Consider the following 230686-nt stretch of genomic DNA (forward strand, 5'->3'; position numbering starts at 1 on the left):
ATAACAGACGGCAGCAACAATGTGTCAACATCGACAGCTATTGTTACAGTTGAAGACACAATAGCGCCTAATATCCAAACTCAAAGTGTAACACTTTACCTCGATAGTTTAGGACAGGCGAGTACAACAGCTATGAGTATAGATGCTGGCAGCAGTGATAATTGTGCTATTGACACCATGTTCTTAAGTGAAAACAACTTTGATTGTTCACACATCGGCACAAACACGGTACAGTTGATTGCTACTGATGTTAATGGTAATACAGATTCATCAAGTGCTGTTGTAACAGTTGAAGATACTATTGCTCCCGAGGTAATAACTCAGGGCGTAACCCTTTATCTGGATAGTACAGGAACGGCAGTACTAACGCCATCGGTATTTGATAATGGTTCTAATGATAATTGTTCAATAGACAGTATGAGCTTGAGTCAGGATACATTCACATGCTCTGATTTAGGCTTGCATGTTGTTGATTTACATGTAACAGATCAGAGTGGTAACGGTGCAACATCAAATGCTCTTGTTTCTGTTACAGACACCATAGCTCCCCTGTTGAGATCTTTCTCCAACATAACAGTTTATCTTGACAGCTCTGGCACTGCTTCAATTGATGCGGGCATGCTCGATAGTAACTCAGTAGATAACTGTAGTTTAGATACTATTTATCTATCTCGCACAACGTTGGGATGTAACGATCTTGGAAGTACAACAGTGGAGTTGATCGGAAAAGACGGATCCATGAATGAATCGCGAATATTGGTAAACTTAACGGTAGAAGACACACTAGCTCCAACGATCGAATGCCCATCAAGTTTTGATGCATGTGCCGGTATAGTGAACTTTCCTGATGCTGTAAGCAACGATAACTGTACCAGTACAGTAACTAATACAGGGAATGTTTTTTCAGGAGACAGTTTAACAGAAGGTGAATATGTAACATCATTTGAGGCTGTGGATGGATCAGGTAATGTGGCTAGCTGTACAACAAGTTTTAGTGTCAATGCTATTCCAGAAGTGGATCTTGGAGCAGACACAGCAGTTGGTCCAGGTCATGTTGTGAGTTTTTCAGTAAATGATACAGTCAGCGAATACCTTTGGAGTACAGGAGATACAACCAGATCTCTTGATCTAAAAGTATTGACAGACACAACCGTTTGGATTAGTGTAACAGACAGCAATAGCTGTACAGGATCAGATACAGCAACTGTAACCACCCTCACAAGTATAAAGAGATCTAAAAAAACTGTTAATGTGAGTGTTTATCCAAACCCAACCAGAGGTGAAGTAAAAGTTGAATTGCTTGGGGTAGAAAACTTGAACTACCATTTAATTGACATGGCAGGTAGAATACTTCAAAGCGGTAATATGCAAAATGGCTTGAATCGAATAGACTTGAGTCGATATGCAACATCAGTTTATTATCTTCAGCTTCAAAATGAACAAGGAGAAGGTATAAAGGTTATGCGATTGGTTAAGCAGTAATTTCCAGGGTTTAGTTAAGTTTAACTATGTTTGTTAGGTAGAGCAGGCTTGATTTTTTTCAAGCCTGCTTTTTTTTAACTCAGGAGCAAAATCCAGTTAATCCAAGATCTTGCTAAGTAAAAATCATTCATTTGTTATAATTTAGCTAACTAAAGAAATTATAAACAATTTGAAATTTAAATTAAGCAAAATAAAGCCTCAGGATATGGGGTTTTACGAAAAATTATTCAATTATTTCGAAAAGCCTGGCAAGGAGGTGTTTTGTTTTTTAGCGTTTGATTTAGAAGAATATGTGTTTTCTAACAAAATTAAAAGCCATCTAAACCTAGATAATGAACAAATCACAGCTATACTAAATCAAAGTATTGACCCGGTTTATGAGGGTTACGTAGAGAGTGTGGGTAAATTCGGTATTGGAGAAAGAAGGAGGTTTCCACGTGTAGATTTAAATTTGAATCAAGAAACTAAACCATTTGTTACAACAAAATTAATTGACTTTACTGCTATTGGCCTAGATTTTGTGTTATTCCTGCTATTCCCTTCAGATTTGATTTTACCTGAAAAAATCAATGAGAATATTATTGAGTTGATATACGAACCCTCTTACTCTGTGGGCTTATTGAACAAAGAGACTATCACTCTTTCAAATTCAACGAAATTAAAACTTGAAGATGTTAAAGTAAAGGCCGAGGCGGGGTATAAAGGAAAAAAAATACTGTTTTTTCAAAACCCAAATTCAACTTATTTCAACGAGTTTATTAAAGATTTTAGTGAAGTCCTCAAAAGTAGAGACGAGCAAATTCACTACAGAGAGTTGCTGACAGAGTCGATTTTCTCCGGTTTTTGGGATTGGAACATCACGACAAATTATGAGTATCTAAGCCCACAATTTAAAGCCATGTTTGGATACAATGTCGATGAAATGGAAAACACTCCAGAATCATGGCAAAAAATTGCTTACAAAGAAGACTTACCTTCATTATTTAATGAATTTAACAAGCATATTGAATCTAAAGGTGTAAAACCTTTTTCTTCGATTACCAGATTTTATCATAAAGAAGGATATACCAAATACGTTTTATGTAGTGGGAGGGTGGTTGACTGGGATGAAGATTGGAATCCCAAAAGAGCTATTGGAACTCATGTAGATTTAACAGAACAATTTGAAACTAGAAAAAAGCTAGATCAAAAAACAGAGGAAGCGGATAATATTTTCAGTTTTTCAAACTCATTATTCTTTTTAATTGATAAGGAAGGAGAAATAGTTTGGAACTCACCTAATATCAAGGAAAAACTCAAAACTTCTGAAGATGACTTAACTGGTCAATCTGTTTTAACACTACTAAATCGAAAACCAGGCACGATAAACTCCTTTTTAGAAGATAAAATTGAAATCAAAACTTCACAAAATGAAAGGTGGTATGAAGTCTTTGCAACTGAAATTAGGCAGCATCTAGAAAATGAGAATGTTGATAGTGCAAAATATTTTTTTCAACTCCAAGATATTACTGAAAGAAAAAAAGCTGAAGATATTTATAAGAAAAATTTAGAAAAGGAAGAGAAAATTATAGAGCAGCAAAAAGTTTTTCTTTCTGCGAGTTCTCATATTTTGAGAACCCCACTTTCTGTAATTAACACCAATATTGAAATTATAAATGAGAAGGTCAAGGCTTTAGAACTATCTAAAAAGTTCACAAACATAGAGGTAATTCAAAATCAAGTTAAAAAGATCAATGGGCTGATCTCTGATATGACAGAGTATACCAATGTTAAAGAAAGAGAAAAATCAAAAGTTAATGCAGAAGAGTTAATCGACTTAATAGTTGAGGAAGCTAGAGATCATAAAATAGATTTCTCCGTAGAAAAAAAGACTTCTTTGAAAAACTACTATACTAAATCAAATAAGGTTAACCTGACAAATTTATTAAACTCATATTTTACTTTAATAAATGCAGGCGGAGAACAAAGTTATTCATATGAAATATACAAGTCTGGAAATGAGATTTATGTTGTTTACACTGGCGGGATAATTGAAGGGTTTCACAATATTGTAAAGAACCACTTTAATGGAGATAGTACTTTTGATATAGATCATATGTCCAGTAAAATAATAGAGTTACAGTTTAAATTTGAATTTTTTATAGAATTAGTCAATATTGAGCTATTAAAATTCAAATTTAAAGAGGCTGACGATAATTCAATCTCTTACACAATAGCATTTAATCTATATGAAAACTAGAAATATTTTAGTCATAGAAGACGAACTGGATCTTTTAAACTCTATTAAAGATATATTAGAACTCAAAGGATATCATGTGTTTGACTTTTCTAAACCACAAAGTGCTCTAAATTATATCAACGAAAACAAAAATCAAATTGATCTCATTTTAAGTGATATAATGATGCCTGAAATGAGTGGTTTTGAATTATTGAGAGAAATAAGGTCTAACTCTCAGCTTGACCTAATTCCATTTGTTTTCTTAACTGCTAAAATTAAAGAGGATGATGTGAGACATGGATTTGCCCTGGGGGCTGATGATTACATTAAGAAACCCTTTGAAATATCTGTTTTATCGAATTCAATTTCTGCTCAGCTAAAGAAAAGAGACTCTTTTCTAGCGCTACTTGAAGAGAATAGTAAAAAAGTAAAAGTTGCCACAAACACATTTGATCAATTGTCTTTTTTTAACAGTCATGTCTTGCGCGCACCACTTGCTAATATTTTAACCATTTTAGAAGAAAAAAAACCTTTAAATGAAGAAGAAACATACTACATAAAGGAACAAGCAAAGAGAATTGATAGAGCAGTCATGTTATTGACCTCAAAAATGAGTAGGTTCAAGGGCGAAATTGATTACCAAATTAAAAAGTTGCCTGACTTTAACTTACTTGAGGAGGTAGTATTTGTAGATGATGACAACTTCCAGGTGCAACACATTAAAATGTTGTTTGAAAGGTTTTTCCCTCACATAAAACTCAATTGTTTTTCAAACCCTTTAGAAGTAATCAATATCAAACATGAACCCCAGCTGCTGATTACAGATATCAATATGCCTGAAATGTCTGGTTTTGAGCTAATAGAAACGCTGTCCTCAAAAGAGTTTTTTCCTCCTACAGTAATACTTACCAGTAGCATTGATTTAGAAGATTTGGAAAAAGCTATGTCATTTGACAATGTCTTTCAATTTCTAAGAAAGCCTTTTACTCCTTCAGACTTTAAAAAGGCATTCATCAACAACAAAGGAGAACCAGGCAGTATAAATTAAAAATCAAATTTATTTTTTGAATATAACAGAGCAGGTAGTACCCTTGTTGAGTTTTGACTTTATCATAATTTCAGCATCTTGCATGTTAGCTGCTTTTTTACAGATCAATAGCCCTAATCCGGTACCTTCATAATCTTTCGTGTTAGACCCTCTAAAAAAGGGTGTAAAAAGAGAAGCTTTATCTTTTTTGGGTATTCCTATTCCATTATCTGTAACACTTAATTTGATGAATTTCTCTTCTTTTTTGCAGTTGATTTTAACTTCATCTGTGGAGTATTTTAACGAGTTGTCAATGAAGTTTGTAAGGATTGTGGTTGTTAAATCAATATCCATTCTAACTTTTACCTCAATACATAAGTCGAACTTGAGGCGCTTAAACTGATCCTCGTTGTTGAGAAAATAACTCTTTAGTGATTGCTCTAATTTTTTTAATGGAATTTTTTTCAAATGTGAAGCTCTGAAGTTATCGCTGTCCAACTTACTATTCTCTAAAAGGTTGGCAATTATGTCGAGAAGTTTATTCAGCTGTTTTTTTATTCGTAAAAAGTATTTGCTTTTGTCAATGTTTTTGAAAGATGAATTGAGTAATTCAAGGTTCGTTAAGATAGTTGAAATAGGGGTTTTAAGCTGATGGCTTCCCATATCAATTATAGACTTCTCTAAATTAATTAACTCTTGTGATTTACGAAGCACCTCCACTTTTTCTTTTTCGAGTTCTCTTCGCTTCGAGATGTCCCTGGATGTTGAAACTATTTCGATTAGCCTCCCATCTTCATATATTCCTTTAGCATTAGTTTCAAGAATTATTTTATCACCATTTTTTCTAAACATTTCAATCTCACCTTCATAATGTGTGATCTCTTTATTTATCAATTTGACTAGCAAAGAATCCAATACTTCTCTTTGGGTCGAAGTGGTCAGTTCAAATGGGTTTTTACCAATCAGCTCTTCTGGTTCATAACCTAGTACATTTTTGGCTGATGCTCCAATAAATTTTATGTTAGCATTTGGTTTATGTAAACATATTATATCTGAATTATATTTAGAAATAGAGTTCAGTAATTTTGATTGATATTCCTTTTCTCTATTAAGCTTATACTCTTTTGTGATATCAATAAGTATGATCTCAAAGCTTTTTTCTGTTTTAGTTTCAAACTTATCTGCATATACTTGTAGCCATTTGTTTTCAACTTTTGATCTGGCTTTGAATTTAATTCTTTCGTGTTGAGAGTTATTTTCAAAGAATTTGCAAATCTTATTTTTATCAAAGTCTGTTATTAAATCTTTTAACTTGTCTCCTTCAAGTTCACAATTATTTAAAATTTTATAAGCACCTCTATTGGCATAGTTGATTGTACAATTTTCATCTAATTGAAGAAGCCCAACTGATGTTGTCTCGATTAATCTTTGATATTTTTTACGTAGTTTTTCTTCTCTTTCTTTAGAGTTTCTCAACTCAGTTACATTTTCAGAAACTGCAAAAATCATCCTTTCACCCCGGAAATTGAAAGGCGCTTTAGTTGTACGGTATATGCGATTTTCTCCCTTGTAGGTGGTGAAATCCTCATACTTGGTTAACGACTTGTTTTTGCTCAGAACCTCTCTTTCAAAGCTATCAAATTGATCCAGTTCACTTTTAACTTTATGAACTTCACTGTTACTAAAGTTTTCTATTTCTTCCTTATCTTTTCCAAACAGATCAGCAACAGCTTGATTTACTTTTATAAAGTCACCATTTGAATTCTTGACAAAAATCAAAGATGGACTTAGATCAAAAATGTTGTTTAAAAATTGAGCAGTTTCCCTCTGCAATTTATAATTTCTGTGTTCCTCATCAACGTTTCTCATTAAACCAACTACATATACAGGCTTATTATTCTCAAATTTTGCCTTACCCTGGTGTTCAGTATAAATGATGGTTCCATCTTTTTTGACCATCCTGTATATTGTTTTCTCGAAGTAGTCACTTTGTTTTTTCAAATGCTCATTGACGGGCTTTAAGGCTTTCTCTAAATCTTCAGGAACAACGTGAGATTTATATGTTTCGAAAGTAGCTTCAAGTTCTGAAGAATCTTCATAACCCAGTAGTTGACACCAACTCTTAGAATAATAAACTGTGTCGGTACACAAATCCCACTTCCATATTCCAATGTTTTGTTTTTCAGTTAGCAGATCAAATAATTCTTTTTCGTAAAGCATATTAAATCAGTTCTTTTGGCTAAACTTCTTAGGTGAAACTCTGTATTTGTCCTTAAAGCACTTTGAAAAATAAGATAGTGAGTTATATCCTACCATTGAGCTTATTTCTGAGATAGTGTTTGAATTCTGCTTAATCAAATGTGCAGCTCTTTCTAGTTTAAAGTTGTTAATAAACTCAGAGTAGTTTTGACCTGTCACGCGTTTAATTTTTTTCTGAACAGCTGAAGGGCTTAAGCTCAGTAGATCAGCCATTTTATCTAGACCAAAATCAGGATCATTACTGTGTTTTTGTACCTGATTTTTAACTTCTTCAAGGAATGAGATATCCTTATCTTTATGGTATTCGTGATCAGGGGTTTGTATTATCTTTTTTATTTGACCTCTTTTTCTTTCTATGATGTTATTAATAAGGTCAATGAATACTTCGTTATCAAAGGGCTTGTTCAAAAAATAGTCACTCCCTTTTTTAAGGGAGCTGCTGTAATCTTTATCTAATTTTCTAGCAGTAATGATAATAATTGATATATGATCGTATTGCTTTTTTGACCTTATTCGATCAAGTAGTGTTAAACCATCCATCTCAGGCATCATGATGTCTGAGATGATGATGTCTGGCTGATTGTGCTTAATTTCTTCAAGCACCTTGTTTGCCGAATCGAATAATGATACGTCAATATTCCTTAAGAGGAGTAATTCTTTTAAAGATTCTCCAAAACCTTTGTCGTCTTCGACTAAAATCACTTTTGACATTATTGTACCAGAATTAATTGAATATTGCTCAAATTTTGAAATTTGGGCTTAGCCTTTCGGTATTTGCTTTAAATTTGATTTATTTTACTTCAAAATGAAAGCAGTTTTAAATTATACGGAATTTATAAAACTAATACTGAAATAACTTTAGGAAAGGGATATTGTTCGAGCCAATGGGAGCTTTTCGTTAATATGAATTAAGAATAAATAAAAAAGAGCAAGTGAAAACTTGCTCTTTTTTGTTGTACCCAGGGCGGGAATCGAACCCGCACGGTATTGCTACCACTGGATTTTGAATCCAGCGCGTCTACCAATTCCGCCACCCGGGCAGATGTATTTCAACACTTCTTTTAATGAAGTGGAGCGCGAATTTATCAAAAAAATAAAACTGCAAGTCCTTTTTTACAGATTGATTTACCTTTGCATTATCAAAACCACTCAATTTCATACGGTTAAAGTTTTGGATAAATAGTATTTATTTGGTTAATTTGCAGCCCTTTTTGGCAAAGGAGGTCTAAGGCATGGATAACAAAAGAGTTAAAATTTTCACAGGGTCTGCAAGTCCCGAGCTGGCAAAGAAAATTGCCGCTTCATTCGGTTCTGAACTGGGTAACCTCACTATTCAAAAGTTTAGTGACGGTGAATTTACAGCCAGTTTTGAGGAAACTGTTCGAGGTCAGGATGTATTTCTCATCCAACCTACTTTCCCTCCTGTTGACAATCTTTTTGAGCTCTTACTCATGATCGATGCAGCCAAGAGAGCATCAGCGAGACAAATTGTTGCCGTGATGCCTTATTTTGGTTTTGCCCGTCAGGATAGAAAAGACAAACCTCGTGTGGCAATTGGTTCCAAAATGGTGGCTAACATGCTCACAGCTGCAGGTGTAACGCGGATCATGACGATGGATCTCCACGCTGATCAAATCCAGGGCTTCTTTGAAGTTCCGGTTGATCACTTATTTGCCTCAACGGTATTTCTGCCTTACATCAAAGAAAATTACGATCTCAGTAACCTCGTGATCGCAGCACCTGATACAGGTGGTACGAAAAGAGCAAATGCTTACGCCAAGTATTTTGATCTCGAAATGGCGATTTGTTACAAGCAAAGACGCGTTGCCAATGAGATTCAAAATATGATGGTGATTGGTGATGTAAAAGGGAAAGATGTTCTCCTTATAGATGATATCATTGATACAGCTGGCACGCTTTGTAAAGCTGCTGATTTGATGGTTGAAGAAGGAGCAAAATCTGTAAGTGCAATGTGTTCTCACCCTGTACTTTCAGGACCAGCTTACGACCGATTAGAAGATTCACAAATCAGTGAATTGGTTGTGACAGACACAATACCGCTTAAAAAGCAAATAGATAAAATAAAGACGCTTACTGTTTCTGAATTATTCGCTGATGTAATTGAGAACATTGAAGCGCACAAATCGATAAGTTCAAACTTTATTATTTAAAAGAAGATAAATAATCAACAGCCATGAAAACGGTTACAATAAAAGGATCAGTCCGCGAAAAAATTGGTACTAAACATGCCAAAGATCACAGAAGAAAAGGGTTTGTTCCCGCGGTTATCTACGGAGCTGATGAAAACACGCACATCATAATTGATGAGAGAGAATTCAACAAAATTGTTTACACTCCAGATGTTTACAATGTGAAAATTGATGTTGAAGGCAAAGAGTACAGCACAATTTTCCAGGATGCTCAATTCCACCCCGTAACAGATGATGTTTTGCATGCTGATTTCCTCATGGTTCAGGATGGAAAACCTGTAAAACTCAAGATGCCGGTTAAGCTTACAGGAAGTGCAATTGGTGTTCGCAATGGTGGTAAACTTGCTCAACCAATGCGTAGAGTGGCAGTTAAAGGTATGATCGATGCACTTCCTGACGGAATTGAAATCGACATCACTAAACTCCGTATCGGTCAGTCAATCAAAGTTGGTACTTTGAAAATTGACGGTGTTGAATTCCTCGATCCTGAATCTAGTGTGATGGTTGCTGTAAGAGCTGCTCGTGGTGCTGTTGATGAGGATCTCGATGGTGAAGAAGACGAAGAAGGAGATGATGAAGAATCTTCTGAAGAAGGAGAGGAAAAGAAAGAAGAAGCTTCTTCTGAAGAGTAAATTTTAGATTATGAAGTATCTCATTGCGGGCCTCGGTAATATTGGTTCGGAATACGAGAATACGCGACATAATATAGGTTTTAAGATACTCGATGAGTTAGCAGACTCATCGGGTATTTTTTTTGAACAGGACCGCTACGCGTATAAAGCCGAATACAAGTTCAAAGGACGCACTTTTGTTCTCATCAAGCCCACTACATACATGAATTTGAGTGGCAAGGCGGTCAACTACTGGCTCCAAAAGGAAAAGATTCCCACTGAGCGCGCTCTCGTCATTACTGATGATATTAACCTGCCATTTGGTAAGGTCAGGATCAGAGCCAAGGGAAGTGACGGAGGACATAATGGGTTAAAAGACATCCAAAAAATTCTCAATACCAGCAAGTATCCCAGACTCAGGTTTGGCGTGGGTGATGAATTCTCAAAAGGCAGCCAGGTGAATTATGTACTCGGGAAATGGTCTGCTGAGGAGGAAAAGGATCTGACTGAGAGAATCGATCTCTGCATTTCTGCGATTAAATCTTTTGGCACAATCGGACTGGCCAGAACGATGAACGAATTTAACAATAAGTAATTACGGCACGGACCACATGATCACCCGGTCGTTGTCAATGTATTTTTGCCAGTCATCTGTGACGAGAATAGCGACAATATCGCTAAGTGGTAAAAACCCGAGTCCGCCACCGAGTGTGAGCGTGTAGATCAACGGAACTTTTGTGGCTGTTCCCAAATAAAGCCGATGTACTCCAAATGGTCCGAGGGCAACTGCCAAAACCACAGCATAAAACTTCTTGTGTTTTGTCTCCGGGTTCTGAATTTTTGACTGTAAAAACGTTCCTATCTTAGCTTTCAGCCCTTTTACTTCCTGACTATCATTTAAGGTCACATTTACAGAGTTGTCAAAAGAATAACTCATTGTTGATCCGGCACATAAATAGCCGGTTAACAAAAGCGAAATGACAAGCGTAAGTGTGAATCGAATCATGCAGCGAAGTTATAATCTATTTCTCAATCTAAACCAACATTCAGTAATTTCAAAACATTGTGAAAATTGGCTTGTTTCACCAATAGAAAGGAATAGGTATGAAACGTGATAATGAGTTAATGAGGATTAGGGGAATTGAAAGTGATGACAGTCAAAAGGACCTGGAAAGTTTTATCGAAATGAGGCTCAGGCCAACCATCGTATTTCAAAAACCGATACTGATTTCTTTAATCAGGCACTACGTGAAAGAGCGAAAAACAAATTTCAACGCATTCAATCAAAAAGTTCAAAAGAACATTGTCAAAGAATTTTTTCAGGGTGAAAAGGAGCTCAGGAAAATGCTCATTCAATCCGTGATCGGGCTTTTTACAATCAATGAACTCGAAACGTATTATAAATACTCAACGCGTCTCGACACCGAGATCAATGATTATATTAAGACCGAAATCGTGAATAACATTGAACAGCTGTATTGATTACAACGATTCAATATTTTCGAGGTAGTACTCTGCTTGTTTGAGGTATTCTGTTTTTCGGTCAGATCCCATTTTGTCCCAGGTCCTGTACATCATTCCAACCCTGTGGTTGTCTCTGAGTTTATCTCGATGACGTTCATAGAATTGCCAGTACAAACTGTTAAACGGACACGCCTTTTCTCCCGTCTTTTTTGATTGGCTATAATGACACAATTTACAATAATCACTCATCTTATTGATGTAACTAGCCGATGAAACATAAGGCTTTGTGCCAATGACACCACCATCAGCAAACTGGCTCATTCCGCGCGTGTTTGTGATCTCTACCCATTGAATTGCATCGATGTAAATTCCGAGATACCAGTCATCCAGTTCGTCAGGATTGACACCAGCTAAAAGAGCAAAGTTACCCGTAATCATGAGTCGCTGAATGTGATGAGCGTAAGCGTGATCAAGGCTCTGATTGATAGCATGACTCATGCATTTCATTTTGGTTTCACCTGTCCAGTACCACGATGGCAAAGAGTTATCATGGTCAAAGAAATTGAGCGATTCGTAGTCAGGCATCTTTGTCCAATAGATACCGCGCATGAATTCTCGCCAACCCAAAATTTGGCGTACAAAACCTTCGAGTTGAGCAATGCTGATTTCGTCTTTTCTGTTTTCCCACTCTTCAATTGAGCGGTCAACAACTTCTTGCGGACTCAGCATTTTAGTGTTAAGTGAAAATGAGAGTCGGGAGTGGAAGAGACTCCAATCGCGATCAGTCAAAGCATCCTGATATTTCCCGAAAAGCGGCAAACAATCAGTCATAAAATGATCGAGCAATTCAAGTGACTGATTGCGGTTTATTGGCCAAACTAATTTTTCAGCATCAATATTTCCAAAGTAATCGATTTCTTTTTCATCGATCATTTTCACTATCTCATCGACATTGTTGTCAAAAGACTTTGGAGCTGGGATTTGTTGATCTTTTGGAAGTTTTTTGCGGTTTTCCTTGTCGTAATTCCACTTTCCGGTTATCGGTTCACTTCCGTTCATCAACACATCGTGTTTTTTGCGCATGTGACGATAAAAGCTCTCCAGCAGGTATTGTTTTTTGCCTTTGAAAAAGTCCTCTAGCTCTGTGCGGGATGTGTAGAAATGCTCGGTATCGAAAACTTCGGTCTCTATGTTGAGGTTCTGACAGAAATCTTTGAGCTGTTCATCCAGTCGGTATTCATCAGGAAGTTGATATTCAAACCTTTTTATTTTTTCCTTTTTGATGATTTTCTCGATCAGCTTGTTGAAATCATGTAAGTTTTCAGGATCACTGAGTTCGTAATATTTAACGGAGTGTCCTTCAGATGTAAGCCAATTTGAAAACGCTCTCATGGCAGCAAAAAAGGAAGTAATCTTTTGAATGTGATGGCGAACGTAGTTGGTTTCCTGTTTTACTTCTGCCATCAGGTAGATGACGTCATCATCAACCTTTTGAAACCAGGAATGGTTGTAATTGAGCTGATCGCCAAGAATTAGCCGGAGTGTTTTCATAAAAACAAAACACGCTTTTAAATTTGTTGTTCACAATGGTAATGGTTGGAATAGATTTAGGTTCACAGCTCGCGGGTACAACCGCAATAGCTTTCTTGAATGGTGATGAAGTCATCATTAGGCAATCCAATAAAGGAAAATCTGCTGATGATTTCGTTCAGAACCAATTAAAGGAATTGCCCGTGGGTTCGCTCATTGGTATAGACGCACCGCTCAGCTTACCAGAGGTTTACAGCAAAGAAGCCCTGGATTTGACGGAAGAGCCTGATTTTCACTATCGGGAATGCGACAAGGAGGTAAAAGCGATGTCGCCCATGTTCTTGGGCGGACTCACAGCAAGGGCGATGAAGTTATCGCATCATCTACAGCAAGAGGGACTCAAAATATTTGAGGTTTACCCGAAGATGGTTTTTCAAAACTCCATTCAGAACCGAGGAGGCTACAAGAAAAAGTGGAATCGTGAGTTGGCGCTAAATTGGGTGAAAGAATTAGAAGATAAATTCGGTTTTCACTTACAATCAGATTTGGAAAACTGGCACCAGTTTGATGCTATTTTGGCTCTGACCGCTACGCTCAAAATTTACAGGGGAGATGCACAAAAAGTTGGAGACGAAAATGAAGGGGTCATTTATTTTTAGGAACGTACCATTTTTCTTTAAAAGCCTCAAACAACCACACATTCATCATGATGAGTAGCATTCCGTAAAATAAATCTTCAAACGGAATTGTGCCCATTCTAAGGCCAATAAATTCTCGGGCATTGTACCATACAACCTCTTCTTCAATTCCGGTTCCGGTTAAAACTCCGTTAATTGCGAAAAACCCGATTAATGCTACCAGGTAAGCTCTGTAGAAATTCCCCAGCCATTCTACCTTTGCGAAGTAGTGCATATAGGCGATAAAAGCAGCTAAAAAGATAAAAGTCCAAAAAGTGTAATTGAGATCGTGATAGTAGATACCAACAACAATACTCACCGAAATAAGAATTAAACTGATATTTTCACTTTTATCATTGAACCAACTGTTCTTGGGCCAAAAGTAGTTGAGCACTTCATAGATAAATACACAGGCATAAGGAATTGTAATGAAAAAAAGCCATTCCCCTAAAGGCAAATGCATCAATTCAATTCCGGTCAAATAGCGATCATTGAAACCCCAAACGCCTTTTTGGGTAAAGATGGAATCCCAGGTTATAAAGAAAACACCCACAGCCAAAATAGCAGGGAAAAGCGCTTTCCATTTGCCCGCAAAATCGATTCTTGGTTCAAAACTCCTTATCAGGGGAATTGAAATGGTAGCGAGGTTCAATAGCAAATACAGGTAAGGAGTGTCGAGCATAATCAAGCTACTTTAGCGCGTTTCTTTTTGTGCCGTTGATAGGCGTCTTTAAAAAATTCCCACGGCACAACGAGCATTCCAAACGACTCACCGTCTTTTTTTCCCTTGTGTTTATGGTGGGCGTTATGTCCTTTGCGCAAAGCGTTAAAGTACGGATTTTTTATTCCTCTAAACCATTTAAAACGCTGGTGAATCAATACATCGTGCACTAAAAAGTAGCACACTCCGTATACGAAAATTCCAATTCCAACAAAGAGCTTCCAGTCGTAACCGTGCATCATGCCAAACATAGTAAAGAGCCAGCTTGGAACGGCAAAGATTAGAAAGAACACATCATTTTTCTCGAAAAAACCGGGCTCTTTTTGGTGATGATCTTTGTGGAAATACCACATGAAGCCATGCATCACATATTTGTGCGTGAACCATGCCATGAACTCCATGAAAAAGAAAGTTGCAATGACAATCAATATGGCTAAAACGGCATTCATTACTGTAAAGATAAATTTAAAATTAAGAAGAAAACCAGCATAATACTATACAAAGACAATCCTAATTTGTTTGAACGCGAAACGTCAAGTTTTTGATACACAAAGTGCATCAAAAAGCCGATGAACCACCAGGCCAGGTAGTTTTCGGTCGGAACCGTAGCTGAACTGAATTCCCAAAAATCGAGCAGTGGAGCAACCGGCTCAATTGCGGCATCCAGCATAACCATCAAAGTAGCTCCAACAATAGAGCGAACGAGTTTTGTAGCAAAGAGCATTTGAGCAATTGAAGCTGTTGAAACAACAAGTATCAACCAATTGACCCCGATCAATGGAGGCGTTCCCAAAATCTCAGGACCAAGAGCTGAGAGGTATTCATATTCTCCAAAGATGACACCGGTATTGATTCCGGCCACTTCAACGAGGAATCCTGCAACGTATATCCCGATTGCAGCCAACCACCATTTTGTGTTTTTTTCATGATGAACAATAAGCAGGATCAATGACAGAATAAGATTCACTGGAGTCAAAGTGATAAAAAGATCTCGATAAGGTGTTTGAAAGCCTATCAAGCCAATAAGGTGGAAAATGATCAATATAGCAATGCTGTGTTTGTAGCTGTACTTTTTCATTACTCAATGAGTTCATCAACAATTTTAGCTGATAACAGGCAGAGTGGAATTCCGCCACCAGGGTGAACACTTCCTCCACAAAAGTAGAGGTTTTCGATGCGGTTACTGAAATTTGGATGGCGGATGAATGCTGCGAGCGGATTGTTTGATGCTGCTCCGTAAAGCGCTCCGCGATAAGAGGATGTTTGCGATTGAATGAGTCTAGGGTCTAAAACCGATTCATTCTCGATCAATGGTTTTATGTCAATGCCAAGGGAGGTGTGAATTTTATCGTAAATCATTTTACGCGCTTTGTCGATCAACTGATCCCAGTCCTGGTCGTAATCGGCAGGTGCATTGATCATCACAAACCAGTTTTCGCAACCTTTAGGTGCGTCAGTAGGATTGTATTTTGACGAAATGTTGATGTACACCGTGGGATCTGACTGTAGTGATTTTTTATTGAAAATCGAGTCGAACTCACCTTTGTAATCATTTGAAAAAAGGATATTGTGAAGATTGAGTTCTTTGAATTCACCCTTTACACCCCAATAAAAAATCAGAGCGGAACTTGAGCGTTCTTGTTTGAGCGTTCGTTCAGGCGCTTTTTGAGTGGGCATTAGTTTGCGGTAAGTTGGTACGACATCCATGTTTGAAACGACCAAATCTGCAAATTCCTCTTTTCCTGTATCGAGCCTTACACCAGTTGCTTTATGATCATCGACAATGATTTCATCGATGTATGATTCAAATTGAAATTCAACGCCAATATCCTTTGCGAGTTTGAAAATAGATTGTGTGATTTCATGCATTCCGCCTTTTGGAAAAAAGGTGCCTATTCCGTGTTCCAAATGCGGAATCATAGTCATAACTCCGGGGGCTTTGTAAGGGTTACTTCCATTGTAAGTCGCGTAGCGATCAAAAAGCTGAACCAGCTTTTTGCTGGAAAACTTTTGAGCATTAACCCTGTGCATGGATTTACCGAGGTTGAATTGCCATATTCTCAATAGAGCTTTTCCTACATGACTTTTTAAATAGTTCTTGATTTTGTGTAATGATTGCTCGAGGAAAACAGGTGAGTTGTATTCGTACAGCTTGTGAGAATACTTCAGATAATCGAGGACTTCAACTTCAGGAACTGAAAATACTTTTGCCGCTTCTTTTGCAAATTCTTTTGGGTTTGTAGAAGCATTGAAAATAGTGAGGTCATCCCAAAAGTAGTGGCAGGCGGTATCCAATTTAATGTAGTCAAAGTAGTCTTTAGGGTTTTTGCCACTTAACTCAAATAGCTCATCAACTAAATAAGGCAAAGTGAATAATGAAGGTCCTGCATCGAAACGATAACCTCCCTGTTGGAAGGCTGTAAGCTTACCTCCGGGGTAGTTATTGGCTTCGTGGACTTTTACTTCATAACCTTTAACTCTTAACCTGATAGCAGTGGCGAGTCCGGCTATACCTGCACCTATTACAATCGATTTCAAGAAACAGCTTTTCTGATTTGGGTTTTTGCAAGATTTAAATAATCTGGACGATCAGATGCGTATTTGTGGATGAATTTTGAAATAACTTCACCATCATGTATCACGAAAACTCCCGGCATTTGCCAGCCATCACCCTGCTCTTTACCTACGAGGTGACCCTTAAATATTCCTGCTACAATTGCTCTCCACCATACTTTAAAGCCAAATAGCTGACTCCAGCTACCCTTTTTCAAATGGAAGTAATCGTAAAGGTGTAATCCGGGGTCGCTTATTCGCTGTAGGTCATCCATGTGGTAAATTTTGAGGATTTGATCAGCATATTCATCATTCATTTGATGAACCAGTACAATCTCTGTATCCTCATTTTCTATTTCTTCTCTAATGTTGAGTAATTCTGTGAGCGTTTCACGACAAAAAGTACAGCCAAAATGTCTTAGAAAGACCAGTAGCACTTTTCTGCCTTCAGATAGCTCGAGCAATGAAACGCCCTTATTTGTCATCATATTTTCCATTCTGCACCTCTCTTCTCAATACCTTTTCTTTCAAACTGTAAGAATCCTTACTTATGAATAAGCAAGTGTCAACTTTTTTTGTTCAAAATTTTTGAAAGTTTGTTTCAGAGACAAGTTTTATTCATGAAGTTGCTTTTAAACAAGCTCTATAGAGATTTGTTTTTTTAAATATGTTGAGAAACAAAAATAAGCTTCGATTTCTTTTTATAGGCTGGTTTTTAACAATGCTTGTTCTATTGATTATCTTTTTTCCTGAAGATAGACCTATCAGGTTAGATAAGGTGAATTTTCATGTAGCTGAACCTGAAGAACTTTTTTTTAAAAACGTGCGCAGCTATTATTACGATTTCGAAAAGAGAGAGGATGCAAATTTTCATCTCTACAGAATAAAAACCCGCAATAAGGATACAACCAAACCGGGCATTACTTTTTTCATTGCAAACAATTGGCTCAATGACGAAGCATATATCATGGTTGAACCCAATAGTGCGGTAGATACTACAAAATCGCTTGAGTTGCGGTACGCGGTTTCCGGATCTGACTGGGATACTATTTCACTAAACACGCCAAATAGCTACAACAACTATCTGTTTGCGGGGAAGATTTACCTGGCAATGACTGAGGATGCTCGTTTTGAAATTCTCAACGGTGGAGAAACACGAGAGATTTTTGGTCCAGAAAACCGGCCGAGTGTGAAGAAAACACTAAAAGATTATTTCAAGCTGGTAGGCAAAATGCCCTAGCGCCAATATTCACTTTGGTAAATCATTTTTGGGTAATCAGGGGCCATTTCTTTTTGGTCAGATCCGGAATAATTGTGCCAGGTGAGAATGTTTTCGGCATCCAGGTGGCTGATCTCAGGAACCCAAAGCTTGATGTAATCTGCGTTTTTGTCGTATTTCTGAGCTTGCAGAGCTATGTTGAAACGTCTTTCTTTCCTCGGGTCAGATCCAACTCCTGAAACGTAATTCCAGTTTCCCCAATTTGAATAAACATCGTAATCGATGAGTTGAGACTCAAACCAGTCTGCTCCGTATCGCCAGTCGATTTTGAGGTCTTTCGTTAAAAACGATGCAACGTTTTGTCTCCCTCTGTTGCTCATGAATCCGGTGTAGAGCAATTCGCGCATATTGGCATCGATAAACGGAATGCCTGTTTGTCCAAGTTTCCATTTTTCAAACAACTCATTTGGCTTTTCCCATTCTTTGCGGACATTCCACAACCCTGTTATTTTGAAGATAGATGTTTTGTGCTTGACCATTAAAAAACGGAAGAAATCACGCCACATCAATTCAAAGATAAGCCAATAGGTGCTGGAGTTACTCTTTACTTCCTGCTCAAACTTTTTGACTTCATGGTAGATCTTACGCGGAGAAATACAACCGGCAGCCAGATAAGGAGAAAATTTAGAGCTGTAATCTGCACCGATTAAGCCATTCCTTTTTTGCTTGTAATGAAGGAGTTCACGTGTTTCCCAAAAATAATGGTGTAGCCTTTCAAGCGCTGCGTTTTCACCACCATTAAAAGCAAGAGCCGTTCGGTCATCAGTTTTAGGCTCTTCTAAGCCTAGCTCTTCAAACTGTGGAACATTACCCGGATTGGTAAAAAGAGGGGTTTTTATTTCAGAAGGAGCTTGATGAGGTTCTCTTACTTCAATTTTTTTATCCACTTTTTTCCTAAAAGGAGTGAAAACATCAGGCATTTCATTTGAGTTGAACGGGAGATCATGAGGATGAAAAAGTGATGCCTGATGATAAAAATGAGTTTCGATGTCTAGATCTGAAAGTTGGTTCTGAAGGGTTTTTTCTTCCTGAGCTACTTCTGCTGAGGTATAGATTGCTGAGACTTCAAATTCATGGATGAGGTTTTTGATGATGTCGATCGGGTTTCCGGATCTGACCATGAGCTCACCACCTTTAGACCTGAGGTTTTGACGCAGATTTTCAACGCTTTCTATGATAAATCGCGTTCTGAATGAACCCGTTCTCACGTGCCCAAATTTTGATTGATCCCAGTATTTATCATCAAAAATGAAAACAGGCAAAACCTGGTCGCTATTGTTAATCGCTGAAACTAATACTTCGTTGTCGTGTAACCTGAGGTCGTTCCTAAACCAAACTAGTGATGTTTTCATATTGTGAAAAGTACAAAAGGAAGCAAAATGTTTAAAAAGTCAGGGTTTGTAATTGTTTAGTCAAAAGCAATTGCCTGAGAAACAAACCCTGTATTTTGCTTTGTGGTTAATAAGCAAAATATTATTTTGGTTGCGTGTGTTTATGAGAAGTTCAATTTTAATATTATTTGCTTTGATTGCAACAGGTGCGTGTTACGGTCAGAGCCAAAACAGCCATAGCATCGCCAGAGTGTGGAACGATGCATTAATCGAATCTATTCGAAACGATTTTGCGCGTCCAACAGTGCATGCTCGAAACCTTTATCATTTGTCTGTGGCTTCATACGATGCCTGGGCGGCCTATGATCCAGCAAAAGAAACTGTATTTTTAGATAAATCATTTTTTGGCTATCAGGTTGATTTTAGTGGTGTTGTGATCCCGCAAGACACTCATTCAGCCAGGGTTGAGGCCATTTCTTTTGCATGTTACAGGTTGCTGATGCACAGGTTTCAAAACTCTCCCGGCTACACTGGAGTTGTTAACAGGTCAGATAGCATCATGCAATCATTGAACTTTGATGTTTCTAATACCTCGACTGATTACGTGAATGGTGGTCCTGCAGAGTTTGGGAATTATCTTGCCCAGGAAATCATTAACTATGGACATCAGGACGGTTCTAACGAGCAGAATGGTTACGCCAATAATTATTACCAGCAGGCCAATCCGCCCATTGCCGTTGAGCAACCCGGGAACCCCAACATTAATGACCCTAACAGATGGCAGGCAATTTCATTAACTGTGGCAATCGACCAGGCGGGTAATCCGGTTCAATCTACTCCACCGCATCTCTCTCCCGAATGGGGAGATGTTGATCCATTTGCATTACCTGATACTTTGATTACGGTCAAAACCCGCAATAACAACGACTACAATGTTTACATGGATCCTGGAGGTCCGTCTTTAATTGACACTACTGATACGGCAGGACTTAGCTCATTGTACAAATGGAATTTTTGCATGGTTTCAGTTTGGCAATCACACAATGATCCAAATGACACAACTATGTGGGATATTTCTCCTGCATCGAGAGGGAATATTTCAGGATATCCTTTGAACAACGATAGTTTACCTAATTTCTATAATTTTTTTGACGGGGGAGTTAACGATCCCAATCAGGGTTACTCTGTAAATCCCAAGACTGGACAGCCGTACACACCTCAAATTGTTCCCAGGGGGGATTATGTAAGAGTTTTAGCTGAGTTTTGGGCCGATGGTATCGATTCAGAAACGCCACCGGGTCACTGGTTTGAGATTATGAAACACACGATGGACGACACCCTTTTTCAGCGAAAGTGGATGGGGCAGGGTCCTGTTCTTTCAGATTTAGAATTTGATGTAAAAGCCTTTTTAGCACTTGGTGGAGCCGTGCACGATGCAGCTGTTGTTTCGTGGTCAATTAAAGGATGGTATGATTTCATCAGGCCAGTTTCAGCTATTCGCTACATGGCTGAGAAAGGTCAATGTACAGATACCACTTTATCAAACTTTCACCCTGCCGGAATTCCTTTAATTCCCGGTTACATTGAAGTTGTTCAGCCAGGAGATTCACTCGCTGGTCAGAACCAACAACATGTAGGTAAAATCAAGCTGTATACATGGAGAGGGCCAGATCATATTGGAGATCCTAATGTTGATATTGCGGGAGTGGGCTGGATATTAGCAGAAAACTGGTGGCCCTACCAGCGTCCAACATTTGTTACCCCACCTTTTGCTGGTTATGTCTCTGGACACTCTACGTTTTCGAGTGCTGCTGCTGAGGTTCTGACACAAATGACTGGAGATCCTTTTTTCCCGGGAGGAATGGGAACTTTTGATGCTCCTCAAAACGACTTTTTACATTTTGAGGAAGGTCCGAGTGTAGATATTCAGCTAGAATGGGCCACTTACAAGGATGCGGCTGATGAATGTAGTTTGTCAAGGATTTGGGGAGGTATTCATCCACCGGTTGACGATATTGATGGTCGCAAAATGGGAATGGATATTGGCGATTTGGCTATTACAAAAGCAGATGAGTATGTTTCGAGGAAAAGGCCTGCTGCTGTGGCTATCACTTCTTCAGATCTTTATGTTTCAAGGAGTGACATTGGTACGTCACTGGCGTGTCAGGTAACATTTGATGAGAAAATGGATACCACAAAGCTTCCTACAATTAACTATTTAACAGATAACCCACTAACGGTTGCTCTCGACTCAGTAAATTATTCATGGATTGATACAAATATTGTCGAGCTCAATTACCACGTGAATAATAGCATGACAGAACTCGATAGTATTACGGTTGAGGTTTCCGGTGCTGAGGATCATGATGGAGTTAAACAAACTCCGCGTTTATTTAGGAGTCCGTTCAGGGTTGATACTAAAAAGCCAGAAGTGGTTTCAGTATCGGTGGCTGATTCAATATTAAACAGCAAATCAGGACCGAATAAAACTATTGAAATAGTTTTTTCTGAACCGATGAATACTTCGTCTATGGTGCAAACTGGTTTTGTTTTTCCATCAAACATTCAGCAGGATTTAAGTTACTCATCAGGACCGAGCTATTGGGCTGATTCCCTTCATTTCATTGCTCATTTCAATACGCAGGATTTGAATAACGAGTATTACCAAACCATGTTTGTTGTTAGTTCCGGATCTGACCAATTTGGAAATCCCTTAAAAATTGATACAACCAATAATGTGGTTATTGTTGACACCAGGGAGCCGGTATTAGTTGAAAACACGATTAATGACACAGCACTTATAAAATCAGATATCGGTCAGAATGCTCTTACCATCAACCTCGTTTTTGATGAAGTGATGGATACTTCAATAAAACCGGCACTAAGTTTTTCTGATTCGGCAGCACAAAACGCACTGACTCAATTATACCCGCTATGTGAATGGCTCAATGACTCTACTTACAAAGTTTCTTTTAGTTTAAATAATACGAGTTATGAATCCCACAACCTATCAGTTGTTATTGATTCAGTAGTTGATTTTGCAGCTAACTCTCCTCAACAACAATATGTTCCCCAACCTATTCATGTCGATACAAAGCAACCAACCATAGTTTTTACTGGGGTCACAGCTGATACAATCTTTGATACTCATAAAGGGTTGGCCAATTATGAAATGGAATTTGGTTTTGATGAATCGATGGATACAACCCAATTACCGGCAATTTCTACTTCTGTTAGTTCTGTAGATGCAGGTTCTATGGTTTATAATCCTTTTGAAAGTCAATGGCTCAACGATTCTATTTTGATTGCCCGGTTTAATATTCAAGATCATGACATTGAAGTAGAGCATGTAGATGTCACGGTCAATTACGCTAAAGATTTGTTGGGTAATAGTCAGAGCCAGGGGGCTTTTTATGATCAGTTCTACTTTGACACACGCAATCCGCATGTTTTGTCAGCTATGACAAACACTTCTATTGTCAATAATGGAACAGATAAGTTGTCTGCCATTATTGTATTTGATGAGGATATGAGTTCATCTGTGATACCTGAGCTTTCATTTAGTGATACATCAGTCAACAGTGCGTTCAGTATAGATTATAATGCTTCAATGTGGTTAAATAACACAACTTACAAGCTTGAGTACTCTATAAATCAGCAAACATTGTGGAGAAATAACTTAGAAATATACCTTGAAAAGGGATCAGATCTCGCAGGAAACACGGTCGTGATAGATACTGTTATGTCAGAGTTTGAAGTTGATTTAGCAGCAACAGGAATAAATATGAATAATCCTAGCGGTGATATAAGAGTTTATCCAAATCCCGTTAAAAATGGACAAGAAGTTATTGTTGAGTTACATTCTAATATCAGCAGAACAGGGGTAGCACTTAAAAATGTAGCAGGTAAAACGATTTTAAATCAGACTTTGGTTTTTGAAAATAGTCGTTCTGGCCTCAAGATGAGCAATATAGACTCGGGAATTTACTTTTTGACTTTATATCTTGAAAACGGCCCTGTTACCTTAAAACTAGTAATTGTTGATTAAGTTTAAAATTTACATATTAATAGTAGTCTTTTTAGCCACATCACTATTGACTTTTTCCCAGTCCTTTAATGATGTTGCAGGAGTACAGAATATTCATACCGGACTTGTTTCAGGTGATCGATGGGGTAGTGGTGTTAGTTTTTACGATGTGAATAATGATGGTTGGGATGACTTGACCTTCGCTATGGAAAATGACAGCTTGCTACTTTACACTAATAAAAATGGAAGTTATGTAAAAAGAGATCTTTCTATTTATTGTAATGGGCCTGTTAAGATGGTGTTGTGGGTTGATTACGATAATGATGGCGATAATGATTTATTCATGACCACTTTTGCTGGTCAATACGAACTTTATGAAAATGATGGTAATTTAAACCTAACTAATGTAACTGTTCAAGCAGGAATTCATAGTCTCAGTTCTGGCTCTTATGGAGCCTCATTTGGGGATTTCAACCGGGATGGTTACTTGGATTTTTATGTATGCAAGTATGAACATAATGCAAACGCTAGTTCTAACCCAACAAATGAGTTATACAAGAATAATGGTGATGGTACTTTCACAAATATTACTCAAAGTGCAGGAGTAGCCGATGGAATTAAAACTACTTTTCAAAGTGTATGGATAGACTACAATAATGATGATTGGCCTGACTTGTTTGTGATGAATGACAGGCTACCCTTTAACAACAGGCTATTCATCAATAATCAGGATGAAACTTTTACTGACATAGCAGATAGTGTTGGAGTTGAGCAACCCCAACAATATCCTATGACATCAACATTTGGTGACTTTGATAACGATGAAGATCAGGATTTATATTTAACTAATACCGGGAACGGTTTTTTTTCAGAGTTCTATGTAAAGGATGCTTCTGGATATCAGGAAATGGGTAGTCAATTTGGTGTTACAATTAATGAGTATTCCTGGGGAGCTACATGGGTAGATTTTGATAATGATATGTGGCGAGATCTTTATGTTGCTACAGCTCATACAGATGATCCTAATTCTGTGCCTCAGCTAAGCAGTTACTTTTTTATTAATAATGGTGGTCAGAGCTTTAGTAATGGGAATTCAGTTTTTAATAATTCAACAATAGCTGCTTCTCATGCTGTTGCCAGAGGTGATATCAATAATGATGGTTTTTATGATGTAGTAGCACATAATAGTATCAATAGTGACCCTTTCCTTTGGCAAAACACTGGGAATCAAAATAACTGGATCAAAATAACTCCAGAAGGAACAGCTTCCAATAAACAGGCTGTAGGCACTCTGGTTAAGGTTTATGCCGACACCAACGTTTTTACAGAATATACTTTTTGCGGTGAACAATATGTAAGTCAGAATTCACAGCATTTAATTTTTGGACTTGGACAGTTAACAACGGTTGATTCAGTCAAGCTTCGCTACCTCAGCGGACACACTGATACATATTACAACCCTTCAATAAATACACATCATTACTTTAAAGAGGGAGAGACATTGTCAGAAAATGTTCAGATTATTGGCGATACAACAACATGTTTGGGTAATGATTACACTAAACTCGTTTTAGATGGTCAGGAATACCAATCTATTGTTTGGAGTAATGGGTTTCATTCTGATACTTTGTTAGTTACTAATACAGGTAGTTATTACGCTGAAATAACAACTTCTCATGGCGTTACTTTTACAACAGATACAATATCGGTTAATTATTATTCTCCTCCCTTTTTAACTGAAGCGGTTACTGATGTAAGTTGTTACGGGGACTCCACAGGAGAAGCAGTAGTAGAGCCTTATGATTCTAGCTTTTCAACTCCCTATGAGATAATTTGGTCAACCGGAGATACTGGTAACTCTGTAGCAAACGTTGATGAGGGTGAATACGAGTACTATTATTCTGATATTTACGGGTGTTCAGATACAGGCTCAATTATAATAGACGAGCCGGAAGAGTTGTTTGTTCAGTCTTTAATCCAGGATGAGGTTGATGGAAATGATGGCTATGTAAATTTAATGGTTTACGGAGGAACACCGCCTTACAGCTATTTATGGAATGGTAATAGTCAGAGCCCACCATATGACAGCTTAAGTGCGGGACAGTTTTATTTAGAGGTGATTGATGCAAACTTCTGTTCAATGCTTGATACCATCACAATTGATTCGGTTGAATCCGGTCCTTCAACAGGATTAGCTGATGAAATAATAAATAGTGACGCATTGATCTATCCCAATCCTGTAACTAACGATTTTGTTAATGTCAATATTCCTAAGTACTGGGAAGTGAGCCGCGTTGAGGTATTGGACCCAACCGGCAGGCTTATTGTTGAAAAGCAAGCTGGCTCTGACCGAAAAATGAGTATCGATATTTCACAAGTTGGGAACGGGTTGTATTTCATCCGTTTTTATGATGGCCGTGATATACTAACTACTAAGAAATTAATCAGGCATTGAGCCTAACTCTTTTCCGCAATTTCTTCGTGACATTATTAAAACGCCAAATCAAAAGAATTGCGCTTACGGTCAACCCGCTCGCGAGTCCATACCAAATTCCATCAACACCAAACGGACCAACAATACCGGCTAAATAACCAACCGGCAACCCAAAAACCCAATAGGCGATAAGCGTTATAAACGTGGGGATTTTAACATCTTCTAAGCCGCGTAAGGCGCCTAGTCCAATGACCTGAATTCCATCGCTAAGTTGAAAGAAAACTGCTACAATCAATAAACTGCTGGCAATTTGAATAACCGATTCATCAGTGACGTAAAGTTTGGGAAGAAGGTCTTTCCCTGCAAACAAGAGAACTCCAGCAATGAGCATGATCCAAATCACCATTTTAATACCGGTAAATCCGGCTGTGCGGAGGCTCTGAATATCTCGCCTTCCCAGTTGATTTCCAACTCTCACAGTTGTAGCGGCAGCCAATCCGGTAGCTACCATATAACTGATTGATGCAAGATTAATAGCAATGTTATGAGCGGCTTGAGCTTGAGGAGATATCCACCCGGCCATCACTGCTGCTCCTGCAAAAGCACCAACCTCAAAAACCATTTGCATGCCGCTTGGTACACCAATTTTCAATATCCGATTGAAGGTTTCCCACTGAATTCGCTTCCACTTGATCGCTTTCCAGTATTTTCTGAACGGATTATTTGCTATTACAAGCCATGCAATACCAGCCATCATTAAAACCCTTGCGATGAGGGTTGCGTAACCGGCTCCGTCAAGTCCCATAGCCGGGAGACCAAATTTTCCGTAAATCAGCAGGTAATTGAGAAAAATGTTGAGTGCATTGGTAACCAACGTGATAATCATTGCGGGCTTTGTACTCGAAAGTCCTTCAGCAAACTGCTTAAAAGCAAAAAACAGCATGGTAGGCAATAGAGACATGTTGATGATAAACATGTAACTGATAGCTGATTTTTCGACTCGTATATCCTGATCAAACCAGTGAAGGTTGAAGTTGAATATTAAAACAATACCGGTCAGAACCAATCCTAGCGCAGCATTTATGTAAACCGCGTGTTTGAGTAGAGAGCTTATCCGTTGAGCGTTTTTCTCGCCATCAGCATTTGCCACGAGCGGACTCACAGCATAGCTAATACCGATCCCAAAAACGAAGACGATCAAAAAGATACTGTTGGCAAGAGTTGAAGCGGCTAAAGGAATAGTGCCAACCCGGCCAACCATTATGCTATCTGCCGTTGCAACCATGATTTGGCCAAACTGGCTAAGCATAACTGGGTAAGCCAGTCGCCACGTTTTGATTCTATGCCAGGTGTTCCTTTTCATTTTCCGCGGCAAAAGTACAGAGGTGTGTTTTACCGCGGTGGCTCTGACCGTAATATTTTACTTTAGAGATTGAGTTTGCGCAATTCTTCTTCCAGACTTTGGTTGTGGTCGAGGTTGAGCTTCTTCCTGAGGTTAGAACGCAGATTGTTAACATATGAAGCTTTGCGGTTCAACGTAACAGCTATTTCTTTTGATGACATTCCTGATGTTATGAGGCGAGCAATCCTAATCTCTCTATCTGTAAGTTCAAGCTTATCTTTTGAAAGTAAAGACTCCTCTTGTGTAGTAACATCACTATTTACTTTTTCCTTTAAGTTGAGAAGTTTTTTAAGCCTTTCAAGGTTTTCCTGAAATGTGAGGTACTTTATTTTCGTTGATTTAGGAAGCTCAGGGAGCATTTCTTTGGTGTTTTGATTGAGTTCATCAAAGAATGGAAGCAACTCCTTGAAAACGTTATTCTTGATTGAAACGAGCTCTTCTTTTGTTTTAGCTTCTTTGCTCTTGGCTTCAGCGAGTCGTTTTTGTTTTACAAGACTGGCTTCTCTTGCTTCATTGAGTTTGAACTTGTAAGAAGTTTGTTTTCTGTAGAGGATGAAGACTGTTGAGATAAGGCCAACAATTAAGGCTAAACTGATTATTGCAATAATTAAAAGCTGGTTTTCTCTTTCTGATTTTTTGACCTTTTTATCGAGAGATGAAATTTGAAACTCTTTCTTTTTAATGTCATTGTAAATGGAATAGTCTCGTTTTACTAGTGAATCATTAGAGCTAATGAAGTCTGAAACTTTATTGTGATATTGAGCGAATAGCTTCTCTTCAGGTTTAACCCAGTGGTCATTTTTGATCATGTAATGAATTATAGACTCAAACTTTGAGAAGCTTGAATTATTGGCATAATCAAAAAGCTTTTTAAGACTTTGATCACTGAGCTTTAGAGTGTCTATATTGCTGTATAGCTCTATGACAAAATCGAGAAATAATGCAGTGTCTTTCATCATACTGTTTTCATTTGACAGTATGAGGTTTAAAGCTTTATCACGTTGATTATTATCGTAATAATATTTAGCAACCTCAGTAATCATTGCGTTCTGATACGGGTTTGGCTCATTCATGTACTTTTCAAGATAATTGTAGGAAATGGTCCTGATAGAGTCAGGTATTTTTGATGAATGGCAGCGCAATGAATTTAGGCATATTAAAGTATTTATATCAGAGAACTTTACTCGCTCATTTTTTTGCGGAAACTGTTCGAGAATATAAGATGCAGCTTCATCGTACTCTTCTATTGTAATGAGTATTGCAGACATGTTATTTTTCACATAACGGGTATCAAAGTCTGTGTAATGTTTGCTTACCTCAAGTGCTTCCTGGAAATAATAAAGAGCTGTACGGTAGGCACCTAAGCCATGATATGAGCTACCAATATTTACATTATTGGTGATAATTGAAACGGTGTCTTTTCTTTTAGATGAGATGTCTATAGCTTCCCTGAAATAGTAGATTGCAGAATCGTACCGTTGCAAGTAGTAATTACCAGACCCTATTGCCTGGAGTAATATGTAGTGTTGCTTATCTGTTTTGCATTCTTTGGTGTTGATGAGTTTTCTAGCTCTGTTAATTCCTTTATTGATTTTACCTTTATCAATGGTGTCCTGAACCTGGAAAATTTCAACATGTAACCAATCTTCACAATCACCAACCTTTGATCGCAGGATTTTAGTGGTTTTTTCCAGTGAAACGTTGGGGTAGTTTTTGGCTTTGAAGAACACCTTCAACGTTGGAGTAAGAAACTTTTCATCAGCGCTATTCAGAGCCTGGTTGAATTGCTCAATTTGTGATTGAGTCAATGAATCGGTTTTTTGGATAGACTTTAAAAGCGAGTCAAGGCTTGTTTCAGCTATCATTGATGAAAGTGTGATGAACTGAAAGATGAAAAGTATGAATGTGAGCTTTTTAAACAAAATGTCGATTATTAGTTGAAGAGTTGGGTTATTATATCACAAAGATAATCACTTCTCACATTTTCTCACATTACAGTATTAATCTTTGATGAGAGAGGGATTAAAAAAATGATATCATTAGATTTGGAGCGTCTAAGGTTTATTGTTTTGGTTAAAGCAATGGTTAATTAGCTTTACTAGCAACGTACTTTAAATCTAACAGCTTGAATGTTTGAGTGCAAAGGGGGTACGTTGTCATAAAAAGGAGGCAGTTTTACTGCTTCCTTTTTTTATTTTAAGAAAGGTTTCATCAAATCTGCCAGCTCACGATTATCTGATAATCGGGGTATTTTATTTTGCCCACCGAGTTTCCCCCTTTTTTTCATCATTTCATTAAAACCACCTTTTTCAACTCTTGAAATAACCAGAGGTCTCAATATATTTCCCTGGATTAAGTCTTTGTAGTATGGATTCCGATCCTGAAGTGCCTTGTCGAGCTTTAGTCTAAAAGCATCTAGATTATGTGGTTCATCATCAAACTCGAAAAACCACTCGTGGTAAGGCAAACCATCTTCAGGATTGATTTGTGGAGCTAAATGGAATTCTTTCACCTGAGCATCAAAATGTGCAATCACTTCTTCTAAACTGCTTTCAACCTCTTCAGCAATAACATGCTCACCAAAAGCAGAAATGAAGTGTTTGATTCTACCCGTGACAACAATCCTGTATGGGTCGAGAGATACAAATTTTACTGTATCGCCAATGTTGTAACCCCAAAGACCGGCATTTGTACTGAGAATAATAGCGTAGTTTTTATTCAGCTCCACTTCACCTAAATGATAGCGGGGTGGGTTTTCTTCGAAAAATTGATCGGCCGGAATAAACTCGAAAAACATTCCGGCATTGATGTTGAGTCGTAATCCCGGCTCTGACTGTGAGTCCTGATAAGCGATGAACCCTTCACTGGCCGGATAGGTTTCTACAGAGTCGATGTCCTCGCCAATGAGCTTATCAAAAACAGGTTTGTATGGTGCGTAATTGAGTCCGCCATAAACGAATAGTGAAAAGTTTGGAAAAACCTCTTTTACATTATTTGCGCCTGTTTTTTCTAAAAGTTGCTCAAAATACATTTGAACCCAGCTAGGAATTCCGCTAATGAGGCGCATATCCTCAACTCGGGTTTCTTTGATTACTTTGTCAACTTTCGTTTCCCAGTCATCAATACAATTGGTTTTCCAGGTTGGCATTCTGTTTTTTTGCAGGTAATTGGGCACCCAGTGAGCTGTTATTCCACTCAACCTCCCAAGTGGGATGTCACCAATCTTCTCGAGCTCAGGGCTGCCCTGAAGAAAAATCATTTTTCCATCTAAGAATGAACTGTTACCAGTTTCGGCAATGTAGCTGAGCAGCGCATTTTTAGCAGCATTTACATGGTAAGGAACCGAGTCTTTTGTCAAAGGAATATACTTCGCACCTGAAGTAGTTCCTGACGTTTTGCAAAAATATGCCGGTTTTCCAGGCCACAACACATCGTTTTCTCCTTTGATAATGCGGTCAATGTATGGCTTGTGCCCTTCGTAGTCGTGGATGGGAACTCTGTTCTTAAAATCGGTGTGTGTTTCAATATTGGCAAAGTCATGGTCAGATCCAAAAGCCGTTTTTCGGGCTTTAGTCACCAAACTACGCATTATTTTATGCTGTAAATCAACACCTCGTTTAGCATCGCGTTTAAGTGCGTTGCTAATTAAATGAGCGTATGGCTTGCTTAGAGTTCCTTTGATGCCCATCGTTAAAATTGAATAAGAGAACTGATGTTACTCGTGAATAACTTGACCGATATTGCGAGAATAATCACTCCAAAAATCTTCCTGATAATATCAATTCCTGAAGGCCCCAGGAAACGTTGCATCTTAGCTGATGACTTGAGAACCGTGTAAACAAACGCAATGTTGATTATTATTGCGACAATAATATTTTCAGTTTCATACTCGGCTCTGAGCGAGAGAATAGTTGTCAAAGTTCCTGCCCCTGCAATTAATGGAAATGCAAGAGGAAATACAGCAGCCGTTTTGGGAGCATCATGTTTAAAAAGCTCAATGCCTAAAACCATCTCAAGCGCCATGAAAAACAGGACAAATGAGCCGGCAACAGCAAAAGAGTTGACATCTATACCGATGAACTTTAAAAGTGTTTCACCTACAAAAACAAAAACGATCATGATAATCGCAGCCACGATACTCGCTTTTTCACTTTGAATATGGCCCAGCCTTTCTCTTAGATCAAGAACTATTGGAATATTTCCAATAGGATCGACAACGGCAAATAAAACTAATGTTACAGTGATAATCTCCTTTAAACTCAATTCCATTTAGAGTGACCTTACAAGTTTTTGAATGATTTTAGGAAAATGTTCATGCTCGAGTTTTTGCACTCTCATCGCGAGAGATTCTGGAGTATCGGTTTGTTTAACCGGGACACTTTCCTGAAAGAGAATTTTCCCTTCATCGTATTCCTCATTAACAAGGTGAATCGTAATTCCCGATTCTTTTTCGCCAGCCTCAATAACAGCCTCATGAACTTTTTTGCCATACATGCCTTTTCCGCCAAATTTTGGCAAGAGAGCAGGATGGATATTGACAATTCTATCCTCAAACTCTTCCAGTAAAAAAGTAGGAACTTTACGCATAAAGCCAGCGAGAACGATTAGGTCTATTCCGCGGAGCATATTGAGCATGAACTCCTCGTCATTCAGTTGATCATTGGTGAAAACTGCGGTAGGTACACCGCGTTCAACAGCTTCATCGAGAACTCCTGCAGTTTCTTTGTTGCTGGCAACCAGCGAAACAAAAACTTCAGGGTTTCCTATAAAATGATCCATTATTTTAGCAGCATTGGTGCCTGTTCCTGAGGCTAAGATGGCAATGTTCTTCATAATTATAAGTTTTGTTTTCGGTCAGATCCAAAAACAAGCTTTTCGTAATTTATTAATATACAGCTAATTGATTAACTTTCGGCAAAATTAGTATTAATCAATTGGTTTGTTCTCAAATTCAACATTAAACTTAGAACATGGCAAAAGATTTCATACCCTATAATATACAGACGTTTTCAGAAGAGAAAATGTTGGAAAGATCACACGACTTTGCAGAATGGCTATCGACAAGGCGAACAGTTAGGCACTTTGCTAAAAAGCCGGTTCCGATCGAAGTAATCGAGAATATTATTTCGGCTGCCAATACTGCTCCATCAGGTGCAAACCTCCAGCCCTGGACATTTTGTGTTGTTTCGGATCCGACCATTAAAAAGGAAATAAGAGAGGCTGCAGAAAAAGAAGAGTACGAAAATTATAAAGATCGAATGAGTGATGAGTGGCTCGAGGATATTGATCATCTTGGTACAGATCACAACAAACCTTTTCTCGAAGAAGCTTCTCACCTTATAGTTTTAATGAAGCAATCGCACGGCTACAATAAAGACGGAAGCCGAAAGCGACATTATTACGTAAACGAAAGTGTGGGAATTGCCTGTGGAATGCTTTTGAGCGCTATCCATAATGCCGGTTTAGTAGCCGTTACTCATACTCCAAGTCCCATGGGTTTCTTGAAGAAAATACTCAACAGACCACGTAATGAACAGCCATTTTTACTCATTCCAGTGGGATTTCCAGCGGATAATGTGGAGGTGCCAAACATCACCAGAAAGAGCTTAAGAGAGGTAATGAGCTGTTATTGAGATAGTAACAAAAATTTGTACCAATTAAAGGTTTTACTTTTCTTTGCAGCGTTTCTAAACTCTAAAATCAAGGAAAATGTCTGACATCAAAAGTAAAGTTACTTCTATCATTGTTGACAAATTAGGCGTTGACGAAAGTGAAGTTACTCCTGAATCTTCATTCACTAATGATCTGGGAGCTGATTCATTAGACACTGTTGAACTCATCATGGAATTTGAGAAGGAATTTAATATCGCTATTCCAGATGATCAAGCTGAAAACATCTCAACTGTAGGAGAAGCTGTAAAGTACATCGAAGAGAACGCGGATAAGTAAACATCATCTTGCCAATTTTTAATACTACTGTGGCATGCAATTGAAACGAGTTGTAGTTACGGGTTTAGGTGCGCTTACACCCATTGGAAATTCTACTCAGGAGTACTGGGAAGGACTTATTAATGGAAAAAGTGGAAGTGCTCCAATCTCTAAGTTTGACGCTTCTAACTTTAAAACACAGTTTGCCTGTGAAGTTAAAGGCTTTGATCCTAAAGATCATTTTGACCGCAGAGATGCGCGAAGAATGGACTTGTTCTCCCAGTATGCTATGGTGGTAGCTGATGAGGCAGTGAAAAATGCTAATCTGCTCGATAATGATGATATTGATATCGGCCGTGTAGGAGTCATTTGGGGCTCCGGAATCGGTGGTATTCAAACATTTCAGGATGAAGTGCAGGGTTTTTACAGAAATGATGGAAACCCTCGCTTCAATCCGTTCTTTATTCCAAAAATGATCGCTGATATTGCAGCTGGTAATATCTCGATCAAGTATGGCTTTCGCGGACCAAATTACTCTACAGTATCTGCATGCGCATCTGCTACCAATGCATTGATCGATGCTTTTAATCTCATTCGATTGGGGAAAGCTGATGTCATTGTTTCCGGTGGATCTGAAGCGGCAGTGAATGAAAGTGGAGTTGGTGGATTCAATGCTCTACAGGCATTGTCTACACGAAATGATTCTCCCGAAACTGCTTCAAGACCCTTCGACAAAGACCGAGATGGTTTTGTGTTAGGTGAAGGTGCTGGAGCTATTATTCTGGAAGAATACGAACACGCAGTAGCAAGAGGTGCCACGATTTATGCAGAAATTGCCGGTGGCGGACTCAGCGCTGATGCTCATCACCTTACGGCCCCACACCCTGAAGGATTAGGTGCTACAAGTGTGATGGAAAATGCTCTCAATGACTTCAGTGATATCAAGAAAGAAGATATCGATTATGTGAATGTTCACGGTACATCTACCCCATTGGGTGACGTAGCTGAAGTCAAGGCAATCAAAAAAGTATTTGGTGATCACGCTTACAAGATGAATATTTCATCAACAAAGTCAATGACAGGTCACCTGCTTGGAGCTGCCGGAGCTATTGAAGCGATTGCTTCTATTATGGCGGTAAAAGAAAACATTGTTCCGCCAACAATCAATCACTTTACCGATGATGAAGAGATTGACGATAAGCTCAATCTTACATTCAACAAAGCAGAAGAAAGAGAAGTAAAAGCGGCTCTGTCAAATACATTTGGTTTTGGTGGCCACAACGCTTCTGTGATCTTCCGCAAATTTGTGAAGTAGCACCTTGGCACTCAGTCGGTTTATCAAGAACTTTTTAGGGATTTCACCGTCAGAGCCTGAATTACAAAAGGTTGGTGAAATATTCGGTTATGTTCCTGAAAATGTTGAGCTTTTCAAATTAGCTTTTAGGCACAAGTCTGTTTTTGAAGAGCGAAATTCCAACAACGAACGACTCGAGTTTTTGGGTGATTCAGTCCTTGATGCTATCGTAGCAGACTATCTCTACAAGCATTATCCCGAAAAAGATGAGGGGTTTTTAACCAAGATGCGCTCCAAAATCGTGAGCCGCAACACGCTCAATAAAATGGCGAGAGACCTTGGAATAAACTCGTTGATTGTAGCCCGCGTTGAGCGTTCCAGGCATGAAACATCTCTGGGTGGAAATGCAATGGAAGCATTGATTGGAGCTGTTTACCTCGATCGTGGTTTTGATGTCGCCAATCAATTGATCCAGGAAAGGTTACTGCTGAAGTTTGTCGAGCTGTCAAAATTTGAAAAACTCGATTTTGACCCCAAAAGCAATTTGATCGAATATTCTCAAAAATCACGTTTCAAGCTTGTCTTTGAAACAATAGAAAACTCCCAAGAGGGCGATACATTTAGAACTTACAAATCAACCGTTAAAATTGACGGGCGAAATGTTAGTGAGGGAACAGGAAGATCTAAGAAAAAGGCAGAACAAGCTGCTGCTAAAATTGCCCTTAATCAAATCGCAAAGGAGAAATAATATTCAGTATTACCTCTTAATCCTATCAGAGTAGTAATTTCGAAGCCTGAAATGGCTAAGAAAAAGTTAGTTCTCGATACGGGTGATCAACAAGATTACTTTTTGGCAGGAATCAGCTGTCACCAAAAAGAGTTTCGGTTTGTTTGGGGACTCGATCAGGTACTGGAAAGCAAATTTGAAAAAGAACCCGACTACCAAATCAAAACCTCTTCAGGGGAGGATGCTTCATTTCCCTTTTATATTTGGGAAGAGCCTGAAGGACACTTTACTTACTTTGTTCTCGGGAATAGAAGTCCGGCCGGTACATTGATTCCTGAATTTAAACACGCTGATTATATCTTTGCAATTACCGGCCTTTACGGTCAGCTAGATACGGATGCTATTTGTGAACAAATAGGTTCGCTAAAAATGGTTCTGACCGTTTTTGAGATTGACCCACAAAAAACAAAGTCGACAAAAAATTTGATATTAGAATGAATAGATTGAGGAATAAAACAAAAATTGTAGCAACTCTTGGACCTGCTTCAGATTCAAAGGAACAGATAAAAGGGTTGATCGAAAATGGGGTCAACGTGTGTCGATTGAATTTTTCGCACGGTGAACACGAGCATGTAGCTAAAATAATTGATAGAATTCGAGAGGTAGATCGTGAATTGGGGTCGTTTACCGCTATTTTGGCTGATTTACAGGGGCCAAAAATCAGGATTGGAGAAGTTGAGAATGGGAAGGTGAATCTCAAAGATGGCGCTGAAGTAACATTTACCGTAAAGGAGCAACTGAGTAATGCCGATAAGATTTACATCAATTACGAGCAGTTTCCAACTGATGTTAGCAGAGGTGAGCGAATTTTGATCGATGATGGAAAACTGATGTTTGAAATTGTTGATACTGATGGAAAACAAGATGTGAAAGCTAAAGTTTTACACGGTGGCGAGCTCTCATCAAAAAAAGGAGTGAACTTACCCAATACGCTTATCTCGCTTCCCTGCCTAACAGAAAAGGATCGCAAAGATCTCGATTTTATCCTCACGTGTGACGTGGATTGGATAGCACTTTCATTCGTGCGCAAAGCGAGTGATATTGATGAGTTGAGAGACTTGATTAAAGATGCGGGGCAAGACATCAGGATAATTGCGAAAATCGAAAAACCTCAGGCAATCGATAATTTAGATGGTATAATCGATACTACTGATGGCGTCATGGTTGCTCGCGGAGATCTTGGTGTGGAAATCCCCATGCAGGAAGTGCCGCTCATTCAAAAAGAAATTGTGCGCAAGTGTCAGCTTCAGGCTAAGCCGGTGATCATCGCAACGCAAATGATGGAAACGATGATCGAGAATATTACGCCAACACGAGCCGAGGTAAACGATGTGGCAAATGCAGTGATGGACGGAGCTGATGCGGTAATGCTCAGCGGAGAAACTTCTGTAGGGAAACATCCTGATGAAGTGATCAAAGCGATGTACAAGATTCTCATTGAAGTTGAATCTTTTGAAGGCATTTACTACAAAGAGTTTGAGCCAGATATCAACCAGGATCGGTTTATCTCAGATAACGTTTGTTTTTCGGCAGTTCGGTTGTCTAAAAGGACAGGCGCATCAGGCATTGTGACCATGACCTTTAGTGGTTATACAGCTTTCAAAATTTCATCTTTCAGACCCAAATCTCACGTGTTTGTGTTTACAGGAAACATCAAGCTACTCAACACACTCAGCTTGCTTTGGGGAACGCGCGCTTTCTTCTACGACAAGTTTGTGAGTACAGATCAAACAATCGATGACATCAAGTTTGAACTCAAGAAAAAAGGCTATCTCGATGAAGATGATCTCGTCATCAACATTGCGAGCATGCCTATTGCGAATAAAGGCATGTCAAACATGCTTCGCCTTAGTTATGCTTAAATAATTTACTGTCAGAGCCGGGCGAAAGTCCGGCTTTTTTATTGCCGCGGAACTGTAATCTCAACTCGCGTGAACTCGTTCGGTTCTGACTGTAAAGTGAGTTTTCCTCCCATGTTCTCTATTATTCCTCTAGCGATGTAGAGGCCGATTCCAGCTCCCGTACTTTTTGGATTTCCGCGGTAGAAAAGATCAAAGATTTTGTCTTTAATTTCTTTGTCAATTCCTTCTCCATTGTCTTCTATGGACATAATTAAAGAGTTGTTGTCTATATCGATGTCAACAGAAACTCTGTTCTCTCCCTCATCCTTTTGATAGATAACGGCATTGGATAAAATTGACCTCAAAACAACATTGAGTTTTTTGGAATCTCCAATGAATAATTGGTCAGATCCGGTTATTGTCAACTCAACATTATTTTCGTGCATGAACCTGAGCTGTTTCCACAAGTTGTCGATCAACTGTTTAGGATTGAACTCCTCTACTTCAATTTCCTTTTCCCAATAAATGGAATAACTGTTCATGTCGTTGAGAAGGTTATCAAACCTGTTGAGGCTGCCATTCATCTCTTTGTACAAGACATCGAGCTGCTGTTTGTCGTCAGTTGATCTCACCAGTTCGAGCAGCCCGCGAAGGTTGACGAGCGGAGTTTTAAAATCATGAGACAAGCTGTAAACAAGCCTGTTCATTTCATCATTCGACTTTCTCAGCTTTTTTGTTCGTTCGTTAACTGTTTCTTCCAGATCGTCATTAATACGTTCTATTTCTTCTTTAGCAGCGTGGAGTTCTTTTGTTTGTTGTTCCAGTTTTTCTTTTTGTTCAGCATTAATGCGCAAGTTTTCTTTTAGTCCCAGCCTTGCTTTGATCTCCAACTTACGTAATCGGTAGCGTGCCTGAACGAGGAGAATCGTGAAAATAGCACCGGTAGAAAGCAATAGACCTCCTTCTCTGGCAAATTCATTCAAATCGAGTGCTGGGTTCTGGAGGACAAAAATGACTGTAGCAATAAACGATGCCCCAACAGCTATAATCGAAAATATTGCCGGCCAAACAAGAAATAGAGCGGCTCCCATGAAAAGCGCCAGGTAGTTTAGGTTGTGCGTCATTAAATTCGATGTTTCTAACAACGAATAGGTAAATGCATTTTGGAAAGAGATGAGAGCAAACGGAATAGCAACTAATGTGTAAACCGAGATATTTCCGCGCTTAAATTGCCACAGCGTTATGAGGGAAAGAACTGAAACCGACAACCTGAATATCATGATGTAGTGCCAGTCATCAGGGAAATTAAGATAATCTGTAAATCCAAAAACTGGGTCAAACAAAATGGCGACCCATACCCCTATAACATGAAAGTTTTTAGCTCCGGCTTTTAGTTCCTCCTCAATTGCCTTTTTGGTAGGGATATGTTGTTGATTGTCGGTTAGACTTTCCATTAATAGTTATTGCTTTTGGAGGTGGGAGTATAAGTATTAAAAATCGGGAACGCTAATTGTTTAACCAATAGTGATATTCCAGCGTATAAAAAGAGAACAAATATGTTACTATAAAAACTATGATGCTCAAAAAAAGAGCAATTCTAGCTTTATCACCTGAAAAAGACAGTATTTGTTTTACTTGTTTTGAATATACTCCTGAAGTTCACTTATTGAAGACTCAAACGAAAAGGCATTATTCAATTTAAAGTAATTGTCAATGTCGTAAGTGTGTTCGTAAGCAAATTTTGCAAATTCAAGTTTGGTGTCTTCAAAACTGAATTGATTCATCAAGCCTTTTACCTGATCTACTGTCAAGCATTTTGAAGTAGCAAACTGCTTTGCTGTATTGAGTTTTGTGTCAGAGAATGACTGATTCTCAATTGTGCTGATAATACTCGAATATTCCTGGTCAGATGCCGGCCAATCACAACCAATAGCTCCAGTGTAACCGGGCATTTGGTAATGAGTTGGTTCTTGTGGTTCTGAATATGTAGGCTCTGGAACATCAGCAGTTGATCCTGTCGATTGCAAGAAAGTTAATAGTGATTCTCTTTTGCTTTTGGAGTCAAAGGTATTTACTACCACCATGTAGTCTTCAGTGTTGAAAGTGCTCCTGTAACCAAGACGGGCTATTCTCATGTTATCAACTGTGCTGTATTCAAGTTTGAGAAGAGCAGCGATTTGCTCAGCTAGAAAACACTGATGATCAAAAGCATTTTCAATAGCATCTTCCCGCTTAAACATGTTTTCCTCTTCCAGGTTGTATTTGAAATCCATAAACTCTTTAGCGTTCATCGAAGGTGAAGAGCACATAGTTCCGTTTGCAACAAACTGACCGTTATAGCTTTGCGCAGAATGTTTTACCTCCGTTTTTTCAACACTTTTATCTATTCGTTGAGCATTATCGATACGTCTAAACCCGGTTTTTACTTCACCTTCTCTGTGTGCTGGCTCCGTTATATCAGGCTCAGTTTGAAAGCTTGTAACTTTTTCTTCACCAACTGGCATCCCCGTTAAAGAGGATTCGCTATGCCAGCGCATAACATACCTCCCGTTATTTTTCATTTTTATGGCATAAACTGATACCATACCGGGTTTCAGGAATACGTTTTTATCAATGACTCCCTTGCTCTTGTCTTTAAACTCAATCTTGACAGAATATCGCGGCTGGTTGAGATTTTTAATCTTTACATTAGATTGAGCCGAGTCGGTTTTTTGAATGCCATTTATCGTGAGATGAAATAACTCTCCTGATTCTGAAAAGACAATGAGGTCGCTTTTTTGACCGTAAGTGGATAACACCAGAAAGAGGCCTAAAATCATCGAAGCTAAATATTTCATAATTGTTGTTTTTGAATAAGGAGATCACAAAAGTACTGCCAAAATATTTAAATATCTAGAAATCAGGCGGGTGTTGTTTTGTTCTTTTTATCGAAAAAGGTTGAGTATTAAAAATGAATTGAGACTCTGGCTTTATTCTTTAAATAGTAAGTTATTTAAACCAAATAAGAGTGGCTCCGTTTCTTCAATAGTCAATCTGAATATTAAATTTGTCCTTCTTAGCAAAAACACGACATGTCTAAAAACAAAGCATACATTCCCATTATCATATCACTTGCTGTAGCAGTAGGATTTCTTTTGGGCATCAATCTCAATTCCGGGTCTTCTTCAATTTCATTTCAAAAGATCAATCCGGGAGAGAGTAAGAACTTCAATATACTCAATGAAGTAATCGGATACATAGAAAGTGAGTACGTGGATACAGTCCAGCGTCAAAAGCTCGTTGACGAAACTGTTCAGTACCTGCTCCAGGAACTCGATCCGCATTCATATTACATCAGTGCCAAAGAGCTCCAGGCAATGAATGAGCCACTCGAAGGAAATTTCGAGGGAATCGGGATACAGTTCAATATTCAAAAAGATACAGTTGTTGTGATCAATCCCTTGCAGGGTGGCCCATCAGAGAAAGTTGGGGTGAAAGCCGGAGATCGTATCATAAAAGTAGAAGAAGAGTTAATTGCCGGGAATGGAATCACCAACAGTAAAGTCCTAAAGCTTTTAAAAGGTGATAAAGGAACTAAAGTGGATATCACAGTAAAGCGAAATGCTCAAAAGCTCGACTTTACAATTACACGCGATAAAATTCCAATTCACAGCGTTGATGTGGCTTACATGATGACCGGTAAAACAGGTTACATCAAAGTAATTCGCTTTGCAAAAACGACTTATCAGGAGTTCATGGATGTAGCAAATGAGCTCAAGTCAAAAGGAATGGAAAACCTGATAATCGATTTGCGCGGTAATGGAGGAGGTTTTCTCGATGCCGCTGTAGACATGAGCGATGAACTTCTCGAAAGTGGAAAAATGATCGTTTACACAAAAGGAAGGGCGAGACCAAAAGAAGTTTACAAATCAGGATCTGACAATTCACTTACAGAGACTTCGCTGGCTGTTTTAATCGATGAAAGCTCGGCCAGTGCCAGTGAAATTTTGGCGGGAGCTGTTCAGGATAATGACCGCGGACTCGTAATCGGGCGTAGGTCATTTGGTAAAGGTCTTGTACAGGAACAAACAATGTGGCCTGATGGTAGCGCTACGCGATTGACTGTTGCTCGCTATTACACGCCAACGGGAAGGTGCATTCAGCGCCCTTACGATGAAGGTGTTGAAGCTTATCGCGAAGAGATCTATGACCGCTACAAGCATGGTGAAATGATGCATCCTGATAGCACGAATTTTCCCGATTCATTGAAATACGAAACACCTGAGGGGAAAACTGTTTACGGAGGTGGCGGAATTTTCCCTGATATTTTTGTTCCCTACGACACGGTTGGTGGTTCAGCTTTTTTAAACAGGCTCGTTTACCGCGGAGTTGTTTATCAGTGGGCATTTGATTATGCTGATACGCACCGTGAGCAACTCAATGGAAACTATGAAACCGCAAGAGAGTTTCAGGAAAAATTCAGTATCGGTCAGAGCCTAATCGATGATTTCGTCAGCTTTGCTAAAAGCGAAGGAGTTGAACCGGCTGATGGTGAGCTCGAAGAGTCAAAAGCAGAAATCAAACACCGATTAAAAGCCTACGTAGCTCGTAATATCTGGAATAATGAAGGTTTCTACCCTATTTGGAACAAGAACGATAACGTGGTAAACAAAGCGCTTGAAAGTTTGGAAAGTGGAAAACCACTATCGGCCTTGAGAGCAAAGTGAGTTTTTGGTTCGTAATTTCAGGATCTGACATAAACCAAATTTCAAAAAAGTTTGGTAGTCAATAAAAACCGCGTTTAAAGGGAAAAATCGTTTATCTGGCATCTAATTTGCCTAACTTTGTCGCCAGGCAAAAGAAAAACGTTTTATCACTCCTTTGTTATGAAGTATCCAGAGAGTTTGAGTTCCAAATTACCCAAAGTTAGCACCACTATTTTTACAGTGATGTCTCAGTTGGCAAAGGAGCACAATGCGATTAACCTCTCTCAGGGATTCCCTGATTTTCCGGTTGCTGAAAGCCTTGTTGACAAGGTATATGAATACATGAAAAAAGGGTTTAATCAGTATGCTCCCATGCAGGGTGAAATGGCTTTGCGTGAGGCGGTAGCTGAAAAAATGGAAAACATGTATTCTCAGCCTTACAATCCCGATACTGAAATTACCATAACTGCCGGAGGAACACAGGCAATTTTCTCAGCGATTACGGCTCTGATCAAGGAAGAGGATGAAGTGATTATTTTCACTCCGGCCTATGATTGCTACGCGCCAACCGTTGAGTTGAGCGGGGGAAAAGCAATTTATTTTCCTTTACGTGCTCCCAACTACGATATCGACTGGAATGAGGTGAAAAAACTGATCACGCGCAGAACGAGGATGATCATTATCAATACGCCTCACAATCCAACAGGTCAGGTTTTGAGTGCGGGAGATATGCAACAACTCGAGCGAATTACGAAAGACAATGAAATTGTCATTTTGAGTGATGAGGTTTACGAGCACATTATTTTTGATGGTTATGAACACCAGAGCGTTGCGCGCTATCCAAAACTCGCAGAGCGATCGTTCATCGTTGGCTCATTTGGGAAAACATTTCACGCTACGGGTTGGAAAGTAGGATATTGTGCTGCTCCTGAAAACTTAATGAAGGAATTCAGAAAAGTTCACCAGTACAACGTATTTGCTGTAAACAGGCCCGTTCAATTAGCACTGGCTGATCATCTAAAAGATCCGTCAAACTATCTTGAAGTGAGCGAGATGTATCAGGAAAAACGAAATGTGTTTGTTTCATCGCTCAAGGGGAGTAGATTCAAAATAAATCGCTCAGCGGGAACATATTTCCAGCTTTTAGATTACAGCGAGATTACGGATGAAAAGGATACTGATTTTTCTGTTCGATTGACAAAGGAACACGGGGTAGCTTCCATTCCCGTATCTGTTTTCTACAACAATCCTGTTCACGATAATATGTTGCGCTTTTGCTTCGCCAAGGAAGAAGAAACATTGAAGCGAGCTGCAGAAATTCTCGTAAAACTGTAAAACCTTGCAGATATCAGAATATAGAAAAAAAGCGAATAGTTTATTAAAACAGTTTCTCGTTTGGCGAGCTAAACACATAAAAGATCGCCAGTTTATCTATATTTTGAGTGTTGTCACGGGGTTGCTTTCAGGATTGGCTGCAGTTGTCATCAAAAACACCGTTCATCTCGTAGAAATTCTATTGACAGAGGGAATCAGCGGAGTTCACTCATTTCTTTATTTCGTTTACCCGCTCGTTGGTATTTTACTCTCAGTTGCATTTGTACTGTTTGTTATTCGCAAGCCGGTTGGGCACGGTATTCCAAATGCCCTTTATGCGATATCCCGTGGAAATGGTAATATACACAAGCGAGATACCTGGACTTCAGTAGTCACATCAGCATTGACTGTTGGGCTCGGAGGTTCTGTAGGTTTGGAGGGTCCAACAGTTGCAACATCAGCAGCATTGGGATCAAATCTCGGACAGAGGTTCAAAATGACCCGCAAGACAAAAGTCTTGCTCATAGCATGTGCTTCATCAGGTGCGCTATCAGCCATTTTCAATGCGCCTGTAGCGGCAATTGTATTTGCCCTGGAAGTAATAATGATTGACCTTACAGCCGTCTCACTGGCTCCAGTATTATTGGCAAGTATTTCAGCAGTTCTCACTTCACGGCTGTTTTTAGGAGAGGAAACACTTTTTCATTTCAATCTGTCAGATCCATTTATTGTAGGCGATACATTATTCTATGTGTTGTTGGGAGTTGTTTGCGGGTTGCTATCGGTATACTTCACGAGAGTCTATTTTTTCGTTGAAAAATACATGCAAAAAATCAGCAATAAACTGTGGAGAGCCATTTTGGGTGGTGCCATAGTTGGCGGACTCATTTTTCTTATGCCGCAACTTTACGGTGAAGGTTACGGACTCATAAACGCATTGATTGAGGGCGATGAGGAAAAGGCTCTGATAGGAACATTTCTCAAAACAATTGGAGAAAATGCCTGGAGCATAATTCTCTTCCTGGCTGTACTCGTTCTGGTAAAGGCTTTTGCAACCTCTGTGACACTTCAAAGTGGAGGTGTGGGAGGAATCTTTGCTCCAACACTTTTCATGGGAACAACTGTTGGATACCTATACGCCAAGTTTTTTCGCGAATCAGGAATCGCAGATCTGTCATCGAGTAATTTTACGCTTGTCGCAATGGGCGGAATGATGGCCGGAATTCTGCACGCACCGCTCACAGGAGTCTTCTTAATTGCAGAAATCACGGGTGGATATGAACTTTTTCTTCCACTCATGATCACAGCGGCTATCGCTTTTATCACGGTGAAATACGGGGTAAAAAACTCTGTCTATACAATGCAGCTCGCAAAACGCGGAGACTTGCTTACTCACCACAAAGATCAGGCAGTTCTCACGCTCATGAACCTGAAAGAGGAAATAGAACAAGACTTTGTGAAAGTTCATCCTTACGACAAGCTCGAAGGCCTTGTAAAAGCCGTTGCTGATTCTTCCCGAAACCTTTTCCCAGTGGTAGATGAAGACAACACTTTCCTGGGTGTAATCACACTCAATGACATTAGGCAAATCATGTTTGACCGCGACCAGTATGACAAAGTGCTCGTTCACGAACTCATGACCTCGGCTCCGGAGTATATTTACTATACCGATTCCATGGAGTCTGTAATGAATAAATTTGATCGTAGCGGAGCCTGGAATTTACCCGTAATCGATGCTGATAATCACTACGTGGGCTTTGTTTCCAAGTCAAAATTATTCTCCGGCTACCGCAGCCGACTAAAAGATTTCTACGATGAAGATGATTGATATATTATCGGTCAGAACCGATAGCGCCTGAGGATGTAGGATCTGACCGGTAAACCTTGATAGCGAGCAGGATTCCATGCCGGCATTTGCGATAAATACGCGATAACGGCTTTGTCAACAGCCGGATGCACAGACCGAATGATATCCACTTCATCGATGATTCCAAATTCATCAACGGCAAACCGAACCAGGACAGAACCTCGAATGTTTTCCTCTAAGGCTACTTCAGGAACGAGCTGATTTACTTCAAAGTAATCCCTCTCGTTTCCCGGGAATTTGGGTTTCACAAAAACAGGTTCATAGGTGAAATCTCTGTCCCGATAATCTGGGTCTAGTTCTACTTCACTGTCGTAAAAATCAAAACCTCTTTCGAGTAGTTCTGTACCTGCAATTTTTGGGATGAAATACGCTCCGGTTATAAATTGATTGAGCGTATCATTTATTGGGTCGTTGATGACAAAATTGAGGCTATCTGTCGTTACCGGAATGAAATTCTGTGGAACATTATTGAAAGGCTCATTGAGCTTTATTTCATTGTTGAAGCTCTGCTCGTAAACTGTTTGCCCCATTTGGTTGAAGTATTTCCAGGTACCTGTTTTTGAACCGTTTTTGTATTCACCTAGAATGCGAGTAGATGTTGAATTTGGCTGATAGGTTTTCACTTTTCCATTTAATAATCCCTTTTCATAATTGAATTCAACATTCTTTTGGCCATATGGGTTTTTTTGAATCCACTTTCCGGTTCGGTATCCATTTGATAATCTTCCTTCTTCAACCTCCTGATCACTTGGTGATAGCGACTTTGAAACAAAGGCTCCTTTAGCATCAAACTGGAAAGTAGCTATCTTATTAAAATACTCTGACTTTACTGTCCAGTTGCCTGCCGGCTTGTCGTTGTTGTACTTTCCTGTTACATAAAGCCGATCTCCTGATCGAGAGGAATAAGAGCCGTTTTTGAGGCCATTTTCGTATTCTGTTTGAGAGTATAACAATCCGGTTGAAAAGTATTTCCTTACGCTTCCGTTTCCGTTTTTATAACTTCCAATATTCCTCGGTTGGCCCTGATCACTCCGCATGATGTTTACGCTAATGAGTTGATCATCTAGATAAGTGAAATGTTCCCAGGCTGCGCCAGTTCTGTGGTAATAGTTGACGCGTCCGTTTAGCTCCTGGTTTTTCAGCTCTTTATAGCTGTGGATTTTTTCGTTTTCGTAATAGTAGGATCTGAACGTTAAAGTGTCCTTGTTTTTGATCTCTTTTTCAGTGTTTACACGAATTCTGCCCGATGCATCGTAAAGAACTGTTTGCATGGGCAATCCTTTGTTTGAAAACACGATGTCGAGTCTGTTTTCCCCGGCTACGTAAGTTGTCCAGTGACTAATAGCCGTGTCGTTTCGGAAGTACCACTCGGCTTTGAGCTCCTGGTTCTGACCGTAATACCGCCATTTTCCGTGCTTTTTGCCATGGATGTACCTTCCTGTAACTCTCGGATTTCCTTTGTTGTTAAACAGCGTCCATTTTCCGTGACGGAGCCCGTTTTCATTGTTGCCTTCTACCCGAAGCCTGTTGTTGAAATAGAGCTTGTAATAGCCGTTTGGGACTTTGGAATCTTCAGATTTGTATTCAGCAACGAGCCTTACTGCATCGTTGAACTCTGTGCTCACTCTTTTTTGAGCCAGGGTTTGCAGAAATAGGGCTGATAAAAATAATGTTACGAGCGTTTTATTGATCATAAAAAAGCCGTGCTTGATTAAAACACGGCTTTAAAGTACAAAATGTTTTGTTATGCCGCCTGATTAAAGCGTTCCGCGGAGTTCCTGCTCGCGCTCAATCGCTTCAAACAGAGCTTTAAAGTTTCCTTTACCAAATGATTGCGCACCTTTACGCTGGATGATTTCGATAAACATCGTTGGTCGGTTTTGCAATGGCTTGGTAAACAGTTGAAGTAAGTATCCTTCATCATCGCGATCCACAAGGATTCCGAGCTTTTTAAGCGGCTCTAAATCCTCATCAATTTTACCAACGCGCTCTTCGAGGTCATCGTAATAAGTTGATGGAACCTGAAGGAATTCAACACCACGATCTTTTAATTTACTTACCGTATCGATGATGTCATCAGTTGCTACAGCAATGTGCTGAACGCCTGAGTCGTGATAGAAATCGAGGTATTCCTCAACCTGAGATTTTTTAACGCCTTCAGCCGGTTCGTTAATCGGGAATTTGATGCGGCCATTTCCGTTCGTCATCACTTTACTCATGAGAGCAGTGTACTTGGTTGAAATGTCTTTATCATCAAATGAGAGCAGCTGAGCAAAGCCCATTACATTTTTGTAGAAATCAACCCATTTGTCCATTTCATTCCAGCCAACATTACCAACCATGTGGTCGATGTATTTTAATCCAACCGGATCTGGCTTGTAATCAGTTTTGTGTTCTACGAATCCGGGTAAGAAAATACCGTTGTAGTTCTTGCGCTCAATAAATACGTGAACTGTTTCACCGTAAGTGTAAATACCCGATCTCATGATGTGACCGTGCTTATCTTCCACTTTTTCTGGCTCCATGTAACTTTTGGCGCCACGCTTTGTCGTTTCTTCCCACGCTTTAGTAGCGTCATCAACCCAAAGAGCAACAGTTTTAACACCGTCACCGTGTTTGTTGATGTGTTCGTTCATCCAACCATCAGGACTCATAGGGCTGGTCAGAACCAGGCGAATTTTGCCTTGTTGAAGAACGTAAGAATTGCTGTCTTTCATTCCGGTTTCAAGTCCGGCATAAGCCATGTCCTGAAATCCGAATGCTGATTTATAAAAATGAGCTGCCTGTTTTGCATTACCCACGATTAATTCAACGTAATCAGTTCCATTAATCGGGAGAAAATCTTCAGCTTTAGGGTAAACCTTGTCGAGCTCTAGTGAAGTTTTGTCTTTTACAGTTGCCATAACTTTATCTGTTTTGAGCAAAGTTCAAAAAATAATTCAAATAGCGGCCTTACTTGTCTTCGTCTTCAAGCCATGAACGGTAATAATCCTGATCGGCAATTTTCATTGCGTCTTCAGTTAGCATGAGTGGCTTGAATGTGTCAACCATAACAGCCATCTCTTCAGTTTCTTTTTTACCAACACTTCTCTCATAAGCGCCCGGATGTGGTCCGTGTGGAATTCCAGCCGGGTGTAAAGAAATGTGTCCTTTATCGATGTCATTTCTACTCATGAAGTCTCCGTCAACATAGTACAGTACCTCGTCAGAATCGATGTTACTGTGGTTGTACGGAGCAGGAATTGCCTCGGGATGGTAATCGTAGAGGCGCGGACAGAAAGAACAAATCACAAATCCTGCTGCTTCAAAAGTTTGATGAACCGGTGGCGGTTGGTGTACACGACCGGTAATCGGTTCAAAATCCTGAATGTTGAAAGCGTACGGATAGTTATAGCCATCCCAGCCAACAACATCAAAAGGATGTCGCGTGTAGATGAGTTCGTGGATCTCATCCTGTTTTTTGATCTTGAAAAGGAACTCGCCTTTTTCATCGTGAACCTCTAATTCTTCAGGTCTTCTGATGTCGCGCTCGCAATACGGAGAATGCTCGAGAAGCTGTCCAAAGTAGTTGCGATAGCGTTTAGGCGTGTAAATAGGGCTGCTGCTTTCCACGATAAACAGGCGATTGTCAGATCCGTCAAAATGCATTTGGTAGATCATTCCTCTCGGGATCACTAAATAATCGCCATAACCGAACTTGATGTTCCCGAGTTGAGTTTTGAGCGTACCCGATCCACGGTGTACGAAGATAACCTCGTCAGAGTCGGTGTTTTTATAAAAATAATCTGTGTTCGATTCTTTTGGTGCAGCTAAAGCAATACTCGCGTCACTGTTCGTCATGACTACCTTGCGGCTGTCGAGAAAATCGTTTTCGGGTTTTACATTGAATCCGTGAAAACGAAAAGATTGCATATTATTTTCAACAGCAATTTTTGGCTTTACACTGTATTGCTTCACGATTTTCTTAACCTGTGTGGGTCTGTGAAGATGATACATCAATGACGACATACCGTCAAAACCGATAGTTCCAAAAAGTTGCTCGTAATGCAATGAACCATCAGGCTTCTTGAATGTGGTGTGTCGCTTATGCGGTATTTTTCCTAATTTGTGATATATCGGCATAATACTGAAATTTCGTTCAAATATACAGTCGTGATCTGACCAAAAAAATGACGATCATCAGCTTTCCTTTTGCTTGAGCGGGCTCTCGATGATTTCGCCATTTTGCACAAATTCATCGAGATGTGGGCGCAAGCGTCCTTTTTTGTAAACGTTTCGCTGTTCGCCAGTTTTGTTTTGGTTCTTCCTTAGCTTACGTTGTTCTTCTACAGGAAGTTTTATAATGTCAGAGCACGTTTTAGAGCAGCAACCGTCATATTTCTCAGCACACTCTTCACACTGGATGAAAAGTAGGTGACAATCATCATTTTTGCAGTTGGTATGCGTGTCGCAAGGCTTGCCACACTGGTGACAATGAGCAATTACTTCATTTGAAATTCGCTCTCCGAGTCTTTCGTCAAACACAAAGTTTTTCCCGATGAATTTATTGTCGAGTCCCTCAGCATCAATTTGTCGCTTGTAGTCGATTATTCCGCCAAGCAATTGGTTGACATCATTGTATCCGTGATGTTTGAGGTAAGCGCTGGCCTTTTCACACCGAATTCCGCCCGTGCAATAGAGAAGTACTTTCTTATCTTTTTTGTCTTCCAGCTCTTTCAGAACCATAGGAAGTTCCTCGCGGAAGGTGTCGCAATCTGGAGTGACGGCACCTTTAAAGTGGCCCACTTCACTCTCGTAGTGGTTGCGCATGTCGATCACTACGGTGTCTTCGTTGTCCATCGCCTCGTTCCATTCTTTAGCAGAAAGATGCTTCCCGATGTTCGTTACATCGTAATCCTCGGGCTTTAAGCCATCAGCTACGATATTCTTGCGGACCTTTATGATGAGTTTGTAAAATGACTTCCCGTCATCTTCAACGGCAACTTTGAACGGAATATCTTTAAACTCTTTGCGGGCGTAGAGTTTTTCTTTGAATTCTTCCCAGTTGTGCTCGGGAACGCTCATTTGGGCGTTGATTCCTTCTTTTGCCAGGTAGATGCGGCCAAAACAATTGAGATCTGACCATTCGAGGAATAATTCATCCCTGAGTTCTTCAGGGTTGTCGATAATGATGTAACGATAGAACGACAGGGTGACGCGTTTGAAGTCTTCCTGCATCAAGCGCTCTTTGAGCACTTTTTTGTCTACCTTATTATACAGTTGCATGCTATACAATTTAAGGTTTTACAATTGAGAAATTTGAACTGCAAAGGTAGCGTTTTTGAACAATGTTGGTTTCCCGTCAGATTAGTAGAGTTGTTATATTTGATGAGGTTAATTGCTTCTACTGATGAAAACATACCTTTTACTCAGCCTTATTCTACTGCCATTTTTTTGTCTCAGTCAGCAGGTTTGTGTATTAAATTCTGCAGATAGTGCCGCGATAAAAAACGTCCATATTTACTGTGAAAATTATGGTGAAATCACCGGACCTGATGGCATGGTTGACCTTGCAAAACTCAAAACATGTGATTCTATCGAGTTTAGCAAAGTAGGGTATGAGTCAGTGAAACTGGAATTAATGAAAATTCCAGATACTGTTTTTCTCGAGAAAGAAGTTGTGGATTTGAACGAGTTTGCTCTCAAAGCTGAAGATGAGAAAGAATGGATTGGTTTCACCCAAAGAAGATGGCTTCCCGGTCAAATTGGGAATATGATTGGCCATACTAACGGGTTGATACAAAAAAATATTCCCAGGGGAAGATTATCCAAAGTCGAAGTATTTGTCAAGAATAGCTGCGATCATCCTGAAAATAAATTGTTTTTAAAAGTGATGAGTTTGGATTCGTCTTTTACACCTAAAGATGATTTACTTTCCAATCAAGTTGAAATTCCTGCTGAAAAAAGAGGATGGGTTACCATCGATATACAAGATGAGTTTATACTAGTCAGGGACAAAATATTTCTAGGTGTCCAAGTTACGAGAAATTCCGGGTTAAAAGAAAATGAAAATAGTTGCTTTAACATGATAGGGATGCAATTTGTAGAGGTAGACTCTAATTACAAAAGGTGTTGGAAGAATGACTCTATTGGTTGGATCATAAGGGCTCATGAAGAAAAACCTATCAAGGATAAGCTATCGATTCCCATGATTCGAGCTGAGGTGCTTCATTGAGATTTTTTTTATCTTAGCGGATACGCAAATGATTCATTTTATGAAAGGTAAACGGGTTGTGCGAGATGTAATGTTGTTGTCAATCTCATTTTTGACAATTCTTGTTTTTATTTCCTGCGAAAAGCTGTGTATTGAAAAGAGAAACAAGGATTGCGCTTGTTTTATGATTTATGACCCTGTTTGTGGTTGCAATGACCAGACTTACAGTAATCCTTGTAAAGCTGAATGTGCCGGGATAACTGAATATTCTGAAGGCGCTTGTGAGTGATTGAGGCAAACCTGAAGTTCAACCTTACCTGATTCAACTATCACTTTTTTGAGAAATACCTATCTTAGCACAAACCCCACGATATGAAACTACATATTTTTCGTCCTGAAAATGACTTGTATTGGCTCCGCAGAATGCACGTAAAAGCCAATGGCAAAACAATTTCAAAGTTACATCCCGAAGGTGTCGATAATGTTGAGATTGAGGAAGAAACTCTAAAGATCAGTTGTAGAATAGATATTTATTCCGGTAAATCGTTGCAGTTGAAAAGCAATGAAGAAGATGTTTATTTGATCGTTTACCACGAGACAAAATCTGTTTTACAATCGATCAATCCATTGTGGTGGTTTCGCTTTACGCATGTAGCAGAAGTTAGTAAGCTTGAGTTTGAAAACGCTGTAGCTAATGGTGGATCTGATTATTGCTTTAAGCCACAGCCTGTTTCCAGAGAACATGAAATAGCTTACAAGCTTTTAGGCGCAAATTATTTGATGTGGTGTTTCGCGCTTATCTATTATTTCAATTACTACGAGATTTCAGGAATTATGGCGTCAGACTGGTTTTTGGCTGCTATTACTTTGAGTTGCGGGCTCAGTGGTTTGAGCATCTTGAGTAGAAAAATCAATTCTCGCGATAAGGTTTTGGATCAGGCACTGTTGTCAATGGTTGGGGGAGTATTTTTCTACTCTCAATATGATGGTCAGAGCCCTGTTCTATTCTTATTTTCGGCAATTTTCTCAGCCCTGGTTTTTATGGGTTATCGTTTTTTGAAAAATAGAAATGTAGAAGTGCTGAATGGGTGAGAGTTTAATGTTTTCTACTAAAAAATCCCTCAGCACGAATTGTGTGAGGGATTCTGAAATTTGTTTGGCTCTGACCGAGACGAACTAACGATTACACAATCTCGTCATAAGCTGCTTTGAGGTTTTCAGCGATTGCTTCAGCCGGGCGACCTTCAATGTGGTGACGCTCGAGCATGTGAGCTAATTTTCCGCCCTTGAAAACAGCAATTGCCGGAGATGATGGCGGATAAGGTAGCATGTACTTGCGCGCCTGATCTGTCGCCTCTTTGTCAACACCTGCAAAAACGGTTACCAGTTTGCCTGGTTTTTTGTCGTTTTCGAGCGACATCTTAACTCCCGGGCGAGCATTTCCTGCTGCACAGCCGCAAACTGAGTTTACAACTACTAATACCGTTTCGTCTTTATCTTTGAGCACCTCATCAACCTGATCTGGAGTTGTGAGTTCATCAAATCCCACGCTTGTGAGATCTTCTTTCATCGGTGCTACTACTTCTGCTGGATACATATTATCTTGTTTTATTAAGTCTTGATTATTTTACAAATGTATTAAGTTAATTTACTTCCAAATTAGCGTTTTGTTGCAAAAAAGGACTTTAAAAGTTCACTGCATTCTTCCTCTAAAACACCACCTTTAACTTTTGTTTTAGGATGGAGGAGTCCGCCAAACTTCGAATAACCGCGTTTTGGATCCGGAGCTCCGTAAACGATCTTGCCGATGTGACTCCAAAACGAAGCTCCTGCGCACATCACACACGGTTCAAGCGTGACGTAGAGCGTACAATCTTTGAGGTATTTTCCGCCCAAGGCTTCAGCTGCTGAGGTGAAAGCCTGCATCTCTGCGTGGGCAGTAACATCGTTCAATCGTTCAGTGAGGTTGTGAGCACGAGCAATAATTCTTTTGTTTCCCACAATGACAGCTCCCACCGGAACTTCATCGAGTTCGAGTGCGCGGTGTGCTTCTTTCAGAGCCTGCTTCATGAAATGCTCATCACTGTGAACGCTCAATGTCATTTTATCCTCTTTTGGTTCTGATAACAAATCTACTCATTTCCTTTTGCCACTTTTAAACGAGGTGCCAATAAAAAGCTCGTTGCCGATACACAAATCGATAAGATTCCAACCCAATTGTAGTTGTGAAACAGCCCATCATCACCAATAACCATAATTGCACCACTCACGAGCGAAGCAAGCGCTGCACTGAGCTGTTGAATACTCGATTTAAAACTCATGAAACTACCGCGTGTCTCAGGACTCACAGCAGCAGTAATCATCGTGTTGGCCGGAATCATACGTCCGTTTACCATCATGAAGAATATCGTTGTTAAAATGAGGGCGATGTAGATCGGTACTTTTGGTAAATTGGTAATGGTCAGAACCAGTACAAATGAACTCAAAAGGAATATTGTAAACACTTTCAATGGTCCTATCCTGTCAGTCAGCCTACCCACGAGTGGAGCCGAAAACACTACTGCGCCACCGCCAAACAGGTAAATCAATGTCACGGTTTCTTCGCTGAATCCCACGTTACGCATCATGTAAGGTGTGAGAAACGGAACGAGTAAGAATTGTCCTAAAATAATTGTCATTCCCATTAAAAGTGCGTAAACCTGATTGCGATCGCTGATGACGTTTTTGATAACCTGCAAAGGTTTTGGTTTGGGCAATGAGCTGATGTGCCCCTTCATCTTTGGAAAGACGAAAGCAGTCACAATAGTAAAGACAGACGCGAGTCCGCCCACCATGAAAAATGGAGCGTGCCAGGAGAATTGGCTGGCTAGATACAGTCCAATTGGAACTCCGATAACTGATGCCAGAGCAAAAGCTGCACTCACAACTCCCATTGCTTTTCCGCGCTCACGGTAGCTGTACAAATCGCTCACGACAGACAAGACCAGTGCTGCAACCAGTCCGCCAAAAATTCCGGTGAGTGACCTTGCCGCCACGAGTAGTAAATACGAGTTCGCTAGTCCCACCAACACGGTTCCGACCGAGAAGCCTGTAAACGTAAAGATCAAAGCAGTTTTACGATCGAATCGATCGATTAGGAATGCGGCAAAAAAGCTCGAAATACCTGCGCTAAACGTGTAAGCCGATACGATTACACTAAATTCACCCGGACCAATATTGAATGAATTCATTAGATAATCACCCAGTGGCATCATGATCATGAAGTCCACAATGTGTGAAAAGTTCATTGCAGCAAGCAGGTAGAGGAGAAGATCGCGCTTTTCGAATTCCCGGTTCCTTATTTTTAAAATTGGATTGGTCATTCTATTGGTCTCCTCTTTTGAAACCTTCTGTTGTAGAGGTTTTTATAATAGAGCTATATGTTGTTATTCGTCCTGTTAAAATCACGGCACAAAATTGCCTTCATTTGTTTGTATATACAATCAAATGAGTGATAAAGTTTTAATAGAATGATAAAGAAAAGTGATTAGCTCTTATTTCACTGTGAATTTCGTTTTCTTCGAATTACCGTTTTGAAGGGTTATGACACTGATGTAAAATCCTGCTTGTTGGATTTTAGGTGTATATATTTTCTTGTTTTGAGTTGAGTTAAACACCTCTTTTCCCTGTACATCATAAATATTGACTTGCTCTATTGTACTCGAAGTGTTGTTTTGCACGACAAGGTTGCTTCTCGAATAAAAAACTTTTAGATTGGATTCAATTTTTTCGTTTAGTCCATTGATTACAGATGAATCCTCGCTAGTTTCAGCATCGATTTCAGAAAATCTGGTATTGAGAATAATGCTAAAACGAGCGTTGTATTTGCCTGAGTCGAGTGTTGTGGTGTAGCTGTTTGTCTTAATGTCAATCAACGAATCGAGTTGTCGATCTTTGAGCAGTATTTTCGTGTTTTCATCGATGAGTTCGATAGAGTCGAGTTGGAAGCTCACTTCGCTCATTTTATCGAGTTCAACTAGTAATGCTATTTCTTTTTCATCATTAACTCCAACCGTTTCCATTCCCTGAATGACCATTGCAGAAGAATCAGCAGGTAGTTGAGACGAGATGTTCAGGTGGTTCTGACCGTAATAGCGAGGAGCATCGTAATTTTTTTCAAATTCATCTGATGCATCACCAGGAAATGCGATCAACAATTGACTTGAGATGCGGTTGTCGTTGAGCGATAACCAAAAGCGCGGCAATGACTGACTACTTCTAAACTGGTCGTTTCCGGTTGTGCGCATCGAGTTTGTGAATGTAATATTTCCGCCAGATCCCGTTCCCTGAACAAAGAATCCCTGCGTTGAAGCGATATTTCCGTTTGTTATGTTGCTTCCATTTACTGCTCCTGTTGAACCTGAGGAATTGACAGTTATATAATCAGATTCAGTGTACCCCGATCCTGAAGTGCCGTCATCTGACCAAACGTAAACTGCACTAGTTGTGAGGTTTGAAGAGTTTGCAGTTAAGAAACTACTCACGTCAATTGCGCTGGGATATGGATTACCGATGAGGTTCCAGTAATCATCAGACCAATTTGAGAGCGGGTCGTTTGGGTTCGTGCCAGTTCCCAGCGAATAAGTAAAATCTCCATTATTTATTGTGTTTCCGCTAAATGATCTTGTTGAAGTGGCGTTTCCGGGGATCAGGTATCCACGAGCTGCATCCATATTTCCATCGGCTCCCGAAATAAGAAACTGACTAGTGAACGTAACTCCGTTACCATTGCACGTTGTGCTGTAGTTCGTTGGGAAATCGTATTTCCAGCTTTGGTCAGATCCATCAAAAGCAAAAATATCGCAAGGATTTGAGCTGCTGAACACTCCGCTGTTATCGTGAAGACTCACTCCGTCTATTGGCGTTGACCAGCCGTTGTAGGCTGATGCTGAGCTTCCACCAGTTCGTTCTACGGTGTATGTGCCAATTCCAGTGTTGTTGTCAGTTGATCCTGTTTGAATGATTGCGGCATCATCTCTTACCATTACATTTCCATTGTTTTCAATGAATGTGTTAACGGTGAGGGCATTGCCAGCTATTTCCAGGGTAGCCTCTTTTTTAACTACAATTTGATCAATTGTAGCATTTGAATTGATTGTTGCTGTGTTTTCTAAAACAGCTGCATTGTCAGATCCGGTGGTGCCATCAGGAGGGTTAGGTGTCCATGAGTTATTCACGTAAATGAGTCCGTTTGGTGTACCCAACAATTTAAAGCTGTCAAAAGCAAAGTCTTCATCTCCAGAATTGACAGCAACTGTAATTCTTAAGTCTAATCGATCTCCAGTGGCAGGAATAGATTTATTGAATTTCTTCGCATAAGAAGTTAATCTTCTGCCATCACCTGTGCCATTGAAGTCAGTATCTTCCAGGAAGTATGTATTAAATGTTGATCCTTCATTTCTAAAGAACAATAAATTGTTCCATCCACCACCATCAATTTGGTATTCTATATTTACGTAATCACTGTTGTCAATAAAGTTTTGACTACTCGAGGCAAAAAGACCTGAGAATGTTAGATCAGAGAATGCAGTAATGTTGATATTTGACCAGGTTAATGTTGAAGGGTTGGCACTTCCTGTCCAGCCTCCATCGTCTACATCCTGAGCCGCGTAAAAGTCTCCTGTAAACCCGTTGTAGGAAATATTGATATTTGATCCATCAGTTCTTTGGAAGTAATCTGCCGTACCATCATTTCCTTCACCTCCTGCAGTAACAGAGTATTGGGTGTTATCGTCAAACGGTTCATCAAAAAAAGAATAGAGCTCAATAGGCGTTTCATTGAGCGATACCCCTGAACTCCAGGAAGTCCCTTTTCTGGCAAATATTTTGAAGTAGAATGTTGTGTTATTCGTCAATCCGGTAATGGTTGTTTCATTTAATGACCCTTTGTAAACAGCGTATTCATTGGTTCCAATATCAGTTCCTGATCCAAATGTTTGGTTTGCTGTAATTGAGCTTCCATCACCAGAAGGGGTTGCCGTAACTGATGATCCGGCTTTGGCAACAACTAAGATTTCATCGTAGCACAGTCCGTTTTCCCAATACAATTCTACTTCCTGGTTTCCCGGAAAGCTAAATTCACCACTGATATCAGTTGGTGTTGTGCAGGGAACCCTTCCAAAATCCTCTAGACCTCCAGCTGAAGTTGGGCTCGTTGAAACAGTCTCGTATCGTGTGCTCGGATCTGACCAGCCAGTTGTGTCACCATTTGAAATTGAAGTGAGAAGTTTGATGTTTTGGTCAGAAGTTGATACACCGTTTCCATCCCAGCTCGATCCCGGGTCAACACCGGGAGTTCCAAAAATATCGGTTGTGTCACCGTTATAAATTACCTGGAGTGCATCATCTCCGTTAAAAGTAAATGGCTTTTCTACGAAGAAAAATTCATTTTGACCAAAGGTATTAGTGAGGTATGTTTCAATATCAGAAGAGCCAATCACCATCACTTCATCTACTCCAAGTGTGCCGCTACTCACCGTTATATCTACTGAAGGCGCTGCTCCGTTAGTTCCTTTTTCAATTATGAGATTATTTGAGGAGAAGTCAAGATCAGATCCCGTGTTATTCCATATCTCTATCCCTTTTGGCGTTGTTCCGCTATCAGTATCTACATACTGACTAATGATTTGGGAACTGGAAATTAATGGGGAAAATAAGAGAGCAATGAGAATAGGGAAATAGTACATTTTGGTCGAGAGCATAGCGCTATTTATTTGGGGTCTTTGCTAATTTACAAAAAATTATGACCAAATAATTATAGCATAGCGTTTTAAGCTTGAAGAATGACTGTTTTCCCTATTTGAATTTGAGAGTAAATTCAAATAAAAAAGGCTCTGAGAAATGGAGGTAAACCACTAATCAGAGCCTAGTTAAAGGGAGGCATATATGTTTTAATGAATGATGAACTTCACCTGGTAATGTTTCTTGTCTTTAAATGTGAAGTCAACGAAGTACATTCCATTTGAGAGGTTTGGTGTGTAGTAAGCAGATTTATTTTTTGAAGAATAAAATACAACTTTACCACTTACGTCATAGACCTTGCATTCATCAATCGTTTTAGAGCTGTTGTTTTGTATGTGAATAGCCTGATTTGCATAGTAGCTCTTGAAGTTGTTTTCTATTTCTTCAATTCCTGTTTGGCCACCATTTCCAGAGTCTGAGCCGTCATCTATCCTCGAATCGAGGACGATGCTAAATCTAGATCTGTACTTGCCGGAGTCGAGAGTTGTTATATAGCTATTTTTTCTGATGTCGGTCAATGAATCGTGTAGTTGATCTTTGAGGTAGATTTTAATATCCTCATCAATGAGTTCGATTGAGTCTAAATCAAAAACAACTTCTTTTGTTGTATCAACTTCAACTAGCAAGTTGATTTCCTTAATAGTATCTGCTCCTATCATTTCCATCCCCTGTATAACCATTGCCGTTGAATCGGAAGGGAGTTGTGACGAGATATTTAAGTGGTTCTGACCGTAATAGCGTGGTGCATCGTACATTTTTTCAAATTCGTCAGTTGCGCCTCCCGGAAAAGCAATCAGCATTTGACTTGAAATGCGGTTGTCGTTGAGCGACAGCCAAAAACGCGGTAATGATTGACTACTTCTAAACTGGTCGTTTCCGGTTGTGCGCATGGAGTTTGTAAATGTGATATTTCCGCCAGACCCAGTTCCCTGAACAAAGAATCCTTGAGTAGAAGCGATGTTTCCGTTTGTGATATTGCTACCGTTTACCGCTCCCGTTGAACCAGATCCATTGATGGTGATATAATCAGATTCAGTATAACCAGAGCCGGAAGTGCCATCATCTGACCAAACGTAAACCGCACTTGTTGTGAGATTTGATGAGTTGGCTGTAAGGAAGTCACTCACGCTAATTGCACTTGGATATGGATTACCAACGAGGTTCCAGTAATCATCTGACCAGTTAGTTGATCCTCCCGGATTCATGCCTGTTCCCAGTGAATGAGTGTGATTTCCATTATTGATTGTGCTTCCGCTAAATACTCGCGTTGCTGTTGAGTTTCCCGGCACTAAATAACCTCGACCAGCATCCATGTTTCCGTCAGCTCCTGATATGAGGTACTGGCTTGAAAAAGTAACGCCATTTCCATTGCAGGTTGTGCTGTAGTTTGTCGCAAAGTCGTATTTCCAACTTTGGTCAGATCCGTCAAATGCGAATATGTCACATGGATTTGAGCTGCTGAACACACCGCTGTTATCGTGAATGCTCACTCCGTCTATAGGTGTTGACCAGCCATCATAAGCTGATGAAGAATTACCCCCTGTACGTTCTACTGTGTAAGATCCGGAACCACAGTTGTTATCTGAAGAAGCTGTTTGAATCAATGCTCCGTCATCTTCAATGGTTACCGTTCCGTTGTTTACGAATATTCCATTAACTGTTAAAGAATTGCCTGAGCTTACGGTTAGAGAAGCTCCTGAGTTTAAAACAAGTGTATCGCAGGTAAAATCTCCGTCAATTGTGAGATCGTTCTTGACGGCAATATCATTTGTGCTCGTTGGGAGAGTCCCTGCAATCCATGTGCTTGTTGAGCTCCAGTTGCCGTTTTGAGTAGTGGAGGATTGGGCAGCACCACCTGGTTGATCCCAGGTTAGGTCATCCATAGCGACTCTGTCACCGTTTCCTTGATTGTCAATGACTAACGTGAAATTTCCTGATACATTAATGTTGTTAATCGTTGATGTTTGAGAGCTTCCACTATAAGGAATAGTACCTACGGTGCTGCCGTTAACCTTTACAGTTAAATTACCTGATCCTCCTGAAAACTGCCTTTCTGTTGTTAGTGTTAGATTATCGATCCCCCCTGAAATTGTTGGACTTGTTAGTTCTCCGTTTTCTACAGTAATAGCTGCTCCGTTAATTGTTCTATCGGTTCTTGCGTCAGTGGCGGTCCATGTTCCAAACCCGTTGTCACCACTCCATGTTTCAGTTTGGTAACCACCATATGGGCCTAAATTAGAGAAGGTCTCGGTGTAAGTGGCTCCCCCACCACCAGAAATTTCTTTAGTTGCAGTTGTTGCATCATCGCTCAACTCTGAAGAGTAATCATCATTGCTGTCAAAAGACCATATTTGATAAAAGTATTGTTGATCACCATCGAGACACTCATCAATATAAGATGTAGCACCGCCTTTGTAAATGATTTCAGCACCGCCTAATGTATTTCCCACAGAGTAGCTCGTTCCATCTGAAGGAGTTCCAAAAGAGTTACTTGTATTTTTCGCAATGATAACATCATTATTATCGCTGTTTTTCGTCCAGTCGAGTGAGGTGGTAGAGATGTTGGTTGAATTGGCTTCAAAGGTTGAGGGAGGAGCAATGCCTGTCCCTCCATTATGTGTTACTTCAATGTTGTCAAAATAAAGCCCCTCATCACTTGACGTGCAATTGATCGCTGTTAACCGTATATTTAATATACTGCTACCACTCAATCCAGTTATTGTGGTGGAGAAAGTTGCAAAATCACTTGAGCTTGTTGAGCATCCAGAAGAGCCAGTTGTTAATGCTGGAAGAGTTCCTGCTCCACAGTCCCCAATGCCATCAAAGTCTGTGTCTAGAGAAGGGAGCTCATTATATGTTCCCCCATTGTTTCTAACGTGCATTAAAGGAGTGTAAGGACCACCATCTATACTGTAGTCAATTTCAAATGCATCAGAATTATCCCAGTCATTATAATGGTGAGCAACCATGTCAATTGAAAAGGTGAACTCAGTACCACCGGTAATATTTATTTGATCGAGATTCATAACCTTATTACCAGATGTCATATCCTCAAACCCCCAGAAATAACCATCTTCATTATTGCAGCTGGGTAGATTTGAATTAGTCCTATTAAAAAAGTCTTCATAACCAGAACCATAATCATCAGATGTAGAATATCCATCATTTGCTGTTTCGAAGTCAATGGATATTGTCGTCTGCCCTAAAGCAATTCCGTTAAGAATACTCAAAACCGCAATTGCGAAAAAACTGAAATACGTTTTCATAACTATATATATTAGTAGTTAATTGTATGTTTTAAAAATATTTCAACTAACGGAATAGAAAACGAGTATAAGGATATTTCAAAAGTATTAGTAAGTAGTTTGTGTTTCCGCTTAGTTCGATTTACGGTTTTGTTACGATAACATTATGAACCCTTTTTTAAGCTTCAGGAGGATTTTAACTATCTCAGATTAAAATTTTGTTGAGAATCGGTTACGCCATAATTTCATTTTAAGAGTTATCTCATGACCTCCGCGTTGATATGGTTGAAGCTGTGAAGTAGGTAGGTCATAGGCATAGTAGAGCTCAGCTGTTTTACCAAGGTAGACACCTGCCCAAAATGCCATCGCGTTGTTCATGCGCCAGGTTGTACCTATTTTCAATCGCTGTTCAAAGTCCACTTCTAAGCTGAGGTCAAGATTTACAGGGGCACCAGCTTTATAGCGGATCATTGCTCCGGGATGCAATACGATATTGCGGGATTCGAGATCGTCAAAGTCTTTGGCGTGGTAAACGATGTAGCTGTAGCCTAACATCAATTGGTGATGGGCTAGCATTTTAGCTTCTTTCGATACATCGGCAGGGGTGAGGTTATTGGGGATTAGCTGAATCATAGAGTAACCGGCATAGAGCCTGTCAGAGTAGAACCATAAACCCAAATCCAAGTCAAAGCTGTTTTTGTTTTCTCCCTGTGCTAAAAAGTACTGGTAAGTGGGGTCGTCCTGAATCTTGAGTGAAACTTTTCTGTCGTCAATTGCGGTACCACTCCATCCAACACGAGGAGAAAAGGAAATGCGATAAGGACCTGTTACGGGAAGATGAAAAGCGTAAGATGCCTGAACTCTTGTTTTTTGAAATGCACCAAACTCATCCTTGGACACCATTATACCAATGCCGTGATGTTGCTTGTATTTGTTGTTAGAATAGTAAAATTGTCTGGCTCTTTTATTTTTGAATGTTTTGTTTTTCTGCTTGTTGATGGGGATGTTCGCTGTTAAGTAGAAGCTTTCGGGAGCGCCCTCTAAATCCAGCCACATTTGTCTGTATCCTGATACTATTTCAGTGTGATCGTCAACTCCGCTCGCAGCCGGGTTGAGCAGATATCGGTTTACCTGGTATTGGGTGAACTGGTAAACTTGCTGGCTCATGGATCTGACCGATAATAATAGCAGAAGAAGGAATAGTATATGTTTCATCATCGCCTGATTAAATTGATGTAACCACTAATTTTTTCAGCGCGTTCATCCTTTGGATCTATTACATAGTAATAAGCTCCTACAGGAAGGGGTGTTCCGTTCCATGTACCATCCCACGGATTGGAATAGCCTGTTGATTTGTAAATGACATCTCCCCAGCGGTTGTAGATTTCAACTAATGCATTGGGGTAATACTCGATTTTATCAATCTCAAATTTATCGTTGATGCCATCACCGTCAGGGGTAAAGGTGTTGTATGGAATGAGGTTTCGGCATTCGCCAACGGTTACTGAATCAAAAGCTTCGCATCCATCCAAATATGCAGTAACTTCATAAGTTCCATTTTTGGTGACTTTTTGCCTGCTTCCCCAGCCCAGAGAAGACCAGAAATACTCTGTTGCATCTCCGCTCGCTACTATCTGAGTTTGCTCACCTTCACAGATGAATTTTTTCCCGTTAATTTCAATACTAAAAACAGGTTTAGGTTTTACAGTAATGCCATAATTTGTGGCATCATTACCGCATTTTGTATTGCTAACAACTGAATAAGTTTGTGAAGTAGTAGGGTTTATTGTTACAACCGCACCAGTATCACCTGTGTTCCACACATAATCGATTCCACCACTAGCGGTGAGTTGAGCTGTGTCGCCTTCGCAAACTCTTTTTGGTCCGCTTATTTGGAGGTTTGGAGGATCAATGATCAGAACCTGAGCATACTGAGTGTCGCCAATACAACCATTAGCACTTGTTTCCACCACGCTGATCGGATAAGTTCCAGGAGTTGAGTTCCATGTGACTGAGATTGAATCAGAACCTGAGCCACGAGTGATCTGACCATCAGGTACAATCCATTCAAATGTACTTCCCGGCCAGCCGTCAACGTGATAGTCACCTGTAGGGTCAGAAACGCAAAGCGTATCAACCACCTGGGCTAATACACTTTGCGATCCAACTATACAGATGAAAAGTATCAGGAGTTTATATTGGCAACTTTTCATTCAGGTTGTTAGCTCCGGTTCCTAGTTGTGGAATATTGGAGATGTTGTCGGTTTAGCATTGATTGTAATTGTCATGGTATCAGTTGCGTCACCGCAAGATCCGTTTCCGGTTGCTGTAAGTGTCAATGTAACTGATCCGTTAGCGATGTCATTTGGACCCGGAGTGTAAATCGGGTTCAAAGTGTTGGCATTATTGAATGATCCATCACCTGAAGTTGTCCATGTTAAACCAGCGTTATTACTTGCTGATGGAGTTGTTCCAGAAGTGCTGAGGTCAACTGTTTCGCCTTCACAAATTGTTTGGTCAGATCCTGCATCAGCAGTAGCTGCCGGGGTAACTTCGATGGTTCCGGTCTCTGTAACTGATCCACAACCGCCCGTCAAAGTGATTGTGTAGTTGAATGTACCCGTAGCTGTTGGAGTACCACTGATTGTGATATTTCCTCCGGAGAAGTTACCTGTTACACCAGTAGGAAGACCAGAGAAAGTAGCTCCGGTAGCCCCTGTAGTGCTGTAAGTAATATTTGTAATCGCTGAGCTTTCACAAACCGTTTGGTTATCTGTTCCGGCAGCTGATGTCAATGAAATTGTGTTGTCAGGAGTAACATCAATAGTTCCTGTTTCAGTAACGGTTCCACAGCCTCCAGTCAAAGTAATTGTGTAGTTGAATGTACCTGTTGCTGTTGGAGTACCACTGATTGTGATATTTCCTCCAGAGAAGTTACCTGTAACACCTGCAGGAAGTCCTGAGAAAGTAGCCCCGGTAGCACCAGTAGTGCTGTAAGTGATATTTGTAATAGCGGTGTTTTCGCAGACTGTTTGGTTATCGGTTCCCGCTGCCGATGTAAGCGAGATTGTATTTGCTGGTTGGATTTCAACATCGAGGAAGACAGAATCTCCCACACAGCTACCTGCTGAGTCTTCGATTACAAAGAGTTCGTAAGTGCCAACGGGAGTTGTAGACCAGTCGAGGCTGATTTCACTTCCCGAGGCGTTCGTTGGAGTAATTGTTCCGGCAAAGCCTGATGTTGTTACACCCCAGGTGTAGTTTGAACCTGTAGTTCCTGTTGTGTCTACACGATAAGGCTCTACTGATCCTGCACAAATTTGATGAGGATTAGCACTGCTCGATTGCGCTTTTGCATTGATTGATACTACTAACGCGAAAAGGAAAAACGTAATTTTTGCAATTGATTTCATGATTTAGTCTGGATTTAGTTGTGAAATATGTTTGTTGTTATTGGACCCGGTTGAATTTTTAGTTGAACAGCAACTGAGAATACCTCACAGCTGCCGTTTGTTATTTTACAGTAGAACTGGTAGTTGTTTTGGCTGTATGGAATATTACTAAGTGATAAAGTATTTGTTGAAGCTCCTGATGTGTTTGCTCCGTTAGAAACAGCGTTCCAGTTTGTTCCGCTTTTTGGATGAACATACCATTGAAATGTATTTCCTGAGTTAGCTGTATTGACTGAGAATGTTGCGGATTCTCCCTCACAAATTATTTCGTCTGTTGGTTGTTGTGTGATTGTAATGGAAGGACCAAAAGAAGTGGTGTGACTACCGATGTCGGTGTAGGTTTCAAGGCTAAAAGCCTGCCATTCTGAAAGCGTGAATGTTGTATTTGGCCCCGTTACTGTTCCTTTTCTTCGATATGTATATCCAGCATTTCCTCCAACTACCCAGCTAGATCCTGAGCAATCTCCCCAAATATCGATGATAGAGCTATTCTTAAGGAGCTTTATACAGTCGTTTGTGTTGACTCCTCCGCAAGTATTGAAATAGGCATCTGCTAATCCACCATTTGAACCTGTGCTGATGACATAAACATCATTATTGGTCAAGGTTCCGCTGAGTGTTATGTTACAGGTTGGTGAACCATTTCCATTGTTATACTGAGCAATTGAATAATTACTGAGGTTTACCGAAGATCCTGTTCCGTTAAAGATTTCAATGTAAGAAAGGCTTCCGCTTGAAGCGTCTGTTACTTCAGTGATAAAGAGTTCTGTAGGCGATCCGCTACCTCCACCGCAACCTGAAGTTTCAGTAAGCGTGAAGCTTGAATACGTCTCCGGACAATTATCTGTTGTAATTTCAATTGTGTTTCCGGCTCCTGCCGGCACGTAAGCTTCAATTTGAGTGTTGGATAGAACGATGAACGAATCTGCAGCTACGGAGCCAAATTCGACAGCGGATGTTCCGGTTCCGACTGTAAACCCACTGCCTTGTATCAGTACTCGAGTTCCAACAGGCCCGTTATTTGGTTGAATCGAACTGATGCTTGGTGGAGTGCACGAGCTTGTCGCGTAAATTTCAATGTGATCAATCGCTATGTCTTCATCTCCTGAGTTGAGGTTGAACTCAACCTGAATATCAAGCGAGCTACCGGTTCCTGAAATGGGAGCTGTGAATTGTGTAAAGGCGTCTGTGATGATTGCACCATCACCTGTACCATCAAAGTCTGTATCGATTTGCGGAGCTGTGTTGTAAGTGCTCCCGTCATTCTCAAGCCACAAAAGATTGTTGTAGCCTGCATTATCAATTTGGTAGTTGAAGTGAACATAGTCAGAGTTATCCCAGTCTTCGTTAGAACCGTCATCATCTTCAGCTAAGAAAACTCTTAATTCGAGGTTTGTATAACCCGAAATGTTGATTCCGGTTATTGTAAGAGTTTGATTTGGTGAAGCTCCTTCTCCATCTATGTCTTGCGCTCCAAAATAGTAGGCTCCCTGAATATTTGTGTAGTTTACTCCACCAGATATCGTTCCTCCATTTGTGCGAATAAAATAATCTTCAGAACTATCTGTGAACTCTGGAATTGAAGTTGAGTATCCTCCTGCCGACTCAAAGTCCTGTAAATATACCTGTGTTTGACCAATTGCTGAAACAATAGCTAGCGAAAAAATGAATGTTACTACTATATTAGTTAAGGAACATTCAACTTTTTTAGGGGCTTTATTTGAGTTTAGATATAGCTTCAAAACAGCAATTTGCATGAACAGCAAACCTACTGTCTGGTTGTTAACAAGAATTTACAAGCTTATTATTTGCTTGTTGAATTAATGTTAAGCTCTACGGTTATCTAGTAAATAACTGAACTGTTTCGATGAAAGACTTATCGTTGTAAGAGACCTTTAGAATATAAACTCCGTCAGCGCAAACCGTACCTCTTTTCTTTCCGTCCCAGCTATCCTGAATATCTGTCCATCGAGCCATCTCTTCTCCCCAACGGTTAAATACAATAGCTTCAAAGAGCTGAGGTGTTTCCCCTTCAATTTTCAGTCGATCATTAATGCCATCACCATTTGGTGTAAAAGCATTTGGAATGAAAACATTTCCAATGTTTTGTAGTTCAATCAATACCGTATCAGAAGCATAACAGCCATTTTTGGTTTTGGCCTCAACAATTACTTCGTGTTCACCTGGGTCAGAAAAAAGGTGTCTAAAATCCGGGTAGGTTTCAACGAGAATATCATCGATGAACCAGCTGTACTCATCATAATTTGACGGCATCGCTTCAAAGTCGTATTCTTTGAGTTTAACAGAATTATATTTTATACGAACTTCTGGAGATTCAACTTTTAAAACAGCTTGTTTACTCGTTGATCCACACTCATTTGTAACTGTTGCAGTGTACTCGCCCGGTTGATAAACGATTATTTGATTTCCGGAAACGCCATTAGACCAGCTTATATCATTGATGTTTGAGCTTGCAGTAATAACAGCTTCTTCACCTTTACAGATCGTGATTGAGCTTTCATCAAGTGAGAGTTGCGGGTCGTCATAATAACTGAATGAAACTTCTTTTCTTTCAGATCCGCAGTAATTTTTTCGCTCTGCCCAGTAAGTTCCGGATGTTGAGGCTGTAATTGAGCCTGAATTTGATCCGGTGTTCCACGTGAGCCTGCCATTTCCTGATGCTGTCAATTGAGCCGGGCTGCTGTTACAACGAACAGTATCTCCTGAAAACTGAATGTCTACCGATGGATCACCTTCAATGTAAACGATTTGTGTGTCACTCGCATTACAAAAAGAAGAGCCTAAGTTATAGACGAGAGTATAAGAACTATCCACATTCAGGTTGCTAATATTAATAGAGTCATCAGCAAGTTGAACGCCATTTAGATAATAATTACCTCCCTGAGGAGAAGCACCACCAATGTAGATTTGGTTCTGACCGAAACACAGTGTATCAGGGACAGACCAGTTGACTTGGGGATTGTTGATCACGGAAATGGTTTGGTAAGTTGTATCAGCACAGTTCCCGTTGCTCACTGCATAACCGATCGAGTGATTTCCGATTCCGGCTGTAGAAGGATTAAAAGTGTTATTTGTTACACCGCTCCCGAAAAAAGTTCCTCCACCAGAGTTGTTAAGGCTAATTGGGGAGGCGTTTGCGCAAAAACTAGTTGAAGGGAGTGAAAACTGAGCATTTGGACTGTTTTGAACTGTTATTGATGCCTGGTCAGATCCTCCGCATGCACCGCTTACAGTGTAGGTCAAGTTATGTGTACCTACTCCGGCTGATTGTGGATCAAATGTATTGGAAGAAACACCATTTCCGCTCCAGGAGCCACCCGCAGGTGAGCCGCCCGGTAGCGCGAAAGGCTGTTGGTTTGAACAAACTGAGTTGAGTGATGGGGCTGTTACTGTTCCTCCCCCTGTGATTGATATTGGGATTGTTCTCTGAATAGAACAACCTGATGGTGTTCCTATTGTTAACACAGCATTGAAGCTTCCCGTTGTGGTGTAAGCGTGACTGGTCGTTGAGCCATTTCCAGAGTTATTATCTCCAAAATCCCAGGAGTATGTATAACCTGGAACATTTGAGTTTGTTGTAAAGTTGACACTCAAAGGTGCGCAACCTTGTGTTGTGTCAGCATTTACGGTCAGAGCCATGCTGGCCAACCAGTTAGCATTAGCCGTATTGTTTGGGCTACCCGGACTATCGTTTGAAGATGCATTTCCTGAGCTCCAGTTAGCTTGTAGATTCCATTGATCATTTGTCGTATTGACAAAGCTGTAATTTGTTCCACTTCCTGACCCGTTGAAGTAAATAGCTGGATTTGGACCACTGATTCCCCCATAACCAACAGCGTGATAAGCAGTAGAAGTATTAGATGGATCGATTACCTGAGCTGCATCAGCCCCATTTCCTAAAGCAATGATGCTCCAGCTGCTGGGCGTTGAATAAGGGCCGGTAAATGAGTTACAACTCGAACTCGATGGAGTACTGTTGTTTCCTTCAAGGTAAGTTCCGGTTGTTATGGGTAAAACATAAACACCATCATTGTTACTGTCAGTAGGGTCATTTGTGAGCGTAATTGAAGTATTGACATCAGATGGGTTGTAGAGTAAAATAATACTGCCTGCCGGAACACATTGCCAATTTTGATGGTTGGCAAATTTAAGGTGTCCGTTAGCTATACCATTACCGCCTCCACATCCATAAAATCCACTGTGGTCATCAATGATCCAGTTTCTTATATCCTGAAAAGAACCGGGGCTGCCTACAACAGCTAACTCGAAAAACTCTTTTGAGCCAGAGGACCCATTGCTAAACTCATTGATTATGAGCTGAGAGTAGCTGTTGAAACACAACAAAATTGAGCCGATGAAAACGATTATTCGCATGTGATAGAGTGACTAAATTTTGGTGCGAAAATCGTTCTTCAATATTTTGCTAATGTCCCTAAATAATTAAGGTTCTGTTATCAGAAAGTAAAAACCCCGCTATCCTTTGATAGCAGGGTTCTGAAAATTGTGTTTTATTTGAAAACTACTCTGTAGTAAAGCTCGCTTTTAAGTATTCCTGATTCATTCTCGCAATATTTTTGAGAGAAATTCCTTTAGGACACTCAACTTCGCAAGCTCCGGTATTGGTGCAGTTACCAAATCCTTCTTCATCCATTTGTTTCACCATGTTCTTAACACGTCTGTTACGCTCAACATCACCTTGTGGCAATAGCGAGAGCTGTGTTACCTTGGCTGATACAAACAACATGGCTGATGAGTTCTTACAGGAAGCTACACATGCTCCACAACCAATGCAGGTAGCGGCATCAAAAGCCCAGTCTGCATTTTCTTTTGGAATAGGAATAGCATTACCATCCTGCGTATTACCGGAAGTGTTTACACTTACATAACCACCTGCCTGCATGATTCTATCAAATGAAGATCTGTCTGTAACGAGATCTTTCACAATTGGGAAAGCTTTAGATCTCCATGGCTCAATATAAATTGTTTCACCATCGTTGAATTCACGCATGTGCAACTGGCAAGTTGTAACACCTCTTCCTGGTCCGTGTGCTTCACCATTGATGTACATTGAGCACATTCCGCAAATACCTTCGCGGCAATCGTGATCAAATGCAACCGGACCATAATTCCCTTTATCGTCAATGGAGCCATCAATGATACCTTCATTGAGAACATCGATCATTTCGAGAAACGACATGTCTTCACTGATGTCGCTCACTTGATAATCAACCATTTCACCCTTTTCTTCAGGGCCGTTTTGTCTCCAAATTTTAAGCGTTAGTTTCATATCGCTCTGTTTTTTATTCACGTTCAGATCCAAAATGAATCCTACTTATAACTTCTTGTTTTAAGTTCAATATTATCGAATATAAGCTCTTCTTTATGGAGCTTAGCTTCAGAAGGTTCGCCAGTGTATTCCCATGCAGCTACGTATCTGTAGTTGTCATCATCACGTTTTGCTTCACCTTCTTCAGTTTGATATTCTTCTCTAAAGTGACCTCCTGCAGATTCTTCTCTGTTCAAAGCATCTACGCACATCAACTCACCGAGTTCTAAGAAATCAGCTACACGACCAGCTTTATCGAGCTCGGGGTTGTACTGATCAGCTTTACCGGGAACTTTAACGTCTTTCCAGAATTCTTCGCGGAGTTCGCGAATTTCTTTAATCGCTTCTTTAAGTCCTTCAGCATTACGAGCCATTCCGCATTTGTTCCACATGATTTTACCTAATCGCTTGTGGAATTGATCAACAGAGTATTTACCATTGTTGTTGATCAGTTTATCGATGCGTTCTTTCACTTCTTTCTCAGCTTCTTCAAACTCTTTAGTGTTTGTGTCGATAGCACCGGTTCTAATATCATCAGCGAGATAATCGCCAATTGTGTAAGGAAGAACGAAGTAACCATCGGCTAGTCCCTGCATCAATGCAGATGCACCCAGTCTGTTTGCTCCGTGATCTGAGAAGTTTGCTTCACCTGCTGCATACAATCCTGGAACTGAAGTCATCAGGTTGTAGTCAACCCAAATACCGCCCATCGTGTAGTGAACAGCCGGGTAGATTTTCATTGGTGTGTAGTAAGGATTATCACCGGTAATCTTTTCATACATCTGGAAAAGGTTACCGTATTTAGCTTCTACAACTTTCTCACCAAGATCTTTGATTTTCGCTTTGCTCGGGTTGTCGATTCCCTGAACGTTAGCTTCTTCATTACCGTAACGCTCAATTGCTGATGAGAAATCGAGGAAAACAGCTTCACCTGTTTTATTCACTCCAAATCCTGCATCACAACGTTCTTTAGCAGCACGTGAAGCAACATCACGAGGTACCAGGTTACCGAATGAAGGATATCTTCTTTCTAAGTAGTAATCGCGATTTTCTTCAGCGATTTCTGTCGGTTTGAGCGTTCCTTTGCGAACTGCTTCTGCGTCTTCTTTCTTTTTCGGAACCCAGATTCGGCCGTCATTACGGAGCGACTCAGACATTAGGGTCAACTTAGACTGATAATCACCTGAAACCGGGATGCATGTCGGGTGGATCTGAGTGTAACATGGATTTGCAAAGTGTGCGCCTTTACGGTGAGCTTTCCATGCAGCAGATCCGTTAGATCCCATCGCATTGGTAGAGAGGAAGAAAACGTTTCCGTAACCACCCGATGCTAGAACAACAGCATGACCACCATGGCGTTCGATTTCTCCGGTCACTAGATTTTTGGCGATAATTCCGCGAGCTTTCCCGTCAACTTTTACAACCTCCATCATTTCGTGGCGGTTATACAACTTCACTTTCCCTTTGGAAATTTGACGTGAAAGTGCAGAGTATGCACCTAATAATAACTGCTGACCTGTTTGTCCTTTTGCATAAAAGGTACGGCTAACCTGAACACCACCAAATGAGCGGTTGTCGAGTAATCCACCGTAATCTCTTGCAAAAGGAACACCTTGTGCAACACACTGGTCAATAATATTTGTAGAAACTTCAGCAAGGCGATAAACATTCGCTTCTCTAGAGCGGTAGTCACCACCTTTTACAGTATCGTAGAAAAGGCGATAAACTGAATCGCCATCATTTTGGTAGTTCTTTGCTGCGTTGATACCACCCTGAGCTGCAATTGAGTGCGCTCTACGAGGTGAATCCTGAAAACAAAATGATTTAACGTTGTATCCCATCTCGGCCAGGGAAGCTGCTGCTGAAGCACCTGCGAGCCCTGTACCCACTACAATAACATCGATATTACGTTTGTTAGCCGGGTTTACCAGCTTGATGTTATTTTTATGATTTTGCCATTTTTTATCTAATGGACCTTCTGGAATTCTTGAATTTAAACTCATAACTCTTTCGTTTTCCAATTACTTCAAATAAATAATCACAGGAATGATGGCAAATAGAAGTGGAATCACAACTGCAAAGGCATATCCTGCTTTTTTAATGATTGGTGTGTATTTGTCATGATTGATTCCTATCGACTGGAAAGCACTTGAGAACCCATGCCACAAGTGGAATGCGATCGCGATCATACTGATTACATAAACAATGACAATCCATGGAACCTGAAATGCTTCCATAACTTCCTCGTGTAAATCCTTCATCGCAAGACCAGCAACTTCACCGTTTTTCATCACTTTGGCAGATTCAGAATTGATAACACCATCAACAACCACTTCTCCTGATTTAGTGATTGGATGCCCTTGTTCTGAAACCATGTAAGGAATTTCGCCAAACTTGTATTCGTACCAAAAGTCCTGCATGTGAAATACGATGAATACAAGGATAATTGTTCCTAAAATCCCCATGTTGCGCGATGACCAAATGCTGTTACGCTGAGGTTTGTTGTAAACATACCCTTGCGGACGAGCTTTTTTGTTAGCTCTCGTCAACAAGATGCCATCAATAACATGGAAAAGAATTGAAAAGTAAGTGACATAGGAGAGAACTTTGACAGCCGGATTCGTAGTCATGAAAACTGCATATTCGTTAAATTGCAACTTTCCTTCATATCCGGGAATTAACAATTGTAAGTTCCCTGAAACGTGTCCCACTAAAAATAAACACAAAAACAACCCTGTGGCTGCCATCCAATACTTCTTGACTAGTGAACGATTTAGAAATCCACTCATTTTAATTTGGTTTTGAATTGTTTCGAATAACAAATGTAAAACACCCGACTAAACACGGATAACGATTACTTTAATTAGATTGATTCTTAATAATATTTAAGGGTCTTTTGATATGAGAACAAGTTATTTTTGTTTTAGTTTGAAAAAAATCAATTTGAATTGAAAATATGAGATACGAACAAATTCCAAACGAACTGTTCATCCACAATAGAAAACGTTTCATGGATAAAATGGAATCAGGGTCTATTGCGGTTTTTAACTCCAATGATATTTTTCCATTGAGTGCTGATAGCACAATGCCGTTTAAACAGCACACTGATATTTTTCACTTGAGTGGAGCAGATCAGGAAGAGTCGATTTTGTTGCTTTTTCCAGATGCACCGGATCCAAAACATCGCGAAGTGTTGTTTGTGATAGAAACGAATCCTGAGATTGCTGTATGGGAAGGGGCTAAGCTCACGAAGGAAAAGGCCACTGAAGTAAGCGGAATTAAAACTGTTTACTGGTTGAAAGACTTTCATAAAATATTCAATCAACTAATGGCTGATGCTGAAAATGTATACCTTAATACGAATGAGCATCTCAGAGCTAATACTGAAGTTGAAACGCGTGAAGATCGTTTCATTAAGTGGTGCAAGGAAAACTTCCCTGCTCATTCTTACAAACGCTCTTCTCCAATCATGCATGAGATAAGAGCTGTCAAGCATCCTGTAGAGTTAGATCTGATGCAAAAAGCCTGTAAGATCACAGAGAAAGGTTTCCGCAGGTTGCTCGACTTCATTAAGCCGGGAGTTTGGGAACATGAAATTGAAGCTGAGCTATGGCACGAGTTTATTCGGAACCGTAGCTATGGATTCGCATATACGCCAATTGTAGCTTCTGGCGGAAATGCCTGCGTGCTTCACTACACTGAAAATGATCAGGAAGTGAATGACGGAGATTTGATCCTGATGGACTTTGGTGCAGAATATGCAAATTATTCAAGTGACATGACGCGTACAATTCCGGCAAATGGAAAGTACACAGCTCGTCAAAAAGAAGTTTACAGTTCGGTTCTGAAAGTGAAAAAGATGGCAAACGATATTCTCAAGCCGGGTATCACTTTAAATGAGTACCACAAAGAAGTGGGCAAAATGATGGAGAGCGAGTTGATCGATCTCAAGCTTCTTGACAAAACTGATATCAAGAATCAGAACCCAGATTGGCCGGCTTACAAGAAATTCTTCATGCACGGAACTTCTCACTATATTGGCTTGGATACTCATGATTACGGTTCCTGGTCTAAACCGATTCCGGAAAACAGTGTGTTCACTATTGAGCCTGGTATTTACATTCCCGATGAGAAGATTGGTATTCGTCTTGAAGACGATTACGTACTCAAATCTGACAAAGAGAATTTCAATTTAATGGGTGATATCCCAATCGAAATTGATGAAATTGAGGATTTAATGAACAGCTAATGCCTTTTGCTGATTTTAAAAAAGGAAAGATCCATTACTCTGATGATGGAAATGGCCGTGCAGTAGTTTTACTGCACGGCTTTTTAGAATCATCAAAAATGTGGGAGAATTATCTACCGCATTTTGTGGGTAAAACGAGACGTGTAGTTTGTATCGACTTGCCCGGTCATGGCGAGAGTGACACATTTGGTTATGTCCACGATATGGAGTTGATGGCTGGAGCTATTAAAGCGGTTCTGAAAGAGCTGAATTTACGGAGGGTAGTCCTTGTGGGACATTCAATGGGGGGCTACGCGGCTATGGCTTTTGCCGAATTTTTCCCCGATAACGTGAAAGGGATTTGTCTTTTTTGTTCAACAGCTCGTAATGATTCTGATCTTAGAAAAATAGCTCGTGAGGAGGCCATCAAATTGGTTAAACAGGATCACAAATCATTCATTCGTAAGAGTATTCCGCTTTTGTTCAGACCCGAAAACCGCAAAATTTTCAAGCCTGAAATTAATGCGTTGAAAAAGGAGGCATTAAAAATGTCGCCTCGTGCAATTGTGGCAGCTTTAAAGGGAATGAAAAACAGAAAAGACCGAGAGATAATTTTAAGGTTTAACCCTTATCCGGTTCATTTTATAATCGGAAAGGAAGACAGCGTTTTGTTATGGTCAGATCTCATTGCGCAAACAAAACACAGTGATAACGTCACTTATTCACTTTTTGAAGAAAGCGGTCACATGGGTTTTTTGGAAGATGAACGAGCTTGCAGAGATGATTTAGTCAAGTTTTTCAACTCTCTACATCAATAACTTTAATTTCAGTCGCCATTTTATCGTTTGTGTAGGCTATTTGAACGGGGTCAAACTCCACTGTATCATTTGTTTTTATTGATTTGTTTGAAGGATCGTCAAGATCGAAACCGTAAATAAAGCCATTTTCATTCTCAATGTACCCAATACCTGACTCACGATCAATTTTCTTACATTTACCTATCATTTTTACTCACATTTTACTGACAATACTACTTAAGGTTATTGCCCTACAAAGAAATGGTTTATTTTGGTGATTCCTTCGTTGCACTCATTATGATTAAAAGAATTATAGCCCTATCGGTTCTTTGTATATTATTTTTTCCTGTTATTGGTCAGGAGGGTTTGAATAGTTTGTATCAAAAACTTGAAAACTCGAAAACAGACACAGGAAAAGTAGAGGCTTTGACCGATATTACGATATACCTCTATCGTCACAATCAATTTCAAAAAACTATCTCCTATGCCGATAGTGCTATTGCGATAGGCAAAAAACTTGATAACAGTAAATATATTGTAATCCCTTTATCCTTTAAGTCTTCAGCTTATTACGACCTGGGACAACGCGAAAAAGCAGTAATGGCAGCTAAAGAGGCCATGGCAGTTGCTGAAAAATGTGAATGTCCAGATGAAAAAGGAAGAAGCCTTATTACGTATGCTGACATCCTGAATAAAGACACACGTTATGATTCATCAATAATTTACTACGAAAAAGCGCTTGAAGCATTAGAGGAAGGTTCTATCGATAAGGCTCATGCTTACAACAATATTTCGATTGCCTATGCTGAGAAAGGGTTTTATTACAAATCACTGGATTATTTATTGAAAGCTCTTGAGTTTTATCGTGAAAAAGAAATGGAGTATGCCCAGGCAACAGCTCTCAATAATCTAGGTGAAAAATACAGGCAAAATGATGATCACACGAATGCTATCAAATACTTGAAAAAGTCGATTAGCATTTCACGAAATGTTGGGGATACTGTTCAAATGGGGCGAGCGATGGGAAACCTTGGTCTGGCTTACAGTGAAATTCATAAAAACGACAGTGCATTTAAATATTTGAATGAAGCCCTTGATGTCAATAAGAGTATCAACAGGCTATACGGGAAAACAGTGGCTCATAGTAACCTGGCTTCTTTTTATTCTGATACTGATCAACCTGATAAAGCTTTCCCGCATTTAGAGAAGGTTCTTGAATACTCTCAAAAGTTAGGCGTGAAAAGAGGGCTTTACTATGGTAATTTAGGTTTAGGCAGAGCCTATTACATGAAAGAACAATATGATTCAGCACTAAAATATATCAATAAAGCTAAACAAGTTATTCAAGGCTCTACCGATGATGGTGTTAAAATGGGGCTGTATGATGGCTATCACGATATCTACAAAAAGCTAGGTCAATTTGATAGTTCTCTTTTTTACTACGAAAAGTATGTAACAATCAAAGACAGCTTAGATGATGCCAGCAGGCAAAGCAGAATTGATGAGCTGTCAATGAAGTTTGAAGCTGAGCAAAAAGAAAAAGAAAATGCTGTTTTAAGAGCTGAGAACTTGAAAGCTCAAAAAGAGTCGAATTATAAAACTTTGATCATATGGGTTTCAGTTGTATTAGTAGCTGGCCTTATTGTTATGGTGGTTTTGCAGTTTCGATACAATAAGTCAAAAAGTGATTTAAACGAAAGGCTTCTTGCCACAAACACTAAAATTGCCCAAAAGAATGAGGAGCTAAAAAAGCTTAATGAGGTCAAAAACCGAATGCTTTCTATTGTAGGACATGATGTGAAAGGTCCGCTCAGTTCAATTTCCTCCTTGTTGAAACTCATCAACTCCGGTGAGCTGACTGCTGATCAGGAAAAAGAGTTTTTGCAGGATTTGGAATCTGAAACTTCAAAAACTTCAATGCTCCTCGAAAACTTACTACATTGGACAAAGTCACAGTTTGACGGGCTCGAAGTTCATCTCGATGAAAGAGAGTTAAAAGGTGCCGTTGATCACATTGTCTCTCTTTACGAAAATCCTATTCGCAAAAAGAATATTGTAATTGAAAACACGATTGATCCAAACGACAAAGCAGTAGTTGATAAGCAACTTCTCGATCTTATTTTGAGAAATCTGCTATCAAATGCTATCAAATATGTGTATGAAGGAGGGAAAATCAGATTTGATTGTGAAAAAGAGGACGGTAAAGTACGCTTGAAGGTTACCGACAACGGTATGGGAATGTCACAGGAGAAAATCGATACGCTTTTTGCTAAAAGCTCATCAACGCTTGGAGCAAACAACGAAAAAGGAACAGGACTCGGTTTGGTTCTGACCAAAGACGCTGTGGAACAATGTGGTGGAAGTCTTAAAGTTGAAAGTGAAAGAGGCAAAGGAAGCACGTTCATTCTCGAACTCCCTTTGCCTGGAAATAATTAATCCTTCCCTTCAAACCATTTTTTTACATCTTCTAATTGAAGAGCTGGAATGTCGAGCTTGTTTTTCTTTCTGAAACCATTCAGTTTTTGATGAACCTGAGTTGATTTCATTTCGAGTAGTTCTTCAACTTTCTTGAAACCTGCTTTTACAATTGTCTCAGCCCATTCTTTTGTGATGTCGAGTTTTTCCTGAAACTCTTCAGGTGTAGCCTGAGTCGGCTTTTTCTCAGGGCGCATTTGCGGGAAGAATAATACTTCCTGAATGCTTTCCTGGTTTGTGAGAAGCATGATCAACCTGTCCATTCCAATTCCCATGCCTGATGTTGGAGGCATTCCGTATTCCAGTGCACGAAGGAAATCCTGATCGATAAACATGGCTTCATCATCACCTTTCTCGCTCAGGCGAAGCTGTTCTTCAAAGCGCTCGCGTTGATCTATTGGATCATTGAGCTCAGAATAAGCGTTTGCAATTTCTTTCCCGTTTACAATAAGTTCAAATCTTTCGGTCAGATCCGGGTTTTCGCGGTGCTTTTTACAAAGTGGCGACATCTCTACCGGGTAATCTGTAATGAAAGTTGGCTGAACGTAATTAGCTTCACATTTTTCGCCAAAGATTTCATCAATGAGCTTTCCTTTTCCAAAACACTCATCAACTTCAATGTCGAGTTTCTTGCACACTTCTCTCAATTCGGCTGCATCCATTCCGCGAACATCAATGCCTGTATGCTCGAAAATAGCTTCCAGAATTGGAACTCTTTTAAAAGGAGCTGTAAAGTCGATTTCTTTATCACCAACTTTTACTTTTGAAGAGCCATTCACTTTGTTCACAACAAACTCCAACATTTTTTCAGTGAAGTCCATCATCCAGATGTAATCTTTGTAAGCCACGTAGATTTCCATCACTGTAAACTCAGGGTTATGTGTGCGGTCCATTCCCTCGTTACGGAAGTCTTTGGCAAATTCATAAACTCCGTCAAATCCACCAACGATAAGGCGTTTTAAGTACAGCTCATTAGCGATTCTCAAATACAATGGAATATCGAGTGCGTTGTGATGAGTAACAAAAGGCCGTGCTGCTGCACCACCCGGAATTGGTTGAAGAATAGGCGTTTCAACCTCCATGTATCCTTTGCCATTGAAGAATTCACGCATTGCAGCAAAAGTTTGCGTGCGCTTCACGAAAGTGTCTTTCACTTCACGGTTCACTACCAGGTCAACATAGCGCTGGCGGTGACGCAATTCCGGATCGACAAAAGCATCGTGCGTGTTTCCTTCAGAATCTGTCTTTACGATTGGCAATGGGCGAAGTGATTTTGACAGTATAGTTAATTCATTAACGTGAACTGTAGTCTCGCCCATTTTCGTTTTAAATACTTTTCCGCGAATACCTATAAAGTCACCAATATCGAGCAGTCGCTTGAAAACTTCATTGTAAAAAGTGGTGTCTTCACCTTCGCAAATATCGTCACGGGTGATGTAGAGCTGAATGCGGCCACTGCTGTCCTGTAGCTCAGCAAAAGAAGCTTTTCCCATGATGCGCTTGCTCATGATTCGGCCTGCTATTACCACATTTTCCAGCTCTTCGCCATCTTCAAACTTCTTCTTGATCTCGCTGGATGTTGTGTTTACATAAAACTGCTCTGCCGGATAAGGATCTATCCCTAACTCGCGCATTCTTTTTAAACCTTCTCTTCTTACCTGTTCCTGCTCAGATAGTTGTTGACTCATTATCTGTTTTTTTATCTGTGAAAATTCAGGCCGCAAAGGTAGTGAAAGCATTGATTTTACGTTCGCCATTTATCGATTAGTGGATTGCTCGTTTTTTGGCTCTGACCGTAGTGGAACTAACTTGAGCTATTTTACTGATCTTTTTAAGAATTGAACTTTTTGGTTGCAGCTTGCTAAAATGGCCTATACTTGCACGCAAAAATTTGCTATGAAAACCCCCGTTATAGCTTCTATTGGTTTGTTAATTAGTTCTTTTAGTCTTGGGCAAACTAATGATACGACTCAGCTAAAAGAGTTTACAATAACCGAAAAACGCTCAGCAAAACAGTTTGATCAATCTGCACGGGTTGTCACGACAATTGATAAAAAGGAGATAGAGCAGGCACCTGTTCAAACGGTTGATGAGTTGCTGGAATTCGCTCTCAATGTGGATGTCAAGCAACGTGGACCGTACAACGTTCAAAATGACATTAGTTTGAGGGGAGCAACTTTTGAGCAAACGCTCATTTTGCTCAACGGAGTTAAACTGTCAGATCCGCAAACCGGTCACCACAATATGAATTTGCCGGTTCGTTTAGAGGATATTTCGCGGATTGAAATTCTGCATGGTGGAGCTAGCCGAATTTACGGAACATCAGCCTTTGCCGGGGCGATCAACATTATCACTGAAAATGCTGAAGAGAACACCGTTTCAGGGTCTGTAACGGGCGGTGAGTACGGCTTTTATCAGGCAGGAGTGACTGCTACGACAGCTTTTGAAAATCACTCGCACAGGATATCGGCTAGTAAATCCGGTTCTGACGGATATATTGACAATACTGATTTTGAGCGAACCAATCTTTTTTGGCAGAGTGAAATCGATTTGAATCGCCTCAGTTTAATGGCGAATGCAGGTTTCATGGATAAAGGGTTTGGAGCTCAAAACTTTTATACATCTGCTTTTCCTCGCCAGTTTGAGAAAACAAGGACTTATTTTTCTTCACTAACAGCAGAGTACGACTTTGATAAAACACACATCCGTTTGAGATCATACTATCGCCAGCATCACGATCGTTTCGAGCTCTACCGTGAAGGAATTGACTATTACCAAAGAACAGGAAACGGAAGGTTTGTGATGGGAAATGACACTGTTCCCTCGTGGTACAACGGGCACAATTATCACCAAACGGCTGCTTATGGATCTGACCTAAATGTGGCGCATACCTGGAAACTCGGGGAAACAAGTGTGGGTGTTGAATACCGAAAAGAAGAGATTTACAGCAATGTGTTGGGGCATGATTTGGCTGAGCCAAAACCTGTTCCGCGTGAACCTTCATACGCGCAATTCACACAATTTGACGAGCGCGAAAATTACAGTGCTTATATCGAACACAATTTTAAATGGAAAGATCTTTTCATGTCGATGGGTACAATGTACAACATCAACTCACAGTTTGATGATGAGTGGTTCCCGGGAGTGGACGTGAGCTATGAAATCAATAAACATTTTCAGCCTTACGCTTCATGGAGCCGGAGTTTGCGTTTTCCATCGTTTACGAACCTCTACTACGAAGGAGGGAATTCTGTTGGAAGCCTCACTCTTGAGCCTGAGAAAAGCGTGAATTACGAACTCGGGACCAAGTTTGTGTCATCGTGGTTTCGCGGTCACGTGGCGGCATTCCGCAGAGAGGGGAAAAACCTGATCGATTGGATTCGCTACAACAACTCTGACACAGCATACGCGGCAAATATTACTGAGGTAAATATCAACGGAGCTGAGCTCAACGGGTTTTTCAATATTCACAAGCTATTGGGAGAAGATTTTCCTGTTTTTTCGGTCAGAGCCGGATACACCTACCTCATGGCAGATACTACCAGTCGTAACTTTGAGTCCAGTTACGTGCTCGATTTTCTCCAGCACAAAGCTGATCTTGCTTTGACATCTAAAGAGTATTCCGGATTTCAGTTGACCGCAAACGCAAGCTATCAGGATCGTGTTGGTGGTTACAGAAACGCTGAAGAAATGAGAGAAACGCCATTTGATCCAGTATTTTTAACGAATTTAAGATTGCGGTATCGCTATAAGCAAATCTCGCTTTACAGTGAGATTTCAAATCTGTTTGATCAGGATTATGTGGATATTGGTAATGTTCAACTTCCCGGGAGATGGGTGAAAATAGGCTTCAGGTTTATTATTCGTTAGTTGGAGGTGGTTTGATTTTAGCCGGTTTGCGTTGTATTTGATGAATTCATACATTTACATTCTAAAATCAAACCTCATGAATATCAAATCACTAATCAGACTTTCATCAATTCTTTTGATTGTAGCCCTTATTGCCAGCTGCAAAGATGATGACGATTCCCCTCAACCAATACAAACAAATCAATTAGTTACCGATACAGTATCATTCGAAAGAATCACATCTGACACTACTCTTGTCAATAGAGGAGAGGGGATTGATTACATTATTTCGAAGAAGGTCAACATTTACAGAAAACTCACAATTGAGCCCGGTGTAAGGATTGCCTTTACTAATGAAGGTGGCCTGAGTATGAAAGTAAACAGGAACACTTTAGATTCGGGAATTATTCATGCTGTAGGAACTCCTTCAGACTCTATTTGGTTTCAGGGGTTAAATGGAGCAAAATGGGAAAGTATCGATATAGGGACCCCTTCTCCTTTGAACAAACTTCACTATTGTGTGGTAAAAGATGCTGCAGGAACCGGAGCTATTACTACTTATGGTGATGGAATGTTTGGTGATTTAGAATTAAAATATTCCTCAATAAGGAACAATGAAGATTATGGGTTGTATAGTTTTTATCTCAGCTCAATTGAAGGCTTTGAAAAAAATACATTTCATTCTAATGGAGGCTATCCAATTCACATAGGTTTTAGCTCTCTACCTCATCTTGATGGGCAGCAGAGCAGCTATTACAACAATGGATCGGGAAATGACCCTAAAGACATGATTTATGTGAGCTCTGATAATCTTTATGATAGACATTTAGTAGGTGGTGATTTTGTGATTAAGAACCCGGGAGTTCCAATCCTTGTAAAGGATCATGTTTATCTAAGGGATGATGCTAAATTGACAGTTGAGGCAGGAAACGAGATGGTTTTTGATAATTATGAAATTCGTACCGATGGAGCAAATTCGAGCGTTTCAATTGAAGGTACGGCAAATAATCCTGTAATATTCAGATCCATTGATGATTACCATCATTGGGGTGGGTTTCTTATCACAACAGATAATTCTAACAATAAAATTGAACACACAAAAATCATTGATGGCGGAGATCTTGCATTGGGAGATCACAACAGCGGAGCCAGTATAAGTTTGGGGTCGTCATCAGGTCGTGCTCAACTCACACTAAACAATGTGGAAATAATCAGCAGTAAAGGATGTGGCATATCTGAATTTGGCCCGACAACACTCGACACGAGTAATGTTACATTCGTCAATAATAACGGATCAGACTATTGTGATTGATAGGAGTTCATTTTTTTAGTTGTTTTTTAGTCTGATAAATAATATATTACTTTGTTGTTAATCCTTCCTCTGAACATTTGATGTTCAAACCTTCAATACCCGAAAGTTAATTAGCGAACCATAATTAACCAAAACATTAAAAATTAAACATTATGAAAAAGGCTAGTATTGCAATAGCGGGAATTTCGCTATTTGTCATGGGAGGAATTTCATCGTGCAAAAAAGATGACGATGATAATTCTAATCAACAACCAGTAGCTCAAACTGTAACGCTTGATTGTTCTACAATCTCTGAACCTAAAACATTAAAGGATTTGGGGTCAGGAGTTGATTATATCGTTCCATGTTACATCGATGTAGAAGCGAGTTTAACTATTCAGCCGGGTGTGACCATTGAGTTTAAACAGGATGCCGGTTTTGAGATAAATGATTACAGCGATGCTGAAGGAGCTATTCAGGCTGAAGGGACAAAGAGTAAGCCAATAAGATTTACAGGATCTATAAAAGAAAAAGGAGCATGGGAAGGAATCATTATGTATTCTGAAGATCTTCGTAATAAGATGAATTACTGCATCATTGAATATGCAGGTGGACAAGACAATAGCGGTCAGGCGATTTGGATGGATAATGAGACTAAACTTGAATTAAAGAATTCTGTTATCCGTAAAAACAAAGGTCATGGCATGTACATTAAATCAACTTCAAATATTGAAGGCTTTGCCAATAATAAGTTCACTGAAAACACAGACTATCCTCTCAATATAGCAGCAAGACAAGTTACACATCTTGATGGCGATAATAGTGAATATGAAGGGAACTTAAATGGTGATGGAGATAGCATGGACGAGATCTATGTTTTCTCAAAATCGATTTATAATAGGGGCCGTGTAATTGGCAGTTCAGTACATGAGTGGCATGATCCAGGAGTGCCTTTTTATGTTAACGAACTCGTTTATGTTGGTGAAACTCAAGAAGGAGCTCTACAAATTCATGAAGGCTGTACTTTGAGGTTTGGCCAGAACTACGGTTTTTGGGTTGATGAGTACAATGCTTCATTTGAGGTTTTAGGAACATCAGACAATAAAGTTGTTATGGAAGGAAGAGAAGGGAAAGGATCGTGGAACGGTGTGTACATCAATACCAACAACGTTAACAACAAGATAGAGAATGCCATAATTAGAGATGGGGGACAGGCGAAAGCTGGTCACTGGCATGATAATCCAGCTAATTTAAGTTTGGGATATTATGGTGATGAAGTTCAACTCACACTAAAAAATGTTGAGATTAACAATAGCGCAGGGTGTGGAATATCAGAAACAGGAGATGTAAGTCTCACAACCAGTAATGTTACTTATAGTGGCAATAGTGGTGCAGATATTTGCAACTAGTGTCATTTACCTTAATAAAAATTAGTATAAATTTAAAAGCCCGGATCTGGAAGGAGTCCGGGCTTTTTGGTTTTATTCAACAATCAACTTGTAAGAATGCTCTTCATTGTTTCTTGAAGTAACTTCAATAATATACATGCCAGAACTCCATGAAGAACAACTGATGTTTTGAGCTCTTGAGGATTCAAAAATCAAAGCTCCATTCATATTGTAAACGTTTATTCGTTTAGTCTCATTCACATTTTTAATAGAAAAATTACTTTTTGCAGGGTTTGGATATGGTGAAAACTCGGTAGATTTTTGAGTTGATTCATCAAATCCAGGAATTGGAACAGTATACGCTGAGCGTCTAACAACCATGAAGCTTCTTCCAGATCTTAATGGTCTGTCGATGTATGTTCCAACGTTATTTCCACCAAAAGAAATAGCATTAGTAATCAAGCTTTCTGAAGTTTTAAAGTCACCTCCAAAGTAATCGATCATTGCTGTAGAGGTATTGTTGTCTTCAAATAAAGTTTGGCTGCCATAGAGCTCAACGTATATAAGCCCATTTAATAAATTGTAGTGGTTGTTATTAAAGTCTGTAAAAGAACTGATATCACCTGTTAAACTCATGTTTCCTTGATAAACTTCCAGGTCACTGAAGATTCCTCCTTCATTATCGTAATTAAAGAATCGTGTTGTGCCAATTAAAAAGGTAGTATCGAGCATCAGGTTAACATTATAGACAGATCCAACAGCATGTTGATGACTACCTTCTTCTGTAAAGGCTACAAATAGATCATCTTCGGTAGGGTGAGCCTCCATTTTAAAGGAAGTGATTTGAGTCAGGGAGCTTGTTTCCTGTGTTTGAACTCTAGTCACAGTATCTGTTAAAGTCAGCGAATTTCGATCATATTTAAGTATATGAGCTTGAGTACCAAACATAGGGCCCTCTTCTTTGGTCGCAACATAAATAGAAGATCCCCTAAAAGTTAATCCTGGAACATCTATTGTTGGGCCAACATTGAATATTGTAGTATCCATCGTGTTGAGGTCATATGAAATCCACGCGCTGTTTCCACCGGCAATATTAGTTGCTCCGTAGATATAAATTCGCTCATTAAAACGGTCGTATTTTGCCAGGTTCCCAGTTGTCATCCAGGTAAAAAGAGTGTCACGGTTACCGGTGTTTAGGTTCATAGCTACGTAGTATTGACCTCCTCCGGGAAATCGAACTCTTCCAAATAGCGTATCACCATCAACGTGCTTTTGCTCAATGTCACTTACGTCATGATTGTAGTCAGCTAAAGTGTTGTTAAGTATGTTATAGAGTAAATTGTTAGCTACAGGAGAACCCAGTTTTTCGAGGTTCTGACCAATAAGAAATGTGTCAGATCCAAAAACTGTGTAGTGTTTTAAAAGCGAGAATTCACCACTCCAAGAAGGGAGCGTTTTAAGCGGGTTTGAAGCGAGATCTGTCAACACTGGAGACTCGGCCGCGTTTCCGTTCCACATTGTAAAATCACCAAGAAATTCAATAGTTGAATCGAGCGAATTAATCGTAGTGATTTCGCCATCAGTCTCAATGTTAAGATCCTGAAAAACACCGTTGGTCAGATCCAGTTTTACGACCTGTGTTGAGTCGTTGTTGAGTTCAAAACGACCAGCTAAATAAGCACTTGAGGAGTCTTTTTTAGTTAGCTCAGTGATTGAGCCGGCAATTGTGAAGGTGTTGAGCACAGAGTCGTGATTGATCATGTGGAGTTTTGTTGAATCTGAGCTTGTTGTTTCGGCATAGAGATAGACTGAATCAATAACGTTTATCGCTTTGTGGAAATTAGCCAGCGGTGCATTTTGAAGCGTATCCATCGGGTAGCCGTTTTGTCTGTAAAAATAGACAGTTGGGACTTGCCCGGTCATGTGAAAAAGGGCCAGTTCATCATCGTTTCCGGCATAAATATCAGGGCTGAAATTTGCGGGATAATTATCACTCCACTGAACGTCTTTTACAAAGTTGTCAAGTTCAAAGCGTTTGATTTCATTTCCTGAGTAGCCTGAGTAAGAAAGTCTGTTATCGTTGAATTCAACTTTAAGTGGTGGAATATCAGGAGCTAAAAAACTCTCTTCATCAATTTCAATTAGCGTTTTGCTTTGGGAGCTCCCATCAGTAACATTTAGTTTATTGATGAGGATTTTCGTTTTAGTTGCAGTTATGTAATAAATGAAATTCCCTTTTTTATATACTTCACTTCTTGTAGTGTGAATCCTAGGGTTGTTTTGATAATCCGCTCCACTTTGGTTCAAATGCCAAATAGTTGCATTTTGTTCTACTGTGTGTGTTTGGGTTCCGGTTAATATCAGATTACCATTCCAGGGTGTGATGGAGTTGATTGTACCGTTAAAGTCTGGAACCGAATCATGAAACCAGTTTTGACTTTGAGAATAAACAGAGCCTCCAAAGCAAATTGCAATAGCGATAATAAGAGTGGTAATAGTTTTCATAAATGAAGTGTTTTCTCTTTGTTGTGCAACGATTAATCCAAATATAGTGTTTTAATTTCCTGTTTGAAAATCAATTTGTTGTAAAGGTTTCGTGATGCGGGGTGAATTCTAATGATGGGAAACTTTTTCAAATTGAAACAGGTTTGTTCGTGCCTGTTTTCTAGTTTAATAAAACATTAGAAATATGCTATCTATGAGTACAGATGCACGATTTTGTCGATATATTTTTCGGTTCTGACCGTAAAAACATTTTCTTTGCTTTAATCAAAAAACAAAAATCAAGATGGAATCCTTAATAGCCGGCTTCAACGATCAATTGAAAGAGGCTTTAGCAATTGGACAAAACGCGAGTTTAACACCTTCACAAAAACCTATTGAAAACGTACTAATCACAGGTCTTGGTGGATCAGGTATTGGCGGAACTATAATTAAAGACTGGCTGAGCGACTCATGCCAGGCTCCAATAATTGTGAATAAAGGCTACGGTGTACCGGGCTTTGTCAACGAAAACACATTAGTCATAGCTTCTTCTTACTCAGGAAATACTGAAGAAACACTTTCGGCAACTGAAAAAGCGATTGCTAAAGGTGCTCAAATCGCTGCTATAACGAGTGGTGGTGAACTGGAGCAAATGGTTGAAAACGTTGATGGAAATATTATAAAAGTTCCCGGTGGAAATCCGCCACGTGCTATGCTGGCTTACTCGCTAGTTCAGCAGCTTTTCCTTTTCAATCACTACGGCTTGGCCAATGTAGATATTGAAAAAGAGATCAATACAACACGTGACATTCTCGAGTTCAACGAAAAAGAAATCAAGCGTGAAGCAAAAGATGTTGCTAAAGGATTAAAGAATACTTCACCTTACATCTACTCACTTGATGGTTACGCAGGAATTGGGACAAGAATGCGCCAACAACTCAACGAAAACAGTAAAATGTTGTGCAATAGCCAGGTGATTCCAGAAATGAACCACAACGAACTAGTAGGCTGGGCAGGCGCGAAAGGTGAAATATCGGTAGTTTTCTTACGCAACGAGGATGAGCTCGATCGCAACAGAACCAGGCTTGATATCAACGAGGAAATTATTCAAAAATACACGTCAAACATTCACCATATTTGGAGTAAAGGCGATACGCGTATTCAGCGTTCACTTTATCACATCCACCTCGAAGATTGGTGCTCTCTTTATTTGTCAGAACTAAACGGTGTTGATCCCGTTGAAATAGAAGTGATCAACCATCTTAAAGGTGAACTTTCAAAGTTGTAATGACAAAAAAAGTCTTATTCAAAAATCTGGAACAAATCGATTTTAAAGATGCCTGGGATTTCCAGGAGGGCCTTTTCAAAAAGGCGATCGATTTGAAAATGTACAACCGTAAACACGAAAGTGATTCTGCAGGTCAATTACCTGAGAATCACTTTTTGTTTTGCGAGCATCCGCATGTTTACACGCTCGGCAAAAGCGGTTCGGCAGATAATTTACTCATCGATGATGAAGGCTTAAAACAAAAACAGGCCACTTATTATAAAATCAACAGAGGCGGAGATATTACATATCACGGTCCGGGACAAATTGTTGGCTATCCTATTCTAGATCTCGACCAGTTTTTTACAGATATTCATCGCTATTTGCGTACCCTGGAAGAAGTGATCATTAAAACCATGGCTGAGTACGGCCTCAAAGGAGAACGCTACCCCGGCTTTACCGGTGTTTGGTTAGATCCCGAATCAGAAAGGGCTCGTAAAATTTGCGCTATGGGTGTGCGAACCTCTCGGTGGGTTACCATGCACGGTTTTGCGTTTAATGTGAATACAGATTTGAATTATTTCAAGAATATTGTGCCGTGCGGAATTGACGATAAGGATGTCACCTCTATGGAACGCGAGCTCGGTGAAAAACTCCCACTAAACGAAGTGCAACAAAAAGTCAAAAAACACTTTTCTCAATTATTTGAGGTTGAGTTTGTAGAATAACCAATACCAATCAAATCCTTTTTTACCTTTACCCAAAACCTGTCATTTCAAGAAAATGAAAAAGCTCATTATTATCGTTTTGGTGTTGGTTGCAGCGCATTTCACGCTAGTGCTAACAAATAACACCTACATCTATACCGTTCTTAAAATGACGGTTTTTAAAGGACAAATGAGTCCGTCAATTGATGAATATCCCGAGTTTGTCAACGATACAGTTCGCAATACTAACGGTCAGATCCAAAAGTGGCCGCTTGCCCGTGATTATAATTCGAACGAATTAGGAGAGGAATATGCCGAGGCTCACAATAGACTGGGCAGTGTTGCTTATCTAATAATCAGGAACGATTCCATTTGCCATGAGCAATACTGGGATGGTTTTGGACCCACTTCACATTCCAATTCATTTAGCATGGCCAAATCAATTGTGGGTGCCCTCACAGGGATAGCAATTGAAGAAGGTTTTATTGAGGGTGTTGATCAAAAAGTGTGTGACTTTTTTCCGAAATATTGTGAAGGAAAAGCTGCGGATCTGACCATTGAACATTTGCTGACAATGAGTGCCGGAATCAACTTTGATGAGAGCTACATCAACCCGTTTTCTTACCCGGGAAGAGCCAATTACGGCCAAGATCTTTGGGAACTCAACAAGAAGTATGAGGTGACACAAAATCCCGGTGAAGTTTTCAGCTATCAAAGTGGTGTTTCGCAACTTTTAGCTTTTGTTGTAGAGGAAGCTGTAGGGAAAAGCCTCAGCGAATACGCTGAAGAAAAACTCTGGACACCAATGGGGGCCAAAAACTTTGCTTTGTGGAGTAAAGATCATGAAGGCGGACACGTAAAAGCCTTTTGCTGTTTTAACTCTAATGCTCGAGATTTTGCCCGGTTTGGGAAGCTATATGAGCACAATGGAGTTTGGGATGGCGATACGCTTATTCCGCCACAATATGTCTCAAAATCAGTAAAACCGGCAGATTGGCTCAACGAAACGAATGGCGAACCTAATTACCGATACGGTTATCAATGGTGGACACATCTCAACTACAAAGAAAGCTTTGACTTTTTCTACATGCGCGGACTAAAAGGTCAATATGTTATCGTCATCCCAGATAAAAACCTGATGGTTGTTAGACTTGGTAGAGAGCGTCAAAAGCGTGGAAAGTTTGAGTTACCAAAAGATGTTGAATACTGGATTGATTTTGCCTTGGAGAACTACAGTTCCTCGGGCTCCAGTAAGTCATAGATTTCAAAATGCTTCCCGGTATAAGCTTTACTGTAGTTGTACTCAGTTGACGAAAGATGCTTGTCTATGATGAGTTTTTGAGCTCCAAGAGATCTTAATGAGTCGATATTTCCATTTTTGTTGATCAACCTGGTTGGCGCTGTCCAGCCGGTTCTGTCAGTGAAGTAAATAAGCTGCGGATTATAGCCGCCATTGATGAGAATGAGTTCATCTTCTTCAATGTGTTCAGCTGCAATATTTTCTATCTCTAACTTGTAGAGTTGATCCTCATCGATAAAGAAATCATGTTGTTGATTGGCAATAGACTCAGCAATAATCAAAACTGCAATTATTACAGCATACTTTATTGGTATTTGGCTCATTCCATAGCCTGCTACAACGGCCATTATAGGAACAAATGGAACGATGTAATAATTATGCGTTGGGAAGATAGCTCCAGTTTTAATGATAAACACAGCAAAGATCACGACAGATGCAACAAAACCAGATAGAACCAATTTTTTTCGCTCCTTAATAAGGAAAAACAAACCGGTAAGGAAAATACCAAACCCAACGAATGAAGAAAGAGCATTGAAATAAAATTGTGAGAGGAGCTCTGGAATATAACCCTTAATCTCGTTTAGACCTTCTGTGAAACTTTTGGGATAGAAAAGTCTGAATCCATAAGTATCGATTAAATGTGGAACCCAGTAGAAGTACCATACACCAATTGCGCAAACAATCAATGCTGTGGCGATTGAAATTGAAACCTTTATTCTGAGCTTTAGAGGCAAAAGGACAGGAACAATCAACAGTGATAAAAGCGTGAGTGCCGGTATTTTACTCAAACACCCAACCGAGGCAAATAAAAAGAAGAGAATTAAGTTGATTAACTTCTCTGTTTTGATATAGCGATAAATGAAGTAAAGGCCAATCATGACAAGCGATACACTAAAAGTATCAGGCATTATCTTTCTCGAAAAAGCGAACCATATAGAACTGAGGAGAATTAAAGTAGAAAAATATGCTGTCTTGTAATTAAAAAGTGACTTGAGAACTTTATAGAAAAAATATATTCCAATTGAACTAACTGTCAGGTTAATCAGCCTGCCATACCAGTGGTCAAAACCAAATAGCTCAAAAAACAAATAAACGATAAAGTTGAAGATCGGGAATTCAGAACCAATGATTCCAGTGAGCGTGCCAGCAACATCAACTTTTGGATAAAGAATAGAAGGATTTCCCTGATAAAAGTTGCGGGCAATCATGTTGGTCAGAGTCTGGCGCCAATTGTGACCAATTTCCAGTGGAGGGTTTGTAATACCAACCAGCCTGATAAGAAAAAATACTAAAATTATCCCTTCGCCCTTTTTGATAAACGAAGAAAGACTGCCAAAAAGGTTTTTCATATTTTTAATCTGTTGCCGGAGACTAGCAAAGGCAAATCTAAGTTAAAATGAAATTGAAAGAACATTTCGTTTCCTATGGATTTCACTTAACAGATTAATCCATTAGTTTTGATCTATATGCTACACCTGATAGTTAATTGAGATGAAAAAAGACATTCACTTTCCAAAAGATGATGAAGTACACATGGCTATTGTCAGTGAAAAAGACGAAGGAGAAAATGTGTGGAACGCTTACGTCATTAATACCCGAAACTCAAAAATCGATACGCTTCTACTTACATCTAAAGGCTACAGCACCAGGCAGGATGAAGATGTCAAAACATCAGTGCTGCGCAGGCAGCTATTGAATATGGAGCCCAACACAGCTCAAAAAGTAGAAGAAATACCTGAAGAACTTCACAAACTCACCAATGAATTTTGGTTGAGCTTTTACGATGGAAACACGCTTTACGATAAAAAATTCACCTTTTCGAGTCACACATTTGAAAGTGATGAGCGAGTAAAAGTACCCGTTCTCGAAAAAGAAGGTATCCTCATCAAATAACCGCTTATGTTAGAAAATGTCGACATTACAAACATCCTGTTTCTCGATATTGAAACAGTTCCACAAGAAAAAACATTCGATTCACTGTCAGATTCGGCAAAAGCACTGTGGACCAAAAAAGCAAACAGACTCAAAACCGATGAAGAAACACCAGATGAGCTTTACGATAGAGCCGGAATTTACGCAGAGTTCGGGAAAATTGTATGCATCTCTGTTGGTTTTATGCGCAACACAACAAACGGGAAACGTTTGAGAATAACTTCATTCTCTGGCGATTCAGAGACAGATTTTCTACAAAACTTTGCCGATTTGTTAAACAGTCACTTCAACGAGCCACAACATTTACTGTGCGCCCACAACGGAAAGGAATTCGATTTCCCTTACATCGCCAGGAGAATGCTCGTCAATGGCGTAAAGCTTCCCAACCTGCTCGATATTGCAGGAAAAAAGCCCTGGGAAGTTCGCCATCTCGATACTATGGAACTCTGGAAGTTTGGCGATTGGAAAAGCTACACTTCACTGGAATTGTTGGCGCATATTTTCAATATCCCAACTCCAAAAGACGATATTGACGGAAGCGAAGTGAGAGGCGTTTATTACGAGGAAAATAACCTCGATAGAATTGTGGAATACTGCCAAAAAGATGTGGTAACAACAGTTCAGTTGTTTCTGAGATTCAAGGGAGAAAACCTTATAGAGGAAGAAAACATCGACTTCGTTTAGCGGTCTCCGCGTTTTGCAGCGTCATAATCAGGTCGATCGATGTACGAGTCGTAATTTGGCGGGTAATTGTCGTGCCAAAAAACAGCCTTGTACGCCTCTTTTGTCATGCCATCCCAGTGAATAATCCCTTTCCTGTATTGATAAGTTTGCCACTGGTTGAGACCAATTCCAATAACAATTAATGCGTAAAAATTTACGGTCAGAACCGTTTTCCTCTGGTTCAGTACCCAATGGATAGCAGCTGCCAGCCCAAGAGCTAAAAACGGATACATGTCAATCATTGCCCGCATTCCAAAAGAGCCGCCATACCACCAGCACCACCAACTGAATATCACATACATGTAAATCGGTAAAATCACGATGGTTGGAACAGCCAATGCTCTGTGCTTTTTGTAGAGCGGTATCAAGCCGATTAACCCTAAAATCATCAATGGCGTGTAAATGAGCCAGCCCTTTCTAAAGCTGAATAGACCTTTTAAGAACTGGGGATCTGACAGGAAAAAACCTTCTTCGTTATAAGAGTAATAGATCCAATCTCCGGTTGCTGCTTTCCAGTAAATGAGTTGAGGTAGTATTCCCAAAAAACCACCCAGAAAAGCAGGGAAAAGCACTTTGGGTTCCAGTAGTGAATCAAAAGACTGCTTAATACCTCCTGATTTGACCATGAAATAGAGAATTGGGAAAAGAACCACGAGACCATTTATGGGTCTGACCAAAACGGCCAGGCCGCAAAGCAAGCCGGTTAAAAAAGTGCGTTTGATGTTAATTGAGTCGCTCCATTTGAGGGTTGAGTAGATGATAAGTGTAATGATGAAAACGCTGTAATTGTGACTCATTGCGCTTTCGTTCATGATGTAATAAAAGAGATTTGTACCGGCATAGAGAATTGCTATGGTAGTGGCCGAGGTTGTATCGCTGAAAAATCTCAAAAGGATTGCGCGCATGACAAACATGCTTAGAATAGCATAAAAAACGGAGGATAATGTTAACGCGAGTTGGTAAGGAGGAGAATACCCATTTGGGTCGTAACCGAATGACCCTGCGGTGGCGTGTGCCACAAAAAAGAAGGGTGAGTAAAGAAGCGCTAATCCGCTCGACATTTTTTGAACCGGTTCTCCATCAGCTGTTTCGAGATACCAGAGATTGTTTTTGACTACATCTGGAGTGTCTTCCTCGTACTTGTACTGAAATGAGAGGTCATCGTAGATGAAGATTGCCGGTAGATAAGAATAGTACGATTGAATATCAGAAACAATGACACCGCCACGCTTCCAGTGCCCGATGTTGAGTACTGTGAATACAAGAAGAATACTCATGATCAGAACCACTGAAAATGAGCGGGGAGCTTTACTGATGTTTGAAAACTTTCTTGTCAAATATGTTGTATTTTAAGATGCAGTAGATTGCTCTAAAGCCGTCTTTCCATCCTATTTTTTTCCCTTCTTCGTAAGTCCTACCGTAATAAGAAATTCCCACTTCGTAAATTCTGATTTTAGGAACTCTCGATATTTTAGCTGTCACTTCAGGTTCAAAGCCAAAACGCTTTTCTGTGAGGTTTAATTGCTTGATCGTTGAAGCTTTAAAAACTTTGTAACACGTTTCCATATCTGTTAGATTGAGATTGGTGAACATGTTTGAGAGGAAAGTGAGAAACTGATTTCCAAGTGAGTGCCAAAAGAACAGAATACGATGAGGTTGGCCTCCCATAAATCTGGACCCGTAAACAACATCAGCAAAACCACTTAGTATGGGTTTTAGTAAAATATTGTATTCTTCAGGATCGTATTCTAAATCAGCGTCCTGAATGACAACATAGTCGCCCTGTGCTTCATCAATAGCTCTGTGAATCGCGGCACCTTTACCCATATTGTAAGGCTGGTTGTAAAGCTTGATGTCAAAGTCTGTATGTTTTTCGATATACGCCTCAACAACATCAGCAGTGTTGTCCTTTGAAGCATCATTCACAATAACGATTTCCTTTTCAACATCACCTTTTAGTTTCACTTCTCTAACCTTGTCGAGAATGATGTGGATCGTTGCGGCCTCGTTATATGCGGGAATTAAAACGCTTAATTTCACAGGGTAATTTTAAAGGTTAAACGGCAAAGAAAATAAAAAAGGTGTATTTCGAAATACACCTTAATCAAATTCAATTTTTTGTGGGGATCTATACTTTCATTTCAGGAATGTCTCCTTCAACAATTAGCTTGCCTTCAGTAGCTTCCTGAATTTCCTCTACTGATACACCTGGAGCTCTTTCTACAAGCTTGAAACCACCTTCAACAATATCGATTACAGCTAAGTTGGTAACAATTCTATTCACGCAACCTACACCGGTAATAGGAAGAGTACAAGCTTTGAGAAGTTTTGAATCGCCTCGTTTATTGGTATGCATCATCGCAACAATGATGTTTTTAGCTGAAGCTACTAAATCCATAGCTCCACCCATACCTTTAACCATTTTTCCGGGGATTTTCCAATTTGAGATATCGCCATTCTCAGCGACTTCCATAGCTCCCAAAACCGTAAGGTTCACGTGCTGACCTCTAATCATCGCAAAACTCGTTGCAGAATCAAAAAATACAGCTCCGGGTTTTGTCGTAATGGTTTGTTTACCGGCATTGATTAAATCAGCATCAACTTCCTCTTCAGTGGGGAAACGCCCCATTCCTAAAACACCATTTTCTGATTGAAATTCCACGTTGATTTCATCAGGTACGTAATTGGCTACCAGGGTAGGAATACCAATTCCCAGGTTGACATACATTCCGTTTTCGAGCTCTTGTGAAATTCGTTTAGCTATACCGTGTTTATCTAAAGACATAAGTTTTTTGCTTTTCTGTTGCGAACTACGAATTTACGCAATTTCGCCTATTGAGCATGAATATTTTCAGTTTCGTTTAAGGTGTAAAGAGAAGCTTTGAGGTCAACGATTTCAAAACTTCTTTTGTCTTTGTTGAGAATGTAAAAACCGCTTTTGGTCGGATCCGTGACCTGCGGAATGTACATGCTTAACCTAACCGTTTTACCATTCTGCATTTCACCAGCGGTGAGGTCGAATGGAAGACCTTCAAAATAGCTGATTTCTCCACTGGGTTTTTGTGCACTTGCAATTACTTGTAAATCTGTTGGGAAAGTGTTTGTTTTCAATGTGATTTCTGCTTCCAATAACACGGCTTTGCCGAGCGTTGTACTGTCAATTCCCTTGAAAATATCAGTGTAAATTTCCTCGCGTTTTACATTTGAATAGGTAGTATCCTGTACAAATGATTTAGCAAGAGGCTCGGTTCGTTTGAGAAAAGATAAACCTGATATTGAATCGTGATCAATAACAGAGTAGTGATCAAGAACAGACGGGTACTCATTTGTATCGGCAAGTTGATAAGTTGCAACTGAGTCTGGATAAAGTCCCATATTTCCCGATTGTAAATCTGTGACATATTTAGTGTTTTGTGGAGCTGAAATAGACCAAACAGTAGCTAAAATTGACTTCCCTCCAATTGAAGGTGGAAAACCGTCATTCTCAATAGAATTGTCAACTATTTTATGAAATGAAGGCTTAATTCTTTCCTGTTTCCAAAAAAGTGAATGAGTTGTATTCATATTCACGATTAATGAAAGAGGAAATAAAAGAGAAGTAGTAAAAATCGAGATGTTTAAAATGTTGTAGCTGAATTTCTGTGCAATAAAAAATAAACTTCCGGTGAATAACGGGAAGAAATAAAGCAAAGCACGATCAGAGGGTAGTTTTACATCGAGTATTAGGTTAGCTAAAAGAATTGAAATCACTGCTCCTCCTAACAAAACCGGTAATGCTACAGTTGGCAGGCTTTTCAGGTTCTGACCGATATTCCCTTTCAACAAATGTGCTACAGCGAAGATGAAAACAGCTGTAAATAAGATGACAAAAATCCACAACACAACTGGATCATTTGTGAATGCAATTAGCTCGCTCAATGATCTCAGGCTGTTATCCACAAAACCTTTTGTGTAGCCGTAGTAGAGCTTTTCAATGTTTTTTAATTGAAGACTGTACCAAATAGCCCATCCGGTTGTAACCCCGAATATCATAAACTGTAAGAAAAGTTGTGAGTGGCGTTCTTTTTTTGAGGCAAACCATTGAAAGGCGATGAGTCCAAATGCAATGATGACAATGAAAATTAGTGTGAGGTTTGAGTAAAGCGCTAGGGTTAAAAAAAGCAGTGAGAGATACGATTGATGGATTTGAAAATGACGTAAAAATTGGAGCAGGTAAAAAATACCGGCTATGAGAAATGCCATCGATAATCCGTATCCTCTACCAAGAGCAAAGAACTCAATGAAATAAGGTGCAGTGGCGAGCGGAATTATGAAAAGCCATCGGTTAAAAACTGATCCACCAAAGCACTTTGCAATTTTCCATGTGTAAATTGCAAGGACAGGAAATGCTAGCAGAGATGGTATTCGTGGAGTAAGTGGGAGTTGATGACCAATAATTGAGGAAAATAAATTCCCCAGTGCTGAAAAAAGCAAGTGGTTATTAGCATCCACGTATCCTTTGAATGGCCACCAGCTTCCATGATGCATGTAAATGAAATAGGTCACCACTTCATCGTGGACCAGTTGAACATTCACAGCCCGAATAATCAGGTAAACGAAAACCGATGCAAATAGAGCAAATGCTAAATAGCGCTCAATCTTTGATATGCTTTGCATTTGCTTGCGTTATTTTTCTCTTACAGTCCTTTGCTCAATACGTTTTTCGTAATTAGTTCCTTCAAAAATGCGTTGTACGAAAATTCCGGGAGTGTGAATTTCATTAGGATCGAGTTCACCCGGTTCAACGAGTTCTTCTACTTCAGCGACAGTGATTTTTCCTGCCATTGCCATAATTGGGTTGAAGTTACGAGCAGTTGCCTTGAAAATCAAGTTTCCTGCTTTGTCACCTTTCCATGCTTTAACAAAGGCGAAATCTGCGGTCAGAGCCGATTCCAGTATATGCGGTTTTCCGTCAAACCAGCGAACTTCTTTGCCTTCAGCTATCTCTGTTCCGTATCCGGTTGGAGTGAAAAAGGCCGGAATTCCGGCACCTCCTGCTCTTGTGCGTTCAGCTAGAGAACCTTGCGGAACGAGATCTACTTCGAGTTCGCCACTCAACATTTGTTTTTCAAATAAGTCATTCTCGCCTACGTAAGAAGAAACCATTTTCTTGATTTGCTTGCTCTGCAACAAAAGTCCGAGGCCAAAATCGTCAACACCCGCATTATTTGAAATACAGGTAAGATCCTTGACTCCCTCTTTTTTGAGTGCGGTAATTGCATTTTCCGGAATTCCGCAGAGTCCAAAACCTCCGAGCATGAGCGTCATTCCGTCCTTGATTCCTTTTACTCCTTCTTCAGCGTCTTTAACAACTTTATTGATCATACACTATTTATTGAATCCTTGATTATCTGAATCACCAAATATATCGACATTTGATTGATTGTACTTATCACAATCCAAAATCATGTCATAATTATCGGGTTTTTTAAAATCTCCTGTGCTTATTCCAAGTGCAGAATCGGCCCAAACCTTATTCATATAATAACCCCAAATTGGAAGAGCAGTATTTGCTCCCTGACCTTTTGAAGTGTACCTGAAGTGAACACTTCTGTCTTCAGCACCAACCCAAACGCCTGTAACTAAATCAGGAGTTGAGCCCATGAACCAACCGTCAGAGTTGTTTTGAGTGGTACCTGTTTTTCCGGCTATCGGTCGATCCCACGGGATATTTGCATAAGGTCGGTCAAAGTGAAGCCTGATTCCTGTACCTCTTCTGCGGCCATCTGGAGCTTCGGCTCCCATTGTTACACCTTTCATCAACTCGAGCATCGTATAAGCGTTTTGTTCGCTCATGGCTTCTCGTGTTTTGGGCATGAACTCTTTGATTACGGCTCCGCTCTTGTTCTCGATTCGCGTAATGTAAAGCGGCTTTTGCCAAATACCTTCATTCACGAATGTGGCGTGGGCTCCCACCATTTCATAAAGTGAAATATCAGCAACCCCTAGTGCAAGTGAAGGAACTGTATCGAGCGGACTCGTAATGCCGAGTCTTCTACAGTATTCAATTACTGCTACAGGGCCGTATTGTTTCATTACCCATGCGGTAATGTTGTTCATGGAATTTGCCAACCCGAATTTGAGGGTTACCATTTCTCCTTTGTAAGTTGTATCAGAGTTGGAAGGTGTCCAATCACTGAGCATATTCCAGGTTCCCTTTTTGAAGGTTACGGGAATATCAGGAACTTTTTTACACGGACTCAAGCCATTTTCAATCGCAAGAGCGTAAACGAAAGGCTTGAATGTGGAGCCAACCTGGCGCCTTCCCTGAACCACATGGTCATAAGCGAAATAGTTGTGATTGATTCCGCCAACCCAGGCTCTCACTTCGCCTGATTGTGGATCGAGGCTCATGAGCCCGGCATGGAGGAAACTTTTGTGGTAACGGATCGAGTCCATAGGAGTCATGATTGTGTCGATTGGGCCATCCCAGCTGAACACTGTCATTTCAACGGGTTGGTTGAAATACCATTCGATAGAGTCTTTTTCAACACCGCGCTGATTCAAATGATAATAGCGATCACTCCAGCGCACACCTTGTTGAAGAATCCTGTTGATTTGGCTCTCGCTTACATTATTGGCAAAAGGAGCTCTTTTCACTCTTTTCAAATCATTCCAAAAATCAGGTTGTAACTCTCCGCTCAAATGCTCTTCAACAGCCCACTCAGCATATTCCTGAAGTCTGCTGTGGAGCGTTGTGTAAATTTTTAATCCATCGCTGTAAATGCTGTATGGATCTCCGTTTGGCTTTGCTATTTTGTAGTTGCCATCTTCATTTTTTTCGTTGAATAGTTCTTTGAGCTTTAACCTCAGAACCTCTCTGAAATACGGAGCCATACCCTCAGAGTGATCGACACGTTTGAATCTCAATCCCAGAGGGAGCTGAGCCAATGAATCGAATTGTTGTTGAGTAATAGCATTATTACGGAGCATTTGACCAAAAACAACATTTCTCCTGAAAACAGTTGTGTCAGGTCTGCGATTTGGATTGAAAAGTGATGGGTTTTTGGCCATTCCCACAAGTGTGGCTGCCTCGGGCAATGAGAGGGAATCTGCTGAGGTGTCGAAATAAACTTCAGCGGCCGACTCAACGCCAACTGCATTATTCACGAAGTCGAATTTGTTGAGGTACATCGTGATGATTTCCTCTTTTGTGTATTGGCGTTCCAGCTGGGTTGCAATAACCCACTCCATTGTTTTTTGCTTGAGACGCTCTATGATAGTTGCTGCCGGCTCATGGTAGAGAAGCTTTGCTAACTGTTGCGAAATAGTTGATGCACCACCTCGTGTCCCGAGGAATGCTACGGCTCTGACCGTACCTCTTACATCAATTCCTGAATGTTCGTAGAAACGTTCATCTTCAGTTGAGATTAGGGCCTCAACCATGTGATCGGGAATGTTTTCAAAGTCGATGCGTGTTCTGTTCTCTCTAAAATATTTCCCGATAAGCTCACCATCAGTGGAGATAATTTCACTGGCGAGGTTTGTCTGCGGGTTTTCGAGTTCTTCAAAAGAGGGAAGTTCCCAAATCATGTCTCGACTCAAGGCGAGGAAATACCCGGCTGTTACGGCAAAACCTGTAAAATAGATCAACCAAAAAGCGAGGATGTATTTCCCGTAACTACTTTTCTTTTTTTCTTTCTTTTTCTCTGTCATAACGCGTGTTGAACTCGTAACCCAATACTGTGAACTGCTTTCAAATTATCGTTTCTCATCCCGTGCCTGATTGAAACTTTGTAATCACCAGCTTTGGGAAAACGGACGTCTTGCTTGAACATCACGAGATTGTCCACAACATCACCAATTCCCGATCCTATCCATTCGCCATTTGAGTAAGCGAGCGGGCATTCAACTGTATCAGTAAACACGGAATCGTTAGGATACTCATAAGTGACAAATAGCCACATATTGTTATAAGCGTAATCTGTTCCGTTCCTAATGTTCACCAACATATCATAATGGTTGATGGAGTCTTTCATAGAAAACTCAAATTCAGCAGGTTCATTGTAGTGCCAAACGGTTTTTTTCATTTCAACACTATCCTGAAAAACAACATTATCGTTACAGCTCGTAATGGACAGAGCCAAAACAACACTGAGCAAGCTTAATACCTTATTTCTTGTTCTCACCATTTGGTTTGTTGTTGCGGCTTTTTCCTTTCGGGTTATTGCCTCGGCCTTTGTTGTAGGGCTTCTTACCGCCCTTTTTGCGATTTTCGGGTGGCTTATTGCCGCCTTTATTTTGTTTTGGGTTTCCCTTTGCTTTTTGTTGAGGCTTGCCTCCTTTTCGGTTTCCTTTTTTTCTCCTGTTTTTGCCTCCGCGTTTTTTGTTTTTATCGAAGCGAGTAAGGCTGTCTTGTCCAACAACATTTGCGTAATCAACCTCTGAGGTCTTTTCCTCAACAACTAATTCAAAGTCGGTTAAATCAGCAGGTTTTTCACCTTTTTTGTTGAGTTGAATAATTTCCTTTACGCGTTCTTTGGTGAGGCAGTAAAACTTTCCCGGATCATCTGGATAATTGTACCACATGATGCCTTTGAAGATGTCGCTTTTTTGGTGTTCAGCGAGTCCTCTTTGTGTTTCGAGTTTTGTCTCTGTTGAAGGAAAATCTTTGAGAGCATCGAGGTAAGCGTCAAGTTCGTAATTGAGGCAGCACTTGAGTTTACCACACTGGCCCGCCAACTTCATCGGGTTGATGGATAATTGCTGGTAACGCGCTGCATTTGTCGATACACTTCTAAAGTCTGTAAGCCATGTTGAGCAACACAGTTCGCGTCCGCATGATCCAATTCCGCCCAAACGGCCGGCTTCCTGCCTGGCTCCAATTTGGCGCATTTCTATACGTAGCTTGAATTGATCAGCTAAAATTTTGATCAACTCGCGAAAATCGACACGATCGTCAGCGGTGTAAAAGAAAGTCGCTTTAGAACGATCAGCCTGGTACTCGACATCACTGATTTTCATTTGAAGCTTGAGCTCTTTGGCGATTGAGCGCGACCTCAACATTGTTGGACGCTCTTCTTTTTGAGCTTCTGTCCATTTGTCTAAATCGGCCTGGCTTGGCTTTCTTATCACGTTTTTGACATCGCGCGAATCAGGCTTAATGCCTTTCTTCTGCATTTGAATGCGAACGAGTTCGCCCGTCAATGAAACTGTACCTATATCGTATCCTGATGCAGCTTCCACCACAACAGGCTCTCCGTAACTGAGCTCTAACTGCTTCGAGTTCCTGATGAACTCTTTGCGTGTGTTTTTGAATTTTACTTCAATTATATCGAATTGGTTCTGACCATTAGGCAACTCCATTCCTGAGAGCCAGTCAAAAACCTCTAATTTTCCGCAACTTCCGGTAACACACGAACCATTGCTTCCACAACCTGCCGGAGTTCCTCCGCCAGATGAACAACTTCCACATCCCATAATGAGTTCGTATTTTATTAATCGTAATCAAAGGTAAGGCATTCGGTTTTTACACCAAATCTAAGCCTTCACTCTTATTAGTTTCATCGACTTTAACGATAGGTCGGTGAAAACTATTTTGGCATTCACATTTCGCTCAATGTGATAAATAGCCTCTTCAAATTCTGATGCAAACGACAGTGCATTTCCTGCATGAATAAAGGGAGAGAACTTTTCAACGAAGTTGGCTTCATCACCACTTGTGCGAACTAATTCTTTGGTGGCGTAGTTCGTCATTAAGCTCTCTCGAAAAATGTGTAATCCGTATGTTAAAAAATGTTTTTGTCTCTCGCGACCCACTCGTGCTATTTGCTCAACGAAGTCCATCACCTCGTAAATGTCTTTCGTGTAAAGCGAGCGCATCCAGTTTTGAAAAGTCGTTTTAAACGACATCTCTTCTTTGTTGCTGTTGAGGATCCTCAATGCTTCCAAATAGTTTCCCTCAGAGAGAAAAGCAGCACTTTGAGCACTTGCTTCATCCATGTTGTGACGCTTTATGAGAGCATCTTTGAGTTCCTCAGAACTTAGCCTGGGAACGCGTGTAATTTGCGTCCGGGATATAATTGTTGGCAAGAGCAACTCTGCATTTTCACTAACGAGGATGAAAAGAGTTTTTTGGGGTGGTTCTTCAATGATTTTGAGCAACTTGTTAGCCGCTTTTTCGTGGAGCTTTTCCGGCATCCACAAAATCATGATTTTATAACTCGCCTCAAAAGCTTTGAGTGCCAAATCCTGCTGAATTTCTTCAGCTTGCCTAACAGCGATGATCCCCTGTTTATTTTCAATCCCCAACTTGTTCAACCACTGGTAAAGGTTGAGGTACGGATTTGTCAATAAAGCCTCACGCCATTCTTTCAGAAAATGACTCGACCTGGGATCTTTTTTAACACTTTTAGTCGTGTTTACAGGAAAGCAAAAATGTAAATCGGGGTGTGTGAGTTTTTCGCATTTTTTGCGCGTTGCTTCAGGGTTTTGACTGTTTTCGGTCAGAACCTGACAGGCATACGCTACAGCCATCGGTAATGCTCCGCTTCCTTCAGGCCCAACAAAAAGTTGAGCATGACTGATTCGGTTTTCACGTACCGATTTTTGAAGGCGTTCCTTCAACTCACTTTGCCCGATTATCGCATCGTATTGCATGGGGTCAAAAGTAACATTTTAGAAGAGCTTAATAACTCAAAGATTTTTGCAATTTTTGCCCCCACAATTTTGTACGCTATGCAAACAATGGACTCTTTCAATTTTTCAGGTAAAAAGGCACTCATACGTGTCGATTTTAACGTTCCACTCAACGATCAGTTCAAAATCACTGATGACACCCGAATTCAGGCTGCATTGCCAACAATCAAAAAGATTTTGAGCGATGGCGGATCGGCAATTTTGATGTCACACCTGGGCAGACCAAAAGACCAGGAAGAGAAATTCTCGCTAAGACATTTAGTAAATCACCTCGAAGAATTGCTGGATACAAATGTTCATTTTGCTAGTGATTGCCTCGGTTCTGAAGCTGAAGAAAAAGCAGCTCAACTGAAATCGGGCGAGGTTTTGTTACTCGAGAATTTGCGTTTTCACGATGGTGAGAAAAAAGGATCTGACCAAATGGCTGAGCAACTTTCAAAACTTGGTGATGTTTATGTCAATGATGCTTTTGGAACAGCTCATCGCGCACACGCTTCTACAGCGATTATCGCAAAGTATTTTGACGACAAGCTCTTTGGTTATCTGATGGACAGGGAGCTCAAAAGCGTGGCGAAAGTCATGAAAGAGCCGAAAAAACCATTTACCGCTGTTATTGGAGGAGCTAAAGTTTCTTCAAAAATCGGGATAATCGAGAATCTCATGAATCGTGTCGATAACCTGATTATCGGTGGTGGAATGGCTTACACTTTTGCTGTGGCTCAGGGCGGAAATGTAGGGAATTCGCTCGTTGAAAAAGACTACATTTATACTGCTAAAAAGATTTTTGATTTAGCTGATGAAAAAGGTGTGAGAATTATCATTCCGGAAGATACGGTTGCTGGAGATGATTTCTCAAATGACGCCAACAAGAAAACGGTTCCTACAAATAATATTCCTGATGGTTTCATGGGGCTCGATATCGGCCCGGAGGCAATTGAAGATTGTAAACTTTGCCTTGAAGAATCGAAAACAATCCTCTGGAATGGCCCAATGGGCGTTTTTGAGTTTGAAAACTTCAGCGAAGGAACGAAGCAGGTTGCTTACGCGATCGTTACGGCCAGTGAGCGAGGTGCTTTTTCGCTCGTGGGCGGTGGAGATTCCGTTGCAGCAGTGAATAAATTCAAATTGAAGGAACACGTGAGCTACGTTTCTACCGGGGGCGGAGCTTTACTCGAGCTTATCGAAGGAAAAGAACTGCCGGGCGTAAAAGCGATCAGAGGCTAGTTTCTTCCTCAACTTTTTCTTTTGCATCATCAATTTTGCCGGTCAGATCCAGATCTCTGTACCAGGAACTTTCGGTGATAATTGGCATTATCGTAGGTCCAACTGTGGCTACGGGTCCGTATAAATACGATTCAGATTTGGTTTCTTTTGGCAACACCCCCAGCAAAGATGAGTTGAGGAAAACGAGAATGAAACTCATAATAATAGTGGCTTTAAGCAGTCCAAAAACAGCTCCTGCAATTCGGTTTATGAGTCCGAGTGCTGCCATTTTCAAAATACCCTGAATCACTCTTGCCAAAAGATGAATCCCCACAACAATCCCGAGGAAAGTAACCGCAAAAGCTGCAAGAGGCAAGTAGCTCTCATCTAAATTTGTTTGATCTTTTAGCAGTCCCTCCACGTAAAATGAGAACTCAATTGCTCCGTAAATTCCAAGTACAAGCGCCAGGATAGAGGCCATTTCAATGATCAATCCGCGTTTGAAACCCTTGAATCCCATGAATGCTAAAATGATGAGAATAATGATGTCGAGAAAATTCATGTTTCAAAAATAGACTTAAAGCGAGGCAGGTTTTATTGTGAGCGTTAGTTTTGTGAACGCAAAAATGTGAATTAGATGAGTGACTTAATGCAAGAATGGCAAGGTGTTGTTGATTTTTTTGAAAAGCGGTTTGGTGGCGGACTCGACATCGATGCTATTATCTTTTTAATTGGCATACAGGAATTGGGAATGGGACATCGCAAACTTTCAAAAGATGAAAAGGTTGATGTGATGCATATCTCAGTTTGCACACTCCTTGAGCCATATGGTTACTACGAGTTCATGGGTAGAGACGAGGACGGTTGGCCTCATTTTGAGCGCAAAAAAAAGCTCCCCCACTTGAAAGCGGGAGAGCAAAATAAATTAATGCGTGAGGCTATTGTTAATTACATTCGTAAAGAACAATTGACTGACGACTCTTTTCGTTGGCGATAATCGAAATATACGCTTCACCACAAATTGAATCATACGTTACCGTAACATTTGTATCGGGGAAAACACCCGTTACCTGAGTGTCTGAAAGTACTTTGTAAGCATTCACTTTCAATACTTTTGGTAATTCAAACTCTCTGGTGTAAATACCATTTTGATTCGTTTTTCCTTCAATTTCAATATCACATGGACGGTTTACAGAACTTTCACAAGTAAGTAATACTGTTGCATCAGCTACAGCCTCACCGTCAGTATTGAGCGTACGGATTTCAGCAATTGTGGGAGCATCATCCTCATCGTCATCATTTTCGCAGGCTACAAATCCAATCAAAAGCGCCATCGCAAAGATTGAAGCTAACCAGTTTTTTGCTATTTTCACTGCCATTCTTTTCATAATTAGAAATCCAAATTTATAAATAATGCGCACATCTAATCTAAAATATTTTTATCTGCTCATTTTTTTAGCTGTTTCGGTCAGATCCATGGCTCAGGAACAGCGATTGGTTCTGATCGAAACTACCATGGGTAACATGAAAGTTGCTTTGTACAATGAAACGCCAAAACACCGCGATAATTTTATTGCGCTCGTTAAAGACGGATTTTACGACAGTACGTTGTTTCATCGTGTTATTGATGATTTTATGATTCAGGGCGGAGATCCTGAAAGTATCAATGCAAAACCGGGTAAGAAATTAGGTGATGGCGGACCCGGTTACAAGATTGAGGCTGAATTTGTGGATTCAATTTTTCACAGGAAAGGTGTGTTGGCTGCTGCCAGGGAAGGAGACAGAATCAATCCGGAACGTAAGAGTTCAGGTTCTCAATTTTACCTCGTTGAAGGAAAAGTTTTCACTAAAGAAGAACTCGACAAAATGGAGCAGATGCGCATGAAAAAAGCCTTTAATAATGCTATTACGAATTATTTGGCAAAACCTGAGAACGATAGCTTGCGGATGAAGTACAAATCTATTCAGCGCTCGCAAAATAGGGAAATGATGAAATCTTTTTACGATACGCTCAAACTACAGGTTGAAGATAAAGTTGCACATTTTCGCTACAGTGAAAAGCAGATTGAAACCTACACAACGGTTGGTGGAACTCCCCACCTCGATGATATGTACACGGTTTACGGGAAAATTGTAGAAGGTATAGAAGTACTGGAAAAAATCGCATCTGTTGAGGTTGATGGAAATAATCGGCCAAAAAAAGACATTTGGATGCGCATGAAAATGCTGAATTAAAAGGGGAATATTAATTTCGCGCAAAGCTTTTGTCCATGATCGAGAAAATTGACGAGTATTTAGAAGAAATAAAATCGTTTGAAACCCAAAGCCCAGAGGAGCTGGAAAAGTTCCGCATCAGGTTTTTGGGGTCAAAAGGTCTTATCAAAGAGTTGTTTGGAGAATTTAAAAATGTGCCAAACGATCAAAAAAAGGCTTTTGGACAAAAGCTGAACGGACTCAAGCAAGCGGCTCAGGAAAAGTTCGATTCGTTGAAAAGCGGTTTAGCTTCAGGTGGATCTGACCGAAAAGCAAAGGAAGATTACACGAGACCGGGGTATCCTTTTGAATTGGGAGCGAGACATCCAATTTCTGTTATTCGGAATGAGATTGTCGATATTTTTTCGAGAATCGGGTTTACAGTAGCTGAAGGGCCTGAGGTAGAGGATGACTGGCACAATTTCACTGCTTTGAACTTTCCTGAAGAACATCCGGCTCGCGATATGCAGGATACTTTTTTCGTTGAAAACGAAGGTGATGAGAAGTTGGCATTGCGGACGCACACATCATCGGTTCAGGTGCGAGTGATGGAAAATCAAAAGCCACCTATCAGAATCATCGCTCCGGGTAGAGTTTTTCGAAATGAAGCTATTTCATCTAGGGCGCACTGTATTTTTCACCAAATTGAAGGTTTGTACATTGATGAGAATGTCTCTTTTGCCGATATGAAGCAAACGCTCCAGTATTTTACGAAAGAGTTTTTTGGTAAAACGAAGATCAGGTTGCGACCTTCTTATTTTCCGTTTACTGAGCCAAGCGCTGAGATGGATGTTTACTGGGGGCTGGAAACGGAAGCTGATTACCGCATGACAAAAGGAACCGGATGGCTCGAAATTATGGGCTGTGGAATGGTTGATCCTAATGTTCTTGAAAACTGCGGAATCGATTCTAAGAAATACTCTGGCTTTGCCTTTGGAATGGGCATCGAGCGAATTGCAGCTCAACGATACGGAATTGGTGATTTACGTTATTTCTTTGAAAATGATGTGCGTTTTCTGAAGCAGTTTAAGGCGGCTTATTAATTCAATAATACCTCAAGTCTCTTTTTTAAATCCGGGCCAAAACGGTTTTTATCGATGATCATTCCGTTCTCATCTATGAGGAAATTAGCCGGAATACTCGAAATATTGTAATCTTTTGCTGTTTTTGATTTATACCCTTTTAAGTCAGAAAGTTGAGCCCAGTCTAAACTGTCTTGTTCGATGGCGCTAATCCAAAGGTTTTTGCGAGTGTTAAGCGACACAGAAACAATGTTTAAGCCTTTGTTTTTATAGTTTTTATAAACTTCCACTAATTCTGGGTTGAATCGCCTACACGGTCCGCACCAACTCGCCCAGAATTCAATCAATGTATACTTTCCTTTTAGTTTATTAAGCGTGTGGATTTTTCCATATTGATCAGGTAATTCAATGAAAGGTGTTTTTTGACCGATTGCAACTCGTTCAAAATTTTTGATGCGTTCATCAAGTGCTTCTAATGACGGATTTCGAGGATATCGCCCCGCTAATTTATCGCGCAGTTTTTTGATGTTTTTCAATTCTTCGTCTCCTTTCCACCTCAATGCAGCATAATAAATGGCAATAGAACTGTCTAACTCGTTGAGCGCAAACTGAATGAGTTTCTTTTTATGACTGTCATAAGCGTTTTGCTCTTTCACGGTCAGAGCCACCGCAAGCGAATCGTTTTCATTTCTGAAAGCCTCTGCTGCCCGCTTGCGAAGAGGTTTTACATGCTGCTCAAAATCGTTTTCTCTATACGATTCATAAGCCTGCATTTTACTTGTCCCATTACTACCATAAACGGTCACTTTTCCTCCTCGCTCATGAATAACGAGAGAATCACCTCGATCGAGAGCGACTTGTAATTTTGTGTTCCCTCCAATTTTGATCAGATAGAGAAATGGAGATAAGTTGAGTTGATTATCGGCTTTTCCTTCAGAGTTGAGTGAAAAAGAAACTTCTATTTCTTTGGTTTGATTGAGAACATCCCAGCGCTGGATTTGAACTTTGGCATTTGGTTGTGACGGAATGTCGGCTTTGAAGTGGATCTGACCGAAAATGAAATGAGAAATAAATAATGTGAGAAAAGTCAATATTGCTTTCATGCTTCAAAATTGACAAAAGCAGCTGAAAGCAAATGTTAACTAGTTGACAAATGTGGTTTAGCTAACCTTCATGAGGTTGAATTCTTCCACAAGCTTTTCGAATAAGTGATCGGTTTCGAGGATGAGATCTTCTTCAGGATCGGGTTTGATCTTTGGTAGTTTTTGGAACAACTCCTCGTGATTTACGAGTTTCCATGTGTTTTCATGGTATTCGAGAGCAGAGAGGTTTTCGATCCAATCACCGCTGTTGAGGTAATTTACTGCTCCTTTTTCGTTTTCGATTACCCGTTTTTGAGGTTGGTGGATGTGTCCGCAAATTACGTATTCGTAGTTGTTGTCAATAGCGATATCAGCAGCGGTTTGCTCAAAATCATCGATGAATTTTATAGCACCTTTTACGCTGTTCTTAATCTTTTTGGACAGTGAAATACGGCCTTTCCCCAGTTTTTTCAAACACCAGTTGACGAAGATGTTGATCATGATTAGCGTGTCATAACCGACAGCTCCAAGCTTTGCAAGCCATTTTGAATATTTCATCGTTACATCGAATACATCTCCGTGAAAAATCCAGGCCTTGCCATCAGGAAGGTTGAGCATGACTTTATTGCAAATTTTGAATGAGCCCAGCTCAAATCCATTGAATTTGCGGAGCATCTCATCGTGGTTTCCCGTGATGTAATCTACCTGAACGCCATCAGCAATCCAACTCATGAGCTGCTTGACCACTTTCATGTGTGTTTTGGGGAAGTAGCTTTTCTTGAATTGCCAAATGTCAATAATGTCTCCGTTTAGAATGACGCGTTTCGGTTTCACGCTTTTCATGTATTGGAGTAGTTCCTGGGCTCTGCAACCGTAAGTGCCCAGGTGGAGATCAGAAAGAACGATTAGGTCAACTTCTCTTGTGTGTTTAGGCATATCATCTTGGTTTGCACAAAGATGATATGTTGCTTTTAGCGCAGTATTAGATCACTCTTAAGTTGGTGTGAATGAATGACGGGGAATATTAACTGTGGTTTATTTGAGTGTGAACTATGAAGTTTCAGTTTTTAAAGCCTCTTCGATCAGATCCTCGGCCTTTCCACTTGGCCTGGGAGCATTAGCGTCAATGATATTGCCTTCAGAATCGATCATGATGAAACGCGGGATACCTCTTATTTTGTATTCTTCCACAAATTTAGATTTCCACGCTTTTTCGTTGTGGATCTGAATACCTTGCAGATTTTCATCTTCAACGTAGCTGCGCCAATCTATCTTGTTATCGTCAATCGAGATACTGAGGAAGTGAATGTCATCTCTGTATTTTCGTTCGAGTTTTTTGAGGGAAGGAATTTCCTCTTTACACGGACCACACCATGTTGCCCATACATCAATATAGACTGGCTTCCCACTCAAATCTGAAAGAGCAATTTCTTTACCTATTGTGTCAACGCCCTTAATGTTTGGAGCTACTTTCCCTTTTGTGAGTCGTTGCCAATCGGTATAGGTTTCATCAAATGCTTTTGCGTAAGCTTTGTCTGTAATGTTTTTGCGAATGACGGTAAGTGTTGAATCGCTTATATCAGGACCTATGAACATAAAAGCCTGGCGCCCTATAGCGTAGCTCATGTAGCTTTTTGTTTCAGGAGCATCGAGCATTTTCTCGATCATGTAAAATTGAACGGGTACTATTTGCTCTGGCTGAACTTTACCTTCAATATTCTGCAGACTGTCATTCACTTTTAGACTCACTGCAGATTGAACAAATTCAAGGTATTCCTTATTGTTAGCCGCTCTGTCATTATTGATATCAATTTTATCAAGCATCTTTTTGGTTGATGGTTTTAGCTCGTCAGCAGTTTCGCGGTATTCGTGAAAACGGATGTAGTCTAAAAGTAGATTTGAGGCATAATAATAAGCTGTAAACTGTTCATCCTCAAGGAAAGTCTTGTCAAAAGAGGGCTTGTTTGTGATGAACTCCACAACATTGGTGTCGAGTGATTTTCTTGCACTGTCTAAAAAGCCTAAAAACAAGCTGTCAGGAGCTCCCAAAAGCGAGTTGGCCTGTTGTTGAATTTTGCTCTGTAAGTTTCTTCGCTCTTTTAAAAATACGTTTGGTTTTTTGGAAGAACCTGAAAACTTGAGCGATTCACGAGGCGATTGAGCGTTGAAGTTGATATTCAGTGTTTTGCCTTCTTGCATGTAAATCGGGACCTCAAAATCGTTGTATTCGAATACGTACATCCCGCTATCGAAAACAGCGTCAGACAGGAAAAGACCTTTTTGATCAAAGTGAACGGTATCGAAAGGCGTTTGGCTCTGACCGAGAATCGCTTCTTTGGGAGTTGGGCGTTTCCAAACAATCGCAAATGAATCGCGCGCATTGAAGATTTGTCCGCCAAGCTGAATCTTGTGATCAATTCCGGTATCAATACAGCTCGTAATGGTCAGAGCCATATATAGCCCAGCCAGAAGGTTCAAAAATGATCTCGTTTTCATAGCAGAACTTTTGCTCAAAGTTAGCAGATTATTCTTCTTTTTTTTCTTCGATTTTGAGGTGCAATTCTTCGAGCTGATCTGTTGAAACTATTGAAGGAGAATCGATCATCAAATCGCGACCAGCATTGTTTTTTGGGAAGGCAATGAACTCGCGAATATTGTCACGACCACCGGCAAGTGCTGCCAGTCGATCAAATCCGAATGCGATTCCACCGTGCGGAGGAGCTCCGTATTTAAAGGCATCGAGCAGGAATCCAAATTGCTTTTGCGCTTCTTCTTTTGTGAAACCGAGCGCATCAAACATTTTTTGCTGGAGCTCATTGTCGTGAATACGAATTGATCCGCCACCAATTTCAACTCCGTTGATTACCATGTCGTAAGCATTTGCGCGGACTTTCTCAGGAGCTGATGTGATCATTTCCATATCTTCTTCGATTGGAGAGGTGAACGGGTGATGCATCGCGTGGTAGCGCTCTGTTTCTTCGTCCCATTCGAGGAGCGGGAAGTCCACAACCCAAAGTGGTACAAACTTTTTAGGGTCGCGAAGTCCAAGTCGATTTCCCATTTCAAGTCTCAACTCGTTCATCGCTTTGCGCGTGTGATTGGTTTCGCCACTCAAGATGAGGAGTAAGTCGCCCGGTTGAGCATCTGCTTTTTCGAGCATTTTTTTGAGATCATCTTCGCTGTAAAATTTATCAACTGCCGATTTTACTGAGCCATCTTCATTGTACTTGACCCAAACCATTCCTTTAGCACCGATTTGTGGACGCTTCACGAAATCAGTGAGTTTGTCGAGGTCTTTACGTGAATAATTCGCACATCCTTTTGCACAAATCCCTACAACCAACTCGGCAGAGTCGAATACTTTAAATCCTTTGTTTTGCGTGAGCTCGTTGAGCTCGATGAACTCCATTCCAAAACGCAAGTCGGGTTTGTCAGATCCGTACAGACGCATGGCATCATCATAGGTCATGCGCTTGAAATCAGGGAGTTTGACGTCAATCGTGTTCTGAAAGAGACTTTTTGTCAAACCTTCAAATGTGTTGAGAACATCCTCGCGATCGACAAACGTCATTTCGCAGTCTATTTGGGTAAACTCCGGCTGTCTGTCTGCACGCAGATCTTCATCTCTAAAACACCTCACGATTTGGAAATACTTATCGTATCCCGAAACCATCAAAAGTTGTTTAAAAGTTTGTGGAGACTGGGGTAGCGCATAGAATTGGCCTTCGTGCATTCTCGATGGAACAACAAAATCTCTTGCTCCTTCAGGCGTAGACTTGATGAGGTAAGGCGTTTCAATTTCTAAAAAGCCCTGATCATCGAGATACTTGCGGGTTTCAATCGCCAACTTGTGGCGGAGCATCATGTTGTTTTTGAGCGGGTTTCTCCTCAGATCCAAATAGCGATACTTCATGCGGAGCTCTTCTCCGCCATCAGTGTCGTCTTCAATCGTGAATGGAGGCACTTCGCTTTTACTCAAAACGTTGAGAGAAGAAACGCTGATTTCCACAGCACCGGTTGGAATGTTGTCGTTTTTACTGCTGCGCTCAATGACTTTTCCTTCGATCTGGATCACAAACTCCCGACCCATTTTGCGTGCTTTTTCGCATAAATCAGCATTTTGTTCCATGCTAAACGCGAGTTGGGTAACCCCGTAGCGATCGCGTAGATCGATGAATGTCATTCCGCCCAGGTTACGAGTGCGCTGTACCCATCCGGCCAGTTTTACTGTTTGGTCAATGTGTTCGCTTCTTAGTTCTCCGCAAGTATGAGATCTGTACATTTTCGTGCTTTTTTCAGAGCCGCGAAGTTATGTTTTTTTGAAGGTATTTATTGAATACGGGAAGATTGTAATTTGCTATTTAACCACTCTTCCTTCAAAGTAATCATGAACATATTCACCTACATCAGGTGGAATGTAGGAAAAGTCGACAAAGACAGAGTCGCCCTCGACATAACCATACGCTTGAAGGCCGTGACAGTTCCTGTCTCCTGCACTCTCCCTTGCATCTGTGAAAAAGAAGTAATTGTAACCATATGAAGTTATGCCAGTTGGACGAAATTCACAATAAGGATGGATTCCAATCCATGATTTATTTGATGTCATGTAAAAGGTGACAGTGTCATTTGGGTTGCTCTCTCTAAATCCTTTGTATTTTTTTTCAGAGTAAGGTCGTTCACTAGCACTGTAAAAAGTTTTAACTACGCTATCAACATGTGATGCATTTGGGAAGCATTCTCCATTTGGCTTTTTGTAAACATAGAGCTTGATAGAGACATTTTGATTGGGAGGAAAACCCTTTCTTCTAACAGTGCGGGTCCTCAGTGTTTCAGCTCCCACAATCCATTTTAAGCTGTCGTAACTTTCCTGAACTGGAGTAAATTCAATAAAGTCATGGCGATACGCTGTATCTACTTCAATTAGAGTATCTACTTTTTCAGGCTTTGCAGTCACTATTTGGTGAACCTCTGAAATAGTGAAATCTGCATTGGCTTTAGAAATAAATAAGCAAGGGTTAAAGTTGACACAACCGGATTTTTTAGGGTCATAACAATCAGGGAAGTCTTTAGTACAGCTTGACCCAACTATAACTAAGAAAACTAAAAGAGAAGTAAGTTTATTCATGTGTTAGTTGGTTTGTGAAATTACTTTTGGGGATTGAACTACTAAAGTAGAAAAAAAGAAATTACACATGCCAGATAACGTTAAATCATATCTTTTCATTTCAATACAATTTGCCTGTATTGGCTATCTGCTATTTTCAGGACCGCTGTTCGCGAACAACAGTTGGTTGTTTTTATTAGAAATCCTGGGAATTGGGTTAGCATTTTGGGCTGTTGTGTCGATGAGCCAATCAAAACTCAATGTTCTTCCGGATGTTAAAAACGGAGCTACCTTAATTCAAAGCGGTCCTTATAAAAAGGTTCGTCACCCGATGTATTCTGCATTGATCGTAATCTTTTTGACTCTGATTGTTGATGAATTCTCGGTTGTGAGGTTGTTGGTTTACTTGGCTTTGACTGTGACACTTGTTGCCAAGCAATTCTACGAGGAAGGGCTGCTCAAAAAGGAATTTGGGCAATACAAATATTATCAGGAAAACACCTGGCGGATTATTCCATTCGTTTTTTGAACTTTACACTTAACAAAAATTGATCAAGATGGATTTCAAAGTCATATCAGAAAAGCTGAAATACGATTCTTTCTTAAAAATCAAAGAAGGTACAATTGAAATGATTGATTCAGGGAAAAGGCACAATCGTGAACGTGTCGACAGGCCCGATGCATCAGTAGTTTTGATCAGGAATATTGACCAAAATACAATTGTTTTAGTGGAGCAGTTTCGTTATCCAACGGGTAAAAAGATCCTGGAGGCTATGGCAGGGAAGGTCGATAAAGGTGAGAGTCCGCTCGATGCTGCAATTCGAGAAACACGCGAGGAATGTGGTTACAAAGTGAAGCCTAAAAACATCAAACATCTACATTCCAGCTTTTCTACTCCGGGTTATTCCAGTGAGAAATTTCACCTATTTTATGCCGAGGTAACGAATAGCGATAAACTCAAAAATGAAGGTGGCGGACTCGATGATGAAAATGAATACATCAATGTGGTGGAGTTGCCCGTTGAAGTTTTTAAGGAAAAAGTCGACAATCTCGAATTAGAAGATACCAAGACCTTGTTGTTAGGGATGTTTTTGAAGAGTAATCACTTCTCCTCTTTGTTGTAAATCCTGAAAGACACACCCAGATTGCCGTAAACGGATCTGAATGAAGTGAGCACATCGTCAAATCCAAAATCAAAATCGAATTGTAGGTTGGGCGTTGCCTGGTAATAAAAGCCGACCTCGGCAATTCCGCGCCATTTATCTTCGATGTCATTATAACCTGCAGCACCAAGGAAAATACCTCCTTTGGTCAGAACCGGAATCGTGAAGTTTAATGATCCTTTCAGATTTGGAGTTTCATAGAGACTGGTGTAGAAAACAGATATGGTTGGGTTCAGACTGTATTTTCCGGCAACGGAGTGGTTACTGGTAATGATAAGTTCGGGCAGGTTGTCAGTGTATTCAAAGCCGTCAGATACCCACGGAGTGTGGTATATTAATCCTACAGCTAAGTCTGGTCGCCAACCTTTTTGTTCGAGAATATTTGCCCTTACTCCAATTCGCCATGCGCTGAGTGAATTTGTTAAATCAGTGGTTTCGGCTGTGCTCGTTTTGTTGGTTTGACGGTAAGTGACTTCGTTCCTCAGCAGTGAGAAATCGGTAGAGACTTCAACTCGTTCAGCAATGCCGAAACGGATAGAACTGACAAAGCCCGTTTTTTGATCGCGGTTTCCAAGGAAGTTTTCATAACCCGGCTCTTCGTACATGGAGCCAAAAAGACCAGATTCAAACTGAAAAACATTTTTACCAACTGTAAGGGCGTTATAAGACTGACCGGGTCTGTCAGTTTGAATTGATTCCCGGAATTGAGCCTTTACTTCAGTTATGGCGATAAGTAAGAAAATTACAGTGAGTAGTTTTTTTATCATTTTTTATCTCCTTTAGGCACAGTGCTTTCATTTCCGTCTCTCATAGCACGATAATGAGGCGACAGGATTTCTACATCGGCTTCGTTGAATGAGTCGAGGATGTTTTGATGCAGGTTGCTGTAGGTCACAGCCATTTTTTTGGGTTCATCAGTGTAGGCGTTGAGTTCATAGTGAATATAAAAGTCATCGAGCTTTGTTTGTAGCACAAATGGTGCTCTGTCCTCCATTATTCCGTCCGTTTTTTCAGCGGCAGCTATCAGCAATTGATGTACTTTTTCCCAGGGGATGTCATATCCAATACTCACAGTCGTGTGGAGTAGTAGCCCCATCTCATCAGTATTTTGAGTGTAATTTACTGTATGGCTTGCCAAAATACTTGAGTTTGGAACTGTGATAATCTCATTTTTGATCGTTTTAATTCGGGTTACGAGCATGTTTTTTTCATACACATCGCCTGATATTTCACCGGTTTTGATTCGGTCTCCTACGCGGAACGGACGCATGTAAGTAATAACCAATCCGGCTACCATGTTGGAAATCGCACTACCGGATCCGATCGAAACTAAAAGTCCTAAAAATACAGAAACGCCCTTGAAAACAAGACTGTCGCTTCCCGGTAAGTACGGGAATATAACCACGACAGCAAATGCGAGTAAAAGTATGCGAATGATGTTGAAAGTTGGTTTGGCCCAATCTGGATAAAAACCCGGAATTTTGAGGTGTTCCTGTTTTACTTCATCAGCCAGATATTTGATTCCTTTGAGGATGTAATGTGTGAAAATCACAATCACAATCACAGTCAATAAGTCTGGAATATAGCTAATGATTGATGAAAAAATATCTTTGATTGGAGTGAGTGTCCACTCGATTAGCGAATCGGCAATGCCCTTGGTCCAGGGGAAAATTGCGAAAATGGCGGGCAGTGATATGTAGAGTCCAACAATGATAACGACATAGCGAAACAAACTAGTGACTTTTGCCAGGGCTCGAATAGCCTGCGAGGCATCTAAAAGTTGGTAATTCTTAATTTTTAAACCGTTAGCGAGTTTATCATGCGATTTTCGCAGTTTCAAAACCACTTTTGAGTAACCTAAATTTACGAGTTTTATGAACCCGTACAACAATCCTAGCACGAGTAAAGCCCACAAAATACGAAGTGAAATTGCCCAAATATTGTGTGATTTGTGATGTTCAGCTGTTGAGCGTGCTATGATTTGGTAGTACTCCTGAGCTAATGCGCCCATTTCAGCTTTAGCCCAAAGTGCATCTTCATCAGTAACGGAGAAAATAATGAAATCGCGGTAGTAAATGTGAATTGAAGCTTCATTGGTATCGAGGGAAAAAAGGTTTTCGCTGAACTGCCAGTCTTCAACAACTTTGTTCAACTCTTCTTCAGTTCGTTTGGCTCTGTCTGATGCTGAAAAAGGACCAATATCAGCGTAAATCGTAAATAGCGTATCGTGGTTCAATACAACCGGGGCACCATCATTACTCTCACGAAGCGATTCAATTTCCTGGATATGTCCATTTATTCGGGCAGAGTCTGCTCGTTTAAGTGCTTTGAGTTCCTGAACGAGTTCTTTGGTATTCGTGTCTTTCGTCCTTTTTAATTGCTCGATCTCTCTTTGCAGCTCAACCATTCTAAGCGAGTCTGAAAGTCGCTGGCGTTCTTGCTTCACAAGCAATTGAAAAGCATTCCTCAAAGAAGAATCAGAAGGCTGGTTACTCTGTGAGAAAACAGGCTTCACAAAAATCAAAGCCAAAACAAAAACGCAAATGAAATTTTTCATTTCAATATCTTGACGAGAAATTAACAATTCAAACTAATCCTAACTTCATTTGTTTCCCGTGGGATTGCTAATTTAGCCCACTTTGGAATCAAAGGTGGTAAAATTCGTCTTTTGTAACGAGAAAACATAACGGTTTCAATAGCTGACGAAATCAATCATAAACATATGAAAAAATTAATCTTTTTCTCTCTGGTCATTTTTGCACAATCTATTTTCGGTCAGAACCCGGAGTGGGACGCGGCACGCATCAGGCATGAAATGGAAAAGCTGAATACTGTTGGCAATGTCCTGTATTTGGCAGCACATCCCGATGATGAAAATACACGCCTTATCACCTGGTTGGCCAATGAGAAAAAAGTGCGAGCAGCATACCTTTCGCTTACCAGAGGAGATGGCGGCCAAAACCTAATCGGTGATGAAAAAGGACCGCTCATGGGCTTGGTCAGAACCCAGGAGCTGATGGAAGCCCGCAACAACGATGGAGGAGAACAGTTTTTTACACGAGCACTCGATTTCGGATACAGCAAAACAGCCGAGGAAACATTTGAAAAATGGAACCGAGATAGTATTCTGGCAGATGTCGTTTACACTATTCGCCAGTTTAAGCCTGATGTGATTGTGACGCGTTTCCCACCAAACGGATATGCCGGTCACGGACACCACACAGCATCGGCAATGTTGGCAGATGAAGCTTTTAAAGCAGCAGCTGATCCAACTCAGTTTTCGGCATCGGCTGAGAAGTTTGGAGCCTGGCAGGTGACACGCCTATTCTTCAACGCGAGTTCGTGGTGGGATGAAGACATCGCAGATCGAGCTGATGAATACGTGACCGTTAATGTTGGAAAATACAATCCGCTTCTCGGGAAAGAATACACTGTGATTGCAGCTGAAAGTCGAAGTCAGCACCGTAGCCAGGGGTTTGGCGATGCGCGTGATCGCGGTGAGTCGATCGAGTACCTCGAATTGCGCAAAGGCGAAGAAGTAAAATCAAACTCGATGTTCGATGGTATTGACTTAACCTGGGATAGAGTAAAAGGGAGCAGACAGGTTCAAAAAATGCTCAATAAAGCGCTTGCCAGCTACGATCCGCAAAACCCTGATGCCAGCATTTCGGCTCTGATCGATATTTATTTTGCGATTAAAGAATTACCGGATTTTTATCAAAAAGAATACAAACTCAATCAGTGCAAAGAACTCATTGCTGCTTGTGGTGGATTTTGGTTTGAATTCCTGGCTGAAGAAGACAAAGTCGCAGCAAACACGGAGGTCCCCGTTAAGTTTGAAGCTATTTCACAGCTTAACACACAACAAAAGCTCAAAGAAATCAAGGTTGGCGAAAAGTCGTGGACTGTCAACGAAGAACTCGGCAATGAGGTCACGGCTCTGAACGATACACTCAAAGTAGCAGATCAAAAAACAGTGCCTTATTGGCTTTGGTCAGACCCCGAGCACAACATGTTCCCCATTCCTGTTCCGGAGTGGCGCAACATGCCTGAGACTCCGGCAGTTTTTCAGGCAGATTTCATCATTGAAACCGAAAAAGGCGATATCCCATTTACGCGTGATATCCGCTACAAGTGGGTGAGCCGAAAGGACGGAGAACTTTACAAACCGTTTCATATCATTCCGCAGGTTACCGTTACGCCCGATGAAAAAACAGTGCTTTTTGGCAGCATGGAGCCAAAAGAGGTAACGGTAAAAGTGAAAACGTACAATGCATCTAAAGAAAAGGTGATTGTAAAACCACAATTACTTAAAGGCTGGACTGCAGAGCCGGAATACGTTGAAAAGAAAAACGTTGAAAAAGGACATACTTTCTTCGCAACTTTCACTCTTTTCCCAACTGAGGATCAGGGTAATTTTGAAATGAACTTTTTGGTGAATGGCGAAAAAGCGCACGATATCAAAGAAATCGATTACCGACACATCGAAAATCAACTCGTGACACCAAAAGCTTCAATCAATCTTGTGAGAGCTGATATCAAAACTGTAGGTGATAGAATTGGTTACATCATGGGATCTGGTGATGAGGTGCCAACTGCCCTTGAACAAATGGGATACAGTGTAGATATCCTCGACCCCGAGCGACTAACATTCGATGTGTTGAATGATTACAGCTCAATCGTGTTGGGAGTTCGTGTTTACAATACCACACCGGCTATTGTCGATCTTCACGGAACGTTGAACAAGTATGTGAAACAAGGTGGAAACCTGGTTGTGCAGTACAACAAGAGTTATGGATTAATCAGTGACAAAATTGGTCCTTATGACTTAAAAATTGGTCGTTCTCGCGTCACAGTTGAAGAAGCTCCGGTAGCTTTTCTGAATCGCGAACACGAGTTATTCAATACGCCAAACAAAATCACCGAAAACGATTTTGACGGCTGGGTGCAGGAACGCGGACTTTACTTCCCTGAAGAATGGAGCGATGATTACGAAGCTTTAATCGGGTGGAACGATCCCGGAGAAGATATGAAAAAGGGAGCGTTACTCGCTGCCGAATATGGGAAAGGCCGCTTCGTTTATACCGGAATTAGCTTCTTTAGAGAGCTGCCGGCTGGAGTTCCGGGAGCATTTAGGCTTTTCGCGAATATCGTGAGTTATGCTCCGCAAAATACTAATGGTCAGAACCAAACGAGCGATGAATAAACCCGACATTGAAGATAAGGTTAAATCACCACCGGTTTTCAAAAGCTGGAAGGGACTGTACATTTTTGTACTTGCTTTTCTTCTGGTTCAGATTGTAGCGTACTGGTTCATTTCAAATATTTGGTAAAACACTTTGCATGACACTCACCGATTGGATTGTACTCGCAGGAACTCTTTTGCTCATCGTTGGATACGGTGCGTGGAAAACGCGGAAAAACGAGAGTATTTCCGGGTTTTTGAAAGGAGATAACCAGCAAAACTGGTGGACAATCGGGTTGTCGATAATGGCCACACAAGCCAGTGCGATTACTTTTTTGAGTACGCCCGGGCAGGCATTTGAAAGTGGGATGGGATTCGTCCAGTTTTATTTTGGATTGCCCATTGCAGCTGTGATTATCTCGGCAGTTTTTATTCCCATTTACTACAAACTCAATGTTTACACAGCTTACGAATATCTCGAGAGTCGTTTCGGATTGCCGACCCGGCTTTTCACGGCTATGCTGTTTTTGATTTCACGTGGGTTAGCGGCCGGAATCACCATTTACGCTCCGGCAATTATTCTTTCGACTTTGCTCGGTTGGAATCTCTATCTCACTAATATTCTCGTTGGTGTTTTAGTTATCGTTTACGTTGTTTCGGGAGGTACACGTGCCGTGAGTCTCACACAAAAGTGGCAAATGGGTGTGATCATGGGTGGGATGTTCCTCGCATTCGGTTTAATCATTTCCTATCTACCTGACGAACTCGATTTTGGCGAAGCCGTCAATCTTGCCGGGGAAATGGGGAAAATGGAAATTGTTGATACTTCTTTTAATCTCGAAAACCGCTACACCTTGTGGACCGGTCTTTTGGGAGGTTTCTTCCTGGCGCTCTCGTATTTTGGAACAGATCAGTCTCAGGTTCAGCGTTATTTGGGTGGGAAATCAGTTGCTGAATCCCGGTTTGGGTTGTTGTTTAACGGTCTTTTAAAAGTCCCGATGCAACTTTTCATCCTGTTTGTGGGAATTATGGTTTTCGTGTTTTTCCAGTTCAATGAGCCACCTGCATTTTTCAATCGACCCGGGATGAAAGAAGCTCTTCAAACTGAGCACGCACAAAAGATCAAAGATTTGGAAAGCGAGTACAGTTCACTCTATTCTGAAAAAGAAACTGCGCTTACAACTTACATGCTTGAAGAAGGATCTGAAAAAGAGCAGGCCTTAGAGAAAGCGAAAAATATTCAGAACCAATCGGATGAGGTGCGGTCAGAACTCAAGCAAACCCTCAAAAAAGCTGACCCGCTAATCGAGACCAAAGACACCGATTATGTTTTCCTTACATTCATTTTAGGCTACATGCCGCAGGGAGTTGTGGGGCTCTTGCTCGCGGTGATTTTATCTGCAGCCATGTCGAGTACAGCCGGAGAAATCAATGCGCTTTGCTCCACGACAATGGTGGATTATTACAAGCGATTGTCGGGTAAAACGAGCAGTGAAGTGAATGAAGTTCGCATGTCGCGATTGTTCACCTTGATTTGGGGTGTTTTGGCGATAACCGTTGCGCTCTCGGCAAGTTTGTTTGAGAATTTGATTCAGCTCGTGAATTTGCTCGGTAGTTTATTTTACGGAACGATTCTCGGGATTTTCCTTGTAGCTTTTTTCCTGAAAAAAATTGGAGGAAAGCCAACACTTTGGGCCGGAATTTTGGGTGAAATCGTTGTGCTGACCTGTCACTTTTTAACTGTTTACGAAGTCATCGAGATCGGATATTTGTGGTACAATCTCATCGGTTGCGGAGCAGTGATTATTTTTGCTGTATTATTCAATCAAATATTTCCATCCGATGAGCGACCAAAAGTACAACACCAGTAAAGCACCCAAGCCTGTTGGCTTATATCCTCACGCACGCAAAGCAGGGAACTTGTTATTCCTTTCGGGAGTTGGTCCGCGCACAGCCGGATCTGACCAAAACGACAGCGGTGTTCCCGGTTTGAAACTCGACCACAACGGAAACTTTGAAGAGTTCGACTTTGAGGCTCAGGTTCACAGCGTGTTCAACAATGTGAAAGAGATTTTGGAAGCCTCAGGATCTGACTGGAATCAACTGGTTGATGTAACGGTTTTTTTAACGAACATGAAGCGCGACTTCAAGACGTTCAATAAGATTTACGCTGAGTATTTTAAGGATAATCAGCCATGCCGCACAACAGTGGAAATAAGCTCTTTGCCAACGCCAATCGCAATCGAATTGAAGTGCGTGGCGAGTTTGGAAGATTAATTTGATGCCTCATGACACAGTTTAAAAATAAAAATGTCCTCATTACCGGAGGAGCCGGAGTGCTTGGCGGTTTGTTTGCAAAGCACGCTATTGAGCGAGGAGCTCAAAAAGTTGTGTTGTGGGATGTTGATGAAAAAGGACTTGAGAACAAGCAAAAAGAAATTCCAGCTGTTCTGATCAAAAAAGTGGATCTATCTGACAGAAGTAAAATTGAAAACGCTGCTTCGGAACTTTTGAAAGAGTTGGGCTCAGTTGATATCGTTTTCAATAATGCAGGAATTGTTGCCGGAAAACCATTTGAAGAGTGTAGTCAGGACGAAATTGAAAAAGTGATTCAGGTCAATGTGCTCGCTGTAATGCATGTTACGCGTGCTTTTTTACCGGAGATGGTCAAAAATAAAAACGGACACATCATCAATATTTCATCAGCTGCTTCGTTGATCGCAAATCCGCGAATGAGCGTTTATGCAGGGAGTAAGTGGGCTGTTACCGGCTGGAGTGAGTCGCTCAGGATTGAGCTTGAAAAAATGAAAAAGGGAGTGCAGGTGACAACTGTACAGCCCGGCTACATTGATACAGGCATGTTTGAAGGAATTAAGGCTCCGCTCATGACTCCAATTCTCAAACCGGAGAAAATAGCTTTGAAAATCATCAGAGCCGTAGAAAAAAACAAGGTCACGATCAGATCCCCATTCATGGTTAAGTTGACTCCATTTCTCAAAGGCGTTTTACCACAACGAACTTTCGACTTTGTAGCCGGAAAAATATTTGGTGTTTATTCTACGATGGATTCGTTCACAGGCAGAAAGTAGTCAACACTACTTCGCCATTTCAACCTCCCACTGCGGAGATTTTATTTGTTCAACGATGATAGGGTCTAAAGTCGATCTAAGCTCGCTCCCTTTTGGGAACATAAAGCTGTAATAATCAGTCTTGAGTGTTTTATCGACTATCACTAACTCGTCATTGTAGCCATTAGTTTTGATGAAGTGATTGAGGATAGGTTTGTCATAAACGAAGAAATCCAGTTCGTCATTTTTAAGCGCTTCCAAACCACTTTCAACATTTGCGTATTCTTCAAATGAAACTCCGTTTTGAGTCAGCGTTTTTGAAGTGCTTGTATTTTTAACAGTTCCCACTGAAAACTTTTTCAGATCGCTAAAGTTTTGAATTTGCGCATCGAGCGATTGTACGGTTAATGAACTGGCTATACTCGCTGTTAAACCACTGATGAGAATGATAGCAGCAAACATCCAAATAAACCCGATGATTCTACCACCAAAAGTGCGAGGTGCTTTATCTCCGTAACCAACTGTAGTCATCGTCACAGCACTCCACCAAAAACCATCGCCAATTCCTTTTGAACCTTTTCTAAACTCTTCGTTTTTGCCTTTTTCGAAGACCCAGATCAGCAGTCCGAATATGAAAATGACAACCACTAGCACGAGCGTAGCCGAAAAGAAATCGGCACTAAAAAGGTTTTTGATCATCTTGAGCATTTCGTTTTCATCGCGCTGAGCCAGGGTCGTTGATGAAATGTAGTAAGGCTGAGAGAAATCCAATTTCTGCATTCTTTGCGAGGTCACTGTTACGGGGTTTATACTCAAATCTACTTCGCCATTTGCTGTTGCGTCAATGAGCTCATCAATTGTTTCGTATTTGACGTACTCATATTCAGATCCGAGCTGGCCATCAACTAATTGCCAAAGCTCTACGCTCAACCCCTGAATGGTGCCCTGTTCTTCATACACAAACGGAGGAGCCGGCTTGATGCCAACCTTTATCGTTTGTTTTTTTGAATTGAGAGAATCAGCCTCCTGGCTGAATCCAACTGTTGAAAAAATAGCTAGAAGAGGAATCAATAATAACTTGAAGATTTTCATATGCTGCGTTTTGGATAACTCAAATCTAATAAAATGGATTATTTTGATGTTACGTCTATCACTTCATCGTTTGTCGTGACAAAAACGCGATCACCAGTCTTTGGCTTTAAAATATACTTTCCCGTTAAATCACTGAAAGCCGGCAAAATCCCATGGCTCTGACAGAAATAAAAACAAGGCAACTTAACGGATTGTTTTCCTTTTCCTTTAAGTCTTACACCCGGATGAATGTGTCCGTAAATATTGTAATGGTCAGATCCTGAGTCATCAGGCTCATGCGTGAATAACAGTTCATCAGTGCGTATTTCAGGAGTGGTTTTGATGTTGTATCGGGCATAATGATGCGGTTTTAGTATGTCGTGATTTCCCTCAATCAACGTGAATTCAACATTTTCAAATGCTGAGATGAACTTTCCAAACTCTTCCCACTCAAGGTTGTAAGTGCTGTGGAATAAATCTCCAAGAAACCAAACTTCTCGAGGTTGATGTTTTAAAATGAGTTTTTCAAGCTGAACCAAATTGTTAAATCGAGCAGAGCTTGGAATCCCGATTCCGTTTTTCCTAAAGTGACTGATTTTTCCAAGATGCAAGTCGCTGATGATTAGTGTCTTTTCACTTTTCCATAAAAGAGCTCTTTCGGGAAGCAGGTCAAAAGTTTGTGATGCAACAGTTACACGCATTTTACAAAGATTACAACATGTAATCAATTGATAATTATAAATGTTGAGTTTGAAGAATCAACAAAGCTGTGTGCATAAGTTGTGGTGTTCGTATAGATGAGTGATTTTAAGTAAGGTAAATTTGAAGAGTTAAAATAGGGAACTTATGGATAATCGTACAAAAAATTACGCGAGTTTATTTCTAACTCTTTCTTGCCTTTTTCTTTTATCTGGAGTTTTAAAATCTCAAACTCCTGGTGGTGTAGCAACAACAACTGAAGTTCGTTTTTGGTATGACGTTGCGGAGTTTTCTTCGGCTTCAAATAATACCTCAATCAGTACCTGGACCAACAAAGGAGGAAACTCTGAAGATGCAACTCAAAGTTCCGGTTCTGAGCAACCAACACTCAAAAACAATGCTTCAAACCAGGTTAATGGTTTTCCTGTGATTCGTTTCGATGGAAATAACGATGCATTAGGTATTGCAAATAATGGTGATCTCAATGATGGAGGCCCCTGGGACGAGAGAACTTTTAATCTTGTTTTTAAAACTGGAAGTAATACGTCAACACAGCAGGTTTTGTATGAGGAGGGTGGAACAACAAGAGGTTTTTCATTCATTATTGAAGGTGGACAATTGCATATAAACGCCTGGAATATGAATAATGATGGAGCTGCTTCTCCATGGGGTCTCGAATCAGAGAACTTCAATATATCATCAAATCAAGAGTATATTTTATCTGTTGTTTACGATGGTGGTACCAGTAGTTCAAACGGGACTATTGATTGTTATTTAAATAGTACTCAAACGAAACAACTCAATTCAATAGGTACTTTGTATAATCACACTGATAATGTTGAATTTGGAAACTCTTCATCTACGCTTGACCAAAATAGTTCAAGTGTGAACTCTGCCCCTTTTTCAGGAGATATTTTGGAGTTTATTGTTGCTGATTATGAAGTTTCAACAAGTGAAAGAAAAATCATTGAAAACTACCTTTCTTCAAAATATGACATCAACATTGGAGCAAATGACTACTATGCTTATGATGGTAGTGGCTATTATTTTGACTTAATTGGTATAGGTCAGGAATCAGGACTGTCGAGTCAATCTGCTCAGGGTGAAGGAATGATATCACTTTCAAACCCAACCGGACTTGGAAATTCTGAATACTTATTGATTGCTAATAATTCAGCTTCTACAAGCTCCTGGTCTACTTCAAATTCACCCGATGCTGCGAATATTGAACATCTCAATGAAGAGTGGAGAGTGTCTGAAATTGGCGAGGTTGGAGATGTTGATGTGACTGTTGATGGAACACAACTCCCTGGTTTGACAGCAGGGTATAAGGTGGGAATTCTGGTTGATGATGACGGAGACTTTACTTCTGGAGCTGAACTTTATGAGTTATCTAGCTCAGGAAGTGATTACACCGGAACTGTTAATTTGAATAATGCTGACTACATAAGAGTAGCACAATTTAGAGAGGTTGTGAGTTTTAACGATCAGAACCAGTCGAGCTCAGAGAGTGTGAATGCAACACCTACTGTATCTATTAACTACGTTCCAACTCAAAACACGACTTTCACAATCAATTACAGGACAAATGATGTTTCTGCTACGAGTGGATCTGACTACACTGCAGTTCCAAATGGAAGTTCTAGTGTTACGATTAATGCTGGAGCATCTGATGGGAGCTTACCGGCTGTAACGGTGAATAATGATGCAATTGATGAATCTGACGAAACTTTTGAAGTGATTTTGGAAAGTGGTTCAGGATATGTTTTGAATGCTGACTCTGTGCTCACTTACACGATTAACGATGATGATAGTCCCTACAAATTGTATTTTGACTCCGATACATCATCTGTTAATGAATCAACTTCGAGCATTTCAATTCCGGTTAAGCTAAGTGCTCAAAGTTCTTCTGCAGTGAGTGTTGATTACTCGGTTGTTGGCGGAATTGCCACGAGTGGATCTGACTATAACTTATCATCGGGGACTTTGAATTTTAGTGCCGGAGATACAGTAGAAAATATTTCAGTTTCTATTGTCAACAATACGAGTTACGAGCCTGATGAAACAGTAGAGATTCAATTATCTAATCCATCAGGAGCTGATTTGGATAACGGACCTTCGCCATCGGGAACGGGATTTGTAGAGCACGAGCTCACGATTAAAGATGACGATTTACCAGAAGTAGAGTTCGCTAGTTCATCAGCTACTGTTTCAGAATCTGATGGTTCTGTATCGCTTACAGTGAATTTGTCTTCAGCTTTTTCTCAAAACATTACGGTAGATTATTCAATTAATGCCGGCTCTGCTTCTCAGGGATCTGATTATACAGGCTCTTCAGGATCAGTAATTATTTTATCTGGGAGCAGTTCAAGTGATATTATAATACCAATTGTGAATGACTGTAACATTGAGAGCAGTGAAAACTTTACGGTTGATATCACAAATGTTTCTATTGGTACAATTGGTTCAACAAGTTCCTCAACAGTCACAATACAAGATGACGATGTTGGTGGTCCGGGAGGAGTAGGATGTGCTTTAAAATTATGGTATAGACCTGATGCCGGAATTACCGGAGGTGGTTCAGTTTCATCCTGGACAGACGACTCTCAGGGAGTTATTGCCAGCGCAGCAGCATCAAATAATGAGCCTCAATTCAATGGCGGAACCAGCGACACAACATTCAATTTTCAAAACTATTTGACATTTGATGGATCAAATGACAGACTGGGAATCGACTTGTCTTATAACTCTGTAAGCCTTTCTAAAATTTACACGTTCGTTGCATTTAGAACTAACGAAAGTGGTAATAGCTATAATAGCAATTGGGCATTTCTCGATTTTGATAGATCTGAGTTTTTCAATACTTATATAACAGGCGATGGAAAAGTAGCCCTTTCTTATAATAGTACAGATATTGAAGGAAGCCCGGGCTTTAATGATAATATGCCACACATAGGGGGATTTGTTTTTGACAATTCTTTAAGTGAAGACACAAAGCTCTTTGCTGATGGTGCAACTGAATACTCCAATGATGAAAAAGGAGGATCGTTCCAGGTAGGAGCTAATACTACTCGTTATGGCTACATTGGAGATGGATCTGAAGCTTCTTCATTGAATGGTTCCGGTAATAATATTTATTACAAAGGGGACATAGCTGAGATTATCTATGTTGAAGGGCAAACACTCAGCAGTGTAGAAATCAATCAAATACAGACTTACCTTGCACTCAAGTACGGTGTTACGTTAAACATGACGAATGATCCTGCTACTGGTTCAACTGATGAGCGCGATTATTTGAACTCAGCAGGAAATGCTGTTTGGGATTATTCTGCAAATAGTGGCAATAACTCTGCAATTGCAGGATTAATAAGAGATGATGATGCATCTTTGGAAGTTCTCAAGGCGAGATCAGTAAATGGAGGTGCAATTTTAACAGGTGAAGTATCGTCACTCAGCGATCAGGAGTCAATCGTTTGGGGCCACAACGGCCAGCCAGTTGAAACAGAAAAAAATGAAACAGGTACTTTAACAACCAAACTCAAAAGAGAATGGAAAGCAACTGAGGTTGGACAAACCGGAAACTTAACGCTTAAAGTAGATTTAAGTAATTTAGCTTCCATCCCGTCCAGCAGTAGTGATATTTATTTGCTTACTGATAGTGACGGTGACTTTTCAAATGCAACAACACTTGCTACTGCTACATCGATAAATGGATCTGAGGTTACATTCAGTAATGTTGATATCGATGATGGAGACTATTTCACAATCGGTTTTTACGAAGCGGTAATTTGGACAGGTTCAACATGGCAAAACGGGAGTGGATCAGCAAATAGACCAGCAGTAGCTGATTCTACTAGAAAACTCTTTATCAATGGAAGTGGAGCTAATATTCAATCTGATGCAATAGTTAGTTACGCTGAAATTGCCAGTGGAGCTGATGTCACAATCCTTACAGGAAACAGCCTAACAGTTCAAAATGAAATCATCAATGATGGAACTGTCACGGTCAACAATTTTGGCTCATTGGTTCAAACTCATTCCGGAGCTAATCAAAACTCAGGTTCAGGAAGCTATGAGGTTAAGAAAATAGGAATAGGAAACCCTAACTATTTTAACCTTTGGAGTTCACCTATTCAATCTGCCGATATTTTAAACACATTCAATGGAGCAAATCCATGTGATGTATTTGTGTTTGATCCGGCTACACAATTGTACAGCCATGACTACACTCAGGGCTTCAGTACAACATGTAATGGAAATCCGGTAACATTTCAGTCAAATCAGGTGATATCAGGCGGTGACGGAATTATGGATGTTGCAAGAGGGTATTACATTCCGGGTAAATCAGGAGGAACGAGAACATTCACCGGAGATGTGAATAACGGAGACTACAACATTTCAATTCAGCAAAACCCCAACCCATCAACACCACAGGCAAACTGGATGGGAGATGATTGGAATTTGATTGGAAACCCGTATCCATCATCAATTGATGCAGCAGCATTCGTCAATGAAAACTCAAGTGCTATTTCAGGGTCAATTTATTTTTGGGATGACGCGCAGAGTGGCAATTTTGATGACGGTGACTTTGCTGTTTGGAACACTATGGGCGGAACAAGCTCACCAAATAGTGCGACAAACCCCAACGGGAGCATCGGCTCCGGACAAGGCTTTTGGGTTGTTGCAAACTCAAACGGTAATGTCGTCTTCAATAACGCAATGCGCAATGACCAAAACGGTCAGTTCTTCAAAAATGACCCCCAGTCAGATCCAAAAGCATGGCTAACACTTGAAGACAGCGCAGGACTTACCAACCAAATTCTTGTTGGATTTCCTCAAGATGCAACAGATGGTTACGATGATGCCTATGATGCATACAAAGAAGAAGGCAATGCGCATATCGCCTTCGGTTCAGTGCTCGATACATTGGGTTATGCGATTCAGGGATTGGCTCCGATTAACCCGGGATCTGAAAAAGTTGTGGACCTTTATTTACGGTCAGAGCGCAGCGGTGAGCGAACCATTCGTCTTGACTCAGCACTGGCGATGGACGATCACATCATTTACCTGCTAGACCGAAAAACAGGCGAGGAGCACGATTTATCAAGTGGAGCATTTACTTTCAGTGAAGACTATTCAATTGATGATAAATCTCGATTTGCGATCGTGTTCAAGCGTTCACAGAGCACAGGTATAAAAATGGCTTATGAAAATAAGAGCGTAAAAATATTCACCAGGGAAAACTACATAATTGCACGGGTTGAAACAGGTGTAGAAACTATTAAAAAGATAAAAGTTTACGACCTTACAGGTAGAGCCATCATCGAGCAAAACACAAACGAGAACACCGTTAGAATTAATTCAAGTAACTTACCTACCGGTGTTTATGTTATTGGGGTTGATACAGGTGACTCACAAGCGATTAAGCAAAAAGTAGTTATACACTAACCAATATACAAACTAATAATTCGGGGAAATCATGAACAAAAAACTACAACAACATCAAATTGCTGTGCTTTTCACAACAGCGTTATTTTTTGTTTTCGGCCAAGACTCTTTTTCTCAAACTGGCCCTGGTGGAGTAAGTGACTCTGCTAATTTGGGCTTATGGCTCGATGCCAGTACGCTTTCATTGAGTGATAACGCCTCTGTTACTTCCTGGACTGACCAATCAGGAAATGGAAACAATGCAGGACAATCATCAAACTCAAATAAACCATCATTCAATGCTTCAAGTTCGCTTGGTGGTAGGCCTGCGGTACATTTTTCAGGAGGCACGAACAATTCAACATCTGACTACCTAACAGTTCCTGATGACGATAAACTTGATGGAACCTCAGGGTTGACTTTTTACGCTGTAGTTAGGCCTGATAATATGGGTAATCCAGATGTACAAGCAATTTACGGGAAAAGACCTAGTCAAAACTCAAGTAGTGATTGGGCTTATACCTGGTTCTTTTGGAATGGCAATAATTTATATCTGGATCTGGATAACAATAACAATCGATTTGGTACGCCTAATTCATATAGCAGTAACACAAACTATATGCTCAACATGACTTTTGATGGATCATTGAGTCAGAGCCAGAGAGCTAAAATTTATACTAACGGGAGTTTAAGTAAGACTAATTCTGAAAGCTCGACTAATATCCCTAATAGTAATGTGGACTTGTATATTGGCGTAATGGATGATGGTTATGGAAAGTACTTCAGTGGAGATATGGCTGAATTGATGATTTTCACAAAAGCTTTAAATCGAGCTGAGCGAATAATCATTGACAACTACCTTGGAGCCAAATACCAAATCTCAATTGCCAATGATCATTTTGCCTATGAGTCTGACTTTGGTTTAGGAGTTATCGGAATTGGTAGAGCTTCTGATGGTTCAAGCCATTCGGCTTCTCAGGGAAAAGGAATCTTGAAAATCGAAAATCCATCTTCGTTGAATAACAATGACTTTTTATTCATCGGTCACAACGATGATGAGCTCGCTACTGTTGATACTTGCGATGCTCCGGGACTTTATGGTAAGCGGATCAAGCGTGCATGGAAAGTTGGCGAATCCAATGAAGTGGGAACTGTTGATCTCACATTTGACATCAGCTCGTTTTCTGATTTTTCATCTTCAGGATCTGACTATGCGCTTCTCGTTAGTTCAAATGCAACTTTCAAAAATGCAACAACTATAACATCTGGTATTTCATTGAGCGGAAATGAGCTTACTATTTCAGGAGTCAATTTAAATGATGGCGATGTCATTACTCTGGCAACAACACAATCAGTTGTTTGGGATGGAGTTTCGTGGAGCAATGGAAGCGGATCTGCCGGATCCCCTTCAAGTGCTGATGCTTCTAAAAAGTTAATCATCAACGGTTCTTCAGCCTCGCTAAACAACGATGCTTCCTGTGAATGTTTGGAGGTTTTGAGTGGAAACGATTTTACCATTAATAACAGTCAAGACTTAACCGTTTCATCAGCAATTGATAATGAAGGAACGATTACTGTTGAGCATACTGGGTCACTGATTCAAACAAATACCGGATCTGACCAAAACACAGGAAACGGGAATTATATCATAGAAAAAGACGGACTAGCAAATGACGCTTATTTTAACCTTTGGAGTTCGCCAATTCAGTCTGCTGATATTTTAAACACATTCAATGGAGTAAATCCATGCGATGTTTTTGTGTTTGAATCTGACATACAGCTTTACAGCCACGATTTCACACCTGGTTTTAACACGACATGCAATGGCAATCCGGTAACCTTTCAATCTGGTGATGTTATTTCAGGCGGAGACGGAATTATGGATGTTGCAAGAGGGTATTATATACCTGGAGCAACTGGAGGAACAAGAACTTTTGATGGTCAGGTGAATAATGGAAACTTTTCAATCGCAATTACTCAACAGAGTAACCCAAATTCATCTAACGCAAACTGGACAGATGACAACTGGAACCTTATAGGAAATCCTTATCCGTCATCGATTGATGCCAATGCTTTTTGGACTGAGAATGCCATCAACAACAGTCGCATTTCAGGTGCAATCTACTATTGGGATGATGCACAAACGGGAAATTTTGATGATGGCGATTTTGCTCAGTGGAATACAATAGGAGCCACTTCTTCGCCAAATAGCAGCGTTTCACCGAACGGGAGCATCGCATCAGGTCAGGGTTTTTGGGTTGTTGCTGACGCCAACAGCTCAGTGCAGTTCACCAACTCCATGCGCAATGCTCAAAATGATCAGTTTTTTAAAACAAGTTCACAGTCAGAGCCCAAACTATGGCTAACCGTAGTGGACAGTGCCGGGCTCATGAACCAGTTGCTGATCGGGTTTCCACAAGACGCTACAGATGGTTTCGACAAAATTTACGATGCATACAAAGCTGAGGGAAATTCGCATATTGCTTTTGGTTCAGTGCTCGATACATTGGGTTACGCTATTCAGGGACTGGCTCCGGTAGTTCCGGGATCTGAGAAAGTTGTAGACCTGTATTTACGGTCAGAGCGCAGCGGGGAGCGAACCATTCGTCTTGACTCAGCACTGGCGATGGATGATCACACAATTTACCTTCTCGACAGGCAAACCGGCTCTGAAGTTGAAATTTCGGAATCGGATTACACTTTTACATCTGAAAATCGAATCGACTCAAAATCTCGATTTGCTCTCAAATTTGTTCGAGATGAAACAACCGGAATCGAGAATGTGAAAACTGACAAAGAGGATCAGGTAAAACTCTTTGCTCACGATAACTTGATTGAGGCATCTGTTAGAAGAGGTAATGCTAAAATCAATAAACTTCAGGTTTACGACATTGCAGGTCGCGAAGTATTAAATGTTAAAACGAATAGCCAATATATTCAACAACCCGTTTCAAAGCTGAATGTAGGGGTTTATATCGTTCGTGTTCAGCTCGATAATGGAGCTGATCACAAAAAGAAAATTGTCATTCAGTAATTGAATTTATGCCAGTTGGGTTTTCAAAACCCAACTGGTTTTTTACTCGTTCCTAAGCCACTAAATAACTTTTATCAATATCACTATAAACCCGCGTTATCGCTGGTGTTTAGAAAGGTTCTAAATTAGTTTGTCGTGACAATCACATGACAAAAACTCCATGATTACATAGCATTTTTGCAATGTAATTAAGAGGTGAGGTGAGTTTAGATCGGTTAAAAAGTATAGCATTTACGCATTCAGGAGTAGGACTTGACAAAGTTGCAAAGTTCTTTATTCCTGAAGATGAATATCAGGAGAGGTTTGTTCCACACATGGACGATGCCAATCTCGATGAGTTCATGTTCCTTGCTACATGCAACCGATCTGAGTTTTATTTCACTACTGACAAGCCGATCAATAATCACTTTTTACGCACTTTTTACCAATCTCTTTACTCAAACTGGAACGATGAAGACCTCGAATGGGCAATTGAAAACACCCAGGTTGTCGATGGTCTCGACTCTGTTCGTCACATGTTCAACGTTGCCAGCTCGCTCGATTCGCTCGTTGTGGGTGAGCGCGAAATCATCACCCAGTTTAGAAAAGCGTATGACAAGTTTCAACGCATGGGTCTGACAGGTGAATTCTTGCGCCTCGCAGAGCGGAAAACAATTGAAACTGCCAAGAAAGTATTCACAGAAACTGATATTGCTAACAGGCCTGTTTCTGTTGTCAATCTCGCTTACCGTGAACTCGCTGATCGTTTCCTCTCTTACGATGCCAAAATTGTAGTCATTGGAGCCGGAGTAACCAACAAAGCGATGCTTCACAAGATGAAGAAGCACGGTTATCACGACTTTCATGTGTACAACCGAACACTTGAAAATGCAGAAAAGCTCGTGAGTGAAGTTGGCGGAAAAGCATATTCACTTGACGACTTAGAAAAAAACGAAGGTTTTGATGCCCTCATTACTTGCACCGGAGCTCCTGATACAATTGTGACTTACGATGTCTATAAAAAGCTCCTTTCGGGAAGTGAAGAGATGAAGTACGTTGTGGATTTGGCGATTCCAAATGATTTTGATCTCAATATTCTGGACGACCACAAAGTTGACCTTATTGAAGTTGAAACGCTCAAGAAAATTGCGAAACAAAATCTAGAGCAACGGAAAAGTGCTATCGTTGACTGCGAAAAAATCATTGACGATAAACTCGCTGAGTTTGAAGAAGCTTTTGCCGAGCGTCAAATAGAACTGGCAATGCGTGAGGTTCCGCAACAAATAAAAGAAGTTAAGGAAAAGGCAGTTGCTGAGGTTTTTGCCAAACAACTCTCCTCACTCGATGACAGCAGCAAAGAAGTGATGAACGAAATGCTGAGCTACATGGAACGCAAAGTAAATGCGATCACCATGAAAAAGGCCAAGCAAATCATGATGACAAAGAATCGATAATGCCCAATATGGGTCAAGGCAAAGGTTAAGTCCCGCAGCAAGTGCGTAGATCTAAGTTCATCTAAGCTCAATGGCTAAGATTTACTAAGAGTTGAGGTCAAGATGTTTTGAGGTTTGACTGTTACTGTAGATTTGGAGCTACCTCTTATCTGTGTGAATCAGCTAAATCTGCGGCATCTGCGTTCAATCTAAAACAGAACTTAAAAGTCATTTGAAAATATCTAATTCTTCAATTTTGAATGATTATCTAACATAATCAACTGACTCATCTTCCTTCTCGAAGTCCATTTTGTACGATAACTTGATTAGAGCCTGCCAAAATGTGGGTCTTGAAGTAGCAGTACCTTGAATTTTGCCATTTGTTGGTGTGCCCTCGTATTCAAACTTCATTTCACTTTGATCCGTAAACCCGGTTGTATAGCCAAATTGAGTGCTCAGGCGCAGGACATCAAAAAGCCTGAATTGCGGACCAAAAGCTGTGAGAAATAACACATTCATGTCTCGCTTTTTGTTGATGTCATTAACCCAAAACCTGAAATCACTTTTAGTTTTGGGCCCTATTGGATCCTTTGAGCTTCGTCCAAGATAATAAGAAACAGAAGATCCAATGAAGCTAAACTCCATGCCACTGGTGAAAAGGAGCCTTACTTTATCGTTACTGCCAAGAGGGATTGAGTAATTTGCTCTGAGCGGAATGTTGTGAAGTTGATAAGGTTTAGCGCCTAAAGTGAAACTTAGTTCAGGGATAGTAGATTCAAATGTGATATTTTCTCTTCGGAAATTGTAACCGGTTTCAACGGAAAAATGCTCATTAAAAAAATACCCTACAGAAAATCCGATCATGCCATTGGGAGAAAAGGAATTATTAATGTATTTGCCGCTTTCATTAATTTGGATTTGAGGCTCACACAAAGCGGTTTCAATCGAGAAATTCAATCCTTTTTGAGCGTGAAGTGATACGCTCATTGCCAGGAAAGTGAAGAGGAGTATTTCTTGTATTCTCATTCTTGAAATTGTTTGTTTATGTAATAGTGAAATGTCAATACTAAGCCCAGTCTACCGGTAGAGATTTCGTTATTGTGAGACTTTGCCTTGTATCTGCTGATAACTTCTCCTTCAAGGTAATCACTGAATCGCAAAAAAGAAGAAATTCTCAACTCAATTGGCCTGGTATCTTGTTTATTGACCCACCAAACTTTACTTGCCGAAGCGGTAAGTGAAACAAGTGCCCGACCTTTAGCTTCGAGTTCATACCTCGAAGATCGAATAAAACTATTTGTACTGTTTACAGCTTGATGAGAAGTTAAACTTGAGCTCATCATCTTTTCAAAATTAACGCCAAATAAGAAGAAAGCATTTGACCAAAGCTCTTTTCTCAATTGAGCGCTAAAATTATAACCCGGGAAAGTAAATGTTTTAGGCATTGCAGTGTAGTCTATATCATTTTCATCATCCTTGTAAGTAAAACGGTGATTAAAAGAAAAACTTTTTAAAGCAACAGATAACTCAAGAAAGGTAGATTCATTAATCTTAAAGTTTTTTCCGTACCCTATTAATGGGGAAGGTGATGGGATTGCTGTATATTCATAAGGATCCTGATCAGATATTAAAACACGGGGCTCAAGGTTTAAACCTGTGTAAAAGTTTCCTCCATTTTGAGCAAAGGAAATTATCTGTAAAAAAAAGAATGAGAGTAAATAGAAGTGTCGTATTCTCATTCTTCAATTTGTTTGTTTAGATAAACGTGAAAAGAGAGCATAACCCCAAGCCTGCCGGTTGAAATATCATCAACATATTTCTTAGATTTGTTGATGCTGGTAGCCTGACCTTCAAAATGGTCGCTAAATCGCAAAAATGATGATAGCTCCAGTTCAATTGGCCTTGTATTTTGCTCATTAACCCACCATATTTTACTTGCAGCAGCATTGAGGGAAAACAGAGGCGCATTTCTGCTTCTTAAATCAAAGTTTGCGTTGATTGGATCAGGATCGTCAGATATTGTGTGAGTAGAAGAATATCCGGCACTGAGAAGTTTTTCAACTCCAATTCCAAAGGAAAAAAAGGTGTTTGCCCACAATTCTTTTTTGAGAGTCAAGCTTACTTCATATCCGGGAAAAGGCATCAATCCAGAGTAATCAAGAGAAGTGAATTCTTCACCTTCATCATCTGTATATTTAAATCTTTGAGCAAAAGGAAAGCTCTTTAATGACCCAGATAAGTCGATGAAAGTTTCATTATTGATTTGAAATACCTTCCCGTATCCAATTGATAAAGAGGGGGCAGGGTAAGCGGTGAATTCGAAAGGACCCTGATTGGGAATAAATGTGCGAGGTTCTAAACTAGTCCCAAACCTGAAATATCCACCTTTTTGAGCATTTGACTGATAGCACAGTAAACATAAAAGGAGAAAAGTAGTTAGCTTTAGAATTAAGTCTTTACGGGTAGGCATAGATGACCAAACTTAATAAAAACTCAAACGCTTTTCAATTTGCTTTATTATTCAGTAATTTGAACACTCAATATTGCAGCAATGAATAACCCCATAATAATAGGTAGTCGCGGTTCAGATTTAGCTCTTTGGCAAGCTCGTCACGTTCAGAGCCAGCTTGCAGAACTGGGCCACGAAGCGGAGATAAAAATCATCAAAACGCAGGGTGATAAAGTCCAGCACCTCAGTTTTGATAAAATGGAAGGCAAAGGCTTTTTCACCAAGGAAATTGAAAACGCTTTGCTGAGTAAAGAAATAGATCTTGCGGTTCACTCGCACAAAGATCTCGAAACAACCAATCCTGAAGGGCTTGTTATTGCTGCTGTCTCAGAGCGTGAAAATCCGGCAGACTTACTTCTCGTTCGCAAAGATTGTATCGATCAGAACCAAAAGTTCGACCTCAAAAAGGATGCAGTCGTAGGAACATCATCGGCTCGTAGGAAAGCTCAAATCCTGCATTTCAGGCCAGATGTATCGATAGAAGATATTCGCGGAAACGTCAATACACGTGTACAAAAACTGCGTGATGGAAAATTCGATGCAATTCTCATCGCTTTGGCCGGAATCAAGCGACTGGAATTCGATCTATCAGATTTACACGTGATAGAAATGGATCCAACCGAATTTGTGCCGGCTCCGGCTCAGGGAGTTCTCGGTTTGCAAGTCCGCGAAGATGATTCAGAAATCGTTGATGTGCTCAAGAAAATCGACAATGAAGAAGTTTCACAGCGCGTAAAAGTTGAACGCGGAGTACTCAAAATTTTTAATGGAGGTTGTCAACTTCCGCTCGGAGTTTATTGCGTGAGAAAAAACGGAAGGTTCGTAGTCGATGCAGCCATGGCTGAAGAATGGAACACGAAAGTTGCCAAATTGCACCTGGAGAGCGAAACAGCTGAAGGTATGTCGCAAAAAATAGTGGACGGACTCAAAAAACAATTATGAACAGAGTTCTGATTACGAGGTTGCTACAGCAGGCCGAAGAATTTACCCAGTTATTGAAAGATCAGGGATGCGAGGTGGAAACGATTCCGTTCATCGAAACAATCGATATTCCGTTAGAAACGATCCCACAAACTGATTGGGTGTTTTTCAATTCTCCCCGCTCTGTACAGCACTTCTTTCAGAACCTGAAAAAGCCGTTTTTTGCGAAATATGCCGCTCTTTCAAATGGAACGGCAAAAGCAATTCACGATCACAACCAAAAAGTGAGCTTCACCGGTGGAGACGACTCACAGCAAACCGTTGAGCAATTTGCCGGTATGCTTACGGAGAACGAAACTGTGCTCATCCCACGATCAGATAGAAGCGTGAGACGACTTCAGCGGGTACTCGGCTCTGACCGTTATGTTGAACTCATAGCTTATAAAACAAGGCTTCTCAACAAAAAACTGGACGCTGATTTTGAAGTTGTGGTTTTTACCAGTCCCAGCAATGTAATTGGATTTCTCGAGTCTGGTAACAGTCTTGAAAAATCAAAAGTTGTAGCAATAGGAGATACAACAGCCAGGGAGTTGGAAGAACATAATGTCTCGCCAATAACCGCTGATGGGTACACGCAAAAACACCTTGTCATGGCGACTATAAAAGCATTAGGTGAAAACTAGTGAGCTATATTTCAATATGTCAGGCACATATCCTATTTTTCCCTTACATTTGAACTGACTTTAAAAACTAAATCACATGAGGTATTCCCTACTCGTAACATTAGGCCTTTTGACGGGGTTAACATCTTTTGCGCAAAGCGAATCATACGAAAAAGTTAAGCAGGAAATAAAAACTGAAGAGCTTAATCGTTTTCATCAACATCTCAAAGATAAATTTGATAAGTACAAAGAGCAGGTTGAAGAGTATGCCCAAAAAAGTGGTAGAGCTCCCGTTTTGAGTATTGAAGATGACGGAACGATTTCTCAGTTAATTGGATTTGATAAAAGAGGATTTCCAATTTATTACATCACAGATAATGTAAATGCTGCTATTTCGATCAGAACCGATTCCGTGATGCCTGGTGTTCCCGGTTCCTATAATTTGACAGGAAATACGATAGTTATTGGCGAATGGGATGGGGGTAATGTGCTGGATACTCATCAGGAATTTGGAAGCAGAGTTAACAACAACGATAATGGTTCAACTAGTAGTCATGCCACACACGTTGCGGGGACGATGATCGCTTCAGGTGTGAACCCATCAGCAAAAGGCATGGCAACGGCAGCAAGTCTTGAAGCCTGGGACTTTAATGGAGATGAGCCTGAGATGACAGTGTTTGCCGGTAATGGAAATATTTTGAGTAACCACAGCTATGGTACAATTACTGGTTGGAGATACAACAGCTCTCAATCAATATGGCGCTGGTACGGTGACACGACTTTGAGTGCTAACGAAGACGATACTTTTGGTCGTTACAATGGCACCAGTGCAGACTGGGACAGTATAGCCGTTTTGAATCCGTATTATTTAATGGTGAAAAGTGCGGGAAACGACCGCAATGATGGACCAAATAACCAACCGGTTACGCATGAGATTTGGGATGGTTCAGCTTGGGTTACTTCCTCTACTGTTAGAGCACAAGATTGCCCAACAGGCTATGACTGTATGTCGTCTTCCAGTGTTTCGAAAAATGTTTTGACTATTGCTGCTGTACAGGATGTACCAAATTACACTGGTCCTTCAAGTGTGAATATGTCATCTTTTAGTGGCTGGGGCCCAACTGATGATGGTCGTATAAAGCCAGATATTTCAGCAAACGGTGTATCGCTTCTTTCATCTGATGACGATAATAATTCAGATTATTCGACCAAGACAGGGACTTCCATGTCTGCACCATCAGTGACAGGCTCAATTGCTTTATTGCAAGATTTGCAGGACAGTCTTTATAGCTCGTTTTTGAAGTCGGCTACAATGAAGGCTCTGATCATTGAAACAGCTCTTGAAGCTGGTTCTGCTCCCGGTCCGGATTACGAATACGGCTGGGGGCTTATGAATACGAAAAAAGCGGCTGACGTTATAGCCGGCTCTATTCATGATACTATTCTTGAAGAAAATTTGTCAAACACTTCAACTTACACACTCAATGTTTCATCTGATGGTCAGCAGCCATTGAGTGCAACTATCGCATGGACTGATGTTGTGGGTGATGTGACTTTTTCAAACCCTTTGAACAACCCGGCTTTAAAGCTGAAAAATGATTTGGATTTGAGAATTATTGGTCCAAACGGAACAGTAACGTATGACCCTTATATTCTAGATCCGTCAAATCCTTCTAATGCTGCAACTACAGGTGATAACATTAGAGATAACGTTGAAAAAGTTTTTATCTCAAACCCGGTTGCTGGAAACTACACAATTGAAGTTACGCACAAAGGGAATCTCATTAACGGAGCACAGGATTTTGGTCTTGTTGTAACAGGTAAAGCTCCATTTACCCCAAGTTCTGGAACTCCGCCAACAGCGGCTTACACTGTTTCAGATTCTACCGTTTGTGTTGGTGAATCGGTAACTTTTACTAATGCGAGTGCCGGAAATATTGCTTCTCAATCATGGACTTTTAACGGAGGAACGCCCGGTACTTCAACTGCAGCAAATCCACAGGTTTCTTACGCTGCTGCGGGAAGCTATGATGTTCAACTGATCGTGACGAATTCATCAGGTCTTTCTGATACTATCACAAAAGTGAATCACATAACAGTTGATACAGTTCCGCAAGTGAGTTTCACTTTCCTCAATGATCTTTGCGTCAATGCAGGAGATTATCCACTAACAGGAAACGCTACTCCTGCAGGTGGTACTTTTACAGGTCCAGGTGTTTCGGGTAACCTGATCGATCCGGTTGCTGCAGGTCTTGGATTTCACGATATCATTTACACGGTGACAAACGGAGGCTGCTCAGCATCGGATACTGCTACAACCGAAGTGATTTCGGTTCCGATCATCAGTCACCCTGATGTTGGCCCGGTTTGCGATAATTCAACTCCTTTTACGCCACAAGGTGGAACTCCGGCTAACGGAGATTACACAGGCCCAGGATTTACAAACAACATTTTTTACCCAGATTCAACATCAATTGGAGTTGACACAATTGCTTACAGTTTTACTGATTCAAATTCCTGTACAGTTGTCGATTCGTTTACAATTGAAATGGTTGCCGGACCTAATGTCGTGGTAAACGACACGCAAGTTTGCGAGAATGTTGGGTCGTTCGTGATGAACAATGCTTCGCCTGCTGGCGGAACATTCTGGGGATCTGGAATCGATAGCACCACAAATACATTTGATCCATCAGTAAACGGTGTGGATACTACGGTTTTTTATTACCTGGCAAATACCAGTGGCTGTACTGCACAGGATAGCGGCATTATCGTAGTTGATTCTGCGCCCAATGTGAGTTTTACTCTTCAGAGCCAGTATTGCCTTGGTACCGGAACGGTTGATCTCAGCGCTGTAGCATCACCTGCCGGAGGTACTTTCCAGGGACCCGGTATTACGGGAACTACTTTTGATCCTAATGCTGTTGGATCAGGTAGCTACACAATTCAATATTTACTTGCGAATCCAAATGGTTGTGCCGATAGCGTTTCGCAATCGTTTACGGTTACATCCTGCGGACCACAAGCTCAATTATTTGCATCTGATACAGGAATTTGCGTTGGTGAATCAATCGAATTTGAAGATGTAAGTTTAGCCGGAGCCATAGACAGAACGTGGTTCTTTGAAGGTGGAAATCCGACAAACAGTACCAATTCAATCGTCAATGTAACCTATGATACAGTTGGTGTTTTTGATGTAGTTCTAATCGCTGAAGACACAGCCGGAGACTTTGATACATTGACTCTTGTTGACTACATTCAGGTTGACTCAGTTGTTCAACCACAAATCAACTTCCTCAATGATGTTTGTATCAATGCAGGTCAAATTTTCATGAATGCCACTCCATCAGGAGGTGTATTCTCCGGATCATCTGTTTTCGGAAATTTCTTTGACCCGGATACGGCTGGAATTGGTTTTGATACAATTTACTACGAATATACGAATGGCGTTTGTGCAGCTTCAGATACACATGTGACTGAGGTGGTTCCGGTTCCGACCGTAACACATCCAAACCTCACTGCAATTTGCGAAGGAAGTGCGCCATTTAATCCAAACCTGGGAACTCCACAGGGAGGAGATTACTCAGGAGACGGCTTTTTTAATAATATTTTCTACCCAGATTCAATGGGCGTTGGAACCGATACAGCCGTTTACTCATACACTGATACGAACGCCTGCACGGTTGTCGATACTTTTGAGGTGACTGTTGTTCCGGGCGGAAGTGTTTCACTCGTTGACACATTGGGTATTTGCGATAATGCAACTCCATTCACATTGAATACGGGCTCGCCAGCCGGTGGTATTTACCTCGGTAGCGGAATCGATACTACAACCGGTGTTTTTGACCCGTCAATGGTCGGACCCGGAATTGTTTCGTACCAGTATTCAGCCAACGTGGGAGGTTGCGTAGCAACTGACACCGCGATTATTGAAGTTGTTGGTAGTCCGCAAGTGAGTTTGAGCCAGCAGGCACTCGTTTGTGCAGGAGCTGATACAATCGACCTCGATGGAGGATCTCCAATGGGAGGTGTTTACTCAGGAACCGGTGTAACGAATAATCAGTTTGATGCCTCAGCAGTAGGTGTTGGAAATTATTTGATCACATACACTTACACTGATTCCAACATGTGCTCAGCTCAGGATACAGCAACTTTGAGTGTTGTGAGCAACATTCAGGTCACTATGAGCGATTCGGCTGATATATGCTCAACATCTGAGAGTTTTGACCTGATGCTCGGTCAACCATTTGGAGGTATTTATAGTGGTCCCGGAATTGTGAATTCAGGTAAAAAGTTCAAGCCTCAAAATGTTGGAGCCGGTAGTTATGACATTGTTTACAGTTACGATACAAACGGATGTTCAGGAGTTGACACAGCAACGCTTGATGTTATTCAGGGGCCAACAGCTTCGTTAGATCCATTTGCTCCGGTTTGCGTGTCTCAGGATACACTTGAACTTACAGGCGGTAGTCCGGCTGGTGGAGTTTACGATGCACCCGGAATTGATAGTATTTATGTATTCCCATCGCTACTCGGAGAAGGAATTTACGATATCGATTACACCGTTACTGATACATCAACAGGATGCTTCTTAACAGTAACGGAACCGCTCGAAGTGACAGATGGAAATTCTGAAATTGGCGGACTCGATACTGCGTATTGCGAAAATGACGGACCTGTTACCATGTCTGGCTCTCCAGCAGGTGGAACATTTGCCGGTGTGGGTGTATTCGGAGTAACATTCGATCCCGATTTAGCTAATGACGGACTCCACAGAATTGAATACCGCGTAACACAAGGCTGTACTGATACTGCTACAAAATGGGTACGTGTTCATCCTGCTCCTTCAGTCGATTCAATTCAGGGATCTTTAGGAGCCGTTCAGGGAACTTCTTACACGTATTTCGTGGCAGCGAATAATGGAACAGGCTACAACTGGACAGCAACTGGCGGAACAATCACAAACGTGAACAACAATGTGATAACAGTTGAATGGGGTTCAGGATCTGTTGGTTCGTTGATGGTAACTCAAACAAACCGATTTGGATGTATGGATACAGCTACTTTAGATGTTGATCTGTTCCCACTGGGTGTTGCAGTTGCCAAACAAATCGACAAGATGTCTATCTATCCGAACCCTGTTCGCGATATGTTGACGATCAAAGGTTCGCTCGATGAAAGAGCTACAGCAACTTACCGCTTGATGAGTATTACAGGACAAACACTCAGAACCGGAAGATTTAACAACCCTCAAAATGTCAACGAAAGAATTGATGTTAGCGACTACGCGAGCGGTATTTACTTCGTGGTAATTCAATCTGAGAATTACACACGAACAGAGAAGGTTGTTGTGCAGTAGTAGGGTTTTGAAAATCAAAATATGAAAACATATTTTGTAATACTGATTATGTATTTTAGTTCCTTATTTGCATTTGGAAAATGCATAAGTAAAGATTATGAACTGTTATCTAATTCGGATACTATTTCGTTAGAGTCAAAGCTCTTTTTTAACGGATACACTTACCCATACAACTCATTAGTTGAAGATTATCCTTCAAAATCTGAATTTGTAATCATTGGCGAAAGTGATACGTTTAAGCTTGAATTAGTCTCTACTCAAAAGGGGTTTAATCAGCTTCAATCAATATTTGAAATGCCTCATGATATTTCAGAAGGGGAGTTTAAGATAGGTGTTATTCCAAAGGATAAAAATATACAGATGGCTTTGGGATGTATTGATTTAAAAAGCAAGAATTCGTGTAAGATTGTGGGGCAAATTACCATCTTAACCAAAACTAACAATTGTGATGTTTTACTAAGTGAGGGTTCTGGTATTATTACTTATCAAAATACAGTGAGTCAGTTATATGGTTGTGGAAACAAAGTTTACAGTGAATATCATTTTGCTGGATTCGATACTGAAAAGCTGATGTTTGAAATTGAACTCACTCAAAAATCAGACACCACTGTTAAAATGAAGGCTTTTGTTCTTGCGAGTGAGGACGGTGTTTTACGAGTTGGCCATGGGATGTGTTACGGTGAATTTGAAATCCCTTTAAACACAAAGTTTGATATAGTATTAAGGCCTTACTATCCTAAATGTGGTGAGTATCTAGATGAATATAAATCTGAATTATTTATAGCAGCACATTATTAGTTGTTTTAAGTATTTTGAGTTTGCAATGATATCTCTAAGAACTTTTAACTCTCAATCTCTTCTTCAACCAGGCATTCGCTAAAATGGTGCTGAGTATGAGAAGCGCTCCTCCATAAAAACCGAGTGACATACGTTCGTCATCGCCAAAGAATAAAAGAGCGAGCAGAATAGAATAAACGGGCTCCATGTTGATGCTGATGCTCACTGTAAAAGGAGACAATTCGCGCATCACATTCACGCTAACAACAAATGCGTAAGCTGTACACACAACTCCTAAAATGACGAGGTAAACCCAATCGCTGAATGTGGGATCGACTTGCCAGGGATATTGGTCTGTTCCAAAAAGTGAGAAGAGTGTAATACCGATAGTTCCGCCCAGCATTTCATACATCGTGATGTTGCGCGGCTTTTCTCCTTTCGATACGAGCTTTCCGTTGATCGTGGTGAAAAGAGATGCGGTAAATGCTGATACGAGCGCTGTGATGATTCCCCAGGTATATTCTGTCTCAAAGTTGAAGATCATCACTAAACCAGCCACTACGAGTCCGCCAAAGAGGATTTCATACCAAATGATTCTCCGCTTGAAAAAAAGAGGTTCTAGAAATGATGTGAAAAGCGTGGCAGTAGCAAGAGTTGCCAGAGCTACAGAAACGGTTGAAATCTTGATCGCGTGAAAAAACGTGATCCAGTGAATGGCGACAATAAACCCTACTCCAATGAACTGGAGCACGCGTTTCGGTTCGGTTCTGATCGAGAACTTTATGGCTTTCAAATACACAAAAAGCGACACAAACGCGATCAGCATTCTGATCCACACAATGCTAAAAGCATCAATTGAGATGAGCTTCCCTAAAATTCCGGTAAATCCCCAAAAGAGGATAACCATGTGTAAAAGGAGGTGATTTTTATACGGTAAGATCTTTTTCGTCATCTTCATCAAAGCTGGAAACACCACCTGAAACAATGAATTTCATCACATCAGAAGATTTGGCGTTTATCGGTTTTACATTCTTACTATCTACAATGAATACATTGCCAGAAAAGTTGTAAGAATGTGGCAAATAAACAGCTACTTTTTCTTTTGAGATGCCGAGAATTGATAAATCATCTTGCGTGACAAAACCGAGTCGCTGTAAGTTGCTTTCATCACTAAGTATTACGATAACGGGCTGACTAAACTTTTTCTTTTGACCAACGAAGGCTGTGAGTAGATCTGAGATGGACTGGTAAATTGTTTTGATGAGAGGAGCTCTGTTGAGCAATTGTTGAAATGCAGCTTTGATGGGACGAAAGATGATCGTGTTACCTAATAGTCCTAGAAGAGAAAGTAAAACAAAAATGATCAACAAGCCGGCTCCGGGAAATAGATCAAACGGGATTAAACCGTCAATCAACACGATGAGCTCGATTAATATATAAATGGTAATTGCTAGTGGAGTAACGAGCAAAAGGCCCTGAAGAAAATAGCTAAAAGCCTGTTTGAAAAATGGTTTCATTTGATTCCTAATTCGCGTCTGGTCTTCAAAGGTAGTTTTTGCGCGATTAATAAGTAGGAATCATCAATCCATTTTTTGAGAAGTTTGGTCGTGATGTTACCACCAAATTCAACCGTGTTCCAATGCTTCTTACTCATGTGATAACCCGGTTTTACTTCAGGGTATTGAGCCCTGAGTTCAATGGCTTCATCGGGATCACATTTGAGGTTGATGCTCTCGAATTTATTGATATTGACCAGAGCGAACATTTTACCGGCCACTTTGAAGACGAGCACCTCATCATCAAAAGGCATACCTTCAGATGTAGCCGGTTTTGCTAAACAATAGTCTCTTAGCTCTTCAATGTTCATTTTAAGCTGATCAGTAAAATTACAGAACAGATCATTAATGTCGTTCGAAATCAGCCCGTGAGAAGAAATCGAAAAACGCTGAACTTATTTTACCGGAATGCGCGATGAATCTTTCACAGTTGAAAGAATCACGCTGGATCGCATCTGACCAATTTCCTCAATTCGGCTCAGTTTGTCGTTTACGAGTTTGTCGTATTCAGCGATATCTTTTACTAACACCTTGATGTAGTAATCAAAATCACCGGTTACCTGCTCGCATTCAATGATCTCATCAATTTCATTGATTTGATCCAGGAACTTTTGAACTGCATTTTCGATTTGACGAACAAGGCTAACCTGAATAACGATTTTAAGTCCGTAGCCTAATTTTTCGTGGTTGAGCTTTGCGTGGAAACTATCTATAAAACCATTGCGCTCGAGCTTGCGAACACGTTCTAAGGTGGGTGCCGGAGACAACCCGATTTCCTTTGAAAGCTGAAGGTTTGTGATGCGGCCATTTTCCTGTAAAACCTTCAAAATCATTTTGTCAGTTTCGTCTAAGGCCATTTTTGTGTTAAAGTTAATCGTTGTCATACTATTCTACACGTAATTTATACAAGATTGGTTTGCTCGGTACGGCATCATTTTTAAATGCACTTACCATTAAATTCAAAAAATAAAGGCCATCACTTATAGAATCAGGTGCAAATATCATTTCAGTAATGGTGGCGTGAAAGCGCGTATTATTCGGATGTTGCCAAAATGTGTGGTGCCCTTTGAGGACTCCTCCGTCACTTTCTCTATCAACAGACGGTTGATCCACTAAAAGGTGGTCTATTTTGTTTTCAACAATATATTCCATTGCTTCTTTGCTGAAGTATGGCGGGTTTGTATTGCTGTGTGTTTTATGCGTTTTTTCAGTGCTGTTTGGTTTGGTTCTGACCACGAGTGCTTTAATTCCTTTCTCGATTTCCCCTTCTAACAAGTCTTTTTCTATAATCAAATCATCACCGTTTTGTTTTGGCTCAACTGTTATCAGTTGCGCTGCAAAAAAGAAGTTTTTGAGATGATCGTTGATCGAGTAAACGGTTTTGTCGATGTGGCCAACACATTCGGTGTGTGTCCCGTGCCCGTGCGGATTGAAGAAAATATTGTTGAAATTGACACTTCCGCCCTGGGCTACTGCACCAACAAAACCATCAGCTTTTACAGGTTCAATTTTTGGCGGATCAACATACCAGGCTCGCGGGCCGTCAGCTGAAATAGGAATGCTGATGTCAATCGGGTTGTCGAGATCAGCAATGTAGCGTTTGTCGTTGATTTTGAGCGAAAATTCCATCAATCATCTATTTTGAATAAGCTTGCCGCAATGTGGTCAGCGATAAACTTTCCTTTACGGGTTAACGTCAAAACTCCGGCTTTATGTTCTACTTCTTGTCTATTGAGGAAAGGTTTAACTTCTTTTAAGATTCGGTCAAGCTCATTCGAGCCAAAATGCTCTTCTATAAAATGAGAGTTCAGGCCCCAAATAGTTCTTAATCGGGTCAGGATATAATCGTTGAGCTTGTCTTGAATTGTGGTGTTTTCCCATTTAGCCGGGAGTTCACGTTTCCCAATCTTTTCGAGATAGAGTTTGTTGTCAGCAGGGTTGAAATATCGGTCAGAGCCATCATAACCATGTGCCGATGGGCCTACTCCCAAATATTTCTTGCCGAGCCAGTAGCTGCTGTTGTGCTTGCTGTACTCGCCTTCGCGAGCAAAGTTCGAGATTTCGTAGTGTACGTAATCATTGCTTTCCAGCTCATCCATCAAATAGGTGAATTGAGCGAGCACATTTTCGTCTTGCGGAATTTGAACTCTGTTTTTCTTCACTTGATAAGCGAGCGGAGTCCCCGGCTCAACTGTGAGGTTGTAAGCTGAAATATGCGGAATATCGAGAGCGATAGTTTTTTGCACATTCTCCTTCCATTGCTCCATGCTGAGCTTTGGCAATCCGTAAATCAGATCGAGCGTGATATTGGACAAACCGTAATCCTGAGCACGTTTTAAAGCGTTTTCTGCTTCCTGCGCAGAATGTGTCCTATTCATCCATTTCAAATGTTCATCAAAAAACGATTGCACACCAATGCTCAGCCTGTTGACTCCGGCTTTTTTGAGCTGTTGGAGTTTTTCGTCAGTCAGGTCATCGGGGTTTGCTTCGAGCGTAATTTCGGGATCATCGATCACATCAAAAATCTCGAAAACGTTGTCGATAAGTTGGCTGAGCTCCGGTTCAGACAGTAATGAAGGGGTTCCTCCGCCAAAGTAAATCGTTTCTACACGGTCAGATCCGAAAAAGTCACGCTGCAATTCGAGCTCTTTTTTGAGCGCTTCAACCAATTCCGGTTTATCCCGGAGATGTGTCACAAAATGAAAGTCGCAGTAATGACACGCCTTGTGGCAAAACGGTATATGGAGATAAACACCGGCCACGTCAGGAGTTTAAAATGATTCTGAATGTCGTTCCTTTTCCCGGTTCTGACTGTTTCACAAAAATTCGACCGCGATGATAGTTCTCGATGATTCGCTTGCTCAGTGACAGCCCGAGACCCCAACCGCGTTTTTTGGAAGTGTATCCCGGTTGAAATACTTCTTTTCTCTTATTGGCCGGAATTCCTTTACCGGTATCTTTTACATCGATGATGACGTTGTCTTCTTTAGCTTCAATCGTAATGTCAATGCTGCCATTTCCGCCCATCGCATCAACTGCATTTTTGCATAAGTTTTCAACTACCCAGCCAAAGAGTGCGCGGTTAACGGGAGCACGCGGCTCATCTTTTGAAGCATGGACTGTGAAATTGACTTTTTTAGAGAGTCTGGTTTCGAGGTATTCTACAAAATCCTCAATCAATAAGTTGATGTTTTCCTCTTTGAGATCAGGAGTGGAGCCAATTTTTGAGAAACGTTCAGTTATCACCTGTAGCCTGCCCACATCGCGTTCCATTTCACCGATGAGCTTTGGTGATACATCTTTGCTCCTGAGTACTTCTAACCATGCGAGCAACGAACTGAGAGGTGTTCCTAACTGGTGAGCTGTTTCCTTGCTCATACCAACCCAAACCTGGTTTTGTTCTGATTTTCGAGAAATACTGAACAACCAGTACCCGATCAAAATAAACAACCCGATGACAAAAAACTGAATGAATGGATAGTATTTCAATTGTGTGAGAAGCGCACTATCCTCGTAAAAAATCATGAATGTTTCATTGTCGCCTAGCTCAACAGAAATGGGTTTGTTTTGAGCTTCCATGTCTTTGAGTTGCTTGAGGAATTTATCGTGGTTTTCAATCACTGCTGAATCGATGTTGCCGGTTGCAATGACAGAGTCGCGCTCAACATTAGTGAAAATCACCGGAGTAGATGCTGAGTTTGTCACAACCTCACTGATGAACGAAACCTGCAGGTCGTTGAAAGTGCTTTTGAGCTCTTCAAAAAGCCGGGAGTCTTTATAATAAAGGTAGTTGACATCCTGTCCGTAATAATTGATGTCAATTTTTCTCCCTTCTTCTTTCATCTCAGTGAGCGTTTTGTGTACAACGCTGTCGTTATGCGCCTCGATGCTGGCCAGTTCGGGTTCTGAAAGAGTGTCTTTATCAAATTCTATGACTCCGCTAATATTGCGGTAAGTTGTGTAGTCTCCTTCACCATTAGTGAGGATAATGGGAATGGTTGTGTTTGACTCTACAACTCTCAGTGCTAGCTTGATCTCTTTTGCGTTGATGAGTGATTTGGTAGCATCACTCCACAGTTCGACTTTTTTGCGCTCCTCGGCCTGTAATTCCTTGAAAAGTTTGTTGGTGTATTTGACCAGATTGGCCTTTTTTTCAATCGCTCCGGCCCACAACTGAACTTGCTTACGCTCTTCTTTAGCGATTTTTTGAACCAGTCTGTTCGTGTACCAAAATGAGGAACCAACAATGAGCAGTGCCAGCACAAACAGGATTCTTTTCCACAGTATTTTTCGCGTGTAAATATTCAAGCTTAGAGATCTTCGTCTTCAATTTCCCAATCTTCAAATTTAGATTGAGTTGTGTCGCTAACGCCCAATTTATCGATAAATTTTTTGAAAACGCCCTTTTTCTCTTCTTTTTCGGGTTCACGGTCAGAGCCGGATTGAGCCGACTTCTCGTTTTTGTCCTTGTTAGCTGAAGGGTCAAACTCGAGTTCGTATTCCTGCTCAGTTGGTTCTTCTATCTCAGGGACTGTGGTATCGCCCTTGAACAGACCCAATTCATCTTTTAAAATGGCTTTTGTTGTTTGGACTTCGCGTTCAACAATCTGTTTCCTGTTTTGCTTACGAGCCGATTTATCAAAGTCGATTATTGGATCGTCAACATTTCCATGAATGTGAAGGAAGAGTTGCATATTTCCCGTTCCGTCATCAGCGATGTAGCCGAAATCTGATTGTTTCCATTTGTCATCTTTTTTCCGCAACACTTCTTTGAGGTTGAAGCTGAGCTTGTAGTCGATGTCATTGTTGAAATGGTGTTCGCCCGATAGATCAATGTTCAATGCCGATGAAGAAATTTGCATCCCCGGAATGGTAATAACTTCATTTTTAATGCGAAGGGTGTTTTGTAAGGTGTCAAATCTTACGTGTTTCAAGCGCTCTTCAAAATCATCTAGCTTGATGAAAAGTCTCAAAAATTTGTTTTCCTGTACAACATCAGTGACTCCTTGTAACGGTTTGTAGTCGATGAGTTCTCCGTTGGCGATTTGTAAATCTGCAACAGCATCGAGTTGTTTAAAAATGACATTGGCATTGCGATCGATCGGGATACTCAGTCTTGTGCTGCTGGTGAGCTTTCCGCGCAAGTGATTGGCTGTGATTTCCTGTTGACCAAAATTGTTAAAGGCCGTGAAAAGCTGTTGTACATCCAACTCATTCAACTGAGCTGAAGCAATCAATTTCACGTTTTCATTTCCGTCACGCAATAGGAATTTTCCGTTTAGATTTCCGCCATAAGCATCGGCCTGAAAACGCTTTGCTTCGATGAGTCCGGCTCTGACCGATACTCTTGAACGCACATTTTCGAACCGACTTTGATCGTAAATCAACTCATTTACGCTGAGGCTAATATCAGCTAATACGTTTTCGGGGAGTGTGAATGCTGAGCTATCTGATTTTTGTTTTTTCTGGAACTCGTTGTAATCAAATTTTTTGAGGAATACGTTCCCGAAAAAGCGAAATGGTTTTGTGTTTTCCTTTTGGAAAAAGGGAAGTGCATCGCGCCAGGTTCCGCTTATGTCGAGTGAGTCAGATCCCCATAACCCATTGAGTTTTTCAATTTTGATATCGTTGTTTGTGGAGTTGAGGTTCGTGGTCAGATCCGAAAACGCATAAGGCGAATTCTCGACTTTCAGCCCGGCTTTTGTAGCAGTGAGGTTGATTTCTTTTTCCCAGTTGACAAAATCGGTATAAGAAATGGAATCGGTATTCATGATGCGGCCGGCAATGGCTGCATCAATTTTAAGCGGAATATTCCAGTTGGAAATGGTATCGGGCTTGATGAGTTTATCGAACTGATTGATATTCCCCTCGGCTGTAAACTTTGATTCAAATAGTGGGTGAATGAAGTTTTGCATTCTGAACCGTCCGTTGATAACCGCTCCGTTGAGCTTCCCAGATAGCGAATCGAAATGAATCTGACTACTCTGCGCATTTTGGTTGCCGCCATTCGTGTAGCGTCCGCTGGTGTTGAGGTCAGCTAACTCAATTTTGTATTTGGAAAGATCGAGTGAGCCGTTTTCAATTTTGAATTCGCTATTGATGGAGGGCTTTTTGTTTTCATCTTTCCGCTCGATTTTTAGATCGAAGTTGAGCTTACCACTCCCTTTAAAATCGTTGAAAAATGTAGTTACTCTATCCGGCATCAGAGCTGAGAGCACGGCTATGTTGAGGTTCTGACCATCGATATTCCAGCTCAAGTCCCTCGCTGTGGTTTTGCCGGTTACGTGGAGGTCGTAGCGGTTGCGTAGCGTAACAGTTCCGCGCGAAACCTGGTAAAAATTGTTTTTGGGATTCATTTCCATTCCGGCATCGAGGCTGAGTTCCTCACCAGGCAAATAGTGAATATTGCCTATTTTGAGATCATCGACTTTCAGCTTGCCATATAGGGCGATGTTTTGATCAGTCGAGGAGAAATCTCCTTTGCCGGTGACTTTTTGAATATGAAAAGAGTAGTTTTCTTCACGTGGCTGATGCGCAAAACGGTAATGAATGTCATCGAGTGTGACTTTTTCCAGTGCGATAGAAAAATTAGATGATGAAGTGTCGTTTTGTGAATTCCAAAACTCGAAGTTTTGGCGGTTGTTTTGATCCACATCCATGTGCATAAAGCCGTTTTCAGCTTCGATCTCGCGCAGGGTGTAATTGCCTTTGTAGAGATCGATCAAACTAAAAGAGAGGTAGAGTCTTTTAACTTGAAAAAGTGTATCGAACTGGCTGTTTGGATTACTGCTGAGGCCAACAGCATTTTCAAACTCAACCGATGCCATAGGGAAATGCTTGAGGAAAGTGAGCTGAATGGTATCTACATGCACTTTCGTTTGCAGGTTTTTATTGAGCTGTTGCGTCACAACCGGAACGATCATTCCGCGGTAGTGATACCCCGCCCAAGTTGCGAGTCCCCCAATAATGACAGCCGCAATAAGAAGCGTTAAAAAAATGCGCTTGACCCACTTCATGCTTATCCTGTAAAGGTTTTTTATTTGGAGCTAAGCTACAGTTCGTTATAAAACGAAAAAAGCCCCCTGTCGAGGACTTTTAAACTATTTATTGGGTAAAAGATTGTCTAAAGCATTTTCAAAAACGAAACTTCTTTTTCGTTGAGGAATCTGTAATGGCCACGAGGAATATTCTTTTTGGTGAGTCCGGCAAAAGATACGCGGTCCAGCTTTACCACTTTGTACTCGAGTGCCTCAAACATTCTCCTGATCACGCGGTTTTTCCCTGAGTGCAATTCAACACCAATTTCTCTGCGGTCTTCTTTTCCTTCTACGAATGCTGCTTTATCGGCTTGTACTGTTCCGTCTTCGAGCTTGACGCCTTTGCAGAGTTGAACGAGGTCGTTGTTGCTCATCGGTTGGTCAGTTGTGACGTGGTAAATCTTGCGAACCTGGTGTTTTGGATGAGTTAGTTTTTTGGCGAGATCACCATCGTTGGTGAATAGTAAAACACCGGTTGTGTTGCGGTCGAGTCGGCCAACTGGATAGATGCGTTCTTTACAGGCTTTTCCAACAATGTCCATCACTGTTTTTCTACCCTGAGGATCGCTTACAGTTGTGATAAAGTCTTTGGGTTTGTTGAGCAATACATAAACAGGTTTTTCTCTGTTCACTTTAGAACCGCCACATTTTACGTCATCAGTTGGTTTAACGCGTGTTCCCAGCTTAGTGACAACTTCACCGTTGATCTCAACTGCTCCGGCTTCAATGAGGGTATCTGCTTCTCTGCGAGAACAAATTCCGGCATTAGCCAAATACTTATTCAGGCGAACACCTTCCTTTTTTTCTTTATCTGGTTTTGGTTGTGGCTCACCTTTGCGGCCGCGCTTCAAAAACTTGTCTTTTTCGAGTCGTTTCCCTTTGCTGTATCTCTTTGATGCAGAGCTTTTTAATTCGTTCGCTCTGCTTTTATTCTTCTCGCCTTTAGGCCCTTTGCCTTTTTTATTCGTCATACTATTCTCCAATTGGGCTGCAAAGGTAGTAAGAACTTTACCATTGGGGACCAAAAGCTTCTTCTATGTGATTGATTTTTTGGTATTTTGAGTTGAGAATGATGGCGATAACATCAAAACGCGTTTCCAAATCGAGGTCTTTTTCCTCGATGTAAGCATTGGCTGCTTTGATGAGCCTTTTTTGTTTTCCGGTAGAAACAAACTCTTCCGGGTCTCCAAAGTATTCGTTTATTCTCGTCTTCACTTCTACGATTATGAGCTCATCACTTTTCCTGGCTATGATATCAATTTCATCTTTTCCAAAACGCCAGTTGGTATCCAGAATTTCAAACCCGTTTTTCTCGAGATGTTGAAGCGCAATCTCTTCGCCTTTTTCGCCAAGTTCGTTGTGATCAGCCATAAGTAAGTGTGCATTTTTGGTCAGTAACGATCAGATCCGCTTCGCGACCAATGTACAGTGGTAAATTGCGTTTTTCGTGTCCGGCCGGGAAATCGAAGAGCACAGGGAAATCAAATTTTTTCACTTTTTCGAGAATGAGTTCCTGCCAGTTCATCCCAAATACATCAACTGATTGTTTGATGTCAGTAAAATCACCGATTATTAATCCTGCGAGCTGATCTAGTTTTCCTGCCTTTTTGAGTTGCCAAAGCATACGGTCAATTTTGTACCCGTATTCGCTGATTTCTTCGAGAAAAAGGATTTTGCCTTTTGTATCGATGTCACTGTTGGTGCCTGTCAGACTTGAAATGATGCTCAGATTTCCACCAACGACTTCACCTCTTATTGTTCCTGTTCTGTTGAATTTTGAGGGTTCAATCTCGTAGCTGATCTTTTCTCCAAAAAGTGTTTTGCGCAAAGTCTCAACCGATTCTTCGTCTTTGTTGTAGTTCAGCGGAACGGTACCATGAATGGTTTGAACATCAAAATTGGTGATAATATGCGAGTGAAAAACCGTAATATCGCTGAAACCCACAATCCACTTTGGGTTCTGACCGAAACCTGAAAAATCCAACTGATCAATAATACGAACCGAGCCGTAACCACCACGCGTGCAAATAACGGCTTTGCAATTTGGATCGTTGAGTGCCGATTGAAAATCGTCAATTCGCTCCTGGTCAGATCCGGAAAAATAGTAGTGTTCTCCGGCACAACCTCTCCCAAGCTGAACTTCAAGTCCCCACGACTGGAGGAGCTTGCGGGCATACAAAACCTTGTTGGCCTCGATTTTTTTAGCCGGTGAAACGATATAAACGAGATCTCCTTCTTTTAAAAAATCGGGTTGCATTGGTTCCGTTTTTAGTTGTTAATAGCCGAGTTCCTTTCTCAATCTGCTCAATACTGGTCGGCCAATTTCTCTTGCTCTTTTTGCGCCTTTTTCCAACTCCTGATCGATTTCGTGTTTGTTGTCCATGAGGTGCTGAAAACGTTCTCTTGGTTCACTGTAGCGATCGCGGAGTTTTTCATATAGTTCTTGCTTGGCGTGGCCGTATCCATAACCTCCGGCTTCGTAGTTTTTACGCATTGTTGCTACTTCTTCATCTGAAGCTACGAGCTTGTAGATTTTAAAAACGTTGCACGTATCAGGGTTTTTAGGTTTTTCGAGCGGAGTAGTATCCGTGACAATTTTCATCACGTTTTTACGTAGCTTTTTATCTGTTTGGAAAAGGTTGATAGTATTGCCGTAAGATTTACTCATCTTTTCGCCATCAATCCCGGGAACGATCATTACATTTTCATCAAAACTGGCTTCGGGTTGTTTTAAAGTTTCTTTGCCGAGATTGTGATTAATTGAACCCGCAATGTCGCGTGTCATTTCCAAATGTTGTTTTTGATCTTTTCCCACAGGAACGATATCAGCATCGTACATGAGAATGTCACAAGCCATGAGCACCGGATAGTCAAATAAGCCGGCATTCACATCGCTAAGTCTATCGCTTTTGTCCTTGAAACTGTGAGCATTAGCGAGCATTGGAAAAGGAGTGAAACAGTTGAGGTACCAGGTCATTTCTGTCACTTCCGGAATATCACTCTGACGGTAAAAAATTGTGCGTTCAGTGTTGAGTCCGAGAGCTAACCAGGCTGCTGCAACGGCATAAGTATTTTCGCGAATCACTTCAGGCTCTTTAATAGAAGTGAGTGTGTGGAGGTTTGCGATAAAGAGGAGCGATTCGTTTTTAGGGTCATTAGCAAGGTTGATTGCCGGTTCAATTGCTCCTAAAATATTTCCGAGATGCGGAACACCGGTTGCCTGTATGCCTGTTAATATTCGTGCCATTACTGCTCAACAAAATTTTGCTCAAAAGTAGTAATTCAAAAATTGGAGTGAGTACAATCTTTGAATTTGATAGTACACAATTAACGATTCGAAAGTTCGATATGATAACTTACTTTTGCCCAATCAAAATTTAGTGCAGTGGAAGTAAATGATGAATTAGTTGATAAGATCGCAGCATTGGCCAAGCTAGAATTTAAAGGCGAGGAAAAGGAAGCGATCAAGGGTGATATGCAGCGAATTCTCAACTTTATCGATAAGCTTGGAGAAGTCGATACTGAGGGTGTTGAGCCGCTCGTTTACATGACTGATGAAACGCTCAAACTCCGCGCTGATGAAGTCGATCAGGAGATTTCTCAGGACGAAGCGCTCAGGAATGCACCCGATAAGGACTCTGATTACTTCAAAGTTCCTAAAGTGCTCAAAAAGTAGGCAGGGCAGGGCTCTGAACGTAATCGTCTTTGAGTGACAAAAACGTCATACCGGCTCATTTAGCTCTTTTTGGAGCAAATTTGATCTACGGCCTCAATTACATTTTAGCAAAAGATGTAATGCCTAATTTCGTTGGGCCGTCTGGATTTATTTTCCTGCGAGTTGGTGGGGCTTTACTCTTGTTTTGGCTTTTTGCCTCACTCTTTAAAACCGGAGAAAAAGTCGACAAAAAAGACTTTCCCCGACTCATTATTTGCGCACTTTTTGGCGTGGCCGGCAATCAGCTTCTTTTCTTTGAAGGACTCAACATAACGACTCCCATCAATGCGAGTATCATTATGGTTAGTAATCCTATTCTCGTTTTGATCATGGCTTCGATAATCCTGAAAAATGCTATTAAACCAAAGAAAGTACTCGGAATTGGGCTGGGGATTACAGGGGCAGTATTGTTGATTTTATTCAGATCGCGGGGAGGTGAACTGACATTTAGTTCTGAGACAGCCTTTGGCGACTTGCTCGTTTTTCTCAATGCAGCTTGCTTTGGGATCTACCTTGTACTCGTAAAACCACTGATGGAAAAATACAAACCGATAACGGTTGTGAAATGGGCCTTTCTATTAGGTTTTCTGTTTGTTGTTCCTTTTGGTTTTGGACAATTCACCGAGATCAACTGGAGCGAGTTGCCCACAAAAATCTACCTTGAGATCTTGTATGTTGTTGTAGGAACAACATTTCTGGCTTACCTCTTCAACAACTTTGCGCTCAAGCGAGTACAGCCAACAGTTGTGAGTATTTACATCTATTCTCAACCATTGATCGCCAGCGTTTTTTCACTCTTGCTGGGGAAAGACGAAATAACGTGGATAAAAATCCTCTCAGCTATTCTGATCTTTTTTGGTGTTTACCTCGTGAGCAGACCTGATGTTCGAAAGACTTAATTCTTGACAATCCTCTTCGTGATCGTTCCCAGGTCTGTTTTGGTCAGAACCAAATAAAAGCCGGCCTTTAGTTGCGAAATATCGAGGCGTTTTTGTTGTTGACTTGTTTTTGTTTGGCGAATCAGCTTACCGGTACTACTGTAGATTGAAACAGTCATTTCAGTGCATTTTTCGCAAGTTACATTGAGTGTGCTTTTAGCCGGATTGGGAAAAACACTGATCTCTTGCGAAAGGTAAGAGTTCTCTCCAATTCCAACTTGATCTTCAAAGCATTCTCCGTTGTAATATTTATTTGAGAACTCCTTGTTCCCATGTTTCCAATAGCACAGGAGGTAGGGGTTTAAATTTACTGATGTCCTGTCCCTGTAGCGAAGACCAATATTGGATCCGATGCCTTCGATAAATTCCAACCTTTCATCACCTGCGTAATTCAATTCAAAGTCAAACCTGATGTGTTTCCTGTTATTTTGATTGTAGACAGAATCAACAACAGCAATAATAGAGTCACTTGACCAGGCAGCAGTGAAGCCAAAAGTGTCTCCTAAACTCAATGACAGGTCAATTGCTGTCTTAATAGTTGAGTCTGAACTGGAGAAATAGTCAATTTTTCCAGTTTTTGTATCTTCATTCATGAAGTAACGGGGCCCGAAGTTTTTAAACTTTACAACTTTATAATTAGTGGAGTTGATAATTGTGTCGCCAGAAACATGTAAAGTATCTGTTCTTGACCCCCATAAATTTGTCGATTTCAACGTCCACTCACTGGAGTTGGTGAGTGTTTGTTCGTAAGGTTGTGCAAGTAAACCTGATGTCAGTAGAAAGCTAGTCGTGAATAACGAAGCAATAGTTTTGAAGGTATTCATAGAGCATGACTGTTAGTACAATCGCTAAGTTAAAAAAAGTAGGAGGTTGCAGAGAATTTGGTTCTGACTGTAAGACAACCATTAAGACAAATTACCCAATTTAATCATGAAAAACTATGTATCTTCGCGCCAGAATTTAATACGGATTTAATCATTTCATCGCAAAAAAATTGTCATGGCGAATCAAACGGCAAAGCGTGATTACAGCACCAATCTAAACAATTGGTTAGAGCAGGAAAAAGCTGCTGTAAGCTTAATTAATTCTATTGGTAAACTGTTGTACGAAGACTCTGTGGAGCTTGTGCTTTTTCGCAATCATCTCGTTGATCAAAGTGTATCTGAGATCCTCAATATGCACGAGTACGCAAACAGCGTTGTGAAAAATCCGGTTACGATTTTTGACACCTCAAAAATTGCGGCTGAAATCCTCGAAATGGATTTGGCAGCATCGAAAATCGATATCGGGAAATTGGCTGTTGAGTTCCAAAAAGAAGGAGACAACTTCGATAGTTTAAATGCATTTCTCAAAGATCGCATCGGATCATTTGTAAAAGGATCTGGGTCAGAGCCTGAGCCGAGAGATGTTGTGCTTTTCGGTTTCGGTCGTATTGGTCGTCTAGCTGCTCGCGAACTCATCAAGCAGTTTGGTAAAGGACAACAGTTGCGTTTGCGTGCAATCGTAACACGTGACGACAGCGATAAAACAATCATCAAACGTGCAGCGCTATTGCGCAACGATTCTGTTCACGGACACTTCCCCGGAACTGTAAAAGAAGACCTCGATAAAAAAGAATTGGTTATTAATGGTCAGCGCGTTAAAATGATCGGAACCAACAATCCCGATCAGGTTGATTACACCGAGTACGGAATTGAAAACGCAATTCTCATCGACAACACCGGTGTTTTTAACAACAAAGAAGCATTGAGTATTCACCTCAAAGCAAACGGAATTTCAAAAGTAGTTTTGACTGCTCCGGGATCAGGTATTCCAAATATCGTTTACGGAATCAATCAGGGAGATATCGACATTGAAAACGATGATATTCTTTCAGCTGCATCGTGTACAACGAATGCTATTTCTCCGGTTCTGAAAGTTGTTCATGATAAATTAGGCGTAGAAAAAGGACACATTGAAACTGTACACGCTTACACGAACGATCAAAACCTACTCGACAACATGCACAAAAAACCGCGTAGAGGTCGTTCTGCAGCTATCAACATGGTGATCACTTCAACAGGTGCAGGTAAAGCTGTTTCAAAAGTAATTCCTGATTTAGATGGGAGATTGACAGCAAACGCTGTTCGTGTTCCCACTCCAAATGGTTCATTGGCTATTTTGAACCTTACAGTTGGAAAAGACACTTCACCTGAAGAGATCAACGAGATCATCCGTAAGTCTGCTCTTGAAGGAGACTTAGTAAATCAAATAAACTACCAGATGGATCCTGAGTTGGTATCGAATGACATAATTGGTAACACGTGCTGCTCTGTCTTTGACAGCAACGCAACGCTCGTTCACAACGACAAGCGTAATGTGGTGCTTTACACCTGGTACGATAATGAGTTTGGCTACACAAAGCAGGTTATCCGCCTTGCCAAGTACGTAGCAAAAGTGCGTAGATTACACTATTACTAGGATTGATTTTTACAATTCACTGAAAGCCTCTTCATGGATTTGAAGGGGCTTTTTTCTTGATTGTGATATTACTCCCAGAGGATAAGAGAGTTTCCATTTCATTCGCTACATTTGTGTAAATCACAAGAAGAGAGAATGTTTGCTGGTTATTGGGTTTTATCGGTTTCTTTTTTGGTGCTTTTAATGGCGTCCTGCAGCAATGGTCAGCAGAATAAAAGTGAGACTTCAGGAAAAAAGTCTAAAAAAACGGTTGTAGAGTCAGTCAAAACAACAAGTCAGAAACAAGCTCAAAAGCCTGATTCACTCAATTTACAATCAGAACCGAAAGTTGACGATCAGCCTGAGGTTGCACAGAAAAGTGAGCCTGATGGTGAAAAGCCTGAGGTTGAGTCGGGCACTGACCGTGAAACTGCTGATTCAACAGGTTCTTCTCAAATAGACTCACTTCCAGATCAATCGGCTCAAATTGACGATGAAATTGTAGTGCAAAGAGAGCAACTCGTTAGCAGGTCTGTTTTAAAGATCATTCCTGTTGAGGTTGAGGATACAGTTCTCACAACGCAGGATGATACGCTCATCCAAAAGCAGAGTTCTATAAAGCCGGTCAAAAAAACAACTATTACTGTTGAGTACTGGCAGTCGCCACTGAATTCAAAAGGCTACAAAATGGCGAATAACAAACTGCTACTTTTTGGAGTAGATGTGGATGAAGCGCACAAAGTTTATGAGTTGCAGGATTCACTCTATTTTAAGCATTTCAATAATCTTTATGCTGTAAAGCCTTCTTTTGAATTATTGCCGCTAAAACCGGTCACATCAAAATCTATTTTGCTACAATTGCAGCAATAATGAAAGTTACATTTTACAAATACCACGGAACGGGAAATGACTTTATCCTGATCGATGATCGTAAAAATGAATTTCCCGCTGATAATGCTGAATTAATTGACAAACTTTGCGAGCGCAGGTTTGGAATAGGAGCTGATGGTTTAATGCTTTTGCGCAATCATCCAGATCTCGACTTTGAGATGATCTATTTTAACTCTGACGGGCGATACAGCAGCATGTGCGGAAACGGAGGCCGCTGCATTGTCGCCTTTGCGAAATTCCTGGGTGTTATTGAAGATCGAACCACTTTTATGGCTGTTGACGGAGAGCACAAAGCTCAGTTCTCCGGTGATTGGGTAGAATTACAGATGAACGCTAAAAGTGCTGTTGAGGAAAGAAATGGTGATTATGTTCTCGATACCGGCTCACCTCACTTTATTCACTTTCAAAACGCAGAAATTTCAAATGCTGATCTCAATAAATACGTAGAGGAAATCCGGTTTGGGGCAGAGTTTAAAGAAGAGGGAATCAACATCAATTTAGTTCAGCCGGTTGGTGAAACTCTCCACATGCGTACTTACGAACGCGGTGTTGAAGATGAAACATTTTCTTGCGGAACTGGTGTAACAGCCGTGGCGATTAGCAATGCTTTCAAAAATGATCGCAATGGTGAAATCGATCAGCCGATTAAAGCTCGTGGTGGAGATTTGAGTGTTTCTTTTGAGAAAAAGGGAAATGAAATTTCAAACATCTGGTTGAAAGGTCCGGCTGAGCAGGTTTTCAAAGGAGAGATTGAAATATGAAAGGAGAAAAGGTAACACTCAGAGCCGTTGAGCCGGAAGATGTGGAGTTGCTTTACAACTGGGAAAACAAGCTCGAGAACTGGAAAGTGAGCAATACCCTTGCGCCATTTCCGCGAAATGTACTGGAGCAATACGCCCGGTCAGATCAGGATCTTTATGCTTTCAAGCAAGCGCGTTTCATGATCTGCGAAAAAGGAACTGAAGAAACTGTTGGCTGTGTCGATATTTTTGATCTCGATCTGGTGAATGACAGGGCCGGAGTTGGCGTGTTAATCGCGAGGCCTGAATTCCGCGAAAAAGGCTATGCAAAAGACGCACTCGAAATACTTATCAAATACGCTTTTGAGATATTAAATTTGCATCAACTTTACTGCAATATTCCGGCCGATAACGGAAAAAGCCTCAAACTTTTTGAGCAGCTCGGGTTTCAAAAAACCGGCACATTTCACGACTGGATCAAGCGCAGTAACGTTTTTGTGGATGAATACACTCTTCAATTAATCAATAAGTGAGTCAGCTTAAAAAAATCATCATCGCACTTGTGGTCCTCGTTTTGGTTGGTGTTGGTATTACAGCTTACCAACTCTACAAAACCATCAAGTCACCTAACGTCAACATACCAAAAACTGAGGATCAGTTTTTTTATATCAGAACCGGAGCCAGTTTTGACGATGTGAAGCAGCAACTAATGGATGAAGGATATATCATCAATGAAAACACATTTACGTGGGTTGCCGAAAAGAAAAAGTACATCCAAAACATAAAACCCGGCCGATATAGACTGGAGGACGGAATGAGCAACAATGAACTCGTCAACTTACTCCGTTCCGGGAGGCAGGTTCCCGTTCAGGTAACTTTTAACACGATCAGAACCCTCCACGAGCTGGCTGGAAAGGTGAGCAGCCAGCTCGAAGTGGACTCGCTCAGCCTGGATTCGGCTCTGACCGATAAAGAACTCATGGAGCATTACGGCTTTGATGATGCTACTTTTATTTCCATGTTTATTCCAAATACTTATGAGTTTTACTGGAACACAAATGGCAAAGAGTTTATCGAACGTATGGCTCAGGAATTTAAACGCTTTTGGACAGATGAACGCATTCGAAAAGCGAAAGAAATTGGGCTGTCGCAAAGTGAAGTGGCCACTTTAGCAAGCATTGTTCAGCAAGAAACATTCAGAGCCGATGAAATGCCAAAAGTGGCGGGTCTTTATTTGAACAGATTAGAGCGCGGTATGAAATTACAAGCTGATCCTACTGTGAAATACGCTGTTGGTGATCCATCTCTCAAGCGGATTTACTTCAAACATCTCAAAGTGGAGTCGCCATACAACACTTACGTTGTTACAGGATTACCTCCAGGGCCAATCGCAGTTCCTGAGCGAACAGCGCTCGATGCAGTCTTAAATGCTGTTGATCACAATTATTACTACATGTGTGCCAAGCCAGATTATTCAGGCTATCACGAGTTTGCCAGAACACTCGCTCAACACAACCGAAACAGGGCAAAATACATTCAATTTTTAAGAAGAGAAGGAGTTCGATAAGCGCTCCAACTTAAAGTGTTACCTTTGCCCGTCCTAAAAGGACGTATATGATCTATTCCATGACAGGCTTTGGAAAAGCCTCGGGCGAATTGGGGAACAAAAAATTTGTTGTTGAACTCAAGTCGCTCAACAGTAAGCAGGCCGATATCATCGTGCGGATGCCCAGCAATTACAAGGAAAAAGAAATGGAATTGCGCTCGCTTCTGTACAACACTCTCGAGCGTGGAAAAATCGAATTTTCACTTTTTGTAGAAAACAACGGAGCTGAATCGAGCCACGGAGTCAATCAGGCACTCGCTCGATCTTATTATTCTCAATTGCAAGAACTAGGTGAATCGATTGGCGAATCGAGTGATGATTACCTCGGTATCCTGATGCGAATGCCTGAAGTGTTGCGTCCTGAGCGTGAAGAACTCGATCCTGAAGAATGGCAATATATCGTTCATCTCACCAGGCAGGCTGCTGAAAAACTCATGGAATTCAGAGAGCAGGAAGGTGCTAAACTGGAAAAGGATTTCAGGGAACGCGTGAATGAGATTGTTTCTCTCTCAAAAATTGTTGAAGACAACGAAGATGACAGAATCAATTCAGTTAAAGAGCGCATTCAAAAAAGTTTGAATGAGCTCGCGACATCAGAAAAAAATATCGATTCAAACAGGCAGGAACAGGAGTTGATTTACTACCTCGAAAAGTTGGATATTACTGAGGAGAAAGTCCGCCTGAAGGCACATTGTGACTACTTTGTTGAGACTTTGGGTGGTGATAAATCTCAGGGTAAAAAGCTCTCGTTTATTACACAGGAAATAGGAAGAGAAATCAACACAATTGGTTCTAAAGCGAACAATGCACCCATTCAGCGTGCTGTAGTACAAATGAAAGATGAGCTCGAGAAAATAAAAGAGCAGATTTTAAATGTACTTTAATGAGCAATAAACTTGTTATTATATCAGCACCCAGCGGAGCCGGAAAAACAACAATCGTTCATGAGTTGTTAGAAGATACGCCCGGTTTGGAATTCAGCATTTCGGCTACTAGCAGGGAACAGCGAACAACTGAAATTCACGGAGAGGATTATTACTTTTTGGGAGTGAATGGCTTTAAAAATGCAATAGAAAAACAAGAGTTTCTAGAGTGGGAAGAAGTTTACCCTGATCAGTTTTACGGAACATTGAAGAAAGAAGTGAATCGCATTTGGGAAAAAGGAAATGCGGTCATTTTTGATATTGATGTTGAGGGTGGATTGAATTTAAAAAAGCAGTTTGGGGAAAAAGCGCTCGCTATTTTTATTGAGCCACCTTCAGAGAGTGCGCTCGAAGAGCGATTGAGAAAACGCAAAACAGAATCGGAAGAGAAAATTAAGATGCGCATTTCAAAAGCGCGTAATGAATTATCAAAAGCAAAACAATTTGATCAAGTCGTTGTGAACGATGACCTTGATATTGCTGTTGATAAAGTAAAAGAATTAGTACAGGCATTTTTGAATGCTGAAAACAATTGAAATAAAACGATGAAGGTAGGACTCTACTTCGGTACGTTTAATCCTATTCACGTAGGACACCTCATTATCGCCAATTACATGGCGCAATACACTGATCTGGATCAGGTTTGGATGGTTGTAACGCCACAAAATCCGATGAAAAAAAATCACAACCTGCTCGAAGATTATCACCGGCTTGAAATGGTGAGAATAGCAGTTGATGAGAACGATAAGCTCGATTACTGCGACATTGAATTTAAACTTCCTAAACCATCTTACACATCGAATACACTCGTTGCTTTGGAGGAAAAATATCCTCAGCACGATTTCAATCTGATTATGGGGGAAGATAATTTGCGCACTCTTCACAAGTGGCAAAACCACGAGCAGATTTTAGATAACCATGAAATCTATGTTTACCCCCGGGCTCTGACCGAAGAAGAACAACAAAAAATCAAAAACAAAAAGAGCCGCTACGCTGATCACAACAGGGTGAAACTCGTGAAAGCACCTATTATGAAAATTTCTTCATCGCTTATCCGCAGGGCAATTCACGAAGGTAAAGACGTTCAGTACCTGCTTACTGAGCCGGTTCACAAATATTGTGACGAGATGAATTTTTATAAATGATCCACTACTTTTGAATGCGTGAAACACACTAAAGCCGCATAAATTGAGATTGAAAAAAATACACAAAATTGGTTTATCAGTGCTTTCGGGTGTGTTGGCAGGCGTTTCGTGGCCTTCAACAGGCGGGCTTGTTCCGCTTATTTTTATCGCTTTTGTTCCGCTATTAATCGTAGCTCAATCGCAGCTCGAAAGCTCTCAACGTGGAGAAAAGAGCAGAGTCATTTGGTACGCATACATCGCTTTTTTAGTGTGGAATATCATTTCTACATGGTGGGTTTGGAATGCTTCCTCTTTTGGGGCAGTTGCAGCGATACTTTTTAACGCACTTTTTGTAGCAGTAATTTTTTCGCTATTCCAGGCTACTCGCAAAACTTTGGGCGATGTGCCGGGCTTTGCAGGGCTCATTATGTATTGGCTCGCCTGGGAATGGTTTCACATGGATTGGGATTTATCGTGGCCGTGGCTCACGTTAGGAAACGTATTTGCCGGGACTCCAAATTGGGTTCAATGGTACGAGTTTACAGGCGTTAACGGAGGAACTCTTTGGATTTGGCTCGTCAACATTGTTGTTTTTAGAGCGGTTCAAAAATACCTGGCTTTTTCAACGGTCAGAGCCTCAATCCGACCATTGATTACAACCATCATGCTCCTCTCGGTTCCGATTATTGCCGGATACAGCATTTTTAATATCTATGAACAACAGGGTGAAGAAGTTGAGGTTGTGGTTGTGCAGCCAAATGTCGATCCCTATAACGATAAGTTTGGTAATTTATCGAGCGAAGAACAGGTAGAAAAAATCACTGATCTCGCCCGGCAAATAATATCGAAAAATACACGTTATGTCGTAGCGCCAGAAACTGCTATTCCAAAGAGTTTTGACGAAGCAGAATTCAAGCAAACAAATGAGTATGCGGTTCTGAAAGAGCTACAAAATGACTTTCCAAAGACGAACATTGTAATCGGAGCTTCAACTTTTGTGATTTACGGAAGGATGAAGCCTGATAGCCCAACCGCTCGCTATGCAGACCGCAACCAGATTTACTACGATTACTGTAATACTGCTGTTCAAATCTCCGCACAAGACAGCATTGAGTTTTACCACAAGTCAAAGCTCGTCCCCGGAGTTGAAATGATGCCATTTCCATGGTTGTTTCAGCATTTTCAGGATTTAGCTTTTAATCTTGGTGGGACAACAGGAAGTTTAGGCCGACAGGATTACAGGGAGTCGTTTTCGAGTGAAGTTGGAAGCATCGCTCCTGTTATTTGTTATGAATCTGTTTATGGGGAATATGTTGGAGACTACATCCATGAAGGAGCTGAAGCGATTTTTATAATCACAAATGATGGTTGGTGGGGAAATACACCGGGCTATCATCAACATCTTAAATACGCTCAGCTCAGAGCCATTGAACATCGCAAATCAATTGCCCGATCTGCTAATACCGGAATTTCAGCATTCATCAATCAAAAAGGAGAAATCGAACAACACACCTCATGGTGGGAGCCGGATGTGATAAAAGCGAAAATTGCACTTAATCCCCAAAAAACCTTTTATACAAAACACGGTGATTACATGTCGCGAACTTCTTTAGCTTTTAGTGGGTTACTTCTATTGTTAGTTTTTGTTAGAAGACGACAATCCGAATCAAAAAAACAGGACAAGTAATGCAAAAGAAAGTAGGCGTACTTTTAGTTAATCTTGGCACGCCCGATAATCCGGGAGTAAGTGCTGTGAGAAAATACCTTTTTCAGTTTTTGAACGATCCGCGAGTGATCGATTTACCCTGGCTGGCAAGAGCCATTTTAGTGAACCTGATAATCGTGCCGTTCAGATCCTTTTCATCGTCAAAGATCTACAAAATGTTGTGGGATGACAGAGGCTCATCTCTTCTCTATTTGGGTGAGGATCTTCGCGATGAACTTCAGAAAAAAATGCCTGATCACATTGATGTTCATTTAGCAATGCGCTACCAATCTCCCAGCATGGAGAGTGTTTTGGAAAAAATGCGCATTAAGAATTATGATCAAATCATCATTTTGCCACTCTATCCGCAGTACGCTTCATCTACAACAGGCTCAACCCTTGAGAGAGCCATGAAGATTATGAAAAAATGGTATGTGATTCCCGAGGTTTCAATGGTGAGCCAGTACTGGGATCACCCTGGTTTTATTGATGCCTTTGTCGAGAGAGGAAAACAATTTAACATCGATGATTACGATCACGTAATTTTCAGCTATCACGGCTTACCGGTAAGGCAAGTTGATAAAGTTTACGATGACGGCTTGCCATGCGATGAACACGATTGCGAAACCAAAATAACAGAGCTCAACAAGTTTTGCTACAAAGCAACTTGTTTTGCAACTACGAGAGCATTAGTGTCTCGCCTGAATATTCCAGAATCAAAATATACAGTTGCTTTTCAAAGCCGATTAGACAAGAATTGGTTAGAACCATTCAGCGATAAAATCGTGGAAGAGCAGGCTAAAAAAGGAGCTAAAAAATTACTGGTTTTTAGTCCGGCCTTCACTGCCGATTGTCTTGAAACAACGGTTGAGATTGGTGATGAATATGTAGAAATCTTCGAAGAAAACGGAGGCGAGAAATTAGACCTTGTTCCCAGCTTAAACGTTCACCCAAAATGGGTTGAAACGCTTGAGAATATTGTGAAGAAGAGGGCTATCGCCTAGCCGATCCTTCACCGGTATTCAGTTTGATCAATTTTTTAAACGCTGCGTCACCATCCTCAAACTGTTTGGGATTAAAAGGGATCTCAAAATATTTTGTCAAAATACGGTTGATGTGTCGTCTCGAGCTGATGTCAAAAAACTTTGAAGCATTGTCCAGTTCTTCAGCATTTTTTGATCTTACGTATAAAGAGCCGTATTCATCGGGTTTGAGATTCAGGCAGTTTAGGTCCGTGTCGTAAATCTCGATTTCTCCGTCATTGAGTAATCGGTAAAACTTCTCGTCAAAAACGCGAAAAGTCGTTTGATCCAGGCCGTTGATAATGTTTAGGCACCCCTTTACAGTAACAGACTTTATCGAATCTACCGAATATGTTTCTGTCTCTTTTGGCGGAAATGATTGTGTGTATTGCACTTCATGTTTACTGACGAGTACAAAACCATTGAGTTCATCTCCATTTTCAATAACAAGCTGACCACTATACCAACCCGATATTTTCTGCTCTTCAGTTGATGAGCTGTACATGTAAGGATAATACAACAGGAATGTATTACAGTTTTGAGCACTTAGTTTCCCAAAACCTAAAACCACCAAACTGATCAATAAGAATAACTGCTTTATCATAAAACATAAATTTGTCCACTAAAAATACGCTGTTTTTGAAAAGAAGTCAAGTTGATATTGATGAGCGGCAGGATTTTATTTTAAAACTCCAAAAGCTTGCTGCAGGTCATGAGCACTACTGCTGTCTGGATTCAAATAGTCAGGCAGCGTACACTTATCCTGATGAAATGCGGTTTGATCACGTTATCGCTTTTGAGTCGATAGACTTCATCCAGCCGAAAAGTGATGCTTTTGCGGTTCTTAAAGAGTATCGGAATAAACATTCAGACTGGCTTTTTGGGCATTTTAGCTATGACCTCAAAAACGAAGTTGAAAAGCTGTCGTCAGGTAATCCTTCTTTTTCAGGGTTTCCTGAGTTATTTTTCTTCAGACCCAAATGGCTTTTTATCTGTGAGGGAGGAAAGTGGCGTGCTGAGGTTTTTGAAGAGCATTTACCGGAGCTCGATCAGCTATTGAGAGATATCGAATCAGTAGATATTACATCAAAGAAGTTTCCCAATGTTGATTTTGAGCCACAAATAACACATGCTCAATACATAAAAAGGGTGATGAGTCTCAAGCATCACATTCAAATTGGGGATATTTATGAAGCTAATTTTTGCCAAAACTTCGTATCTCCAAATACTGAAATTGACCTGGCTTCAATCTTTCAGAGGTTACAAAAAATCTCACCAACTCCATTTGCGGCACTTTATGGAGCTAGCGGACAACACTTGATTTGTGCCAGTCCGGAGCGATTCATTGCAAAGCGGGGTTCCACACTCACATCGCAACCGATCAAAGGCACTGCTAAACGTGGCTCTGACCGTGATGAAGATGAAAAGATAAAAGAGGTATTACGATCAGATCCCAAGGAGCAATCAGAAAATGTGATGATCGTGGATCTGGTGAGAAACGATTTGTCGCGGACTGCGCAAAAAGGCACAGTAAGGGTTGATGAGTTGTTTGGAGTGTATTCTTTTGAAACAGTTCACCAACTTATTTCAACGGTGAAAAGTGAGTTGCGCGATGATGTTGATTTTGTCGATGCACTCAAGTTGGCCTTCCCGATGGGTAGCATGACGGGAGCTCCAAAAGTAAAAGCTATGCAGTTGATCGAAGAACACGAATCTTTTAAAAGAGGGTTGTATTCTGGTAGTGTTGGCTATTTTGATCCAAAGGGAAATGCAGATTTTAATGTGGTAATAAGATCGATTTTGTACAACGCCCCCGAAAAAACTGTTTCCTTTGCTGTAGGTGGTGCCATAACATCACTTTGCGATCCTGAAAAAGAATACGAAGAAAGCCTGCTCAAGGCTCAGGGAATGATAAAAGCACTGAAAAATGCCTGACAAACAACTCGCTGAAGCGTTTTTAGAATATATCAACGAAGAAAAATTACTCACCCGAAACAACAAGCTGTTAGTTGGTGTGAGCGGAGGCATAGATAGTGTTACGCTGTGCGAGTTGCTGCACAGATCTAATATTTCATTTGCAATTGCGCATTGCAATTTCGGTTTACGAGGAGGTGAAAGCGATGCTGATGATATTTTTGTTCAGTCACTGGCTGATAATTATGAAGTCCCACATTTCAGGAAGTATTTTGAAACCAAAAAGTATGCTGAGGAAAACGGGGTTTCCATTCAAATGGCGGCCCGTGATTTGCGTTACGAGTGGTTTGAAGAAATAAGATCCAAAGAGCAATACGATTTTATTGCTGTCGCCACGAATTTGAACGATGATCTGGAAACGATGCTCATCAACTTCACTCGCGGGACAGGGATTAAGGGTCTGACCGGAATAAAACCCAAGAATGGGAAAGTAGTGAGGCCTCTACTTTTTGCCTCTCGCGATCAAATTGAGACGTTTGCCAGGCAGGAAGAAGTCAACTGGCGTGAAGATTCTTCAAACCAGAGCACAAAGTACTTGCGAAATGATATCAGGCACAATGTTGTCCCGGTACTAAAACGAGCTAACCCGTCATTGGAGAACACTTTTCGCGAAAATGTGATTCACTTCAAGCAGGCTGAAGAATTCATTCAGAACCGAATGGCCGATATTTACGAGCAAATTATAGAACAGCAAAAAGATGGTGTGGCGCTGGATAAAGAGTTTATCGTGAATGACCCTGATGGTCGTTTTATCCTCTTTAGAATTTTGCATCGGTATGCTTTTCACCGCGATCAAACGAATCAAATTTTTGAGTTGCTCAATCAGCAGCCCGGTAAGCAATTTTTCAGCAGTGCTTATGTGCTTACGATAGACAGAGGAAAGATTTTTATTCAACCGAGGGAGAAAGAAGGTCACGTTCAGAACCACCTGGAACCTACAGATATGGAAATATCGCGGCCGGTACCACTCCGCACGAAGGTTCTGACAATGGATGAATTTACGATGGATAAAAGTTTAGATGTAGCCTGCCTCGATTTTGATAAGTTGAACTTTCCGCTTACAGTGAGAACGTGGCAGGAAGGCGATTCTTTTGTTCCGCTCGGGATGAAAGGAAACAAAAAAGTATCTGATTTATTGGTCGATGAAAAAGTGCCACTCAACCAAAAGCAACATGTATCTGTTGTTGTTAGCGGAGATGAAATTGTGTGGGTTGTTGGAATCCGCATCTCTGATAAAGTGAAAGTAAACGAGGAAACGCAAAAGGTTTTCCTGATGGAGTTGATAATTTAGTTGCTCTTAAACTAGTACTTTGGCAATCATGAAACCCGGTAAAAAACGACAGGCAGATTTCTTTTTTCTGATTTTGGCAGCTCTGTTTGTGGCGGCTCTCGTGACAACCAATCTTATCGCCAATAAGTTTGTCACGGTAGATTTGGGTTTCAAAGTCTTCAAAATATCAGCCGGAGTTTTGCCGTACCCGGCAACATTTCTCATCACAGATATTCTCAGCGAGATCTATGGGAAAAAGAAAACACAGGCTGTTGTGTTTTCAGGTTTTTTCGCCTCAATTTTTGTGTTGGGCATTTTGTGGTTGGGGAATCAGTTTCCTTCAATTGATGGCTCTCCGGTGAATGATGATCAATACGCAACTGTGTTTTCTAATAGTTGGAGAGTTATTCTCTCTTCAATGATTGCTTACCTGGCAGCACAATTTGTCGATGTGCGGATTTATCACTTTTGGAAGAAACTCACAAACGGTCGTTTTTTGTGGTTGCGAAATAACGGCTCCACGATTGTTTCTCAGCTGACTGATACAACACTTGTTGTGCTGGTTCTTTTTGTGGGTGTAAAATCTTTTGACAATATCTTGTTACTGATTCTCGATGGCTGGTTTTTCAAGGTAATTATGGCAGCACTCGATACGCCATTACTCTATGCAGCAGTATATTTTATCCAGCGCCAATTTGGCCTTGAGCGCAATCAGGAGATTCTCGATTGATGGCTTTCAGTTAAAATGCAGTTAAGCTGACAAATTGATATAGTGAATTCGTTACATTTGAAGCTTTCAAATTGGAAATGATATGCTTAATAAACTGTCAGCTAGTGTGATTCAACGCGTTTTAGTCGTTTTATTTGCAATTACTGCAACCATTTCACAGGCTCAAATACACGATCCTGTAGAGTGGTCTTTTCGGTCAGAGCCGGTCGGTAATGGCGAGTTCGATCTCTATTTTGAGTCCACCATCGATGAAGGATGGCATCTTTACGGGAATGAAATCCCGGAGGGAGGTCCAATTCCAACAACCTTCATGTTTGAAGAAAACAGCGGGTTTGATCTGGTAGGCGAATTAGTTGAACCATCGAATAAAATCATGAAGGACGATCCTTTCTTCATGATGGAGCTTACCTATTTTGAAGAAAAAGCAGTTTTTAAGCATCGTGTTAAACTGAACGAAAAAACAGCAAAAATTAAAGGAGAACTTGAGTTCATGGTTTGTAATGAAACGCAATGTCTCCCTCCCGAGCTTGTTCCATTTGAATTTGATCTCAAAAAAAGCGATTCTCCAGCCAGTAAAGCAGCTAAGCAGGCAAAGCAAAAAAAGCCGGAAAAAGAAGCGAATGACAAAGGATCTGACAGTGAAAATGACGGAATATTAAAGCCTGTTACCTGGAAGTGGGAAATGAAATCACTGGGGGACAATGAGTTTGAGTTGATCGCTCATGCTAAAATCAAAGAGAACTGGCACCTTTACACGATGGACTTGCCTGAAGGTGATGGTCCGGTAGCTACAGAATTCACTATTCTCGATTCCAATGCTGTTGAACTGATTGGTGAACCACAGCAAATAGGTAAAAAAGTCAACGAGTACGATCCCAATTTCATGATGGATCTTTCCTTTTTCAAAAAGGAAGCAACGATCAAGCAGCGAGTAAAATTACTGAAGGAAAAAGCTGATGTGAGAGCTGAGGTTTACTTCATGACTTGCGATGATAAACGCTGCTTACCACCTGAAGGAATCGTGAATAAGTTTACGCTAGAAGCTACTGCTGATATTAAAAAATCTGAAAAGGCAGAAGTTGAGTCTGGTTCTGAAAAGAATGGTAAAAAAGAAGAGAAAGATGGCTCGTTATGGGGGATCTTCTTTTTGAGTTTTCTCGGTGGATTTGCAGCGTTGTTGACTCCATGTGTTTTCCCGATGATTCCAATGACAGTTAGCTTTTTCACCAAGCAGAGTAAAACGAGAGCGAAAGGAATCACGAATGCCATTATCTATGCACTTTTCATTATCGCAGTTTACACAATACTTGGGTTTTTAATTACCTGGATCTTTGGTGCTGATGCTCTCAACGCAATGTCGACCAATGAGTGGTTCAACCTGATTTTCTTTTTACTTCTCATAATATTCGCTGTTTCATTCCTGGGAGCTTTTGAAATTACGCTTCCATCATCCTGGGTAAATAAAGCAGATCAGGCATCGGATAAAGGTGGATTGATCGGGATATTCTTTATGGCACTGACACTTTCATTAGTGAGTTTTTCCTGTACAGGGCCAATAATTGGAACTCTGCTAGTAGACGCAGCTGTTTATGGTGGTGTTAGTGGCCCGCTAGTTGGAATGTTTGGTTTTTCACTTGCACTTGCTTTACCATTTGCGTTATTTGCTGCATTTCCGGGCTGGTTGAACTCAATGCCAAAATCTGGCGGTTGGTTGAACTCTGTAAAAGTTGTTCTGGGCTTTTTAGAATTGGGTTTGGCTTTTAAGTTTTTATCAAACGCTGACCTCGTTTTACAATTAGGCATTATAACCAGAGAAGTATTCATCGCTATTTGGATTGGCGTTTCAACAATGCTCACACTTTATTTACTTGGTTTTATAAGACTTCCGCACGATTCGCCAATTGAAAAACTTTCAGTTGGAAGAACATTATTAGGGACGCTGTTTTTGATGTTCACCATTTACTTAATTCCCGGAATGTGGGGAGCGCCATTGAAACTCATCAGTGGATTTCCGCCACCGCAATTCTACAGTGAATCGCCAGAGGGTGTTGGTAAAGAAAGCACGATTATGCAATCAGCTTCTGCCGGATCTGAAGATAGCGCTATTCCAGAAGGAGCAGATCCTGAGCATTGCCCACACAACCTAAATTGTTTCCACGACTATGAAACCGGAATGGAATACGCACAAGAAGTTGGAAAACCGGTAATGCTTGACTTCACTGGTTGGGCGTGCGTGAATTGCAGGAAAATGGAAGAGCAGGTTTGGTCAGATCCCAGAGTACTGGATCGACTCCGAAATGATTTTGTGTTGATTTCACTCTATGTTGATGAGCGCAAAAAACTCCCTGAAGAAGAGCGTTACACTTCTGAAACTACTGGAAAAAAAGTACGCACTGTAGGAAATAAATGGAGCGACTTCCAGGCATCAAAATTTGGAACAAACTCTCAGCCGTACTATGTTGTAATCGATCATGAAGGAAACCAGTTGATTGAGTCGGCAGCTTATGATCCTGATATTGAAAAATACATCAATTGGTTAGATAAAGGCAAGGAGGCTTTTGAAGCCGAAGGTGTTAAAAAATGAAAACATCTTTAAAATTCAGTGGTTTAGAAGAGGCAATGGTTTTTATCGTTGCCTTTTTTTATAAAGTTTGTATTTTAAGAAGCAAATTGAATTAAATGGATTTACTGAAAACAAAAGAAAAATTAGTTGAGGAAGCTTTAAAAGAACTCAATGAGTTACATGAAGGACTCATTCAAACTGCAGAAATGAAGATGCACTCTGGTGCAATTGATGATGAATCAATCATGCAGGGTTCTTTTGGTAGCGGAGACAGCGGAATGGAAGATATGTCCAAGGAAACTGCTGCGTTAAAAATGCAGGAAGCTGATCAGGTGAAAGAAGATATCAAGGTATACGAACAATACAAGTTTGAAAAACCACACGAGGTTATTGAGCCACTTGCTTTGGTGAAAACAAACAAGGGAAACTTCTTCATCACGAAACGACCGCTGAATAAGATTAAAGTAGATGGTGAATTGTATTTCATGATTGCTCCCACAGCCCCAATTTTTGGAGCTATGGAAGGCAAGAAAAAAGGTGATTCATTCAGCTTTAACGGGAATGAATTCAAAATAGAGGAGCTCGCTTAGTTTTTTACGAGCTCCATTTCATCTATTAATCTGTTTGCACCGGCATACTTGTCGATCACGAAAAGTACGTAGCGAATATCAACCATGATGTTTCGGCAAATCTCTGGATCGTACATGATATCGCTCATCGTGCTTTCCCAGGTTCTGTCAAAGTTGAGACCTATTAGTTGTCCTTCGCCATTGATTGCCGGGCTACCTGAGTTTCCGCCAGATGTGTGGTTCTGACCGATAAAACACACGCGCAGCTCCCCGTTTTCATCAGCGTATTGACCAAAATCTTTGCTTTGAATTAAGCTGTGGAGTTTTGAAGGAACATCGTATTCCTTTGATGTTGTGTCCATCTTTTGGATGATACCATCAGTAGTAGTGTAATAGCTGCAATTGATGCCGTCTTTTGGTTCGTAACCATTTATTTTTCCGTAAGACAGGCGGAGTGTGAAGTTGGCATCGGGATAGTATTTCTTGTAGTTTGGAAGAAGCGTTTGAAGCGCTTTCATGTAAACTCTGTTCGTAGAGTCGATTGCTTTATTCACCTCAGAATATGGCGGACGCACATTATTTGAGTACGAATTGAGTAATGATTGAGCGATTTTGAATGCATCATCTTTCAGAATCTTCTTGCGCTGTTTTGGAGTGTAATTTTCGATGAATTCTGTAAGTTTTTCTTCATCGTCAAACATCGAGTTTTTGTAGAGCTTTTCAGCAGGTTTTTTGCCGTTGAAGTATTCAATAATTTCATTGGGCCTAACTGATTCATTAAGGTTGTTGAGGTACATCGGCATGAGTTTCGCCATGATTTTTTGATCAGTAGGTTGGTGGTAGTCCTTGAAGAAACTTTTAGTGCGTTTGAGCATCTTTTCTTTTAAAGATGTAAGCGCAGAATCTGATAGGTTTTCTTTGGTCAGAGCCTCAAATCCATTTGCAAAACGCAACACCTCAGGGCCGTAGTAGTAAATTTCGATGAGCATAGCTCTGGCGAAATTGTATGGTTTGTAAACCTTGTATAGGCTATCATAAACAGTTGGGATGTTAGCCCAGTCAGATTTCCCTGTTTCTTTAGCACGAGTAACAAACTGCTTTTCCAATTCCTTCTTTTTTCCAACAGCATTCACGTTTTTGAGTCCGTTAGTTTGACCTTTCCACTTTTTCCAGGCATTGCTGATGCTCGATTGTTTAGCGGCATACTGGATGTTGATTTTTTTGTCATTCGCCATTGCGTTGCCGATTATTTCGAGTGAAGCATCGCGCATTTCAATTCTGGCCGGGTTGAGCTTATCGATAGTGTATTCAACCGCTGTAGCAGGTAAATATTCCTCAGTGCTTGCCGGAAAACCAAACACCATTGAAAAATCATTTTTTTCGTATCCGTTGAGCGAAATAGGGAAGTGGTGCTTTGGTTGATAAGGCACGTTGTCTTCGCTGTACTCGGCCGGTTTGTTGTTTTCATCAGCATAGATGCGAAACATTGAAAAATCTCCGGTGTGTCTTGGCCACATCCAGTTGTCAGAGTCGAAACCGAATTTACCAATCGATGAAGGTGGAGCGCCAACGAGCCTGATGTCTTTAAAAGTCTCTGTGATAAACATGAAGTATTGGTTACCATGGTAAAATGGTTTTATGTAAGCATCGTAGTGTGTGTCTTCAGTTGCCTTTTTCGTCAGATTCGAAATGCGAGCACTGATAATTGAGTCGCGTTTTGCTTCAACAAGAGAAGGTGAAATGTCAGCTAGCATTTTTCTTGAGACATCTTCAATGCGAACGATGAACGTTGCGGTAAGCCCGGTATTTGGGAGTTCATCTTTCAGCGACTGTGCCCAAAAGCCTTCGGTTAGGTAGTCGTTTTCTACGGTAGAGTGGCTTTGGATCTGACCGTAACCACAGTGATGGTTGGTCAATAATAAACCATTTGAAGAAATGATTTCACCGGTGCAGCCACCGCCAAATTTTACAACAGCATCTTTCATACTCGATTGATTAACGCTGTAAATGTCCTCAGCCGTTAACTTGTAACCCATTGATTGCATTTCGCTTTCGTTGAGTTGCTTGAGTAAGAGAGGAATCCACATCCCTTCTTTTGCAATTGCAGTTGAGCTGATAATTATGGCTGTAAAAAGAGTTAAAAATCGCATTGTCATAAATTTTGTGAGCGTCAAATTTACAATCAAACTTTCACAAATGAGTATCGTAAATTTGCTCCATGCATGATATTGAACCATATTGGCAATGGCGGGAGTATTACACAGCCGAAACAGATAGCAATTCTCCTTTTTTTGAGAGGGAGTATAACGAGTTTGAATTTGAGGATAATGTGTATGGGTATTTAATTCATCCTCAATGGGATAATATTGGTTCATCGACTCTGTTTATGAAAATTCTCTATGCAGATTATGATGATGGGTTCGCGATTATTGAGTTGATAGGGGAGTGGAATGATTGCCTTTACAATGATATTATGTATTTGAAGCGCAATATTATTGACCACATGTTGGATAAAGGAATCAATAAATTTATCTTAATTGGAGAAAATATTCTCAATTTTCATGCTTCAGATGATTGTTATTATGAGGAGTGGTTTGAAGATGTTGAAGAAGGTTGGATTTCACTGTTTAACTTTAGAGATCATCTTTTACAGGAGTTTGAAGCATATGGAATTGATTACTATTTTATTATGGGAGGAAGACTCACTGATATAGACTGGCGAACCAGAAATCCGAAAAGTTTATTTAGAGAGGTTAGTAGAATGGTAACAAAAAGAATTTCTTTGTACTGAAATTTTTGTACATTTATTTCTCTATTTTTGTTTTTAAACAATATTTTGTTGATTTAACTAACACTAGATTATGAAATTTACTTTCGTATTTTTTATATCGATTTTGTTTTCCATTTCTGTTCAATCTCAAGAGGTTATTGGGGTTACCGGAGACTTTGATACTACGACAACTACATCGACTTCTGTAGCCTGGACAATTGGAGAGCCAATTATCGAGACATTTGAGAGCCCTAATATTGATGTTGCTTTAACCCAGGGATTTCACCAAAGCGGGTTCCAAATTGTATTTGTTGAAGAAAAGCCTGCTAGAGATATCAATACAAAGATTTACCCAAATCCGGCTCTCGGTTATTTTAATATTGAATTTACAGGAATACTTCCTGATGAAGCTCAATACATGATGTATGATTTTACTGGAAAGCTAGTTCGTGAAGGAACAATTAATAGTCAGATCCAGAGGGTAGAACTTGGCAATCTCGCTAACGCACAGTATATATTGAAAATAAAATCTAACAAACTCGACTACGAAAAGACATATCGTCTTCAAAAAATTCAATAATTATGAAACGATTATTACTAGCATTGACCTTAATTTTATTTACCTCAATTTCATTTGCGCAATCTCCTGAAGCGATCAAGTATCAGGCAGTTGCACGTGATGCAAATGGGGATGTTTACGCTAATACGAATGTTTCGATGCGTATCAGTGTTTTGGAAACCAGTACAACTGGTCCGGCTGTTTATGTTGAAACACATAGCGTAACCTCGAATGATTACGGGTTAATCAACCTTGAGATCGGAACTGGAACACCTGTTACCGGTACTTTTGCCGCAATCGACTGGGGATCTGACCTCCACTATGTGAAAGTTGAAATAGACCCTGCTGGAGGAAATAATTACGAGGTAATGGGAACATCACAGATGCTTTCAGTTCCTTATGCCCTGTATGCTGAAAATGCTGGAAATACTGATGATGCAGATTCTGACCCTACAAATGAGCTTATTACAAACGCTCAGTTGAATGGTGCCGGACTTGAAATTGAAGAAGCTGGAAATGTTCAAACAGTTGATCTATCTTCATTAATCAACGACAATGATGCTAACCCGGGAAACGAGCTTATCAATAATGTGAGTTATCAAAATGATACAATTACAATTACTGAAGCTGGTATAGATCACATTATCGACTTGACTGGTTTGCAGGATAACGATTCTGATTCAACTAACGAAATTCAGGATTTACAGTTAGCCGGTAATATTTTGACGATTACTGATAATAGCTCTGCAACTGCAATTGATTTATCACCCTATTTAGATAATACAGATCAGCAGTCCCTCAGTATTTCAAATACAGGAACTGTTTTTACAGTTACAATCGCCAACGGAAACTCGATCTCGTTTGATGTTGCAGATAACGACAATGATCCAACTAATGAGATTCAATCTCTTTCAAAAACGGGTAATCAAATTTCTTTGAGTAATGGTGGGGGTACTATTACCGATGATGTTGATGATGCTGATAATGACCCAGCAAATGAAAGCTTGACGAATGCAACTCTTAACTCAACAGATTTGGAGATTACCGAATCAGGTAATCTTACAACAGTTGACATGAGTTCGCTTGTTGATGACGCTGATGCCGATCCAAACAATGAGATTCAGACTATATCCAAAACGGGTAATCAGATTTCATTGAGTAATGGTGGTGGTACTGTTACTGATGATGTAGATGATGCCGATGCGGATCCATCAAATGAATTTCAAACTATTTCCAAATCAGGTAATACTGTAACACTTAGTGATGGAGGGGGTAGTTTTACAGATGATGTAGACGATGCCGATGCCGATCCAGCAAATGAATCCTTGACGAATGCAACTCTAAATTTAACTGATTTGGAGATAACAGAATCTGGAAATTTAACTACAGTTGATTTGAGTTCATTAGTAGATGATGCTGATGCTGATCCATCTAATGAATCTGTTACAAATTTTGTGTTAAATGGTAATACTCTTGAATTGACAGAGTCAGGGAATTTAAATACAGTTGATTTATCATCACTTTCTGATGCAGATGCAGATCCAACGAACGAAATTCAAGATTTATCATTGACTAATGATACATTGACTATTACAAATAATGCTTCTGCAACTGATATTTCACTTCTCAACTATAAACCATTATGGGAAGTAAATGGTTCAGGCGATAAGTACACTTTTGACAGAGTTGGTATCAATACTAATTCTCCTGGTTTCCCTTTTGAAATAGAAGATACATTGAGTTCATCTAGGAATAGGAGTTTGAATATTTCAACTGTTTCATCGTCTTCATCCGGTAGTGGTGCTGCTAACTCACAATCAGCACTGTATATAAATATGTCTGGAAGTAATTCCTCATATTCTGGTATTAAATCAATTTCAAATGGAAATGCAACCAGAAATTTTGGAGGTTTTTTTGATGCTAATAATTCTACTAATACTAATACAGGTATCTATGTGACATCAGGGTTTGGTGGTGTTCAAGCTACAACATCTTATGGTACATTTACTAAAGCTGGTAATGCTACAAATTTGAATATTGGACTTGTTGGTCAAGCTGATGGAACAGCAGGACTAAATGTTGGAGTAGGAGGTCAAATTAATGGAAATACAGGCGCAGGTTCTAATTACGCATTTTATGGGTTTGGTGATGAAAGTGGCTCTGGTGATAATTACGGTATTTACTTAATTGCAGAAAACTCAACGGGAACAAATTATGGCGTTTACGCTGATGCTCCTGGTTCTACAGGTACTAGTTTTGCCGGGTATTTTGATGGAGATGTTGAGATCACTGGAGACCTAAATGTTACAGGTAATATCTCTAAAGGAGGAGGAACTTTTAAAATAGATCATCCACAAGATCCAACTAATAAATATTTAGTTCACTCTTTTGTTGAAAGTCCTGAGATGATGAATGTTTACAATGGTAACATAGAAACAGATGCAAATGGTTATGCCACTGTAGAGTTACCCGAGTATTTTGAGTCGGCAAATAAAGATTTCCGATATCAATTGACAGTAATTGGATCATTTGCCCAGGCAATAGTTAAAGAGAAAATTAGTGACAATAAGTTTATTATTCAGACAGATCAACCAAATGTTGAAGTTAGCTGGCAAGTAACTGGAATTAGAAATGATCCATACGCTCAGAAGAACAGAATTAAGCCTGTTCAAGAAAAACCAGTACAACACAAGGGAACTTACCTTCATCCTGATGCATACGATGCAGATGAGTCGAGGAGTCAGCATGAGAAATACGGACCAGATAAGGATAAGCAGCGTAAAGCTCAAAAGCAAATTGAAAAAGACTTAAGTGATAAATAGATCAAAAAAAGCGCAGGGAGTTTCTCTGCCTTTTTTCAAAAATCAATGATTTGAAAAAAAATTAACGTCTCTATTGTGCTATTTAACCAAATTTTTTTATCATTGCATTACTCCCCTCACAGGAACCTACCTCTTTAACTTAAAAAAAGCGCTACATGTAGCGCTTTTTTTTTACTATACCGCATTGTGGGTTTATTATAGAGCAAAATAATTTCTCTCTATATTATCCTAACAAGAATAGATTTTATAGAATCGATGTGAATCCGTAAACCAACAAAGAAGTAGGTGTGTCAGCTTGCTCCTATTTTCCTTTTTGAAATCTTTAGGTATTCACTGATCTACATACTCTAATTACATGGTATTTATTTCGTTAAGAATACTCATTGTATCAATTCACTTTATTGAATCTATCAGATTGATAGAACGAGAGATGGGCTTAGTTATTTATTAAGGTTTTCAAAGTGTTAAGATTACAAATTGACTTCTACAAGTACTTTTAGCCAGGATATTTAATAAGTAAACTATTCTTTAATTGTGATGAATATGGTATTTATTTATGACTTACCATTAACTCGTATCCTCTTAATTTAATATGATATTTACTCTAATCTGATGTTCGTACTTTTCTATTAATAGACGATGGAATTAAAAAAGGCACTGTAATCACTACAGTGCCTTTTTTTAATGGTATAGAACAAAAAATAATTACTTAATCATAATTACTTTTCCCTGTTTCTCTTTTCTTGTTCTCGATTCATCAAGTGCTGAAATGTAAGATATTCTCCATACATATGAATCCTGAGGTAATGGATTTCCATTCATCGTACCATCCCATCCAACTCTAATATCATTTGTTTTAAAGACTACTTCACCCCATCGGTTATAGATAACCATGGAGTATTCAATTAAGTCCTGACCTGTTTCTGCTTTAAATTCATCATTAACACCGTCACCATTAGGTGTAAAAGCGTCAGGAACAAATACTTGATAACAATTATCAAATACAACAGATATTTCATCTGTAATTGTACCGCATTGGTTAACAGCTTTAACGCGATATGTGCCACCACTTGTTACAGATATAGATCTTGATTGTATAGTATCTTGCCAATAATACTCTGTATTAGGGAATCCAGTTTGATCATTTAGTAGCTCTACTACCTGTCCCTCACATGCACGGATTTGGTTCCCAAGCTCTACAACTGGCTGTAGCGCTCTATCAAGAAGTATAGTATCTCTAATACCCTGACAAGTGCCGTTAATAGCATTTAATTCTACCCAGTATGATCCTTCACTGGTAACAGTGATAGTTCTAGTATTAGCTCCTGTACTCCATGTATAACTGTATCCTTCAGATTGAATGTTTGGGTTTAAAACAACTGCTTCACCTTCACAAATAAACCCATCATCTCCTAAGTCCGGCATAACTGTACCAAATGGAGTAAAATCAACACTTGCTGAATCTACGCATCCATTATTGGGGTTTGTAACAGTTACCGAATATGTACCAAAGTCATCAACCTGAATTGTGTCAGTAGTTTCTGATGTACTCCAGTTATAACCATATGCAGGACCAATAAGTGCTGGCGTAGCATCCAGTGTTATTGCAAAGTTACTATCCTCACAAAGCACTCTATTCCCTCCTAAATTAATTTGCGGAGAAGGTATAATGTTTATGTCTTTAGTATCATCGTTTACGCACCCATTAATATCAGTAACCGTTACAGTATAATTTCCTCCTTGAGTCACAAGGATTGATGAATTACCAGAACCAGTTGACCAGTTGTAATCTTCAAAACCACCAGGGGAGAGTACTATATTAAATGAAACACCAGAACAAATAGATGTATCTGCTCCTAAATTTGGTTGAGGTAATGGATTTTCAGTTACTCTTACATTATCATCATTAGAGCATCCATTAACATCAGTAACAGTTACAGAATAAGTACTGTCTGATGCTCCAACTGTAATGCTTTGAGAGGTTGCACCCGTGTTCCAGGAATATGCAGTAAATTGACCAGGGTTAAACACTGTCTGGAAATTATCACCAACACAATAAGCTGTATCGTTACCTAAATCAGGTTCCGGAAGTGGTGACACTACTAAAGTAAAAGTGTCACTATTTACACAGCCATTAGTATCAGTAACAGTAACAGAGTAGTCTGTACTCGATGTATTATTAATACTTGAATTAGTTGAAATATTAATAGATTGAGTGCTTTGATTATTAAAACTCCATTGATAGCTGACGATACTTCCACCAGCTGTACCAGCATTCAAAGCCTTAGACTGTCCAGCACAAATTGAGTCACTACCTCCAAGAGATAATGAAGGAATTGGATCCTCAATTACTTGTAATGTATCTGATCCTATACAGCCGAAACCATCAGTAATTTCAACCCATACAGTATCATCCTGTTCACTAATATTGTTAACTTGATTAGTTGATCCATCATACCATAAGTAACTACTATAGCCAAAACCAGGATCTACAGGTTGTGAAAAAGTTGTGTTTTCACAGTAGTATTGGTCAGATCCGATAGAGACTGTAGGTGGTGTTCTGAATGATATATTAATTGTATCGCTGGACGTGCAGCCGCGAGTATTTGTTACGGTTACAGAGAATGTGCCAGATTGAGCAAAAATGTTTTGTGTAGTATCACCTGTATTCCACGAATATGCTTGCTGATTTGCTGGTGCTGATAGCTGTATACTATCAGTTGGACAAATAGCAGTATCATTTCCAAGACTAAACTGTTCACCAGGATCAAAGTACACATTAACAGTATCAGATGACAAACATCCATTTTGATCAGTTGTAGTAACTGAATAATCATTTGACTGACTTACTGCTCTCACCTGATTAGTAGTTGCATCATCCCATGTGTAAGAGGTAAAGCCGCCACCAGCATCAAGAACAGAAGTTGCTCCGAGGCACAATGTGTCATCTGGCCCAAGGTCGACCTGGGTCACATTAAAGTACTGAACTTCTGTGCTATCACTGTATTGGCAACCTAAAGTATCAGTTCCTGTTACAGTGTAAACGCCTGCAGTGTCTGCAATGATACTTTGAGTAGTCTCATTCGTGCTCCAGTTATATGCCGTCAATACAGAATCACCTGTGATCTCTACAGAGTCTTCAGGACATATAATTTCTGTAGTAGGAACTATATTAACAATTCCAGAACTTGATACCAGGATCGAATCACTCTTTTGACATCCATTAGTATCTATAGCAGCCAGTGAATACTCACCAGGCCCGTAACTGATAGATGATCCAGTATCAGGTAACAGGTTCCAATTGTAAGTATCAAAACCGGGAGTTGAAGCATCAATAACTATTGTGTCATAGTAGCAAATTACAGTATCATTAGGTAGACTAAATGGAATGTCAGGGTAATTCCCTAATGTCAAGGTGTCTGTGAATTGACACCCGTTTGAGTCAGAAACTACTACTGAGTAGTCATCTGGTGTATTAACTGTAATAGAGCTATCGGTAGAACTGTTACTCCAGCTATATGTGTCATAGATTGAGGTAGCATTAATAGTTAAGCTATCATAAACACATATAGTATCATCCATTCCCAGATCAAGCGGTTGACTATTAAACTGAATAACATTTACACTGTCGTAGTTCTCACAACCTAACGAATCAGTAGCAGTTACAGAATAAACACCTGCTGCATCAACTGTTGTGGTTTGTGTTACGTCACCGTTACTCCAAAGATATTGAGTAAATGTTGGTGTAACTTGTAAATCGATTGAGTCGAGTGGACAAATAGAGTCTAACTGACTGAGTAAATCAAAAGTTAGAGAAGTGTCAATTGAAATAGTGTCGTATTTTACACATCCATTTGTATCAGTAGCTTCGACTGAAAATTCTCCATATCCAACTGAAGGTGATGAAGCTGTATCTGCTAAATGATTCCAGTAATAGGATTCAAAACCTGGATTAGTTGCATCAATAGCAACAGAGTCATAGTAGCAAATGAGTGTGTCATTTGGTAGTGAGTATGGAATATCAGGATAATGACTCAAGCTAAATGTATCAATGTAAGTACAAGTGTTGCTATCAGTAGCTGTAATTGAGTAGTCACCTGGAGTATAAACTGAAATAGAACTATCACTTGAACTAGTACTCCATGCATAATTATCAAAAGTATTACCGGGGCCTATCTCAACACTATCTTCAGCAACACAAATTGTATCATCTACAGGCAGGCCAAATGCTAACTGAGTATAGTTTGTGATATCAGCAGTATCTGCTGCTGTACACCCAAGACTGTCAGAAATAGTTACTTGATAATTGTTTCCTCCATATCCAAATATTGTTGGAGTGGTAGCTCCTGTATTCCATGCATAACTGTTAAACGAGCTAGAAACAGCTCCTAATTCAACAGAGTCATTATAACAAATAGCAGTATCACTAAGTATAGGGCTAAGTGTTATTAGATCTGATACAACAACGGTAAGGGTGTCTCGATTTCCACAACCGTTGAAATTATCTGAAACAACTTCATAAGTTGTAGTTTGACTTGGCTTAGCCCAAAAATTATTCCCTGTAACGGTAGCAGTATCGCTAAAGTTAACGCCAGGGTTGATTGCTTCACCAGAAAGCACATTCCAATTAAATTGATTACCACCAACAACTTCTATAAAAGTTGTATCAGTCTGAGAGCATAAAGTGTCAGGGTTACTCGTACTCGTTATTGTTGTTTTAGGTAAAACTGTTAAATCAAATTGCAAAATAGAAAGTGCAGGTACCGGACAGGCATCATCTTCTAACTGAACGGTAAAGCTTTTCATGCCTGCTTGAGTAGTTGGAATATTACCATTTACAGTGATAATGCTCGTGTCATCATTTATGACATTGACATTAGAGTTAGGGAATACGGCATCAACATTGGTGAATGAAATAACCGAATCTCCTGTTGGTTGCCCACCCAGTAGTGAATCAGTAAACATTAGCTGGAAGCTAAATGAGTCGCCAGCGCAAACCTCGAGAGAATTCGAATCTAATATTGTAGTTTGACTACCAACATTCATAAATCCTGGATCGATCATGTATGGAATAGCGTTGTTACAATTTTGCACAACAAATTGGAAATCACGGGTAACGCATCCAATCAATGAATCTCCACGATATTCACAGACTTCAATAGCAACAACCCAGTTCCCTGGTGCGTTTGCCATACTGGCATCAGGTACAAATGATAATTGTCCGTTTGTGTTGTTGAAAGTTACAGGAGATGCAGCTCCAAAAGGTTGTGTGGCAGAAAAACCAGCGTTGTAAGTAATAGGGTTTAAGTTATCGCCTAAAGGGGTTACTAGGTTATATGCTAATGAGTCACCATCTGATTCAACCACGCCCGGATTGAATTCTACATTTTGGCCAACACACACATACGGTATCCCACTATAAGAGAATGTTGGTGCACTATTCGGACAGGGAATGCTATTGTCTAATGTCGCTGTAACTGAAAAGTCTTCATTAAGCGAATTGGATATATTGTTTGAAGCATTTCTCGCGGCAAGTGAGTAAGCAAGCTGTAAACTATCACAACCAGCAGGTAGTGTAACTGTAGTTTGATAAACGTACTCAAGCATACCAGGTAAACCTCCTCCGGCACAATAGCTATTAGGGAGAGCTGTGGCACAAAGTTGAGATATTTCATTAGCGGGACCAGTACTGTTTAATGTGACTGTTTGATTAAAACCACAATTAGATGTGATATCAATATCTTCATTATTCCCTAGTGTAGCAGAACCAGAACAATCCTCAAATAATCTTAAAGTAATTTGAAATTGGTTTGGCCCTATACATTCGTACTCGATGTTACCACCAGATACGTGAGTAGCCTTCAAGGGGTTGTTGGCTAGTAAAATAAAAAGGGTTATGACAGGTGCAAGTAATAATCGTTTCATAATCTTCGTGTATCAACTCATTACTTTGGACGCAAAATAATGTTTAACGTTGCTATCTTAAAACTGCAAAATACTAAGAATTACTATTTTTTCATTCGATTCTATTGAAAATATTTGTTATCAATAGAATCTGATTCTTGAGTTAAACCAAAAATAAAAATATGAGTGAATATACAATCTATCACAACCCTAGATGTAAAAAAAGTAGAGAAACGCTCAAATTACTTGAGGACAAAGGCGTAAACTATGATGTGGTACAGTATTTAAAAGAGGTTCCGACCAAAGATGAACTCAAAAAAATCCTTGCTAAACTGAATGTTAAACCATTTAATTTAGTGAGAAAAGAGGAGAAAAAGTACAAAGAAGAATACAAAAACTTGGATCTGAACGATGAGGAATGGATCGAAGTTATGCACCAAAATCCAAAACTCATTCAGCGACCTGTTGTGGTAAAGGGAAACAAAGCAATCATTGGGCGACCACCAGAAAATGTAAATGAGCTATTTTAAGCTTCAGTCTTTTCTTCCTCTTTTTCCTCTTCTTCCTTCTCAGGTTTAGCTGCTAATGGAAGAGTTGTTCCAACTGCAAGAGGAACAAAGAATGCTGCGCTCGCGATAACGACAAAAACTAAAAATCCTAGAAACTTCATAATCTATTCATTATTTCGCCCACAAATGTAGAAAATAGCGCTAATGAAATGGCGATTCAGGATAGAAAAGTTTTATTTCGTATTCTGAAATCTCAAAAATAATTGTTCAATGGAATATAGAATTGAAAAAGATACCATCGGGGATGTGAAGGTTCCTGCCGATAAGTACTGGGGCGCTCAAACTGAACGTTCACGAAATAACTTTAAAATTGGTGAACCAGGAAGCATGCCAATTGAAATCGTACACGGTTTTGCTTACCTCAAAAAGGCTGCAGCTCATACTAATGCAGAGTTAGGCGCTCTCGAAGACGAGAAAAAAGAACTGATTAGTAATGTGTGTGATGAAATCCTAAAAGGAGATCTCGATGATCAGTTTCCACTCGTTATATGGCAAACGGGAAGTGGTACTCAATCAAACATGAACGTAAATGAAGTGGTAGCTAACCGCGCTCATGTTTTGCAGGGAAATAAACTGGGTGAAGGAGAGCGATTCATCCACCCAAATGATGATGTCAATAAATCTCAAAGCTCTAATGATACGTTCCCAACCGGAATGCATATCGCGGCTTACAAGAAAATTGTAGAAGTCACGATTCCGGGTGTTGAAAAATTGCGAGACACGCTCAGGAAGAAGTCTGACGAGCTGATGAAAGTCGTGAAAATTGGCCGTACTCACTTAATGGATGCAACGCCTTTGACACTCGGGCAAGAGTTTTCAGGCTATGTGTCCCAACTCGATCACGGACTCAAGGCTCTGAACAATAGTTTAGATCACCTGTCAGAACTCGCTTTGGGCGGAACTGCTGTCGGAACAGGGATCAACACTCCTGAGGGCTACGCTGAATTGGTTGCCAAAAAAATTGCAGAATTTACAGGTCTTCCATTCCGCTCAGCTGAGAATAAGTTTGAGGCCTTAGCTGCACACGATGCTTTAGTTGAAACACACGGAGCTTTAAAACAACTCGCTGTTTCACTCAATAAAATCGCCAATGATATTCGCTTGCTCGCATCTGGACCTAGAGCAGGAATTGGTGAAATCACGATCCCGGCAAATGAGCCCGGATCATCTATCATGCCGGGAAAAGTAAATCCAACTCAACCAGAGGCACTAACAATGGTTTGCGCACAGGTTATGGGGAACGATGTAGCAGTTACTGTTGGCGGTACACAGGGACATTATGAGCTAAATGTTTTCAAACCAGTAATGGCTTACAACGTTTTACAAAGTGCACAATTGATCGGAGATGCCTGCGTATCGTTTAACGATAATTGTGCAGTTGGAATTGAACCAAATGAATCGCGAATCAATGAGCACCTCAACAATTCATTGATGCTCGTGACAGCGCTCAACACCAAAATTGGTTATGAGAAAGCAGCGAAAATCGCTAAAACAGCTCACGAAAACGGGACAACACTCAAGGAAGAAGCTGTTAACCTCGGATTTTTAACAGAAGAACAATTCGAAGAATGGGTGAGACCAGAAGATATGGTAGGTTCACTCAAGAAATAACTTCGGTTTAATCAATAATGATCAGAGCCGAACTTCAATCATGGAGTTCGGCTTTTTTAATTCGTGGTTAAATGTGTTCATCACCAAACTGCTGACCCAATTTTGCGCGCAACGGCTTGATGTTTTGCTCACTCTTTTTCGATGAAATAAGTAAGGCATCTTTCGTTTCAACAATAATAAGATCCTGCACATCCTGTAATATCGCGACTTTTTCAGGAGTCAGATTAACCACGTTTCCTGATGCATTTTCTAAAAGTGTTTTCCCACTGATTACGACATTTTGATTAGCATCTTTTTCACTTACATCATAAACTGATCCCCATGTACCGAGATCGCTCCAGCCAATATCCGCTTCGATGACTTTCACATTGTCAGCTTTTTCCATGATGCCAAAGTCAATGGAAATAGCCGGGCAATCATTGTATAATTTATCGATTACTTCACCTTCAGAGTGATTCAAGAATTTATCACTATAAACATCAAAACACTTTTTCACGAGCGGAAGATGTTTTTCGAAAGCCTCTAAGATGGTCGACAAACTCCAAAAAAACATTCCGGAGTTCCACGCGAAATTTCCAGATTCTACAAACTCTTCAGCAGTTGGCAAATCGGGTTTTTCTCTAAACTGTTTAACAGTTTGTAATCGGTCAGAGCCAGCTTCATATTCTATGTAGCCGTATCCTGTATCGGGCCTGGTTGGCTTGATGCCTAGAGTTACCAGGTCATCGTATTTTGAAATATGTTCAAGCGCTGAATTGACAGTCGTTTCGAATTCCCTTTGCTTCAATATGAGGTGATCAGCCGGAGTAACGATTAGGTTTGCTTCTTCATTGTTAGCTGCAACTTTGTAGGCAGCGTAAGCGATACACGGAGCCGTGTTGCGCATCGTTGGTTCAGTTAACACCTGGTCTTCCTTTAGATCAGGAAGTTGTTCCATCACGAGCTCTTTATAATCTTCATTAGTGACCACGAGAAAACTGTCTGGCTCGCAAACGAACCTGAATCGCTCGTAAGTTTGCTGTATAAGTGTTTGACCGGTCCCCAGAATATCGAGAAACTGTTTGGGAGTTTTGCTTGTGCTGGCAGGCCAAAACCGACTTCCAACACCTCCGGCCATTATAATACAATAGGTTTTCATGAAACTTTTATTCTGTTTATTTCAGCAAATTCGTTGACTAAGTAATACTTTTCTTTTTGTAAATCTAAACACTTATAGCGCGTTCGCAATTTTTCTCCTTTTTGAAAAACGCGCTTTCCCAGTTTAAATACTTCTCCTGTATTAATGTCTCTGAGGTGAAGGACATCTTTGTTGTCGTACTTTTTCAGAACCGCAAACAACCCCGGATCTGAACAGCTTGACGCTTTTGGATTGCGCATATGTTTGGTGAGTTCTTTCAAAATATCCTGCGGAAACACTTTTTCATTGAGAAATGGATTCATCACATTCATAAATGCGATTTTCCACTGAACGCCATGGGGTTTTACCTTGTGTTTGTGATCGAGGTATACGAGGTAATGAGCAAACTCATGAATTAGCGTGATGAGGAATGCGTAGGGATTCAAATCGGCATTGATGGAAATGCGGTGGCCGTGTGTTCCACGAGGTGAGCGATAATCCCCAAACTTACTCTTACGAGCGCGTTGAATTTTTAGCTGGATCGGTTCTGACCGAAATAATTCTACAACTTGATTGACAGAAGCTGCTGGTATGTATTTTTCGATTACGCGCTTGAATTGATCAGCCGGCATTTTATTTCTTTTTATCCCAGGTTGGGCAAGGTGGATGGCAGTCTTTTTTGAATACTCCACACGATTGAAACAACAAACCCGCAACAAATATTGCAATTATGGCAAAAAGGGTTTTACTTTTCATTGGAATCTTTTGATTTTAGCGTTTGATTTTAGAATGGCTATTTTTACCCAAAATTAAGTAGAATGAAATTGTTGAGCCACATTGGCCGTTTTACACTTTTAATGCTCATTACATTTAAACGTCCTGAAAGCTGGAAGAGTTTTAGGAAGCGTATTGTAACTGAGATGAATGACCTGGGACTGGACAGTTTACCCATTATTGCGGTGATATCAGTTTTCATGGGTGCGGTGGTGACGATTCAAACTTCTACGAACATCGATAGCGGCTTTATTCCGTTATACACGGTTGGGTTTGCAGCGAGGCAGTCGGTGATTCTCGAATTTTCCCCCACTATTATCGCGCTTATTTTAGTTGGTAAAGTGGGGTCCAGTATTTCCAGTGAAATTGGAACAATGCGGGTGACAGAGCAAATTGACGCTTTGGAGATTATGGGAATCAACAGCGCCAATTTTTTGATTTTTCCAAAAATTATTGCTGCCGTATTGATCAATCCGTTTCTTATTACACTGAGTATGGCAATAGGAATTGCAGGTGGTTATGCCGTTGCTGTTGGTACTGGTTTAATTGGAGCGTCAGATTATGAATATGGGATTCAGCTCGATTTTAAAATGTATGATTATTACTATGCCATGATTAAAACGGTGGTGTTTGCTTTTGTGCTCACTTCAATACCAGCTTACTTTGGTTATTATACCAGTGGCGGTTCTGTAGAAGTAGGTAAATCGAGTACGACTGCCGTTGTGGTGAGCAGCATCGTTATTTTAATCCTCAATTATTTACTTACTCAACTTCTGTTAATATGATCAAAACAGTTGACCTCTACAAATCATTTGGAGAAACAGAAGTACTTACTGAGATCAACACAGAGTTTGAACGCGGTAAAACCAATCTGATTATTGGAGCCAGCGGATCGGGGAAGACGACTTTGACCAAATGTATTGTGGGATTGATAAAACCTACAAAAGGTAAAGTCCTTTATGAAGGCAAAGACTTTCACGCGATGGACTTTCAGGAAAAGAAAGAGATCCGCAAAAAAATCGGGTTTCTCTTTCAGGGTGGAGCTTTATTCGACTCACAAACAGTAGAAGAAAACCTGCAATTCCCACTCGATATGTTTACCAATCAAACGGCTAAAGAAAAATTAGATCGAGTCAATTTTTGCCTGGATCGTGTGAACCTCAAAGGTGTCAACAAGCTTTATCCAGCCGAATTATCGGGAGGGATGAAAAAGCGTGTAGGGATTGCTCGTGCAATTGCGATGAAGCCACAGTACCTTTTTTGCGATGAACCAAACTCAGGGTTAGATCCCAAGACTTCTATCCTCATCGATAACCTTATCAAAGAGATTACGCATGAATATGACATTACAACAATTGTCATCACGCACGATATGAACTCCGTTCTCGAAATTGGTGAAAACGTGATGTTCATCCACGAAGGAAGGAAATTGTGGGAAGGCTCTCGCAGAGAAATCCTGGAAACAAACAACCGCGAGGTCGTTGAATTCGTTTATGCTTCCAGTTTTATGCAAACCATCAGAGAAAAGGCTAATCTCAAATAATTACGTTTATTTGTGCGCCCGTTTTGAAACGAAGTAGTTTAACCATATTGCTTTTGGCAACATTTGCCATCTCTTATCTCGGCCCGTACCTGTGGATCGAATATCAGCGGTCTGAGGTCAAATCTGAGGTGAAGTGGCGCATGATTGACGGTATTGATCGTGAAGAACTGGTCTTGCTAAAGTTCTCAAAAAAACAAATCGAAAACGAACTGCATTGGGAGCACTCAAAAGAATTTGAGTACAAAGGTGAAATGTACGATATCGTAGAGCGAGAAACCCACGGAGATTCAATGTTTTACTGGTGTTGGTGGGATTACGAGGAAACGAAACTCAACAGCAAACTCGCTTCATTATTGCAGGATGTCTTTGGATCTGACCGTCACCAACAAAAAGAGCAATTGGTCACGCAATTTATCAAATCACTTTTTTGGTCAGATCCTCAAGTGAATCAACCGATTCCAAATAACATTGAAGTTGCTCAAAATAAACCCTACGATTTTTCACTCAAAACAGCTTTGGCAGATCCGCCCGAGCATCCTCCAAAATTCGTTTAAACATATTTTCAATTGCGAGCTCAACAGCTCAACAGGCTTTCTATGCCTTTAAAATAGTAAATGTTTAATCGAAAAATTAAATTCATGAAGCGATATTTAATCTTGTGGTTGCTCATGGGATTTTCGTATGCCGGTTTTTCTCAGGAAGTAACCGTTACGAGTGCCGCGAGCGACCAGCCAATTGAATTGGTAACTTTTAGTAGTCAGAACCCAAAGGTTTTTACCACAACAAATGCCGATGGGAGGGCTGATATTTCAAAATTCCAGGGATCAGAATTGATCGAGATAAGAATACTGGGCTACAAAACGCGCAGGATGAGTTACGAAAAACTCAAAGCTGAAGGATTCAGTATTCAACTGGAACCTTCAAACCTTAGCCTGGGAGAAGTGGTTGTTTCTGCTAACAGGTGGAACCAGTCATCATCAAAGGTTCCTTCCAAAATCACCAGTATTTCAAGTAGAGAAGTTGCGTTGCAAAACCCTCAAACAGCGGCTGATTTACTCGATGTATCTGGTGAAGTTTTTGTTCAAAAGAGTCAGCAAGGCGGAGGTAGCCCTATGATTCGCGGGTTTGCCACGAACAGACTCCTTTACACGGTTGACGGAGTACGAATGAACACAGCCATCTTTCGCGGTGGTAATATTCAAAACGTAATCTCTCTCGATCCTTTTGCAGTTGAGAATACTGAGGTTCTGTTTGGATCAGGATCTGTGATTTACGGTAGTGACGCGATAGGTGGTGTGATGAGCTTTCAAACGCTCAGCCCTCAGCTTTCTCTCACTGATGATCCTTTGATAAAAGGAAATGCTGTTGCGCGTTATTCGTCAGCGAATAATGAAAAAACAGGTCATTTTGATGTCAACATAGGATGGAAAAAGTGGGCACTGGTTACGAGCTTCAGTTCGAATGATTACGGAAATCTGAGAATGGGAACTGATGGCCCCAGCGAATACAAACTCCCTTATCATGTTGAACGCATAAGCGGAATTGATCAGGTCGTGGAGAACGAAGATCCGTTTGTTCAAAATCCATCGGGTTATGCACAGCAGAATTTGATGCAAAAAGTTCGGTTCAGACCAAATGAAAACTGGGACTTTGAATACGGATTTCATTATTCTGAAACGACAGAATACGGCCGATTTGATCGCCACTTGCGCACACGAAATGGAAGACCTCGCTATGCAAAATGGAGTTACGGTCCGCAAAAGTGGATGATGAATAACCTCAAAATCACGAACAGCAGTTCAAATGTACTTTACGATGAAATGACGATACGTTTAGCGCAGCAGTATTTTGAGGAAAGTAGAATAGACCGGTCATTCAACGATGATGAGGAGCGTAACCGCATTGAGCAAGTCGATGCTTATTCGGCAAACCTCGATTTTGCAAAGTCTGTTGGTGAGAAACACCAGCTTTACTACGGAGCGGAAGCGGTTCTGAACGATGTCACTTCAACAGCTTACAATGAAAACATCATTTCAGGCAATCGCTCAGCTATTGGTACAAGATATCCGCAATCGACATGGGCGTCTTATGCTGCTTATCTCACTGATCATTACCAGGTTTCTGAAAAAGTGATGTTGCAGGCAGGTGTTCGTTACAATCATTATGTAATTGAATCGGAGTTTGATACTGGTTTCTATGATTTCCCATTCACCGAAGCTAATATCAACAATGGCTCAGTAACCGGAAATCTTGGTTTGGTTTACAGACCAACAACTAGCTGGGTGATAAAAGCAAATGCCTCTACAGCATTCAGAGCCCCAAATGTTGACGACATTGGGAAGGTGTTTGACTCTGAGCCTGGAGCAGTCGTTGTTCCCAATCCAGACTTGGAAGCTGAGTATGCTTACAGTGCAGATTTAGGGATAGCGAAAAAATTCGGTGATGTCGTGAAAGTAGATGTAACTGCATTTTACACGCTGCTCGATAACGCACTTGTTAGGCGTGATTACACCCTTGATGGACAGGACAGCATTATGTATGACGGTATAATGAGTAGAGTTCAGTCTATTCAGAACGCAGCAACAGCTAACGTTTACGGGGTGCAAGCCGGTATTGAGATTCACTTGCCTGCCGGGTTTGAATTATCGAGTGACTTCAATTATCAAAAAGGTGAAGAAGAGCTCGATGATGGAAGTACAAGTGCGTCACGCCACGCTGCTCCATGGTTTGGAGTATCGCGCCTCACATATCGTGCAAACAATCTCTCGCTGCAACTATACAGCAGGTACAGCGGTAAGATAGAGTACGATGAACTGGCGGTTACAGAACAGGGAAAACCTGAGCTTTACGCAAATGATGGAAATGGTAATCATTACTCTCCATCGTGGTATACGGTTAATGTGAAAGCAAACTACCGTTTGACGGAAAACTTAAGTGTAAGTGGTGGAGTCGAGAATATAACCGACCAACTTTACAGGCCTTACAGTTCTGGAATAGCCGCTCCGGGAAGGAACTTTATTCTTTCGTTGAGAGCTAATTTCTAAGCAAAAAAAGAGGCTGCAATGGCAGCCTCTTTTTTGTTATTCCATCAATCCAGCTCTTCTCAAGAGTGCATCGGGATCGGGTTCCTGGCCTCTGAATCGTTTGTAGAGAATTGAAGGATGTTCAGATCCCCCGGCTTCCAGTACATTTTCTTTGAAACGTTTAGCTGTTTCTGCATCGAAAATGCCGTTTTCTTTAAAAAATTCAAAAGCATCAGCATCGAGAACCTCGGCCCATTTGTAGCTGTAATATCCTGCGCTGTAACCGCCCTGGAATAAGTGCCCAAATTGCGTACTCATAGCTGTTCCGTCTACATTAGGAAGCACATCAGTTTTCGAGAATGAATTTTTCTCTAAATCTGATACAGTTGTATTCTCAATTTGGCTTTCCTCTTTTACATCGTGCCAGTTCATGTCTAGCAATCCAAAACTCACTTGCCTGATTGTTTTGTAACCTTCATTGTAAGTAGCACTGGCTTTGAGTCTGTCAACTAATTCCTGTGGGATTTTCTCTCCGGTTTTATAGTGCTTTGCAAAAAGGTCTAGGCACTCTTTTTCGTAACACCAGTTTTCCATTAGCTGAGAAGGAAGTTCAACGAAATCCCAATACACATTTGGACCAGTGATACTCGGATAGCGACCTTTACCCAAAATACCGTGCAATGCGTGCCCAAACTCGTGGAACAAGGTGGTTACCTCATTAAAAGTTAGTAGAGAAGGCGTGTTGCCTGTGGGTTTGTTGAAGTTGCACACAATAGAAACATGTGGTCTTTTTTCTTCGCCATTTCGCTTTGATTGCGATCGGTAGATCGTCATCCAGGCTCCGGCACGTTTACCGGCACGCGGGAAGAAATCGGTATAGAAAATCGCGAGATGGTTCTGATCGTGATCCAGAACCTCATACGTGATGATATCTTTGTGGTATTTGGGAATATCAGTGCGTTCCTTAAATGAAATATCGTACAGCTTACCGGCTGTTTTGAAAACGCCATCAATCACATTTTCCAGTTTGAAATAAGGTTTCAGTTCCTCGTCATCAACTTCGTATTTAGCCTTTTTGAGTTTTTCGCTGTAATACGAAAAATCCCAGCGTTGAAGATCTTCCAGCCCGTCCTCTTTTTTGGCAAACTCAGCAACTTCTTTCACATCATTCTCGGCAGCTGGTTTAGCTTTATCGAGCAGGTAGTCGAGGAATTCATGAACCTTTTGTGGCGACTCTGCCATGCGTTTTTTCAGCGTGAGGTGAGCGTGTGACTCAAAGCCGAGTAGCTTCGCTTTTTTCAGACGGAGAAGCGCTATTTCTTTTACCGTTTCTTCGTTGTTGCGGTCGTTGTCTTTGTATGCCTTTTTGCCTGATGCCATGAACATTTCCTTGCGCAAATCACGGTTGGCAACATACGTCATAAACGGGAAAAAGCTGGGGAAATGCAGTGTGAAAACGAATCCGTCTTTGTTTCGCTCTTTTGCCTCTGCCTTAGCCGCTTCTTTGTAAGTATCGGGCAAGCCTTCGATTTTTGATTCATCGGTGATGTGCAGCTCGTAATCGTTGGTTTCTTTCAACAGATTCTCACCAAAGTTGAGCGATAACTTCGCCAGTTTGGTGTTGAGTTCGCGCAGGTCTTTTTGTTTTTCGGCAGGTAGCTCAGCACCGTTACGAACAAAGTCTTCATACGTGTTTTTGAGCAGCGTTTGCTGATCAGCATCAAGTGCCTTTTTATCAGTCGTTTCCCAAACTTTTTTGATGCGTTCAAAGAGTTCTTTGTTGAGCAGGATGTTATTCGAGTGCTCGGTCAGAACCGGGGAAACTTCCTGCGCAATAGCCTGCATTTCGTCATTTGTCTCGGCCGAGTTGAGATTGAAAAAGACCGATGTTACGCGATCTAATCGCTCACCGCTAAATTCGAGTGCTTCGATCGTATTTTCAAAAGTTGGATCGGCATCATTAGCCGTAATAGCATCGATTTCGTTTTTGTGTTCTTCAATTGCTTTTTCAATTGCCGGTTTGTAATCTTCCAGTTTTATTTGGTCAAAAGGAGCCGTTTGAAAAGGCGTATTGAAATCTGATAAAAGTATATTGCTCATGATTGTTGAATCGTTTTATGCGCGAAATTACAAACCTGTGTTCGATTTGCATTTGGATATTGGTAGTTTGTAAAGCTTTAACAATAAAATACAAGTTTAAAATGTGAACCGTACCTACGGCACTCACAAGCTTTTTTTGAAGTTTTAGACTCAGGCTGTCACCCTGAGATAGAAGTAAATCGTGCCTAACGGCACTAAGAGTGAATAAACATGCTCAAATCTTGAATTAAAGATGAGTCAATTTGATTATGTAGTTGTCCCTCTTATGTGAGTGCCATTAGGCACGGAACAATTATAACTCTGGGTTTTAGCCCAGAGTTTATGGACGCAATTTTTCCTGAGAGTGCTGTAGGCACGTTGCACGTAAATTAGTGTAAACTACTGAATTGTGACGTAAGCACAGTCCGGTTCTGACCGAAACAGAAAAATAGCTGATGGTGATAATAGTCACAGTAGCTTAGAAATGAGCTCTATAAATTCGCTCCAAACATTGTTAGCTATGAAAGAACATCAAATTGTCATTATTGGAGGTGGAACAGCCGGAATTACGGTTGCGGCACAGCTCCTCAAAAAGGATAAATCGCTTGATATTGCGATTATTGAGCCTAGTGAAAAGCATTATTACCAACCTGCGTGGACTTTAGTTGGTGCAGGTACTTTTGATATGAAAAAGACTGAACGAACTGAGGCTTCAGTCATGCCAGATGGTGTAAAATGGATTAAAGAATACGCTTCTGAAATTAATCCGGATGAAAACAAAGTTTCACTCAAAAACGGGGTCGTTGTAAAATACGAATACCTCATTGTTGCTCCCGGGTTGAGTATTGATTTAGATGGTGTTGAAGGATTGAGAGAGGCGATGGGGAAAGATGGCGTTTGTTCAAACTACATCGATCCCGAATATACCTGGGAGGTTCTTCAAAACTTTAAAGGAGGAAATGCACTTTTTACTCAACCTGCAACTCCTATTAAATGTGGTGGAGCTCCTCAAAAAATCATGTATCTGGCAGCTGAGTATTTCCAAAAACACGGACTGGCTGATAAAACCAATACCATTTTTGCGACTCCGGGGTCAGTGATTTTTGGGGTTAAAGAGTTTGCTAAAACGTTGATGAAAGTTGTGAATCGTCATAACATCGCGGTGAAGTATTTCCATAAGCTCTACAAGATTGACCCAAAAGAGAAAAAGGCATATTACAAACTCACGGCTACTGATGACAGCCAATGTGTATCGATCAATGATGATGACAACCGCGTAGGTGAAGAAGTGATTGGTGACGCTACTATGGTCATTAAATATGGCATGCTGCATTTAGCACCACCACAAAAGTCTCCTGACTTTGTTGCGAAATCAAAAATCGCGCATCAGGAAGGCGGAAATAAAGGTTGGGCTGAGGTTGATCATCACACCCTTCAGAACCCCAACTACCCGAATGTTTTCGCACTAGGTGATGTGGCTGCTTTGCCAACCGCCAAAACTGGAGCAGCAGTTCGCAAGCAGGCTCCGGTCGTTACTGAGAATATTTTACACATGATCAAAAAGGAAAAGAAACTGAGCGATGCTTACCAGGGCTACTCTAGTTGTCCGCTCGTTACCGGTTATGGAAAAATGGTTCTGGCAGAGTTTGGTTATGGAAATAAACGAATGAGCGACCCACTCATTTCTAAATTCGTTGACGTTACGAAAGAAAATTACAGTATGTGGTTATTGAAAAAGTACGGGTTACCCTACATGTACTGGAACTTGATGTTGAAAGGGAAAGCTTAAAACTGAAGCCTCCGTTTGGAGGCTTTTTTTTATTGTAATCGAAAAAAATGGATTATGGATGTTGAAATATTAGCAAGAATTCAATTCGCTTTCACAGTTGCTTTCCACTACATATATCCTCCGCTAAGTATAGGTTTAGGATTGTTGCTGGTGATTTTTGAAGGGATGTACATCAGAACCGGAAAGGATGTATATGAAAAACTCACCCGGTTTTGGATTAAGATTTTTGCATTGACATTTGGGATTGGTGTTGCTACCGGAATTGTCATGGAGTTTGAGTTTGGTACAAACTGGGCTACTTACTCGCGATATGTAGGTGATGTGTTTGGGAGTGCTCTCGCTGCTGAAGGTATTTTCGCTTTCGCTTTAGAGAGTGGTTTTTTAGGTATTTTATTATTCGGTTGGAATCGTGTAAAGCCATGGGTGCATATGGTTTCCACTGTTGGGGTGTTTTTGGGTTCGATGTTTTCAGCCGTTTGGATTGTTGTAGCAAATAGCTGGCAACAAACACCTGCCGGTTATCATATTGTAGGTAAAGGAATGAACGCCAGAGCTGAGATCACCGATTTTTGGGCGATGGTTTTCAATCCGTCATCAATGGACCGATTAACACATGTTTGGATTGGTGCCTTCCTGGCCGGAGCTTTTTTGGTTCTGAGTGTACATGGTTACTACATCGTTAAGGGAAGGTATGTTGAGCTATCTAAAAAGGCATTTAAGATTGCGCTTGTTGTTGCTACAGTCTTCAGTTTGGGGCAATTAGTTAGCGGCCACCAATCTGCTGATGGTGTAGCAGTCAATCAGCCCGCTAAATTGGCAGCTATGGAAGGGCATTTTGAAAAAGAAGCTCCGGCAGATATGTATTTGTTTGGCTGGGTTGATAAGGAGGCTCAAAAAGTGAGAGGAATTAAGGTTCCGGGCGGATTGTCATTTTTAGTTCATCAGGATTTTTCCGCACCGATTAAAGGCATGAACGCAATACCTGAGGACGAGCGACCTGGTCAAATAAATGCAATTTTTCAGTTTTATCACCTCATGGTTGCAATCGGGATGTTTTTAATCGCTTTAACGCTTTATGCATCTTTCCTGATGTGGCGCAAAAAGCTATTTGAGAAAAAATGGTTGATGGTTGTTTTTGTCTTTGCTGTTTTACTTCCTCAAATCGCGAATCAAATAGGCTGGTTTACTGCTGAGATGGGACGTCAACCCTGGGTAGTTTACGGACATCTAAAAACATCTGATGCACTTTCAAAGGCTGTAACAGCTAATCAGGTATTGTTTTCCCTGATTTTATTTTTCATCATTTATTTCATTCTGTTACTGCTGTTTTTGTACTTGCTCAATAAGAAAATTGTTCACGGTCCTTATGATGAAGAGGAACGTGACAACAGACCAAATCAAAGTGGAATGGCTAATACCTTAATGACAGAATAATTATGGAGACATTTATAGGAATAGATTACGCTACGTGGTGGTTTTTAGTAGTAGGCGGACTTTTTTCAGGATATGCAATTCTAGATGGGTTTGATTTTGGTGCCGGAGCCTGGCATCTTTTCTTCAAAAAAGAGAAGAGCAGGAGAATTGCGCTCAATGCGATAGGTCCGGTTTGGGATGGGAATGAAGTGTGGCTCGTTATTGGGGGAGGAGCACTTTTTGCCGGCTTTCCGGTACTTTACGCTTCTCTGTTTTCAGCCATGTATATTCCATTCATGCTCTTTTTGGTTTTCATCATATTCAGAGCCGTATCCATCGAATTTAGGAGTAAAGAGGAAATGACCTGGTGGCGTAAAATGTGGGATTATTCATACAGTATTTCCAGTATCCTACTCGCCTTTTTATTAGGTGTTGTGCTGGGGAATGTACTGCAGGGAATCGCGATAGGTGAAAATTTTGAGTACGTTGGTGTTGGACTTGTTGAGTTTCTCAATCCTTACGCGATTATGGTTGGTGTAACAACCCTGGCTCTTTTCATGACACACGGAGCAATTTATCTCTTGCTCAAAACAGAAGGCAGGCTTTACGCTAAGTTGACTATTTTGTTGAAAAGAGGAATGATCTTTTTCATCGTGAGTTTTGCTGTTACTACACTTTATACACTGCTGTACATTCCGCATTTGAGCGATAAATTCACCAATAACCCCGTTATGTTTGTGATTCCGCTTTTAGCCTTTTTGAGCATTGCAAACGTTCCGCGATTAGCAAGCAAGCGAAAGTATCAATGGGCTTTCTTTTTCTCATCGCTCACGATGAGTTTGCTTTTGATAGTCGTTGCAATTGAGTTGTATCCAAATATACTGTTATCCACAGTTGATTCGGCATGGAACATTACAGTTTACAATGCTGCAGCTTCAGAGAAATCACTGGGCATTATGCTCACAATTGCTGCAATTGGAACACCTCTAGTACTGTTGTACACAGCGTTTGTTTACCGTACCTTTAGAGGCAAGGTCAAACTTGATGAAACGAGTTATTAATGCAAGATGTAGGCAAAATCTTAATGATAGTAGCGGTGCTTCTCCTCATAGTGGGAGCACTGCTTTTCTTTTTGGGAGATAAATTGTCATGGCTTGGCAATTTGCCCGGTGATATTAGAATAGAAAGGGAAAATGTGAAAATCTACATTCCCATAACGACAATGATATTGCTGAGTGTTGTTCTATCTGCAATTATTTGGCTTTTAAGGAAGTTGGGGTAGTAGTAATCAAACTAAAAAAAGCAGGCTCTGGTCAGAGCCTGCTTACACAGCTAAACAACCCGGTTTTTAATGCGGCAATTTGTGACGCAATAAACCGTAAACGAATGTCCCTAATAATGCACCAAAAATCACGAGCAAGATGAGCCAGTAGCCTCTACCCAACAACAGGTACATCGGTCCAGGGCAGGCACCTGCCATCGCCCAGCCTAATCCAAAGAAGGTTCCGCCTATCAAATAGCGGGCAACACTTTTATTTTTTGGATTAAATGTGATGAGTTGGCCTTCTATACTCTTTACTTTTTTGCTTTTGATATATTGTACAATGATGATTCCCAGCACAACTGCAGATCCTATGATTCCATACATATGGAAAGAATCGAAATAGAACATTTCAATAATTCGGTACCAGGAAACAACCTGCCCTTTTGTGAGAGCAATTCCAAAAATGACTCCTATTCCTAAAAACTTCAAGTATTTCATAAATAGATTTTTATCCGATTAAAATGGTAAGATATGTGGTAGTATGTAGTACGTCATTGCCATACCGCCAATGAAGAATCCAATTACTGCAATGAGTGACGGCAGTTGGAGGTTGGCCAATCCGCTTATTGCGTGACCGGATGTACATCCACCGGCATAACGTGCTCCAAATCCAACGAGGAAACCGGCAACTATGAGGTAAGCTACGGTTCCGACCGTGATTTCTTCAGGATCAAAAATCTGTGACGGCAAGTAGGACTCTCCAATATTGGTCAGACCCATATCCCGCATGTTTTCAACGGTTGATGAAGCGAGAGCAACAGTGTGATCAGCCTCCAAGAACATGTAAGAAATAAAACCGCCAATAACACCACCTCCAACAAAGATGAGGTTCCATTTTTGCGAGCGCCAATCCCAGTGAAAAAACTCGGAGAATTTTTGTGCTCCTGCCGCGCTACAGGCAACCCTGAGCGTGTTTGAAACGCCAAATTCCTTCCCGAAATAAAGCAGGAGAAACATGGTTAAAGCAATTAGAGGGCCCACTACATACCAGGGCCATGGTTGCAAAATAAAATCCATAATTTGATTTGTTTGGTTTGTGAAATCAAAAGATAAGTGCTCCGCCACCAGAGCAGCAGAGCACTCATTTATTAACTAATCGAGTTAATGTACTATGTGAAAATTTGAAGTCCTTATTGGACTGCGACCTCTCCGCGCCAGCTCACAATTCCGCCTTGTAGATTCGTTACATCATCAAAGCCAGAGTTGGTCATGATGTTGCAGGCATTGAAGCTTCTCGCTCCACTGCGGCAATACACGAGGTACTTTTTAGATTTATCCAGTTTTTGTAATTCGCTTTGGAATGCGGGATCCTGCAAGTTGAGGTTCACCGCATTTGGTATGTGTCCTGACTCAAACTCGCCCGGGGTTCTGACATCGATCAGAACCGCATCGGGGTTGTTTTGAATCTCTTTTTCGAATGCATGTGCATTGATATTCTCAAACATGATATTTCCTCCTAATAATTTTTTTAAAAATCCTAACATGGCTTACAGCATTGTTGAAGGACAAACGTATTCGCTGGTTTTCATGCCTGCTTCCTGTATGGCGTCAAAACCACCTTCAATATTCACGAGATCATGATAACCTCTCGACTTGAGAATAGAAGCTGTGATCATTGAGCGGTATCCGCCAGCACAGTGTAAATACATTTCTTTTCCTTGTGAATATTCTTCCATTCTGTCGTTGATGAAATCGAGCGGAATATTGCGAACATTCTTTCCTTCAATGTGCTGTGATTTGTATTCGCTCTCTTTACGAACATCAACCACTTCTTCTACTTTTCCTTCTTCGAATGCTTTTTTGAATTCTTCAGCACTTACTGATTTTACACTGTCACATTCTTTTCCTGAAGCTTTCCAGTTTTCATAACCGCCTTTCAGGTATCCCAGTGTGTTGTCATAACCTACACGTGAAAGACGCGTAACGGCTTCCTCTTCACGACCTTTCTCTGTGATGAGAACAATTTTTTGGTTCAGATCCGGAATAAGCGTTCCTACCCAAACCGCAAAACTGCCGTCAAGCCCGATGAAAATAGAGTTTGGAACGTGTCCTTCAGCGTAAGCTTCAGGAGAACGTACATCTAACATGATAGCTCCTTCAGCATTTACTACATCTTCAAATGTGTCAGGATCTAGAGCTACGTTCCCTTTTTCGAGGACTTCATCAAAACTGCCGTACCCTTTTTTGTTCATTACAGCATTTTTAGGGAAGTACTGTGGTGGAGGCACCAGGCCTTCAGTAACCTGTTTTACAAACTCTTCTTTTGTCATATCTTGAAGAGCATAGTTCGTTTTCTTTTGGTTACCCAGTGTGTCAGTAGTTTCAGAACTCATGTTTTTACCACAAGCTGATCCTGCACCGTGACCCGGGTAAACAGTTAAGTTATCTTCCAGAGGAAGTATTTTGTTGTGAAGTGATTCGTACAGATGTCCTGCAAGATCTTCACGAGATAAATCTGTTTTCACAGCTAAGTCTGGTCGGCCAACATCTCCGATGAATAAAGTGTCACCGGTGAAAATAGCTTTGTTGTTGCCATCTTCATCAATGAGGAGGTAAGTTGTTGATTCCATCGTGTGCCCGGGTGTGTGGAGCACTTTGATCTTCACGTCACCAACTTCAAGGATCTCATCATCTTTAGCGATGTGCGCATCGTATTCCGGTTTAGCGTTTGGTCCAAATACAATCTCAGCTCCTGTTTTCTTTGCCAGGTCAAGGTGTCCTGAAACGAAATCTGCGTGGAAATGTGTTTCCAGTACGTATTTGATTTTTGCGCCTTCTTCTTCAGCTTTTTTGATGTAAGGCTCAGTCTCACGAAGCGGGTCAATAATTACTGCTTCGTCTTTTGATTGAATGTAATAAGCACCTTGTGCGAGACATCCTGTATAGATCTGTTCTACTTTCATAATTGTCTGATTTATTTGTTAATAATATTTTTAGTTATTTTTCTTACCCAAATGTGTCAATAGCTCGCTCAATCATGATGTAAACTCCCATGATGAGGACAAACCATCCAAAAGCAGGCTTCAGCTTTTCGCCTGATACTTTATTCGATAAAGCACTTCCTATGAAAATTCCGATTACTGCAATTCCCGAGAAAATCAGCAGGAATGTCCAGTCGATATCCATGTTGCCAATGTCACCGGTAAAGCCGATTAAACTTTTTGTGGCGATGATCAGGAGTGATGTTCCCACTGCTTCTTTCATTGGAAGCTTTGATAGTACTACCAGTGCAGGAATAATGAGGAATCCTCCGCCAGCACCAACGAGGCCGGTTAAGGTTCCGACCACGATACCTTCTAATATGATTAGTGGGTAATTGAATTTCTGCTCTCCGTCATTTTCAACTTTAGGAGCTTTTCTTCCTCTGATCATTGAGATAGAAGCAGCGATCATCAGTGCTGCAAAAAGCACCATAATACCCAAATCTTTAGTGATTGGAGTATCTCCCATTGAAAACATGACATCAGGGATTGAGGGAACCAGGAATTTTCGGGTTGCGTAAACTGCTGCAATGGATGGAATACCAAACACTACTGCTGTTTTGACGTTGACGAGCCCTTTTTTAAAGTAGGTCCCCGTACCCACTAAACTCGATAGTCCAACTATGAATAATGAATAAGCTGTCGCTTCAACAGGGTCAGATCCCAATAAGTAAACGAGAACCGGAACTGTTAAAATGGATCCGCCTCCACCGATTAATCCTAGTGAAATTCCTATTACTGCTGCTGCGATGTAACCGAGTACTGTGAGTATTTCCATGTTTTAATAATTTGTTGGTACAAAAGTACCTTGAGGAAGAATAGCTCACAGTAACAAAAATCACATATGCTTTTTGCTATATGTGTAGTTTGCTATTTACTCTATCAGCTCTATTTGATTGCGTGATAATTTTACGAGCCCTTTCTTCTCTAGTTGTTTCAGAAGTCTGGAAATTACCTCGCGAGAAGTGTTGAGTTCGTAGGCAATTGTTTGATGTGTGCCTTTGATAATATTAGATCCTGTGGCCTCAGTTGCTTTTTCCAAATATTCAATGAGGCGCTCATCCATTTTGTGAAAAGCGATGCTGTCGATTGTTTCGAGCAATTCATCGATTCTGTCGTTATAGGTTCTGATCACGAACTGATACCAGGAGCGGTAATTGCGGATAAAGTGTTCCATAAGGTCGACAGGGATCATGACAATTTCAGAATCTTCAAGGGCGACAGCTTTTACTTTGCTCTTTTTGTTTCCCATCGTGCAGACAAGACTTACCGCACAGGCTTCACCGGGGTAGAGGTAGTAGAGCAATAACTCATTGGCCTCTTCATCTTCTCTAAACACTTTTATTTTTCCGTTCGTTACGAGCGGAATTGACCTTATATATGATCCTACATCGAGGAGAGATTCGTCTTTTTTGATTTTCTTACATATTCCTTTCTCCGCTATTTCTTGCTTGAGTTCAGGTTCTGAAAATAGTGGGAAACGCTGATTGATAATATCAATATTGACAGGCATAGATAAATATTTTGGAGTACAAATATAGTTTTTGCTATACGTTAAAAAAGAACTTACGAAAAATACAAAAATCAGTTTAGAAATCACTTTAAAGGACTTTCATATGTCTTTTAGCTTAAATTCGTTACTTTTGCCGACTCAAATTTTGAAGGATAAATTAATTGATATAATGGAAGTTACTCACAATTTACAGGATGAGCTGAATGGAACGATCTCTATTAAACTCGCGAAGGACGATTACCGCGAGAAAGTAGAGTCAATTTTAAAGGACTACCGTAAAAAGGCGCAAATGCCTGGGTTTAGACCCGGAAAAGTGCCAATGGGTATGGTGAAGAAGATGTATGGCAAAGCTGTCATGGCAGAGGAAGTAAACAAAATCCTCAGTGAAAAACTCAACAAATACATCGAGGAAAAAGAACTTAAAGTTCTTGGGAATCCGCTTCCTAAAGAAGATGACTCTATCGAGTTTGATCCTGTGAAATATCCAGAACTCAACTTTGAGTTTGAAATTGGTTTGGCTCCAGACTTCAAATTAAAGATGAGTGAGAAAGACAAATTCACGAAATACAAAGTGAAAATCGATGATAAACTAATCGATAAATACATCGCTGATCTTCAAAAGCGCTACGGAAAAGTTAGCGAAGTGGAAAAAGCCGGTGAAGAAGATATGCTTCACGGTAAATTCGTTGAGCTAGACGAAGAAGGAAACGTGAAAGAAGGCGGAATAGAGAATCAGGGGACAATAACTCTTGAATTCATCGATGATGAAAAACTGAAAAAGCAACTTACAGGTAAAAAGGTTGGAGATAGCTTCAAGGTAGATCCTGCAAAAGTGAGTAAAGGCGAACAGGATATGTCGCAAATGCTTGGTGTAGAACCACACGAAGCAGCTCAAATCAAGTCAGAGTTTCAGTTTACTGTTGAGAAAGTGTACCACATGAACTCGGCAGAAGTGAATCAGGATCTTTTTGATCAGGTGTTTGGTGAAGGTGAAGTGAAATCTGAAGATGATTTCCGCGAAAAGGTAAAAGGCGAACTCGAAAAAATGTTTGAGCGCGATGCTGATAACCTTCTTCAAAAGAATATTAATGACGAGTTGATTGATCGTCACGAAATGGAATTCCCTGATACATTCCTGAAAAAATGGATCAAAGAAGCGAATGAAAAGCCTATCTCTGAAGAGCAAATCGAACAGGAATACCCTGATTACGCTAAGCAACTCAAATGGCAATTAATTCGTAACAAGATAGCTGAAGAGCATAAAATCGAGGTAAAAGAAGAAGAATTGATCGAATTCACTAAAGACCTCGTGAAACAGCAAATGGCTCAATACGGTATTCCTGAGCCTGAAGAAGAAATGGTGATGCAAAGCGCCATGAAAGTGTTACAGGACGAAAACCAATTAAGGCAGGTTAATGACAACTTATATGCTCAAAAGTTGTTTGACTTGTTCAAAGACACTTTTAAAATTAAGGACAAAGAGGTTGACTTTGATGAATTTGTTAAATTAGCCACAGGTAAACCGGCTAAAAAAGGCATTTTAAGTAACCTCACAAACATGTTTAGTTAATTATGAGCGACTATAAAGAATTTGAAAAATACGCAGTAAAAGATCGCGGAATAGGTTCTAATACTGTTCACGATTACGTAAAAGCATCAATGACTCCATACATCCTTGAGGAGCGTCAAATGAACGTTCAGGCAATGGATGTATTTTCGAGATTGATGATGGATCGTATCATTTTTCTTGGAACTCCGGTAAATGATCAAATTGCAAACGTAATCCAGGCACAGCTCCTTTTCTTGCAATCTTCAGATGCTGAAAAAGACATTTACCTTTATATCAATAGTCCGGGTGGATCAGTTTATGCAGGACTCGGGATTTATGATACAATGCAGTATATCGCACCAGATGTAGCGACAATATGTACAGGACTTGCAGCTTCAATGGGAGCTGTACTACTCGCAGCCGGAACTGATAAAAAGCGTTCGAGTCTTCCACACTCAAGAATCATGATTCACCAACCGATGAGTGGAACTCAGGGTCAGGTTTCTGATATGGAAATTGCGCTCAAGGAAACGACAAAAGTTCGCGATGAACTTTACTCAATCCTTGCAAGCCACACCGGCAAAAAGTTTGACACGATTAAGAAAGACTCTGATCGTGACTACTGGATGAGTGCTGCAGATGCCAAAGACTACGGCATGATTGACGAGGTACTCACAAAAGATATAAAAACTAAAAAGTAATCATCGCAAGTAGCATCATTGCTATTTGGGAAGGACGAATATGAAGGAGAAGGAAGAAATCAAATGCTCGTTTTGCGGGCGTAAGAAAAGTGAAGTAGATATCATGATTGGTGGTCTTACAGGGCACATTTGTAATAACTGTGTTGAGCAGGCCATCAAGATTGTAGAAGAAGAAGAGAGCAGCAAGGTTCAGCAGTCTCTTGGTCAGAACCTAAACCTCCTCAAGCCGGCTGATATCAAGTCGCACCTCGATAAATACATCATCGGTCAGGACGATGCAAAACGCGTTCTTTCCGTGGCGGTGTACAATCATTTTAAGCGTTTGACGCAAAAAATTGATGAGGATGAGGTTGAAATCGAAAAGTCAAATGTTGTATTGGTTGGAAAAACCGGTACAGGAAAGACACTTTTGGCCAAGACAATTGCTAAAATTCTCAATGTTCCCTTCTGCATTGCTGATGCTACGGTTCTGACCGAAGCAGGTTATGTAGGAGAAGATGTTGAAGCTATTTTGTCTCGTTTACTCCAGGCTGCTGATTACGATGTTGAGGCTGCTCAACGCGGAATTGTTTTCATCGATGAGATTGACAAAATTGCTCGTAAGGGTGATAATCCATCTATTACACGTGACGTATCAGGTGAAGGTGTTCAGCAGGCGCTTTTGAAATTGCTTGAGGGATCGACAATTGGTGTTCCGCCACAAGGTGGTCGCAAGCATCCTGAACAAAAGCTTGTACAACTCGAAACAAAAAACATCCTGTTTATTTGCGGTGGTGCTTTTGACGGAATTGATAAGGTTATAAGCCGTAGAATGAATACGCAGGCAATTGGTTACGGAAACAGAGCTGCCAAGCAAATCGACAAGGAAAATATGTTGCAATACGTGACACCTGCAGATTTGAAAAGCTTTGGGTTAATTCCTGAGTTGATTGGTCGTTTCCCTGTATTGAGTTATCTCAATCCGCTCGATAAAGAAGCGCTTGTGCGTATCTTGACTGAGCCGAAAAACAGTCTTGTTAAACAGTACAAGAAATTGTTTGAGATGGAAAATGTAGAGCTCTCGTTTGATAAAAAAGTTCTGGAATACATCGTTGAAAAATCAATCGAATTCAAATTGGGTGCGCGTGGTTTGCGCTCGATTTGTGAAGCGATTATGCTCGATGCTATGTACGATATTCCTTCAAAGTCTGATGATTCAGATAAATCTGATAAGAAGGAAAAACTTCACATTACGTTGGACTACGCAAAAAAGAATCTTGAGAAATCAGGAATCAACAAGCTGAAAGTAGCGTAATTCTAATTGACTTATTGAATTGAAACCCTTCCCTGATCGTTGAGATTGCGGAAGGGTTTTTTATTTCTTACAAAGGAAACTTAACCGTCTCAGTAGTATTGTAAAACGATACGGAGAAACTGCTGCTGCACGAACCGCTAAAGTTAATTTCTCTTGTAGCAATATTGGGTGCATTTAGAGTAGCCATTCCCTGCATAGGGTTTTTGCAGGTATAGGTTATCATCCAGTCTTCTTTGAATTGAGAGCTGAATTGCTGACCTCTAAAACTAATGCCTCCGTAACTTCCCGATCCTGAGAACCCATCATCTTCAGCTAAATAAGGAGTAAAGCTCCCTGTGGTGAATTTCATTGTATCGGTAAAATTGAAATACATTTTTTGAGTTTTAATGCCTTGTCCAAGTCGCAGAATTCTGGCATCAGTTAGTTTTCTCAAAATTCCTTCAGTTAGGGTCGTTGAATCGGCCGTATTGATGTCCATCTCTCCCAAAAGTTCATAATTTCCAATTTGATGGAAGTCAAATGAAACTCTCATCGAAAGTGTTGAGTCGTAAGGTGCGTAAAGCCACACACGAAGTCTTCCTTTTTTAGGGTAATCCCGATCTGTGATTTTGAGCTCTTCACCGTAATTGATCAATATTTCTCTCGGGTAACCAAATGTGGCATTTTGAGTGAGCATTAATGTATCGTCTTCCCGAGGGAGGTATAGTGTATCATCAGTGCTTAAAAGTGTGTCGTTAATCAGTATTTCATGAATGCTCAAAAATGCTTCGTTGTACAGCTTTATGACCCTCACCATATCAGTTGATGCTACAGTAGTGTCATCGTTTTCGCGCACGCTGTCATTACAGGAAACGGAGAGTACAACAACAGCCAGCATAGCAAGTATAGTTGTGGTTCTGACTGTTAGGTTATGGTAATTTACTGATAGAAAATCTTTCATAGTGAAACTGGTTGATAGTTCAAACTTAACCGATTGTCGCTAAAAATAATGATTTTATTGCGAAAGATTGTTTTTGTCCCACACACAAAAACTAAAACTGTATTTGTGGCGGTGATCTGGATCGAGATCTTCCTTACTCACGAGCTTCCATTTTTCCTCATCAAATTGCGGAAAAAACGTATCGCCATCAAACTTTTCATGAACACGTGTAATGTGCATTCGGTCAACTAGATTTTGCTCAAGTGCCATTTTGTAAATCTGTCCGCCTCCAATGATAAAAGGTTCTTCATCACCTGCTTTTTCAGCAGTTTCTAAGGCTTCATTGAGTGAGTGAACAACTGTTGCTCCATCTGCCCGGAAGGACTTGTCACGAGTAATAACGACATTGTCTCGACCTTTTAATGGTCTGAATTTTAGCGGGATAGAGTCCCAGTTTTTACGACCCATGATAACCGTGTGGCCGGCTGTAGTATCTTTGAAATACTTCAAATCGCGCGGTAAGTACCAAATAAGGTCGTTATCTTTTCCAATCACCCCATTTTCCGCAACTGCAACGATTAATGAAACACGCTTAAAAGCCATTATTTATGATGTTTTTGAATATCAATTGGAGAAATATAAGTCAGTTTGTCTTTCACGGTCAGAGCCGAATGAATCATCGTCTCCGCAACTTGCCCAACGTGAACCGGACGCTGTTTTTTAAGCGGGCCAACGAGCAATGGTTTCAGGAATTTTAAAACCTTGTATCCCAGGTTTTCGCCAAAACGCGAATCTGGCCGAGATGCTCCGTAAAGAAGTGACGGCTGAATAATAACGAGCTGATCAAAGCTGAGGTTTTTCAAAGCTTCTTCAATCTGCCCTTTGACTTTCATGTAAAAAAACATCGAGTTTTTGTCAGATCCGTGAGCTGAAACCAGCAAGAATTTTTTCACACCAATTGATTTAGCCCATTTGGCAAAATGCAGGACATAATCGAAATCGACTTTTTTGAATTCCTCTTTCGATCCGGCTTGCTTCATTGTTGTACCTAGCGAGCAAAATGCGACATCTGCACTTATGTTTAGCTCATTATTATGAAGCTGGTCAAAGTCGATGATATGATTTTGTGTCTTTGGGTTCTGAAAGTCAACATCACGCCTGTTGAGGCAATGGATCTGACCAAAGTCATTATTGCTTTCTAGCTTTTCCACGAGCTTTTTTCCAATAGCCCCAGTACTTCCTGCAACTACAGCATTGATCATACTGCAACTGGGGCTTTAATGGCCGGCCATGGATCGTAGTTTTCGAGGCTGAAATCATCAAATTTGAAATCGAAAACACTTTTAACTTCCGGGTTGAGCTTCATTGTGGGTAGTGGTTTAATATCTCTGCTCAAAAGTTCTTTTGCCTGTTCTACGTGGTTGGAGTAAAGATGGACATCACCAAAAGTGTGAACAAATTCTCCGGGTTTTAGACCTGTTCCCTGGGCTACCATTTGAGTGAGTAAAGCATAAGAAGCAATGTTGAAAGGTACTCCTAAAAATGTATCGGCACTTCTCTGGTAGAGTTGGCAACTGAGCTTACCATTGCGCACGTAAAACTGGAACATGGTGTGGCACGGAGGAAGTCCGGCTTTTGCCATCTCTTCAATTTCAGCAGCATTCCAGGCACTTACGATGAGTCTGCGCGAATTTGGGTTTCGTTTGATTTCTTCCGTTACCCATTTCAGTTGATCAGTACCGTTGAAGTCGCGCCATTGTTTGCCGTAAACCGGTCCCAATTCACCGTATTTTTGTGCAAATTGATCATCCGTTTTGATTTTTTCGACAAATTCTTTCTTCGCTTTTTTCCATTCATCAGAGTATTTAGGCAGTTTTTCATCCAGTTCATTGTCTGATAGCCATTTTTGAAAAGGCCATTCATTCCAAATATTGACTCCGTTTTGAACTAAATACCTGATGTTGGTGTCACCCGCAATGAACCACAGCAATTCGTGAATGATGGATTTCAGGTGAACTTTTTTAGTCGTTAAAAGTGGAAATCCTTCTTGTAAATTAAAGCGCATTTGATAACCGAAATGCGAATAGGTTCCCACGCCTGTCCTGTCTTCACGGTACTGGCCGTCATCAAGTAAAAACTGAAGTAACTGATGATATTGTTCCATAATGATGAACTGAAAAAATGATGGAACAAAGTAACATTTTTTGGTTGTCGATTGGAAATTAAATCAGCATACCAACAATTGATGCTGTGAAAAGGCAGGCTAGCGTTCCGCCAACTAGTGCTTTAATTCCCAGATTTGAAAGCAATCCTTTTCTATTTGGCACTAGAGAGCCAATTCCGCCAATTTGAATTCCGATTGAAGCGAAATTTGAAAAACCACAAAGAATATAAGTTGCCATGACAACACTTTTCTCGTGAGTAAACAACTCTGCAGCTTTCATTTTACCGAGCGTCACATAAGCGTAAAACTCGTTGAGGATTGTTTTTTCTCCGAGTAATTGACCAACAAGAACCACATCATCCCATGGAACACCTAGTACATATGCTATTGGTGCAAACAAATAACCGATAACAAACTGGAATGAGAAGTTATCGTAATTCGTATTTTCAGCAATCCATGCGTTGAACCCGCCAAGCTCACCAATCTGTTCCAGGATGTAATTTCCAAAATAGATAAAAGCAGTAAATACGAGCAGCATACCGGCAACATTTACCGCGAGTTTGATTCCGTCAGTAGTGCCGTTTGAAATAGCTTCCAGCACATTAGCACCCATATTTTGCTTTTGCATGCTCACGTTGTCCTCAATCGGTTCAGTTTCAGGGACGAGCATTTTAGCAGCTACGAGTCCGGCTGGGGCACTCATTATAGAAGCTGCCAATAAGTGTTTGGCAAAAAGAATTTTCTCTGCCGGGTCACTACCTCCTAAAAAACCGATGTATGATGCGAGCACTCCACCAGCGATAGTTGCCATGCCACCCGTCATGAGCGCCATCATTTCAGATTTGGTCATTTTCAGTAAGTACGGTTTAACCAAAAGTGGAGCCTCAGTTTGTCCCATGAACATATTACCGGCTGCGGCTAAACTTTCAGCTCCGCTCAGTTTCATGGCCCTTTTCATCACCCATGCAAAACCGTAAACGATTTTTTGCAAGATTCCTAAATAGTAGAGAAGACTAGTCAGAGCCGAGAAAAAGACGATTGTGGGTAATACGTTAAAAGCGAAGTTCATCAGAGCCGGGTCAATTTCACCGGTTTCAAAATTTCGGAATAAAAATTCCGTACCGAAGTAAGTAAATGAAATTACTTTGACGAAAGCCGTGCTGAAAAACTCAAATACATCTGCAACAGCCGGAATTTTCAAGACACCAATTGCAAAAATGAACTGTATGATAAGGCCTTTGATTACCAGCGACCAATTGATGTTTTTGCGTTTTTCGCTCAATAGATAAGCGATAAAAAGCAAAAAAAGGATTCCTATCAATCCTTTAAGTACAGAAACGAAAGTAATGCTGGAAATCATGTGCCTCGATTACCTCACAAAGAAAGTAAAATTATGAGAATGGGAGAGTAGCGGTCTCAAGGTAATGGATTTGGGATCTGACCGAAAAACTAATTCGATTGTCTCTTATCTATTTCATCGCGCAATTTTGAAGCTAGCTCGTAGTTTTCTTCTTCAATTGCTTTGTCGAGCTTGGCTTCTAGTTCTGAAATTGACAGCGCATTCAATCCTTCTTTTTGCTGCTTTGGTTCTGATCCTGTGGATGTCACATCTGTTTGCCCTGCAGCTTCTTCTTCCTCAACCGATATTCCTGCCTGAGACATGATAAATTCGTAAGCGTAAATGGGACATTTGAAGCGCACAGCCAATGCAATTGCATCGGAACTGCGCGCGTCAATTTCTTCTTCTTTAACACCGTTGTCCAGGATGAGCTTTGCGTAAAAAACGCCTTCCACGAGATTGTAGATTATGACTTCTTTGAGTTTGATATCAAACTGATCGGCCACTGTGAAAAACACGTCATGAGTGAGTGGTCTACTCGGTTTCATCTTTTCCAGCTCAATGGCGATTGCCTGAGCCTCAAAGTTGCCAATAATAATCGGTAGCCTGCGTTTTCCTGCGTCATCACCCAAAATGAGCGCATAAGCTCCCGTTTGAGTTTGACTGTAAGATAACCCTACAATATTGAGTGCTACTTTTTTCTCCATAGAACAAAGCCCAACCGGGCACCTGTGCTTTAGTGAATATGATTAATTCTCAGCCTGAAAAGCTTCGATTGCCTTATTCAACTTGGGAACAACTTCAAATGCGTCACCTACAATACCGTAATCTGCCGCTTTGAAGAATGGTGCTTCAGGATCAGTGTTGATGACAACAATCACCTTACTACCATTAACTCCTGCAAGGTGCTGAATAGCTCCTGAAATACCTACTGCGATATACAGATTAGGGCGAATTGCGATACCTGTTTGTCCCACGTGTTCGTGGTGAGGTCTCCAACCTACATCAGCAACTGGTCTTGAACAAGCAGTAGCTGCTCCTAATTTATTCGCGAGTTCTTCGATCATTCCCCAGTTTTCAGGACCTTTCAATCCTCGTCCTGCAGAAACAACCAAGTCAGCCTCAGTCAATGGGATACCGCCATCAGTATTGGCTTTTTCAACGTTTGTCACGGTAATTCTTGAATCACCGAGGTCTGCGCTGAATTCCTCAACCTGAGCTGTACCATCAACTTCTTCTTTACCCACTGAATTAGGGAGAATTGAGATGACTTTTTTCTCAGTATTCACTTTGTACATAGCGAATGCTTTTCCTGAGAATACGTTCTTTTTCACAACAAAACCATCAGTTGTGTCTGGGTAATCAACAGCACCTGAAACGAGCCCTGCTTTTAATTTTGCACTCAAGATGGGTGCAACACTTTTGCCTGTGAAGTCCTGAGCAAATACGATAATATCAGCGCCTTCTTGCTCAGCTGCTGCAGCTGTTAATTTTGCGAGCTTAGTCGGTAACATGTTCGTTACAGACTTGTTGATCAACACTTTTTTAGCTCCGTATTTACCGAGTGCTTCGAGGTCACCGTTATCCACGTCACCGTAAGTAATAGCAACAGCTTCGCCACCTTCTTTCTCAGCTACTTTAGCAGCATAAGAAACAACTTCGTATGATGATTTTGTGATTTTTCCTTCCTGTGTATCTACAAATGCTAATACTGCCATGATTAAATTACTTTAGCTTCTTTGTGTAATAATTCTACCAACTCTTCAACATTTTCCGGATCAACCAACTTCACATCACCTTTTTCTGGTGGAAGTGCATAAGAAACGACTTCAGTCAATTCTTCAGCGTCAACCGGTTCAACAACTTCGAGCTTTTTACTTCTGGCAGCCATGATACCACGCATGTTAGGAATACGTTGCTCGGCCATGCCTTTAGCAGCACTCAAAACAAATGGAGTTTCAACTTCAAGTGTTTCTTTGCCACCTTGTATATCTCTTACGATAGTTGCTTTGTTGCCATCCAAATCCATCTTAGATGCATTTGATATGTATGGTAAGTCCATGATTTCAGCAACCATTCCGCCAACCTGACTACCGTTGTAATTAATGGTTTCTTTTCCTAAAAGAACCATATCGTAGTCATTTTCTTTGGCGTAATTTGCTATTTGTGAAGCTACGTGAAAAGCGTCTTTTGGTTCTGAATCAATGCGAACAGCATCATCAGCGCCTACTGCTAATGCTTTTCTAATGATCGGATCCACATCTTCCTTCCCAACAGTGATCGTTGTAACTGATCCGCCCTGTGCTTCTTTTATTTCAATACCTCTAACAAGTGCGTACCACTCGTCATATGGGTTTACGATAAACTGAACCCCTGATTCATCAAATTCTTTATTGTCATTTGTGAACTTGATTTTTGTAGTTGTATCAGGAGCTTTGCTAATTCCTACTAATATTTTCATTGTTAATTGTTTTAACGGTAAAAATCAAAGCGATTACAAAACTAACCAAATTAAGTGCAGTCTAAAAACTGATATCATAAAAAGTATGCATGCATAAGAAGTACCTTACTTAATTAAACAAGATTGTTGCTGAAGGGTTTATTTTTTACATTTGCGCCACTTGAAATATTACGAATAATGAGAGAAATCCAATTCAGAGAGGCTATAAAAGAAGCCATGTCAGAGGAAATGAGAAAAGACGAGAACGTCTTCCTCATGGGTGAAGAAGTAGCCGAATATAACGGAGCTTACAAAGCATCTCAGGGTATGCTCGATGAATTTGGCTCTAAAAGAGTCATCGATACACCAATTTCAGAGCTCGGTTTTGCGGGCATTGGTGTGGGAGCAGCAATGAACGGATTGCGACCAATCGTTGAGTTTATGACCTGGAACTTTGCTATTCTCGCAGCAGATCAGGTGATCAACTCGGCTGCGAAAATGCTTCAAATGAGTGGCGGACAATACAATGTGCCAATCGTGTTCAGAGGTCCAAACGGACAGGCGGGACAGCTCGCAGCAACTCACTCGCAGGCTTTTGAATCAATGTACGCTCACGTACCGGGTCTGAAAGTGATTACTCCGAGTAATCCTTACGATGCTAAAGGACTTTTAAAGTCTGCAATTCGTGATGACGACCCTATTGTTTTCATGGAGAGTGAAAAAATGTACGGTGATAAAGGCGAAGTACCTGATAGCGAATATCTGGTTCCTATTGGTAAAGCTGATGTGAAGAAAGAAGGATCTGATGTGACAATTGTTTCCTTTGGGAAGATCATGAAAGTGGCTCTTCAAGCGGCTGAAGAACTTGAAAAAGAAGGAGTTAGCGCTGAAGTGATTGATTTGAGAACAATCCGCCCTTTGGATTACGAAACAATTATTCAGTCGATCAAGAAAACAAACCGACTCGTAATTTTGGAAGAGAGCTGGCCGATGGCTTCCATCTCAACTGAAATTTCTTATGTCGTTCAGAGCCAGGCGTTCGATTATCTCGATGCACCTATTCGCAGATTAACGCAGGCCGATACTCCATTTGCATTTGCTAAAGAACTCATCGATGAAGCTCTTCCGGGAGTTGAAGATGTTGTGAAAGCAGCAAAAAAATCAAAGTACTTGATATAGATCAATATTTTACGTCAAAATAGAAAAAGGCTGTTTCCTCATGGATTCAGCCTTTTTTCGTTTTATAACGGTTCAAAAAAGCATCTCTTTAATTTATTCTATATTTGAGACTTTTGAAATTTTTCAGAACCTAAACCTTAATTTAATAAACATTATTTCAAAAGTATTTTGATATGGAAAATCTAGTGTACCTATTACCGCTTTTTGGAGTAGTAGCTCTAATCTACATGGTCTTTTTGAGTAGATGGGTGAACAAGCAGGATTCAGGAGAGTCAAGAATGAAAGAACTCGCAGCATTCATCAGAGAGGGAGCACTCGCTTTTCTCAGTGCTGAGTATCGTGTTCTGACCATTTTCGTGATTGTTGCCGGAGCATTACTCGGACTCATTTCTTTTCTCGTTCCCACAACGCATTGGTTCATCGTAGTCGCGTTTGTGATTGGAGCTGTTTTTAGTGCGGTAGCAGGAAATATTGGAATGCGTATCGCCACAGCAGCAAATGTGAGAACCACTCAGGCCGCAAGATCTAGCTTGCCCAAAGCACTCAAGGTTTCGTTTTCAGGCGGAACTGTAATGGGGCTTGGTGTTGCAGGGTTAGCAGTGTTTGGTCTCAGCTTTTTGTTTTCCATTCTCTTTTCATGGTTCATGGGTGGAACATGGACAAACACGCATGACATGACGCTAGTATTAGAGGCGCTTGCCGGATTTTCATTAGGTGCAGAGTCTATCGCGTTATTCGCTCGTGTAGGTGGAGGAATCTACACCAAAGCTGCTGATGTTGGAGCTGATCTCGTTGGTAAAGTTGAAGCCGGAATTCCTGAAGATGATCCGCGAAACCCGGCTACTATCGCAGATAACGTTGGTGACAATGTTGGTGACGTTGCCGGTATGGGAGCAGACCTTTTTGGGTCTTACGTAGCTACAATGCTCGCGGCAATGGTTCTGGGTAATTACGTTATCACTGATATGGGCGGTAGCATCAACGATGCTTTTAATGGAATTGGTCCAATTCTGCTTCCCGTAGCAATTGCAGGTGTTGGTTTGATTTTTTCCATCATCGGAACTTTGTTCATAAAAATAAAAGACAATGACGCCAAAGAATCTAAAGTTCAGGCTGCATTGAACCGCGGAAACTGGTCAGCGATTATTCTTACTGCTGTAGCAGCCTATTTCCTTATCGCATGGATGCTTCCTGAAACACTCACGATGAACTTCTTTGGAATGGGAGTTTCTGATGTTGATAGCATGAATGTTTTTTATGCTGTTTTGGTAGGTCTTGCTGTTGGTGGAGCCATTTCATATTTTACTGAGTATTATACAGGTCTCGGTAAAAAACCTGTTATGAGTATCGTTCAGAACTCATCGACAGGTGCGGCAACTAACATAATTGCTGGTCTGGGCGTGGGGATGATCTCTACATTTTCATCAGTTTTATTATTTGCCGGTGCAATTTGGGGCGCTTACACGCTTGCAGGTTTTTACGGAGTAGCAATCGCAGCATCAGCCATGATGGCGACAACAGCAATGCAATTAGCAATTGATGCTTTTGGTCCGATCGCGGATAATGCCGGAGGTATAGCCGAGATGTCTGAATTACCTGAAGAAGTAAGAACGAGAACTGATATCCTCGATTCAGTTGGAAACACAACCGCTGCCATTGGTAAAGGGTTTGCTATTGCTTCTGCGGCTCTGACCGCTTTAGGGCTTTTTGCAGCATATGTAACATTCACCGGAATTGACGGAATCAACATCTTTAAAGCAAATGTTCTCGCTGCGCTTTTTGTTGGCGGGATGGTTCCAGTTGTATTCTCAGCTCTTGCCATGAACTCTGTTGGTAAAGCGGCAATGGAAATGGTAAAAGAAGTACGCAGGCAATTCAAAGATATTCCTGGGATTATGGAATCAAAAGCACAACCAGAGTATGGTAAATGTGTTGATATTTCAACTCAGGCTGCTCTCCGTGAAATGATGCTTCCCGGAGCAATGACAATTTTTATTCCTATTGTAATTGGATTTGCGATGGGCCCTGAACCACTTGGTGCTTACATGGCAGGTGTTGCTGTTTCAGGAGTCCTTTGGGCAATCTTTCAAAACAATGCCGGTGGAGCATGGGACAACGCCAAAAAATCATTTGAAGCCGGAGTGGAAATCGATGGTGAAATGACTTACAAAGGTTCTGAAGCACACAAAGCTGCCGTTACGGGTGATACTGTTGGTGATCCGTTTAAAGATACTTCTGGCCCATCGATGAATATTTTGATCAAATTGACTTGCCTAGTAGGGCTGGTAATTGCGCCAATCTTAGGTCAGGTTTACGGTGGAGGAGAAGCCCACGGTGAAGGAATAACGAATAGTGAAGAGGCTTATATTGAGGAAGAGATCAAAGAGATGGAAGCAGAAGAAGCTTCAAAAGATCTTTCTCAAATATCTGGCTTGTGGGCAATCGATGGCGATCACACTTACATTGATTTTGAAATCAGACACCTGTTGTCCACATCTAAAGGGAATTTTGGTGATGTGAGTGGATCATTTGAAGTTGGAAAAGATATCAGGAACAGTAAAATTGATATCGCAATAGATGCAGCTTCAATCAATACACGAAATGAAAAACGAGATAACCACTTAAGAGGTGAGGACTTCTTCCATGTTGAGAAATATCCAACAATCAAATTCAGCTCAAGTGATGTTGAGAAAACAGCGGTTGGTTATGTAGCTCACGGAGAATTGAGCATGCGAGGAGTTACTCGAGAAGTTGACCTTCCCTTTACATTTGCCGGTGTTGAAGAGTCTCCTTACAAAGAGGGTTTGATGATAACTGGTTTTGAAGGGGAGTTGACAATTGATCGAAACGATTACGATCTCGGTTACCAGCCTGCTCCCGGAATGTTAGGTAAAGAAGTGACAATTCACTTTGATGCTGAAGCACAACAGATGCAGGAGTAAAAAGTATCAATATAAAGATATAGGCCGTCCGGTTATGGATGGCCTTTTTTAATTGTACACATCGAGGTAAGTGCCGTCAAAGTTTGTTTTGTACTGCTTGAGAGGTTGAGTAGCTGGCCCTTTTTGAACTGAACCATCATAAATAGAAAAACGCGATCCGCTGCACGGATCTTCAGCAGCAATATTCGTTGAGTCAACAAAAACCTGGCAACCATCATCAGGCTTGTATGGAGAATGACGATCATAGGCGTTGAACTCATTAGGCCCCTGCCTGTAAATTAAGATTCCGCGACTCCCTCCTGAGTAATATTCCCAGCCTCCGGTTGCCTGGAGGTCAAAATTTGCAGGATTATTGACATTAATCCTCAGGTTAACCCGAACACGAGGGATATTCGTACTCTGTTCGTTTTTATTACATTTGGTTTGGGTGAAAAGCAAGACTATTGCTATTAACCAAACACGTACGGCATAGCCTGCGTACTTCATGAAAAATTCTTTTTATGGTAAAACGCTTTTTACAAACGTTAATTGTGCTATTTTTATTGGTCGGAACCACAGCTGTTCACGCCCAGGACAAAAAGAAAACGAAGATACCAAAAGATAAAGAAAAGTACGCTGAAGAAAAGGCGAAGGAGCAAAAGGAAAAACAAAAGGAAGTTCGAGAAGAACTGAAAGAAAGACACAGAGAGTTACAAAGTAAAGAAACCCAAAAGCGGATGAAACGCTCTAAAAGGCGTTCTGAAAGAATGAGAAAAGGAAAGCGCAAAGTGCCTTTTTGGAAACGCTGGTTTAGGAGACATTGATCATGGAAGATATTAGTAATTATTTTTACCTCATTTTTCTCGTTATCAGCTTGATATTGGGAGCTTTTGGGAAAAAAAAGAAAAAAGGATCTGAGGGTAAGGCTTCTAATTCAAATTTCATCAATGACTTTTTGGATGAGCTCGACCCGGCCGGTGGTCGCGGATCTGACCAAAAAGTGCAGGAGCCGGTTCAACAACGGTCAGAACCGGAGCCAGAGCCGGCAATGGAGAATCCTCAAACTGATGTGAGCGACTCAAGAAAGCCTTTATCTGAGTTGGTGAAAGATAATGATGTGAGCAGAAAAGCCAGGGAGTTGCGTCAAAGAAGTCGCAAAGAGATTATATCAGCTGATACTGAAATGGATTTTCGTAAACAGCCGGGCAGAGTCAAATCAGTTACAAGTAGAAAAGCTTTAAAACATCATCCTCTCGATGATATTGACTTTGATATAAAAAATGCAGTAATTTATGATGCAATTTTGAATAGGCCCAAATTCTGATCATTAGACCAAAATATTATCTGTCAATTATTATTTTGCTCACGTTCGTTTCGTTGAACCTGAGAGCTCAATCCTACTATTTTAAATCTTACAATGTTGAAGATGGTTTACCTTTTATAAAGGTGAACAGTATTGCACAAGCTCCTGATGGGACTCTTTGGCTGGGAGGTTATGCGGGAATAGCCAGGTATGACGGATTGTCTTTTAAATCCCCCAGGCTTAAAAACGAAATCATTCATTCAAATGTATCTGTCCTCAGGTCTGATGGAGAGTCTATTTGGGTTGGTACAACAAAAGGGGTTTCACGAATAATCAACGATACGGCAATTAATTTTGATGTATCCAATGGATTGAGCGAATTGCAGGTTAGGGATATCGTAGTATCAATAAAAGGCGTTCACATAATACACCCTAATTCGATAACTGTCTTTCGAAAAGGAGTTCCAGTTGATACGATAAAAGCGGTTAAAGGTGAGAAATTTCGTGTTGCTACCTGGCACCGAGGAACGCTTTGGATTGGATCTGATCGTGGGTTGCTAAAAATGAATGATGCAGACAGCCTCGCGCCCGTTTCGTTTTCAAGTCAGTTTAGAGCCAGAGTCCATGCATTTGAAGTTGTGGGGGACAAACTGTATTTCGGATCTGACCATGGGTTACACAGCACGAAAAATGGAGATACATTCGACACTTTTGGCGTGAAGGAAGGATTGCTGGGAAGTGCAGTAAGTGAAATTATTCAAAAGGATTCAAACGCTCTTTGGGTATCCACAGAGCTAGGACTCAATCAAATAAAAAATAATGAAGTTAGCTTATTGTTTGTAAGTGATCATCCAGGCAGTAATCAGGTTAAAACTTTCTTTTCAGATTATGAAAACAACACATGGATTGGTACCGACTTCGGCCTATATAAATCTGTGGGGAATGCTTTTGAGCACTTTTCTTACAAAGATGGGTTGAGGAGTAACTTTATTTATGGTATTGATTCAGATTTAAAGGGTGATATATGGCTGGCTACTGAAAGTGAAGGGCTGTACAAGTATAATGGAAGAAACTTTACCGGCTATTCAGTTTATCATGGCTTACCTAATAACAAGGTGAGGAGTGTCTATTCAAGAGGCGATAGTTTGTTGATAGGTACAATGAATGGATTTGTTATTCGTGAGAATGGTGTTTTTAAGCAGGTGAAAAATGGTAGAATCCCAGCCTACAGTATTCGTGATATTGATGGATATGGTATATTAATAGGAAGTGAATCTGGAATAGCACGGTTTGAAAATGACAGCATTAGCTGGCTTTACAGAGATAGCGCAAACAGTTACAATGTTTGGGATATTGTTAAAACAGGAGATTCAACTCTGTGGATAGGTACTTATGAAGGTGGATTGCTTCAATACAAAAACGGTGAGCTGATAGATGGGAATGCTGCATCCGGTGTGCCTTTTTCTCAGCATATTGCTATTGCAAAAGATTATAAGGAGAATCTTTGGATTTCATCATTTGATGGGGTCTATCATTATGACATTAAGAATCAAAAGGTGAGGAGGTTTAGCACAGATCATGGACTGAGCTCAAACCTTATTTATACATTAGAAATAGATGAAACCAATAATTTGTGGATTGGATCAAACCAGGGAGTTAATAAAATTGATTTAGAAGATTATTATCAATTTGATCGTATTCATTTTGCGGCTTATGGCATTAACGAAGGGTTTGTTGGAGTAGAGTCTAATGCTAATGGATTATTCATAGATGAAAATCAAAACGTTTGGTTGGGCACTGTAAATGGACTCATGCGTTTAGATCCATCAAGACTTCAACAAAACCAAAAAGAACCCAGACTACACATTACCGCAATCGAGCTCTTTTATACCGATACCAATCTACTCGATGGCGTTCACTTGCCGCATGACCAAAATACAATCAGTTTTCAGTACAATGGGATTTCTTTGACCAATCCAGAAAAAGTGCGCTATCGAATCAAGCTGGAAGGATACAGTGAGTGGTCACCGGTTACAGATAAAAGAGAAGCAACATACAATAATTTGCCACCAGGCGATTACACTTTCAAAGTGTTGAGTTCAAATAATGCAGGAGTGTGGAATGAAGAACCAGAAACTTTTTCCTTCACAATAGAAAAACCATTTTGGCAAACCACATGGTTTAGGATAGCAGGAGTAGGATTTGTACTGCTTTTACTCTTTACGTTTTATCAATTGCGAGTCAATAAAATTAAAAGACAGTCAGATCTCGAAAGGAAGTTAGATAACCTCAAACTTCAGGCGCTTCGCTCGCAAATGAATCCGCACTTCATCTTCAATTCAATGAATAGTATCCAGCATTTCATTAATAGTAATGAAAAGCGCGAAGCAAATTATTACCTGACAAGATTTGCGTCATTAATGCGTAAAACACTTGAAAACTCAAGGCAAACAGCCATTTCGCTAGAGTCAGATTTAGAGGCATTAAAGCTATATATTCAACTAGAGCAGTTGCGCTTCCCAAATAAATTTGATTTTGAGTTGAACATAGATAAAGGTGTAGATTCAAGACAAACTTTAATACCTCCTATTCTCATACAACCTTTTGTGGAGAATGCTGTAATTCATGCCTTTAAAGATGTTGAATACAAAGGAGTGATCAAAGTTTCGTTAAAAAAAGACAAAGGAAATTTAGTTTGTATTATTGAAGACAATGGAATTGGATTGAGCGAGGCATCAAAAAAACAAGTACATTCAACTCATAAATCAGCAGCAATGGATATCATGAACGAAAGAGTTGACACATTATCAGTATTGTATAAAACTAAACTTGATATTGAGGTTGTTGATTTGAAAGATCAAGGATCATTAGGAACGAGAATAATATTAAAAATACCTGTTATAGACCATGAAAACCCTAACATGCATATTAGTTGATGACGAGGAAAAAGCTCGAGACAATTTGGAAAACCTTATAAAGGAGTATGTCAATAAACTTCAAATTGTAAAAAAGTGCAGTAATATTACTGAAGCATCAAAAGCAATTGACGATTACGATCCCGATATTATTTTTTTGGATATTGAAATGAATACCGCAACCGGCTTTGATCTTTTAGAGAAACTCAAAGACGATTGGTACAATGTCATTTTTGTTACTGCACACGATGAATACGCTGTCAAAGCATTCCGTTATTCAGCAACAGATTACCTTCTCAAGCCCATTGACATTGATGAGCTCGTAGAGTCAGTAGAGAAAATCCGTACTGGTCAGAGCCAAAAAGAGCAGGCTCTGGAGGTTACCGCTGGATCTGACCGTGATGTGAAAAAGCTAGCAGTTCCAATTCACGATGGAGTTAAACTAGTCAATATAGATGAGATAATTCGCTTTGAGGGAACTGGCAATTACACTGATGTATTTACCGATGAAGGAGATAAAGGCACATTTTCAAAAGGGATAAAGCATTTTGAAGAAATGTTGGCAAACAAAAACTTCATTCGAGTACACCGCTCACATTTAGTCAATATAAATTTTATCAAAGAGTATCATAAAGGAAGAGGAGGCTTTGTCATCCTAAAAGACGGCACACAGCTGGAAGTATCGCGTAGAAGGAAGCATGATTTGATGGATAAAATGATCAGTTAACGATAAAAAAAGCCCGAATACGAAATTTTTTCTACCGAAATCACTTTGTCACTTGTTAAGAGACCTTAAATTCGCGACCTTTATTCTGTATTTAACAGTAGTTAGAAAAATAACAAAAAGTGATTTTTGTTCGCCTTTTAAATAAGCGTAATGATGTTTTAAAAAGCTGTTAATCAAAATGATGGTGTGAGGCCATGATAATTGATTTGTATTTGGCTTTTAGTTTTATATATCTTTACGCGCCTTTTTTAGACGTTGAGGGATGTCAAAATTCACGTTATTAAACCTTAAAATATGTTAAGAAAGTTACTTTTAACGGTAGTGGTTATCTTGGTGAGCCAGTCAGTTATGTTCGCACAAACTGGACAGGGTTCTATTCAGGGTAAAGTGTTGGATCAAAAAACAGGAGAGCCTGTTGCGTTTGCTAATATTGTATTAGAGCGTAATGGTGTGCAGCAAGCAGGAACGTCAACTGACTTTGACGGGAAGTATAACATCAAGCCGATAGAGCCTGGTACATATACCGTGAAGGCGACTTTTGTCGGTTTTCAGCCTAAAGCAATTCAAGGTGTTAAGATTAATTCTGGAAAGATTACATTTCTCGATATTAAAATGTCATCTTCTGTTGAGAACCTTGAGGAATTTGAGGTTGTAGATTATAAAGTTCCTTTGATTGAGAAGGATAACACATCTGCTCAAACAACAATTACGAAAGAAGATATTGATAAAATGCCAACTCGTGGTGCTACTGGATTAGCACAAACTGTTGGTGGTGTTTATTCGCAGGATGATGGATCAGGAAGTTTGAATATTCGTGGTGCACGTTCTGATGCCAACTACTACTTTATTGATGGTATTAAGGTACGAGGGTCTAATAACCTTCCACAAAGTGCAATTGAAGAAGTTTCTGTAATTACTGGTGGACTGCCAGCTCAGTACGGTGATGTTACCGGTGGAGTTATTAGTATCACTACTAGAGGCCCATCTAAAAACTATTTTGGTAGTGTTGAATACATCACTTCAGGATATAAAATTGGTGATGAGGTTTACGGATTAGATAAATTCGGATATAACCTTTTTGAAGGTAGTGTTTCTGGACCGCTTATCATGAAAAAAGATTCTTCTGGAGAGAAGACAGAACCTTTAGTAGGGTTCTTCCTTTCTGGAAACGTTCAGTCTACTCAGGATCAGCGTCCTTCTATCACCGGTTCATGGAAAGTGAAAGATCAGGCGCTTGCCGAATTGCGTCAGGATCCATTGCGTTATGCTACTCAGGGAACAGGAGCTTTCCAAAATGCTGAGTTTTTGAGATTGAATAGCTTTGAGAAAGTTAGAACTCGTCCTAACAATGCTCAAAACCGTTTTGTAGTAAATGGTAAATTAGACTTCAATACAGGTGAAACTACTAACCTTACATTTGGTGGTAGTTATGAATGGCAACAGGGTAATGTGTATGATTACGATTACTCTTTGTTTAACTATGATCATTTCCCTGAAGAAACAACAACTACATGGAGGGTTTTTGGTCGCTTTACTCAGCGCTTTAACAACAGCACTGATGAAGATAATGAGAGCTTGATTAAAAATGCATATTATACTGTTCAGGCAGATTACAGTCAGAATAACTTTAGAAGATGGGATGCAAATCACCAGGATAATCTTTGGAATTATGGTTATTATGGTCAGTTTGATACTGAGCAAGCTCGTACTTATGAGTTAAACGAAAACGCTCAGGTTTATTCTCGTTCTAACCCAGACAGTCTGTTGTGGTCTGGACGTGCATTTTTACAGAGTACCTTTACTGATACTTTGATCGGTTTTAGACCATCAAATATTAATAGTGGAGCTGCTGAGTTTACAAACACTTATTATGAACTCTTCGGGTGGCAAGGTTATGATGAAAACGGAGATCCGGTTTTTGATAAAGAACTAGCATCTGATTTTTCAGGTGACAATCAGCAAGGTTCTTTAATCTACAATCCTGAAAATAGTACACTAAGACCTTATTCTTCTGCAGAGAACTTCTTCCTCCGTTCTTACAACAACATTCGTCAAAATGGTGGTTTTGTTAATGGTGATTTAACAGGAAGTAACGCAATTAGTGTAAATGATATTTGGGATAGTCATGCTACACCATTTAATTCTTACACTAAAAACCAAAGAAATCAGTTCCGCTTGAGTGCGACTGGTTCTGCTGATATTAAAAATCACAACATCAGCCTGGGTTTTGAATACGAGCAACGTGTTGACCGTGCTTACGGGATGGCTCCTGCTGGTATGTGGTTCATTGGTCGTTTGAGAACTAACAGTCACCTTGAGCAGTTAAATACTGATGTAGGTGAAATCATTGGTTATTCAAACTCTACACCAATCATCAACTTTGAAAGACAAAATGCGTCACCGGGTGAATATGCTGGTGAAGTGAATAACGATAATCAGTCATTCTTTGACTACAATCTTCGTCAGAGCCTTGGTTTAGATCCAGATGGAAATGATTTCATCGACTTTAACTCTCTATCACCAGAAGATATGGAAGTTGAGTACTTCTCAGCTAATGAGTTGTTGAACAACGGATCTGAACTAGTTTCATACCACGGTTACGATGTATATGGTAATAAAATCAACGATAATCCAAGTATCGATGATTTCTTTAATGAAACTGATGAATACGGTAACTATACTCGTCCTATACCTTCATTCCGCCCTACATATGTAGCTGGTTGGATTCAGGACAAGTTTGCATTTGACGACCTTGTATTTAATGTAGGTTTAAGAATTGACCGTTACGATGCAAATCAGTCAAATCTTGTTGACCCATATGTTCTCTTCCCTACAGTTAGAGCTGGAGAACAAGAGGTTCAATCTTTGGCTGAATCAATGGGAGAATATACTGTTCCAGGTAATATTGGAGATGACTATGTAGTATATGTTGACAATGTTGAAGATCCTTCTTCTATTGTTGGTTACCGTGATGGAGAAACATGGTTTGATGCTCAGGGTGCTGAGCTAGCTGATGGATCTAGCCTTCAAACAACATCAGGAAATGTTGCTCCTTTATTGGTTAATAAACAAAACACAGCATCTAATGACATTACATCAGAATCTTTTGAGGATTACGAGCCTCAATTGAATGTAATGCCGAGGATCTCTTTTTCATTCCCAATTAGTGAAGAAGCATTATTCTTTGCTCACTATGATGTTCTCACAAAACGTCCTGGTGGAAATAGATTGAATCCTCTTGATTATTATTTCCTTGAACAAAGAACAAGTGCTCAAAGAATTAATAATCCTGCACTTCAGCCAGAGCAAACAATCGATTACTCTGTTGGATTTAAGCAAACTTTGAGTAAAAGTTCTGCTATGACGATCGAGGCTTTCTACCGAGAAATGAGAAATCAAATTCAGTTGATTGGTCGTCAACAAGCATTTCCTAAGACGTATACCACATTTGGTAATATCGACTTTGGTACAGTTAAAGGACTTACTTTCTCTTATGACTTGAGAAGAACTAAAAACCTTAAGTTAAGAGCTGCTTATACGCTTCAGTTTGCTGAGGGTACAGGTTCTACTCAAACATCTGCTGCCAACCTTATTCGTGCAGGAAAGCAGAATATTAGA

187 protein-coding genes, 1 tRNA gene and 1 pseudogene (1 of these 189 cut by a window edge) are annotated in these 230686 nt (G+C 40.4%); 92 read left to right on the forward strand and 97 right to left on the reverse strand.

The window, feature by feature from the left end; all coding sequences use genetic code 11:
* The 3 genes from F3059_RS08675 to F3059_RS08685 form a co-directional block, all read left to right on the forward strand.
* Window positions 1-1482, forward strand: a 1482-nt coding sequence (locus F3059_RS08675; RefSeq protein WP_151168276.1) for a T9SS type A sorting domain-containing protein, incomplete at its 5' end; no start/stop codon positions are given.
* A 169-nt stretch (window positions 1483-1651) separates the two neighbouring features.
* Window positions 1652-3721: a PAS domain-containing protein gene (locus tag F3059_RS08680; RefSeq protein ID WP_151168278.1), complete on the forward strand. Its 2070-nt coding sequence runs from the start codon at window positions 1652-1654 to the stop codon at window positions 3719-3721.
* Window positions 3711-4748 carry a response regulator gene (locus F3059_RS08685; RefSeq protein ID WP_151168280.1) on the forward strand — a complete coding sequence of 346 codons (1038 nt, stop codon included), beginning with the start codon at window positions 3711-3713 and terminating at the stop codon, window positions 4746-4748. Before F3059_RS08680 ends, F3059_RS08685 begins: the two co-directional genes overlap by 11 nt.
* 9 nt (window positions 4749-4757) lie before the next feature.
* Here the strand turns inward: F3059_RS08685 and F3059_RS08690 are convergent, their stop codons facing one another.
* From F3059_RS08690 to F3059_RS08700, 3 genes are all read right to left on the reverse strand, one after another.
* Window positions 4758-6947: a PAS domain-containing sensor histidine kinase gene (locus F3059_RS08690; RefSeq protein WP_151168282.1), complete on the reverse strand. Its 2190-nt coding sequence runs from the start codon at window positions 6945-6947 to the stop codon at window positions 4758-4760.
* A 6-nt stretch (window positions 6948-6953) separates the two neighbouring features.
* A complete protein-coding gene (locus F3059_RS08695; RefSeq protein WP_151168284.1) occupies window positions 6954-7697 on the reverse strand; it encodes a response regulator transcription factor in 744 nt (247 codons plus the stop codon).
* A gap of 245 nt (window positions 7698-7942) precedes the next feature.
* A tRNA-Leu gene (locus tag F3059_RS08700) sits at window positions 7943-8026 on the reverse strand.
* 192 nt (window positions 8027-8218) lie between these two features.
* Between F3059_RS08700 and F3059_RS08705 the strand changes: the two genes are divergently transcribed.
* Genes F3059_RS08705 through pth form a run of 3 tightly spaced genes read left to right on the forward strand, consistent with a single transcriptional unit; the run spans window position 8219 to window position 10402 of the window.
* Window positions 8219-9157, forward strand: coding sequence for a ribose-phosphate diphosphokinase (locus F3059_RS08705; protein WP_151168286.1), 939 nt, complete (start codon window positions 8219-8221; stop codon window positions 9155-9157).
* 23 nt (window positions 9158-9180) lie between these two features.
* On the forward strand, window positions 9181-9828 hold the full coding sequence (locus tag F3059_RS08710) for a 50S ribosomal protein L25 (RefSeq protein WP_151168288.1): 648 nt from the start codon (window positions 9181-9183) through the stop codon (window positions 9826-9828).
* Window positions 9829-9838: 10 nt separating this feature from the next.
* Complete coding sequence (gene pth / locus F3059_RS08715) at window positions 9839-10402, forward strand: aminoacyl-tRNA hydrolase (protein WP_151168290.1); 564 nt, start codon at window positions 9839-9841, stop codon at window positions 10400-10402.
* On the opposite strand, the gene F3059_RS08720 is transcribed toward pth, so the two are convergent.
* Window positions 10403-10813, reverse strand: coding sequence for an NINE protein (locus F3059_RS08720; RefSeq protein WP_151168292.1), 411 nt, complete (start codon window positions 10811-10813; stop codon window positions 10403-10405). It abuts the gene before it with no gap.
* Between the two features lie 98 nt (window positions 10814-10911).
* Between F3059_RS08720 and F3059_RS08725 the strand changes: the two genes are divergently transcribed.
* Window positions 10912-11289 carry a hypothetical protein gene (locus F3059_RS08725; RefSeq protein ID WP_151168294.1) on the forward strand — a complete coding sequence of 126 codons (378 nt, stop codon included), beginning with the start codon at window positions 10912-10914 and terminating at the stop codon, window positions 11287-11289.
* On the opposite strand, the gene F3059_RS08730 is transcribed toward F3059_RS08725, so the two are convergent.
* Complete coding sequence (locus F3059_RS08730; protein ID WP_151168296.1) at window positions 11290-12822, reverse strand: cryptochrome/photolyase family protein; 1533 nt, start codon at window positions 12820-12822, stop codon at window positions 11290-11292.
* Between the two features lie 41 nt (window positions 12823-12863).
* Between F3059_RS08730 and F3059_RS08735 the strand changes: the two genes are divergently transcribed.
* Entirely contained in the window at window positions 12864-13460 is a 597-nt protein-coding gene (locus F3059_RS08735) for a DUF429 domain-containing protein (RefSeq protein WP_170265137.1), read from the forward strand.
* On the opposite strand, the gene F3059_RS08740 is transcribed toward F3059_RS08735, so the two are convergent.
* Genes F3059_RS08740 through F3059_RS08760 form a run of 5 tightly spaced genes read right to left on the reverse strand, consistent with a single transcriptional unit; the run spans window position 13447 to window position 17240 of the window.
* On the reverse strand, window positions 13447-14160 hold the full coding sequence (locus F3059_RS08740; RefSeq protein ID WP_151168300.1) for a lycopene cyclase domain-containing protein: 714 nt from the start codon (window positions 14158-14160) through the stop codon (window positions 13447-13449). The genes F3059_RS08735 and F3059_RS08740 overlap by 14 nt on opposite strands.
* A 2-nt stretch (window positions 14161-14162) precedes the next feature.
* Window positions 14163-14648 (reverse strand): sterol desaturase family protein, encoded by a 486-nt coding sequence (locus F3059_RS08745; protein ID WP_151168302.1) that lies wholly within the window; start codon window positions 14646-14648, stop codon window positions 14163-14165.
* Window positions 14648-15277, reverse strand: a complete 630-nt coding sequence (locus F3059_RS08750) for a carotenoid biosynthesis protein (RefSeq protein WP_151168304.1) — start codon at window positions 15275-15277, stop codon at window positions 14648-14650. Before F3059_RS08750 ends, F3059_RS08745 begins: the two co-directional genes overlap by 1 nt.
* Window positions 15277-16737: a 1-hydroxycarotenoid 3,4-desaturase CrtD gene (gene crtD, locus F3059_RS08755; RefSeq protein WP_151168306.1), complete on the reverse strand. Its 1461-nt coding sequence runs from the start codon at window positions 16735-16737 to the stop codon at window positions 15277-15279. The genes F3059_RS08750 and crtD overlap by 1 nt, the downstream gene beginning before the upstream one ends.
* Complete coding sequence (locus tag F3059_RS08760; protein WP_151168308.1) at window positions 16734-17240, reverse strand: SelL-related redox protein; 507 nt, start codon at window positions 17238-17240, stop codon at window positions 16734-16736. The genes crtD and F3059_RS08760 overlap by 4 nt, the downstream gene beginning before the upstream one ends.
* Before the next feature lie 233 nt (window positions 17241-17473).
* On the opposite strand from F3059_RS08760, the gene F3059_RS08765 reads away from it, so the two are divergent.
* Window positions 17474-17992 (forward strand): hypothetical protein, encoded by a 519-nt coding sequence (locus tag F3059_RS08765; RefSeq protein WP_151168310.1) that lies wholly within the window; start codon window positions 17474-17476, stop codon window positions 17990-17992.
* Here the strand turns inward: F3059_RS08765 and F3059_RS08770 are convergent.
* Window positions 17989-19383, reverse strand: a complete 1395-nt coding sequence (locus F3059_RS08770) for a DASH family cryptochrome (RefSeq protein ID WP_151168312.1) — start codon at window positions 19381-19383, stop codon at window positions 17989-17991. The two genes, F3059_RS08765 and F3059_RS08770, sit on opposite strands and share 4 nt — an antisense overlap.
* Before the next feature lie 172 nt (window positions 19384-19555).
* Between F3059_RS08770 and F3059_RS13685 the strand changes: the two genes are divergently transcribed.
* Window positions 19556-23410, forward strand: coding sequence for a DUF6851 domain-containing protein (locus F3059_RS13685; RefSeq protein WP_189683217.1), 3855 nt, complete (start codon window positions 19556-19558; stop codon window positions 23408-23410).
* On the forward strand, window positions 23403-25844 hold the full coding sequence (locus F3059_RS08780; protein ID WP_151168314.1) for an FG-GAP-like repeat-containing protein: 2442 nt from the start codon (window positions 23403-23405) through the stop codon (window positions 25842-25844). The genes F3059_RS13685 and F3059_RS08780 overlap by 8 nt, the downstream gene beginning before the upstream one ends.
* On the opposite strand, the gene F3059_RS08785 is transcribed toward F3059_RS08780, so the two are convergent.
* The 5 genes from F3059_RS08785 to purN form a co-directional block, all read right to left on the reverse strand.
* Window positions 25834-27186: an MATE family efflux transporter gene (locus F3059_RS08785; RefSeq protein WP_151168316.1), complete on the reverse strand. Its 1353-nt coding sequence runs from the start codon at window positions 27184-27186 to the stop codon at window positions 25834-25836. The two genes, F3059_RS08780 and F3059_RS08785, sit on opposite strands and share 11 nt — an antisense overlap.
* Window positions 27187-27248: 62 nt before the next feature.
* Window positions 27249-29090: a transcriptional regulator gene (locus tag F3059_RS08790; protein ID WP_151168318.1), complete on the reverse strand. Its 1842-nt coding sequence runs from the start codon at window positions 29088-29090 to the stop codon at window positions 27249-27251.
* A gap of 326 nt (window positions 29091-29416) precedes the next feature.
* Window positions 29417-30913 (reverse strand): GH3 family domain-containing protein, encoded by a 1497-nt coding sequence (locus tag F3059_RS08795; protein WP_151168320.1) that lies wholly within the window; start codon window positions 30911-30913, stop codon window positions 29417-29419.
* A gap of 2 nt (window positions 30914-30915) precedes the next feature.
* Window positions 30916-31494 (reverse strand): MarC family protein, encoded by a 579-nt coding sequence (locus tag F3059_RS08800; protein ID WP_151168322.1) that lies wholly within the window; start codon window positions 31492-31494, stop codon window positions 30916-30918.
* Window positions 31495-32058 carry a phosphoribosylglycinamide formyltransferase gene (gene purN, locus F3059_RS08805; RefSeq protein ID WP_151168324.1) on the reverse strand — a complete coding sequence of 188 codons (564 nt, stop codon included), beginning with the start codon at window positions 32056-32058 and terminating at the stop codon, window positions 31495-31497.
* Between the two features lie 137 nt (window positions 32059-32195).
* Between purN and F3059_RS08810 the strand changes: the two genes are divergently transcribed.
* From F3059_RS08810 to pyk, 6 genes are all read left to right on the forward strand, one after another.
* The gene (locus F3059_RS08810; protein WP_151168326.1) at window positions 32196-32858 is read left to right on the forward strand and encodes a nitroreductase family protein; all 663 of its coding nucleotides are present in this window, start codon (window positions 32196-32198) and stop codon (window positions 32856-32858) included.
* A 76-nt stretch (window positions 32859-32934) separates the two neighbouring features.
* Complete coding sequence (locus F3059_RS08815) at window positions 32935-33174, forward strand: acyl carrier protein (RefSeq protein ID WP_151168328.1); 240 nt, start codon at window positions 32935-32937, stop codon at window positions 33172-33174.
* 34 nt (window positions 33175-33208) lie between these two features.
* On the forward strand, window positions 33209-34468 hold the full coding sequence (gene fabF / locus F3059_RS08820; protein ID WP_151168330.1) for a beta-ketoacyl-ACP synthase II: 1260 nt from the start codon (window positions 33209-33211) through the stop codon (window positions 34466-34468).
* Window positions 34469-34472: 4 nt separating this feature from the next.
* Window positions 34473-35195 (forward strand): ribonuclease III, encoded by a 723-nt coding sequence (gene rnc / locus F3059_RS08825; RefSeq protein WP_151168333.1) that lies wholly within the window; start codon window positions 34473-34475, stop codon window positions 35193-35195.
* A gap of 51 nt (window positions 35196-35246) precedes the next feature.
* Window positions 35247-35672, forward strand: a complete 426-nt coding sequence (locus tag F3059_RS08830; protein ID WP_151168335.1) for an IPExxxVDY family protein — start codon at window positions 35247-35249, stop codon at window positions 35670-35672.
* Complete coding sequence (gene pyk, locus F3059_RS08835) at window positions 35669-37096, forward strand: pyruvate kinase (RefSeq protein WP_151168337.1); 1428 nt, start codon at window positions 35669-35671, stop codon at window positions 37094-37096. Before F3059_RS08830 ends, pyk begins: the two co-directional genes overlap by 4 nt.
* Window positions 37097-37134: 38 nt before the next feature.
* Here the strand turns inward: pyk and F3059_RS08840 are convergent, their stop codons facing one another.
* Window positions 37135-38529, reverse strand: a complete 1395-nt coding sequence (locus F3059_RS08840; protein ID WP_151168339.1) for a sensor histidine kinase — start codon at window positions 38527-38529, stop codon at window positions 37135-37137.
* A 177-nt stretch (window positions 38530-38706) separates the two neighbouring features.
* Entirely contained in the window at window positions 38707-39912 is a 1206-nt protein-coding gene (locus F3059_RS08845) for a DUF4476 domain-containing protein (protein WP_151168341.1), read from the reverse strand.
* 234 nt (window positions 39913-40146) lie between these two features.
* Between F3059_RS08845 and F3059_RS08850 the strand changes: the two genes are divergently transcribed.
* From F3059_RS08850 to F3059_RS08860, 3 genes are all read left to right on the forward strand, one after another.
* Window positions 40147-41781, forward strand: coding sequence for a S41 family peptidase (locus tag F3059_RS08850; RefSeq protein WP_151168343.1), 1635 nt, complete (start codon window positions 40147-40149; stop codon window positions 41779-41781).
* Between the two features lie 159 nt (window positions 41782-41940).
* Window positions 41941-43095, forward strand: coding sequence for a methionine aminotransferase (locus F3059_RS08855; protein ID WP_151168345.1), 1155 nt, complete (start codon window positions 41941-41943; stop codon window positions 43093-43095).
* Between the two features lie 4 nt (window positions 43096-43099).
* Window positions 43100-44902, forward strand: a complete 1803-nt coding sequence (locus tag F3059_RS08860) for a chloride channel protein (protein ID WP_223274583.1) — start codon at window positions 43100-43102, stop codon at window positions 44900-44902.
* 11 nt (window positions 44903-44913) lie between these two features.
* On the opposite strand, the gene F3059_RS08865 is transcribed toward F3059_RS08860, so the two are convergent.
* The 4 genes from F3059_RS08865 to trhO form a co-directional block, all read right to left on the reverse strand.
* A complete protein-coding gene (locus tag F3059_RS08865; protein ID WP_151168347.1) occupies window positions 44914-46635 on the reverse strand; it encodes an energy transducer TonB in 1722 nt (573 codons plus the stop codon).
* 63 nt (window positions 46636-46698) lie between these two features.
* Window positions 46699-47844 carry a 4-hydroxyphenylpyruvate dioxygenase gene (gene hppD / locus F3059_RS08870; RefSeq protein WP_151168349.1) on the reverse strand — a complete coding sequence of 382 codons (1146 nt, stop codon included), beginning with the start codon at window positions 47842-47844 and terminating at the stop codon, window positions 46699-46701.
* Window positions 47845-47893: 49 nt separating this feature from the next.
* Window positions 47894-49063 (reverse strand): homogentisate 1,2-dioxygenase, encoded by a 1170-nt coding sequence (locus F3059_RS08875; RefSeq protein WP_151168351.1) that lies wholly within the window; start codon window positions 49061-49063, stop codon window positions 47894-47896.
* 57 nt (window positions 49064-49120) lie between these two features.
* A complete protein-coding gene (gene trhO / locus F3059_RS08880; RefSeq protein WP_151168354.1) occupies window positions 49121-50206 on the reverse strand; it encodes an oxygen-dependent tRNA uridine(34) hydroxylase TrhO in 1086 nt (361 codons plus the stop codon).
* 124 nt (window positions 50207-50330) lie between these two features.
* On the opposite strand from trhO, the gene F3059_RS08885 reads away from it, so the two are divergent.
* The 3 genes from F3059_RS08885 (at window position 50331) to F3059_RS08895 (ending at window position 52226) form a co-directional block, all read left to right on the forward strand.
* Window positions 50331-51155: a hypothetical protein gene (locus tag F3059_RS08885; protein WP_151168356.1), complete on the forward strand. Its 825-nt coding sequence runs from the start codon at window positions 50331-50333 to the stop codon at window positions 51153-51155.
* Window positions 51156-51225: 70 nt separating this feature from the next.
* Window positions 51226-51423: a solute carrier organic anion transporter gene (locus tag F3059_RS13880; protein WP_151168688.1), complete on the forward strand. Its 198-nt coding sequence runs from the start codon at window positions 51226-51228 to the stop codon at window positions 51421-51423.
* A gap of 83 nt (window positions 51424-51506) precedes the next feature.
* Complete coding sequence (locus F3059_RS08895; protein WP_151168358.1) at window positions 51507-52226, forward strand: hypothetical protein; 720 nt, start codon at window positions 51507-51509, stop codon at window positions 52224-52226.
* Window positions 52227-52317: 91 nt separating this feature from the next.
* Here the strand turns inward: F3059_RS08895 and F3059_RS08900 are convergent, their stop codons facing one another.
* The 13 genes from F3059_RS08900 to F3059_RS08960 form a co-directional block, all read right to left on the reverse strand.
* Window positions 52318-52731, reverse strand: a complete 414-nt coding sequence (locus F3059_RS08900) for a BrxA/BrxB family bacilliredoxin (RefSeq protein WP_151168360.1) — start codon at window positions 52729-52731, stop codon at window positions 52318-52320.
* A gap of 62 nt (window positions 52732-52793) precedes the next feature.
* Window positions 52794-53237: a nucleoside deaminase gene (locus F3059_RS08905; RefSeq protein WP_151168362.1), complete on the reverse strand. Its 444-nt coding sequence runs from the start codon at window positions 53235-53237 to the stop codon at window positions 52794-52796.
* 29 nt (window positions 53238-53266) lie between these two features.
* The gene (locus F3059_RS08910) at window positions 53267-54496 is read right to left on the reverse strand and encodes an MFS transporter (RefSeq protein WP_151168365.1); all 1230 of its coding nucleotides are present in this window, start codon (window positions 54494-54496) and stop codon (window positions 53267-53269) included.
* Window positions 54497-54667: 171 nt separating this feature from the next.
* Window positions 54668-57874, reverse strand: a complete 3207-nt coding sequence (locus F3059_RS08915) for a T9SS type A sorting domain-containing protein (protein WP_151168367.1) — start codon at window positions 57872-57874, stop codon at window positions 54668-54670.
* Between the two features lie 189 nt (window positions 57875-58063).
* Window positions 58064-61180, reverse strand: a complete 3117-nt coding sequence (locus F3059_RS08920) for a T9SS type A sorting domain-containing protein (RefSeq protein ID WP_151168369.1) — start codon at window positions 61178-61180, stop codon at window positions 58064-58066.
* 189 nt (window positions 61181-61369) lie between these two features.
* The gene (locus tag F3059_RS08925) at window positions 61370-62377 is read right to left on the reverse strand and encodes a PorP/SprF family type IX secretion system membrane protein (protein ID WP_151168371.1); all 1008 of its coding nucleotides are present in this window, start codon (window positions 62375-62377) and stop codon (window positions 61370-61372) included.
* Window positions 62374-63372, reverse strand: a complete 999-nt coding sequence (locus tag F3059_RS08930; RefSeq protein ID WP_151168372.1) for a gliding motility-associated C-terminal domain-containing protein — start codon at window positions 63370-63372, stop codon at window positions 62374-62376. Before F3059_RS08930 ends, F3059_RS08925 begins: the two co-directional genes overlap by 4 nt.
* 21 nt (window positions 63373-63393) lie before the next feature.
* Window positions 63394-64572, reverse strand: a complete 1179-nt coding sequence (locus tag F3059_RS08935; RefSeq protein ID WP_151168374.1) for a hypothetical protein — start codon at window positions 64570-64572, stop codon at window positions 63394-63396.
* A 14-nt stretch (window positions 64573-64586) separates the two neighbouring features.
* Window positions 64587-66353 carry a lamin tail domain-containing protein gene (locus tag F3059_RS08940; protein WP_170265139.1) on the reverse strand — a complete coding sequence of 589 codons (1767 nt, stop codon included), beginning with the start codon at window positions 66351-66353 and terminating at the stop codon, window positions 64587-64589.
* Between the two features lie 97 nt (window positions 66354-66450).
* Window positions 66451-69006 (reverse strand): PKD domain-containing protein, encoded by a 2556-nt coding sequence (locus F3059_RS08945; protein WP_151168379.1) that lies wholly within the window; start codon window positions 69004-69006, stop codon window positions 66451-66453.
* A gap of 145 nt (window positions 69007-69151) precedes the next feature.
* A complete protein-coding gene (locus tag F3059_RS08950) occupies window positions 69152-69919 on the reverse strand; it encodes a succinate dehydrogenase/fumarate reductase iron-sulfur subunit (protein WP_151168382.1) in 768 nt (255 codons plus the stop codon).
* A gap of 41 nt (window positions 69920-69960) precedes the next feature.
* Window positions 69961-71961 (reverse strand): fumarate reductase/succinate dehydrogenase flavoprotein subunit, encoded by a 2001-nt coding sequence (locus F3059_RS08955; RefSeq protein ID WP_151168384.1) that lies wholly within the window; start codon window positions 71959-71961, stop codon window positions 69961-69963.
* Window positions 71962-71979: 18 nt separating this feature from the next.
* Window positions 71980-72747: a succinate dehydrogenase cytochrome b subunit gene (locus F3059_RS08960; protein ID WP_151168386.1), complete on the reverse strand. Its 768-nt coding sequence runs from the start codon at window positions 72745-72747 to the stop codon at window positions 71980-71982.
* A 167-nt stretch (window positions 72748-72914) separates the two neighbouring features.
* Between F3059_RS08960 and F3059_RS08965 the strand changes: the two genes are divergently transcribed.
* Together F3059_RS08965 and F3059_RS08970 are read left to right on the forward strand one after the other, a co-directional pair.
* The gene (locus F3059_RS08965; protein WP_151168388.1) at window positions 72915-74207 is read left to right on the forward strand and encodes an aminopeptidase P N-terminal domain-containing protein; all 1293 of its coding nucleotides are present in this window, start codon (window positions 72915-72917) and stop codon (window positions 74205-74207) included.
* Entirely contained in the window at window positions 74207-75004 is a 798-nt protein-coding gene (locus F3059_RS08970) for an alpha/beta fold hydrolase (protein WP_151168390.1), read from the forward strand. The genes F3059_RS08965 and F3059_RS08970 overlap by 1 nt, the downstream gene beginning before the upstream one ends.
* On the opposite strand, the gene F3059_RS08975 is transcribed toward F3059_RS08970, so the two are convergent.
* Window positions 74985-75191 (reverse strand): hypothetical protein, encoded by a 207-nt coding sequence (locus tag F3059_RS08975; protein WP_151168392.1) that lies wholly within the window; start codon window positions 75189-75191, stop codon window positions 74985-74987. The genes F3059_RS08970 and F3059_RS08975 overlap by 20 nt on opposite strands.
* Window positions 75192-75280: 89 nt before the next feature.
* Between F3059_RS08975 and F3059_RS08980 the strand changes: the two genes are divergently transcribed.
* A complete protein-coding gene (locus F3059_RS08980; RefSeq protein ID WP_170265140.1) occupies window positions 75281-77419 on the forward strand; it encodes a tetratricopeptide repeat-containing sensor histidine kinase in 2139 nt (712 codons plus the stop codon).
* Here the strand turns inward: F3059_RS08980 and lysS are convergent.
* A complete protein-coding gene (lysS, locus tag F3059_RS08985; protein WP_151168396.1) occupies window positions 77416-79146 on the reverse strand; it encodes a lysine--tRNA ligase in 1731 nt (576 codons plus the stop codon). The two genes, F3059_RS08980 and lysS, sit on opposite strands and share 4 nt — an antisense overlap.
* 208 nt (window positions 79147-79354) lie before the next feature.
* Between lysS and F3059_RS08990 the strand changes: the two genes are divergently transcribed.
* The 3 genes from F3059_RS08990 to F3059_RS09000 all read left to right on the forward strand — a co-directional run bounded on the left by F3059_RS08990 (window position 79355) and on the right by F3059_RS09000 (window position 84007).
* A complete protein-coding gene (locus F3059_RS08990) occupies window positions 79355-81328 on the forward strand; it encodes a TonB-dependent receptor (RefSeq protein ID WP_170265141.1) in 1974 nt (657 codons plus the stop codon).
* A gap of 76 nt (window positions 81329-81404) precedes the next feature.
* Entirely contained in the window at window positions 81405-82619 is a 1215-nt protein-coding gene (locus tag F3059_RS08995) for a hypothetical protein (protein WP_151168401.1), read from the forward strand.
* 152 nt (window positions 82620-82771) lie between these two features.
* Window positions 82772-84007, forward strand: coding sequence for a right-handed parallel beta-helix repeat-containing protein (locus F3059_RS09000; protein ID WP_151168403.1), 1236 nt, complete (start codon window positions 82772-82774; stop codon window positions 84005-84007).
* Between the two features lie 72 nt (window positions 84008-84079).
* On the opposite strand, the gene F3059_RS09005 is transcribed toward F3059_RS09000, so the two are convergent.
* Complete coding sequence (locus F3059_RS09005) at window positions 84080-86491, reverse strand: T9SS type A sorting domain-containing protein (protein WP_151168405.1); 2412 nt, start codon at window positions 86489-86491, stop codon at window positions 84080-84082.
* Between the two features lie 277 nt (window positions 86492-86768).
* On the opposite strand from F3059_RS09005, the gene F3059_RS09010 reads away from it, so the two are divergent.
* The 3 genes from F3059_RS09010 to F3059_RS09020 are packed head-to-tail and all read left to right on the forward strand — an operon-like array spanning window position 86769 to window position 89705.
* On the forward strand, window positions 86769-87758 hold the full coding sequence (locus F3059_RS09010; protein WP_223274588.1) for a bifunctional phosphoglucose/phosphomannose isomerase: 990 nt from the start codon (window positions 86769-86771) through the stop codon (window positions 87756-87758).
* Window positions 87758-88465, forward strand: a complete 708-nt coding sequence (gene lipB, locus F3059_RS09015) for a lipoyl(octanoyl) transferase LipB (RefSeq protein ID WP_151168409.1) — start codon at window positions 87758-87760, stop codon at window positions 88463-88465. The genes F3059_RS09010 and lipB overlap by 1 nt, the downstream gene beginning before the upstream one ends.
* A gap of 55 nt (window positions 88466-88520) precedes the next feature.
* Window positions 88521-89705 (forward strand): serine hydrolase domain-containing protein, encoded by a 1185-nt coding sequence (locus F3059_RS09020; protein WP_151168411.1) that lies wholly within the window; start codon window positions 88521-88523, stop codon window positions 89703-89705.
* On the opposite strand, the gene F3059_RS09025 is transcribed toward F3059_RS09020, so the two are convergent.
* Window positions 89675-91093: an ArnT family glycosyltransferase gene (locus tag F3059_RS09025; RefSeq protein ID WP_151168413.1), complete on the reverse strand. Its 1419-nt coding sequence runs from the start codon at window positions 91091-91093 to the stop codon at window positions 89675-89677. The genes F3059_RS09020 and F3059_RS09025 overlap by 31 nt on opposite strands.
* 142 nt (window positions 91094-91235) lie before the next feature.
* Here F3059_RS09025 and F3059_RS09030 point away from each other — a divergent pair, with 142 nt between their 5' ends.
* Complete coding sequence (locus F3059_RS09030; protein WP_151168415.1) at window positions 91236-91637, forward strand: hypothetical protein; 402 nt, start codon at window positions 91236-91238, stop codon at window positions 91635-91637.
* A 6-nt stretch (window positions 91638-91643) separates the two neighbouring features.
* Complete coding sequence (locus tag F3059_RS09035; RefSeq protein WP_151168417.1) at window positions 91644-92360, forward strand: 3'-5' exonuclease; 717 nt, start codon at window positions 91644-91646, stop codon at window positions 92358-92360.
* On the opposite strand, the gene F3059_RS09040 is transcribed toward F3059_RS09035, so the two are convergent.
* The 9 genes from F3059_RS09040 to F3059_RS09080 form a co-directional block, all read right to left on the reverse strand.
* On the reverse strand, window positions 92357-93736 hold the full coding sequence (locus F3059_RS09040; protein WP_151168419.1) for a hypothetical protein: 1380 nt from the start codon (window positions 93734-93736) through the stop codon (window positions 92357-92359). The genes F3059_RS09035 and F3059_RS09040 overlap by 4 nt on opposite strands.
* Window positions 93708-94439, reverse strand: a complete 732-nt coding sequence (locus tag F3059_RS09045) for a glycosyltransferase family 2 protein (protein ID WP_151168421.1) — start codon at window positions 94437-94439, stop codon at window positions 93708-93710. Before F3059_RS09045 ends, F3059_RS09040 begins: the two co-directional genes overlap by 29 nt.
* 88 nt (window positions 94440-94527) lie before the next feature.
* Window positions 94528-95184 (reverse strand): 3-oxoacid CoA-transferase subunit B, encoded by a 657-nt coding sequence (locus F3059_RS09050; RefSeq protein ID WP_151168423.1) that lies wholly within the window; start codon window positions 95182-95184, stop codon window positions 94528-94530.
* Between the two features lie 47 nt (window positions 95185-95231).
* Window positions 95232-97055, reverse strand: a complete 1824-nt coding sequence (locus tag F3059_RS09055; protein WP_151168425.1) for a hypothetical protein — start codon at window positions 97053-97055, stop codon at window positions 95232-95234.
* 9 nt (window positions 97056-97064) lie between these two features.
* Window positions 97065-97763, reverse strand: a complete 699-nt coding sequence (locus F3059_RS09060; protein ID WP_151168427.1) for a CoA transferase subunit A — start codon at window positions 97761-97763, stop codon at window positions 97065-97067.
* A 3-nt stretch (window positions 97764-97766) separates the two neighbouring features.
* The gene (locus F3059_RS09065) at window positions 97767-100094 is read right to left on the reverse strand and encodes a penicillin-binding protein 1A (RefSeq protein ID WP_151168429.1); all 2328 of its coding nucleotides are present in this window, start codon (window positions 100092-100094) and stop codon (window positions 97767-97769) included.
* On the reverse strand, window positions 100091-100570 hold the full coding sequence (locus F3059_RS09070) for a gliding motility lipoprotein GldH (protein WP_151168432.1): 480 nt from the start codon (window positions 100568-100570) through the stop codon (window positions 100091-100093). The genes F3059_RS09065 and F3059_RS09070 overlap by 4 nt, the downstream gene beginning before the upstream one ends.
* The gene (locus F3059_RS09075; RefSeq protein WP_151168434.1) at window positions 100551-101858 is read right to left on the reverse strand and encodes a PSP1 domain-containing protein; all 1308 of its coding nucleotides are present in this window, start codon (window positions 101856-101858) and stop codon (window positions 100551-100553) included. Before F3059_RS09075 ends, F3059_RS09070 begins: the two co-directional genes overlap by 20 nt.
* Window positions 101859-101918: 60 nt before the next feature.
* The gene (locus F3059_RS09080; RefSeq protein WP_151168436.1) at window positions 101919-103037 is read right to left on the reverse strand and encodes a DNA polymerase III subunit; all 1119 of its coding nucleotides are present in this window, start codon (window positions 103035-103037) and stop codon (window positions 101919-101921) included.
* 78 nt (window positions 103038-103115) lie between these two features.
* Here F3059_RS09080 and F3059_RS09085 point away from each other — a divergent pair, with 78 nt between their 5' ends.
* Window positions 103116-104300, forward strand: a complete 1185-nt coding sequence (locus F3059_RS09085) for a phosphoglycerate kinase (protein ID WP_151168438.1) — start codon at window positions 103116-103118, stop codon at window positions 104298-104300.
* On the opposite strand, the gene F3059_RS09090 is transcribed toward F3059_RS09085, so the two are convergent.
* Entirely contained in the window at window positions 104290-104841 is a 552-nt protein-coding gene (locus F3059_RS09090; protein ID WP_151168439.1) for a CvpA family protein, read from the reverse strand. The two genes, F3059_RS09085 and F3059_RS09090, sit on opposite strands and share 11 nt — an antisense overlap.
* A gap of 75 nt (window positions 104842-104916) precedes the next feature.
* On the opposite strand from F3059_RS09090, the gene F3059_RS09095 reads away from it, so the two are divergent.
* A complete protein-coding gene (locus F3059_RS09095) occupies window positions 104917-105276 on the forward strand; it encodes a hypothetical protein (protein WP_151168441.1) in 360 nt (119 codons plus the stop codon).
* Here the strand turns inward: F3059_RS09095 and F3059_RS09100 are convergent.
* Window positions 105224-105658: a hypothetical protein gene (locus F3059_RS09100; protein ID WP_151168443.1), complete on the reverse strand. Its 435-nt coding sequence runs from the start codon at window positions 105656-105658 to the stop codon at window positions 105224-105226. The genes F3059_RS09095 and F3059_RS09100 overlap by 53 nt on opposite strands.
* A 34-nt stretch (window positions 105659-105692) precedes the next feature.
* Here F3059_RS09100 and F3059_RS09105 point away from each other — a divergent pair, with 34 nt between their 5' ends.
* Window positions 105693-106514 (forward strand): peptidylprolyl isomerase, encoded by an 822-nt coding sequence (locus F3059_RS09105; RefSeq protein WP_223274584.1) that lies wholly within the window; start codon window positions 105693-105695, stop codon window positions 106512-106514.
* A 35-nt stretch (window positions 106515-106549) separates the two neighbouring features.
* Entirely contained in the window at window positions 106550-107575 is a 1026-nt protein-coding gene (pheS, locus tag F3059_RS09110; RefSeq protein WP_151168445.1) for a phenylalanine--tRNA ligase subunit alpha, read from the forward strand.
* Here pheS and F3059_RS09115 read toward each other — a convergent pair.
* The 5 genes from F3059_RS09115 to F3059_RS09135 form a co-directional block, all read right to left on the reverse strand.
* A complete protein-coding gene (locus F3059_RS09115; protein ID WP_151168447.1) occupies window positions 107572-108657 on the reverse strand; it encodes a TlpA family protein disulfide reductase in 1086 nt (361 codons plus the stop codon). The genes pheS and F3059_RS09115 overlap by 4 nt on opposite strands.
* 57 nt (window positions 108658-108714) lie before the next feature.
* Window positions 108715-109572 carry a UDP-2,3-diacylglucosamine diphosphatase gene (locus F3059_RS09120; protein WP_151168449.1) on the reverse strand — a complete coding sequence of 286 codons (858 nt, stop codon included), beginning with the start codon at window positions 109570-109572 and terminating at the stop codon, window positions 108715-108717.
* Window positions 109573-109686: 114 nt separating this feature from the next.
* Window positions 109687-111132 carry a TlpA family protein disulfide reductase gene (locus tag F3059_RS09125; RefSeq protein WP_151168451.1) on the reverse strand — a complete coding sequence of 482 codons (1446 nt, stop codon included), beginning with the start codon at window positions 111130-111132 and terminating at the stop codon, window positions 109687-109689.
* A 28-nt stretch (window positions 111133-111160) separates the two neighbouring features.
* Complete coding sequence (aspS, locus tag F3059_RS09130) at window positions 111161-112918, reverse strand: aspartate--tRNA ligase (protein ID WP_151168453.1); 1758 nt, start codon at window positions 112916-112918, stop codon at window positions 111161-111163.
* A 75-nt stretch (window positions 112919-112993) separates the two neighbouring features.
* Window positions 112994-113761, reverse strand: coding sequence for a hypothetical protein (locus F3059_RS09135; protein ID WP_151168455.1), 768 nt, complete (start codon window positions 113759-113761; stop codon window positions 112994-112996).
* 67 nt (window positions 113762-113828) lie between these two features.
* Here F3059_RS09135 and F3059_RS09140 point away from each other — a divergent pair, with 67 nt between their 5' ends.
* Together F3059_RS09140 and F3059_RS09145 are read left to right on the forward strand one after the other, a co-directional pair.
* On the forward strand, window positions 113829-114269 hold the full coding sequence (locus F3059_RS09140) for a methyltransferase family protein (RefSeq protein ID WP_151168457.1): 441 nt from the start codon (window positions 113829-113831) through the stop codon (window positions 114267-114269).
* A gap of 28 nt (window positions 114270-114297) precedes the next feature.
* Window positions 114298-114864, forward strand: coding sequence for an NUDIX domain-containing protein (locus F3059_RS09145; RefSeq protein ID WP_151168459.1), 567 nt, complete (start codon window positions 114298-114300; stop codon window positions 114862-114864).
* Here the strand turns inward: F3059_RS09145 and F3059_RS09150 are convergent.
* Window positions 114843-115670, reverse strand: coding sequence for a hypothetical protein (locus F3059_RS09150; protein ID WP_151168461.1), 828 nt, complete (start codon window positions 115668-115670; stop codon window positions 114843-114845). The two genes, F3059_RS09145 and F3059_RS09150, sit on opposite strands and share 22 nt — an antisense overlap.
* Window positions 115667-117460 carry a mechanosensitive ion channel family protein gene (locus tag F3059_RS09155; protein ID WP_151168463.1) on the reverse strand — a complete coding sequence of 598 codons (1794 nt, stop codon included), beginning with the start codon at window positions 117458-117460 and terminating at the stop codon, window positions 115667-115669. The genes F3059_RS09150 and F3059_RS09155 overlap by 4 nt, the downstream gene beginning before the upstream one ends.
* 165 nt (window positions 117461-117625) lie before the next feature.
* On the opposite strand from F3059_RS09155, the gene F3059_RS09160 reads away from it, so the two are divergent.
* The 4 genes from F3059_RS09160 to F3059_RS09175 all read left to right on the forward strand — a co-directional run bounded on the left by F3059_RS09160 (window position 117626) and on the right by F3059_RS09175 (window position 123177).
* A complete protein-coding gene (locus tag F3059_RS09160; RefSeq protein WP_151168466.1) occupies window positions 117626-120109 on the forward strand; it encodes a PIG-L family deacetylase in 2484 nt (827 codons plus the stop codon).
* 137 nt (window positions 120110-120246) lie between these two features.
* The gene (locus F3059_RS09165; RefSeq protein WP_151168467.1) at window positions 120247-121959 is read left to right on the forward strand and encodes a sodium:solute symporter; all 1713 of its coding nucleotides are present in this window, start codon (window positions 120247-120249) and stop codon (window positions 121957-121959) included.
* Window positions 121931-122365 (forward strand): RidA family protein, encoded by a 435-nt coding sequence (locus F3059_RS09170; RefSeq protein ID WP_151168469.1) that lies wholly within the window; start codon window positions 121931-121933, stop codon window positions 122363-122365. Before F3059_RS09165 ends, F3059_RS09170 begins: the two co-directional genes overlap by 29 nt.
* An 11-nt stretch (window positions 122366-122376) precedes the next feature.
* Entirely contained in the window at window positions 122377-123177 is an 801-nt protein-coding gene (locus F3059_RS09175; RefSeq protein WP_151168471.1) for an SDR family oxidoreductase, read from the forward strand.
* Between the two features lie 6 nt (window positions 123178-123183).
* Here the strand turns inward: F3059_RS09175 and F3059_RS09180 are convergent, their stop codons facing one another.
* A complete protein-coding gene (locus F3059_RS09180; protein ID WP_151168473.1) occupies window positions 123184-124248 on the reverse strand; it encodes a transporter substrate-binding domain-containing protein in 1065 nt (354 codons plus the stop codon).
* Window positions 124249-124286: 38 nt separating this feature from the next.
* Window positions 124287-124928 (reverse strand): ligase-associated DNA damage response endonuclease PdeM, encoded by a 642-nt coding sequence (gene pdeM / locus F3059_RS09185; RefSeq protein ID WP_151168475.1) that lies wholly within the window; start codon window positions 124926-124928, stop codon window positions 124287-124289.
* Window positions 124929-125073: 145 nt separating this feature from the next.
* Between pdeM and F3059_RS09190 the strand changes: the two genes are divergently transcribed.
* From F3059_RS09190 to hemA, 3 genes are all read left to right on the forward strand, one after another.
* The gene (locus F3059_RS09190; RefSeq protein WP_151168477.1) at window positions 125074-130374 is read left to right on the forward strand and encodes a Calx-beta domain-containing protein; all 5301 of its coding nucleotides are present in this window, start codon (window positions 125074-125076) and stop codon (window positions 130372-130374) included.
* A gap of 31 nt (window positions 130375-130405) precedes the next feature.
* Complete coding sequence (locus F3059_RS09195; protein WP_151168479.1) at window positions 130406-133387, forward strand: LamG-like jellyroll fold domain-containing protein; 2982 nt, start codon at window positions 130406-130408, stop codon at window positions 133385-133387.
* A 200-nt stretch (window positions 133388-133587) separates the two neighbouring features.
* Entirely contained in the window at window positions 133588-134820 is a 1233-nt protein-coding gene (gene hemA / locus F3059_RS09200) for a glutamyl-tRNA reductase (RefSeq protein WP_151168481.1), read from the forward strand.
* Window positions 134821-135063: 243 nt separating this feature from the next.
* On the opposite strand, the gene F3059_RS09205 is transcribed toward hemA, so the two are convergent.
* The 3 genes from F3059_RS09205 to F3059_RS09215 are packed head-to-tail and all read right to left on the reverse strand — an operon-like array spanning window position 135064 to window position 137269.
* Window positions 135064-135825, reverse strand: coding sequence for an outer membrane beta-barrel protein (locus tag F3059_RS09205; protein ID WP_151168483.1), 762 nt, complete (start codon window positions 135823-135825; stop codon window positions 135064-135066).
* On the reverse strand, window positions 135822-136538 hold the full coding sequence (locus F3059_RS09210; RefSeq protein ID WP_151168485.1) for a hypothetical protein: 717 nt from the start codon (window positions 136536-136538) through the stop codon (window positions 135822-135824). The genes F3059_RS09205 and F3059_RS09210 overlap by 4 nt, the downstream gene beginning before the upstream one ends.
* Entirely contained in the window at window positions 136535-137269 is a 735-nt protein-coding gene (locus tag F3059_RS09215) for a hypothetical protein (RefSeq protein WP_151168487.1), read from the reverse strand. Before F3059_RS09215 ends, F3059_RS09210 begins: the two co-directional genes overlap by 4 nt.
* A gap of 81 nt (window positions 137270-137350) precedes the next feature.
* On the opposite strand from F3059_RS09215, the gene hemC reads away from it, so the two are divergent.
* From hemC to F3059_RS09235, 4 genes are all read left to right on the forward strand, one after another.
* A complete protein-coding gene (hemC, locus tag F3059_RS09220; RefSeq protein ID WP_151168489.1) occupies window positions 137351-138250 on the forward strand; it encodes a hydroxymethylbilane synthase in 900 nt (299 codons plus the stop codon).
* Complete coding sequence (locus tag F3059_RS09225; protein ID WP_151168491.1) at window positions 138247-138912, forward strand: uroporphyrinogen-III synthase; 666 nt, start codon at window positions 138247-138249, stop codon at window positions 138910-138912. The genes hemC and F3059_RS09225 overlap by 4 nt, the downstream gene beginning before the upstream one ends.
* Window positions 138913-138988: 76 nt before the next feature.
* A complete protein-coding gene (locus tag F3059_RS09230; RefSeq protein WP_151168493.1) occupies window positions 138989-144247 on the forward strand; it encodes a S8 family serine peptidase in 5259 nt (1752 codons plus the stop codon).
* Window positions 144248-144268: 21 nt separating this feature from the next.
* Window positions 144269-145045: a hypothetical protein gene (locus F3059_RS09235; RefSeq protein ID WP_151168495.1), complete on the forward strand. Its 777-nt coding sequence runs from the start codon at window positions 144269-144271 to the stop codon at window positions 145043-145045.
* Window positions 145046-145079: 34 nt separating this feature from the next.
* Here the strand turns inward: F3059_RS09235 and F3059_RS09240 are convergent, their stop codons facing one another.
* The 12 genes from F3059_RS09240 to trpS form a co-directional block, all read right to left on the reverse strand.
* Complete coding sequence (locus F3059_RS09240; RefSeq protein ID WP_151168497.1) at window positions 145080-145976, reverse strand: DMT family transporter; 897 nt, start codon at window positions 145974-145976, stop codon at window positions 145080-145082.
* A complete protein-coding gene (locus F3059_RS09245) occupies window positions 145951-146541 on the reverse strand; it encodes a DUF502 domain-containing protein (RefSeq protein WP_151168499.1) in 591 nt (196 codons plus the stop codon). Before F3059_RS09245 ends, F3059_RS09240 begins: the two co-directional genes overlap by 26 nt.
* Entirely contained in the window at window positions 146538-146891 is a 354-nt protein-coding gene (locus F3059_RS09250) for an MmcQ/YjbR family DNA-binding protein (RefSeq protein WP_151168501.1), read from the reverse strand. The genes F3059_RS09245 and F3059_RS09250 overlap by 4 nt, the downstream gene beginning before the upstream one ends.
* Before the next feature lie 84 nt (window positions 146892-146975).
* Complete coding sequence (locus F3059_RS09255; RefSeq protein WP_223274585.1) at window positions 146976-147464, reverse strand: Lrp/AsnC family transcriptional regulator; 489 nt, start codon at window positions 147462-147464, stop codon at window positions 146976-146978.
* 1 nt (window position 147465) lies between these two features.
* Window positions 147466-148209, reverse strand: a complete 744-nt coding sequence (locus F3059_RS09260) for a cyclase family protein (protein WP_151168503.1) — start codon at window positions 148207-148209, stop codon at window positions 147466-147468.
* Window positions 148209-149342: a radical SAM family heme chaperone HemW gene (gene hemW / locus F3059_RS09265; protein ID WP_151168505.1), complete on the reverse strand. Its 1134-nt coding sequence runs from the start codon at window positions 149340-149342 to the stop codon at window positions 148209-148211. The genes F3059_RS09260 and hemW overlap by 1 nt, the downstream gene beginning before the upstream one ends.
* Window position 149343: 1 nt before the next feature.
* Window positions 149344-150888 (reverse strand): ATP-binding protein, encoded by a 1545-nt coding sequence (locus tag F3059_RS09270; RefSeq protein ID WP_151168507.1) that lies wholly within the window; start codon window positions 150886-150888, stop codon window positions 149344-149346.
* Window positions 150889-150890: 2 nt separating this feature from the next.
* The gene (locus tag F3059_RS09275; protein WP_151168510.1) at window positions 150891-153596 is read right to left on the reverse strand and encodes a DUF3971 domain-containing protein; all 2706 of its coding nucleotides are present in this window, start codon (window positions 153594-153596) and stop codon (window positions 150891-150893) included.
* Between the two features lie 107 nt (window positions 153597-153703).
* A complete protein-coding gene (locus tag F3059_RS09280; RefSeq protein WP_151168512.1) occupies window positions 153704-154588 on the reverse strand; it encodes a pseudouridine synthase in 885 nt (294 codons plus the stop codon).
* Window positions 154589-154625: 37 nt separating this feature from the next.
* A complete protein-coding gene (locus F3059_RS09285) occupies window positions 154626-154988 on the reverse strand; it encodes a YraN family protein (protein ID WP_151168514.1) in 363 nt (120 codons plus the stop codon).
* Complete coding sequence (locus F3059_RS09290; RefSeq protein ID WP_151168516.1) at window positions 154981-155874, reverse strand: S66 peptidase family protein; 894 nt, start codon at window positions 155872-155874, stop codon at window positions 154981-154983. The genes F3059_RS09285 and F3059_RS09290 overlap by 8 nt, the downstream gene beginning before the upstream one ends.
* An 18-nt stretch (window positions 155875-155892) precedes the next feature.
* Complete coding sequence (trpS, locus tag F3059_RS09295; RefSeq protein ID WP_151168518.1) at window positions 155893-156864, reverse strand: tryptophan--tRNA ligase; 972 nt, start codon at window positions 156862-156864, stop codon at window positions 155893-155895.
* A gap of 138 nt (window positions 156865-157002) precedes the next feature.
* Here trpS and gatC point away from each other — a divergent pair, with 138 nt between their 5' ends.
* Window positions 157003-157293, forward strand: a complete 291-nt coding sequence (gatC, locus tag F3059_RS09300) for an Asp-tRNA(Asn)/Glu-tRNA(Gln) amidotransferase subunit GatC (RefSeq protein WP_151168520.1) — start codon at window positions 157003-157005, stop codon at window positions 157291-157293.
* 29 nt (window positions 157294-157322) lie between these two features.
* Window positions 157323-158231, forward strand: a complete 909-nt coding sequence (locus tag F3059_RS09305) for a DMT family transporter (protein ID WP_151168522.1) — start codon at window positions 157323-157325, stop codon at window positions 158229-158231.
* Here F3059_RS09305 and F3059_RS09310 read toward each other — a convergent pair.
* Complete coding sequence (locus tag F3059_RS09310) at window positions 158228-159094, reverse strand: T9SS type A sorting domain-containing protein (RefSeq protein WP_151168523.1); 867 nt, start codon at window positions 159092-159094, stop codon at window positions 158228-158230. The genes F3059_RS09305 and F3059_RS09310 overlap by 4 nt on opposite strands.
* Before the next feature lie 175 nt (window positions 159095-159269).
* On the opposite strand from F3059_RS09310, the gene F3059_RS09315 reads away from it, so the two are divergent.
* The 10 genes from F3059_RS09315 (at window position 159270) to hemH (ending at window position 168702) form a co-directional block, all read left to right on the forward strand.
* Complete coding sequence (locus tag F3059_RS09315; RefSeq protein WP_151168525.1) at window positions 159270-160730, forward strand: glyceraldehyde-3-phosphate dehydrogenase; 1461 nt, start codon at window positions 159270-159272, stop codon at window positions 160728-160730.
* Between the two features lie 135 nt (window positions 160731-160865).
* Window positions 160866-161579: a hypothetical protein gene (locus tag F3059_RS09320; protein ID WP_151168527.1), complete on the forward strand. Its 714-nt coding sequence runs from the start codon at window positions 160866-160868 to the stop codon at window positions 161577-161579.
* A complete protein-coding gene (gene dapF / locus F3059_RS09325; RefSeq protein WP_151168529.1) occupies window positions 161579-162361 on the forward strand; it encodes a diaminopimelate epimerase in 783 nt (260 codons plus the stop codon). The genes F3059_RS09320 and dapF overlap by 1 nt, the downstream gene beginning before the upstream one ends.
* Window positions 162358-162873: a GNAT family N-acetyltransferase gene (locus F3059_RS09330; protein WP_151168531.1), complete on the forward strand. Its 516-nt coding sequence runs from the start codon at window positions 162358-162360 to the stop codon at window positions 162871-162873. Before dapF ends, F3059_RS09330 begins: the two co-directional genes overlap by 4 nt.
* A complete protein-coding gene (mltG, locus tag F3059_RS09335) occupies window positions 162870-163907 on the forward strand; it encodes an endolytic transglycosylase MltG (RefSeq protein WP_151168533.1) in 1038 nt (345 codons plus the stop codon). Before F3059_RS09330 ends, mltG begins: the two co-directional genes overlap by 4 nt.
* A 47-nt stretch (window positions 163908-163954) precedes the next feature.
* Window positions 163955-164830: a YicC/YloC family endoribonuclease gene (locus F3059_RS09340; protein WP_151168535.1), complete on the forward strand. Its 876-nt coding sequence runs from the start codon at window positions 163955-163957 to the stop codon at window positions 164828-164830.
* The gene (gene gmk / locus F3059_RS09345; protein ID WP_151168537.1) at window positions 164830-165405 is read left to right on the forward strand and encodes a guanylate kinase; all 576 of its coding nucleotides are present in this window, start codon (window positions 164830-164832) and stop codon (window positions 165403-165405) included. Before F3059_RS09340 ends, gmk begins: the two co-directional genes overlap by 1 nt.
* A gap of 9 nt (window positions 165406-165414) precedes the next feature.
* Entirely contained in the window at window positions 165415-166014 is a 600-nt protein-coding gene (gene nadD / locus F3059_RS09350) for a nicotinate (nicotinamide) nucleotide adenylyltransferase (RefSeq protein WP_151168539.1), read from the forward strand.
* A 49-nt stretch (window positions 166015-166063) separates the two neighbouring features.
* A complete protein-coding gene (gene lnt, locus F3059_RS09355) occupies window positions 166064-167680 on the forward strand; it encodes an apolipoprotein N-acyltransferase (RefSeq protein WP_170265142.1) in 1617 nt (538 codons plus the stop codon).
* Window positions 167680-168702: a ferrochelatase gene (gene hemH, locus F3059_RS09360; protein ID WP_151168544.1), complete on the forward strand. Its 1023-nt coding sequence runs from the start codon at window positions 167680-167682 to the stop codon at window positions 168700-168702. The genes lnt and hemH overlap by 1 nt, the downstream gene beginning before the upstream one ends.
* Here hemH and F3059_RS09365 read toward each other — a convergent pair.
* A complete protein-coding gene (locus F3059_RS09365) occupies window positions 168692-169324 on the reverse strand; it encodes a hypothetical protein (RefSeq protein WP_151168545.1) in 633 nt (210 codons plus the stop codon). The genes hemH and F3059_RS09365 overlap by 11 nt on opposite strands.
* Window positions 169325-169359: 35 nt before the next feature.
* Here F3059_RS09365 and F3059_RS09370 point away from each other — a divergent pair, with 35 nt between their 5' ends.
* The 6 genes and pseudogenes from F3059_RS09370 to F3059_RS09390 all read left to right on the forward strand — a co-directional run bounded on the left by F3059_RS09370 (window position 169360) and on the right by F3059_RS09390 (window position 175847).
* The gene (locus tag F3059_RS09370) at window positions 169360-170655 is read left to right on the forward strand and encodes an anthranilate synthase component I family protein (RefSeq protein WP_151168547.1); all 1296 of its coding nucleotides are present in this window, start codon (window positions 169360-169362) and stop codon (window positions 170653-170655) included.
* Window positions 170648-171985: a tRNA lysidine(34) synthetase TilS gene (gene tilS, locus F3059_RS09375; RefSeq protein ID WP_151168549.1), complete on the forward strand. Its 1338-nt coding sequence runs from the start codon at window positions 170648-170650 to the stop codon at window positions 171983-171985. The genes F3059_RS09370 and tilS overlap by 8 nt, the downstream gene beginning before the upstream one ends.
* A gap of 28 nt (window positions 171986-172013) precedes the next feature.
* A complete protein-coding gene (locus F3059_RS09380) occupies window positions 172014-172694 on the forward strand; it encodes a queuosine precursor transporter (protein WP_151168695.1) in 681 nt (226 codons plus the stop codon).
* Between the two features lie 82 nt (window positions 172695-172776).
* Window positions 172777-173208 (forward strand): annotated as a pseudogene (locus F3059_RS13885) (protein-disulfide reductase DsbD domain-containing protein); the annotation flags it as partial.
* A 138-nt stretch (window positions 173209-173346) separates the two neighbouring features.
* Complete coding sequence (locus F3059_RS09385) at window positions 173347-175278, forward strand: protein-disulfide reductase DsbD family protein (RefSeq protein ID WP_394349550.1); 1932 nt, start codon at window positions 173347-173349, stop codon at window positions 175276-175278.
* Window positions 175279-175373: 95 nt separating this feature from the next.
* Entirely contained in the window at window positions 175374-175847 is a 474-nt protein-coding gene (locus F3059_RS09390) for a hypothetical protein (RefSeq protein WP_151168553.1), read from the forward strand.
* Here the strand turns inward: F3059_RS09390 and F3059_RS09395 are convergent.
* Window positions 175844-177976: a S46 family peptidase gene (locus tag F3059_RS09395; RefSeq protein ID WP_223274586.1), complete on the reverse strand. Its 2133-nt coding sequence runs from the start codon at window positions 177974-177976 to the stop codon at window positions 175844-175846. The two genes, F3059_RS09390 and F3059_RS09395, sit on opposite strands and share 4 nt — an antisense overlap.
* Window positions 177977-178044: 68 nt before the next feature.
* Here F3059_RS09395 and F3059_RS09400 point away from each other — a divergent pair, with 68 nt between their 5' ends.
* The 3 genes from F3059_RS09400 (at window position 178045) to F3059_RS09410 (ending at window position 181977) form a co-directional block, all read left to right on the forward strand.
* Window positions 178045-178617, forward strand: coding sequence for a hypothetical protein (locus tag F3059_RS09400; RefSeq protein ID WP_151168556.1), 573 nt, complete (start codon window positions 178045-178047; stop codon window positions 178615-178617).
* 70 nt (window positions 178618-178687) lie between these two features.
* On the forward strand, window positions 178688-179176 hold the full coding sequence (locus tag F3059_RS09405) for a T9SS type A sorting domain-containing protein (RefSeq protein WP_151168558.1): 489 nt from the start codon (window positions 178688-178690) through the stop codon (window positions 179174-179176).
* Window positions 179177-179178: 2 nt separating this feature from the next.
* Window positions 179179-181977, forward strand: a complete 2799-nt coding sequence (locus F3059_RS09410; protein WP_151168561.1) for an autotransporter outer membrane beta-barrel domain-containing protein — start codon at window positions 179179-179181, stop codon at window positions 181975-181977.
* Between the two features lie 705 nt (window positions 181978-182682).
* Here F3059_RS09410 and F3059_RS09415 read toward each other — a convergent pair.
* The gene (locus F3059_RS09415) at window positions 182683-187902 is read right to left on the reverse strand and encodes a T9SS type B sorting domain-containing protein (RefSeq protein ID WP_151168563.1); all 5220 of its coding nucleotides are present in this window, start codon (window positions 187900-187902) and stop codon (window positions 182683-182685) included.
* Window positions 187903-188063: 161 nt separating this feature from the next.
* On the opposite strand from F3059_RS09415, the gene arsC reads away from it, so the two are divergent.
* On the forward strand, window positions 188064-188411 hold the full coding sequence (gene arsC, locus F3059_RS09420; protein WP_151168565.1) for an arsenate reductase (glutaredoxin): 348 nt from the start codon (window positions 188064-188066) through the stop codon (window positions 188409-188411).
* Here arsC and F3059_RS13690 read toward each other — a convergent pair.
* Window positions 188408-188551 (reverse strand): hypothetical protein, encoded by a 144-nt coding sequence (locus F3059_RS13690; protein ID WP_170265143.1) that lies wholly within the window; start codon window positions 188549-188551, stop codon window positions 188408-188410. The genes arsC and F3059_RS13690 overlap by 4 nt on opposite strands.
* 109 nt (window positions 188552-188660) lie before the next feature.
* Between F3059_RS13690 and fumC the strand changes: the two genes are divergently transcribed.
* Window positions 188661-190061 carry a class II fumarate hydratase gene (fumC, locus tag F3059_RS09425; protein WP_151168567.1) on the forward strand — a complete coding sequence of 467 codons (1401 nt, stop codon included), beginning with the start codon at window positions 188661-188663 and terminating at the stop codon, window positions 190059-190061.
* A 67-nt stretch (window positions 190062-190128) separates the two neighbouring features.
* Here fumC and F3059_RS09430 read toward each other — a convergent pair whose 3' ends face one another.
* Together F3059_RS09430 and F3059_RS09435 are read right to left on the reverse strand one after the other, a co-directional pair.
* Window positions 190129-191199 carry a mannose-1-phosphate guanylyltransferase gene (locus tag F3059_RS09430; protein ID WP_151168569.1) on the reverse strand — a complete coding sequence of 357 codons (1071 nt, stop codon included), beginning with the start codon at window positions 191197-191199 and terminating at the stop codon, window positions 190129-190131.
* Window positions 191196-191810 carry a SprT-like domain-containing protein gene (locus tag F3059_RS09435; RefSeq protein WP_151168571.1) on the reverse strand — a complete coding sequence of 205 codons (615 nt, stop codon included), beginning with the start codon at window positions 191808-191810 and terminating at the stop codon, window positions 191196-191198. Before F3059_RS09435 ends, F3059_RS09430 begins: the two co-directional genes overlap by 4 nt.
* Before the next feature lie 186 nt (window positions 191811-191996).
* Here F3059_RS09435 and F3059_RS09440 point away from each other — a divergent pair, with 186 nt between their 5' ends.
* The 4 genes from F3059_RS09440 to F3059_RS09455 all read left to right on the forward strand — a co-directional run bounded on the left by F3059_RS09440 (window position 191997) and on the right by F3059_RS09455 (window position 196539).
* Window positions 191997-192737: an MlaE family ABC transporter permease gene (locus F3059_RS09440; protein ID WP_151168573.1), complete on the forward strand. Its 741-nt coding sequence runs from the start codon at window positions 191997-191999 to the stop codon at window positions 192735-192737.
* Complete coding sequence (locus F3059_RS09445) at window positions 192734-193495, forward strand: ABC transporter ATP-binding protein (protein WP_151168575.1); 762 nt, start codon at window positions 192734-192736, stop codon at window positions 193493-193495. The genes F3059_RS09440 and F3059_RS09445 overlap by 4 nt, the downstream gene beginning before the upstream one ends.
* 53 nt (window positions 193496-193548) lie before the next feature.
* Window positions 193549-194049, forward strand: coding sequence for a hypothetical protein (locus F3059_RS09450; RefSeq protein WP_151168577.1), 501 nt, complete (start codon window positions 193549-193551; stop codon window positions 194047-194049).
* Between the two features lie 84 nt (window positions 194050-194133).
* Window positions 194134-196539 (forward strand): TonB-dependent receptor, encoded by a 2406-nt coding sequence (locus F3059_RS09455; RefSeq protein WP_151168579.1) that lies wholly within the window; start codon window positions 194134-194136, stop codon window positions 196537-196539.
* Window positions 196540-196575: 36 nt separating this feature from the next.
* Here the strand turns inward: F3059_RS09455 and F3059_RS09460 are convergent, their stop codons facing one another.
* Window positions 196576-198618 carry a M3 family metallopeptidase gene (locus F3059_RS09460; protein WP_151168581.1) on the reverse strand — a complete coding sequence of 681 codons (2043 nt, stop codon included), beginning with the start codon at window positions 198616-198618 and terminating at the stop codon, window positions 196576-196578.
* A 499-nt stretch (window positions 198619-199117) separates the two neighbouring features.
* Between F3059_RS09460 and F3059_RS09465 the strand changes: the two genes are divergently transcribed.
* The 4 genes from F3059_RS09465 to F3059_RS13890 are packed head-to-tail and all read left to right on the forward strand — an operon-like array spanning window position 199118 to window position 203081.
* A complete protein-coding gene (locus tag F3059_RS09465; RefSeq protein ID WP_151168583.1) occupies window positions 199118-200386 on the forward strand; it encodes an NAD(P)/FAD-dependent oxidoreductase in 1269 nt (422 codons plus the stop codon).
* Between the two features lie 54 nt (window positions 200387-200440).
* Window positions 200441-201820, forward strand: a complete 1380-nt coding sequence (locus F3059_RS09470) for a cytochrome ubiquinol oxidase subunit I (RefSeq protein ID WP_151168585.1) — start codon at window positions 200441-200443, stop codon at window positions 201818-201820.
* A 2-nt stretch (window positions 201821-201822) separates the two neighbouring features.
* Window positions 201823-202860 carry a cytochrome d ubiquinol oxidase subunit II gene (cydB, locus tag F3059_RS09475; protein WP_151168587.1) on the forward strand — a complete coding sequence of 346 codons (1038 nt, stop codon included), beginning with the start codon at window positions 201823-201825 and terminating at the stop codon, window positions 202858-202860.
* A 23-nt stretch (window positions 202861-202883) separates the two neighbouring features.
* Window positions 202884-203081, forward strand: a complete 198-nt coding sequence (locus F3059_RS13890; RefSeq protein ID WP_223274589.1) for a DUF2905 domain-containing protein — start codon at window positions 202884-202886, stop codon at window positions 203079-203081.
* A gap of 66 nt (window positions 203082-203147) precedes the next feature.
* On the opposite strand, the gene F3059_RS09485 is transcribed toward F3059_RS13890, so the two are convergent.
* From F3059_RS09485 to F3059_RS09510, 6 genes are all read right to left on the reverse strand, one after another.
* On the reverse strand, window positions 203148-203561 hold the full coding sequence (locus F3059_RS09485) for a YeeE/YedE family protein (protein ID WP_151168591.1): 414 nt from the start codon (window positions 203559-203561) through the stop codon (window positions 203148-203150).
* A gap of 18 nt (window positions 203562-203579) precedes the next feature.
* Window positions 203580-204140, reverse strand: coding sequence for a YeeE/YedE family protein (locus F3059_RS09490; protein WP_151168593.1), 561 nt, complete (start codon window positions 204138-204140; stop codon window positions 203580-203582).
* 113 nt (window positions 204141-204253) lie between these two features.
* Entirely contained in the window at window positions 204254-204607 is a 354-nt protein-coding gene (locus F3059_RS09495) for a rhodanese-like domain-containing protein (RefSeq protein ID WP_151168595.1), read from the reverse strand.
* Window positions 204608-204610: 3 nt separating this feature from the next.
* Window positions 204611-206026: an MBL fold metallo-hydrolase gene (locus tag F3059_RS09500; RefSeq protein WP_151168597.1), complete on the reverse strand. Its 1416-nt coding sequence runs from the start codon at window positions 206024-206026 to the stop codon at window positions 204611-204613.
* A 43-nt stretch (window positions 206027-206069) separates the two neighbouring features.
* Window positions 206070-206882: a sulfite exporter TauE/SafE family protein gene (locus F3059_RS09505; protein WP_151168599.1), complete on the reverse strand. Its 813-nt coding sequence runs from the start codon at window positions 206880-206882 to the stop codon at window positions 206070-206072.
* 96 nt (window positions 206883-206978) lie between these two features.
* Window positions 206979-207617, reverse strand: a complete 639-nt coding sequence (locus tag F3059_RS09510) for a Crp/Fnr family transcriptional regulator (protein WP_151168601.1) — start codon at window positions 207615-207617, stop codon at window positions 206979-206981.
* A 169-nt stretch (window positions 207618-207786) separates the two neighbouring features.
* Here F3059_RS09510 and tig point away from each other — a divergent pair, with 169 nt between their 5' ends.
* Genes tig through clpX form a run of 3 tightly spaced genes read left to right on the forward strand, consistent with a single transcriptional unit; the run spans window position 207787 to window position 211161 of the window.
* Window positions 207787-209187: a trigger factor gene (gene tig / locus F3059_RS09515; protein ID WP_170265144.1), complete on the forward strand. Its 1401-nt coding sequence runs from the start codon at window positions 207787-207789 to the stop codon at window positions 209185-209187.
* A 2-nt stretch (window positions 209188-209189) separates the two neighbouring features.
* A complete protein-coding gene (locus F3059_RS09520) occupies window positions 209190-209867 on the forward strand; it encodes a ClpP family protease (protein WP_151168605.1) in 678 nt (225 codons plus the stop codon).
* A 40-nt stretch (window positions 209868-209907) separates the two neighbouring features.
* Window positions 209908-211161 (forward strand): ATP-dependent Clp protease ATP-binding subunit ClpX, encoded by a 1254-nt coding sequence (gene clpX, locus F3059_RS09525; RefSeq protein ID WP_151168607.1) that lies wholly within the window; start codon window positions 209908-209910, stop codon window positions 211159-211161.
* A gap of 67 nt (window positions 211162-211228) precedes the next feature.
* Here clpX and F3059_RS09530 read toward each other — a convergent pair whose 3' ends face one another.
* The 8 genes from F3059_RS09530 to F3059_RS09565 form a co-directional block, all read right to left on the reverse strand.
* Window positions 211229-212101, reverse strand: a complete 873-nt coding sequence (locus F3059_RS09530) for a hypothetical protein (protein WP_151168609.1) — start codon at window positions 212099-212101, stop codon at window positions 211229-211231.
* A 54-nt stretch (window positions 212102-212155) separates the two neighbouring features.
* Complete coding sequence (locus F3059_RS09535) at window positions 212156-212683, reverse strand: dihydrofolate reductase (protein ID WP_151168611.1); 528 nt, start codon at window positions 212681-212683, stop codon at window positions 212156-212158.
* The gene (locus F3059_RS09540) at window positions 212683-213342 is read right to left on the reverse strand and encodes an NAD-dependent epimerase/dehydratase family protein (RefSeq protein WP_151168613.1); all 660 of its coding nucleotides are present in this window, start codon (window positions 213340-213342) and stop codon (window positions 212683-212685) included. The genes F3059_RS09535 and F3059_RS09540 overlap by 1 nt, the downstream gene beginning before the upstream one ends.
* Window positions 213339-214244, reverse strand: a complete 906-nt coding sequence (gene thyA / locus F3059_RS09545; protein ID WP_151168615.1) for a thymidylate synthase — start codon at window positions 214242-214244, stop codon at window positions 213339-213341. The genes F3059_RS09540 and thyA overlap by 4 nt, the downstream gene beginning before the upstream one ends.
* Before the next feature lie 58 nt (window positions 214245-214302).
* Complete coding sequence (locus F3059_RS09550) at window positions 214303-215604, reverse strand: NupC/NupG family nucleoside CNT transporter (RefSeq protein WP_151168616.1); 1302 nt, start codon at window positions 215602-215604, stop codon at window positions 214303-214305.
* 89 nt (window positions 215605-215693) lie between these two features.
* Complete coding sequence (locus F3059_RS09555) at window positions 215694-216290, reverse strand: bifunctional nuclease family protein (protein WP_151168618.1); 597 nt, start codon at window positions 216288-216290, stop codon at window positions 215694-215696.
* A gap of 42 nt (window positions 216291-216332) precedes the next feature.
* Entirely contained in the window at window positions 216333-217301 is a 969-nt protein-coding gene (locus tag F3059_RS09560) for an electron transfer flavoprotein subunit alpha/FixB family protein (RefSeq protein ID WP_151168620.1), read from the reverse strand.
* 2 nt (window positions 217302-217303) lie between these two features.
* A complete protein-coding gene (locus F3059_RS09565) occupies window positions 217304-218044 on the reverse strand; it encodes an electron transfer flavoprotein subunit beta/FixA family protein (RefSeq protein ID WP_151168622.1) in 741 nt (246 codons plus the stop codon).
* A gap of 177 nt (window positions 218045-218221) precedes the next feature.
* Between F3059_RS09565 and F3059_RS09570 the strand changes: the two genes are divergently transcribed.
* Both F3059_RS09570 and F3059_RS09575 read left to right on the forward strand, forming a co-directional pair.
* Window positions 218222-219202: a pyruvate dehydrogenase complex E1 component subunit beta gene (locus F3059_RS09570; RefSeq protein ID WP_151168624.1), complete on the forward strand. Its 981-nt coding sequence runs from the start codon at window positions 218222-218224 to the stop codon at window positions 219200-219202.
* Between the two features lie 173 nt (window positions 219203-219375).
* Window positions 219376-222144, forward strand: coding sequence for a sodium-translocating pyrophosphatase (locus F3059_RS09575; RefSeq protein ID WP_151168626.1), 2769 nt, complete (start codon window positions 219376-219378; stop codon window positions 222142-222144).
* Window positions 222145-222192: 48 nt separating this feature from the next.
* Here F3059_RS09575 and F3059_RS09580 read toward each other — a convergent pair whose 3' ends face one another.
* Window positions 222193-222630, reverse strand: a complete 438-nt coding sequence (locus F3059_RS09580) for a Rieske (2Fe-2S) protein (RefSeq protein ID WP_151168628.1) — start codon at window positions 222628-222630, stop codon at window positions 222193-222195.
* Window positions 222631-222644: 14 nt separating this feature from the next.
* On the opposite strand from F3059_RS09580, the gene F3059_RS09585 reads away from it, so the two are divergent.
* The 5 genes from F3059_RS09585 to F3059_RS09605 form a co-directional block, all read left to right on the forward strand.
* Entirely contained in the window at window positions 222645-222947 is a 303-nt protein-coding gene (locus F3059_RS09585) for a hypothetical protein (RefSeq protein WP_151168630.1), read from the forward strand.
* A 2-nt stretch (window positions 222948-222949) separates the two neighbouring features.
* The gene (locus tag F3059_RS09590; RefSeq protein WP_151168632.1) at window positions 222950-223447 is read left to right on the forward strand and encodes a hypothetical protein; all 498 of its coding nucleotides are present in this window, start codon (window positions 222950-222952) and stop codon (window positions 223445-223447) included.
* 35 nt (window positions 223448-223482) lie between these two features.
* Window positions 223483-226362, forward strand: a complete 2880-nt coding sequence (locus F3059_RS09595; RefSeq protein WP_151168634.1) for a sensor histidine kinase — start codon at window positions 223483-223485, stop codon at window positions 226360-226362.
* Window positions 226334-227068 carry a LytR/AlgR family response regulator transcription factor gene (locus tag F3059_RS09600; RefSeq protein ID WP_151168636.1) on the forward strand — a complete coding sequence of 245 codons (735 nt, stop codon included), beginning with the start codon at window positions 226334-226336 and terminating at the stop codon, window positions 227066-227068. The genes F3059_RS09595 and F3059_RS09600 overlap by 29 nt, the downstream gene beginning before the upstream one ends.
* 294 nt (window positions 227069-227362) lie before the next feature.
* Window positions 227363-230686 carry the 5' portion of a TonB-dependent receptor gene (locus tag F3059_RS09605; protein ID WP_151168638.1) on the forward strand. Its footprint extends 567 nt past the window's final position, so the window shows 3324 of its 3891 coding nt (coding positions 1-3324); the start codon lies at window positions 227363-227365; its stop codon lies off the right edge, out of view.

Origin of the sequence: Salibacter halophilus (genome assembly GCF_008806325.1) — a bacterium.
Taxonomy (GTDB): domain Bacteria; phylum Bacteroidota; class Bacteroidia; order Flavobacteriales_G; family Salibacteraceae; genus Salibacter; species Salibacter halophilus.

What these genes read in the sequence shown, in the direction of transcription:
- F3059_RS08685 (WP_151168280.1), top strand. Translation starts at nt 3,711, where the DNA reads ATGAAAACTAGAAATATTTTAGTCATAGAAGACGAACTGGATCTTTTA.
- F3059_RS08690 (WP_151168282.1), bottom strand. Translation starts at nt 6,947, where the DNA reads ATGCTTTACGAAAAAGAATTATTTGATCTGCTAACTGAAAAACAAAAC.
- F3059_RS08695 (WP_151168284.1), bottom strand. Translation starts at nt 7,697, where the DNA reads ATGTCAAAAGTGATTTTAGTCGAAGACGACAAAGGTTTTGGAGAATCT.
- F3059_RS08705 (WP_151168286.1), top strand. Translation starts at nt 8,219, where the DNA reads ATGGATAACAAAAGAGTTAAAATTTTCACAGGGTCTGCAAGTCCCGAG.
- F3059_RS08710 (WP_151168288.1), top strand. Translation starts at nt 9,181, where the DNA reads ATGAAAACGGTTACAATAAAAGGATCAGTCCGCGAAAAAATTGGTACT.
- pth (WP_151168290.1), top strand. Translation starts at nt 9,839, where the DNA reads ATGAAGTATCTCATTGCGGGCCTCGGTAATATTGGTTCGGAATACGAG.
- F3059_RS08720 (WP_151168292.1), bottom strand. Translation starts at nt 10,813, where the DNA reads ATGATTCGATTCACACTTACGCTTGTCATTTCGCTTTTGTTAACCGGC.
- F3059_RS08725 (WP_151168294.1), top strand. Translation starts at nt 10,912, where the DNA reads ATGAAACGTGATAATGAGTTAATGAGGATTAGGGGAATTGAAAGTGAT.
- F3059_RS08730 (WP_151168296.1), bottom strand. Translation starts at nt 12,822, where the DNA reads ATGAAAACACTCCGGCTAATTCTTGGCGATCAGCTCAATTACAACCAT.
- F3059_RS08735 (WP_170265137.1), top strand. Translation starts at nt 12,864, where the DNA reads ATGGTTGGAATAGATTTAGGTTCACAGCTCGCGGGTACAACCGCAATA.
- F3059_RS08740 (WP_151168300.1), bottom strand. Translation starts at nt 14,160, where the DNA reads ATGCTCGACACTCCTTACCTGTATTTGCTATTGAACCTCGCTACCATT.
- F3059_RS08745 (WP_151168302.1), bottom strand. Translation starts at nt 14,648, where the DNA reads ATGAATGCCGTTTTAGCCATATTGATTGTCATTGCAACTTTCTTTTTC.
- F3059_RS08750 (WP_151168304.1), bottom strand. Translation starts at nt 15,277, where the DNA reads ATGAAAAAGTACAGCTACAAACACAGCATTGCTATATTGATCATTTTC.
- F3059_RS08760 (WP_151168308.1), bottom strand. Translation starts at nt 17,240, where the DNA reads ATGATGACAAATAAGGGCGTTTCATTGCTCGAGCTATCTGAAGGCAGA.
- F3059_RS08765 (WP_151168310.1), top strand. Translation starts at nt 17,474, where the DNA reads ATGCTTGTTCTATTGATTATCTTTTTTCCTGAAGATAGACCTATCAGG.
- F3059_RS08770 (WP_151168312.1), bottom strand. Translation starts at nt 19,383, where the DNA reads ATGAAAACATCACTAGTTTGGTTTAGGAACGACCTCAGGTTACACGAC.
- F3059_RS08785 (WP_151168316.1), bottom strand. Translation starts at nt 27,186, where the DNA reads ATGAAAAGGAACACCTGGCATAGAATCAAAACGTGGCGACTGGCTTAC.
- F3059_RS08790 (WP_151168318.1), bottom strand. Translation starts at nt 29,090, where the DNA reads ATGATAGCTGAAACAAGCCTTGACTCGCTTTTAAAGTCTATCCAAAAA.
- F3059_RS08795 (WP_151168320.1), bottom strand. Translation starts at nt 30,913, where the DNA reads ATGGGCATCAAAGGAACTCTAAGCAAGCCATACGCTCATTTAATTAGC.
- F3059_RS08800 (WP_151168322.1), bottom strand. Translation starts at nt 31,494, where the DNA reads ATGGAATTGAGTTTAAAGGAGATTATCACTGTAACATTAGTTTTATTT.
- purN (WP_151168324.1), bottom strand. Translation starts at nt 32,058, where the DNA reads ATGAAGAACATTGCCATCTTAGCCTCAGGAACAGGCACCAATGCTGCT.
- F3059_RS08810 (WP_151168326.1), top strand. Translation starts at nt 32,196, where the DNA reads ATGGCAAAAGATTTCATACCCTATAATATACAGACGTTTTCAGAAGAG.
- F3059_RS08815 (WP_151168328.1), top strand. Translation starts at nt 32,935, where the DNA reads ATGTCTGACATCAAAAGTAAAGTTACTTCTATCATTGTTGACAAATTA.
- fabF (WP_151168330.1), top strand. Translation starts at nt 33,209, where the DNA reads ATGCAATTGAAACGAGTTGTAGTTACGGGTTTAGGTGCGCTTACACCC.
- F3059_RS08830 (WP_151168335.1), top strand. Translation starts at nt 35,247, where the DNA reads ATGGCTAAGAAAAAGTTAGTTCTCGATACGGGTGATCAACAAGATTAC.
- pyk (WP_151168337.1), top strand. Translation starts at nt 35,669, where the DNA reads ATGAATAGATTGAGGAATAAAACAAAAATTGTAGCAACTCTTGGACCT.
- F3059_RS08840 (WP_151168339.1), bottom strand. Translation starts at nt 38,529, where the DNA reads ATGGAAAGTCTAACCGACAATCAACAACATATCCCTACCAAAAAGGCA.
- F3059_RS08845 (WP_151168341.1), bottom strand. Translation starts at nt 39,912, where the DNA reads ATGAAATATTTAGCTTCGATGATTTTAGGCCTCTTTCTGGTGTTATCC.
- F3059_RS08850 (WP_151168343.1), top strand. Translation starts at nt 40,147, where the DNA reads ATGTCTAAAAACAAAGCATACATTCCCATTATCATATCACTTGCTGTA.
- F3059_RS08855 (WP_151168345.1), top strand. Translation starts at nt 41,941, where the DNA reads ATGAAGTATCCAGAGAGTTTGAGTTCCAAATTACCCAAAGTTAGCACC.
- F3059_RS08865 (WP_151168347.1), bottom strand. Translation starts at nt 46,635, where the DNA reads ATGATCAATAAAACGCTCGTAACATTATTTTTATCAGCCCTATTTCTG.
- hppD (WP_151168349.1), bottom strand. Translation starts at nt 47,844, where the DNA reads ATGGCAACTGTAAAAGACAAAACTTCACTAGAGCTCGACAAGGTTTAC.
- F3059_RS08875 (WP_151168351.1), bottom strand. Translation starts at nt 49,063, where the DNA reads ATGCCGATATATCACAAATTAGGAAAAATACCGCATAAGCGACACACC.
- trhO (WP_151168354.1), bottom strand. Translation starts at nt 50,206, where the DNA reads ATGCAACTGTATAATAAGGTAGACAAAAAAGTGCTCAAAGAGCGCTTG.
- F3059_RS08885 (WP_151168356.1), top strand. Translation starts at nt 50,331, where the DNA reads ATGAAAACATACCTTTTACTCAGCCTTATTCTACTGCCATTTTTTTGT.
- F3059_RS13880 (WP_151168688.1), top strand. Translation starts at nt 51,226, where the DNA reads ATGTTGTTGTCAATCTCATTTTTGACAATTCTTGTTTTTATTTCCTGC.
- F3059_RS08895 (WP_151168358.1), top strand. Translation starts at nt 51,507, where the DNA reads ATGAAACTACATATTTTTCGTCCTGAAAATGACTTGTATTGGCTCCGC.
- F3059_RS08900 (WP_151168360.1), bottom strand. Translation starts at nt 52,731, where the DNA reads ATGTATCCAGCAGAAGTAGTAGCACCGATGAAAGAAGATCTCACAAGC.
- F3059_RS08905 (WP_151168362.1), bottom strand. Translation starts at nt 53,237, where the DNA reads ATGACATTGAGCGTTCACAGTGATGAGCATTTCATGAAGCAGGCTCTG.
- F3059_RS08910 (WP_151168365.1), bottom strand. Translation starts at nt 54,496, where the DNA reads ATGACCAATCCAATTTTAAAAATAAGGAACCGGGAATTCGAAAAGCGC.
- F3059_RS08915 (WP_151168367.1), bottom strand. Translation starts at nt 57,874, where the DNA reads ATGCTCTCGACCAAAATGTACTATTTCCCTATTCTCATTGCTCTCTTA.
- F3059_RS08920 (WP_151168369.1), bottom strand. Translation starts at nt 61,180, where the DNA reads ATGAAAACGTATTTCAGTTTTTTCGCAATTGCGGTTTTGAGTATTCTT.
- F3059_RS08925 (WP_151168371.1), bottom strand. Translation starts at nt 62,377, where the DNA reads ATGATGAAACATATACTATTCCTTCTTCTGCTATTATTATCGGTCAGA.
- F3059_RS08930 (WP_151168372.1), bottom strand. Translation starts at nt 63,372, where the DNA reads ATGAAAAGTTGCCAATATAAACTCCTGATACTTTTCATCTGTATAGTT.
- F3059_RS08935 (WP_151168374.1), bottom strand. Translation starts at nt 64,572, where the DNA reads ATGAAATCAATTGCAAAAATTACGTTTTTCCTTTTCGCGTTAGTAGTA.
- F3059_RS08945 (WP_151168379.1), bottom strand. Translation starts at nt 69,006, where the DNA reads ATGCGAATAATCGTTTTCATCGGCTCAATTTTGTTGTGTTTCAACAGC.
- F3059_RS08950 (WP_151168382.1), bottom strand. Translation starts at nt 69,919, where the DNA reads ATGAAACTAACGCTTAAAATTTGGAGACAAAACGGCCCTGAAGAAAAG.
- F3059_RS08955 (WP_151168384.1), bottom strand. Translation starts at nt 71,961, where the DNA reads ATGAGTTTAAATTCAAGAATTCCAGAAGGTCCATTAGATAAAAAATGG.
- F3059_RS08960 (WP_151168386.1), bottom strand. Translation starts at nt 72,747, where the DNA reads ATGAGTGGATTTCTAAATCGTTCACTAGTCAAGAAGTATTGGATGGCA.
- F3059_RS08965 (WP_151168388.1), top strand. Translation starts at nt 72,915, where the DNA reads ATGAGATACGAACAAATTCCAAACGAACTGTTCATCCACAATAGAAAA.
- F3059_RS08970 (WP_151168390.1), top strand. Translation starts at nt 74,207, where the DNA reads ATGCCTTTTGCTGATTTTAAAAAAGGAAAGATCCATTACTCTGATGAT.
- F3059_RS08975 (WP_151168392.1), bottom strand. Translation starts at nt 75,191, where the DNA reads ATGATAGGTAAATGTAAGAAAATTGATCGTGAGTCAGGTATTGGGTAC.
- F3059_RS08980 (WP_170265140.1), top strand. Translation starts at nt 75,281, where the DNA reads ATGATTAAAAGAATTATAGCCCTATCGGTTCTTTGTATATTATTTTTT.
- lysS (WP_151168396.1), bottom strand. Translation starts at nt 79,146, where the DNA reads ATGAGTCAACAACTATCTGAGCAGGAACAGGTAAGAAGAGAAGGTTTA.
- F3059_RS08990 (WP_170265141.1), top strand. Translation starts at nt 79,355, where the DNA reads ATGAAAACCCCCGTTATAGCTTCTATTGGTTTGTTAATTAGTTCTTTT.
- F3059_RS08995 (WP_151168401.1), top strand. Translation starts at nt 81,405, where the DNA reads ATGAATATCAAATCACTAATCAGACTTTCATCAATTCTTTTGATTGTA.
- F3059_RS09000 (WP_151168403.1), top strand. Translation starts at nt 82,772, where the DNA reads ATGAAAAAGGCTAGTATTGCAATAGCGGGAATTTCGCTATTTGTCATG.
- F3059_RS09005 (WP_151168405.1), bottom strand. Translation starts at nt 86,491, where the DNA reads ATGAAAACTATTACCACTCTTATTATCGCTATTGCAATTTGCTTTGGA.
- lipB (WP_151168409.1), top strand. Translation starts at nt 87,758, where the DNA reads ATGACAAAAAAAGTCTTATTCAAAAATCTGGAACAAATCGATTTTAAA.
- F3059_RS09020 (WP_151168411.1), top strand. Translation starts at nt 88,521, where the DNA reads ATGAAAAAGCTCATTATTATCGTTTTGGTGTTGGTTGCAGCGCATTTC.
- F3059_RS09025 (WP_151168413.1), bottom strand. Translation starts at nt 91,093, where the DNA reads ATGAAAAACCTTTTTGGCAGTCTTTCTTCGTTTATCAAAAAGGGCGAA.
- F3059_RS09030 (WP_151168415.1), top strand. Translation starts at nt 91,236, where the DNA reads ATGAAAAAAGACATTCACTTTCCAAAAGATGATGAAGTACACATGGCT.
- F3059_RS09035 (WP_151168417.1), top strand. Translation starts at nt 91,644, where the DNA reads ATGTTAGAAAATGTCGACATTACAAACATCCTGTTTCTCGATATTGAA.
- F3059_RS09050 (WP_151168423.1), bottom strand. Translation starts at nt 95,184, where the DNA reads ATGTCTTTAGATAAACACGGTATAGCTAAACGAATTTCACAAGAGCTC.
- F3059_RS09055 (WP_151168425.1), bottom strand. Translation starts at nt 97,055, where the DNA reads ATGCAAAGCATATCAAAGATTGAGCGCTATTTAGCATTTGCTCTATTT.
- F3059_RS09060 (WP_151168427.1), bottom strand. Translation starts at nt 97,763, where the DNA reads ATGATCAATAAAGTTGTTAAAGACGCTGAAGAAGGAGTAAAAGGAATC.
- F3059_RS09065 (WP_151168429.1), bottom strand. Translation starts at nt 100,094, where the DNA reads ATGACAGAGAAAAAGAAAGAAAAAAAGAAAAGTAGTTACGGGAAATAC.
- F3059_RS09070 (WP_151168432.1), bottom strand. Translation starts at nt 100,570, where the DNA reads ATGGTGAGAACAAGAAATAAGGTATTAAGCTTGCTCAGTGTTGTTTTG.
- F3059_RS09075 (WP_151168434.1), bottom strand. Translation starts at nt 101,858, where the DNA reads ATGGGATGTGGAAGTTGTTCATCTGGCGGAGGAACTCCGGCAGGTTGT.
- F3059_RS09080 (WP_151168436.1), bottom strand. Translation starts at nt 103,037, where the DNA reads ATGCAATACGATGCGATAATCGGGCAAAGTGAGTTGAAGGAACGCCTT.
- F3059_RS09085 (WP_151168438.1), top strand. Translation starts at nt 103,116, where the DNA reads ATGCAAACAATGGACTCTTTCAATTTTTCAGGTAAAAAGGCACTCATA.
- F3059_RS09090 (WP_151168439.1), bottom strand. Translation starts at nt 104,841, where the DNA reads ATGAATTTTCTCGACATCATTATTCTCATCATTTTAGCATTCATGGGA.
- F3059_RS09095 (WP_151168441.1), top strand. Translation starts at nt 104,917, where the DNA reads ATGAGTGACTTAATGCAAGAATGGCAAGGTGTTGTTGATTTTTTTGAA.
- F3059_RS09100 (WP_151168443.1), bottom strand. Translation starts at nt 105,658, where the DNA reads ATGGCAGTGAAAATAGCAAAAAACTGGTTAGCTTCAATCTTTGCGATG.
- F3059_RS09105 (WP_223274584.1), top strand. Translation starts at nt 105,693, where the DNA reads ATGCGCACATCTAATCTAAAATATTTTTATCTGCTCATTTTTTTAGCT.
- pheS (WP_151168445.1), top strand. Translation starts at nt 106,550, where the DNA reads ATGATCGAGAAAATTGACGAGTATTTAGAAGAAATAAAATCGTTTGAA.
- F3059_RS09115 (WP_151168447.1), bottom strand. Translation starts at nt 108,657, where the DNA reads ATGAAAGCAATATTGACTTTTCTCACATTATTTATTTCTCATTTCATT.
- F3059_RS09120 (WP_151168449.1), bottom strand. Translation starts at nt 109,572, where the DNA reads ATGCCTAAACACACAAGAGAAGTTGACCTAATCGTTCTTTCTGATCTC.
- F3059_RS09125 (WP_151168451.1), bottom strand. Translation starts at nt 111,132, where the DNA reads ATGAAAACGAGATCATTTTTGAACCTTCTGGCTGGGCTATATATGGCT.
- aspS (WP_151168453.1), bottom strand. Translation starts at nt 112,918, where the DNA reads ATGTACAGATCTCATACTTGCGGAGAACTAAGAAGCGAACACATTGAC.
- F3059_RS09135 (WP_151168455.1), bottom strand. Translation starts at nt 113,761, where the DNA reads ATGAATAAACTTACTTCTCTTTTAGTTTTCTTAGTTATAGTTGGGTCA.
- F3059_RS09140 (WP_151168457.1), top strand. Translation starts at nt 113,829, where the DNA reads ATGCCAGATAACGTTAAATCATATCTTTTCATTTCAATACAATTTGCC.
- F3059_RS09145 (WP_151168459.1), top strand. Translation starts at nt 114,298, where the DNA reads ATGGATTTCAAAGTCATATCAGAAAAGCTGAAATACGATTCTTTCTTA.
- F3059_RS09150 (WP_151168461.1), bottom strand. Translation starts at nt 115,670, where the DNA reads ATGATAAAAAAACTACTCACTGTAATTTTCTTACTTATCGCCATAACT.
- F3059_RS09155 (WP_151168463.1), bottom strand. Translation starts at nt 117,460, where the DNA reads ATGAAAAATTTCATTTGCGTTTTTGTTTTGGCTTTGATTTTTGTGAAG.
- F3059_RS09160 (WP_151168466.1), top strand. Translation starts at nt 117,626, where the DNA reads ATGAAAAAATTAATCTTTTTCTCTCTGGTCATTTTTGCACAATCTATT.
- F3059_RS09165 (WP_151168467.1), top strand. Translation starts at nt 120,247, where the DNA reads ATGACACTCACCGATTGGATTGTACTCGCAGGAACTCTTTTGCTCATC.
- F3059_RS09170 (WP_151168469.1), top strand. Translation starts at nt 121,931, where the DNA reads ATGAGCGACCAAAAGTACAACACCAGTAAAGCACCCAAGCCTGTTGGC.
- F3059_RS09175 (WP_151168471.1), top strand. Translation starts at nt 122,377, where the DNA reads ATGACACAGTTTAAAAATAAAAATGTCCTCATTACCGGAGGAGCCGGA.
- F3059_RS09180 (WP_151168473.1), bottom strand. Translation starts at nt 124,248, where the DNA reads ATGAAAATCTTCAAGTTATTATTGATTCCTCTTCTAGCTATTTTTTCA.
- pdeM (WP_151168475.1), bottom strand. Translation starts at nt 124,928, where the DNA reads ATGCGTGTAACTGTTGCATCACAAACTTTTGACCTGCTTCCCGAAAGA.
- F3059_RS09190 (WP_151168477.1), top strand. Translation starts at nt 125,074, where the DNA reads ATGGATAATCGTACAAAAAATTACGCGAGTTTATTTCTAACTCTTTCT.
- F3059_RS09195 (WP_151168479.1), top strand. Translation starts at nt 130,406, where the DNA reads ATGAACAAAAAACTACAACAACATCAAATTGCTGTGCTTTTCACAACA.
- F3059_RS09205 (WP_151168483.1), bottom strand. Translation starts at nt 135,825, where the DNA reads ATGAGAATACAAGAAATACTCCTCTTCACTTTCCTGGCAATGAGCGTA.
- F3059_RS09210 (WP_151168485.1), bottom strand. Translation starts at nt 136,538, where the DNA reads ATGAGAATACGACACTTCTATTTACTCTCATTCTTTTTTTTACAGATA.
- F3059_RS09215 (WP_151168487.1), bottom strand. Translation starts at nt 137,269, where the DNA reads ATGCCTACCCGTAAAGACTTAATTCTAAAGCTAACTACTTTTCTCCTT.
- hemC (WP_151168489.1), top strand. Translation starts at nt 137,351, where the DNA reads ATGAATAACCCCATAATAATAGGTAGTCGCGGTTCAGATTTAGCTCTT.
- F3059_RS09225 (WP_151168491.1), top strand. Translation starts at nt 138,247, where the DNA reads ATGAACAGAGTTCTGATTACGAGGTTGCTACAGCAGGCCGAAGAATTT.
- F3059_RS09230 (WP_151168493.1), top strand. Translation starts at nt 138,989, where the DNA reads ATGAGGTATTCCCTACTCGTAACATTAGGCCTTTTGACGGGGTTAACA.
- F3059_RS09235 (WP_151168495.1), top strand. Translation starts at nt 144,269, where the DNA reads ATGAAAACATATTTTGTAATACTGATTATGTATTTTAGTTCCTTATTT.
- F3059_RS09240 (WP_151168497.1), bottom strand. Translation starts at nt 145,976, where the DNA reads ATGACGAAAAAGATCTTACCGTATAAAAATCACCTCCTTTTACACATG.
- F3059_RS09245 (WP_151168499.1), bottom strand. Translation starts at nt 146,541, where the DNA reads ATGAAACCATTTTTCAAACAGGCTTTTAGCTATTTTCTTCAGGGCCTT.
- F3059_RS09250 (WP_151168501.1), bottom strand. Translation starts at nt 146,891, where the DNA reads ATGAACATTGAAGAGCTAAGAGACTATTGTTTAGCAAAACCGGCTACA.
- F3059_RS09255 (WP_223274585.1), bottom strand. Translation starts at nt 147,464, where the DNA reads ATGACAACGATTAACTTTAACACAAAAATGGCCTTAGACGAAACTGAC.
- F3059_RS09260 (WP_151168503.1), bottom strand. Translation starts at nt 148,209, where the DNA reads ATGGAATTTTCGCTCAAAATCAACGACAAACGCTACATTGCTGATCTC.
- F3059_RS09275 (WP_151168510.1), bottom strand. Translation starts at nt 153,596, where the DNA reads ATGAAGTGGGTCAAGCGCATTTTTTTAACGCTTCTTATTGCGGCTGTC.
- F3059_RS09280 (WP_151168512.1), bottom strand. Translation starts at nt 154,588, where the DNA reads ATGACGAATAAAAAAGGCAAAGGGCCTAAAGGCGAGAAGAATAAAAGC.
- F3059_RS09285 (WP_151168514.1), bottom strand. Translation starts at nt 154,988, where the DNA reads ATGGCTGATCACAACGAACTTGGCGAAAAAGGCGAAGAGATTGCGCTT.
- F3059_RS09290 (WP_151168516.1), bottom strand. Translation starts at nt 155,874, where the DNA reads ATGCAACCCGATTTTTTAAAAGAAGGAGATCTCGTTTATATCGTTTCA.
- trpS (WP_151168518.1), bottom strand. Translation starts at nt 156,864, where the DNA reads ATGGCACGAATATTAACAGGCATACAGGCAACCGGTGTTCCGCATCTC.
- F3059_RS09310 (WP_151168523.1), bottom strand. Translation starts at nt 159,094, where the DNA reads ATGAATACCTTCAAAACTATTGCTTCGTTATTCACGACTAGCTTTCTA.
- F3059_RS09315 (WP_151168525.1), top strand. Translation starts at nt 159,270, where the DNA reads ATGGCGAATCAAACGGCAAAGCGTGATTACAGCACCAATCTAAACAAT.
- F3059_RS09320 (WP_151168527.1), top strand. Translation starts at nt 160,866, where the DNA reads ATGTTTGCTGGTTATTGGGTTTTATCGGTTTCTTTTTTGGTGCTTTTA.
- dapF (WP_151168529.1), top strand. Translation starts at nt 161,579, where the DNA reads ATGAAAGTTACATTTTACAAATACCACGGAACGGGAAATGACTTTATC.
- F3059_RS09330 (WP_151168531.1), top strand. Translation starts at nt 162,358, where the DNA reads ATGAAAGGAGAAAAGGTAACACTCAGAGCCGTTGAGCCGGAAGATGTG.
- F3059_RS09340 (WP_151168535.1), top strand. Translation starts at nt 163,955, where the DNA reads ATGATCTATTCCATGACAGGCTTTGGAAAAGCCTCGGGCGAATTGGGG.
- gmk (WP_151168537.1), top strand. Translation starts at nt 164,830, where the DNA reads ATGAGCAATAAACTTGTTATTATATCAGCACCCAGCGGAGCCGGAAAA.
- nadD (WP_151168539.1), top strand. Translation starts at nt 165,415, where the DNA reads ATGAAGGTAGGACTCTACTTCGGTACGTTTAATCCTATTCACGTAGGA.
- hemH (WP_151168544.1), top strand. Translation starts at nt 167,680, where the DNA reads ATGCAAAAGAAAGTAGGCGTACTTTTAGTTAATCTTGGCACGCCCGAT.
- F3059_RS09365 (WP_151168545.1), bottom strand. Translation starts at nt 169,324, where the DNA reads ATGATAAAGCAGTTATTCTTATTGATCAGTTTGGTGGTTTTAGGTTTT.
- tilS (WP_151168549.1), top strand. Translation starts at nt 170,648, where the DNA reads ATGCCTGACAAACAACTCGCTGAAGCGTTTTTAGAATATATCAACGAA.
- F3059_RS09380 (WP_151168695.1), top strand. Translation starts at nt 172,014, where the DNA reads ATGAAACCCGGTAAAAAACGACAGGCAGATTTCTTTTTTCTGATTTTG.
- F3059_RS09390 (WP_151168553.1), top strand. Translation starts at nt 175,374, where the DNA reads ATGGATTTACTGAAAACAAAAGAAAAATTAGTTGAGGAAGCTTTAAAA.
- F3059_RS09395 (WP_223274586.1), bottom strand. Translation starts at nt 177,976, where the DNA reads ATGCGATTTTTAACTCTTTTTACAGCCATAATTATCAGCTCAACTGCA.
- F3059_RS09400 (WP_151168556.1), top strand. Translation starts at nt 178,045, where the DNA reads ATGCATGATATTGAACCATATTGGCAATGGCGGGAGTATTACACAGCC.
- F3059_RS09405 (WP_151168558.1), top strand. Translation starts at nt 178,688, where the DNA reads ATGAAATTTACTTTCGTATTTTTTATATCGATTTTGTTTTCCATTTCT.
- F3059_RS09410 (WP_151168561.1), top strand. Translation starts at nt 179,179, where the DNA reads ATGAAACGATTATTACTAGCATTGACCTTAATTTTATTTACCTCAATT.
- F3059_RS09415 (WP_151168563.1), bottom strand. Translation starts at nt 187,902, where the DNA reads ATGAAACGATTATTACTTGCACCTGTCATAACCCTTTTTATTTTACTA.
- arsC (WP_151168565.1), top strand. Translation starts at nt 188,064, where the DNA reads ATGAGTGAATATACAATCTATCACAACCCTAGATGTAAAAAAAGTAGA.
- F3059_RS13690 (WP_170265143.1), bottom strand. Translation starts at nt 188,551, where the DNA reads ATGAAGTTTCTAGGATTTTTAGTTTTTGTCGTTATCGCGAGCGCAGCA.
- fumC (WP_151168567.1), top strand. Translation starts at nt 188,661, where the DNA reads ATGGAATATAGAATTGAAAAAGATACCATCGGGGATGTGAAGGTTCCT.
- F3059_RS09430 (WP_151168569.1), bottom strand. Translation starts at nt 191,199, where the DNA reads ATGAAAACCTATTGTATTATAATGGCCGGAGGTGTTGGAAGTCGGTTT.
- F3059_RS09435 (WP_151168571.1), bottom strand. Translation starts at nt 191,810, where the DNA reads ATGCCGGCTGATCAATTCAAGCGCGTAATCGAAAAATACATACCAGCA.
- F3059_RS09440 (WP_151168573.1), top strand. Translation starts at nt 191,997, where the DNA reads ATGAAATTGTTGAGCCACATTGGCCGTTTTACACTTTTAATGCTCATT.
- F3059_RS09445 (WP_151168575.1), top strand. Translation starts at nt 192,734, where the DNA reads ATGATCAAAACAGTTGACCTCTACAAATCATTTGGAGAAACAGAAGTA.
- F3059_RS09455 (WP_151168579.1), top strand. Translation starts at nt 194,134, where the DNA reads ATGAAGCGATATTTAATCTTGTGGTTGCTCATGGGATTTTCGTATGCC.
- F3059_RS09460 (WP_151168581.1), bottom strand. Translation starts at nt 198,618, where the DNA reads ATGAGCAATATACTTTTATCAGATTTCAATACGCCTTTTCAAACGGCT.
- F3059_RS09465 (WP_151168583.1), top strand. Translation starts at nt 199,118, where the DNA reads ATGAAAGAACATCAAATTGTCATTATTGGAGGTGGAACAGCCGGAATT.
- F3059_RS09470 (WP_151168585.1), top strand. Translation starts at nt 200,441, where the DNA reads ATGGATGTTGAAATATTAGCAAGAATTCAATTCGCTTTCACAGTTGCT.
- cydB (WP_151168587.1), top strand. Translation starts at nt 201,823, where the DNA reads ATGGAGACATTTATAGGAATAGATTACGCTACGTGGTGGTTTTTAGTA.
- F3059_RS13890 (WP_223274589.1), top strand. Translation starts at nt 202,884, where the DNA reads ATGATAGTAGCGGTGCTTCTCCTCATAGTGGGAGCACTGCTTTTCTTT.
- F3059_RS09485 (WP_151168591.1), bottom strand. Translation starts at nt 203,561, where the DNA reads ATGAAATACTTGAAGTTTTTAGGAATAGGAGTCATTTTTGGAATTGCT.
- F3059_RS09490 (WP_151168593.1), bottom strand. Translation starts at nt 204,140, where the DNA reads ATGGATTTTATTTTGCAACCATGGCCCTGGTATGTAGTGGGCCCTCTA.
- F3059_RS09495 (WP_151168595.1), bottom strand. Translation starts at nt 204,607, where the DNA reads ATGTTAGGATTTTTAAAAAAATTATTAGGAGGAAATATCATGTTTGAG.
- F3059_RS09500 (WP_151168597.1), bottom strand. Translation starts at nt 206,026, where the DNA reads ATGAAAGTAGAACAGATCTATACAGGATGTCTCGCACAAGGTGCTTAT.
- F3059_RS09505 (WP_151168599.1), bottom strand. Translation starts at nt 206,882, where the DNA reads ATGGAAATACTCACAGTACTCGGTTACATCGCAGCAGCAGTAATAGGA.
- F3059_RS09510 (WP_151168601.1), bottom strand. Translation starts at nt 207,617, where the DNA reads ATGCCTGTCAATATTGATATTATCAATCAGCGTTTCCCACTATTTTCA.
- tig (WP_170265144.1), top strand. Translation starts at nt 207,787, where the DNA reads ATGGAAGTTACTCACAATTTACAGGATGAGCTGAATGGAACGATCTCT.
- F3059_RS09520 (WP_151168605.1), top strand. Translation starts at nt 209,190, where the DNA reads ATGAGCGACTATAAAGAATTTGAAAAATACGCAGTAAAAGATCGCGGA.
- clpX (WP_151168607.1), top strand. Translation starts at nt 209,908, where the DNA reads ATGAAGGAGAAGGAAGAAATCAAATGCTCGTTTTGCGGGCGTAAGAAA.
- F3059_RS09530 (WP_151168609.1), bottom strand. Translation starts at nt 212,101, where the DNA reads ATGAAAGATTTTCTATCAGTAAATTACCATAACCTAACAGTCAGAACC.
- F3059_RS09535 (WP_151168611.1), bottom strand. Translation starts at nt 212,683, where the DNA reads ATGGCTTTTAAGCGTGTTTCATTAATCGTTGCAGTTGCGGAAAATGGG.
- F3059_RS09540 (WP_151168613.1), bottom strand. Translation starts at nt 213,342, where the DNA reads ATGATCAATGCTGTAGTTGCAGGAAGTACTGGGGCTATTGGAAAAAAG.
- thyA (WP_151168615.1), bottom strand. Translation starts at nt 214,244, where the DNA reads ATGGAACAATATCATCAGTTACTTCAGTTTTTACTTGATGACGGCCAG.
- F3059_RS09550 (WP_151168616.1), bottom strand. Translation starts at nt 215,604, where the DNA reads ATGATTTCCAGCATTACTTTCGTTTCTGTACTTAAAGGATTGATAGGA.
- F3059_RS09555 (WP_151168618.1), bottom strand. Translation starts at nt 216,290, where the DNA reads ATGGAGAAAAAAGTAGCACTCAATATTGTAGGGTTATCTTACAGTCAA.
- F3059_RS09560 (WP_151168620.1), bottom strand. Translation starts at nt 217,301, where the DNA reads ATGGCAGTATTAGCATTTGTAGATACACAGGAAGGAAAAATCACAAAA.
- F3059_RS09565 (WP_151168622.1), bottom strand. Translation starts at nt 218,044, where the DNA reads ATGAAAATATTAGTAGGAATTAGCAAAGCTCCTGATACAACTACAAAA.
- F3059_RS09570 (WP_151168624.1), top strand. Translation starts at nt 218,222, where the DNA reads ATGAGAGAAATCCAATTCAGAGAGGCTATAAAAGAAGCCATGTCAGAG.
- F3059_RS09575 (WP_151168626.1), top strand. Translation starts at nt 219,376, where the DNA reads ATGGAAAATCTAGTGTACCTATTACCGCTTTTTGGAGTAGTAGCTCTA.
- F3059_RS09580 (WP_151168628.1), bottom strand. Translation starts at nt 222,630, where the DNA reads ATGAAGTACGCAGGCTATGCCGTACGTGTTTGGTTAATAGCAATAGTC.
- F3059_RS09585 (WP_151168630.1), top strand. Translation starts at nt 222,645, where the DNA reads ATGGTAAAACGCTTTTTACAAACGTTAATTGTGCTATTTTTATTGGTC.
- F3059_RS09590 (WP_151168632.1), top strand. Translation starts at nt 222,950, where the DNA reads ATGGAAGATATTAGTAATTATTTTTACCTCATTTTTCTCGTTATCAGC.
- F3059_RS09600 (WP_151168636.1), top strand. Translation starts at nt 226,334, where the DNA reads ATGAAAACCCTAACATGCATATTAGTTGATGACGAGGAAAAAGCTCGA.